Source organism: Bradyrhizobium zhengyangense (assembly GCF_022012435.1).
Lineage (GTDB): Bacteria > Pseudomonadota > Alphaproteobacteria > Rhizobiales > Xanthobacteraceae > Bradyrhizobium > Bradyrhizobium zhengyangense.
Genome location: NZ_JAKLUA010000002.1, coordinates 281,735 through 510,273, shown reverse-complemented (window position 1 = coordinate 510,273; position 228,539 = coordinate 281,735). Strand labels below are relative to the sequence as shown.

General features: G+C 63.5%; 205 protein-coding genes, 1 tRNA gene, 3 pseudogenes and 1 riboswitch (1 of these 210 cut by a window edge). Of the genes and pseudogenes, 96 read left to right on the top strand and 113 right to left on the bottom strand.

What is annotated here, in order from left to right; translation table 11 throughout:
* Positions 1-233: 233 nt before the first annotated feature.
* The 3 genes from L6637_RS42790 (at position 234) to L6637_RS10770 (ending at position 3,016) form a co-directional block, all read left to right on the top strand.
* A complete protein-coding gene (locus L6637_RS42790; protein WP_237863888.1) occupies positions 234-443 on the top strand; it encodes a potassium channel family protein in 210 nt (69 codons plus the stop codon).
* Between the two features lie 152 nt (positions 444-595).
* Complete coding sequence (locus tag L6637_RS10775) at positions 596-796, top strand: hypothetical protein (protein WP_237863656.1); 201 nt, start codon at positions 596-598, stop codon at positions 794-796.
* Positions 797-859: 63 nt separating this feature from the next.
* Positions 860-3,016 (top strand): B12-binding domain-containing radical SAM protein, encoded by a 2,157-nt coding sequence (locus L6637_RS10770; protein ID WP_237870541.1) that lies wholly within the window; start codon positions 860-862, stop codon positions 3,014-3,016.
* Between the two features lie 114 nt (positions 3,017-3,130).
* Here the strand turns inward: L6637_RS10770 and L6637_RS10765 are convergent, their stop codons facing one another.
* From L6637_RS10765 to L6637_RS10720, 10 genes are all read right to left on the bottom strand, one after another.
* Positions 3,131-3,580: a retropepsin-like aspartic protease family protein gene (locus L6637_RS10765; RefSeq protein ID WP_237870539.1), complete on the bottom strand. Its 450-nt coding sequence runs from the start codon at positions 3,578-3,580 to the stop codon at positions 3,131-3,133.
* A 67-nt stretch (positions 3,581-3,647) separates the two neighbouring features.
* Positions 3,648-4,511: a sugar phosphate isomerase/epimerase family protein gene (locus L6637_RS10760; protein ID WP_237870537.1), complete on the bottom strand. Its 864-nt coding sequence runs from the start codon at positions 4,509-4,511 to the stop codon at positions 3,648-3,650.
* Positions 4,511-5,701 carry a dihydrodipicolinate synthase family protein gene (locus tag L6637_RS10755; RefSeq protein ID WP_237870535.1) on the bottom strand — a complete coding sequence of 397 codons (1,191 nt, stop codon included), beginning with the start codon at positions 5,699-5,701 and terminating at the stop codon, positions 4,511-4,513. The genes L6637_RS10760 and L6637_RS10755 overlap by 1 nt, the downstream gene beginning before the upstream one ends.
* A gap of 10 nt (positions 5,702-5,711) precedes the next feature.
* Complete coding sequence (locus tag L6637_RS10750) at positions 5,712-6,863, bottom strand: Gfo/Idh/MocA family protein (RefSeq protein WP_237870533.1); 1,152 nt, start codon at positions 6,861-6,863, stop codon at positions 5,712-5,714.
* 11 nt (positions 6,864-6,874) lie between these two features.
* Positions 6,875-8,245: an enolase-like domain-containing protein gene (locus tag L6637_RS10745; protein ID WP_237870531.1), complete on the bottom strand. Its 1,371-nt coding sequence runs from the start codon at positions 8,243-8,245 to the stop codon at positions 6,875-6,877.
* 3 nt (positions 8,246-8,248) lie between these two features.
* Positions 8,249-9,097 (bottom strand): ABC transporter ATP-binding protein, encoded by an 849-nt coding sequence (locus L6637_RS10740; RefSeq protein WP_237870529.1) that lies wholly within the window; start codon positions 9,095-9,097, stop codon positions 8,249-8,251.
* Entirely contained in the window at positions 9,094-10,086 is a 993-nt protein-coding gene (locus L6637_RS10735; RefSeq protein WP_237863648.1) for an ABC transporter substrate-binding protein, read from the bottom strand. The genes L6637_RS10740 and L6637_RS10735 overlap by 4 nt, the downstream gene beginning before the upstream one ends.
* Before the next feature lie 52 nt (positions 10,087-10,138).
* A complete protein-coding gene (locus tag L6637_RS10730; RefSeq protein WP_237863647.1) occupies positions 10,139-10,948 on the bottom strand; it encodes an ABC transporter permease in 810 nt (269 codons plus the stop codon).
* 297 nt (positions 10,949-11,245) lie between these two features.
* Positions 11,246-11,905: a TetR/AcrR family transcriptional regulator gene (locus tag L6637_RS10725; protein ID WP_333909387.1), complete on the bottom strand. Its 660-nt coding sequence runs from the start codon at positions 11,903-11,905 to the stop codon at positions 11,246-11,248.
* Between the two features lie 328 nt (positions 11,906-12,233).
* The gene (locus L6637_RS10720; protein WP_237870527.1) at positions 12,234-13,082 is read right to left on the bottom strand and encodes a VOC family protein; all 849 of its coding nucleotides are present in this window, start codon (positions 13,080-13,082) and stop codon (positions 12,234-12,236) included.
* Positions 13,083-13,290: 208 nt separating this feature from the next.
* On the opposite strand from L6637_RS10720, the gene L6637_RS10715 reads away from it, so the two are divergent.
* Complete coding sequence (locus L6637_RS10715) at positions 13,291-14,184, top strand: sugar kinase (RefSeq protein WP_237863644.1); 894 nt, start codon at positions 13,291-13,293, stop codon at positions 14,182-14,184.
* Positions 14,185-14,202: 18 nt separating this feature from the next.
* Complete coding sequence (gene rbsK, locus L6637_RS10710; protein WP_237870525.1) at positions 14,203-15,108, top strand: ribokinase; 906 nt, start codon at positions 14,203-14,205, stop codon at positions 15,106-15,108.
* A 96-nt stretch (positions 15,109-15,204) separates the two neighbouring features.
* Here the strand turns inward: rbsK and L6637_RS10705 are convergent, their stop codons facing one another.
* On the bottom strand, positions 15,205-16,425 hold the full coding sequence (locus L6637_RS10705) for an NAD(P)/FAD-dependent oxidoreductase (protein ID WP_237870523.1): 1,221 nt from the start codon (positions 16,423-16,425) through the stop codon (positions 15,205-15,207).
* A gap of 235 nt (positions 16,426-16,660) precedes the next feature.
* On the opposite strand from L6637_RS10705, the gene L6637_RS10700 reads away from it, so the two are divergent.
* Complete coding sequence (locus tag L6637_RS10700; protein ID WP_237863641.1) at positions 16,661-17,455, top strand: enoyl-CoA hydratase/isomerase family protein; 795 nt, start codon at positions 16,661-16,663, stop codon at positions 17,453-17,455.
* Entirely contained in the window at positions 17,452-18,033 is a 582-nt protein-coding gene (locus L6637_RS10695) for a histidine phosphatase family protein (protein ID WP_237870521.1), read from the top strand. The genes L6637_RS10700 and L6637_RS10695 overlap by 4 nt, the downstream gene beginning before the upstream one ends.
* Here the strand turns inward: L6637_RS10695 and L6637_RS10690 are convergent.
* The 4 genes from L6637_RS10690 to L6637_RS10675 form a co-directional block, all read right to left on the bottom strand.
* On the bottom strand, positions 18,026-19,366 hold the full coding sequence (locus L6637_RS10690; protein ID WP_237863639.1) for a TRAP transporter large permease: 1,341 nt from the start codon (positions 19,364-19,366) through the stop codon (positions 18,026-18,028). The two genes, L6637_RS10695 and L6637_RS10690, sit on opposite strands and share 8 nt — an antisense overlap.
* On the bottom strand, positions 19,363-19,941 hold the full coding sequence (locus L6637_RS10685; RefSeq protein ID WP_237870519.1) for a TRAP transporter small permease: 579 nt from the start codon (positions 19,939-19,941) through the stop codon (positions 19,363-19,365). Before L6637_RS10685 ends, L6637_RS10690 begins: the two co-directional genes overlap by 4 nt.
* 156 nt (positions 19,942-20,097) lie before the next feature.
* Positions 20,098-21,093, bottom strand: coding sequence for a TRAP transporter substrate-binding protein (locus tag L6637_RS10680; protein ID WP_237863637.1), 996 nt, complete (start codon positions 21,091-21,093; stop codon positions 20,098-20,100).
* Positions 21,094-21,162: 69 nt separating this feature from the next.
* Positions 21,163-22,875, bottom strand: coding sequence for an IlvD/Edd family dehydratase (locus L6637_RS10675; protein WP_237863636.1), 1,713 nt, complete (start codon positions 22,873-22,875; stop codon positions 21,163-21,165).
* A 173-nt stretch (positions 22,876-23,048) separates the two neighbouring features.
* Between L6637_RS10675 and L6637_RS10670 the strand changes: the two genes are divergently transcribed.
* Together L6637_RS10670 and L6637_RS10665 are read left to right on the top strand one after the other, a co-directional pair.
* Positions 23,049-23,732 (top strand): GntR family transcriptional regulator, encoded by a 684-nt coding sequence (locus L6637_RS10670; RefSeq protein ID WP_237870517.1) that lies wholly within the window; start codon positions 23,049-23,051, stop codon positions 23,730-23,732.
* Positions 23,733-23,838: 106 nt separating this feature from the next.
* Positions 23,839-24,522 (top strand): nitroreductase, encoded by a 684-nt coding sequence (locus L6637_RS10665; protein ID WP_237870515.1) that lies wholly within the window; start codon positions 23,839-23,841, stop codon positions 24,520-24,522.
* Between the two features lie 33 nt (positions 24,523-24,555).
* Here the strand turns inward: L6637_RS10665 and L6637_RS10660 are convergent, their stop codons facing one another.
* Together L6637_RS10660 and L6637_RS10655 are read right to left on the bottom strand one after the other, a co-directional pair.
* Positions 24,556-24,969: a hypothetical protein gene (locus L6637_RS10660; protein ID WP_237870513.1), complete on the bottom strand. Its 414-nt coding sequence runs from the start codon at positions 24,967-24,969 to the stop codon at positions 24,556-24,558.
* 178 nt (positions 24,970-25,147) lie between these two features.
* Positions 25,148-25,972 carry an NAD-dependent epimerase/dehydratase family protein gene (locus L6637_RS10655; protein ID WP_237870512.1) on the bottom strand — a complete coding sequence of 275 codons (825 nt, stop codon included), beginning with the start codon at positions 25,970-25,972 and terminating at the stop codon, positions 25,148-25,150.
* An 89-nt stretch (positions 25,973-26,061) separates the two neighbouring features.
* Here L6637_RS10655 and L6637_RS10650 point away from each other — a divergent pair, with 89 nt between their 5' ends.
* Complete coding sequence (locus L6637_RS10650; RefSeq protein WP_237870510.1) at positions 26,062-27,039, top strand: SMP-30/gluconolactonase/LRE family protein; 978 nt, start codon at positions 26,062-26,064, stop codon at positions 27,037-27,039.
* 203 nt (positions 27,040-27,242) lie between these two features.
* Here L6637_RS10650 and L6637_RS10645 read toward each other — a convergent pair whose 3' ends face one another.
* Positions 27,243-28,673 (bottom strand): aldehyde dehydrogenase family protein, encoded by a 1,431-nt coding sequence (locus tag L6637_RS10645; protein ID WP_237863631.1) that lies wholly within the window; start codon positions 28,671-28,673, stop codon positions 27,243-27,245.
* 283 nt (positions 28,674-28,956) lie between these two features.
* On the bottom strand, positions 28,957-31,320 hold the full coding sequence (locus L6637_RS10640) for a transketolase (RefSeq protein ID WP_237870508.1): 2,364 nt from the start codon (positions 31,318-31,320) through the stop codon (positions 28,957-28,959).
* 131 nt (positions 31,321-31,451) lie between these two features.
* Between L6637_RS10640 and L6637_RS10635 the strand changes: the two genes are divergently transcribed.
* A complete protein-coding gene (locus L6637_RS10635; protein WP_237863629.1) occupies positions 31,452-31,913 on the top strand; it encodes an Lrp/AsnC family transcriptional regulator in 462 nt (153 codons plus the stop codon).
* Between the two features lie 4 nt (positions 31,914-31,917).
* Here L6637_RS10635 and L6637_RS10630 read toward each other — a convergent pair whose 3' ends face one another.
* The 7 genes from L6637_RS10630 to L6637_RS10600 form a co-directional block, all read right to left on the bottom strand.
* Positions 31,918-32,997 carry a zinc-binding dehydrogenase gene (locus tag L6637_RS10630; RefSeq protein WP_237863628.1) on the bottom strand — a complete coding sequence of 360 codons (1,080 nt, stop codon included), beginning with the start codon at positions 32,995-32,997 and terminating at the stop codon, positions 31,918-31,920.
* 60 nt (positions 32,998-33,057) lie between these two features.
* Positions 33,058-33,999 carry a DMT family transporter gene (locus L6637_RS10625; protein ID WP_237870712.1) on the bottom strand — a complete coding sequence of 314 codons (942 nt, stop codon included), beginning with the start codon at positions 33,997-33,999 and terminating at the stop codon, positions 33,058-33,060.
* Between the two features lie 187 nt (positions 34,000-34,186).
* Entirely contained in the window at positions 34,187-35,026 is an 840-nt protein-coding gene (locus tag L6637_RS10620; RefSeq protein ID WP_237870506.1) for an aldo/keto reductase, read from the bottom strand.
* Between the two features lie 299 nt (positions 35,027-35,325).
* Positions 35,326-38,031 (bottom strand): nitrate reductase, encoded by a 2,706-nt coding sequence (locus tag L6637_RS10615; RefSeq protein WP_237870504.1) that lies wholly within the window; start codon positions 38,029-38,031, stop codon positions 35,326-35,328.
* Between the two features lie 15 nt (positions 38,032-38,046).
* Entirely contained in the window at positions 38,047-39,264 is a 1,218-nt protein-coding gene (locus tag L6637_RS10610; protein WP_237870502.1) for an NAD(P)/FAD-dependent oxidoreductase, read from the bottom strand.
* A gap of 10 nt (positions 39,265-39,274) precedes the next feature.
* Positions 39,275-39,703, bottom strand: coding sequence for a globin family protein (locus L6637_RS10605; RefSeq protein WP_237870500.1), 429 nt, complete (start codon positions 39,701-39,703; stop codon positions 39,275-39,277).
* A gap of 122 nt (positions 39,704-39,825) precedes the next feature.
* Positions 39,826-41,208: an MFS transporter gene (locus tag L6637_RS10600; protein WP_237870498.1), complete on the bottom strand. Its 1,383-nt coding sequence runs from the start codon at positions 41,206-41,208 to the stop codon at positions 39,826-39,828.
* A 686-nt stretch (positions 41,209-41,894) separates the two neighbouring features.
* Between L6637_RS10600 and L6637_RS10595 the strand changes: the two genes are divergently transcribed.
* Positions 41,895-42,734: a formate/nitrite transporter family protein gene (locus L6637_RS10595; protein ID WP_128953064.1), complete on the top strand. Its 840-nt coding sequence runs from the start codon at positions 41,895-41,897 to the stop codon at positions 42,732-42,734.
* A gap of 85 nt (positions 42,735-42,819) precedes the next feature.
* Positions 42,820-44,553: a bifunctional protein-serine/threonine kinase/phosphatase gene (locus L6637_RS10590; protein WP_237870497.1), complete on the top strand. Its 1,734-nt coding sequence runs from the start codon at positions 42,820-42,822 to the stop codon at positions 44,551-44,553.
* Positions 44,554-44,568: 15 nt separating this feature from the next.
* Here the strand turns inward: L6637_RS10590 and L6637_RS10585 are convergent, their stop codons facing one another.
* Entirely contained in the window at positions 44,569-45,486 is a 918-nt protein-coding gene (locus tag L6637_RS10585) for an intradiol ring-cleavage dioxygenase (protein ID WP_237870495.1), read from the bottom strand.
* A gap of 162 nt (positions 45,487-45,648) precedes the next feature.
* Between L6637_RS10585 and L6637_RS10580 the strand changes: the two genes are divergently transcribed.
* Positions 45,649-46,923, top strand: a complete 1,275-nt coding sequence (locus L6637_RS10580; RefSeq protein WP_237863620.1) for a serine hydrolase domain-containing protein — start codon at positions 45,649-45,651, stop codon at positions 46,921-46,923.
* Positions 46,924-47,076: 153 nt separating this feature from the next.
* Here L6637_RS10580 and L6637_RS10575 read toward each other — a convergent pair whose 3' ends face one another.
* Positions 47,077-47,310 carry a hypothetical protein gene (locus L6637_RS10575; RefSeq protein WP_237870493.1) on the bottom strand — a complete coding sequence of 78 codons (234 nt, stop codon included), beginning with the start codon at positions 47,308-47,310 and terminating at the stop codon, positions 47,077-47,079.
* A 140-nt stretch (positions 47,311-47,450) separates the two neighbouring features.
* On the opposite strand from L6637_RS10575, the gene L6637_RS10570 reads away from it, so the two are divergent.
* Complete coding sequence (locus L6637_RS10570) at positions 47,451-47,795, top strand: DUF1236 domain-containing protein (RefSeq protein WP_237870491.1); 345 nt, start codon at positions 47,451-47,453, stop codon at positions 47,793-47,795.
* Between the two features lie 358 nt (positions 47,796-48,153).
* Positions 48,154-49,611 carry a sensor histidine kinase gene (locus L6637_RS10565; RefSeq protein ID WP_237863885.1) on the top strand — a complete coding sequence of 486 codons (1,458 nt, stop codon included), beginning with the start codon at positions 48,154-48,156 and terminating at the stop codon, positions 49,609-49,611.
* Positions 49,612-49,702: 91 nt separating this feature from the next.
* On the opposite strand, the gene L6637_RS10560 is transcribed toward L6637_RS10565, so the two are convergent.
* The 3 genes from L6637_RS10560 to L6637_RS10550 form a co-directional block, all read right to left on the bottom strand.
* Entirely contained in the window at positions 49,703-50,044 is a 342-nt protein-coding gene (locus L6637_RS10560) for a DUF748 domain-containing protein (protein ID WP_237870488.1), read from the bottom strand.
* 124 nt (positions 50,045-50,168) lie between these two features.
* Positions 50,169-50,900 (bottom strand): cytochrome c biogenesis CcdA family protein, encoded by a 732-nt coding sequence (locus tag L6637_RS10555; protein WP_237863616.1) that lies wholly within the window; start codon positions 50,898-50,900, stop codon positions 50,169-50,171.
* Between the two features lie 208 nt (positions 50,901-51,108).
* Positions 51,109-51,375 carry a hypothetical protein gene (locus L6637_RS10550; RefSeq protein ID WP_237863615.1) on the bottom strand — a complete coding sequence of 89 codons (267 nt, stop codon included), beginning with the start codon at positions 51,373-51,375 and terminating at the stop codon, positions 51,109-51,111.
* A 471-nt stretch (positions 51,376-51,846) separates the two neighbouring features.
* Here L6637_RS10550 and L6637_RS10545 point away from each other — a divergent pair, with 471 nt between their 5' ends.
* The 5 genes from L6637_RS10545 (at position 51,847) to L6637_RS10525 (ending at position 56,387) form a co-directional block, all read left to right on the top strand.
* Positions 51,847-52,896, top strand: coding sequence for a LysR family transcriptional regulator (locus tag L6637_RS10545; RefSeq protein ID WP_237870486.1), 1,050 nt, complete (start codon positions 51,847-51,849; stop codon positions 52,894-52,896).
* A gap of 29 nt (positions 52,897-52,925) precedes the next feature.
* Positions 52,926-53,297: a helix-turn-helix domain-containing protein gene (locus L6637_RS10540; protein ID WP_020608151.1), complete on the top strand. Its 372-nt coding sequence runs from the start codon at positions 52,926-52,928 to the stop codon at positions 53,295-53,297.
* 408 nt (positions 53,298-53,705) lie between these two features.
* Entirely contained in the window at positions 53,706-55,070 is a 1,365-nt protein-coding gene (locus L6637_RS10535) for a L,D-transpeptidase family protein (RefSeq protein WP_237870484.1), read from the top strand.
* 109 nt (positions 55,071-55,179) lie between these two features.
* A complete protein-coding gene (locus L6637_RS10530; protein WP_237870482.1) occupies positions 55,180-55,995 on the top strand; it encodes an enoyl-CoA hydratase in 816 nt (271 codons plus the stop codon).
* 113 nt (positions 55,996-56,108) lie between these two features.
* A complete protein-coding gene (locus L6637_RS10525) occupies positions 56,109-56,387 on the top strand; it encodes a hypothetical protein (protein ID WP_237863611.1) in 279 nt (92 codons plus the stop codon).
* Between the two features lie 45 nt (positions 56,388-56,432).
* Here L6637_RS10525 and L6637_RS10520 read toward each other — a convergent pair whose 3' ends face one another.
* From L6637_RS10520 to L6637_RS10485, 8 genes are all read right to left on the bottom strand, one after another.
* Positions 56,433-57,512 carry an isocitrate/isopropylmalate dehydrogenase family protein gene (locus L6637_RS10520; RefSeq protein WP_237870480.1) on the bottom strand — a complete coding sequence of 360 codons (1,080 nt, stop codon included), beginning with the start codon at positions 57,510-57,512 and terminating at the stop codon, positions 56,433-56,435.
* Positions 57,513-57,652: 140 nt separating this feature from the next.
* Positions 57,653-58,720 carry an alcohol dehydrogenase gene (locus tag L6637_RS10515; RefSeq protein ID WP_237870478.1) on the bottom strand — a complete coding sequence of 356 codons (1,068 nt, stop codon included), beginning with the start codon at positions 58,718-58,720 and terminating at the stop codon, positions 57,653-57,655.
* A gap of 79 nt (positions 58,721-58,799) precedes the next feature.
* Positions 58,800-59,771, bottom strand: coding sequence for an ABC transporter ATP-binding protein (locus L6637_RS10510; RefSeq protein ID WP_237870476.1), 972 nt, complete (start codon positions 59,769-59,771; stop codon positions 58,800-58,802).
* The gene (locus L6637_RS10505) at positions 59,768-60,760 is read right to left on the bottom strand and encodes an ABC transporter ATP-binding protein (RefSeq protein WP_237870474.1); all 993 of its coding nucleotides are present in this window, start codon (positions 60,758-60,760) and stop codon (positions 59,768-59,770) included. The genes L6637_RS10510 and L6637_RS10505 overlap by 4 nt, the downstream gene beginning before the upstream one ends.
* Positions 60,757-61,626, bottom strand: a complete 870-nt coding sequence (locus L6637_RS10500) for an ABC transporter permease (protein ID WP_237870472.1) — start codon at positions 61,624-61,626, stop codon at positions 60,757-60,759. Before L6637_RS10500 ends, L6637_RS10505 begins: the two co-directional genes overlap by 4 nt.
* Positions 61,613-62,563: an ABC transporter permease gene (locus L6637_RS10495; protein WP_237870470.1), complete on the bottom strand. Its 951-nt coding sequence runs from the start codon at positions 62,561-62,563 to the stop codon at positions 61,613-61,615. Before L6637_RS10495 ends, L6637_RS10500 begins: the two co-directional genes overlap by 14 nt.
* 7 nt (positions 62,564-62,570) lie before the next feature.
* Positions 62,571-64,115 (bottom strand): ABC transporter substrate-binding protein, encoded by a 1,545-nt coding sequence (locus L6637_RS10490; RefSeq protein WP_237870468.1) that lies wholly within the window; start codon positions 64,113-64,115, stop codon positions 62,571-62,573.
* Between the two features lie 127 nt (positions 64,116-64,242).
* Positions 64,243-65,439, bottom strand: coding sequence for a CaiB/BaiF CoA transferase family protein (locus tag L6637_RS10485; RefSeq protein WP_237870466.1), 1,197 nt, complete (start codon positions 65,437-65,439; stop codon positions 64,243-64,245).
* A 195-nt stretch (positions 65,440-65,634) separates the two neighbouring features.
* Here L6637_RS10485 and glgA point away from each other — a divergent pair, with 195 nt between their 5' ends.
* Complete coding sequence (glgA, locus tag L6637_RS10480) at positions 65,635-67,050, top strand: glycogen synthase GlgA (RefSeq protein ID WP_271607296.1); 1,416 nt, start codon at positions 65,635-65,637, stop codon at positions 67,048-67,050.
* 23 nt (positions 67,051-67,073) lie between these two features.
* Here glgA and L6637_RS10475 read toward each other — a convergent pair whose 3' ends face one another.
* From L6637_RS10475 to L6637_RS10420, 12 genes are all read right to left on the bottom strand, one after another.
* On the bottom strand, positions 67,074-68,024 hold the full coding sequence (locus tag L6637_RS10475; protein ID WP_237870464.1) for an oxygenase MpaB family protein: 951 nt from the start codon (positions 68,022-68,024) through the stop codon (positions 67,074-67,076).
* A gap of 73 nt (positions 68,025-68,097) precedes the next feature.
* Complete coding sequence (locus L6637_RS10470; protein WP_237870462.1) at positions 68,098-69,240, bottom strand: patatin-like phospholipase family protein; 1,143 nt, start codon at positions 69,238-69,240, stop codon at positions 68,098-68,100.
* A 130-nt stretch (positions 69,241-69,370) separates the two neighbouring features.
* Positions 69,371-69,541 carry a cbb3-type cytochrome oxidase assembly protein CcoS gene (ccoS, locus tag L6637_RS10465; RefSeq protein WP_237870460.1) on the bottom strand — a complete coding sequence of 57 codons (171 nt, stop codon included), beginning with the start codon at positions 69,539-69,541 and terminating at the stop codon, positions 69,371-69,373.
* Positions 69,541-71,730, bottom strand: coding sequence for a cation-translocating P-type ATPase (locus L6637_RS10460; protein ID WP_237870458.1), 2,190 nt, complete (start codon positions 71,728-71,730; stop codon positions 69,541-69,543). The genes ccoS and L6637_RS10460 overlap by 1 nt, the downstream gene beginning before the upstream one ends.
* Before the next feature lie 10 nt (positions 71,731-71,740).
* Positions 71,741-72,226 (bottom strand): FixH family protein, encoded by a 486-nt coding sequence (locus L6637_RS10455; protein ID WP_237870456.1) that lies wholly within the window; start codon positions 72,224-72,226, stop codon positions 71,741-71,743.
* Between the two features lie 15 nt (positions 72,227-72,241).
* Positions 72,242-73,708: a cytochrome c oxidase accessory protein CcoG gene (gene ccoG, locus L6637_RS10450; RefSeq protein ID WP_237870454.1), complete on the bottom strand. Its 1,467-nt coding sequence runs from the start codon at positions 73,706-73,708 to the stop codon at positions 72,242-72,244.
* Between the two features lie 121 nt (positions 73,709-73,829).
* Entirely contained in the window at positions 73,830-74,705 is an 876-nt protein-coding gene (gene ccoP / locus L6637_RS10445; RefSeq protein WP_237863596.1) for a cytochrome-c oxidase, cbb3-type subunit III, read from the bottom strand.
* A 6-nt stretch (positions 74,706-74,711) separates the two neighbouring features.
* Complete coding sequence (locus tag L6637_RS10440) at positions 74,712-74,876, bottom strand: CcoQ/FixQ family Cbb3-type cytochrome c oxidase assembly chaperone (RefSeq protein ID WP_027528922.1); 165 nt, start codon at positions 74,874-74,876, stop codon at positions 74,712-74,714.
* A gap of 13 nt (positions 74,877-74,889) precedes the next feature.
* Positions 74,890-75,624: a cytochrome-c oxidase, cbb3-type subunit II gene (gene ccoO, locus L6637_RS10435; RefSeq protein WP_237863595.1), complete on the bottom strand. Its 735-nt coding sequence runs from the start codon at positions 75,622-75,624 to the stop codon at positions 74,890-74,892.
* Positions 75,625-75,635: 11 nt separating this feature from the next.
* Complete coding sequence (gene ccoN / locus L6637_RS10430) at positions 75,636-77,285, bottom strand: cytochrome-c oxidase, cbb3-type subunit I (protein ID WP_237863594.1); 1,650 nt, start codon at positions 77,283-77,285, stop codon at positions 75,636-75,638.
* A 212-nt stretch (positions 77,286-77,497) separates the two neighbouring features.
* Entirely contained in the window at positions 77,498-77,923 is a 426-nt protein-coding gene (locus L6637_RS10425) for a CBS domain-containing protein (RefSeq protein ID WP_237863593.1), read from the bottom strand.
* 36 nt (positions 77,924-77,959) lie between these two features.
* A complete protein-coding gene (locus L6637_RS10420; RefSeq protein ID WP_237863592.1) occupies positions 77,960-78,790 on the bottom strand; it encodes a universal stress protein in 831 nt (276 codons plus the stop codon).
* A 198-nt stretch (positions 78,791-78,988) separates the two neighbouring features.
* Here L6637_RS10420 and fixL point away from each other — a divergent pair, with 198 nt between their 5' ends.
* The 3 genes from fixL (at position 78,989) to L6637_RS10405 (ending at position 81,630) form a co-directional block, all read left to right on the top strand.
* Complete coding sequence (gene fixL / locus L6637_RS10415) at positions 78,989-80,506, top strand: sensor protein FixL (protein ID WP_237863591.1); 1,518 nt, start codon at positions 78,989-78,991, stop codon at positions 80,504-80,506.
* Positions 80,507-80,509: 3 nt separating this feature from the next.
* Positions 80,510-81,127, top strand: coding sequence for a response regulator FixJ (fixJ, locus tag L6637_RS10410; RefSeq protein ID WP_237863590.1), 618 nt, complete (start codon positions 80,510-80,512; stop codon positions 81,125-81,127).
* 77 nt (positions 81,128-81,204) lie between these two features.
* On the top strand, positions 81,205-81,630 hold the full coding sequence (locus L6637_RS10405) for a response regulator (protein WP_237863589.1): 426 nt from the start codon (positions 81,205-81,207) through the stop codon (positions 81,628-81,630).
* A 7-nt stretch (positions 81,631-81,637) separates the two neighbouring features.
* Here the strand turns inward: L6637_RS10405 and L6637_RS10400 are convergent, their stop codons facing one another.
* Positions 81,638-81,892, bottom strand: coding sequence for a hypothetical protein (locus L6637_RS10400; protein ID WP_237870452.1), 255 nt, complete (start codon positions 81,890-81,892; stop codon positions 81,638-81,640).
* Between the two features lie 213 nt (positions 81,893-82,105).
* Here L6637_RS10400 and L6637_RS10395 point away from each other — a divergent pair, with 213 nt between their 5' ends.
* A complete protein-coding gene (locus L6637_RS10395; RefSeq protein WP_237863588.1) occupies positions 82,106-82,804 on the top strand; it encodes a helix-turn-helix domain-containing protein in 699 nt (232 codons plus the stop codon).
* A gap of 41 nt (positions 82,805-82,845) precedes the next feature.
* Here the strand turns inward: L6637_RS10395 and L6637_RS10390 are convergent, their stop codons facing one another.
* From L6637_RS10390 to L6637_RS10375, 4 genes are read right to left on the bottom strand one after another with little or no spacing between them, the layout of a single operon-like run.
* Entirely contained in the window at positions 82,846-84,156 is a 1,311-nt protein-coding gene (locus L6637_RS10390) for an MFS transporter (RefSeq protein WP_237863587.1), read from the bottom strand.
* Positions 84,157-84,179: 23 nt separating this feature from the next.
* The gene (locus L6637_RS10385; RefSeq protein ID WP_237863586.1) at positions 84,180-84,713 is read right to left on the bottom strand and encodes a PRC-barrel domain-containing protein; all 534 of its coding nucleotides are present in this window, start codon (positions 84,711-84,713) and stop codon (positions 84,180-84,182) included.
* A gap of 22 nt (positions 84,714-84,735) precedes the next feature.
* On the bottom strand, positions 84,736-86,940 hold the full coding sequence (locus L6637_RS10380) for an amylo-alpha-1,6-glucosidase (protein ID WP_237870450.1): 2,205 nt from the start codon (positions 86,938-86,940) through the stop codon (positions 84,736-84,738).
* Positions 86,941-86,999: 59 nt separating this feature from the next.
* Positions 87,000-88,763 carry an ABC transporter ATP-binding protein gene (locus L6637_RS10375; RefSeq protein ID WP_237870448.1) on the bottom strand — a complete coding sequence of 588 codons (1,764 nt, stop codon included), beginning with the start codon at positions 88,761-88,763 and terminating at the stop codon, positions 87,000-87,002.
* A gap of 271 nt (positions 88,764-89,034) precedes the next feature.
* Between L6637_RS10375 and L6637_RS10370 the strand changes: the two genes are divergently transcribed.
* Positions 89,035-90,105 carry a glycosyltransferase family 4 protein gene (locus L6637_RS10370; RefSeq protein ID WP_237870446.1) on the top strand — a complete coding sequence of 357 codons (1,071 nt, stop codon included), beginning with the start codon at positions 89,035-89,037 and terminating at the stop codon, positions 90,103-90,105.
* Between the two features lie 109 nt (positions 90,106-90,214).
* Here the strand turns inward: L6637_RS10370 and L6637_RS10365 are convergent, their stop codons facing one another.
* The 6 genes and pseudogenes from L6637_RS10365 to L6637_RS10340 all read right to left on the bottom strand — a co-directional run bounded on the left by L6637_RS10365 (position 90,215) and on the right by L6637_RS10340 (position 97,610).
* The gene (locus tag L6637_RS10365; protein ID WP_237870444.1) at positions 90,215-92,149 is read right to left on the bottom strand and encodes an alkyl/aryl-sulfatase; all 1,935 of its coding nucleotides are present in this window, start codon (positions 92,147-92,149) and stop codon (positions 90,215-90,217) included.
* Between the two features lie 66 nt (positions 92,150-92,215).
* Positions 92,216-93,373, bottom strand: coding sequence for a GGDEF domain-containing protein (locus L6637_RS10360; protein WP_237863581.1), 1,158 nt, complete (start codon positions 93,371-93,373; stop codon positions 92,216-92,218).
* 121 nt (positions 93,374-93,494) lie between these two features.
* Positions 93,495-94,778 carry a TRAP transporter large permease gene (locus L6637_RS10355; protein ID WP_237863884.1) on the bottom strand — a complete coding sequence of 428 codons (1,284 nt, stop codon included), beginning with the start codon at positions 94,776-94,778 and terminating at the stop codon, positions 93,495-93,497.
* A 243-nt stretch (positions 94,779-95,021) separates the two neighbouring features.
* Positions 95,022-95,363 (bottom strand): annotated as a pseudogene (locus L6637_RS42400) (TRAP transporter small permease); the annotation flags it as partial.
* A 260-nt stretch (positions 95,364-95,623) separates the two neighbouring features.
* Positions 95,624-96,625 (bottom strand): DctP family TRAP transporter solute-binding subunit, encoded by a 1,002-nt coding sequence (locus tag L6637_RS10345; RefSeq protein ID WP_237863580.1) that lies wholly within the window; start codon positions 96,623-96,625, stop codon positions 95,624-95,626.
* A 214-nt stretch (positions 96,626-96,839) separates the two neighbouring features.
* Positions 96,840-97,610 carry a methyltransferase domain-containing protein gene (locus L6637_RS10340; RefSeq protein ID WP_237863579.1) on the bottom strand — a complete coding sequence of 257 codons (771 nt, stop codon included), beginning with the start codon at positions 97,608-97,610 and terminating at the stop codon, positions 96,840-96,842.
* A 140-nt stretch (positions 97,611-97,750) separates the two neighbouring features.
* On the opposite strand from L6637_RS10340, the gene L6637_RS10335 reads away from it, so the two are divergent.
* Positions 97,751-98,494, top strand: coding sequence for an SDR family NAD(P)-dependent oxidoreductase (locus L6637_RS10335; RefSeq protein ID WP_237863883.1), 744 nt, complete (start codon positions 97,751-97,753; stop codon positions 98,492-98,494).
* 85 nt (positions 98,495-98,579) lie between these two features.
* Here L6637_RS10335 and L6637_RS10330 read toward each other — a convergent pair whose 3' ends face one another.
* The 3 genes from L6637_RS10330 to L6637_RS10315 form a co-directional block, all read right to left on the bottom strand.
* Positions 98,580-100,052 (bottom strand): lipase family alpha/beta hydrolase, encoded by a 1,473-nt coding sequence (locus L6637_RS10330; RefSeq protein WP_237870441.1) that lies wholly within the window; start codon positions 100,050-100,052, stop codon positions 98,580-98,582.
* Positions 100,053-100,059: 7 nt separating this feature from the next.
* Positions 100,060-102,387, bottom strand: a complete 2,328-nt coding sequence (locus L6637_RS10325) for a C25 family cysteine peptidase (RefSeq protein WP_237870439.1) — start codon at positions 102,385-102,387, stop codon at positions 100,060-100,062.
* Between the two features lie 790 nt (positions 102,388-103,177).
* Positions 103,178-106,420 (bottom strand): hypothetical protein, encoded by a 3,243-nt coding sequence (locus tag L6637_RS10315; RefSeq protein ID WP_237870710.1) that lies wholly within the window; start codon positions 106,418-106,420, stop codon positions 103,178-103,180.
* Positions 106,421-106,562: 142 nt separating this feature from the next.
* Between L6637_RS10315 and L6637_RS10310 the strand changes: the two genes are divergently transcribed.
* Positions 106,563-106,862 carry a hypothetical protein gene (locus L6637_RS10310; protein ID WP_237870437.1) on the top strand — a complete coding sequence of 100 codons (300 nt, stop codon included), beginning with the start codon at positions 106,563-106,565 and terminating at the stop codon, positions 106,860-106,862.
* 165 nt (positions 106,863-107,027) lie between these two features.
* Here the strand turns inward: L6637_RS10310 and L6637_RS10305 are convergent, their stop codons facing one another.
* A complete protein-coding gene (locus L6637_RS10305) occupies positions 107,028-108,587 on the bottom strand; it encodes a tetratricopeptide repeat protein (protein WP_237870435.1) in 1,560 nt (519 codons plus the stop codon).
* Positions 108,588-108,756: 169 nt separating this feature from the next.
* On the opposite strand from L6637_RS10305, the gene L6637_RS10300 reads away from it, so the two are divergent.
* Complete coding sequence (locus L6637_RS10300) at positions 108,757-109,053, top strand: DUF1127 domain-containing protein (protein ID WP_237870433.1); 297 nt, start codon at positions 108,757-108,759, stop codon at positions 109,051-109,053.
* 229 nt (positions 109,054-109,282) lie between these two features.
* On the opposite strand, the gene L6637_RS10295 is transcribed toward L6637_RS10300, so the two are convergent.
* Both L6637_RS10295 and L6637_RS10290 read right to left on the bottom strand, forming a co-directional pair.
* Positions 109,283-109,642 carry a hypothetical protein gene (locus L6637_RS10295; RefSeq protein ID WP_237863571.1) on the bottom strand — a complete coding sequence of 120 codons (360 nt, stop codon included), beginning with the start codon at positions 109,640-109,642 and terminating at the stop codon, positions 109,283-109,285.
* A 26-nt stretch (positions 109,643-109,668) separates the two neighbouring features.
* Positions 109,669-110,364 (bottom strand): hypothetical protein, encoded by a 696-nt coding sequence (locus L6637_RS10290; protein ID WP_237863570.1) that lies wholly within the window; start codon positions 110,362-110,364, stop codon positions 109,669-109,671.
* A 160-nt stretch (positions 110,365-110,524) separates the two neighbouring features.
* On the opposite strand from L6637_RS10290, the gene L6637_RS10285 reads away from it, so the two are divergent.
* On the top strand, positions 110,525-112,093 hold the full coding sequence (locus L6637_RS10285) for a winged helix-turn-helix domain-containing protein (RefSeq protein ID WP_237870431.1): 1,569 nt from the start codon (positions 110,525-110,527) through the stop codon (positions 112,091-112,093).
* 117 nt (positions 112,094-112,210) lie between these two features.
* Here the strand turns inward: L6637_RS10285 and L6637_RS10280 are convergent, their stop codons facing one another.
* Complete coding sequence (locus L6637_RS10280) at positions 112,211-112,396, bottom strand: hypothetical protein (RefSeq protein ID WP_237870429.1); 186 nt, start codon at positions 112,394-112,396, stop codon at positions 112,211-112,213.
* On the opposite strand from L6637_RS10280, the gene L6637_RS10275 reads away from it, so the two are divergent.
* Positions 112,386-112,562, top strand: a complete 177-nt coding sequence (locus L6637_RS10275; protein ID WP_237870427.1) for a hypothetical protein — start codon at positions 112,386-112,388, stop codon at positions 112,560-112,562. The two genes, L6637_RS10280 and L6637_RS10275, sit on opposite strands and share 11 nt — an antisense overlap.
* 163 nt (positions 112,563-112,725) lie before the next feature.
* Here the strand turns inward: L6637_RS10275 and L6637_RS10270 are convergent, their stop codons facing one another.
* Positions 112,726-113,787, bottom strand: coding sequence for an isocitrate/isopropylmalate dehydrogenase family protein (locus L6637_RS10270; RefSeq protein ID WP_237870425.1), 1,062 nt, complete (start codon positions 113,785-113,787; stop codon positions 112,726-112,728).
* Between the two features lie 134 nt (positions 113,788-113,921).
* Here L6637_RS10270 and L6637_RS10265 point away from each other — a divergent pair, with 134 nt between their 5' ends.
* Complete coding sequence (locus L6637_RS10265; protein ID WP_237870423.1) at positions 113,922-115,310, top strand: MFS transporter; 1,389 nt, start codon at positions 113,922-113,924, stop codon at positions 115,308-115,310.
* Between the two features lie 8 nt (positions 115,311-115,318).
* On the opposite strand, the gene L6637_RS10260 is transcribed toward L6637_RS10265, so the two are convergent.
* A complete protein-coding gene (locus L6637_RS10260) occupies positions 115,319-117,514 on the bottom strand; it encodes a hypothetical protein (RefSeq protein WP_237870421.1) in 2,196 nt (731 codons plus the stop codon).
* Between the two features lie 421 nt (positions 117,515-117,935).
* Between L6637_RS10260 and L6637_RS10255 the strand changes: the two genes are divergently transcribed.
* The 10 genes from L6637_RS10255 to L6637_RS10210 all read left to right on the top strand — a co-directional run bounded on the left by L6637_RS10255 (position 117,936) and on the right by L6637_RS10210 (position 127,076).
* Positions 117,936-118,385 carry a (2Fe-2S)-binding protein gene (locus L6637_RS10255; RefSeq protein WP_237870419.1) on the top strand — a complete coding sequence of 150 codons (450 nt, stop codon included), beginning with the start codon at positions 117,936-117,938 and terminating at the stop codon, positions 118,383-118,385.
* 12 nt (positions 118,386-118,397) lie between these two features.
* On the top strand, positions 118,398-120,581 hold the full coding sequence (locus L6637_RS10250; RefSeq protein ID WP_237870417.1) for a xanthine dehydrogenase family protein molybdopterin-binding subunit: 2,184 nt from the start codon (positions 118,398-118,400) through the stop codon (positions 120,579-120,581).
* A gap of 44 nt (positions 120,582-120,625) precedes the next feature.
* Positions 120,626-121,909 carry an NAD(P)/FAD-dependent oxidoreductase gene (locus L6637_RS10245; RefSeq protein ID WP_237863882.1) on the top strand — a complete coding sequence of 428 codons (1,284 nt, stop codon included), beginning with the start codon at positions 120,626-120,628 and terminating at the stop codon, positions 121,907-121,909.
* Positions 121,902-122,351 carry a sulfur oxidation c-type cytochrome SoxX gene (gene soxX / locus L6637_RS10240; RefSeq protein ID WP_237863562.1) on the top strand — a complete coding sequence of 150 codons (450 nt, stop codon included), beginning with the start codon at positions 121,902-121,904 and terminating at the stop codon, positions 122,349-122,351. Before L6637_RS10245 ends, soxX begins: the two co-directional genes overlap by 8 nt.
* A 4-nt stretch (positions 122,352-122,355) precedes the next feature.
* On the top strand, positions 122,356-122,823 hold the full coding sequence (locus L6637_RS10235; protein WP_237863561.1) for a SoxY-related AACIE arm protein: 468 nt from the start codon (positions 122,356-122,358) through the stop codon (positions 122,821-122,823).
* Positions 122,823-123,140: a thiosulfate oxidation carrier complex protein SoxZ gene (gene soxZ / locus L6637_RS10230; protein ID WP_237863560.1), complete on the top strand. Its 318-nt coding sequence runs from the start codon at positions 122,823-122,825 to the stop codon at positions 123,138-123,140. Before L6637_RS10235 ends, soxZ begins: the two co-directional genes overlap by 1 nt.
* Positions 123,137-123,916, top strand: a complete 780-nt coding sequence (gene soxA / locus L6637_RS10225) for a sulfur oxidation c-type cytochrome SoxA (protein ID WP_237863559.1) — start codon at positions 123,137-123,139, stop codon at positions 123,914-123,916. Before soxZ ends, soxA begins: the two co-directional genes overlap by 4 nt.
* Positions 123,917-124,021: 105 nt before the next feature.
* Positions 124,022-125,320 carry an ABC transporter substrate-binding protein gene (locus L6637_RS10220; protein WP_237870708.1) on the top strand — a complete coding sequence of 433 codons (1,299 nt, stop codon included), beginning with the start codon at positions 124,022-124,024 and terminating at the stop codon, positions 125,318-125,320.
* Positions 125,317-126,255: a carbohydrate ABC transporter permease gene (locus L6637_RS10215; protein ID WP_237863557.1), complete on the top strand. Its 939-nt coding sequence runs from the start codon at positions 125,317-125,319 to the stop codon at positions 126,253-126,255. The genes L6637_RS10220 and L6637_RS10215 overlap by 4 nt, the downstream gene beginning before the upstream one ends.
* Positions 126,252-127,076 carry a carbohydrate ABC transporter permease gene (locus L6637_RS10210; RefSeq protein ID WP_237863556.1) on the top strand — a complete coding sequence of 275 codons (825 nt, stop codon included), beginning with the start codon at positions 126,252-126,254 and terminating at the stop codon, positions 127,074-127,076. The genes L6637_RS10215 and L6637_RS10210 overlap by 4 nt, the downstream gene beginning before the upstream one ends.
* A 25-nt stretch (positions 127,077-127,101) precedes the next feature.
* On the opposite strand, the gene L6637_RS10205 is transcribed toward L6637_RS10210, so the two are convergent.
* On the bottom strand, positions 127,102-128,106 hold the full coding sequence (locus L6637_RS10205; RefSeq protein WP_237863555.1) for an NADP-dependent oxidoreductase: 1,005 nt from the start codon (positions 128,104-128,106) through the stop codon (positions 127,102-127,104).
* A gap of 46 nt (positions 128,107-128,152) precedes the next feature.
* Positions 128,153-129,088, bottom strand: coding sequence for an oxidoreductase (locus L6637_RS10200; protein ID WP_237863554.1), 936 nt, complete (start codon positions 129,086-129,088; stop codon positions 128,153-128,155).
* 36 nt (positions 129,089-129,124) lie between these two features.
* Here L6637_RS10200 and L6637_RS10195 point away from each other — a divergent pair, with 36 nt between their 5' ends.
* Positions 129,125-129,676 carry a TetR/AcrR family transcriptional regulator gene (locus L6637_RS10195; protein ID WP_237863553.1) on the top strand — a complete coding sequence of 184 codons (552 nt, stop codon included), beginning with the start codon at positions 129,125-129,127 and terminating at the stop codon, positions 129,674-129,676.
* A gap of 130 nt (positions 129,677-129,806) precedes the next feature.
* Here the strand turns inward: L6637_RS10195 and L6637_RS10190 are convergent, their stop codons facing one another.
* The 3 genes from L6637_RS10190 to L6637_RS10180 form a co-directional block, all read right to left on the bottom strand.
* Positions 129,807-131,474 carry a regulator gene (locus L6637_RS10190; RefSeq protein WP_237863552.1) on the bottom strand — a complete coding sequence of 556 codons (1,668 nt, stop codon included), beginning with the start codon at positions 131,472-131,474 and terminating at the stop codon, positions 129,807-129,809.
* Positions 131,475-131,493: 19 nt separating this feature from the next.
* Entirely contained in the window at positions 131,494-132,183 is a 690-nt protein-coding gene (locus L6637_RS10185) for a cysteine hydrolase family protein (protein ID WP_237863551.1), read from the bottom strand.
* A gap of 317 nt (positions 132,184-132,500) precedes the next feature.
* Positions 132,501-133,454, bottom strand: coding sequence for a hypothetical protein (locus L6637_RS10180; protein WP_237870415.1), 954 nt, complete (start codon positions 133,452-133,454; stop codon positions 132,501-132,503).
* A 162-nt stretch (positions 133,455-133,616) separates the two neighbouring features.
* Here L6637_RS10180 and L6637_RS10175 point away from each other — a divergent pair, with 162 nt between their 5' ends.
* The gene (locus L6637_RS10175; RefSeq protein ID WP_237870413.1) at positions 133,617-137,093 is read left to right on the top strand and encodes an indolepyruvate ferredoxin oxidoreductase family protein; all 3,477 of its coding nucleotides are present in this window, start codon (positions 133,617-133,619) and stop codon (positions 137,091-137,093) included.
* 144 nt (positions 137,094-137,237) lie between these two features.
* Here L6637_RS10175 and L6637_RS10170 read toward each other — a convergent pair whose 3' ends face one another.
* The 4 genes from L6637_RS10170 to L6637_RS10155 all read right to left on the bottom strand — a co-directional run bounded on the left by L6637_RS10170 (position 137,238) and on the right by L6637_RS10155 (position 142,191).
* Positions 137,238-138,965, bottom strand: a complete 1,728-nt coding sequence (locus L6637_RS10170; protein ID WP_237870411.1) for an FAD-dependent oxidoreductase — start codon at positions 138,963-138,965, stop codon at positions 137,238-137,240.
* Positions 138,966-139,023: 58 nt separating this feature from the next.
* Complete coding sequence (locus L6637_RS10165) at positions 139,024-140,043, bottom strand: S1C family serine protease (RefSeq protein WP_237870409.1); 1,020 nt, start codon at positions 140,041-140,043, stop codon at positions 139,024-139,026.
* 92 nt (positions 140,044-140,135) lie between these two features.
* Positions 140,136-140,585, bottom strand: coding sequence for a hypothetical protein (locus L6637_RS10160; RefSeq protein WP_237870407.1), 450 nt, complete (start codon positions 140,583-140,585; stop codon positions 140,136-140,138).
* Between the two features lie 7 nt (positions 140,586-140,592).
* Complete coding sequence (locus tag L6637_RS10155) at positions 140,593-142,191, bottom strand: GMC family oxidoreductase (protein WP_237863545.1); 1,599 nt, start codon at positions 142,189-142,191, stop codon at positions 140,593-140,595.
* Positions 142,192-142,391: 200 nt separating this feature from the next.
* Between L6637_RS10155 and L6637_RS10150 the strand changes: the two genes are divergently transcribed.
* Positions 142,392-143,180, top strand: coding sequence for a thermonuclease family protein (locus L6637_RS10150; RefSeq protein ID WP_237870405.1), 789 nt, complete (start codon positions 142,392-142,394; stop codon positions 143,178-143,180).
* A 216-nt stretch (positions 143,181-143,396) separates the two neighbouring features.
* On the opposite strand, the gene cyoD is transcribed toward L6637_RS10150, so the two are convergent.
* Genes cyoD through L6637_RS10130 form a run of 4 tightly spaced genes read right to left on the bottom strand, consistent with a single transcriptional unit; the run spans position 143,397 to position 147,241 of the window.
* Complete coding sequence (gene cyoD / locus L6637_RS10145) at positions 143,397-143,780, bottom strand: cytochrome o ubiquinol oxidase subunit IV (protein ID WP_237863543.1); 384 nt, start codon at positions 143,778-143,780, stop codon at positions 143,397-143,399.
* Positions 143,777-144,418: a cytochrome (ubi)quinol oxidase subunit III gene (locus tag L6637_RS10140; protein WP_237870403.1), complete on the bottom strand. Its 642-nt coding sequence runs from the start codon at positions 144,416-144,418 to the stop codon at positions 143,777-143,779. The genes cyoD and L6637_RS10140 overlap by 4 nt, the downstream gene beginning before the upstream one ends.
* Positions 144,418-146,418 (bottom strand): cytochrome o ubiquinol oxidase subunit I, encoded by a 2,001-nt coding sequence (cyoB, locus tag L6637_RS10135; RefSeq protein WP_237863541.1) that lies wholly within the window; start codon positions 146,416-146,418, stop codon positions 144,418-144,420. The genes L6637_RS10140 and cyoB overlap by 1 nt, the downstream gene beginning before the upstream one ends.
* Positions 146,408-147,241, bottom strand: coding sequence for a cytochrome ubiquinol oxidase subunit II family protein (locus L6637_RS10130; protein WP_237863540.1), 834 nt, complete (start codon positions 147,239-147,241; stop codon positions 146,408-146,410). Before L6637_RS10130 ends, cyoB begins: the two co-directional genes overlap by 11 nt.
* A gap of 233 nt (positions 147,242-147,474) precedes the next feature.
* Between L6637_RS10130 and L6637_RS10125 the strand changes: the two genes are divergently transcribed.
* The 3 genes from L6637_RS10125 to L6637_RS10115 are packed head-to-tail and all read left to right on the top strand — an operon-like array spanning position 147,475 to position 149,654.
* Positions 147,475-148,287 (top strand): SDR family NAD(P)-dependent oxidoreductase, encoded by an 813-nt coding sequence (locus L6637_RS10125; protein ID WP_237863539.1) that lies wholly within the window; start codon positions 147,475-147,477, stop codon positions 148,285-148,287.
* Between the two features lie 10 nt (positions 148,288-148,297).
* Positions 148,298-148,852 carry a carboxymuconolactone decarboxylase family protein gene (locus L6637_RS10120; protein WP_237870401.1) on the top strand — a complete coding sequence of 185 codons (555 nt, stop codon included), beginning with the start codon at positions 148,298-148,300 and terminating at the stop codon, positions 148,850-148,852.
* Position 148,853: 1 nt separating this feature from the next.
* Positions 148,854-149,654, top strand: coding sequence for an SDR family NAD(P)-dependent oxidoreductase (locus L6637_RS10115; protein ID WP_237870399.1), 801 nt, complete (start codon positions 148,854-148,856; stop codon positions 149,652-149,654).
* Between the two features lie 15 nt (positions 149,655-149,669).
* Here the strand turns inward: L6637_RS10115 and L6637_RS10110 are convergent, their stop codons facing one another.
* Positions 149,670-150,974, bottom strand: a complete 1,305-nt coding sequence (locus L6637_RS10110; protein WP_237870706.1) for a PQQ-dependent sugar dehydrogenase — start codon at positions 150,972-150,974, stop codon at positions 149,670-149,672.
* Positions 150,975-151,176: 202 nt separating this feature from the next.
* On the opposite strand from L6637_RS10110, the gene L6637_RS10105 reads away from it, so the two are divergent.
* The 6 genes and pseudogenes from L6637_RS10105 to L6637_RS42395 form a co-directional block, all read left to right on the top strand.
* On the top strand, positions 151,177-152,370 hold the full coding sequence (locus L6637_RS10105) for a urate hydroxylase PuuD (protein ID WP_237870397.1): 1,194 nt from the start codon (positions 151,177-151,179) through the stop codon (positions 152,368-152,370).
* Between the two features lie 145 nt (positions 152,371-152,515).
* Positions 152,516-153,373, top strand: a complete 858-nt coding sequence (locus L6637_RS10100) for a VOC family protein (RefSeq protein ID WP_237870395.1) — start codon at positions 152,516-152,518, stop codon at positions 153,371-153,373.
* 78 nt (positions 153,374-153,451) lie between these two features.
* Positions 153,452-153,727: a hypothetical protein gene (locus tag L6637_RS10095; RefSeq protein ID WP_237863534.1), complete on the top strand. Its 276-nt coding sequence runs from the start codon at positions 153,452-153,454 to the stop codon at positions 153,725-153,727.
* 212 nt (positions 153,728-153,939) lie between these two features.
* Entirely contained in the window at positions 153,940-154,890 is a 951-nt protein-coding gene (locus L6637_RS10090) for a lytic transglycosylase domain-containing protein (protein ID WP_237870393.1), read from the top strand.
* A 313-nt stretch (positions 154,891-155,203) separates the two neighbouring features.
* Positions 155,204-155,800, top strand: coding sequence for a hypothetical protein (locus tag L6637_RS10085; protein WP_237863532.1), 597 nt, complete (start codon positions 155,204-155,206; stop codon positions 155,798-155,800).
* Positions 155,797-155,934, top strand: a pseudogene (locus L6637_RS42395) (HGGxSTG domain-containing protein); the annotation flags it as partial. The gene L6637_RS10085 and the pseudogene L6637_RS42395, both read left to right, overlap by 4 nt.
* A gap of 38 nt (positions 155,935-155,972) precedes the next feature.
* Here L6637_RS42395 and L6637_RS10080 read toward each other — a convergent pair.
* Positions 155,973-156,362: a hypothetical protein gene (locus L6637_RS10080; protein WP_237870391.1), complete on the bottom strand. Its 390-nt coding sequence runs from the start codon at positions 156,360-156,362 to the stop codon at positions 155,973-155,975.
* Between the two features lie 79 nt (positions 156,363-156,441).
* Between L6637_RS10080 and L6637_RS10075 the strand changes: the two genes are divergently transcribed.
* Positions 156,442-158,592: a methyl-accepting chemotaxis protein gene (locus tag L6637_RS10075; RefSeq protein WP_237870389.1), complete on the top strand. Its 2,151-nt coding sequence runs from the start codon at positions 156,442-156,444 to the stop codon at positions 158,590-158,592.
* A gap of 144 nt (positions 158,593-158,736) precedes the next feature.
* Here L6637_RS10075 and L6637_RS10070 read toward each other — a convergent pair whose 3' ends face one another.
* The 7 genes from L6637_RS10070 to L6637_RS10040 form a co-directional block, all read right to left on the bottom strand.
* Positions 158,737-159,150 carry a GDSL-type esterase/lipase family protein gene (locus L6637_RS10070; RefSeq protein WP_338076845.1) on the bottom strand — a complete coding sequence of 138 codons (414 nt, stop codon included), beginning with the start codon at positions 159,148-159,150 and terminating at the stop codon, positions 158,737-158,739.
* Between the two features lie 234 nt (positions 159,151-159,384).
* Positions 159,385-159,927 (bottom strand): 2'-5' RNA ligase family protein, encoded by a 543-nt coding sequence (locus L6637_RS10065; RefSeq protein WP_237870385.1) that lies wholly within the window; start codon positions 159,925-159,927, stop codon positions 159,385-159,387.
* A gap of 312 nt (positions 159,928-160,239) precedes the next feature.
* Positions 160,240-160,707: an SRPBCC domain-containing protein gene (locus tag L6637_RS10060; protein WP_237870383.1), complete on the bottom strand. Its 468-nt coding sequence runs from the start codon at positions 160,705-160,707 to the stop codon at positions 160,240-160,242.
* Positions 160,704-161,042 carry an ArsR/SmtB family transcription factor gene (locus L6637_RS10055; RefSeq protein WP_237870381.1) on the bottom strand — a complete coding sequence of 113 codons (339 nt, stop codon included), beginning with the start codon at positions 161,040-161,042 and terminating at the stop codon, positions 160,704-160,706. Before L6637_RS10055 ends, L6637_RS10060 begins: the two co-directional genes overlap by 4 nt.
* A gap of 240 nt (positions 161,043-161,282) precedes the next feature.
* Positions 161,283-161,495 carry a hypothetical protein gene (locus tag L6637_RS10050; protein ID WP_237870379.1) on the bottom strand — a complete coding sequence of 71 codons (213 nt, stop codon included), beginning with the start codon at positions 161,493-161,495 and terminating at the stop codon, positions 161,283-161,285.
* 431 nt (positions 161,496-161,926) lie between these two features.
* Positions 161,927-162,424, bottom strand: a complete 498-nt coding sequence (locus tag L6637_RS10045; protein ID WP_237870377.1) for a GDSL-type esterase/lipase family protein — start codon at positions 162,422-162,424, stop codon at positions 161,927-161,929.
* A 102-nt stretch (positions 162,425-162,526) separates the two neighbouring features.
* Entirely contained in the window at positions 162,527-163,600 is a 1,074-nt protein-coding gene (locus tag L6637_RS10040) for a C45 family autoproteolytic acyltransferase/hydrolase (RefSeq protein ID WP_237870375.1), read from the bottom strand.
* 186 nt (positions 163,601-163,786) lie between these two features.
* Between L6637_RS10040 and L6637_RS10035 the strand changes: the two genes are divergently transcribed.
* The 8 genes from L6637_RS10035 to L6637_RS10000 all read left to right on the top strand — a co-directional run bounded on the left by L6637_RS10035 (position 163,787) and on the right by L6637_RS10000 (position 173,694).
* Positions 163,787-165,034, top strand: coding sequence for an MFS transporter (locus L6637_RS10035; RefSeq protein WP_237870373.1), 1,248 nt, complete (start codon positions 163,787-163,789; stop codon positions 165,032-165,034).
* A gap of 34 nt (positions 165,035-165,068) precedes the next feature.
* Positions 165,069-166,274, top strand: a complete 1,206-nt coding sequence (locus tag L6637_RS10030; protein WP_237870371.1) for a M20/M25/M40 family metallo-hydrolase — start codon at positions 165,069-165,071, stop codon at positions 166,272-166,274.
* Between the two features lie 184 nt (positions 166,275-166,458).
* Positions 166,459-167,544 carry a mandelate racemase/muconate lactonizing enzyme family protein gene (locus L6637_RS10025; protein WP_237863524.1) on the top strand — a complete coding sequence of 362 codons (1,086 nt, stop codon included), beginning with the start codon at positions 166,459-166,461 and terminating at the stop codon, positions 167,542-167,544.
* Positions 167,545-167,771: 227 nt separating this feature from the next.
* Positions 167,772-168,920, top strand: a complete 1,149-nt coding sequence (locus tag L6637_RS10020) for an amidohydrolase (RefSeq protein WP_237870369.1) — start codon at positions 167,772-167,774, stop codon at positions 168,918-168,920.
* Between the two features lie 69 nt (positions 168,921-168,989).
* On the top strand, positions 168,990-170,144 hold the full coding sequence (locus L6637_RS10015; protein WP_237863522.1) for a caspase family protein: 1,155 nt from the start codon (positions 168,990-168,992) through the stop codon (positions 170,142-170,144).
* A gap of 238 nt (positions 170,145-170,382) precedes the next feature.
* Positions 170,383-171,807, top strand: coding sequence for a sodium:solute symporter family protein (locus L6637_RS10010; RefSeq protein ID WP_237870367.1), 1,425 nt, complete (start codon positions 170,383-170,385; stop codon positions 171,805-171,807).
* Positions 171,804-173,009 carry a sialidase family protein gene (locus L6637_RS10005; protein WP_237870365.1) on the top strand — a complete coding sequence of 402 codons (1,206 nt, stop codon included), beginning with the start codon at positions 171,804-171,806 and terminating at the stop codon, positions 173,007-173,009. Before L6637_RS10010 ends, L6637_RS10005 begins: the two co-directional genes overlap by 4 nt.
* A 4-nt stretch (positions 173,010-173,013) precedes the next feature.
* On the top strand, positions 173,014-173,694 hold the full coding sequence (locus L6637_RS10000) for an SDR family NAD(P)-dependent oxidoreductase (protein ID WP_237863519.1): 681 nt from the start codon (positions 173,014-173,016) through the stop codon (positions 173,692-173,694).
* Positions 173,695-174,348: 654 nt separating this feature from the next.
* Here L6637_RS10000 and L6637_RS09995 read toward each other — a convergent pair.
* Positions 174,349-177,456 (bottom strand): DEAD/DEAH box helicase, encoded by a 3,108-nt coding sequence (locus L6637_RS09995; RefSeq protein WP_338076849.1) that lies wholly within the window; start codon positions 177,454-177,456, stop codon positions 174,349-174,351.
* A 413-nt stretch (positions 177,457-177,869) separates the two neighbouring features.
* Positions 177,870-179,057: a CaiB/BaiF CoA transferase family protein gene (locus tag L6637_RS09990; protein WP_237863518.1), complete on the bottom strand. Its 1,188-nt coding sequence runs from the start codon at positions 179,055-179,057 to the stop codon at positions 177,870-177,872.
* A 172-nt stretch (positions 179,058-179,229) separates the two neighbouring features.
* Between L6637_RS09990 and L6637_RS09985 the strand changes: the two genes are divergently transcribed.
* Positions 179,230-180,117 carry a VOC family protein gene (locus L6637_RS09985; RefSeq protein WP_237870363.1) on the top strand — a complete coding sequence of 296 codons (888 nt, stop codon included), beginning with the start codon at positions 179,230-179,232 and terminating at the stop codon, positions 180,115-180,117.
* Between the two features lie 219 nt (positions 180,118-180,336).
* Here L6637_RS09985 and L6637_RS09980 read toward each other — a convergent pair whose 3' ends face one another.
* Together L6637_RS09980 and atpC are read right to left on the bottom strand one after the other, a co-directional pair.
* Complete coding sequence (locus L6637_RS09980) at positions 180,337-181,767, bottom strand: OprD family outer membrane porin (protein WP_237870361.1); 1,431 nt, start codon at positions 181,765-181,767, stop codon at positions 180,337-180,339.
* A 210-nt stretch (positions 181,768-181,977) separates the two neighbouring features.
* Positions 181,978-182,097: pseudogene (atpC, locus tag L6637_RS09975) on the bottom strand (F0F1 ATP synthase subunit epsilon); the annotation flags it as partial.
* A 325-nt stretch (positions 182,098-182,422) separates the two neighbouring features.
* Here atpC and L6637_RS09970 point away from each other — a divergent pair.
* The 9 genes from L6637_RS09970 to L6637_RS09930 all read left to right on the top strand — a co-directional run bounded on the left by L6637_RS09970 (position 182,423) and on the right by L6637_RS09930 (position 193,325).
* On the top strand, positions 182,423-182,797 hold the full coding sequence (locus L6637_RS09970) for an Ig-like domain-containing protein (protein ID WP_237863515.1): 375 nt from the start codon (positions 182,423-182,425) through the stop codon (positions 182,795-182,797).
* Between the two features lie 350 nt (positions 182,798-183,147).
* Entirely contained in the window at positions 183,148-183,981 is an 834-nt protein-coding gene (locus L6637_RS09965) for a GntR family transcriptional regulator (RefSeq protein ID WP_237863514.1), read from the top strand.
* Between the two features lie 49 nt (positions 183,982-184,030).
* Positions 184,031-185,212 (top strand): extracellular solute-binding protein, encoded by a 1,182-nt coding sequence (locus L6637_RS09960; RefSeq protein WP_237863513.1) that lies wholly within the window; start codon positions 184,031-184,033, stop codon positions 185,210-185,212.
* 66 nt (positions 185,213-185,278) lie between these two features.
* Positions 185,279-186,346, top strand: coding sequence for an ABC transporter ATP-binding protein (locus L6637_RS09955; protein WP_237863512.1), 1,068 nt, complete (start codon positions 185,279-185,281; stop codon positions 186,344-186,346).
* Positions 186,343-187,269, top strand: coding sequence for an ABC transporter permease (locus L6637_RS09950; protein WP_237863511.1), 927 nt, complete (start codon positions 186,343-186,345; stop codon positions 187,267-187,269). The genes L6637_RS09955 and L6637_RS09950 overlap by 4 nt, the downstream gene beginning before the upstream one ends.
* Positions 187,270-187,275: 6 nt before the next feature.
* Complete coding sequence (locus tag L6637_RS09945) at positions 187,276-188,118, top strand: ABC transporter permease (protein ID WP_237863510.1); 843 nt, start codon at positions 187,276-187,278, stop codon at positions 188,116-188,118.
* 441 nt (positions 188,119-188,559) lie between these two features.
* On the top strand, positions 188,560-189,471 hold the full coding sequence (locus L6637_RS09940; RefSeq protein WP_237870359.1) for an HlyD family secretion protein: 912 nt from the start codon (positions 188,560-188,562) through the stop codon (positions 189,469-189,471).
* Positions 189,458-192,196, top strand: a complete 2,739-nt coding sequence (gene rbbA, locus L6637_RS09935; RefSeq protein ID WP_237863508.1) for a ribosome-associated ATPase/putative transporter RbbA — start codon at positions 189,458-189,460, stop codon at positions 192,194-192,196. Before L6637_RS09940 ends, rbbA begins: the two co-directional genes overlap by 14 nt.
* Before the next feature lies 1 nt (position 192,197).
* The gene (locus L6637_RS09930; RefSeq protein WP_237870357.1) at positions 192,198-193,325 is read left to right on the top strand and encodes an ABC transporter permease; all 1,128 of its coding nucleotides are present in this window, start codon (positions 192,198-192,200) and stop codon (positions 193,323-193,325) included.
* An 11-nt stretch (positions 193,326-193,336) separates the two neighbouring features.
* Here L6637_RS09930 and L6637_RS09925 read toward each other — a convergent pair.
* Positions 193,337-193,411: transfer RNA gene (locus L6637_RS09925), tRNA-Gln, on the bottom strand.
* A 245-nt stretch (positions 193,412-193,656) separates the two neighbouring features.
* On the opposite strand from L6637_RS09925, the gene L6637_RS09920 reads away from it, so the two are divergent.
* Complete coding sequence (locus L6637_RS09920) at positions 193,657-195,435, top strand: acyl-CoA dehydrogenase family protein (protein WP_237863506.1); 1,779 nt, start codon at positions 193,657-193,659, stop codon at positions 195,433-195,435.
* 148 nt (positions 195,436-195,583) lie between these two features.
* On the opposite strand, the gene L6637_RS09915 is transcribed toward L6637_RS09920, so the two are convergent.
* On the bottom strand, positions 195,584-196,831 hold the full coding sequence (locus L6637_RS09915) for an MFS transporter (RefSeq protein ID WP_237870355.1): 1,248 nt from the start codon (positions 196,829-196,831) through the stop codon (positions 195,584-195,586).
* The gene (locus L6637_RS09910) at positions 196,809-197,099 is read right to left on the bottom strand and encodes a hypothetical protein (RefSeq protein ID WP_237870353.1); all 291 of its coding nucleotides are present in this window, start codon (positions 197,097-197,099) and stop codon (positions 196,809-196,811) included. The genes L6637_RS09915 and L6637_RS09910 overlap by 23 nt, the downstream gene beginning before the upstream one ends.
* Positions 197,100-197,132: 33 nt before the next feature.
* Here L6637_RS09910 and L6637_RS09905 point away from each other — a divergent pair, with 33 nt between their 5' ends.
* The 9 genes from L6637_RS09905 (at position 197,133) to L6637_RS09865 (ending at position 207,279) form a co-directional block, all read left to right on the top strand.
* Positions 197,133-197,891 (top strand): enoyl-CoA hydratase-related protein, encoded by a 759-nt coding sequence (locus L6637_RS09905; protein ID WP_237870351.1) that lies wholly within the window; start codon positions 197,133-197,135, stop codon positions 197,889-197,891.
* Between the two features lie 50 nt (positions 197,892-197,941).
* Complete coding sequence (locus L6637_RS09900) at positions 197,942-199,600, top strand: bifunctional metallophosphatase/5'-nucleotidase (RefSeq protein WP_237870349.1); 1,659 nt, start codon at positions 197,942-197,944, stop codon at positions 199,598-199,600.
* A gap of 133 nt (positions 199,601-199,733) precedes the next feature.
* Complete coding sequence (locus tag L6637_RS09895) at positions 199,734-200,663, top strand: histone deacetylase family protein (RefSeq protein ID WP_237863502.1); 930 nt, start codon at positions 199,734-199,736, stop codon at positions 200,661-200,663.
* A 73-nt stretch (positions 200,664-200,736) separates the two neighbouring features.
* On the top strand, positions 200,737-200,988 hold the full coding sequence (locus L6637_RS09890; protein ID WP_027554315.1) for an exodeoxyribonuclease VII small subunit: 252 nt from the start codon (positions 200,737-200,739) through the stop codon (positions 200,986-200,988).
* A 581-nt stretch (positions 200,989-201,569) separates the two neighbouring features.
* Positions 201,570-203,498 carry a 1-deoxy-D-xylulose-5-phosphate synthase gene (gene dxs, locus L6637_RS09885; protein ID WP_237870347.1) on the top strand — a complete coding sequence of 643 codons (1,929 nt, stop codon included), beginning with the start codon at positions 201,570-201,572 and terminating at the stop codon, positions 203,496-203,498.
* A gap of 37 nt (positions 203,499-203,535) precedes the next feature.
* The gene (locus L6637_RS09880; protein ID WP_237870345.1) at positions 203,536-204,090 is read left to right on the top strand and encodes a nucleoside 2-deoxyribosyltransferase; all 555 of its coding nucleotides are present in this window, start codon (positions 203,536-203,538) and stop codon (positions 204,088-204,090) included.
* 24 nt (positions 204,091-204,114) lie between these two features.
* Entirely contained in the window at positions 204,115-204,849 is a 735-nt protein-coding gene (locus L6637_RS09875; RefSeq protein WP_237870343.1) for a TlyA family RNA methyltransferase, read from the top strand.
* Positions 204,842-206,089 carry a class I SAM-dependent RNA methyltransferase gene (locus tag L6637_RS09870; RefSeq protein WP_237870341.1) on the top strand — a complete coding sequence of 416 codons (1,248 nt, stop codon included), beginning with the start codon at positions 204,842-204,844 and terminating at the stop codon, positions 206,087-206,089. The genes L6637_RS09875 and L6637_RS09870 overlap by 8 nt, the downstream gene beginning before the upstream one ends.
* Positions 206,090-206,199: 110 nt before the next feature.
* Positions 206,200-207,279, top strand: coding sequence for an Acg family FMN-binding oxidoreductase (locus tag L6637_RS09865; protein WP_237870339.1), 1,080 nt, complete (start codon positions 206,200-206,202; stop codon positions 207,277-207,279).
* Here the strand turns inward: L6637_RS09865 and L6637_RS09860 are convergent.
* The 3 genes from L6637_RS09860 to L6637_RS09850 form a co-directional block, all read right to left on the bottom strand.
* Positions 207,276-207,866 carry a hypothetical protein gene (locus L6637_RS09860; protein WP_237870337.1) on the bottom strand — a complete coding sequence of 197 codons (591 nt, stop codon included), beginning with the start codon at positions 207,864-207,866 and terminating at the stop codon, positions 207,276-207,278. The two genes, L6637_RS09865 and L6637_RS09860, sit on opposite strands and share 4 nt — an antisense overlap.
* Before the next feature lie 172 nt (positions 207,867-208,038).
* Entirely contained in the window at positions 208,039-208,674 is a 636-nt protein-coding gene (locus L6637_RS09855) for a hypothetical protein (RefSeq protein ID WP_237863495.1), read from the bottom strand.
* Between the two features lie 171 nt (positions 208,675-208,845).
* On the bottom strand, positions 208,846-209,706 hold the full coding sequence (locus L6637_RS09850) for a DUF1194 domain-containing protein (RefSeq protein ID WP_237863494.1): 861 nt from the start codon (positions 209,704-209,706) through the stop codon (positions 208,846-208,848).
* A 203-nt stretch (positions 209,707-209,909) separates the two neighbouring features.
* Positions 209,910-209,988, top strand: a riboswitch (Fluoride riboswitch).
* Between the two features lie 114 nt (positions 209,989-210,102).
* On the opposite strand from L6637_RS09850, the gene L6637_RS09845 reads away from it, so the two are divergent.
* The 5 genes from L6637_RS09845 to clpS are packed head-to-tail and all read left to right on the top strand — an operon-like array spanning position 210,103 to position 212,846.
* A complete protein-coding gene (locus L6637_RS09845) occupies positions 210,103-211,311 on the top strand; it encodes an MFS transporter (RefSeq protein WP_237870702.1) in 1,209 nt (402 codons plus the stop codon).
* Positions 211,286-211,720, top strand: a complete 435-nt coding sequence (gene crcB, locus L6637_RS09840) for a fluoride efflux transporter CrcB (RefSeq protein ID WP_237863493.1) — start codon at positions 211,286-211,288, stop codon at positions 211,718-211,720. The genes L6637_RS09845 and crcB (L6637_RS09840) overlap by 26 nt, the downstream gene beginning before the upstream one ends.
* A 6-nt stretch (positions 211,721-211,726) precedes the next feature.
* Positions 211,727-212,152, top strand: coding sequence for a fluoride efflux transporter CrcB (gene crcB / locus L6637_RS09835; RefSeq protein WP_237863492.1), 426 nt, complete (start codon positions 211,727-211,729; stop codon positions 212,150-212,152).
* Between the two features lie 2 nt (positions 212,153-212,154).
* Positions 212,155-212,496: a DUF190 domain-containing protein gene (locus tag L6637_RS09830; protein ID WP_237863491.1), complete on the top strand. Its 342-nt coding sequence runs from the start codon at positions 212,155-212,157 to the stop codon at positions 212,494-212,496.
* Positions 212,497-212,540: 44 nt separating this feature from the next.
* On the top strand, positions 212,541-212,846 hold the full coding sequence (clpS, locus tag L6637_RS09825) for an ATP-dependent Clp protease adapter ClpS (protein ID WP_237863490.1): 306 nt from the start codon (positions 212,541-212,543) through the stop codon (positions 212,844-212,846).
* A 9-nt stretch (positions 212,847-212,855) separates the two neighbouring features.
* Here the strand turns inward: clpS and L6637_RS09820 are convergent, their stop codons facing one another.
* From L6637_RS09820 to fabI, 5 genes are all read right to left on the bottom strand, one after another.
* Positions 212,856-213,356, bottom strand: coding sequence for a GNAT family N-acetyltransferase (locus L6637_RS09820; protein ID WP_237870334.1), 501 nt, complete (start codon positions 213,354-213,356; stop codon positions 212,856-212,858).
* Positions 213,357-213,374: 18 nt separating this feature from the next.
* A complete protein-coding gene (locus L6637_RS09815) occupies positions 213,375-214,565 on the bottom strand; it encodes an adenylate/guanylate cyclase domain-containing protein (RefSeq protein ID WP_237863488.1) in 1,191 nt (396 codons plus the stop codon).
* Positions 214,566-214,648: 83 nt separating this feature from the next.
* A complete protein-coding gene (aroC, locus tag L6637_RS09810) occupies positions 214,649-215,737 on the bottom strand; it encodes a chorismate synthase (protein ID WP_237870332.1) in 1,089 nt (362 codons plus the stop codon).
* A 199-nt stretch (positions 215,738-215,936) separates the two neighbouring features.
* Positions 215,937-216,536, bottom strand: a complete 600-nt coding sequence (locus tag L6637_RS09805; protein ID WP_237863486.1) for a histidine phosphatase family protein — start codon at positions 216,534-216,536, stop codon at positions 215,937-215,939.
* Between the two features lie 12 nt (positions 216,537-216,548).
* Positions 216,549-217,361 carry an enoyl-ACP reductase FabI gene (fabI, locus tag L6637_RS09800; protein WP_237870330.1) on the bottom strand — a complete coding sequence of 271 codons (813 nt, stop codon included), beginning with the start codon at positions 217,359-217,361 and terminating at the stop codon, positions 216,549-216,551.
* Between the two features lie 171 nt (positions 217,362-217,532).
* On the opposite strand from fabI, the gene L6637_RS09795 reads away from it, so the two are divergent.
* Positions 217,533-218,021 (top strand): sigma-70 family RNA polymerase sigma factor, encoded by a 489-nt coding sequence (locus L6637_RS09795; RefSeq protein ID WP_128953175.1) that lies wholly within the window; start codon positions 217,533-217,535, stop codon positions 218,019-218,021.
* 106 nt (positions 218,022-218,127) lie between these two features.
* A complete protein-coding gene (locus tag L6637_RS09790; RefSeq protein WP_237863484.1) occupies positions 218,128-218,901 on the top strand; it encodes an anti-sigma factor family protein in 774 nt (257 codons plus the stop codon).
* 318 nt (positions 218,902-219,219) lie between these two features.
* Here L6637_RS09790 and L6637_RS09785 read toward each other — a convergent pair whose 3' ends face one another.
* Together L6637_RS09785 and L6637_RS09780 are read right to left on the bottom strand one after the other, a co-directional pair.
* Positions 219,220-220,185 carry a DnaJ C-terminal domain-containing protein gene (locus L6637_RS09785; RefSeq protein ID WP_237870328.1) on the bottom strand — a complete coding sequence of 322 codons (966 nt, stop codon included), beginning with the start codon at positions 220,183-220,185 and terminating at the stop codon, positions 219,220-219,222.
* A 110-nt stretch (positions 220,186-220,295) separates the two neighbouring features.
* Entirely contained in the window at positions 220,296-220,697 is a 402-nt protein-coding gene (locus L6637_RS09780) for an RT0821/Lpp0805 family surface protein (protein WP_333909372.1), read from the bottom strand.
* A 119-nt stretch (positions 220,698-220,816) separates the two neighbouring features.
* Here L6637_RS09780 and pdxH point away from each other — a divergent pair, with 119 nt between their 5' ends.
* Together pdxH and L6637_RS09770 are read left to right on the top strand one after the other, a co-directional pair.
* A complete protein-coding gene (gene pdxH, locus L6637_RS09775; RefSeq protein ID WP_237863481.1) occupies positions 220,817-221,458 on the top strand; it encodes a pyridoxamine 5'-phosphate oxidase in 642 nt (213 codons plus the stop codon).
* A gap of 51 nt (positions 221,459-221,509) precedes the next feature.
* Positions 221,510-222,262 carry an SDR family NAD(P)-dependent oxidoreductase gene (locus L6637_RS09770; RefSeq protein WP_237863480.1) on the top strand — a complete coding sequence of 251 codons (753 nt, stop codon included), beginning with the start codon at positions 221,510-221,512 and terminating at the stop codon, positions 222,260-222,262.
* A gap of 187 nt (positions 222,263-222,449) precedes the next feature.
* Here the strand turns inward: L6637_RS09770 and L6637_RS09765 are convergent, their stop codons facing one another.
* Positions 222,450-222,668, bottom strand: a complete 219-nt coding sequence (locus L6637_RS09765; RefSeq protein ID WP_237863479.1) for a hypothetical protein — start codon at positions 222,666-222,668, stop codon at positions 222,450-222,452.
* A 207-nt stretch (positions 222,669-222,875) separates the two neighbouring features.
* The gene (locus L6637_RS09760; protein ID WP_237863478.1) at positions 222,876-223,853 is read right to left on the bottom strand and encodes a magnesium transporter CorA family protein; all 978 of its coding nucleotides are present in this window, start codon (positions 223,851-223,853) and stop codon (positions 222,876-222,878) included.
* Positions 223,854-224,192: 339 nt separating this feature from the next.
* On the opposite strand from L6637_RS09760, the gene L6637_RS09755 reads away from it, so the two are divergent.
* Complete coding sequence (locus L6637_RS09755) at positions 224,193-224,876, top strand: L,D-transpeptidase (protein ID WP_237863477.1); 684 nt, start codon at positions 224,193-224,195, stop codon at positions 224,874-224,876.
* A gap of 42 nt (positions 224,877-224,918) precedes the next feature.
* Here the strand turns inward: L6637_RS09755 and L6637_RS09750 are convergent, their stop codons facing one another.
* Entirely contained in the window at positions 224,919-226,019 is a 1,101-nt protein-coding gene (locus tag L6637_RS09750) for an extensin family protein (RefSeq protein ID WP_237870326.1), read from the bottom strand.
* A gap of 65 nt (positions 226,020-226,084) precedes the next feature.
* On the opposite strand from L6637_RS09750, the gene L6637_RS09745 reads away from it, so the two are divergent.
* Complete coding sequence (locus L6637_RS09745) at positions 226,085-227,713, top strand: fatty-acid--CoA ligase (RefSeq protein ID WP_237870324.1); 1,629 nt, start codon at positions 226,085-226,087, stop codon at positions 227,711-227,713.
* Between the two features lie 150 nt (positions 227,714-227,863).
* A protein-coding gene (locus tag L6637_RS09740) for an ABC transporter substrate-binding protein (RefSeq protein ID WP_237863474.1) crosses the window boundary here: on the top strand, positions 227,864-228,539 show its 5' portion. The gene runs 533 nt beyond the window's last position; only the first 676 of its 1,209 coding nucleotides appear in the window; the start codon lies at positions 227,864-227,866; the stop codon falls past the right edge of the window.

Below are 228,539 nucleotides of genomic sequence, written 5' to 3'. Positions count from 1 at the left end.
CTCGTGGCTCATCGCGTGAACGACGAGGGCCTGGGCGGTGGCGTGGCAGATTTTTGCGCCGGGTCGCGTGACCTATCATCGCGTGATCGGTGCGGCGCTGCTCTATCTGACGATCGCGGTGATCCTCGCGGCGCTCTACACTTTCATCGGCTCGCTCGATCCAGCCGCCTTTGTCAGCATGAAGGTGGAGGACAAGGCTCGCGAGCGAGGTGATCCATTTCAGCTTCGCGACCATGACCACGACCGGATATGGCGACGTCGCGCCGCTGCATCCCGTCGCGCGAAGCCTGTGCCCCATGGAGGGCGACGCCGCTGGCACGTCTGGTCACGCTCGAGATCGAGCCTTGCAATCAGGACTGAACGCGATACGCGAGTCTTTCCGGCGATGCTCGCATCAAGATGCGACAAAGTTGCCAGATTTATATAATGCAACCCTTTGTTGACAGTCTATTTGAGCAGTATTACAAAATCTCTTCGCGCTTAGTCGCGAGACTGCGATTTCGATAGGCCACTGCGCTTTCGTTTCGGCTCTGACGATTACCGTCCGCCGAATGAATTGACGAAAGTTACTCTCCACAACGGCGAGGAGCATCCTATGGCAGCAGCAAAGAACACCGAACATAAGGTCGTTCTCACTCTCCCCGATATCGGGCTCTCCAAAGCCCAGATCAATTCGCTCAAGAAGAACTTCAAGAACGAGGTCGTGACACACCTCGGCGGCCCGGAGGTGCTCGCGCGCCGCCGCATCGTCGTGGTCGTCGTTGTCGTGATCGTGTTCTCCAGGCCGAAGGCCTGAGGGATTACGTTCCGCCGAGGCAACGGCATTCCGTGTCGCCGATAACATCAAGGGCGGCGAGCCATGCTGCATGAATCATCGTCGGCGCTCGGCGAAACCGAGCGCACAGACGGTTTGCCGCTGCGATCATCACCCGGCGGCGGGCTGAAAGTGTGCCTGGTCGGGCCGCCGACGGTGACCGATTTCGAGGATCCCGAGGTTGCCGAGAGCGAAGCGATCCGGCTCATCGCCGAGCACGCGCCGATCGGCGTGCTCAGCCTTGCTGCCGTGCTCGAACAATGCGGTGCGGCGCCTCAGATCGTCGATCTCAACCGGCTCTATTACAGCTATCTGCGCGCGCCCGGCGAGACCGCGTCGAAAACCGACTTCTGCTCCTATGTTGCGGCCGAGCTCGATCAGCTGGCATTCGACGTGTTGGGGTTCAGCTCGATCTGCAGCAGCTATCCGCTGACGATCCGGATCGCGGAGCAAATGAAGCGCCGGCGCCCCGGCGTTCCCATCATCTTCGGTGGGCCGCAGGCCTCGGTGGTGGACGTCCCGACGATGAAGGCCTATCCCTTCGTCGACGTCGTCGTCCGAGGTGAGGCCGAGGAGACCCTTCCTGCGCTGATCGCTGCGATTGCGAGCGGCGCGACGCCGTCAGGGATTCACGGCATCACCTATCGCGACGGCGGCCGCATCGTCCGGGCTCCGAACGCGGCCGTGATCGCCGATCTCGACGCCATCCCCCTTCCGGCCTTTCACCTCTACCCAGAACTGAGGGATTGCCACTACGTGCCGCTCGAACTCGGCCGCGGCTGCCCGTTCGCCTGCTCGTTCTGTTCGACCAACGACTTCTTCCGCCGGAAATTCCGGCTCAAGTCGCCCGAGACTGTCATCGCGCAGATGCGCCTCGTGCGCGACACCTACGGCATCACGACCTTCGACCTGATCCACGACATGTTCACGGTCGACCGCAAGCGGGTGATGGCATTTTGCGAAGCGGTGATCGCGACAGGCGAGCAGTTCTACTGGAACTGCAGCGCGCGAACCGACTGCATCGACGAGGAGATGATCGCGACCATGGCCCGCGCCGGCTGCAAGGCCATCTTCTTCGGCATCGAGACAGGCTCGGCCCGGCTCCAGACCATCGTCAAGAAGAACATCGATCTCGCCGAGGCTGCGACGCGCATCGAAGCCACGGACCGGCACCAGATCACGACCGCGGTTTCGCTGATCACGGGCTTTCCCGACGAAACGATGGACGACCTGCGCGACACCGTCCACTTTTTCGTGGATTCGCTGCGGTTCGACTTTGCCGAGCCGCAGCTTCACATCCTGGCGCCGCTGGCGGAAACGCCACTGGAATCGCACCATCGCAAAGAGCTCGTTTTCGACGACATCCTATCCGACATGTCGCATCAGGGATGGCGGCAGGATCCGGTCGACCGCGAGATGATCCAGAGCCACGTCGACATCTTTCCGAACTTCTACTCGATCCCGACACCCAAACTCGATCGCGCCTATCTGCGGGAGCTGCGCGATTTCCTCTTGAACGGCTCCGTCCGCTTCCGCTGGCTGCTGGTTGCCCTGCATCAGGATTCCGGCGACGTGACGCAGGCATTCGAGGCTTTCCGCCGATGGTATGCAGCCGATCCCGACAGGGGACCGCGGCCCGACCTTCAGGAGAGCCGCTATTATGCGTCAAAGACATTCTGCGACGACTTCATTGCCTTTGTCCGCGACGACTATGCGCCGCGACTCGCCCGCACGCCGCGCGTGCTTCACTCCATACTGGACTACGAACGGGCTTTGCTTGCCGAAACTCCGCCGCCCACGGAGGTCACGGCTGAAGACCAGGACATCTCGGACATCACTCTGGTGCCGAAGCTCACCGACGGCGTGGTGCTGACGGAATGCGCCGCCGATTATCAGCGGATCATCCGCTGCCTGCGGCGCAAGGGCGATCTGCGCCGGATCCCGCGCAGGCCCGCCACCATCGCAACGCGGCAGCACGCCGACAAGCGCCTGGACGTCGTCATGCTAAGTCCTCTCTCGGCTCAATTGCTGAAGCTATGCGACGGCGCGCGGACCGTATCTGATATTGCAGGCCGGCTCACACCAACGAACCGGACCATATCCGCGATCCCGGCCGAGAAGGTCTGCATGTTCGGGCTCGAAGTGCTGCGCCAACAGGGCCTGATCGCACTTCATCGTGATCTCGCCGCTAAAGCGGGATGAGATTTGGTTGAATCGTCATCGCGCTTTAGCTCTTTGTTTGAGCATGATCTCCGCGCAAACGCGTTCCGCTGATGTCGCGAGGGAAGACCGCTTCACACTTTTCCGGATCATGCTCTAGCGCTTCGCAGGGGCTCGCTTCCTGACGGAATGCGGTTTCAGACGCAGGAAGCCGCCTGGATAATCCAGCGTCACGACAAAGCGCTTCAGGAAATTGTAACCGATCAGCCCGGCGATGCTGACCCCGAGCTGTTGTTCGACCGCATCCAGCGGCATCACCGCCGCGCCGAGATTTCGCACGGTGTGAGACCCGAGCCGGAAGCTGGCAAGCCTTGCAAAGCCGGCTTCGATCTGGCCACCTGCGCCAATGGCAGTCGGCTGCCCACCCTCGAGCGCGATGCCGACAGTACGTGCCGTATCCGGCGTAATCACACAAGCCGACGCACCGGTATCGAGCGTGAAGTTGAACGGACCAAGCCCATTCACCTCCGCATCCACCATCAGCAGCGGACGACTGGAACTGATGCGGAAGCGAATGGCTCCGCGGGGCACGACCTTTTTCGCCATCGGGCATCCACCGGTTCAATGCCCCGCAGCCTAGCGTCTCGACCGGCGGGGGCGCAACGCCCGAGACCTAAACCACCGTCCGGTGCCGCGCGATGCAGGTGCGCAACACCTCGTCCATCGGCTTGCTCCACCAGTCGTTGGAGAAGATTTCGATCTCCGAGTAGCCGGCAAAGCCCTGCGCCTCGACGGCGGCGCGCGCCGATTTGATGTCGATGACGCCGTCGCCCATCATGCCGCGGTCGTTGAGAATATCTTTCGTCGGCACCAGCCAATCGCAGACGTGGAACGCGAGCAGACGATCCTTGCCGGCGCGCGCGATCTGGCTCATCAGCTCCGGGTCCCACCAGATGTGATAGACGTCGAGCGCGACGCCGAGCATGCCGCTGCGATCAGGGTCGAGCCGGTCGCAGATGTCGAGCGCTTGCTTCGTCGTGTTCACGCAGGCGCGATCGGCCGCATAGGCCGGATGCAGCGGCTCGATCGCCAGCGGCAGGTTGGCCTGTCTGGCGTAGTCGAGCATCTCGGCAAGGGCTTCCTCGACCTGCCCGCGCGCCGCCGCGATGTCTTTCGAGGCCTCGCTGCCCGGCCGCGAATATTGCGGCAGGCCGCCGACGACGAGCACGATGCAGGGTGCCCCCAGCGCCTTGGCTTCATCGACACAGCGGCGATTGTCGTCGCGCACCTCGCCCCGGTGCGACGCGTCCGAGGTGAACATGCCGCCGCGGCAATAGCCAGACAGTTTGAGGCCGGCATCACGCACGGCGCGCGCCGCACGATCAAGGCCGACCGAGGCGACCTGGTCGCGCCAGGGGTCGATGGCGCGGATGCCATGCCTCGCACAGGCCTCGATGATCTCGACGAGATCACCTTGCTTGCGGACGGTCGCCGTGTTCAGCGAAAGCCAGCGGTGGTCGGACGAAAAGTCGCGCATCAGTCTTCCAGTCCGTGCGAGGCCAGCACGGTCTTCATCCGCCGCGTCGCCAGTTCAGGATTGGCGAGCAGGCCGGCCTGGTCCGCGAGCCGGAACAGTTCGGCCAGATGCAGCATCGAGCGCGCGCTCTCCTGTCCGCCGACCATGGTGAAATGGTCCTGATGGCCGTTGAGATACGCCATCAAGACCACGCCGGTCTTGTAGAAGCGCGTCGGCGCCTTGAAGATGTGGCGCGACAGCGGCACCGTCGGCCCGAGCACATCGTGGAAACCGGCCTCGTCGCCAGCCGCGAGCCGCGACAGCGCGTAGGACGCCGCCGGCGCGATCGCGTCAAAAATGCCGAGCAGCGCGTGCGAAAAGCCCTGCTCGTCGCCGGCGATCAACTCCGCATAATTGAAGTCGTCGCCGGTATACATCTTGATGCGCTTGTCGAGACGCCTGCGCATGTCGATCTCGCGCTGCTTGTCGAGCAGCGAGACCTTGACGCCGTCGACTTTGGCGGCGTTGTTGTTGATGATGGCCACCGCAACGTCCATCGCCTTGTCGAGATTGCTGGTGCCCCAATACCCCGTCAGGGCGGGATCGAACATGTCGCCGAGCCAGTGGATGATCACGGGCTCGCGGACCTGCGACAGCACGCGGTTGTAGACCTTCGCGTAGTCGTCGGCGCCGCGACCAATTTTTGCCAGCGCGCGCGAGGCCATCAGGATGATGCGACCGCCGACCTTCTCAACCGCCGAGACCTGCTCCTCATAGGCGCTGATAACGTCGGCGAGACTCCTGGCATCCTCCACGGCAAGATGATCGGTGCCGGCGCCGGAAAACACCAGCGCATTGCGCCGCTTGGCGGCGGACACAGTACGCGTGATCAGCTCCAGCGAAGTCGGCCAGTCCAGCCCCATGCCGCGCTGCGCGGTGTCCATGGCCTCCGCCACGCCGAGACCGAGGTCCCAGACGTGCTCGCGGAAAGCGATGGTCTTGTCCCAGTCGACGGCCACCGACAACCAGGGATCGTTGTTCGCGAAGGGATCGGCGACTGTGTGCACGGCCGAGAAGGCGATGCGGTTGAGCGGCCCCTCGAGCTTCGCAGGGAACGTGCGCGAGGCCGCGAGCCGGTAGGTCTCGATCGTGCGATCGGCCTTCGGCAGCTTGAGCGATAGGGACGACATTGGCAGGACGGGCTTGTTCATGTGTCCCTCCTCAGACTTTGATCGGGGCGACGTCGATCCAGCGCCGCTCCTTCCAGCTCCTCAGCGCGCATTCGGCGAGTTGCACGCCCTTGGCGCCTTCGAGCAGCGTGAACTTGTAGGGGGCGTCCTCGTAGACGTGGCGGATGAACATCTCCCACTGCTCCTTAAAGCCGTTGTCGTAGCTGACGTTATCAGGGAGCTTCTGCCAGTCGCCGTAGAAATCGTGCAGCCGCTTTTCGTCGGGATTCCAGACCGGACGCGGCGTTGCCTGCCGCGCCTGGATCATGCAGTCGGTCAGACCTGCAACCGCCGAGCCGTGGGTGCCGTCGACCTGGAAGGTGACGAGATCGTCGCGGTAGACGCGCGTGACCCAGGACATGTTGATGTGGGCGATGACGCCGCCTTCGAGCTGGAACGTCGCGTAGGCGGAATCGTCCGCGGTCGCCTTGTATTGCTTGCCCTGCTCATCAAAGCGCTCGGGAATGTCGGTGTTGCCGATGCAGACCACGCTCTGGACATTGCCAAAGAGGTTGTCGAGCACGTAGCGCCAGTGGCAGACCATGTCGAGGATGATGCCGCCGCCGTCCTCGCTGCGGTAGTTCCAGGACGGCCGCTGCGCCTCCTGCCAGCCGCCTTCGAATACCCAATAGCCGAACTCGCCGCGCACCGAGAGGATGCGGCCGAAGAAGCCGCTGTCGCGCAGGAACGCGATCTTCTTCAGGCCGGGCAGGAACAGCTTGTCCTGCACCGTGCCGTGCTTGACGCCCCTGGCATTGGCGAGCTTCACAACTTCGAGCGCTTCCTCGAAATTCGTCGCGATCGGCTTCTCGCAATAGACGTGCTTGCCGGCATTGATGGCCTGGGTCAACAGGCCCGGCCGCGCCTGGGTGGTGGCCGCATCGAAGAACATGGTGTCGTTGTTGTCGGCGAGCGCCGCATCGAGATCAGTGGTCCAGCGCGTGATGTTGAAGCGCCTGGCGAGCGCCTCCACCTTCTCGGCGCTGCGGCCGACCAGGATCGGATCAGGCATCACGCGATCGCCGTTCTTGAGGCGGACGCCACCCTGGTCGCGGATTGCGACGATCGAGCGGATCAGATGCTGGTTGAGCCCCATGCGGCCGGTGACGCCGTTCATGATGAGGCCGAGGCGTTGGGTGGTCATGCCAGATACTCCTAAAGTGATTTTGGCTGTTCGAGGGTGCGAAGCGCCGACCAGTCCGGATGGACCGACGTCGCAAAGCCCACTGTGTTGAGCGATCCCGTCAGCAGATCGCCGTCGTGGATGTTGAGCCGGATGCCCTGTCCGTTATCGGCATAGAGATCGGGATGCCCGGCCGCGAAGGCCTTTACTTCAGCGGCCGGCGTCTCGCCAAAGCCGCCGACATAGTGATGGCCATTGCGTTCGGCGTGGGTGACGCCAAGGAAGGCACCGAGCGCAAGGTCCTGCTGGACGCCAAGGCCCGCCTGGCAGGTCAAATCCTCGCCGGTCACGAAGAACTTTTCTCCGCTCACGCTCCATTTCGCCGCGCGCGTCGCGTTGACGATCGACTTGTAGAGACCCTTGCAGGATTTCGAGGAGATGCCGTGATAGCCGAGCGCCCGCGCCGCGGGGAAGGCGTCGTAGGACTCATCGGCCTCGTCGATGATGAAGCTGCGCCCGGCGTGCGAGCCGAGCGGCGACTGCCTTGTGATATCGCGCGGCATCGGCTGCTCGATATAGAGCAGCCTCGATGAGATCGACCGCAGAGCGGAATCGCGATCCAGCCGGTCGATCAGGGCCTGCAGCGCGGCAAGGTCGGTATATTGCTCGTTGGCATCGAGTGTAACCTTGTACTCGCGCCCCAGCGCGTCCAGCTCCTTGCCGATGCGCACCAGCCGCGCCGCATCGGCAGCGGGATTACCCGACAGCTTCAGCTTGAAGTAATTCGCATCCGCACCGGCGACACCACCTTCGCCTTCCACGGCATCCTCAAGCCCCACGGTGTGCCTGATGGCGACGCGCGGCAGCGGTTTCCGCCCCGACTGAAACGCCGCGATGTCCGCGTCCTTCAGATCGGGCGACAGCCGTGCATCGATTCCCGCGATGTTGCTGGCCATCCCGTCGAAGAAATTCGTCTCCACGCCACGCAGGAGCGCATCGAGGATCGCCTTGTCGATTTCCGCTGGACCAAAGGCCGCTGCAAGCGCCGGTATGCTCTCTTTGGCACAGGCCGCGATCTGCGCACCAATGCACCCGGCGTGCAGATCGAACGCCGTCTGGAAACCGGTCCGCGCCAGATAAAGCCCGCGCGCAATCTGGAGCGACCGTCGCAAGCCGTCCACCGTTTGCGCCGGCGATAATTCCGGCCGCTTGTCGAACCACTTTGGAACCATCATCTCGGCGCTGGCGCCGACCGCGGTTCCCTTCCCCTCGACCTCGATCTCGACCCGCACGAACAATTGCGGCGTCGCGTTGACGGTCACCGCGCCAAAGCGGAACGGCCGTGCGAAATGCACGGGCCGTTCGAAGAAGGCAATATCTCGCAGCTTCAGGCGCGGCGCCATGGTTTAGTCCAGCGAACCTTGCGAGAAGAAATGCTTGCGGATGCGTTGCACAAGCTCGGTGAAGACGGGGTCGGCCATCACGTCGAGCGAGCGCGGACGCGGCAGCGGCACGTCGTAGATCGCGGCAATCGCGCCCGGCCGCTCGGTCATGACCAGCACGCGGTCGGCGAGGAATACGGCCTCCGGAATCGAATGGGTGATCAGCAGCACCGTCTTCCTGGTCTCGCGCTGGATCCGCATCAACTCGACATTCATGCGCTCGCGGGTCAACGCGTCGAGCGCACCGAACGGCTCGTCCATCAGCATGATCTTGGGATCGTGCACGAGGGCCCGGCAGATCGAGGCACGCTGCTGCATCCCGCCAGAGAGCTGCCAAGGCAGCTTCTTCTCGAACCCCTCCAGCCCGACCAGTTTTAGCAGTGCCTTGGCCCGAACGAGATATTCGTCCCGCGGCAGCCGCTTCATGTCGATCGGCAGCATCACGTTGGAGAGGATGTTTCGCCAGGGCAAAAGCAACGCGTTCTGGAAGACGATGCCGACATTGCCATGCGGCTTGGTCACCTTCTCGCCCTCGACCAGAACCTCGCCCGTGGTCGGCGGCAGCAGGCCGGAGATCAGCTTGAGCAGCGTGGACTTGCCGCAGCCTGATGGGCCGACCACGACGAAGAACTCACCGTCATTGATGTGGAAGTCGAGGGGCCGCAGCGACGGCACCTCGCCGTCGCGCGTCCGATAGGTTTTCGATACGCCTGACAGCTTGATGCCGGACGCATCGCCGGCAGCCCGGTCGCTCACCAGTCTCAGATGCGCGGCCGGTTGCACGGCTTCGTTCACGGCTGTCGCAGGTTTCACGTGCCACTCTTCGGCAGATAGTCGTTGGTGTAGAACGCCTTCGGGTTCTCCTTGGCCTTGGCATCGAGCCCGCCAAATTCGACCATCAGGTTGACGCTGTCAGTCATGTTCTGGTCGGTGACCTGGAACGGCCGTTTGCTCTTGGTCTCGGCGGTCCGGTACAGCGGAATGGTCAGCTCAAAGCCCTGCGTCAGCGTGTCGATCTTGCCGCCCTTGGGATTGGCATCGAGGATCGACTGCGCCGCCGCCTTCGGCTCCTTCTCGGCGGCTTCGACCGCCTTGGTCGTCGCCGACATGAAACGGCGGACGAGATCGGCGTTGGCCTTCACATAATCGGTGTTGGCGATGATGCCCGAGGAGACCATGTTGATGCCGTAATCGGCGAACTTGATCGGATAGACGTCCTTGCCGGTCGCGTCCTTGATCTTCATCGACTGGTCCATGACGTAGCCGAGCAAGAGATCAGCCTGGCCGTTGATGACAGCGTTGAGCTTGGTCTGGCCGTCGCCGGCCACCGTCTGGAAGTCGCTTTCCTTGAGGCCGGTCTTCTTCAGGAACAGCGGCCAGATCTGGGTCATGGAATCGGCCGGCGTGATCGCGACCGTCTTGCCCTTGATGTCTTCGGGCTTCCTGATGTTCTTGTCGGCAAAACCCATCGCGGACATCGGCGAGGTCTGAAGCAGCACGCCGGTCGCGATCACGGGCGCACCCTTGATCGCCGCGCGCATCATGGTGGGCACGTCGACATAGCCGAAATCGGCGGTCTTGGCGGCAACGGCCTGCGTGGTCGCGGCCGAGCCGCGGCCTTCCTGGATCTCGAGGTCGATGCCTTCGGCGGCATAGATGCCCTTGGCCTTGCCGTAGTAGAACGGCGCGTGTTCGCCATAGACGTACCAGTTCAGCATCAGCACGACCTTGTCGGCCGCCTGCGCCGGCGAAACTGCAAACGCCATCAGCGCCACAGATGCAGCTCCAATCCACCGCTTCATCGTCACTCTCCCTTGTCGTTGTGTTTCGGCCGTTGGTGGCCGTTGCTCAGATTTAAGATGCGAATATCACCTCTTCGCGCTGGCTGACGTGCCAGGGAATGATCAGCTTCTCGATGCGGTCGACGATCCAGAACAGGATGACGCCGAGCAGAGCGAGGATCACGAGCGCTGCAAACATCGTCGGCAGGTCGAACGTGCCGATCGAGCGCTGCATCACGTAGCCGATGCCGGAATTTGAGCCGACGAACTCGCCGACAACGGCGCCGACTACGGCGAGCGTCACCGAGACTTTGAGGCCGGAGAAGATCGCCGGCAGCGCATGCGGCAGGTTCACTGCGCAGAACACCTGGAAGCGGCTGCCCTGCATGGCCCGCGCAAGATCGACCATGTCGGGGTCGACAGACTTGAAGCCCTGCACCGCCGAGACCACGACGGGAAAGAAGCCGAGCAGGAACGCCGAGATCACTTTCGGAATGATGCCGAAGCCGAACCACACCACGAACAAAGGCGCGATGGCGATCTTCGGCACGGACTGGGAGAACACCAGCAGCGGATAGACATAGCTCTCCACCGTCTTCGATCCCGCGATCAGCATCGCAACGGGAATACCGAACAGCGCCGACAGCAGGAAGCCGCAGACGGTCGCATAGGTCGTCGGCCAGCATTGGCGCAGCAGTTCCGGCCAGTCCGAGCGCAGCACAGCGACGACATCGGCCGGCGCTGGGATCTGATAGGCGGGAATCTTGAAAAGACGGATCGAAAGATCCCAGGCCACGACGATGAAGATCAGGAACAAGAACGGCCGAACCCAGGCCGCATTCAGCAACTTGGACAGCGCACCCTGTGGCTTCGGCTCGGCCAATTTTCACTCCCGGCAGTCTTCTTCGTTGTGTGGAGAAATTAACCCGTTGGATAAATACTGTCCAGAGGTTTCCCTGTGACGTTTTGCGCAGGGGTTCCGGAAGGTGAGCGTGAGAGATGGCGCGTGAAGGCCGCGTGGCAGGATGGTCGCGCCCCACTCTCGGTGTCATTCCCCGCGAAAGCGGGGAATCCAGTACGCCGCGGCTTCTCCGTGTCCCATCGGCGTCTCTGGAATACTGGATCGCCCACCCCAGTGCGCAAGCGCGCACAAGGCGGGCGATGACAGCGGCGCGTTCGGCTAAACCGTCTGCGCCACCGCGCTCCGCGACTTCGGCGCTTTCCCGATCTCGAACAGCGCGACCGATTTTCCCGTCAGCGCGGCCAGCACGAGGCCGACCATATGCGCGAGGCGTTCGTCCTTGGCGTCCTTGGCCATCAGATCACGGCCGAAGATCACGCTGAGCGTTGCCGAGTTGGAGAGATAGAAGAAGCTGAGCGCAGCGATCGAGATGTAGAGCTGCACCGGATCGACCGCGACCTGGAAATCGCCGCTGTCGACGCCGCGGTGCACCACGGTGCCGATCATCTCGACAAAAGGCGAGTGCATCGACTTGACCTTGGTCGAGCGCTTCAAATGCTTTGCGCGCGCGAGGTTCTCGGTTTGGAGCAGCGAGAGGAATTCAGGGTTGCGCAGGAAGTAGCCCCAGGTGAACTCGATCAGCCGCCTGATGGCCTCGGGCGGATCGAGATGTTCGAGATCGAGCCCCCGCTCCTCGCTGCGGATCTTGTCATAGGCGCCTTCGAGCACCGCGAGATAGAGGTCGTCTTTGTTGCCGACGTGGTAGTACAGCATGCGCTTGTTGGCGCCGGCCTTGGTGGCGATGCGGTCGACCCGCGCGCCGGCGAGCCCGTGAGCCGAAAACTCCTGCTTGGCAGCCTCGAGAATGCGCAGCCGCATCCCCTCAGGATCGCGCTGCCATTTCAGAGTTCGCTTTGCCGCTGCCTTCGCCAAACCGGGTGCTCGCTGGGTGCTTACGGTATGCCATGTACCACGCCGCCGCCGTCATTGCGAGGAGCGAAGCGACAAAGCAATCACCGCGAAGCGCAGTCTGGATTGCTTCGCTGCGCTCGCAAAGACGGATGAGAGCAGCGGCTAACGAAACCAGTTTCGTAGGGTGGGCAAAGCGAAGCGTGCCCACGTCTTCGGTCCTTACTGAGAAGACGTGGGCACGGCGCAAACGCGCCTTTGCCCACCCTACGGGAGTCTTTGAGTGGATGGTGCCGCCCTACTCCAGCGGCTTCGGGGAGCGCTCCAACAGCACAGTCTGGATCCCGCAGGTGCCGCTGCGCACCGTCACGATGCGCGTGCCCGGCTTGCGGCCATTGCGCACTTCGGAGACGTCGAGGCCGCTCGCAAGCAGGCGGGCGCGGGTGGCGTCGATGTCGGCGACGCGCCAGCTCAGGCCCCAGAGCCGGTCATGCTGGGAATCGCCGCCCGCGACGGGGCGGCGCACCACCTCGACGATGAGATCGCCGCAGCGGAAGAACATCAGCTGGCCCCAGTCGTGATGGGAGCGGTCGAGCGCGAGATCGAGCCCGAGCCGGGCGCCATAGAGCGCGGCGGCGCGATCGGAATCCTCTGTCGTGATGACGACGTGATCGAGCCCGTCGATCGGCGCAACGTCTGAGGCAACCGATTTCGGGCGTTCCTCGGCGAGCTCAAGGAAGAACATCCGCACGCCGCGCGTCAGCTCGGTCGCGGCCCGTGTGCGCTTCCAGTGCAGGGCCGCGCCTGATACATCGTCGCTGCTCTCGACCTCGGCGACCGGATCCGGCTTCAGCGCCACCCGGTCCAGCCGCCGGTGCATCTTGCCCATGTCGGCTACACGAAAGCACAGGCTGGCGAGCAAGCCCTCTTGGTCGTCGAGCAGCGCGCGCATCCGGTCCGCGGTCGCGGTGAAGCCGCTCGGCGCCATCAATTCGATGGTCATGTTCTCGAGGGTGAACAGCACGCGGTCGGCGCCCTCGCCGGAATTCTGCCAGGCCGGCGCTCGGGCGAGCAGCGTCTGATAGGCCGCCTTGGCCGCACCGATATCCTTGACCAGAACAACGATGTGATCGAGGCCGGTGATCATGTTTGTCCCTTTTGATCGACCTGGAACCGTGGCCCGGACAACGGCAAATGTCCGGGCTTGGCATAAGCGTAACATGGTCGTATTCCGGCCCTATGCCGACCTCAAGCGCTTCGGGCCGGTTTTGTGAATAATTTCCGCGTCCTTCGCGCGGAACCGGTGCTAGAGTAAGTGCGCCGGCCGGGACCACCCAGCGCATCACGGACAAGCAATGCAGGCTCTCTTTATCGGACAGACCTATATCGACGTCGTCTTCATCACCGACCACATGCCGACCGGCGACGAAAAGCACGTGGCTTCGGACTACGCGGTTTCCTTCGGCGGCAACGCGGTGACGGCGGCGTTCTGCTGCGCCAAACTCGGCATCGTGCCCGATCTGATCGCCACCGCGGCCAATGACTGGCTGGGGCGCATGTTCCAGGACATGTGCGCGAAATACGCGATCTCGCTGCACGGCCGCAAGGTGAACCAGTCCTCGCTGTCCTTCATCATGCCGAAGGACGGCAAGCGCGCCATCGTGCGCTGCCGCGACGACGAGCACATCCATCCCTTCCCCATGCTCAATCTCGGCGGCTGCCGCGCGCTGCATGTCGACGGCCACCAGCCCGATGCGGCACTCCACTACGCAAAAGTCTGCCGCGAGGCCGGCATTCTGACCTCGCTCGACGGCGGCGGCCTGCGCACCAACACGCATGAGCTCTTGGAATTCATCGACGTCGCGATCGTCGCCGAGCGCCTGTGCGAGCAGATGGACCTGACGCCGGAGAAGATGCTCGATTACCTCAAGGCCCGCGGCTGCAAGATCGGTGGCGTCACCATGGGCGAAAAGGGCCTGCTCTGGTACGACGAAACCGGGACGGTGCAAGTGATGCCGGCGATGCCAATCCCGCGCGAGCGCGTGATCGACACCAACGGCGCCGGCGATGTCTTCCACGGCGCCTATGTCTATTCCTACCTCGCCCATCCCGGCAAGAGCTGGCGCGAGCATTTTGACTTCGCCCGGGCCGCCTCGACCTTCAAGATCCAGCGCCTCGGCAACGAGGCCGGCCTGCCGACCCTTGTCGACATCGCCAAGGTCAGGCACGAGTTCGAAGTTCGAGTCTAAATTTCGCAAGGGCATATCATGGGGCGCGTCTTCGTCGCCGGCAGCATCAACATGGATGTGGTGGCGACCGCCGATCGCCACCCAAAAGTCGGCGAGACCGTCGCGGGCCGCGAGGTGCTGTATTTTCCAGGCGGCAAGGGCGCGAACCAGGCGGTCGCGGCTGCCAGACTTGGCGCGAAGACGACGCTGATCGGGCGGCTTGGCAAAGATGCGTTCGGGACCGAGCTTCGGACGTTCCTCGCCGCGCAGGGCGTCGATCTCGGCTCGTTGCGCGATGCCGACACGCATAGCGGCACCGCGATCATTACGGTTGCGGCTTCCGACAACACGATCGTCGTCATTCCCGGCAGCAATGCTCTGGTCAGCGCGGAGGATGTCGCGGATACGCCGCTGGCCATGGATGACGTCGCTGTCAGCCAGTTCGAAATTCCGCTGCCGACGATTGCCGCGTTCTTCCAGCGGGCTCGCAGCGCCGGAGCGACAACGCTGCTTAATCCGGCGCCCGCGCAAAAGATGTCGCCCGAGCTGCTCGCGCTGGTCGATATCCTCGTGCTGAACGAGACCGAACTCGGCTTTCTCGCCGGCACTGAGCTCACCGATAGCGATGACGCCACAAAGATCATCGCCGTCGCGCGACAACTTCAGGCGCGCGCGGACCAGACGATCTGCGTCACACTCGGCAAACGCGGCGTCCTCGCGCTCGCTGCCAGTGAGGAGCTCGCGGTGCCCGGCCGTGTGGTGAAAGCGGTCGACACCACAGGCGCCGGCGACTGTTTTGTCGGCGCACTCGCCTCTCAGCTCGCCGATGGCGTACCTCTGCGCGCCGCCCTCGACTTCGCCAACGCCGCCGCCTCGATCAGCGTGCAGCGGATGGGCGCGGGGCCGTCGATGCCGACGGCCGCGGAGGTGGCGGCGGTGCTTTAGGCAATACTCCCGTCATTGCGAGCGCAGCGAAGCAATCCAGACTGCCTCCGCGGAAAGACTCTGGATTGCTTCCCTGCGCTCGCAATGACGGAGAGATCACGCCAGCGCGCTCTTCAGATCAAAACTTTCATCGGCAGCCTGCTCGGGCGTGATCGAGCGGTCCATCGCCTGCAAGCGGCGGCCGAACATGTGATCGCCGGCTCGGTTGATCGATTCGATGCCGAGCAGTCTGTCGCCGTGATAGCAGAACGCGGAGAACGCCTTCCTTGCGGGATCGCCGCGCAGCACCACGCGGTCATAGCCGGTGGTGAGGCCGGCGATCTGGAGCTTGTCGTCGCCCTGGTCGCTCCAGAACCAGGGATGGCCGTCGTAAGGCTTCTTGTCGCCGGTCAGCCGCGCCGCCACACAACGGGCGTGGTCGGTGGCGTTCTGCACCGATTCCAGCCGCAACGAACCGCCGAAGCGCTGACTCGCGAACAGCGCGCAATCGCCGATCGCCGAGATATCGGGATCGGCCGTCGACAGATATTCGTCGACGATGATGCCGGCGGCAACAGGGAGCCTCGCCTCGGCTGCAAGCTCGATGTTCGGCAGCACGCCGACGCCGACGACGACGAGATCGGCAGGCAGATGCCGGCCGTCACTGAGACTGACGCCGGTGACCTTGCCGTTCTCGGCCCCGATCGAGGTTGCCTGCACACCGAGGTGAATGCGGATGCCGGCTTCACGATGCCGCGCCTGGAAATACTCGGAGACCTCCGCGGTCACTGCGCGCGCCATCACGCGCGGGGCAAGCTCGAGCACGTCCACTTCCAGGCCCTTGATCCGCGCCGTGGCGGCGAACTCGAGGCCGATGAAGCCGGCACCGATCACCACGACCCGCGTCTTCGTCGGCATGATCTGGCGCAGCGCCTCGCTCTCGTCGAGGATGCGAAGGTATTTCACGTCGGGCAGATTGGCGTTGGGCAGATCGAGCAGACGGTTGCGCGCGCCTGTGGCCAGCACGAGATGGCCATAAGGAAGCGTCTCGCCCGGGGCGAGCAGCACTTTTCGTGCAGCGCGGTCGATCGAGACGGCGCGCCCCGAGATCAGCTCGATCTTCTGGTCCTGGTAGAATTTCTCGGGGCGGAACATCAGGCTGTCGGGCCCGGCCGAGCCCTTGATGTAGGCCTTGGACAGCGGCGGTCGCTGATAGGGTAGATGCGCCTCGTCATTGATCAGGCAGATGCGCTGCGCAAAACCCGCCTGCCGCAGCGACGCAGCGACCTGGTAGCCACCATGGCCGGCGCCGACAATGATCACAGGACCATCAGTCATTGGACAGCCCATTTCTTCAAGACACGAGCATCACCCATGTCGTCTCCTCTCGCTAAAGATGGCTTGGCTAGCCTAGGAGGAGCCGGCGCTCGTGTCCGTCCCTAAACGAAGGCCGCCCATTTGAGCCGATCATTCGGCGCGGCGCAAGGGCCGGGGCGCTGGCGGCCGGGGATTGTCTCCCCTCGCCTTCTGCGATTTAGTTGCAGCAACGGACCTCTAGCCGGGGATTATTCCAATGACAGCTCCTGTCTCAAAACCCGACGATCCCGCGCTGCTGCGGATCGAGGGTGCGATCGCAACGATCACGCTCAACCGTCCCGCCGCGTTCAACTCGGTCAACCTCGCGATCGCCGAGAGGCTCGAGCAGCTCGCGGCCTATATTGAAGGCGACGACGCCATCAAGGTCGTGGTGATCGAGGGCGAAGGCCGCGCCTTCTCCGCCGGCGGCGATCTCCAGACGATTGGTGCTGCGGCCGAAGCCAACAATGTGACGCCGGTCGTCGGCGAACTCCTCAAGCACTATCATGCCTTCATCGAGATCCTCAGGCGCATGCCAAAGATCTCGCTGTCCAGCGTGCACGGCTCGGCCGCCGGCGCCGGCATGGGCCTCGCCTTCGTCACCGATCTCTGCATCGCCGCTGACGACGCCAAGTTCACGCCGGCCTATGCCAAGATCGGCGTGTCACCGGATGGCGGCTCGACCGTCGGGATCGTCGGCACGGTCGGCTCGCGCCGCGCGCTGCAGATTTTTCTCGCCGAGGACAATTTTACCGCGCAGCAGGCCTATGAATGGGGCCTCGTCGTCAAGACCGTTCCGGCGACCGAGTTGAAAGCAGCGACGCGACAGCTCGCCGAGCGCCTCGCGCAAAACCCGGCGGCGGCGATATCAGGCACCAGGTCGCTGGTCTATGCGGCCGCGACTACGCCCGTAAAACAGCAGCTCGATGCCGAGGAGCACAAGATCATCATGGCGATGAACACGGAGGAGTTCCGTATCGCCGTGAAGAAGTTCACGAGCAAGAGCAAGTGAGCCCACTCAGGCCGTCGCGCTCGTTCTGCGGCCTGCGTCACGGCGCGACCGACTGGAATCGGCAGGGACTGTTTCAGGGCCGGACCGACAATCCGCTGAATGAGGACGGTCTCAAGCAGGCGCACGAGGCTGCAAGCTTGTTGCGCGGTGTCGGCATCAGCCGCATCGTCGCAAGCCCGCTGGTGCGTGCGGCCAAAACGGCCGAAATCATCGCGGATGCGATCGCGGTACCGCTCTCGATCGATGCCAGCATCATCGAGCTCGATTTCGGCAGCTTCGAGGGCCGTCCCGTGCGCGACCTGATGATCAAGCACGGCGTCAATTCGGCGACGGGGCTGGTCTCGATCCTGCCCGCCGACGGCGAGGCCTGGGACGCCATGGCCGAACGCTCACTACGCTGTGTGGCTAACTGGCTCGATCGTTATCCGAGCGATAATCTGCTGTTCGTCTGCCATGACGCGGTGATGCAGGGCATGGCGAACGCGCTCTCCGGCAGCTACTTCAAGAACAGTCACGGCATGCCGTTTCGCTATGTCTGCGACGATGCGCAATGGAGCATCGAGCAGCTGATCACTTAGGACAAATATAGCCCGTCCCCGCCGGCGACCTGAAGCAGCCGACCGACTCGGGGAGCACGTGCTGCGGCAGCCACAGCACCACGCTGGGGAAATAGATCGCAAACGCGATGGTGGCGAAGAACACGACATAGATCGGCAGCGCCGCGCGCAGCGCCTTGGCAAAGCTGACGCCGACGAATTTCGAGGCCATCAACAGCACCAGACCATAGGGCGGCGTGATCAGGCCGAAGGCGAGCGTAGCGATAAGCACAACGCCCATGTGGACACCATTGATGTCGCCGGCCTCCGTCAGTGCGTTCACCAGCGGCATGAAGATGATGATGGTGGGCACCGGCTCGATGAAGTCGCCGACCACCGTGAACAGCAGCACCATCAGCAGCATGATCAGGTGCGGATCGTTGCCGGCGATCGAGGTGATCATGTCGGCGATGTAGCTCGCGCCGCGCAAATAGGCGAGCATCCAGCCGAAGGCATTGGCGGCGCCGATGGTGATCAGGGGCAGCGAGAAGATCAGGCCGGCGAGGCAAAAATCGTACGGGATTTTCCTGAAGTGCCCGCGGTTGAGCGCGGGGATCACGACCAGGATGATCCAGACCACGGCGACGACGCCGGCTTCCGTCGGCGTGAACCAGCCGGTCAAAATGCCGCCTAACAGGATCACCGGGATCATCAGCGGCAGGGCCGCATCGCCCGCCGCGAACACCACCTGTCGCAAAGGCGCGCGCGGCTTGCGCAGGCCCGAAGGACCGAAGAAATAGCAATAGATCATCAGGCCGAACCCGATCATCAGGCCGGGCACCACGCCGGCCATGAACAGGCCGGCAATCGAGACGTTGCCGACCGCGCCATAGACCACCGCGGTGATGCTCGGCGGCACCAGCGCAGCGATGGTCGAGGCGGAGGCGATGATCGCGGCGATGAAGGCGGGCTCGTAGCCCTCGCGCCTCATCGGGCCGCCGAGCGCGCGGCTCATCACGGCGACGTCGGCCGTGGTCGAGCCGGACATCTCCGAGAAGAACATGCTGAAGACAACCACCACCTGCGACAGGCCGCCCCTGATGTGCCCGACCAAGGACACCGAAAGATTGGCTATTCGTACCACCACGTTGGCCGAGCTCATGAGCTCGCCCACCAGCAGGAAGAACGGAATGGCGAGCAACGCCTCGGAATCGACGCCGTCAAAAATCTTCTGAATGATCGCGGCGAGCGAGACATCAGACAGAAACGCGCCGACGAAGACGCCTGCCATCAGCGAGAACGGCACGGGCACGCCGAGATAGCCGAACGACAGGAAGCAGATCGACATCAACGCGAGGACGATGGGTGCGCTCACGGCTGCGCCCTCACCTGCGCTTCGGTCACAACAGGCGCAGCGTCCTCATCGGGCGGCTCTGGATGATCAAACCCATTGCGCAGGCCGTTGACGAGCTGCTCGATGGTGAACAGGCCGATCAGGATGCCGGACAGCGGAATGATGGCGTAGAGCGAGGCGATCGGCGTGCCCGACGGCAGGCGGAAGCTGCCGAAGCCGCGAAGATAGTTCTGGTAGCCGTACCAGATCAGGCAGAAGGCGACGGCGAGGACGATGAGACGGATGATGATTTCGACGATGATCCGGGGCGTGCCATGCATCGCCTCGGAGATCGCGGTGAGATAGAGGTGATCGTTGCGACGCGTCGCCACGGCCGTCCCGATGAAGATCGCATAAATGAAAAGCGTCGAGGTGACTTCCTGAAGCCATAGCCAGGGATGGCCGATGGTGCGGGTGACGATGTCGGCGGTCACCGACAGCGAGAAGCCGAAGCACAGCGCGCCACAGAGGATCATGAGCGCGAGCTCGAGCCAGTCGAGCCAGCGCCATTTCAGATGACGCTGACGTTGGAGTACGAGCTTGTCGGCGATGGGCATCCACCTCTCCGTCGTCCCGGCGAAAGCCGGGACCCATAACCCCGAAAGGGAGTTGTTGCGCGAGCTGGCGACTCCAAGTCTTCGCCAAACTCAATTCTGTGGTTATGGGTCCCGGCTTTCGCCGGGACGACGCAGATAAGCGCCCGCGCGGTTGCCCTAATTAATGGACCGGATCAGATCCTTGATCTTCTCGGCATGCGGGCCGAGCTCCTTGGCGAGCTTGTCCAGATAGGGATCGGCGATCGCTGTAAAGCTCTTCTTGTCGACGTTATCCACGATCTTGACGCCCATCTTCTTCAGCTTCTCGGCCGCGCTGCGCTCGAGGTCGAATGCCTTCGCCGGCTCCTTGGTGCTGATCTCGTTGGCCGCGGTCTGCACCCATCCCTTCTGTTCGGCCGAGAGGCTCTGCCAGAGCTTGTCGGAGACGAACACCAGCGCGTTGTTGGCCTCGTGCTCGGTGATGTTCAGCACCGGGGCGACCTCGTAATGCTTGTTGACGAGATAGACATTGATGCTGTTCTCGGCGACGTCGACCACGCCGGTCTGCAACGAGGTGTAGACGCTGCCGAACGGCATGTGCACGGTCTGGGCGCCGTAGGCCGGGAACATGGTGTCTTCGGTGGCGGTCGCTTGCACACGGACCTTCAGGCCCTTGATATCAGCCACATTGTGGATCTCCTTCTTGGAGTACATGTGGCGCACGCCCTGCGAACCCGTGCCGATGAGATGCAGGCCCTGCGTGGTCTCCTCGATCATCGTCTTGAGCGCTTCGAACACGCGGGGGTCGGCGAGCCCCTTGACGACATGCTGTTCGTCGCGGAACAGATAGTGCAGCGACATCACGCCTGCCTGCGGCGAGATGGTCGCGGTGTTGGCCGAGGAGACGATGGAGAATTCGACGTCGCCGGCTTTCACGAGCTGGAGCACCTGCGGCTCCTGCCCGAGCTGCGCGCCGGGATACTGGTCGATGATCATGGTGCCTTTGCTCAATTCCTTGAGCTTGTCGGCAAAGAGGTCGCCGGCGATCGAATAGCCGGTGTTGCGGGGCTGGTCATAGGCAAAGCGATAATGCTTCACCTCCTGTGCCCCGGCGCCCGTGACGAACAGCATGGCGGCCGCAGCCGCCAACCCACGCAAGGATCGTGCAATCATCGTCTCCCCCTGTGTTTATCGCCCGCCGCCTTCAGCGGTCTCGGCGCTCGTTCAAGTGTTGATCAGCCTTTACTCAGTCTTCTTCCCAGTCCTCTGCATGAAGTCGAAGTCGCAGCCCTCGTCGGCCTGCATGATGGTCTCGTTGAACAGCCAGGCATAGCCTCGGCGTGCCTCATCAGGCGCCGCGGCCGGCTTCAATTGGGCACGGCGGCGCTCCAGCTCGGCAGCATCAACCAAGAGCTCGATGCTGCGCTTGGCCACATCGAGGCTGATCATGTCGCCGTTCTTCACCAGCGCCAGCGGCCCGCCGACGGCGGATTCCGGCGTGATGTGGAGAACGATGGTGCCGAACGCCGTGCCGCTCATGCGCGCATCGGAAATGCGCACCATGTCCTTGGTGCCGCCGCGCGCGAGCTTCTTCGGGATCGGCAGATAGCCGGCCTCGGGCATGCCAGGCGCGCCCTTGGGGCCGGCATTGCGCAGCACCAACACGTCATCGGCCGTGACGTCCAGCTCGGGATCATCCACCCGCAGCGTCATGTCCTCGACGGATTCGAACACCACCGCGCGCCCCGTATGCTGCAGCAGCTTCGGGCTCGCAGCCGATTGCTTGATGACGGCGCCGCGCGGCGCGAGGTTGCCGTGCAGGATGGCGAGGCCGCCTTCCTTCTTGATCGGATTGTCGCGCGAGCGGATCGCGTCCTGGCCCGGGACATCCTCTGCATTGGCGACGACATCGCGCAGCGTCTGGCCCGATATCGTCTTCGCATCGAGGTCGACGAGATCGCCGAGCTGGGCCAGCAGTTTCGGCACACCGCCGGCGTGGTGGAAGTGCTCCATATAGTGCTCGCCCGACGGCTTGAGATCGACCAGCACAGGCACCTCGCGGCCGATCTGGTCGAACACTTCGAGATCGAGCCGATGCGGCGAGCGATGCGCCATCGCGGTCAGATGGATCAGGCCGTTGGTCGAGCCGCCGATCGCCTGCAGCACGACCTGCGCGTTCTTGAATGACGCCGGCGTCAAGAGCTCGCTCGGCTTCGGCCCCTTGGTCTTGGCCATCTCCGCCGCGACCCGACCGCTCGCCTCTGCAAGACGGAAACGCTCGGCATGCGGCGCCGGAATCGTCGCGCTCATCGGCAGCGACAGGCCCATGGCTTCGATCATGCAGGCCATGGTCGAAGCCGTGCCCATCACCATGCAGGTGCCGACGGACGGCGCGAGACGGCCGTTTACCGCCTCGATCTCGGCGTCATCCATTTCGCCGGCGCGATACTTGGCCCACAGACGGCGGCAATCGGTGCAGGCGCCCAGCACCTCGCCCTTGTGATGACCGACCACCATGGGCCCGACGGGAATGACGACGGTCGGCAAATCGGCGCTGATCGCGGCCATCACCTGCGCCGGCAGCGTCTTGTCGCAGCCGCCGATCACGATCACCGAATCCATCGGCTGGGCCCGGATCATCTCCTCGGTATCCATCGCCATCAGATTGCGCAGGTACATCGAGGTCGGATGCGCGAAGCTCTCGGCGATCGAGATGGTCGGGAACACGAACGGCATCGCGCCCGACAGCATCACGCCGCGCTTTGCGGCCTCGATGATCTGCGGAACGTTGCCGTGACAGGGATTGTAGTCGCTATAGGTATTGGTGATGCCGACGATCGGACGCTCCAGCGCGTCGTCGGAATAGCCCATGGCCTTGATGAACGCCTTGCGCAGGAACAGCGAGAAGCCGGCATCGCCATAGCTCGTCAGACCCTTGCGCAACCCACTCGTCATCCTGCCGCTCCTTCTCGCCGGTCATTGTGCTACAGCCTGCCCCCTGATTGTCAATAAGACAGGCGTATACTTCGCTATTTCTGGACTGGCGCACCGCCAAACAGTCAGATTATTGACAATCTGCCCCTTCCCTGCTCCCTAGGGCGGACCGGCAGACGCCGGAGGCCGAGGGCATGTCCGACATTCGCACCGCAGATGCCATGCCTGTCAGGCGCGACGATCCTGACGACGTCGTCGCGCGGCTGGAGGAGGACATCATCTTCGGCCGCCTCGCGCCGGGCGCGCGACTGACCGAGGACGCGCTGATGTCGGCTTACGGCACCTCGCGCCATTTTGTGCGGCAGGCGCTGGTGGATGCAGAGCGCCGCGGCATCGTCCGCCGCGAGAAGAATGTCGGCGCCACCGTGCGGTTCTATTCGGCCGACGAGGTCCGGCAGATCTACGAAGTCAGGGAGATGCTGACGCGGCAGGCCGCACTGATGATCCCCCTGCCCGCGCCGCAAGCCCTGATCGACGAACTCACCGCCCTGCAACGCGACTACTGCGCGAAGGCCGATATAAGCGACCTGCGCGGCATCCACGAAGCCAACGACGCCTTCCACGTCGCGCTTTTTGCCGCCTGCGGCAATCCTTATCTGGTGCGCTCGCTCCAGGACTACATGAACCTGACGCTGCCGATGCGCGCCAAGAACCTCGCCGACCGCGAGGGCCTCGCGCTATCGCGACGCCAGCACGAGTTGATGATCGAGCTGTTGAAAGGCCGCGACAGCTGGGCCCTGGCGCAGCTTTGCGTGGATCACATGCAGTTCAGCAAGGCGGATTATCTGGCGCGGATTGCGGGGGAGGCGCAAGGCTGAGGCGCACGCCAAGGGCCGGAGTACTGCCCGCTCTTCAAAAGGCTATGGACATGATCAAAATCGTGAGGGAGAACGCGGCATCAAGCCAATTTCAGGATGCCGCAAGATGGAATTTGATGATGTCATTCTCGGCCGGCGAAGCATTCGCGGTTACAAGCCCGACCCTGTCTCGCCGGAATTGATCAAGGAAATCCTGGCGCTGGCCATGCGCGCGCCTTCGTCGATGAATACCCAGCCGTGGAATTTCTACGTCATCACCGGAGCACCGCTGGATCGTATCCGTCAGGGCAACACCGAGCGCAATCTGGCGGGTGTGCCGCACTCGCGCGAGTTTCGAACCGGCCAGGCATTCGAGGGCGTGCATCGCGAACGCCAGATCGGCGTTGCCAAGCAGTTGTTCAGCGCAATGGGAATTGCACGAGATGACAAGCAGCAGCGGCAAGACTGGGTCCTGCGCGGCTTTCGCCAGTTCGACGCGCCCGTGTGTGTAATCATCACATACGATCGCGAGCTGGCCTCCAGCGACGATACGGCCTTCGACTGTGGCGCCGTGGCGACCGCGCTCGTCAACGCGGCCTGGTCGCGGGGGCTCGGCGCCGTGATCAACAGCCAGGGCATCATGCAATCCCCCGTCGTGCGCGAGCATGCCGGGATCGCGGATGATCAGGTGATCATGAAAAGCATCGCGTTGGGCTGGCCGGACCACAGTTTTCCCGCCAATGCCGTCATCTCCGAGCGCAAGTCGGTCGATGAAGCGACGACCTTCGTGGGTTTTGCGGGCGGAGCCTAGAAGCAGACTTCGTCAGTCGAGCGTGTCACCCCTTCAGTACTGTCGCAGCAGCCCGCGATCCACGCCGGCATCGCCATAGCCGGCGCAGGCCGCCTTCGGGTCCTTGATCAAATCCGCCCGGACACGCCTGAACGTTTTGCCGGCCGCCTCCGACACCTCAGGACGGAATTTGACGGGATCGTAGCTCTCGCCGTCGCGGGCCTTGATGGCCGCCGAGTAGGCGTCGATCATCGCCATCGCTGCCTTGGGGCTGCCGAGCATCCGTGCGCCCAGCTGAACGGCTCCGGCGCCATCGACCTCAAAGCCGACGCAACGTTGTTCGAGCACCACGGATGCGGTGACGAGCTGATCAAGGAATGTCGCTTCGGCGTCGCTGAGCGGTGCGGCTTGCGCCGGTCCTGACGCGGTCGTTGCGAGGATTGCGACAACTGACAACTTTAATTTCATTTGTCGTTGCTCTCGAAATGGGATCGCACCAATCGAGAGCCAGACAATGGCTGCAGTACCGTTGACCTAGATCAATGGTGGTCTTCGCGAGTCAGATGCTCGCTGACAGAATTCACTCTCTCAACGCGTCATTGCGAGCGCAGCGAAGCAGGGAGCGCATCTATGTTCGCGTCAAGCGTCAGCGCTTATTCCAATCGATGATCCGGCTTGCATCACCATCGAATTCGTTGCTGCAGAACGCGCCGCCCTGGAAGTGGTCGCCGATCGGGTCGGGCTTCAGCTTGGCCTGCTCGGCCATGGCATGAGCCACGTGATCCTCGGAGCGGCCGATGGGACGATAGCCGAATTCGTAGGCGCGATGATTGTCCCACCAGGCCCGCTCGTTCAGCGACACGCCATAGAAGATTTCGAAATGGATGTCGGGATGTTCGAGGCCGATCCGGCAGAGCTGCACGAGATCTTCCGGCATCAGCCACATCGCAATGCGACGGTGGTCGAGCGGCTTCTCGTCGCAGTTACCGATGCGGATGCAGGTGACCTTCAGCCCGTGTTTGTCGGCATAGAGCGAGCCGACCGCTTCGCCGAACACCTTGCTGACGCCGTAGCGTCCGTCGGGGCGCACGGTGACGTCGGTGTCGATTCTGCGGTGGCGCGGATAGAAGCCGACGGTGTGGTTGGACGAGGCGAACACCACGCGCTTGACGCCCTTGCGATAGGCGGCCTCGAACAGATTGTAGCCTCCGATGATGTTGGCCTGGAGAATGTCGTTCCAGGGACCTTCGACCGAATAGCCGCCGAAATGGATGATGCCGTCGACGCCTTCGCAGATCGCCTCGCATTGCGCGAGGTCCGAAAGGTCCGCCGCCTTGAACTGCTCGTTGGGTCCCAAATCCTTGGGCGGGCGAATGTCGCTGAGCAGAAGGTCCGGATAGATCGGCGGCAGCAATTTGCGCAGGCGCGTACCGATCCCGCCCGAAGCTCCCGTCATCAAAATACGCGGCATGTTGTCCCTCGCCGTTGGTGACCGATTTGCCGTCACGTGTCTCTAATGATAGCAGGATTGTCCAGAGGGAACGAAACGAGAGAACCGACATGAATGAGGCATCGTCCCACAATCAGGAGCGGTCAGGCTGGCGGCCGGCGAGCTACTATCCCGATCCAGCCATTCATGCGCTCGATCCCCGCTTCGAAAAATACTGGTTGAAACTTTCGGCCGTGGAACGGCTGGCGACTGGCCTGCGCTGGGCCGAGGGACCGGTCTGGTTCGGCGACGGACGCTATCTGCTCTGCAGCGACATTCCGAACCAGCGCATCATCAAATGGGAGGAGGAGACCGGTGCGGTCTCAAACTTCCGAAAACCCTCGAATTTCGCCAACGGCAACACCAGGGATCGCCAGGGCCGGCTGGTTACTTGTGAGCACGGCGGCCGTCGCGTCACCCGCACTGAGCATGACGGCGAGATCACCGTGCTGATGGATCAATTCAACGGCAAGCGGTTGAACTCGCCGAACGATGTCGTTGTTAAATCGGACGGCTCGATCTGGTTCACTGATCCGATCTTCGGCATCCTCGGCAATTACGAGGGCTACAAGTCCGAGCCCGAGATCGACATGAACGTCTACAGGCTCGACCCGGAGACCCGCAAAGCCACCGTCGTCGCCGAGGGTGTGCTCGGGCCGAACGGGCTCGCCTTCTCGCCGGACGAGAAAATTCTCTACCTCATCGAATCCCGCGGCGTGCCGACCCGCAAAATTCTCGCCTATGACGTCTCGCCTTCCGGTGACAAGCTTTCGAACAAGCGCGTCTTCGTCGATGCCGGCCCCGGCACGCCGGACGGTTTCCGCGTCGACATCGACGGTAATCTCTGGTGCGGCTGGGGCATGGGCGATCCCGAGCTCGACGGCGTCGTGGTGTTCGCACCCGACGGCGTCATGATCGGCCGCATCGCCCTGCCCGAGCGCTGCGCCAATCTCTGCTTCGGCGGCGTCAAGCGCAACCGCCTGTTCATGGCGGCCAGCCAGTCGATCTACGCGCTGTATGTGAATACGCAGGGAGCGTTGGGGGGATAGGCGCGGCCGCACTCTCCCGTCATTGCGAGGAGCACTTGCGACGAAGCAATCCAGACTTTGACCGCGGAGGGATTCTGGATTGCTTCGCTGCGCTCGCAATGACGGCGCTAAGTCGCTGACGCTCCTTCTCGCCGTACGACGACGGAACAAAAACGCCGGAGCGGTTGCCCGCTCCGGCGTGATCTCGTTCAATCGCGAAAAGCTTACGCGGCGTTGAAGCCAGCAACCGCCTTCACTTCGAGGAAATCCTCGAGGCCATACTTGCCCCATTCGCGGCCGTTGCCGGACTGCTTGTAGCCGCCGAACGGCGCGGTGCGGTCGTTGGGCACGCCCTGCAGATTGACGTTGCCGGCGCGGATCTGGCGGCCGACGCGCTTGGCGTCCTCGACCGAAGCGCCGGAGACATAGCCGGCGAGGCCATAGGGCGTATCGTTGGCGATCTGCACCGCCTCAGACTCGTCCTTGGCGCCGATGATAGTCAGCACCGGCCCGAAGATCTCTTCGCGCGCAATCGTCATGTCGGGCGTGACGTCCGCGAAGATGGTCGGGCGGACATAGAAGCCCTTGTTGACGCCTTCGGGCAGGCCCGGGCCGCCGGCGACGAGCGTTGCGCCCTCGTCGATGCCCTTCTTGATCAGGCCCTGGATCTTGTCCCACTGGCCGCGGTTGACCACGGGGCCGATGGTGGTGCCATCGGCGCGCGGATCGCCCGCCTTGGTCTTGTCGGCGACAGCCTTCGCGATCGCGGCGACTTCCTTCATCTTCGAGGCCGGCACGATCATGCGCGAGGGCGCGTTGCAGGATTGGCCGGAGTTGTTGAACATGTGCATCACGCCGCCGGTCACCGCCTTGGTGAGGTCGGCGCCTTCGAGGATGACGTTCGGCGACTTGCCGCCGAGCTCCTGGCTGACGCGCTTCACGGTGGGAGCAGCGCGCTTGGCCACGTCGATGCCGGCGCGGGTCGAGCCGGTGAAGGAGATCATGTCGATGTCGGGGTGCTCGCTCATGGCGGCGCCGACCTCGGGGCCGAGGCCGTTGACGAGATTGAACACGCCCTTCGGCACGCCGGCTTCATGGAGGATTTCCGCAAAGATCAAAGCCGAGGTCGGCGTGAACTCCGACGGCTTCAGGATCATGGTGCAGCCGGCGGCAAGCGCAGGCGCGACCTTGCAGGCGATCTGGTTGAGCGGCCAGTTCCAGGGCGTAATCATGCCGACCACACCGATCGGCTCGCGCAGCACCATGGCGGTCCCGACGGGCTCCTCGAAATGATAGTTCTTGAGCACGTCGAGCGTGGTCATGAGATGGCCGAGACCGGCGCCGGCCTGGAGCTTCTCGGCCATCGGCAGCGGCGCGCCCATCTCATCGGAGACGGCGGCGCCGATCTCCTTGATGCGGGTCTTGTAGACCTCGATCACCTTGGTAAGCAGCGCGACGCGCTCCTCACGGCTGGTCTGGGAGAACGTTGCAAAGGCGCGCTTGGCGGCGGCAACGGCCTTGTCGACGTCAGCCTTGGAGCCCAGCGCAACCTCGTACATCGCCTCTTCCGTCGCGGGATTGACGACCGGAGTGGACTTCTTGACGGCGGGATCGACCCAGGCGCCGTCGATGTAGAATTGCATGCGATTGACCATCGTTAACCTCTTCTTGGGGGCTTAGGGGGCGTTTCGGCAGGCATCCTTGCACGAAAGCGCCGGCAATTGAACCCGCCATATGCGGGGCCAGCGTTGCGGCGGACGGAGGTTATATGAGCCGATGGCGGGAACGAGGCAAGGTGGCAGTCAATGTCGTCCTGGCGAAAGCCAGGACCCATTACCACCGAACCGTGTTGGTTTGCTCAGGCGTCTACCGCCTGTCGCCTACAACGGCTGCCGCGGCTGTATGGGTCCTGGCTTTCGCCAGGACGACGGCAAAGGCCTACACCGCCATCTTCCGATGCAGCACCGGTGCGCCGGTGGTGAGGCTTTCGGCCGCATCGATGATGGCGTTGGCATCGATGCCATAGTGGCGATACAGATCGGCAATGGTGCCGGTCTGGCCGAACTGCTCGACGCCGAGCGCCTCGACGCGATGGCCGCGGACGCTGCCGAGCCAGCCGAGCGCGGATGGGTGGCCGTCGATCACGGTCACGATGCCGCAGTCGCGTGGCAGCGGCGCCAGTAATTGTTCGATATGGCTGAGATGCTGCACGCCGCGCCGGTCGCGCCGCAATTTCCGCGCGGCGGTCCAACCGGCATGCAGGCGATCGGCCGAGGTGATCGCGAGCAGGCCGATGTCGCGCCTGTCTTCACCGATGAAGCCGGTGGCCTCGATCGCCTCCGGCGCGACTGCGCCGGTATAGGCGATCACGAGTTCGGCATTGGGGCCCGGCTTGCGCAGCCAATAGGCGCCATCGGTGATGCCTTGCTGCAGTTCGCCCGTCATGATGCGCTGCGCCTGCTCGATGCTGCGTGTCGACAGGCGCAGATACACCGCGCCACCCTCGCCCGGATCGCGCTGCATGTGCTGGAAGCCCCAGCCCATGATGACCGCGAGCTCGTCGACGAAGGCTGGCTCGAACGAGGCGAGCCCATCCTGCGCCATGCCGATCAGGGGCGTTGCGATCGACTGGTGCGCGCCGCCCTCCGGTGCCAGCGTGATGCCTGACGGCGTCGCCGCCACCATGAAGCGCGCGTCCTGGTAGCAGGCATAGTTCAGCGCATCGAGGCCGCGCTCGATGAAGGGATCGTAGAGCGTGCCGACCGGCAACAGCCGCGCGCCGTTGATCTGGTGCGACAGGCCGAGCGCGGAAAGCATGATGAACAGGTTCATCTCGGCGATGCCGAGCTCGAGGTGCTGGCCCTTGGGCGAGGCATCCCAATTGTAGGTGGACGGAATTTTCTCGCTGCGGAATAAGTCGGCCTTCGCGGCATTGGCGAACAGGCCGCGCCGGTTCACCCACGGGCCAAGATTGGTCGAGACGGTGACGTCGGGCGAGGTCGTGACGATGCGTTTTGCCAGCTCGCTGTCGCCGCGCGCGATCTCATTCAGCACGAGACCAAAACCCTGCTGGGTCGACATTTGCGGCGACGGCTTGAAGGCGAGCTGGGTGGGCACCTCGACGACGGGCGCGGTCAGCCGGCGGCCGTCCTGGTTGAACGGCACGCGTGCGAGGAAGGCGTCGAGCTCGGCGGCGCTCTGCGTGAGGCCCTCGTACTTGTCCCATTCATGGCCGGGGCGGATGTTCAGGCTCTCGCGATATTTCTCCATCTGCGCGACCGTCATCAGACCGGCATGGTTGTCCTTGTGGCCCTGGAACGGCAGGCCGACGCCCTTGATGGTGTAGGCGATGAAGCAGACCGGGCGATCATGGTCGATGGACTCGAACGCCTCCAGCATGCTTGCCATGTCGTGGCCGCCGAGATTCGACATCAGCGCCAGCAGCTCCTCGTCGCTGCGTTTGTCGATCAGTTCAGTGATCGGGCCCTGGTCGCCGATCTCATCGTGCAGATGCTTGCGGAAGGCCGCACCGCCCTGGAAGCACAGCGCGGCGTAGAGCGCGTTCGGGCAATTGTCGATCCACTTCTTCAGCGCCTCGCCGCCCGCTTCCGCAAACGCCTCGCGCATCAGGCGGCCGTATTTGACGATGACGACGTCCCAGCCGAAATTGCGGAACATGGTCTCGAACTTTTCCCACAGACCTTCGCGCACGACGGCATCGAGCGACTGCCTGTTGTAGTCGACCACCCACCAGGTGTTGCGCAGGCCGTGCTTCCAGCCCTCGGCAAGCGCTTCGAAGATGTTGCCCTCGTCCATCTCGGCATCGCCGACCAGCGCGATCATCCGCCCTTCGCGGCGATCCTTCATCCAGCCATGCGCCTTGACGTAATCCTGCACCAGCGAGGCGAACAGCGTCTGCGCAACGCCGAGGCCGACCGAGCCGGTGGAGAAGTCGACGTCGTCGACGTCCTTGGTCCGCGACGGATAGGACTGTGCGCCCTTGAAGCCGCGGAAATTCTCCAGCTTCTCGCGGCTCTGCCGGCCGAACAGATATTGGATGGCGTGGAACACCGGGCTCGCATGCGGCTTCACCGCGACGCGGTCCTCCGGGCGCAGCACGTGAAAGTACAGCGCCGACATGATGGTTGCGAGCGAGGCGGAAGAAGCCTGATGACCGCCGACCTTGAGGCCGTCCGCGTTCGAGCGGATGTGATTGGCGTGGTGGATGGTCCAAGACGACAGCCACAGCGCCTTGCGGGCCAGTGCAGTCAGGGTTTCAAGACGCGCGGAATCGACGGGCATGGCGATGCTCCGGAAAATAAGGCGGATCATACGCCTGCCGGCGACGCCAGATTTCTCAATTTTTCGCGGCATATCCGCAGATATTGGGATATCATACCAATAACCGACCCAAAAATTCAGGTTTTATTCCAATGCCCGAGCTCGACGTCATCGACCGCAAGATCCTCTTCTATCTCCAGAATGACAGCCGCCTGACCATGCAGGAGCTCGCCGACAAGGTCGGTCTCTCGGTCTCGCCCTGCCATCGCCGGGTCAAGCTGCTGGAGGAGCGCGGCGTGATCTCGCGCTATATCGCGACCGTGGACCAGAAGGCGCTGGGGCTGCATGTCAGCGTGTTCATCTCGATCAAGCTGGCGCGGCAGAAGGAGGAGGACCTCAATCGCTTTGCCCGCGCCATCTCGAAATGGGACGAGGTGCTGGAGTGCTATCTCATGACCGGCAACCGCGACTATCTGTTGCGCGTCGTCGCCGCCGACCTCGCCTCCTACGAGACGTTCCTTAAGACCAAACTGACCCGGCTCGACGGCATCGCCTCGATCGAGTCGAGCTTTGCGCTCAGCCAGGTCAAATATTCGATCGCGCTGCCGGTGTAGGCCCTCACCGCCACGGCTGCACGATGATCTTGGTGTGCGCCTCGGGATTGGCGAGATCAGCGAACGCTTTTGCAACGCCGTCGATGCCGACTTCAGCGGTCACCATTGCCGCGGCGTCCACCTGCCCTTCCGCGATCAGGCGCAGCGATGCCGCAAACTCCTCCGGCGTGTAGCCGAGCACGTACTGGACGTTGAGCTCCTTCATGATGCCGAGCATAGGCTCGTTTCTGTCGCTCTCCATGCAGACGCCGACCACGACGATCTTGGCATCGCGCGGGGCGCCCTCGAACACCTGCTGCAGCAGGCCGGGCACGCCGACACATTCGAAGATGATCGCGGGCTTCAGCGCCGGCAGCATGGCCTGGAACGGCGGTCGCGCCGCCTTCTCGGCCTCCGACATCTGCGCGTGCTCGGCCCAGGTCGCATAAGGCTGCGACACCTTGGGGTCGACGACGATGTCGGCACCGAGCTTTGCGGCAAGCGCCCGTCGCGCCGGCGAATAGTCGGCGGCGACGATCGGGTGCAGGCCCTTGATCCTCAGCGCTGCGATCACGGCAAGCCCGACCGGGCCGCAACCGATCACCAGCGGCACCTCGCCGCCGCTTATGCTGGCTTTTTCGACCGCGTGAACGCCGACCGCGAGCGGCTCGGTCAATGCGGCGTGTTCCGGCGCAAGTCCGTTCGGCACTTCCAGCAGCAGCGGCTCGCTGAGCAGCATGTGCTCCGCATAGCCGCCGACAAGCTCGTTGGAATAGCCGATGCCCTTGATGCCCTCAGGCGTCAGCAGCGCAGGTAGCGAGCACACATGCGTGCCCGGCTTGAGCTTGCGCGTTGTGCCGGGGCCGTAGTCGACGATCTCGCAGCAGAACTCGTGGCCGAACACGACATCGCGCGACAGGTCCATCGGCGTGCGCCCGGTCTTCTTTGCCATCTCGACCATTCGCGGCGCGTGCTGGCGCGCGTGCAGGTCGGAACCGCAGATGCCGCAGGCGAGCGTCTTGACCAGCACCTGGCCGGGGCCGGGTTTCGGCTCCGCCATCTGACCGACGACAATCTCACCGTTCCTGAAAATCGCTGCGCGCATCCGGCTCCTCCTGCTTCATCGGAGCCGTTGATAGCACGTATCAGCGCAAGCGAACTTGCGTCAGGGGTTCGGAGACCGTGCTGCCTGCACCAAAACCTGGGCGCGGCGGACACGCTCGCGGTGAGCGATGTAGAGCCCGCTGGCGACGATGAAGGCCGCTCCCGTGACGGTCCAGACATCAGGCAGCTCGCCGAAGACGAAGAAGCCCAGAATGCTGACCCACAGCAATTGCGTGTAGGAGAACGGCGCCAGCACCGAGGCGTCGCCGTAGCGATAGGCGAGCACGATGATCCACTGCCCGACGGTGGAGGCCAGGCCGATCACGATCCCGAGCCCGATGCCTGTCCAGGTCGGTGTGACCCAGACGAACGGCACCATCACGGTGAGGATCGCAACGCCCGTGAGCGCGGAATAGGCCATCGTGGTGAGAACGGCCTCGCGCCCGCTCATCATGCGCGTCATGATCAGCGCCGCGGCCCAGCAGAATGCCGAGATGATCGGGAAGAACGCCGCGGCGTGGAACGCGGCCGAGCCCGGACGAATGATGATCATCACGCCAATCAGGCCGACCCCGGTCGCGATCCAGCGGCGCATGCCGACCTTCTCGCTGAGGAAGATGATCGAGAGCGCGGTGACGAACAGCGGCGAGACGAAGCCGGTGGCCGAGGCTTCCGCGATGGGAAGGAAGCGCAAGCCGGTGATGAAGAAGAGCGAAGAGCCGAGCAGCGCCGTGCCGCGCATGATCTGCAGGCCCAGCCGCTCGGTCCGCATCGCATGCAGCGGCGAGCCCGGCAGCATCACCGGCAGGAACATAAGCGCGAAGGTGACGAAGCGAATCCAGGTGATCTCGATCGACGGCAGGCTCGATGACAAATATTTCGAGGTGACGTCAGAGCAGCCGAGGAAGATCGTCGACAGCAGCACCAGCGCGATACCTTTGAAGGGATGGTCGACGCGCGCAGGCGCACGGCGAGCCTCCTGCTTCTTCTCCGGCAAGGGCATGGGAATACTGTCGAGCCTTGCGGCTGCGGCGGGCGGCGGTGTCACTGGTAGACCTGGGAAAAATGCGAATCGAGACGGCCCATAAAAAACGCCAAATGCGCCGCGTTCACAACTTCCGAAAACAGGATGCCGATATGCGCTGACGTCCACGCGTGTCAACGTCCCGTTAATATTGCGCGTTTGTGCGCTACAGCATGGGTAGGCCGCGCGGCTTCGGGCCGCGCGGAAACGCCGCATCCAGTGCCGAAATCTCCTCTTTCGTCAGCACGAGATCGCCCGCCGCCGCATTTTCGCCGGCATGTTCCGCGGACGACGCCTTCGGGATCGCGAACACCGTAGTCGCACGGGTGAGGAAGCTCAACGCGACCTGACGCGGTGTCGCACGACGCGCCTCCGCAATGCGCGCCAACATCGCGCCGCCTTCGCTGCGCGCATCCGGAAAGTCATCGTGTCCGAACGGCGAATAAGCGACGACGGCAACGCCGTGCCGCTCGCACCACGGAATCACCGCGTGCTCGATCGCGCGTTCCTTCAGATGATAGAGCACCTGATTGCAGGCGATCTTGCCTTCGCCGGCAACGCCGAGAATCTCGTCGAGATCGTCAGCGTCGAAATTGGAGACGCCCCAGGATTTGATCTTGCCTGATGTCACCAACTCCTCGAATGCGGCGACGGTGTCTTCAAGATCATACGAGCCGCGCCAGTGCAGGAGATAGCAATCGAGGCTGTCCGTCTTCAGCCGCTTCAGCGAGCGCTCACAGGCCGTGATGGTGCCGCGACGCGAGGCGTTGCTCGGCAGCACCTTGGAGACCAGGAACACCTCATCGCGACGACCCGCGATCGCGTCGGCAATGACGGGCTCGGCATCGCCATACATCTCGGCGGTGTCGATATGGGTCATGCCGAGATCGAGCCCGCGCTGAAGCGCCGCGATCGCGCGCTTGCGGTCGCCATGGTCGAGATACCAGGTGCCCTGCCCAATCACGGAGACGCTGGCGCCTGACTTGCCGAAGGGTTTTGTGTTCATATTCGCTCCGACGCCGGTCTTTGGCTGAGACAAACTGCCGTCACGCTCAAGAGTTCAATCCTCTGATGTTTCGATCAGACGCGGCGGCGTTTCCAGGTTCATCATGGTTTATGCGGATGCTGAGGGCAGCGCGCCGAACCATAAGGCACAATCGCGGGCGCGTCGATTGGGGGTGGCAAGTTTGGGCTGGGGAGACGGCACCTGCGCGCTGCTCTCTTGTCCCGGACGCGCTGCAACGCGTCAGCGTTGCTGCGCAGAGCCGGGGCACGAGACCGTCTAGAAGACCACCGCCCGGAACTTCAGCTCGCCGCACCCGCGACCTTCGCCTGCTTCGCCGGCGCCAATTCCGTCGTCGCAATCAGGCGCTTCAGTTCGGGGATGCAGGAGCCGCAATTGGTGCCGGCCTTGAGTTTTGCGCCAATCTCGGCGGCTGTCCGCGCTCCGCTCGCGATCGTGTCGCAGATGGTGCCGCGGCCGACGCCGAAGCAGGCGCAGACAACAGGGCCGGTCGAGGCGGCGCCTTCGCTGGACTTGCCGGACAGCAGCATGCGGCGCTGGTCGTCGGTGACACGATCGGCCGCGAACACGTTTTTCACCACATCCCAGTCGCCGGCATCATGCGCGGGGCCGACGAACAGGCAGGTCTCGATACGATCGCCCGAGAACGAAGCCGCGCGGAAAACGCCGCCGCCGAAATCGCGATACTCAGCCACGTCCTCGCCGGCGGCACTCTCGAGCCAGGCCGGCCAGCGCGACAGGTCCGCGTTGTCGGCAAAGAGATAGCCGAAGCCGCCGCTGACCGTGACGCGCGTCCACAGCAGGTTTGGCGGCAGATCGAGCTGCTTTCGCGACAGCGCAAAACCGCGGAAGACGAATTCATACGGCGCGATCGCAGCTGGCGTCGCCTTCGATTCCGGCTGGCCCGAGAACGGATCGGTGAAGGATTGCACCAGCGCACCGACACGCCCCTGTGAGGCGTTCATCGCGCTCCAATGGATCGGTACGAACAACGTACCGCGCTGTTGGCGTTCGCTGACGACGACCTTCAGGATGCACTGGCCGTAATCGGTGGTGATGCGGGCATAGCCGTCATGAGCGATACCGTATTTGCCGGCGTCGTCAGGATGGATCTCGACGAAGGGCTCGGGTAGATGCGCGCCCAGCCGCTGGCTGAGTCCCGTGCGCGTCATGGTGTGCCACTGGTCGCGGATGCGCCCGGTGTTGAGCCTCATGGGACGCGACGGGCCGGTCTCGCCGCGCAGCGCCGGCACCTCGGGCGCAACGAAGCGGCCCTTGCCGTCATTGGTGAAGAAGCCACCTTGCGCGAAGAAGCGCTCTCCCGGTTCTCCGCCTTCTCGCGCCGGCCACTGCACCGGCTTCAAGGCGTCGAAATCCTCGTCGGACATCGACGTCATCGCGCCGATATCGAAATCGCGGCTGCCATTGTTCTCGAAGGCCGAGAGCGCGGCATGCTCGCGGAAAATCTCGGCGGCGGATTTGTAATCGAAGCTGTCGCCGAAGCCGAGACGCTTGGCGGTCTCGCTGAGAATCCACCAATCGGGCCGCGCCTCCCCGGGCGCCGGCAGGAACGAGCGCTGGCGCGAGATGCGGCGCTCGGAATTGGTCACCGTGCCCGACTTCTCGCCCCACGCCAGCGCCGGCAACAGCACATGCGGGCCGGCTTCGACCGTATCGTTGCTGAGCACGTTCTCGGACACGACGAACAGCTCGAGCTTCTTCAGCGCCTCGCGCACGATGTCCGCGTCGGGCACCGACACCGCGGGATTGGTGCCCATCACCCACAGCGCCTTGACCTCGCCGCGGTTGATCGCCTCGAACAGCTGCACTGCCTTCAGCCCCTCATGGGTGGCGATACGCGGCGCCTTCCAGAACCGCCTGACGCGGTCGATGTCGGGCGGCGTGAAGCCCATGTGCGCGGCGAGCATATTGGCGAGGCCGCCGACCTCGCGGCCGCCCATCGCATTGGGCTGGCCGGTGAGCGAGAACGGCGACGCGCCCGGCTTGCCGATGCGGCCCGTGGCGAGATGGCAGTTCAGGATCGCGTTGACCTTGTCGGTGCCCTGCGCCGACTGGTTGACGCCCTGCGAGTACAGCGTCACGACGCGGGTCGTGTCGCGGAACATCCTGAAGAAGGTGGCGACGTCCTGCTCGGAAAGCCCCGTCGCCAGCGCGGTCGCGGTGATGCTGCCGGCGATGTTGCGCGCACGCGCCAGCACGTCGTCGAAGCCCGAGGTGTTGTTCGCGATATAATTCTGATCGAGCGCGCCATTGTCGGCGAGATGAACGAACAGGCCGGAGAACAACGCGGTGTCGGTACCGGGCTTGAGGCCGAGGAACAGGTCGACGTCGCTTGCGGTGTCGGTGCGGCGCGGATCGATCACGATCATCCGCGCGCCGCGCTCGGCGCGGTTCTTCAGCATGCGCTGGAACAGCACCGGATGACACCAGGCGGCGTTCGAGCCGACAAACACGAGGAGATCGGCCTGGTCGAGATCCTCATAGCAGCCCGGCACGGTGTCGGTGCCGAAGGCGCGGCGATGGCCGGCGACCGAGGACGACATGCACAGCCGCGAATTGGTGTCGACGTTGGCGGTGCCGACAAAGCCTTTCATCAGCTTGTTGGCGACGTAATAATCCTCGGTGAGGAGCTGGCCCGACAGATAGAACGCGACCGCGTCGGCGCCGTCGCGCGCGACGATATGCTTCATGCGATGCGCGACATGGTCGAGCGCATCGCTCCAGGCCACGCGTTCGAGCACGCCTTTGCAGCGGATCATCGGATAGAGAAGCCGGCCCTCCAGCCCGATGGTCTCGCCGAGCGCGGAGCCCTTCGAGCACAGCCGGCCGAAATTGGCGGGATGGTCAGGATCGCCCGCGATCGCAGCGCCACCCGCGCCATCCGGCGTTGCAAGCACGCCGCAGCCGACGCCGCAATAGGGACAGGTCGTCTTGGTGGTACGAAGCGAGGGATCGATCGCCGTCATATCAAGCCGCCTCCATCAAGCAGCTTTGGAAGGACGCGCAAGCGCACGGCCGAACATCATGTCAGCGCGAATCCCTGCGATCTTCTCGCGGGTGCGGATCAGCTCGAGATACCAAAGCGCGTCGGCGGTCTCGCCGATCAGCACGGCGCCGGTGAGGCATCCGTCCGAGATAACGAGCTTCTTGTAGGTGCCGCGGCGGCGGTCGGTCAGCACGAGACTCTCGCTGCCTTCACCGCCCATGAAGTCGCCTGCCGAGAACACGCTGACGCCGGACACTTTCAGATTGGTCGAGACCACGCTGCCCTGGTAGGCGGCGAGGCGTCCGCCGAGATGCCGGGCCAGCACGCGCGCCTGCTCATAGGCCGGCTCAACCAGACCGTAGCAGGTGCCGCGATGCTCGGCGCATTCGCCGAGCGCGTAGATGTCGGGAGACGCCGTCTGCATCACATCGTTGACGACGATGCCGCGGTTGACCGCGATGCCGGCGTCCTTGGCGAGCGCAACGTTGGGCCTGATGCCGGCGGCGAAGATCACGGCGTCCGCCTCGATGCGGCTGCCGTCGGCCAGCTCCACGGCTTCGACATGGTGCTCGCCGTGAATGCGCGCGGTGGAGGCGTTGAGCATGACCCGGATGCCCTTGCGCTCGACCAGCGTCTTGAGCAGATCGGCGGCTGGCCCATCGAGCTGGCGTTCCATCAGCCGGTCCATCAGATGCAGCAGGGTCACGGGCGCACCGGCCTTGGCAAGGCCATAGGCCGCCTCGAGGCCGAGCAGGCCGCCGCCGACCACGACGACGCGCTTCTTCGCTGCCGCCAGCGTCAGCAGCAGATCGACGTCGCGGGTGTCGCGAAAGGTGTGCACGCCGGCAAGATCGGCGCCTGCTACGTTGAGCCGCAGGGGCGTCGATCCCGTCGCGAGCACGAGCTTGGAATATTCCATGCTCTCTTCACCCGCGATCTTGAGCTCGCGACGGCCGGTATCGATTTCGGTGACGCGATAGCCATAGCGCACGGTGACGCCGCGATGGCGCCACCAGTCTGCCGGTCGGAGCTCGATCTCGTGCGAGCCGGTCTCGCCGGCCAGCACGGATGAGAGCAGCACCCTGTTGTAAGCGAGCCGCGGCTCTTCGCCGATCACAGCGACCGCATAGCGGCCGAGCGCGGTCTTGGCGAGCTCGTCGACCAGACGCGCGGCTGCCATACCGTTACCGACGATGACGAGCGGTTCACTCACAAGGCATCTCCTATTCGGCGGCCTGCGCCTGTGGGCCATAGGCCTCTGAAATCATGTAGCCGGACAGCACGCCGTAAGCGTCGGTCCAGGCGGTTGCGAGTTCGGGCGTCCAGGCCTCGCCGAGGCCCTTCTCCAGCGTCCACAGCAGCGTCGCACCGACCACGGGATAGTGCTCGGCCTTGGCGCCGTAAGCGACGTGACGCTTGGCGAGCGCGGAGGCCGCGGGAAGAATCGTCTCGAGATTGGACAGGCCTCCGACGACAGCGGCGAGCATGCCCATCAGCTTCTTGCGCTGCTCGGTCATGTCCTCGGGAAACATCGCGCGCACGGGGGGAGCGACCTCGAACAAGCGGTCGTAGAACAGCTGCGAGGCTGTTTCTGAAATCGGTGCGACCTTGGAAAAGCTCTGCTGCACGAGGGCGATCTGCTGTGGCGTCATGATGGTCTCCTGTCTGTTTCGGTCTGCCTTTGTCCGCGCCGTTGCGGAAAAAGTTCATGGGTCAAACGTCATCAGAGCGGCTTCTCCCCGCGTACGGGGAGAAGCGTGTTTCATGTCAAATCTCACACACGCGCTTCGGCAAGGCTTGGCGCGCCTTCAGCCTGCGAGCTGCGACGCAGGTAGAACCACCAGGTCAGTCCGAGGCAGATGGCGTAGAACGCGAGGAAGATCGCGAGCGCGAGCTGCGGACCCCCGGTCGCGGCGATCGACTTGCCGAAGCTGCTCGGGATCAGATAGCCGCCGACGGCGCCAACCGCGCCGATGAATCCGACCGCCGCACCGCTCTCGATGCTCGCCGCCTTCAGTGCCATCGCGCGCGCCGCGTCGCCCTTGCCGCGCACCTTGAACAGGTTTTCTTCGCGGAAGATCGACGGGATCATGCGGTAAGTCGAGCCGTTGCCGATGCCCGTCGTCAGGAACAGGATCAGGAACATCGACAGGAAGCCGGTGAAGTCCTTCTGCCCGACGAAATACAGCACGCCGATCGTGGCCGCCGCCATCGCGATGAAATTCCAGAAGGTGATGATCGAGCCGCCGACCTTGTCCGCGAGCCAGCCGCCGAACGGACGCGACAGCGAGCCGACCAACGGACCGAGGAACGCAATCGAGATCGTGACCGTCGGAAACTGGGTCTTGATCAGCAACGGAAACGCGGCGGAGTAGCCGATGAAGGAGCCGAACGTTCCGATGTAGATGAAGGCCATGATCCAGGTGTGCTTGCGCTTGACGATCGCGAGCTGGTTCTTCACCGACGACTTGGCCGAGGTCAGGTTGTTCATGAAGAACACCGCGCCGAACACCGCGACCGCGATCGGCAGCACCCACATCAGGCCCGCGTTCTGCAGATAGACACCGCCGACCGGCGTCGCCTGGAACAGGTTGATGACGGCGAGCGTCATCAGGATCGGTGTCAGCAACTGCACGCTGGAGACGCCGATGTTGCCGCCGGCCGCATTAAGGCCGAGCGCCCAGCCCTTCATCCTATCCGGAAAGAAGAACGAGATGTTGGTCATGCTGGAGGCGAAATTGCCGCCGCCCAGACCCGCCGTGGAAGCGATCAGCAGCATCAGCCAGAACGGCGTCTCGGGCTGGCTCACGAAGTAGGCGAGCGACAGCGTCGGAATGAATAGGATCGCTGCGCTGAAGATGGTCCAGTTGCGGCCACCGAAAGTGGTCACCGCAAACGTATAGGGGAAGCGCATCAAGGCGCCGATCAGGCCAGGGACGGCCACGAGCTGGAACAGCTCATCGGTCGAGTAGTGGAAGCCTGCCTGCGGCAGCTTGGTCGCGACGATGCTCCAGATCAGCCACACGGAGAAGCCGATATGCTCGGCCACGATCGACCAGATCAAGTTACGCCGGGCGATGGTCTTGCCCGTCGCATTCCAGAATGCCTCATCCTCCGGTCTCCACTCTGAGATCCAGGTCGGACTGTCTTCCCTCATTGGAAAATCCCTTTCGCTAGGAAGGCGCGACACCGACAAATCGCGGACGCAAAGAGGCACGCTCGGGGAAAGCCCCCGATTGGGCGGTGTCACAGATTGGTTGATTGCTTGTGACGGCGTCGATGGCGTCAAAACTCGTAATTCAAGCCTTGTGCCAACGGCGCGCACCAAGAAAATACAATTATAAACAATGGCTTAGACTAGTTGATGAATCTTTAGGCTGGCCTATAATTGCATCAAACTTCGGCTTCGCGCTCAATTCTTGAATGCTGATTCGCCCGTTGATTGTGCGTCGCACAAGAGTTGTGCAGTCGCCCGATTTTTCGCCACAGGCCCGATTTGGTGCCCGAAATGAGCGAATTCGCACTGAGCAAGCCCCGGCAAACCGGGCGTAGAACCCCGTGAAGAACCGGACCGGGCGGCCGCGCCTTTGGCACATCGATTGCTTCGTAACGTGCAGGTCAACGATGACTGCAGTGCGCCCGGGGTAGCGAGCTTCCGACGGCCACTAGGGTAGCGAAACCTGTTCGCTGAACCGCGAAGCGCGGTCATCGTGACGCTATCCCGGTGCATGCCGATATCGCCCAGGTCGCTCCCGCCCCGCGAGGTGCAGTTCATCGTGTTGGCCGTGGCGCGGTCGGGCAACGGTCGCGTCTCAAGGGGTCACACGCACAAAGGAACTGACGATGTCGTATCTCGCACCTTCGGAATTCGTCACCAAGATGGTGGACGCTGGGGAATCCAAGATCTTCATGTCCACCCGGGATACGGTCATCCGCGCCTATATGGCCGGCGCCATCCTGGCACTCGCGGCGTGGTTCGCCGTCACCATCAACGTCAACACCGGCCAGCCGATCGTCGGCGCGCTGCTGTTTCCGGTCGGCTTCTGCATGCTCTATCTCTTGGGCTTCGACCTTCTGACCGGCGTCTTCGTCCTCTCCCCGCTCGCGCTGCTCGACAAGCGGCCCGGGGTCACGCTCGGCGGCGTCCTGCGCAACTGGGGTCTCGTCTTCATCGGCAATTTCGGCGGCGCGCTGACCGTGGCCTTCATGATGGCGTTCGTCACGACCTTCGGCTTCACCCAGGACCCCGATAAGGTCGGCACGGCGATCGGCAATATCGGCGAAGGCAGAACGCTTGGCTATGCCGCGCACGGCGCGGCGGGCATGGCAACGCTGTTCATCCGCGGCATGCTCTGCAACTGGATGGTCTCGACCGGCGTCGTCGGCGCCATGATTTCCACCACTGTCCCGGGCAAGGTCATCGCGATGTGGATGCCGATCCTGGTGTTCTTCTACATGGTGTTCGAGCACTCCGTGGTGAACATGTTCCTGTTCCCGTCGGGGCTGATGCTGCATGCCAAGTTCTCGATCCTGGACTATTTCATCTGGAACGAGATCCCGACCGTGCTGGGCAACCTCGTCGGCGGCCTCGCCTTCACCGGCCTGACCCTCTACACCACGCATGTGCTGACGAAGCCGAAGCGTGAGGTGGCGGCGAAGAGCCAGCCGCGCGCAGCGGCCTGAGCGATCGCTATTCAAACGAGGGAGTGATGTCCGACAAGGGAGCTTTGCCTGCTAGGGTGAGGCTCCCTTTGCATTGGTGGCGAGGATGGGCCGGGGCTTGCAAATTTCGATTGGGCAGCACTCCGACAAGGGGCGCAAGCCGGTCAACCAGGACTTTCACGGCGCGCTGATCCCGACCGAGCCGATGCTGAGTCTCAAGGGCATCGCCGTCGTGCTGGCCGACGGCATCTCGAGCAGCGCGGTGAGCCAGGTCGCGAGCGAGTCGGCGGTCAAGAGCTTCCTGACCGACTACTACTGCACCTCGGAGTCCTGGACGGTGAAAAATTCAGCGCGGCGGGTCCTGGAGGCGACCAACTCCTGGCTGCACGCGGAAACCCGACGCAGCCAATATGCTTACGACCGCGACAAGGGCTACGTCTGCACCTTCACGGCCATGGTCATCAAATCGACCACGGCCCACATCTTTCACGTCGGCGACTGCCGGATCTATCGCGTCGCCGGCAAGGCCCTCGAGCAGCTCACGGACGATCACCGGATCATCGTCTCGTCCGAGCAGACTTATCTTGGCCGCGCGCTCGGGATCAATCCACAGATCGAAATCGACTACCAGGCGCTACAGGTCGAGCCCGGCGACATCTTCCTGCTGGCGACAGACGGCGCTTACGAATTCGTCGATCATCGCTTCGTCACGAGTACCCTTGCGGCCTCTGCCGCCGATCTCGATGCGGCCGCGCAAACCATCGTCGAGGAGGCCTATCGGCGCGGCAGCGACGACAACATCACCGTGCAGATCCTGCGCATTGATCAGGTGCCGCAGGCGGGCTCGGTCGATATGTTCGGCGGCACGGCCGAACTGCCGCTGCCGCCCCTGCTGGAGCCGCGAGCCTTGTTCGACGGCTATCGCATCGTCCGCGAAGTGCATGCCTCCAGCCGCAGCCACATCTACCTCGCCGTCGACACCGAGACCGAAGAGATGGTCGCGCTGAAGATACCGTCGATCGATCTGCGCGACGATCCCGCCTATCTCAAGCGTTTCCTGATGGAGGAGTGGATCGCGCGCCGGATCGACAGCCCCCACGTCCTCAAGCCGCGCTCGCGGTCCAGACGGCGCAACTACCTCTACGTCGCCACCGAGTTCATCGAGGGACAGACACTGAGGCAGTGGATGCTGGACAATCCGCGTCCCGACCTCGAGACCGTGCGCGGCATCGTCGACCAGGTCGCGGCGGGCTTGCGCGCCTTCCACCGCATGGAGATGCTGCATCAGGATTTGAGACCCGACAACATCCTGATCGACAAAACCGGCACGGCGAAGATCATCGACTTCGGAGCGGTCAAGGTCGCCGGCGTCGTCGAGGCGGCCCCCAGTCCGGCTGACGCCGAGATCCTCGGCACGGTCCAGTACACGGCGCCGGAATATTTTCTCGGCGAAGGCGGCTCGCCGCGGTCGGACATGTTTTCGCTGGCCAGCATCTGCTACCAGATGCTGACCGGAGAGCTGCCTTACGGCGCTCAGGTCGCGCGGATCAAGGGACGATCGGATGCTTGGAAGCTCAGGTATCGCCCGGCCAGCCACGACGACCGTGCCGTCCCCGTCTGGATCGACGGTGCGCTGCGCAAGGCGCTGCATCCCGATCCCAACAAGCGCCACGAGGACCTGTTCGAATTCACCTACGAACTCAGGAACCCTAACCCAGCTTATCTCGGCACGCGGACCACGCCCCTGATCGAGCGCAATCCGCTGCTGTTCTGGAAGGTGACGACGGTGACGCTGGCCTGCGTCGTCGTCGCGCTCCTCGCTCTGCTGCACGCGCGCTAGCAGGGCCGATGCCGCTCAGGCCGGCTCGGCCGCCTTCGTCCCCAGCGGCTTCGGTGCGATGCCACCGCCCGGCTTGAGGTGGAATTCGTAGCTCATCAGGTGCCACTTCCCGTTCGCCTTGCCGCCGTCGGGCATCTCAGGCTCGTTGCGCGGCTCGACCTTGGCGACGAGGTCGTCCTTGACGCCGAACACCACGTCGGAATCGAGATATTTGTCGCCGTCCATGAAGACGTGGGTGATCAGCGGCTCGTAGCCCTTGGCATTGACCAGGAAGTGCACATGCGCGGGCCGCATCGGATGGCGCTTAGTCTGCACGATCATCTCACCCACCGGCCCGTCGGTCGGAATCGGATAGCTGCACGGCAGGATGGTGCGGAAGAAGAAGCGGCCGTCGCTGTCGGTGATGAAGCGCGCCCGTGCGGAGGCGCCGACCTCGTCGTAATTCGCCTTCTGGGAATCGTAGAAGCCGTCATCGTCGGCGTGCCAGACGTCGACCGGGACGTTCGCGAGCGGCTTTCCCTGGAGATCGGTGACCCGGCTCTGCACGAACATCCGCTCGCCCGTGAGGTTGTTCGGCGAGATGTCGGTGCCATGGGCGGTGACCTTGTGCTCGCCGACATAGAACGGGCCAAGCACCGTCGTCTGGGTCGCGCCGTCGCGGTCGCGATGGTTGACCGCGTCGACCAGCATGGAGACGCCAAGGACGTCCGAGAGCAGGATGAACTCCTGGCGGGTGTCGGTGCATTTCTGGCCGGTGCGCGTGAGAAAATCGATGGCGTAGTCCCACTCCTCGAAGGTGAGACCGGTCTTGCTCACGTAATCGTGCAGCGACTTCACTAATTCCTGGAGCAGGAATTTCGCACGCGGATCTGGCGTGTTGTCGAAGCTTTTGACGACGGCTTCGGTGAGTTCGGTCTCGTTGAACTGGGTCATGGCGCGTTTACCCTGGATTTTCTCGTTGGCCCGGCTGGGCTCTTTGGCGGCGTTCCAGAGCGGAGCCTACACCACCGCCCGGCCCCGCGTTAAGCGCGACAAGCTTGGAATAAGGTCGTCATTTCGGCTATCAACGCCTGACAAAACTGCCCGGAGGAACTGATGCTCGCCCCTACCCCCGCCTCGCCCGAATCCGTGGGCATGTCCAAGGCCGCCCTCGCCCGCGTCGATGCCCATCTGAAGGTCAGGTACATCGATGCCGGCCGTTTCCCGGGCACGCATCTCTTGGTCTACCGCCGCGGCAAGATCGCCCACAGCTCGGTGCAGGGCTTTGCCGATGTCGAGCGCAAGACGCCGGTCAAGGACGACACCATTTACCGCATCTATTCCATGACCAAGCCGCTCACCAGCGTCGCCTTCATGATGCTGGTCGAGGAAGGCCTGGTCGCGATCGATGAGCCGGTCGCAAAGTACATTCCGGAATGGAAGAACCTCGGCGTGTTCGTCGCCGGCACCTGGCCCAACTTCCTGGCGCGGCCGCCGTCTCGGCCGATGCTGATCGTCGATCTCTTGCGCCACACGTCCGGGCTGACTTACGGCTTCCAGCAGCGCTCCAACGTCGATGCCGCCTATCGCGCCGAGAAGATCGGCGAGGTCGAGAAGTCGGGCACGCTCGAAGGCATGATCGAGAGCCTTGCAAAGATCCCCTTGGAATTCTCGCCCGGTGACTCCTGGAACTACTCTGTCGCGACCGACGTGCTCGGCTACCTCGTCGGCAAGATCTCGGGGATGCCGTTCGAGCAGTTCCTGAAGCAACGCATCCTCGATCCGCTCGGCATGACCGACACCGATTTCCACGTCCCGGCCTCGAAGGCGCATCGTTTCGCCGCCTGCTACAATGCCGATCCCGGCGGTGGATTCACCATGCACGCCGGCCAGCGCCGCGAGGGCCTGACGCTCCAGGACGACCCGACCAAGAGCTCGTTCCTGACACCGCCCTCTCTCATTTCCGGTGGCGGCGGGCTCTGCTCGACGATGGCCGACTATCTCACCTTCTGCCGTGCGCTTTTGAACGGCGGCGAGCTTGGCGGTATCAGGTTGATCGGGCCGAAAACGCTGGCGCTGATGACGACCAACCACATTCCGGGCGGACAGGCGCTGCCGGAAGTGTCGCGCTCGCTGTTCTCGGAGGCGACCTATAACGGCATCGGCTTCGGCCTCGGATTTGCGGTGACGATGCGCCCCGCGGAGACACTGATCGCGGGCAGCCCTGGCGAATACAATTGGGGCGGCGCGGCCACGACCTCGTTCTGGATCGATCCGGCCGAGGAACTGATCACGATCTTCATGACCCAGGTGCTGCCGTCGAGCGCCTATCCGATCCGGCGCGAGCTGCGCAGCATGGTCTATGCCGCAATCACCGAGAGCAATCTCTGACGTCCCTAACATTTGTTGCAATGGGCTTCGCGAGCATCGCGAAGCCCATTGCTTTTGTACTTAGTGGAAATGGCCGATCAGATAGATGCCGCCGCCAATCACCAGCACGGCCGGCACGGCCCACAAAATCAAGACTGGCATTTTGCATCCTCCTCAGTTCGACGTGCAGACCTTGACGGTCTTCATGCCGCTCTCAGCCTCGGTGCGCGATTTGTAGATCGTGCCCGACGGGCTGACGACGGTCGTGCTCGTGTCCATCGGCTTCTTGTCGACGACCGTGCACTTCTTGGTCTTGACGTCCTGAACGACGTAGAACTCGTCGGCCGCGAACGCCGGCAACGAAAACGCAGCAATCATCACTGCCGCGGTTGCGATCTTCAGTTGCATACTCTCCTCCTCCAATTGCCGGACGTTCCGCGCCCGGTCGATCTGCAAACGGGAAAAAGTAGCAATTTGTTCCTACCCGCCGGGAACGTCGCCTTTGGTGAAATGTTGTCGCGGCGCACAGCCCCGACGAGGAGGACAACATGAAAAAACTATTCCTGCTTTCCGCAGCAGCGCTGATGATCTCGACCGGCGCGTTTGCGCAATCGACCGTGGTGACGACGACCGGAACAGGCCATGCCGCGGCGATTCAGATCGAGCCGCAATACCGGACGCGGATCAAATCCTACGTCACCGAGCATCACCTGCGGCCGGTGACGACGAAGGAGAAGATCATCGTCGGCACGACGGTTCCGAGCGATGTCGAGCTCGAGGCGGTTCCGGCCGATTGGGGCCCGTCGCTGACGCAATATCGCTACGTCTACTCCGGCGAACGCGTCATGCTGGTCGATCCCGGCACGCGGACCGTCGTACAGGAAATCGACTGAGACGTAACGGACGGGCGGTCGCCTCGAAGGCGGCCGCCCTCTCGGAGTTGATCACATGACACCGCATCGAGAAGCCCGGATTGCCGGGCTCAGCCTGGCGGCCGTGTACGCCATGTGCCTGCTGCTCACCGCCATCAGCATGAGCTGAAGCAACGACGTCCGCGCGGACGTCCGCGACCGCGCTGCAAAAATCCCGTTCGGCCTGCTCGCCCATTCCGAAAATCGTGGCGCCGCGCAATTCCTGCCCGTATGGTTCTCTTCAAAATCATAGTCCGGCGCAAAGGCGCTGGAATCGGGACGCCCGCGTTTGTCAAAGCTCACCCTGCCGGTCCGGCTCGCTCTCCTGGTCACGGGAACGATGTTGCCGCTGATCGTCTTCGCGGTCGGCATCGCAGTCTACAATTACAAGCAGGACCGCAGCGACGCGACCCGCCGCGTGCTAGAGAACGTGCGCAGCATGCGCCTGGTGCTGGATTCCGAGGTGCAGCGGATGACCGGCGGGTTGCAGGTGCTGGCGCTCACGAACTCGCTGCGCAACGACGACTTTGTCAGTTTTCGCCGCATCGCGCTCGGCTTCCTCGATCAATATGGCAAGGGTGGCCTCGTGTTGATCTCCGACAGCAAGGGACGCATCCTGTTTTCGTCCACGACGGAAGACACGGCGAGCCTGCCGCCGCGCAGCAATATGGCGATCGTGGAGAAGTTGTTCGCGACCAAGGCACCGCAATATTCCGACTTGTTCAACGGCGCCTACAATCATCGTCAGGTTCTCACCGTCGAGGTTCCGGTGTTCCGCGACGGCGAGGTTATCTACGACCTCTGCTTCAGCCCGCCGCTCGGTATTTTCCAAAACCTCGTCGAGAAGCAGCGACCTGACCCGGAATGGACGGTCTCCCTGCTCGACACGACCGGCACAGTGTTCGCCCGAGTGCCCAATCCGGGCGAAACCTTCGGCAAGCGCGCGTCGCCCTCGCTCTTCACTGAGATGTTCCGTAGCAACGAGGCTGCGCTCTCGTCGGTGTCTCTCGACGGCATATCACTCGCGTCCGCCTATACGCGATCGCATCTGACCGGCTGGACGGTTGCCGCCGGCGTCCCCGAGAGCTCGCTGATCGCGCCGCTGTGGCGCAACATCGCAATTACGAGCCTGATCGGCGGCGTGTTGCTGCTGATCGGCCTCACCTTCGCCGTCAGGATGGCGACCACGATCGCGCGCGGCGAGATGCTGCACAATCTCTTGATCGAGGAGCTCAACCACCGCGTCAAGAACACCTTGGCCTTGATGCAGGCGATCGCGGTGCAGACTTTTCGCAGCGCCAGCCGCGACGAGCGGACCAAGTTCGAGGGACGTCTCGGCGCCCTCGCCGAGGCTCACAATCTTCTCAGCCAGGAGAAATGGGCGGGCTCGGAGCTGCGGGACGTGATCGCCCGCGTGCTCCAGCCGTTCCTGCTGGCGAATCCCGACCGCATCCGCATGGCCGGACCCGCGGTGCCGCTGTCGCCCCGGCTCGCCGTGGTGCTGTCGATGATCGTGCACGAGATCGCGACCAACGCCGCGAAATACGGCGCGCTCTCCAACGAGACCGGCCGGGTGACGCTGGACTGGGAGGTCATCGCCGATGCACCGAAGCCGCGGCTGCGGCTGATCTGGACCGAGATCGGCGGCCCCCCGGTGACAGAGCCGGTGCGGCGCGGCTTCGGCTCGCGCCTGATCGAGCGCAGCGCGCGCGACCAACTCGGCGGCGAGGCTACAGTCGACTTCCTGCCGCGCGGCGTGGTCTGCACGGTGACCTGCGCGCTGGACGAGACGCGGTGAGCGTTGGCGTGCCCGAAGGTCCCGGCCGCGGTATCGAGATCGACCGCGAGGCGCGGGCGCGGTTTGCGGTGAATTAGAACTGGGCCTTGTCTCAGCCTGGCCGGCAAGTCATTGCAGGTTCGAACGCTGCCTTGCGCGACCGAACCTCGAGTTCGACGGCTGTCGGGGCAGTGTTCCAGGGCGCCGCAAACCTGCCCGTCATCCGATCATTTGTCATTTTGCCGTCGAACTGAATATCGCGCCTCTTACCTTCGTCCCATTCAATCGAAGCCGAAAAAGACAATTGTCCGGACGCTCGATCATGGTTCGTGACCTTCGCCGCGACCGGTTGCTTCAGGGCGCCTTCAGACCAACTCAGCTTGATCGCCGGGAAAGGCTTGCCATCCGAGACGATGACGACATAGCCGCCAACGTCCCCGCTTTCCTTTTCCACGCAACTGTCAGTGTAGTAGACGGTCCCGTCTGCGGACGCAGGCGAACAGGTCGCGCCGACAACAATGCCTGCCGCGGTCGCACAGCAGAACACGCCGCGCTTGAACCTTCTGGTTTGCACAGCCCTACCCGATCGTCTGCAGCACCGGAAACGTCTCCAGCAGCCAGATGCTGACATTGGAGACGGCGCCGGTGAGAAAGCCGATGCCGGTGATGACCATCAGCACGCCCATGGCGCGCTCGACATTGACGAGGTGCCCCTTCATCCGTGCGAACAGTCTTGAGAACTGCTCGATCATCAGCGCCGCGATCAGGAAGGGAATGCCGAGGCCCGCTGAATAGACCGCGAGCAGCCCCGCGCCCTTCGTCACCGTCGTCTCGGCCGCCGCGATCGAGAGGATCGCGGCGAGGATCGGACCGATGCACGGCGTCCAGCCGAACGCGAAGGCGAGCCCCATGATATAGGCGCCCCAGAGCCCGACGGGCTTCGGGATCGGGAGCCGGCCTTCACGCATCAAGATGCCGATGCGCGTCAATCCGAGGAAGTGCAGGCCCATCACGATGATGACGATGCCGGCAAGGATCGACAATTCCGCCGACCAGGCGCGGATCAACCCGCCGATCAGCGAGGCGCTGGCGCCGAGCGCCACGAACACCGTGGAGAAGCCGAGCACGAACAGCACCGCCGCCATCATGATCGCGCGCTTGGAGGCCGTGTCGGGCTCGCCGCTCTCGACGTGCTCGATCGTGGCGCCGGTGAGATAGATCAGATAGGGCGGGACCAGAGGCAGGACGCAGGGCGAGAGGAAGCTGACGAGACCGGCAATCATCGCCGCGGGAATCGAAACATTTTGCATGATGCAGTCGGAGCCATTTGCGGCCGCCGAGCAGCGCGCGGGGAATGCGCGCGGGGCTGGGACCGCACCGGCTCTGGTGTAGCCGATGCCGGGGAATGCGCAACAGAGGCGCGATCAAACCAGGGCTCCTCCCGATGCCGTCTGTGATCACAGATGCGGCATCGGGACGCGCACAAATCTTGCCAAAAAGCGAGATTCGGCGGCGCGGCTACTTCACCACGCGGAGCAGCGGACGCCGGGGCTGGTCCTGCGTCTGCTTGGAGGGGGGCAGCGGCTCGCTGGCAGCGCTCCGCAGCATTTCGTCGCACAGGGCCTTGAGGTCGGCGCTGTCAATTCCTTTAAGCTTCATCCTGACGTCGAGGATGACGATCGAGAGCAACTCGGCCGACTCACGGCTGTTGCTCTCGTTGAGGACCTTGCGGCACTCCTCGAGCGTCTCGAGCACCGACTGCAATTGTTCGTCTATATGCGACACCGGCGTGCTTTCCGTTATTTCGGGCTGCGAGACGTGCTTGAAACCATGCCCTCGGCCCCCAAGGAGACCGGAGGATAGCACGAGGAATCCGAGCCCTCGAATACGATTTCAGTGTGTTTCTGCGTCGAAACTGCGGTTCCCGACGGCATCGCTCCGCGATGCAAGCGGGAACGGTCAAAGATCAAACGTTTGGTGAGACACGATCGATCCACTCCCCGGGAACGCGCGTTTTCTCTCACGCCGTCCTGAGATCCATGTGGACCCGGCAATCCCGCAGCCACTTCAAGGCTCGCAACGGAACGCACAACTACCCCTCTTCCGAGCAATAATTTGCCCGATTCCCAACGCTAGCAACACTCCAATACCATATCGGGCGCGGTAAGTATGGCGTTCAAAACTCACCGTTCCCCAACCCGTCGTGGTTGTGGTTTGCGCTAGATTCTGCCAGTTTAGCGGTCCGAAGGGACTTGTATGCACTCCTTGGCGGAAAGGGGCGTTCCTCTGGAGGAACGCCTAAAAGCAAATATCAGCGGCCTCTCCGATTGGGACGCGGCCCGCATTTTTCTGGAAGTCGTTCGATGCGGAAGTTTCCGCTCGGCGGCCGAACGCTTGTCCTTGTCGATCAACGCTGTCCGCCGCCGTATCGATGATTTCGAGCGCCAGACCGGCACGACCCTGTTCACCCGCGACGTCCACGGCACGCATCTGACCGATGAAGGCGCGATGGTGGTGTCCGCCGTCGAGCGCATGGAGGCGGCAGCCTTCGACGTGCTGCGCACCAGCGATTCCACTGCCAACGCTCTCACCGGCGAGGTCCGCGTCGCCGTGACCGAGGGACTGGGGACGTTCTGGCTCGCTCCGCGGCTGGTCGAATTCCAGCAGGCCTATCCGAAAGTCCTGGTCGATTTGCATTGCGCGATGCGGTCGGCCGACGTCTCCCGCCACGAGGCCGACGTCGCCATCCACCTGTCGCGGCCCTCGGCCCTCGACGTCAAGATGGTGCGGCTCGGCCGCATGCATCTGATGTTCTGGGCTTCGGAAAAGTACCTTGAGAAACACGGCACGCCGCGCTCGGCCCACGAATTGATCAAGCACCGCCTGGTGCTGCAATTCGCCGACCAGCTCGCCGCCAAGGAAACCTTTGAGAGCTTCTTCCCGGGCGTTCAGGAACGTGACCTCCTGGTCATGAAGACCAACGTCTCAAGCGCCAACTACTGGGCGGTCGCGAATGGCGCCGGCATCGGCGTCTTCCCGAGTTATGCCATTGCGCTTGGCGGGAAGTTGATTCCACTGGAGGTCGAATTGAACCGACCGCTGGATATCTGGTTGTCCTACCATCCCGGTAGCGGCCGGATTCCCCGCGTGCGGCACATGATTGACTGGCTGATCGAGGCTTTCAATCCGGCTCGCTTCCCGTGGTTTAAGGAAGAATTCGTGCATCCGCATGAGTTCAAGGACTCGTATATGGGCGAACCCCTGACCCAGCTCTTCGGGGGATTTTCAACCGAAGAACAAAGGTGAAAACTAAGATGAAAGCAGCGGCGAAGAGAATGAAGCAGCGCAGTGCCGGCAAGCCGGACATCGAGCTTGGCAAGCGGATCCGCTTGCGGCGCGTCGAGATGAAGATCTCGCAGGCGGAGCTCGGTGAAAAGCTCGGCGTGAGCTTCCAGCAGGTCCAGAAATACGAGAAGGGCGTCAATCGCGTCGGCGCGGCTCGGCTTCAGCAGATCGCCTCCGCCCTCGACGTGCCCGTGACCTTCTTCTATGACGGCGACAACAAGGCCCGCGAAGTCGAAAGCCTCCTGTTCCTGGACTCGGCTTTCAGCCTCCGCCTGCTGCGCGCCTACAGCAAGATCAAGGATCAGACGGTGCAGCGGCAGCTCGTCTCGCTGATGGAATCGATCGCAGCGAACGAGAGCTGAGCCGACCTGCGGTCCGGCCTTCACGGCCGATGTTCAATCCGCCACGTCACGGGGGCGTGGCCGGATTGGACTGGACTGACGGACCCAATCTGACGGGATCAGATTTGGCCTGCGCGTGATCTGTGCGGTCACGGCTTTTCGGGGCGGCCTCGCCGCCCCTTTTTTGTTGGCAATTGGCGGCCATTGATCGCGGATATCGCGAACCCGTCCCGAGCCTGCTGCGACCAAATCGAGAGCCTCCGCGCCGAACGCGCTGGGGCTCGATGTGCCGCGCTTAATGGGACCGCAACCCTGATGCCCTAGCGTGCCGCCGATTTCAGCGAATCGGTGACACGCCGCGTGGGCTGCCGGGACGCGCCGATGCGAGCGCCCGTTGCGGGCCTCGTCCTCATGGGGAATACCAGACAGATGTCGAAACGCCATGCCGTGATCATTGCCATGAATCTGTTCGCGACGGGCCTGCTCGCCAGCGCGTCCGCGTTCGCGCAGACCGAGACCACGGGCCAGGCCGGCCCCAAACCTGCCGCCCCGTCCGGTGCAGTGCCGGCAACCGCCAACCCGGCTCACGCCGCCGCGCCCAAAACCGCCGTCGCGGCCCCGGCGTCCACTGCCGAGAGCCGCTCCGCCGCGGCGCTCGCGCTGACGCATGAGCCGACCTATGACGAGGGCACCGCCCAGCGGATCAAGGACGCCGCGCTGAGCTATTCCGATCTCGCGGTGCGCGGCGGCTGGCCGACGATCCCGGCGGACGCCAAGTTCGCGCTCGGCATCCAGGGCGCCAATGACGACCTCCTGCGCAAACGACTGATCCTCTCCGGCGACCTCGCCGCCGACAAGGCGAGCGGAGCCTTCGACCAGGATCTCGCCGACGGCGTGAAACGCTTCCAGGCCCGCCACGGTCTTGCGCCGACCGGCACCATGACGCCGCGCACGCTCGCGGCGATGAACGTGTCCGTGCAGAAGCGCATCCGCCAGCTCGAGGCCTCGCTCGAGCGGCTGGAGAACACGAATTTCTCCTTCGGCCAGCGCTATGTCGTGGTCAACATCCCCGCCGCCTTCGCCGAGGCGGTCGAGAACGACGTCGTGGTGCGGCGCTACCGCGTCATCGTCGGCAAGACCGAAAAACCCTCGCCGACGCTGACGGCCCAGATCACGGGCGTTGTGCTCAATCCGACCTGGACGGTGCCGTCCTCGATCGCCAAGACCGAGATATCAGCCCATATGCGCAAGGACCCGACCTATCTGTCGCGCATGCACATGGAGGTGCTCGATGGCCACGACAATCCGATCGATCCGCATTCGGTCGACTGGTCGGGCACGCACACGCCGAACTTCACCGTGCGCCAGCAGAACGGCAGCTTCAATGCGCTCGGCGCGGTGAAGATCGACATGCCGAACTCCTATTCGGTCTACATGCACGACACCAACCAGCGCAGCCTGTTCAGCGACGACTACCGTTTCGATTCCCACGGCTGCTCCCGCGTCGACAATGTGCGCGATCTCGCCGCCTGGCTGCTCAAGGACCAGCCGAAATGGACGCGCGCGGCGATCGACGCGGAGATCGCCACCGGCCAGCACCAGGAGGTCGCCATGGCCAAGAAGGTGCCGGTGGCCTGGATCTATCTCACGGCCTGGATGACCAAGGACCAGACCATCCAGTTCCGCAACGACGTCTATAACCAGGACGAGCAGTTGCTCGAGGCGACCGCGGAAGAAGCGGCGTTCTTCAGCAATGCCGGCAACCATCCGCTGACCGCGCATATGGCGCAGTAGGCATGCAATCGCGGCACGGGCGGATGCGGAGCCCCCTGCCCTGCCGCGGTTGACCCGTCCCTCGCCAAAGTCGAACATTGCGCCTCGCCAAACGACAAGCGAGCGCGCGATGCCTGATCTGTCCCAAAATACTCCGTACGCCGACGGCAAGATCCTCATGCAGATCACCGACGGCGTCGGCGTCATCACCTTCAACAATCCAGACAAGCGCAACGCGATGTCGCTGGAGATGTGGGAGGGATTTGGCGAGGCGCTGACGGCGTTGCGCGATGACGATGCCGTGCGCGTCGTGATCCTGCGCGGCGCCGGCGGCAAGGCGTTCGTATCGGGCGCCGACATCAGCCAGTTCGAAAAGGTCAGGCACAACGCAGCCGCCTCTGAAGAATACGGCAAGCGCAGTGCCGCCCAGCGCGCGCTGCTCGCCGAATACCCCAAGCCGACGATTGCCTGCATCCAGGGCTTCTGTCTCGGCGGCGGCATGCAGGTCGCGATGCTCGCCGACATCAGGATATCAGCGCATGACAGCCAGTTTGGCATTCCCGCGGCGAAGCTCGGCATCGCCTATGGCTATGACGGCTTGAAGCATCTGGTGTCGCTGGTCGGCCCGTCCTGGGCGCGGCTCTTGATGTATACGGGCATGCGCATCGATTCCACCGAGGCGCTGCGCATTGGCCTCGTCGAACGCGTGATCCCGGACGACCAGCTCTGGGGCGAGACCATGGCCATTGCGCTGACGATCTCGCAGAACGCACCGCTCGCGATCAAGGCCGCCAAGATCACCATCGCAGAAGTGCTGAAAGACGAAAGCGCGCGCGACCTGGGCGCCATCAAGGCGATCGGCACCGCTTGCATGGACAGCGCCGATTTCCGTGAGGGCCGGCAGGCCTTCATGGAGAAGCGCAAGCCGCAGTTCCAGGGAAAGTGACGGCCTGAAGCTGAACCTTCATTCACGAAGATTAAATTCCTCGCCTCTCCGCATCGCGATAGCAACCAATTGATCCGCCGCAGGTTCTCCCGCCACCAACGAGGGAGATCGCGATGACACTCAAACTTGCTGTTCTTGGTCTGGCTGCGCTCGGCAGCGCTGCGCTGGCGTCGGGACAAGCGCTAGCGGCGATGCCGAACGGCATTCCGCAGGCCGATCAGGTCGCCGGCGGCCCGGCCGCGCATGTCGATCAGGTACGGATGGTCTGCAATGCCTGGGGCCGCTGCTGGTGGCGTCCGAACTATTACGGCGCCTACGGCTACTATGGCGGACCGCGACGTTTCTACGGTTATGGCCCCGGCTGGGGCCACCGCCATTGGCGTCGCTGGTAAGCAATGAAGGGGCCGCAAGGCCCCTTTCTCATAGGTGCGTTTCGACTACAGCGCCGCCAGCACCGCCTTCGTGATGTCAGCCGTGCCGCTGCTGCCGCCAAACTCCATCGGCTTGAGGCCGCCGGCATAGACTTGGTCCACCGCGCGCTCGATTGTTTCGCCGGCCTCCGCCGCGCTCTCGACGCCGTGCTTGTCCGCGAGCCAATCCAGCATCATCGCCGCCGACAGGATCATGCCGGTGGGATTGGCCTTGCCCTGCCCCATGATGTCAGGCGCGGTGCCGTGGCATGGCTGGAACACGGCGTATTTATCGCCGATGTCGGCCGAAGGGGCCATGCCGAGACCGCCGATCAGGCTCGCGGTGATGTCGGAGACGATGTCGCCGAACATGTTCTCCATTACCATCACGTCGAAATCCCAGGGACGCTTGACCAGCATCGCCGAGCAGGCATCGACATAGAGATGATCCGTCTTCACGTCGGGATGCCGCTCGGCGGTCTCGTCAAAGATCCGGCGGAAAAAGGCGAACGCCTTGAACACATTCGCCTTGTCGACGCAGGCCAGCGACCCCGGCTTGCCGCGCGCCTTGCGGCGCTCGGCGAGGCGGAAAGAGAACTCGAACAGCCGTTCCGAGGTCTTGCGCGTGATGACCAGCGTCTCGCGCGCGTCTTCATGTGTGACCACGCCCTTGCCCATCGAGGCGAACAGCCCTTCGGTGGATTCGCGGATCACGACGAGATCGATGCCGCGCTTGTCGGCGCCGACGATCGGGCTCGGCACGCCCGGAATGAGACGAGCCGGGCGCACGCCGGCATAGAGATCGAAGATGAAGCGCAACTCGATCTGCGGCGCGATCTCGGTGTTATCGGGGTAGCGTACCGACGGCAGGCCGCAGGCGCCGAGCAGAATTGCGTCCGCTTGTTCGCACAGCTTGATCGTGCTGTCAGGCATCGACTTGCCGGTTGCGAGATAATTGTTGGCGCCGGCCGGTGCCTCCGTGAAGCGGAAGCGCAAGTCCGATTTCGTCTCGATCTTGCGCAGCACTTCGAGCGCCGGCGCCATGACTTCAGGGCCAATGCCGTCACCGGCGAGCACGGCAATGTGGAAGGCGTTGTTTGCGGACATGGTGATTTCCCGAGTGGAAGGAGGTGTTACCTCGTCATTGCGAGGAGCTCTTGCGACGAAGCAATCCAGACTGCGTCCGCGGAGGGATTTCTGGATTGCTTCGCTACGCTCGCAATGACAGAGGAGAGAGCGAATGAAGACTACGGCGTCAGCACCGTGCGTCCCACCACCGCGCCCTGCTGCAACTGCAACAGCGCGTCGTTGGCCTTGTTGAGCGGAGCCGTGGTCACCGGGATCGGCGGGATCTTCTTGGCTCGCACGAGGTCAAGCAGCTCCTGCGTTTCGCGCAAGTTTCCGACGTAGCTGCCCTGGATCGTCACCGCCTTGATCGGAATCAGCGGCAGGGCCCAGGTCGCGCCGCCGCCGAACAGGCCGACGATGACGAGCTTGCCGCCCTTGGTGAGGCAGTCGAAGCCAAGCTGCGTCGTCGCGGCATTGCCGACGAGATCGATCACGGCGCGGATCGGACCACCTGCTTTCTTCGCCAGTTGCTCCAGCGCGTCCGGCGCCTTGGGGTCAACGGTGGCGAGCGCGCCGGCCTTTTCCGCCGCTTCGCGTTTCCTCGCGTCGATGTCGACCATGATCGCGCCCTTGCCGCCCATCGCCTTCAAGAGCGACAGCGCCATCAAGCCAAGGCCGCCGGCGCCGAACATCACGATCGGCGTATCAAAATGCTGCTCGACCTTCTTCAGTGCGCTGTAGGTCGTGACGCCCGAGCAGGCATACGGTGCCGCCGACGCGGGATCGAGCCCTCTAAGATTGAGAAGATAGCGCGGATGCGGCACCAGCATGTGATCGGAATAGCCGCCGTCGCAATAGACGCCGAGCGAGCGCGGCGTCAGGCACATGTTCTCATCGCCGGCAAGGCACGTCGCGCATTTGCCGCAACCGATCCAGGGATAGACCAGGCCGACATCGCCGAGCTTGAGATCGCCCTGGTCGGTCGGCTTCACATCGGGGCCGAACGCCAGGATTTCGCCAACGGTCTCGTGGCCCATGGTCAGCGGCAGGTTGATGCCGCGGTCTTTCAGCGACAGCGGCTTGCGGCCGTGGCCGAGGTCATAGCCGCCTTCCCATATGTGGAGGTCGCTGTGGCAGACGCCGGCGGCCTTGACCTTGATCAGCACCTGCGTGCCCGAGGGCTGCGGCGTCGCCTCGTCGAACTCCTGCAGCGGCGCCTTGAAATCGGCGACCTTGAAACTCTTCATGGCGTCCTCCCGGCATGCTTGTTGTCGCGCCACCATGCCATGGGCGGCCGGGCGAGACAAACCTAAGAGGCGTCTTAGTTCAGGCCAGTGGATGGTGGCAAGCCGCGAGCTGGCCGGGCGCGACCTCGCGTAGCTCCGGTATCTCCGCGCTGCATTGCTGATCCGCGCGCGGACAGCGGGTGCGAAAGCGGCAGCCGGATGGCGGCGCAATCGGCGACGGCGGCTCGCCGATCGCCACGCTCTCGGGGGGACGAACATCTGGATCAGGCACCGGGATCGCTTGCAGCAGCAGCGCGGTGTAGGGATGCGCGGGTCTCGCAAACAATTGTTCCGACGGGGCGACCTCGCAGAGCCGGCCCAGATACATCACCGCGACGCGATCGCTGACGGCTTTCACCACGGCAAGGTCATGCGCAATGAACAGCAAGGTCAGCCCGAACCGCGCCTTCATCTCCTCAAGCAGGTTGAGGATCTGCGCGCGGATGGAGACATCGAGCGCCGAGACCGGTTCGTCGCAGACGACGAATTCCGGATTGAGCACCAGCGCCCGCGCGATGCAGATGCGCTGGCATTGGCCGCCGGAGAATTCGTGCGGCAGGCGTCCCGCCACGAGATCAGGATCGAGCCCGACCGCAGCGAGCACCTCGATAACGCGCCGTTTGCGCTCGGCCGCATCCTTGACACCGGCGATGATCAGCGGCTCGGCGACGATGTCGCCGATGCGCCGGCGCGGATTGAGCGAGGCGATCGGATCCTGGAAGATCAGCTGCACGCGGCGGCGCATCTTGCGCAGCGCCTCTCCTTCCATCGCGGTGAGGTCCTCACCGTCGAACAGCACGCGGCCGGATTTGGCGCGGCGCAACTGCAGCACCGCGCGCCCCAACGTCGACTTGCCGCAGCCGGATTCGCCGACCAGCCCCAGCGTCTCGCGGCGGGCAACGTGAAGGCTGACCCCTGACACCGCGTGCACAACCTTGTTGCCGAGACCATATTCGACGACGAGATTGTCGACGTTCAACAGCGGCGCGTCGCGCACGGCAAGCTGCGTCATGCGCTCATCCCTTCCGCCATCTGGATCGGGTGGAAGCAGGCATAGAGATGCCCTGATATCTCGGCGCTTTTCAATTCGGGCTTGGCCGCATGACAACGCCCCGCAGCATAGCGGCAGCGCGGCGCGAAAGAGCACCCCTTGAGCGGTCGCGTCGGATCGGGCGGGCGGCCGGAAATGGCCGGCAGCGGCGTGTGCGGCGCGGTCTCCAGCTTCGGGATCGCCGCCAGAAGTGCCTCGGTGTAAGGCATGTGCATGCGCTTGAACAAGGCCTGTGTCGGCGCACGCTCCACCACCCTGCCCGCATACATCACCGCGACCTCATCGGCGCGGCCGGCGACGACGCCGAGATCGTGGGTGATGATGATCATCGCCATATGGCGTCGGCGCTGCTCGCGCGCAAGCAGATCGAGGATCTGCGCCTGGATGGTGACATCGAGCGCGGTGGTCGGCTCGTCCGCGATCAGCAGTTTCGGCTCGCAGGACAGCGCGATCGCAATGGCGATACGCTGACGCATGCCGCCGGAGCATTGGTGCGGATATTGCGCCAGCCGCTGCTCCGGCGCGGGAATGCCGACAGCCGCAAGCAGTTCGATGCTACGCTTCCGCGCGGCCGGCACATCAAGCTCAAGGTGCTCCTGGATCGTCTCCATCAACTGGGTGCCGATGGTGAGCACCGGATTGAGCGAGGTCATGGGATCCTGGAACACGACCGCCAGGTCGCGGGCGCGCAGGCGCCGCAGGCTTTCGGGCGCAAGACGAACCAGATCCCGGCCATCGAACATCACGCGTCCGGAGAGCTTGGCCTTCTTCGGCAGCAGCTGAAGGATTGCGCGCGACAGCATGGTCTTGCCGCAGCCGGATTCGCCGACGATCCCGAGCGTGCGGCCCGGCTCCAGCGACAGATCGACATGATCGACGGCACGTAAGTCTCCGCGCGGCGTCGGCAGCTCGACGGCGACGTCCTCGATGGTCAGAAGCGGCGGGCTCACAGCGCCCCCTGACGCGGGTCGGTGAGCGCCCGCATGGTGTCGCCGACGAGGTTGAAGGCCAGCACCGTCAAGAACAGTCCGACCGCCGGCAGGAAGGCGAGCCGCGGCGCAACATCGAGACTGTCGCGCCCCTCGCCGATCATGCTGCCCCAGCTCGCCATCGGCGGCGGCACGCCGAGGCCGAGGAATGACAGCGCGCCCTCGGCCACGATGGTGACGGCGACGCCGAGCAGGAAGAAGGCAAGCAGCGGCAGGACCACGTTTGGCAAGAGCTCACGCAGCAGGATGCGCGCGTGGCTGGCGCCGAGCGCCTCGGCCGCGATCACGAACTCGCGCCGCGCCAGCGACAGAGTCGCCGCGCGCGCCACACGCATGAAGGCGGGAATACCGAGCACACCGAGAACGACGGTGAGATTGGGAATGGACTGGCCGAGATACGCTGTTACCGCGAGCGCGAAGATCAGCGGTGGAAAGGCCAACAGCACATCCATGCTGCCGACCACCAGCGTCTCGAACCGGCCGCGGAAATAGCCGGCGAAGAGGCCCAGCGCGCCGCCGATGCCAAGACCGATCATTGGGGCGATCAGTCCAACTGTCAGCGACACGCGCGCGCCAAAGATCAGCCGGGCAAGCTCGTCTCGGCCAAGGCCGTCTGTGCCGAGCCAATGCTCACTGGAGAACGCGGCGCGGCGCTCCAGCATGTCCATGTCGACGGGGTTTTGCAGCGGCAGCACCGGCGCGAGAATCGCAAGCGCGATGATGACGGTAAGCCAGAGGCTCGCGATCCAGAACAGCAAGCCAAGCTTGCGCCTGCGCGTCGTTGGCGCCGCAACCTCATCTCGCATCGAAAGCTCAAGCGTGGCCATGGCGGATCCTTGGATCGAGCACGGCGTAAAGCATGTCGACGATGAAATTGACGATGACGAAGCCGCAGGCCACCAGCAGCACCACGCCTTGGAGGATGACGAGGTCGCGGGTGTAGATCGCGCCGACCAGCAGCCGGCCGATACCCGGCAACGCGAAGATCGATTCCACGATCAGCGTGCCGCCGAGCAGGCGACCGATATTGATGCCTGTGACCGTTACCAGCGTCAGCGACGACGGTTTCAGCGCGTGCACGAACAGGATGCGCGAAGGTTTCAGGCCCTTGGCCTTGGCCAGCGCGATGTAGTCTTCCTGCAAGGTCGCGATCATGTCGGAGCGCAGCACGCGCATGATGCCCGGCCATTCCGCCAGCGCCAGTGTCAGCGCCGGCAGCACGAAGAAGCGCAAATTGGCGAGCGGCTCTTCAGTGAATGGCACATAGCCGGTCGCCGGCAGCCAGTGCAGCTCCACGGCGAACAGATAGATCAGAAGGATCGCGACCAGAAAGGACGGCATCGACAGCATCGCGAAGGCGCTGCCGGTCATGAACCGGTCGAACGCGCTGCCGGCGCGCGCGGCGCAGGCAATGGCGACGGGTACGCCGATCAGGAGCCCGATGAATTCGGCCATCAGCATCAGTTCGAACGAAACCGGGATTCGCTCGGACACCGCCTGCAGCACGGTCTGCCCGGTGCGGAACGAGCGGCCAAGATCGCCCTGAAGAACGTGGCCGAGCCAGCTCAGGTAACGCCACCACAGCGGCTGGTCGAGCCCCATGTCGTGGCGTAGCGCCGCGACCTTCTCAGGCGTCGCCTGATCGCCGAGGATGACATAGGCGAGATCGCCCGGCAGCAACGAAGCGATCAGGAAGGTCAGTAGCGAGACAGCGAGCAGGACCGGCACGACATACAGGAAGCGGCGCGCAATGAAGGCGACCATGCGCGAGCTATTCTTTCCAGACGCGGGACACGTCGATCATCCCGCTGTACATCTTGGGCAGTCCTTTGATGTTGGCGCTCGATACCGCGTAATACGTGTTCTGGAAGGTCCAGAACCAGATGGCTTCCTTGTTGATCATGCGTGTGGCTGCACAGTAATCCTCAATACGCTTGTCGACCTCGGCGGTCACACGCGCGTGCTCGAGGAGCTTGTCCAGCTCCGGATTCGAATAGTTTGCCAGCGCGACCGGGCTGCCGGTGTGGAAATTGGCGAACATCTGCGGATCGGGATCGGCGAGGTCGACGATGCGCCATGGGATAACCTGGAATTGCCGCATGAAGGCGCGCGGTGGAATCGTCGCCTGATCGACCTGGTCAAGCTCCATGCTGGCGCCGATATTCTTCCAGAATTGCTGCAACACCTGTCCAACGATGCGACCGCGCGGCGTGGCCGTGACCACCGTCTTGAACTCGACCGGCTTGCCATACTCCTGGATCAGGGCCTTGGCCTTCGCAACGTCGAACGGCAATGCGCCGTCATCCTTGCACTTGACCCATGAGCCGTCGCCGTACGGGTTTGTCGCCGGCTTGGCGAGCCCGTTGGTGATCGCCTGCGACATCTTCTTGCGGTCGATCGCCATCACCAGCGCCTGCCGCACCCTGATATCGTCGAACGGCGGCGCCTTTGTATTGATGGCGTAGACCTGAGCGCCCGAGCCCGTATAGCTGTGGACGGTCAGCTTCGGATCCTTCTGAGCCTTCTGAATGTTGTCGGGATCGTATTCGTCATCCCAGATGACGTCGGCTTCGCCCGACTGCAGGCTTGCAAAGCGCGATTGCGCGTCGGGCAGCGGCTTCAGGATGATGCGATCGAGATAGACCTTGTCCTTGTCCCAATAATCGGGATTCCTCTCCAGCACCATGCGATCGCCGGCAGTCCATGACTTCAGAATGTAGGGCCCGGTGCCAACCGGGTTCCGGTTGTAGTCGTCACCTTTGGTCTTCCAGGCGGTCGGCGAATGCACTGCGGCGTTCTGGTGGGGATAGGACACCAGCGTCGGATAATTCACCGAAGGATCGTTCAGATTGTAGACGACCGTCAGTTCGTCGGGCGCCTGAACGTTGTTGACTGCAGCGATGTAGAATGCGCATCGGCACTTGTTGGCAGGATCCTTCTGCCGGTCGAAATTGGCCTTGTAAGCCTCGGCGTTGAACGGCGTGCCATCGTGGAATTTGACGCCGGGGCGCAGTTTGAACGTCCAGGTCTTGAAGTCGTCCGAATGCGTCCAGGACAGCGCAAGCTTGGGCTGCGCCTCTCCCTTGTCGTCGAGATAGGTCAGCGTGTCGAAGATGGCGGCTGCCGGGGTGAGCGCGGCCGCGTCATAGACGCCGACCTTCAGCGGATCAAAGCCAGGAACGTCGAGCTCCAGCCCCACGGTGATGCTGCCGCCCGCCTTCTGCGCCTGCGCGGGCCCGGCCAACGGAAGGAACGCAAATGCCGCAGCAAGGAAAATCGGCCCGCGTTTGCACGCCGCGGCAGCGATGTTCGTCATGGTTCCTCCCGGGATCCTCGTCCGATGTTTCGGATCGTTGAATGACAAGGGCGAGATTGGCGACAAATGCTCGCGACGGCAAGAGGAACACACGGGTTCGATGCCGCTTATATGCGGCCTGATGCGCTCAGCTGATCGCTTCTGTTTTGCCTGACGGAATTGCCCCATCATTGGCGAGACCGATCTCCTCGCGCAGTTCGCGCGTGTGCTCTCCGAGCGCCGAGATTGTCTTGCACGGCCTCGTATCCGCCCCCGTCATCCGGAATGGCAGATTGAGGACCTTGAACGAGCCGCCGCCGTCCTCCACCGATGAAAGCGCCTGCCGATGCGCGAGCTGCGGATCGTCAAGCGCTTCCTTGATCGTGCGGTAGGCCGCAGCCGGCACGCCGGCGGCACTGAGGACGACAAGACATGCGGCGGTCGTGAGCTGCTTCGACCACGCTTCGACGCCGTCCATCATGTCGGCCCAATGCTCGCGCCGCGGGGCGTAGGACGCAAAGCGCAGATCGGATATCCATTCGGGGTGGCCGATCACACCCATCAAGGCCTGAAAGGTCTTTTCGCTCGCCACCGTGATCATGACGTAGCCATTGGCGGTCTCGGTCGGGCCGAACATCGGACGCGGCGGCGGCTTCACCGCGAATTGCGAGCTTTGCAATTCGACCACCGTCAGCGTGAGCATCGACTCCAGCATGGAGACGTCGATATGCTGGCCGAGCCCGCTCACGCTGCGCTGATAGAGCGCAGACGCGACCGCACCAAAACCATAGGTCCCGGTGACGACGTCGGCATGGTAGATGCCGCAATAGTCCGGCCTGTTGCGGCCGGGCTGGTAGGCGAGATGCGCCATGTCGTAGCCGGAGGCCGCATGGATCACCGGCGCGTAGGCCGGCAGCTCGGCCGAGGGACCGGTCTGGCCGTAGCCCGAGATCGAGCAGTAGATCAGCCTGGGATTGACGGGGCGGAGGCTGTCGTAGTCGAGCCGCAGCCGGCGCATCACGCCCGGGCGAAAATTCTCGACCAGGATGTCTGCGGTCGCGACCAGACGCCGCACCGCCTCCCGTCCGTCCTCGGACTTGAGATCGAGCACCACGCTCTTCTTGCCGACATTGAGCTGGCCGAACACGGTGCTGTAGCCTTTGCGCAGCGGCGGACGCGTCCGCATCGTCTCGCCCTCGTCGGTCTCGATCTTGATGACCTCGGCGCCCATGTCGGCCAGCATCCGCGCGCAATGGGGACCGGCGATCGTGGTCGAAAAATCCAGGACCCTGAGGCCTGCAAAGGCCTTTGTCCTCGTCGCTTCGTGCTTATCTGGTAGCTGCATTCCTGCTTAGTCCTTGGCCCGTCCCTTAGGAACTATCGTTCTTCTCTCTTGTTGATGCGCCGACCCTAGATGGCGGCAGCTGAGTAGGAAAGTCTTTACCGAACGAACGCGTCTCATGGGCAGGCTGAGATTTCCAGGGGCAACTGGACCCGATCTTGCATAGCAGCAATCGGGATCGGATGAGGGCATCGGTTCTTGAGGGTCTTATTCGTTACGACAGAGATGGACGACTTTGTCCGCGTCGGCGGACTTGGTGCCGTTTCCGCTGCCCTTCCAAGAGCGCTCCGCCCCTTCGCCGATATCCGGATCATGCTGCCCGGCTATCGCGACATTATCGAGCAACTCACGCATATTCAGATCGTTGGACGCTGCCCGGCACTTGCGGAGATGCCGGCCTGTTCGCTTGGACGGGCCGCGACCAAGGACGGAATGCCGGTCTATGTGCTGTTGTGCTCGCAACTCTACGATCGCCCCGGCAACCCCTATGGCGACGAGTCCGGGCACGACTGGCCCGATAACGACATCCGTTTCGCGCGCTTTGCTTCAGCTGCCGCTGAGCTTGCCATGGGCAAGCTGGACAAGAATTGGGCAGCAGACCTGATCCATGCCAATGACTGGCAGGCCGCACTCGTACCGGCCTACCTCGCCTGGCGCGGCGCCAAGCTGCCGTCGATCCTGACCATTCACAACCTCGCCTATCAGGGTCTCTTCCCAAAGGAGTCGCTGCGGCGGATCGGCGTCCCCGAAAGCTCCTTCCACATCGACGGCGTCGAGTTCTACGACCAGCTCTCCTTCCTCAAGGCAGGCCTCGTCTACGCCTCGCACCTCACCACCGTCAGCGGCACCTATGCGCGCGAGATCACCACGGAGGAATTCGGCTGCGGCCTCGAAGGCCTGCTGCGCGTCCGCTCGGATGCGTCCGAGCTCACCGGCATCCTCAACGGCATCGACGAGAGCTGGGACCCGCGCTCCTGCGCCCAGCTCGCCCAACAATTCGGTGCCGGCGACTGGGTCGGCAAGAAGGCCAATGCGGATTATGTGCGCAAGCAGTTTGGCCTCGCGGTCTCGCGCGGACCGATGTTCGGCATCGTCGCGCGCCTCGTGCACCAGAAGGGTATCGACCTCGTGCTGTCGGCCGCCGACGAGATCATCGACGCCGGCGGACAGATCGTGGTCACCGGCTCCGGTGAGCCGGCGCTCGAGCAGGCGCTGATCAACGCGCATCGCCGCCGCCCCGACGCCATCGGCGTTGCCATCGGCTTCAACGACGCCCAGGCCCGCCGCATCTTCGCCGGCAGCGATTTCACCCTGATGCCGTCGCGGTTCGAGCCGTGCGGCCTCAGCCAGATGTACGCCCAGCGCTTCGGCTCGTTGCCGATCGGCCACCAGACCGGTGGCCTTGCCGAGACCATCACCGACGGCGAGACCGGTTTCCTGTTCTCGCGGCCCTCGCATGAGTCCTTCCTCGGCGGCGTCCGCCGCGCCTTCGAGGCGTTCATGGCCCAGGACCAGCTCGACACCATGCGCCGCAGCGCCATGGGCCGGTCGTTTTCGTGGAGCATCTCGGCGGGAAGCTACAGCAAGCTGTATCGGAAGCTGGCGACGGCGTGAGGTGTACGCCACTCAACGCCCCGTCACCCCTTCCCGCGCACATCCATCTGCGGCCGGCCGATCCAGGCGCGATTGAGACAGCGCGTCATCCAATCCGGCTGGATCTCTCCCCGCAAGCGCGCCTGTGCTTCCTGATAAGGGCCGACGTAGCGAAGCCGGTCAGGTAGCTTAGGATAAGTGCCCTTGATCCAACCCAGGGCGTTGTCGGCCGCCCTCTTGTCGCGCGTGTCGAACTCAAACCCAAAGCCCGTGCGCAGGCGCTCCGGCAACAGGCTCGCCGTGAGTGCGCGATACCATCGCGGCGGCCGCAGCCACGGACGCGCGCCGCCAAAGATCTGCCCGGCGATCTCGCGTGCGGCTGGACTGACGGTCAGCGTGTCCGACTGCGCCATCGCTGCCGTGTAGCCTGCGAAGCCGGACCAATCCGCCGGCAGATCGTCGCCCGTCAATCCGAACAACGCACCGAAAGTCCGACTCTCGGTCCAGTAGCGCTCGCGCTCCTCCGTCGAGAGCGGCGGCAGAACCAGATCGTGCGCCATCAGCGCAGTCTCGACCAGCGTCGCATGAACCCAGCGCAGAGAGGGGATGTCGTTGGCGCAGTATCGCGAGCCTGCCGCGAACGGACCGACGGTCTCCGGCATCTCGCCAACGATCATGCTATGGCGCCGGTGCAGCTGACGCGACGATTGCATGGCCCGGTCGAGCGAGCCGAACACCATGGCAAAGACGATATCGAAGGTGCGATGGAAGCGCCCGATCGGATCGGCAAAGGTCTTGGAGTGCTCGGCGATGGCGGCGGCGACCCAGGGATGGGCGAGCTGAAGCAGAAGCGCGCGGCCGGCGCCGAGAAAGATCACGGCCTCGCGGTCGATCCGCCAGGTGACCGTGTCAGGACCGAACACGCCGGGCACCGGGCCCGCCGCACGCGCGCGGACCTGATCGAGAGCCAGTTCGAGATCGTTCGCGGACACCACTTGCAGAGCCTTTCTGGCGATGGATCGGAGCCGACGATCCACAAGGCCTGTGGCAATTCGATGAAGCGAACCGCTACTCCGCCGCCAGCGGCATCTCGTCGATATGCTCGTGCAGCACGACGCCCGATAACGGATCAAACTCGCCGATCCACGGCGCACGCGCCAGCACCGACCTTGTATGCGCATAGCCGGCATCCCAGCGCTGCTTGATGCCGGATAGGCTGAAGTCGATGTCCTTGGTATGGGTCTCGCGCTCGAGCTGCGGCGCCAGCAGCCGCACGACATGCATGCGCGTCGAGCAGCCATAGCCGATCAACTCCCTCACCGCGGGATCATCGCGCTCGCCCTCGGGCAATCGCTCCGCAAGCTGGTTGATGACGTGGCGCAGGCGATGGGCCTGTTGCTGCCGCTCGATCTGGCTCGTGATCCGGCTGGAATATTGCACGTCCTTGTGCCGGGTCAGGACCTCTCTCATCGTCGTCGGCTCGGCGCCGACGGGATTCCACAGATGCACGGAGAAGATCAGCGAATTCCGGCGCGGATTGTCGTCGAACACGGCTTCCGTCGGCGAGTTCGAAAGAATGCCGCCGTCCCAATAAAGTTCGCCGTCGATGCGTACCGCCGGGAAGGCCGGCGGCAGCGCGCCAGAGGCCATCACGTGCTTCACGGTCAGCTCGCAGTCGCGCGTGTCGAAATAGCGCATCTGGCTGGTGCCGACATGCGCAGCACCAACCGTGAGGCGCGGCGCGCCGCGATTGGCGCGGCCGAAATCGACGAGCTCGGCCAGCGTGCTCTCCAGCGGCGCGGTCGAATAATAGCCGGCGCGATCGGCACCCAGCGGGAAGCACTCGCCGGCATGCGCCAGCGGATTGGGCTGGAAGAATCCGGCAATGCCGTGGGCAAGTGTCGACCAATATGCAAGCGTGTCATCGAAGCCGGGAATGCCTGTTGGCAGAGGCCAGACCGGCTTCTGCTTCATCCGCTTCCAGAATTCCGTCAGGCGCGCGAGCCGGTCTTGCGGCGCATTGCCGGCGATCAGGCTGGCATTGATGGCGCCGATCGAGGTGCCGATCACCCAGTCCGGCTCGATGCCCGCCTCGTGCAGGGCCTGGTAGACGCCCGCCTGATAGGCCCCGAGCGCGCCGCCGCCTTGCAGCACCAGCACGACCTGTCCCGGCAGGTCGCTCGGCCTGCACACCCCGGCATTTCCTTGCATGCCCGTCGCACTCCTGCTCCGAAAGAGCCTTACGCAGAATCCTCCTTCATTGTTACGCCCGACGACCATCGGCCGTCCAGCAACCATCGTCCGGGAGGGAGTGCAGAAAGCTTACGGAACCGAGGATGCGTTAACGCTTTGCTGGCGCCTCTTGCGGCGGCGGGTCGTCGTCCGCAATCGCCCGCCAGGCGGCACCGTCAAGATCGTCGTACTGCCCGCTGCGGAGCGACCAGAAAAAGGCGGCAAGGCCCGCACCTCCAAGCATCAGCGCCAGCGGCACCAGGATCACCAGGATCTCCATCACACGATCTCCCGTGAGGCGCTGCGGGCCCGCAGCGAGTTCAGCATGACCAGGATCGAGGATCCGCTCATGGCGGCTGCGGCAATCAAGGGCGTCACCACGCCGCTGATCGCGACCGGCACGGCCAGCACATTATAGGCGATTGCAAGCCAGAGGTTTTGCCGCATCAGGTGCAGGGCCTTGCGCGCGGAATCGATGGCCGCGACAACCGGGGCCAGCGGCCGGCCGAGGAAGACGAGATCGGCGGTGGCCTGGCTCAGATGTGCCGCCGAGATCGGTGACATCGAAACATGGGCTGCCGCCAGCGAGGGTGCATCGTTCATGCCGTCGCCGACCATCAGGACCTTGGTGCCGCGTCGCTTCAGCTCCTCGATCCGTGCGATCTTGTCCGCGGGCGTGACGCCGGCGCGCCATTCGGCGATGCCGAGCGCGTGGGCTGCCGCAATCACCGCGGGCTCCCGGTCGCCGGAGAGGATCTCGACGCCGATGTTGCGATCCTTCAGCGCAGCGATCACGGCCTGCGCATCCGGCCGTAGGCCCTGCCGCACCGAGAGGATGAATTTTTCGTCGCCCTTGCTGAAGGCCACGACGGAGGCTTCGGGATCCAGCGTGGCGTGAGCGACCAGAGCCTCGGCGCCGCAGAATGACGGCCGGCCAAGCCGCACCTCGACACCCTCCACCACGGCACGGACGCCCTGCCCGGCTTCCTCGACCGCGCCCACGATCGGAGACTTTGCACCCGCAGCCTGCGCGACCGCGGCAGCGACCGGATGATGGCTCGACAGCGCAAGCCGGCCGGCAAGCTCGAAAATATCGGCGGGAATATCGGCTGCGTTTGTGACCTCGAGATCGGGCAGCGTCAGCGTGCCGGTCTTGTCGAAGATGACGTGATCCGCCTCGGCAAGACGCTCGACGGCATCGCCGGAATTGAGCAGCACACCGGCCTTGAACATCGCGCCCGAGGCCACCGTCTGCACGGTCGGAATCGCAAGCCCGAGTGCACAGGGACAGGTGATGATCAGCACCGCAACGCCAGTGATGATCGCATCGTGCCAGCTCGCACCTGCGATGACCCAGCCTAGAACCGTGATGAGCGCCGTCGCATGCACCACCGGCGCATAGAGGCGCGAGGCGCGATCGGCGAGCCGCATGTAGCGCGAGCGCGCGGCAAGCGCGTTGTCGAGCAGCCGCGTGATCTCGGCGAGCAGCGTAGCTTCCGACGCGGCCGAAACCCGCACCCGCAGCGTGCCTGAGATGTTCATGGAGCCGGCATAGACCGGGGTGCCATGGTCGGCCGTGACATAGAGCGTCTCGCCGGTGATCAGGCTCTGGTCGATTTCGGAGCGTCCCTCGATCACGGTGCCATCGACGGCGCAGCGCTCGCCCGGCCGCAGCAGCACGATGTCGCCGGGGTTGATCGCGGCAACCGGCACCTGGGTTATCTCATCGGGCCCGACGAACTTCGCCGCTGTCTCCGCCTTCAGCGCCGCCAGGTTGCCGGCGACCGCGCGGGTCCGCCGCCGCATGTTCTGGTCGAGGAAGCGGCCGACCAGCAGGAAGGTCAGCAGCATGATCGCCGCGTCGAAATAGGCATGCTCGGCGTGGTTGATCGTCTCGACCACGGACATGCCGAGCGCAAGGCACACGCCGATCGAGATCGGCACGTCCATGTTGGTGGTCTTGTTCGACAGCGCCCGCCAGGCGGAGCGGAAGAAGGGCTGGCCGGCATAGGCCGCGGCCGGCAGCGCGATCAGCGCCGACAGCCAGTGGAAGAAGTCGCGCTGCTCGGGCAGCATGTCCGAAACGTTGCCCGACCACACGGGGATCGACAACATCATCACGTTCATGGTGGCAAAAGCGGCAACGCCGAGACAGCGCAGCAGGAAACGCGATTCCGCGACTTCAGTCGCTTCCGCGCTCTCGGTCTCGTAGGGATAGGCCTTGTAGCCGAGTTCCTCGAGCCGGTCGATGAAGCGGGCGGGATCGAGCGTGCCCTCTTTCCATTCCAGCGCGACGCGCCGGTCGGTAAGGTTCACCCGCGCCAGCGTGACATCGGGAATCGCGGACAGGCCACGCTCGATCTTGGCCATGCAGCCGGCGCAGTGAACGCCTTCGACCGCGAGGTCGATGTGCTGAACGCCTGCGCCTGCGGCGCGGACGTAGTGGGAGAAATCGCGTGTCACCTGCATGGCGCGACCTTCAGTTCAGGATCACGCGGTTGCGCGACAGGAATACGCGCTCACCCCCGGCATCGCCCTCGATGACGAGATCCCATTGGCCCGGCGCGACGGAAGCGGCATTGCCGCGATAGATGCCGATGCCGGCCTCCGCGAGTTCGACCGCGAGATCGGCGCGCTTGTCGGTCGGCCGTTCCAGGCGCCCGCCGAATTTCAATCCCGTGACCGGCTGGCCCGCTGCGTCGCGCGCCTCGACCTGAAGCACGGCATTGCCGTCGGCGCGACGCTCGATGTGGGCGTTGACCTGCCATTTGCGCGCGGCCTGGTCCTGTGCCGCCGCGATCTCGCGATCATAGGCGAGGCCCGCGGCATAGGGGCTGTCGACATCAGTGCCGGGCAGCGTCGCAATCGCGAGCTTCATCATGGTGACGTTGACACCGATCACGACGCCAAAGAAGGCGACGAGCATCAGGAAGACCTTTGTTCCGGTCAGCGGCTTGGTTGCCATGTCAGTCTCCTGGTCCTACGGCGCGACGAAATTGTCTGTGGTGGATGCAGCCTCGCCGAGTCCGATATCCGTGACGCGGAAGCGAACCGGGATCGACTTCTCCTGATTGCCCTCGGCCGGCGCGGTGACGAGCAGGCGCAGCTCGCTGGTAGAGTCGCGGGGGATCACGATCATCGGGCGGTCCGGCGTCACGGAATCAACACCGACGACATGGATCGTCGAATTGACCGGGCCATCGATATCGATCGCAATCACGCGATCATGTCCGCTCTTGTTCAAAAGCCGCGCAGTGTAGGCATTGCGAATCGACCCGTCGCTGAGCCTGACCGCAACCGGGTTGCGGTCGTGCAGCACGTTGATGTCGAGAAGGGTGCGGGTCGCCAGCACATAGATCATGAAGCCGCCGACCGCCGCGATGATCGCGCTGTAGACCATGGTGCGCGGACGGACGATCCGATAGATCGGCGCTTTGCCTTCCTGGCGGCGGTGGATGTTGATGTCGTTGTCGTAGGCAATCAGGCGGGTTGGCCGGCCGATCTTGGTCATGACGTTGTCGCAGGCGTCGATGCAGAGCCCGCACTGGATGCATTCGAGCTGCGGCCCGTTGCGGATGTCGATGCCGGTCGGGCAAACCGCGACGCATTGGTAGCAGTCGACGCAATCCCCGACTTGCTCACCGAGCGCGCGCAGCTCGGCGGCCTTCTTCACGGATGTACGCTTCTCGCCGCGGTCGTAGCGATAGGTGACGTTGAGCGCCCATTCGTCGGTGAGTGCGGCCTGGATCCGCGGCCACGGGCACATATAGGTGCAGACCTGCTCGCGCATGTAACCGGCGAGCACGTAGGTCGTTGCGGTCAGGATGCCGATCCAGATATAGGCGATCATCGGTCCCTGGAAGGTGACGAGCTCCTTTACCAGCGTCGGCGCGTCGTTGAAATAGAGCACCCAGGCGCCGCCGGTCCACCAGGCGATCAGCAGCCAGATCGAATGCTTGAGCAGGATCTCGGAGATGCGCTCGAGCTTCATCGGATCTTTCGACGCATCCTTCTTCATCCGCTCGCGCCGGTCGCCCTCGATCAGGCGCTCGACGGCGTAGAACAGATCAGTCCAGACCGTCTGCGGGCAGAGATAGCCGCACCAGATGCGGCCGCCGACCGAGTTCATCAGGAACAGCGCCACGGCGGCAACGATCAGGAGGCCGGTGAAGTAATAGACCTCCTGCGGCCACAGCTCGATGAAGAAGAAGTAGAAGCGGCTGTTGGGAAGATCGATCAGCACCGCCTGGCTGGGGGCACCAAGGCCGCGGTTCCAGCGCACGAAAGGCAGGAAGTAGTAGACGCCGAGGCAAAACGCCATCAGGCCCCATTTGATCCGGCGGAAGGTGCCGGAGACGCTCTGGGGATAGACCTTCTTGCGGGCTGCGTAGAGCGGCCCGTAGTCATCATCCGATGTGAGGTCTTTCGGGTTCACGGTCTTGTTCATCGCTCAAGTCGCCTCGGGAGGTGCGATTAAACCTAGACCCGACGTCGCTGGGTCCGTTGATCCAGCGCAAACGGGGGCGATTTTATTCGCCCCCGCCTGCCGCCGATCGTCAGTTTTCAGGCTATTTTCCACCACCCAGCGAGTGGACGTAAACCGCCATCGCCTTGATGGTGGCGGGATCGAGCCGCCCTTCCCAGGCCGGCATGACGCCGGCACGGCCATTCGTGATTGTCTCGATCAGAATTGCCTCGTCCGAGCCGTAGAGCCAGATCTTGTCGGTCAGGTTCGGCGCGCCGAGTTCCTGGTTGCCCTTGCCGCCGTCGCCGTGGCAGGCGACGCAATTGTCGGCAAAAATCTTCTCGCCTTTGGCAGCGTCGTAGCCCTTTCGGGTCGGAAGACCCGACAGCGATCGGACATAATTGGCCACCGTGACGATCTCGTCCGGCTTCAGCACGCCGTCCTTGCCGAAGGCGAGCATCTGGCCCTCGTGGGTCTTGGCATGACCCGAGCGTGCGCCGAACTGGATGGTCTGCATGATCTGGTCGAGCGTGCCGCCCCACAGCCAGTCGTCGTCGTTCAGGTTCGGAAAGCCCTTGGCGCCGGCCGCGCCAGAGCCGTGACACGGCGCGCAATTGTCGCCGAACACGGTCTTGCCCTTGGCACGGGCGAGCGCCAGCAAGGCCGGATCCTTCTCGATGTCGGCCAGCGAGGCCGCACCCAGCGCCACCATCTTGTCGCCCCTGATCTTCTCAAGGTTGGCGAGCTCGACCGCGACGTCGGCGCGCGACGAGTAGCCGATCACACCGCGCGTGTTGCTGGAGATCAGCGGCCAGGCCGGATAGACGATCCAGTATCCGATCGCCCAGATGATGGTGAGATAGAATGTAATCACCCACCAGCGCGGCAGCGGCGTGTTGAGCTCCTTGATGCCATCCCACTCATGCCCGGTCGTGGACCTGCCGGTGACGGAATCGAATTCACTTTGATGATCGGTCATGATCTCTTACTCCTCCCGCAACGGCAGACTGGCTGCTTCGTCGAAGGCGGCCTTGTTGCGGGGCCAGAATGCGTAGGCGATGATCGCGAGAAAGATCGCGACGAAGACCGGCGTCCAGATCGTGGTCACGAGACCGGATGCGAGATTGTCGAGTGTCAGGATGGCTTTCATCGGTGATGCCTTCTCAGCGAAGATTGGCTTTCTCGTTGTAGAGCTTGAAGTCGACCAGAGTGCCGAGCATCTGCAAGTAGGCGATCAGCGCGTCCATCTCGGTCGGCGTTCCGGTCTTGCCGTCGAAATTACGCACGACGGCCTTGGCGTAGCGCTTGGTGAAGGCATCCGCGCCGGCATTGTCGGGATCGGCCTGGGCCTTCATGTCGGCGGCCGCGTTGGCGATCTGGTCGTCGGTATAGGGAACGCCGACGGTCCGCAGCGTGCGCATGTGATCGGCGATGGTCTCCGGATCGACTTCCGTTGAGCTGAGGAACGGATAACCCGGCATTACCGACTGCGGCACGATCGCACGCGGATTGGTCAGATGGGTGACGTGCCAGTCGTCGGAATATTTGGCGCCGACGCGGGCAAGGTCAGGACCGGTGCGCTTCGAGCCCCACTGGAACGGGTGGTCGAACATGCTTTCGGCGGCGAGCGAGAAGTGGCCGTAGCGCTCGACCTCGTCGCGCAGCGGCCGGATCATCTGCGAGTGGCAGAGATAGCAGCCTTCGCGGACGTAGATGTTGCGCCCCGCCAGCTCGAGCGGCGTGTAGGGCCTGACGCCGTCGACCACCTCGATCGTGCTCTTGAGGTAGAACAGCGGGGTGATCTCGACGAGACCACCGATCGCGATCACCAGCAGAATGCCGACGACCAGGATGATCGAGTTCTTTTCGAAGACTTGGTGGCGTGTCCAGAACGACATGGTGTTGCTCCTCATTCCGCCGGCTGAAGAGCGACGGGCATCTGGACTTCCTGCTCGCCGACGCGAACCGTCATCCACAGATTGTAGGCCATGATCAGCGCGCCGATCAGGAACAGCGCACCGCCGGCGGCACGGATGATGTAGAAGGGATGCATCGCCTCGACGGTCTCGATGAAGGAATATTCGAGGAAGCCGAGCGAGGTATAGGCGCGCCACATCAGGCCCTGGAGGATGCCGGACACCCACATCGCCGAGATGTAGAGCACGATTCCGAGCGTTGCGATCCAGAAGTGCCAGTTCACGAGCTTCAGGCTGTAGAGGCCCTTGCGATTCCACGCCCACGGCACCAGGCAGTACAGTGCGCCGAAGGAGACGAAGCCGACCCAGCCGAGCGCGCCGGAATGCACGTGGCCGATGGTCCAGTCGGTGTAGTGGCTGAGCGAGTTGACCACCTTGATCGACATCATCGGTCCCTCGAAGGTCGACATGCCGTAGAAGGCGACGGAGACGACGAGCATGCGCAGCACGGGGTCAGTCCGCAGCTTGTCCCACGCACCCGACAGCGTCATCAGGCCGTTGATCATGCCGCCCCAGGAGGGCATCCACAGCATGATCGAGAAGGTCATGCCGAGCGTCTGCGTCCAGTCCGGCAGCGCGGTGTAGTGCAGATGGTGCGGGCCAGCCCAGATGTAGAGGAAGATCAGCGCCCAGAAATGGATGATCGAGAGCCGGTAGGAATAGATCGGCCGCTCCGCGCGCTTCGGAATGAAATAATACATGATGGCGAGAAAGCCGGCGGTGAGGAAGAAGCCGACCGCGTTGTGGCCGTACCACCATTGGAACATCGCATCCTGGATGCCGCCCCAGGCGATGTAGGATTTCGAGCCCAGGAACGACACCGGCAGCGCGGGATTGTTGCCGAGATGCAGAACCGCGATCGTCACGATGAAGGCGAGATAGAACCAGTTCGCGACGAAGATGTGAGGTTCCTTGCGCTTCAGGATCGTGCCGAGGAAGACGAGCAGATAGGTGACCCAGACGATGGTCAGCCAGAGGTCGGCATACCATTCCGGCTCGGCATATTCCTTCGACTGCGTGACACCGAGCAGATAGCCCGTGCCGGCGATCAGGATGAAGTAGTTGTAGCCGAGCACGACGAACCAGGGCGCGATATCGCCGGCAAGCCTGGCACGGCACGACTTCTGGACCACGTAGAACGACGTCGCGATCAGGACGTTGCCGCCGAAGGCGAAGATCACGGCCGAGGTATGCAGCGGCCGTAGCCGGCCGAATTGAATCCAGGGCAAGTCGAAGTTCAGAGCGGGCCAGGCCAATTGCGAGGCGATGATCAGTCCGACCAGAAAGCCCGCGATGCCCCAGAACACCGCCATGAAAGAGGAGAACTTGATGGGGCCCATGTTGTAGTTGGGGCGGCCATTGATCTCCGCAGGCGGCAGCGCCGCGGGGCGATCGTAGTAGCGGTTGAAGATGAAGAACACCGCGGCCAGGCTCGCCGCCGCGCTGAGCCCGGCGTGGAAGGCGAAGGGCGCGTCGAGCGCCTTGGCCGAGGCGATCACGCAGAGGAACGCGGTGACTGCGAACACGACAGCCAAGCCGCTTTCACCGATGGTCATTGATTTGGAGATGGAGGGCTGGGGCATCGCGGATTCTCTCTGAAAGAACACGCCGCCAGAAACCACATTCACCCTCGCGAGGAATTGATTGAAATCAAGATAGATGGATTTCTGTTCATGTCGGGCTGATGTCGATCGGCGAGCGATATCAACCGCTTCGACATCGCGCCAAGCCCATGGCGCGGCGATGGCTCCGGAAAATCACGGAGCCAGAAATCGCCGGATTTCAGGATTGATCCTCAGTCGCTCGCGGTCGCCTTTAGCGCCGCGATGACGTCCTCGCGCGCGATGATTCCGACCAGCTTCTGGGCGCCGTCGAGCACGATGATGCTGCGGATGCGGTGTTCGACCATGATTTGGAGAACACGCGTCAACCGCGTGTCGGGGCTGACATAGATGAACTCCGGCGTCATGACGTCGCCGACCTTCCGGCTCATCAGGTCATTATAGCGCGGCAGCATCTGGCTCGGCGTGAAGGCAAAGCACTTCAGGATATCGAACTTGGTGACGATGCCGACGACCTGTCCGTCGTCCTCCACAGGGTAGGAATTGAAATCGTCCTGCTCGAACATCTCGCCGAGCGCGAGCAAATTTTGGTCACGCTGCACCGTTCTGACGTTGCGCGTCATGTAGCCGCCGGCAGTCTGCTCAAGGAATTTGTACACGGCACGTCCTCATCGATTTGTCTGTACGCCTCGCCTTCAATGCGACAGCAGCACACAGCGCGCGGATTGCGTGACCAGATATTCCGTAACGCCGCCGAGAATCAGCTCGCTGAAGCGGGAATGGCCGTAGGCACCTGCGACGATCAGGCCGGCTCCGACATCGCCGGCGATGCTCTCCAATTGCACGTCGGCCGTTTCCTTCCCCGCCTCCACGACACGCGCCGTCGCCGTGACGCCATGGCGCGCGAGCCAGGCGGCGACGTCGCTGACACGTGTCGCGACGACCGAACGGTCGTCGTCTGCCTCCGGAATCTCGACGATGGTGATCTCCTTCGCCTTGCGCAGCATGGGCAGCGCGTCAGCCACTGCCCGCCGCGCCTCGGGCGTGTCCTTCCAGGCCACAAGCACGCTGCGCAGATCGAGCCAGTCGATCCTGTCGGGCACCACCAGCAGCGGCCGGCCGGCTTGCATCACCAGATCCTTGGGGCTTGCGAGTGCAAAGGAATCGGAGAAGGCCGGGCTCTGTCCCCCGCTGACGACGATGTCGGCACAGCGCGCCTGCGCTGAGACGAATCGTGCGGGGAAGTCCATGGCGCTGCGCCATTCCACCCGTCCGCCGCGAGCCTTGGTTGCGGCGCGGAATTGCGTCTCCAGATCGGCCAAGCGCCTCTTGATGGAGGCTTCCTCCTGATCGATCATCCGCTGAGCAGCGGTGCCATCCGTGAAATAAAGTGGCGGAGCGAAGCGCGCCGCCGCGACCCCGACGATAGCCGCCTCGAATCGCTCGGCAAGCTCGCCGGCGACCTGAAGGCGGGCATCGTTGGGCTGGCCGAGCGCCAGGCTGACCATCACCGTCGCGTAAGTCATCGGAAGCCTCCAGTGCAATCTGTTTGATGAAATGTACGCCTGCCTGCATTCCGCGAGATGAGATAGATCAAGAGCCCCCGGGGGCGGCTCGCGCCCTCGACCGACCAGCGACGGAACTTGCCTCCGGGCCGGGCTTGGGCGACATTGCGGTAGCGGTATCGGCGTCAGGGCCCCCGCATCAGGAATCAGGAGCATCGCTTGTCGCCGACCCGTGTAACGCATCCGCAAGATGACGGCCGGGGCGAACATTTCCGCGTCCGGATCGAGGGATTCGGCGTCGGCACCTGGGATCTCGACCTCAAGACGATGGAATGGGAATGGTCCGACACCTCGAGGGCCCTGCTTGGGGTCTCACCAGACCAGCCGGAGAGCTACGAGCTGTTCCTGTCGCGTCTGGAGCCGAGGGATCGTGACCGGGTCGAGAGTGCGATCCGGCGGGTCTCCGAGCACGGCGGCGGCTTTGATGTGTCCTTCAGGGTCTCTGGAGCGATAGGCGGGGAAAAATGGATCAGGGCCCGCGCCGGCCTGATTCGCGATGAGGCCGGCGCTGCCCGTCATCTCAGCGGCATCTTCCTCGATATCAACGAGGAGAAGCACGTCGAGGAGGCGCTCCGCACGCGTGAGACCCACCTCCGCTCCATCCTTCATACCATTCCCGACGCCATGATCGTCATCGACGGTCGCGGCATCATGCAGTTGTTCTCGACGGCGGCCGAGCGCCTGTTCGGCTGGTCCGAGCAGGAGGCGATCGGCCAGAACGTCAGCATCCTGATGCCGGAACCCGATCGCTCCCGCCATGACGGCTATATCGCCCGCTATCGCTCGACCCACGATCCGCACATCATCGGCATCGGCCGCATCGTCACCGGCAAGCGTCGCGACGGCACCACTTTTCCGATGCACCTGTCGATCGGCGAGATGCAGTCGGGGGGCGAGCCCTATTTCACCGGCTTCGTGCGCGACCTCACCGAGCATCAGCTGACCCAGGCGCGGCTGCAGGAGTTGCAGTCCGAGCTCGTCCATGTGTCGCGACTGAGCGCGATGGGCGAGATGGCGTCCGCGCTGGCTCACGAGTTGAACCAGCCGCTTGCCGCGATCAGCAACTACATGAAAGGATCGCGGCGACTGCTCGCCGGCAGCGCCGATCCGAATCTGGCCAAGATCGAAAGCGCGCTGGATCGCGCCGCGGAGCAGGCCGTACGTGCAGGCCAGATCATTCGGCGCCTTCGCGATTTCGTCGCGCGCGGTGAGTCCGAAAAGCGGGTTGAAAGCCTCTCCAAGCTGATCGAGGAGGCCGGCGCGCTCGGGCTCGCCGGTGCGCGCGAACAGAACGTCCAGCTCCGGTTCAGTCTGGATCAGAGCGCCGATCTCGTCCTCGCCGATCGGGTCCAGATCCAGCAGGTCCTGGTCAATCTGTTCCGCAACGCGCTGGAGGCAATGGCGCAATCGCCGCGGCGGGAGCTCGTCGTCACCAACACCCGCGTCGGTGACGACATGATCGAGATCGAGGTTTCCGACACCGGCTCCGGCTTCCAGGACGACGTCATTCCGAATCTGTTTCAGACCTTCTTCACCACCAAGGAAACCGGCATGGGGGTGGGACTGTCGATCAGCCGCTCGATCATCGAGGCTCATGGCGGGCGCATGTGGGCCGAGAGCAACGCATCGGGCGGGGCGACATTCCGCTTCACTCTGCCTGCAGCCGATGAGAGCTGAACCATGACGACCAATGGAATTGTCTACGTAATCGACGACGACGAAGCGATGCGTGATTCGCTGAATTTTCTGCTCGATTCATCGGGTTACAGCGTCACCTTGTTCGACGACGCGCAACGCTTCCTCGATGCCCTCCCCGGCCTCGCGTTCGGTTGCGTCCTCTCCGACGTGCGCATGCCCGGCATCGACGGGATCGAGCTTCTGAAGCTGATGAAGGCGCAGCACTCTCCGTTTCCGATCTTGATCATGACCGGCCACGGCGACGTGCCGCTCGCGGTCGAGGCGATGAAGCTCGGCGCCGTCGACTTCCTTGAAAAGCCGTTCGAGGACGACCGCCTTGTCACGATGATCGAGTCGGCTATCCGGCAGGGCGAGCCGGCCGCAAGGACCGAAGCCATATCCCAGGACATCGCCGCCCGCGTCGCATCCCTCAGCCCGCGCGAGCGCCAGGTCATGGAAGGACTGGTCGCAGGCCTGTCCAACAAGCTGATCGCCCGCGAGTACGACATCAGCCCGCGCACCATCGAGGTGTACCGGGCCAATGTCATGACCAAGATGCAGGCAAACAGCCTCTCGGAGCTGGTCCGGCTGGCGATGCGCGCCGGCATGCTGAAGGATTGAGGCAAGTCCGGTCGAGAGGTCAGGTCAGGTTGAGGTAAGTCAAAATTCGCCACCTCCCCCTGTGGTAGTCGATCCGAATGGTCGAGATCGGCTCACATCATCAGCGACTGCCAATGGCACCACCACCCGCACGGCCCACCGTCTACGTGGTCGACGACGATGACGCGGTGCTCGGGTCTCTGCGTTTTCTGCTGGAAACCGACGGTTTTGCCGTGCGGACGTTCAGGAACGCCACGGCGCTGCTCAACACGACAAGTCCGTCCGGCGCGGACTGCTACGTGATCGACTACAAGATGCCCGACATCAATGGCATCGAGCTTGCCGGTCGCTTGCTCCAGTCCGACCGCGACACGCCGGTGATCCTGATCACCGGCTATCCCGACAAGAACATCTCGGCTCGGGCGAAGGCGGCAGGCGTGAAAGACGTGATTTTGAAGCCGCTTCTCGACGAGAATCTGGTCAAGCGCATCCGTCGCGCCATCCAGAACAGACGCGGAAATTAGGCAGGCCTCAGAACGCGCTCCTGTACTGCGAAATCTCGCTGCGCGGACCGTAAATCCACATCGGCTCACCGCACTCGCTCGGGCCGTGATCCGTCATGCAGGCCGCGCTCCAGGGAGGAGCCGCGATCTGGCGACCCTCGATCGGACTTGAATGCGAATGGCCGGCGATGGCGTTGGATCGAGGCCGGGCTGTCGTTGCCGTAGCCAGCGAGGGCAGCAGCAACAAGGCGGCCAGAACGGGTACAGCAGATTTGGCTAACATCGGGCGTCTCCATAGGCGTGAACGCTTCCGATGACCCGATTTGCGCTGAAGCCCCGTTATTTCCAGGACACCGAATAGTGAGGACAGCGGTATCCCGCCCCGGCAGGTGACCTACGGGGTTCTACGTAGGTAACCCCCCTTAAGATATCTCGCGAAATTTTCGAAGCACCCGATACCGCGTATCAAATCGCCATCACAACGGAGATGGCGCAAATGCTGACGCAGACCCTCAACACCCCGGCGATCAACACCCAAATCGGTGGACGGATTGCTCCACCCCATCCCGTCTCCGACCAGTTCGGCGCGGTCACCGGCCATGTTGGCCTGGTCGCCACGGAGTTCTCCTACCGCAAGGACGAAGAGATCTACGGCGAGGACGAGCCGGCGGAATATGTCTATCAGGTCGTCTCCGGCGCGGTCCGCACCTACAAGCTCCTGTCCGACGGTCGCCGTCAGATCGGCACCTTCCATCTTCCCGGCGACGTGTTCGGCCTCGAATCCGGCGCCAGCCACCGCCTCGCTGCCGAGGCCATCATCGACACCACCGTCCGCCTCGTGAAGCGCGTCAGCCTCGAAAAGGCTGCCGGTACCGACGTGCAGGTTGCCCGCAAGCTCTGGGCCATGACAGCCGGCGAGCTGCGCCACGCCGAGGACCACATGCTGCTCCTGGGCCGCAAGACCGCGATGGAGCGCGTTGCGACCTTCCTGCTCGAAATGGACCGCCGCCTCGCCGTTGCCGGCATGATGGCACTGCCGATGTGCCGCCGCGACATCGGCGACTATCTCGGCCTCACGCTGGAGACCGTGTCGCGCGCGCTGTCGCAGCTCCATGCCCAAGGCATTCTCGGTTTCTCCGGCGCCCGCCAGATCGTGCTGCGCAACCGCCAGCGCCTGCGCAATCTCGACGCCTGATCGTTTCGTCCTCCCCACCCCCCTTGGCCGGCTGATCTCGTTCAGCCGGCCATTTCTTTTGTCGCAATGCCGGCGCGCCGGGTCTCCGGCATCACGAAGAGGATCAGCAAGAGCCCGGTCGCTGCGATGCCCGCGAGCCCGAAGAAGGCGGTGGCATTGCCGAACCTGTCGCTGACATAGCCGCCGAGCGCCGTGCTCAGCGATGCGCCGATGCCGGTCGCTGTGCCGACGATGCCCTGCGCCAGATTGAAGTGCCCGCTGCCGAAGGCGACGTCGGCCACGACAAGCGGAATCATCACCGCGAACACCGCGGCCGTAAAGCCGTCGAACACCTGCACCGCTACCAGCAGATACGGATCGCGCACGGTTGCAAACAACACGCCGCGGATCGCCAGCGCACCGAACCCGATCAGCAGCAGCGGACGCCGTCCCCACGCCTGCGCCTTGCGTCCGACCGTCGGCGACAACAGCGCCACGATCGCCTGGGGGACAACAATGCAGAAAGCCACCAGCACCGTCGCCCACTGGCTCGACCGCGCCGTCACTGCGCTTGCCATCAGCGGCATCATCGAGGCGTTGGCGAGCTGCAACAGCAGCACGCTCAGCGCAAAGACGATCAGCGGCCGTTGCCGGATCAGATGCCAGATATTGGTATCGCCCGGAACAGGCGCTTCGCGCGGCATCTCGCCGTGACAGCGTGCGATATCCACTTCCTCCTCGCGGATGCGCGACAGCGCGATCAAGGTCGGGATCGCCAGCAGGAAGGTGACCAGGAACACCGAACGGCTCGAGAGAAGATAGCCGGCCGTGCCCATCACTGCGGCGGCGACGCCGTTGCCGAGCGAGGCAAATCGCGCGTTGCGGCCAAGCCTCTCGCCGATCTTGAGCGGGCCGACCAGGCCAAGGCTGATCGCCGCGATCGCCGGCCCCAGCACGCAACTCGCCGCCGCATGCAGCGTTGCCGCCGCCACCACCACGGGGAAGATCGGCATCGCCGCATAGGCGAGCGCACAACAGCCGATGGTCGCGATCGCGAGCCCCGCGACCAGTCGTTCCGATTTCGCAGCATCGATGATGGCGCCGCCCGGCATCTGGCCGATCAGCGCGACGATGCCGCCGATCGACAGCACGAAGCCGATCTCGACTTGCGTCCATTTCTGCGTCGTCAGATAGACCGCGATGAAGGGGCCGAAGCCGGTCTGCACGTCGGCGAGGAAGAAGATGAACCAATCGAGACCGCGCAGGCTCCGCTGCGACGGCGCCGGAATGGCCGCAAGGACGGGTACGGCGACGTTGTCCTGTTCAACGCGTCCCTCGCGATTTGCATGATCAGGCTTCCTCGACAAGAGCACAGGCGGTCAGCCCTCCCCCCTCCTCACTGGATGGCTTGCAGCGGTTGAAGACTGCCGGACGCACCTAACACGACCATCGGCATGTCTTCCTTGTATTCCGGCGCGGCTGCGACCTGCGCCTTGGTCAGTTCCAGCGTGATGCTGTCCTTCTTGTTGGTGATCTTGCCGAAGCGCAGCGCATTCCAGTCCACCACGATCTTGCGGCTGCCGACGCCGAGGAAGCCGCCGAAATCGATGACGGCGGCGCGCACATGGCCGCTGAGATCGACGATGACGTCGACGATATGGCCCATGTCCTCGTCCGCCGCGCTGCGCACGTCACGGCCGAGCACGCCATGGGCGTCGCTGGCGCCGATGATGGTCACCGACGGCGGCGGCGCGGCATCCTTCGGGGTGACGGGCACCACTGAGGCCGGCGGCGCAGCCGTCGGCGGTGCGTTTGCCTCAGTCGGGGCTGCATTGGCGGACGCGGGCAGCTCCTCCGCGGCACGCGATACGGCAACCGTCAATCCCGCGGCGACGGCGAAGCTTAGGGACAACCATCCGGCGGTACGCATGACACCCTCCTCGCTGGCGCCGCTAGTGCGTCAGCACGATCGACACCTGGATCTGGCCCCGCGTGCGCAGCACCTCCAGCGCCACGTCGTGGCCGTGACGGCTGACGCGCAGATCCACGCTGGATTCGCCCAAGCGCAGATCGCGCAGGATGACCTCGTTCAGAAAGGCCGGCAGATGCGGATTGCGCAACCGGATCTCGCAGCGCGCGACGTCGAACTCGATGCCGAGCGCCGCCTCCAGCAGCGTGAACGGCGTTGCGCTGGCCCAGGCCTGCGGCGCGCAGGCGACCGGATAGAGCGTCGGGCCGCGCCGCTTCTCGCGACGAAAGCCGCAGAACAACTCCGGCAATCGCCTCAGATCCATATAGGTCGCGGCCTCGAACAGGCCCTTGAAGACGTGCGCGACCGAATGCTTGAGCCCGTAATGGGCAAGCCCAAGCGCGATCAGTGCGTTGTCGTGCGGCCAGATTGATCCGTCGTGATAGGACATCGGATTGTAGCGGACTTCGCCGCGGGCAACGGTGCGGATGCCCCAGCCCGAGAAGAAGTGCGGGCGCATCAGATCGGCGGCCACGAGCCGGGCGCGATCCTCACGGATCATGCCACTGAACAGCACCTGCCCGGCATTCGAGGTGCGGACCTCGCAGCGCCGCTTTTGACCGTCGAGCGCGACGGCATAGGTCCCAAGCTCCTCGCACCAGAATGCCTGTTCGAAGCGCTCGGCGAGCGCCTTGGCTTCCGCCTCGAGCTTCCTCGCGAGATCGGGTTTGCCGAGCCTTAGCGCGCATCGCGCGGCGAGCTGCTTGGCCATAAAGACGTAGCCTTGGACCTCGGCGAGCGCGATATTGCCTTCCGCGAGCTTGCCGTCGGCGTGGAAGATCGCATCGTAAGAATCCTTCCAGCCCTGGTTGGCCAGCCCTTTTTCGGTGGCGCGCTGGTACTCGACGAAGCCGTCCTGATCAGGATCTCCGGGACCGTCGATCCAGGCGAGGCCCGCCTCGATCGCAGGCCACAGCTCGACCAGTGTCTTCTCATCGCCGGTCCGCTCGAAATAGCGCCCCGCGAGCAGCACGAACAGTGCAGTTGAGTCCACGCTGCCGTAATATTGCGAGAATGGCACCTCGCGCAGCGCCGCCATCTCGCCGCCGCGCATCTCGTGCAGGACCTTTCCCGGTGCGGCATCGGCGAGCGGATCAACCGCCTTGGCCTGGAAATGCGCAAGCCGCCGCAGCACGCCTTTTGCCACCCGAGGATCGACCCACAGCATCTGCAGCGCCGTAATCAGACCGTCACGGCCGAACGTCGTCGAATACCAGGGGATGCCGGCATAGGGATAGCGCCCCTGCGGCGTCTCCGTCATCAGCATGTTGAGGTCGGCCATGGCCTGGCACAGCACCTCGTTGAAGATGTTGTTGGAGGTTTCGATGCTGGCCGCGCCGATCGTCGACTGCCGCATCTCGCGGCGATGCGCCAGCAGACCCCGGAAGAAGCGCGCCGGCTTCTCCGCGAGCGGCCGGTTGCAGGACACGGCCACGAACAATGATTTGGCTTCGTGTGGATCGAGCTCCAGCTGCCAGGTCGCGGCATTCACCGAGAGCCGCGTCGGGCGCGGATCGAAATGCAGGCCGGTGGTGCGCTCGGCCTCGTCGAGGCCGCGATATTCGAACAGCACGTCGGTCGGCCCGAGCAGCCTGCTGGTGCCTGTGCCGCGGCGCGGCCGCCGCTCGCCCCGCACCTCGAACAGATCGGCAAAATCATTGTCGAACAGCAGCGTCAGCTCGAAGCTGGCCCGCTGTTCGCCGTGGTTCTGAAGTCCGATGCGCTGATACGCGGTGCCGCGCCACAGGAAGATCGTGCGGACGATGTGCAGCAGGTCCTTTTGCAGGACGATGCGACCCTGGCGATAGATATCGGGGTTGGTAAGGTCGACCGTCAGACCCGAATTGTCGTCGCGCAGGTTCGAGCCGAGCAGCAGCGGCTGGAGATCGTCGAGCACCAGCTCCAGCCGCGCCAGATAACGCGTGTCGTGGTTGAACAGGCCGTCGGGCCCGCCGGCGGAGGCACCGATGTCGCCATGGCTGTCCAGCACGATGAAGGTGTCGTCGTGCTTGAGCGAACGGCGGGGCCGCGCGGCGGGCCCCGTCATGGGAATGTAGAACGCCTGCTCGGCGACGGTCTCCATCGTCTGCGATACCGAGATGATCTTGGTTGCGGCTTCGGCTGCCATGAGCTGCTCCCCTGCTGCCAGTGTTTCGAACGCGACCGAGGCAAACGCAACTGTTGGATTTACGCGGCGAACTTCGCGAGCCGGCTCATTTCCTGCGTCACCAGCTCACGGTACGGACCATGCCCCTGCATCAGCCGGTCGGGCGCACCGTCCTCGATGATCTTACCGTTTCTGAGCACGACCACACGGTCGAAATTGCGCAGCGTCGCGAGACGATGCGCGATCGCGATCACGGTGCGACCGCGCATCAGGCGCGACAGCGCCTCGCGGATCGCCTCCTCGGATTCGCTGTCGAGCGCGGCAGTGGCCTCATCCAGCAGCAGGATCGGCGCGTCCTTCACGAAGGCGCGCGCGATCGCGATGCGCTGGCGCTGGCCGCCGGACATTTTGACGCCGCGGTCGCCGACCATGGTGTCGAGACCGTCAGGCAGGCTGTCGATGAAATCGCAGCGCGCAGCGATCGCAGCGCGCAACACCTCATCGTCGGTCGCGTTCGGCCGGCCGTAGCGGATGTTCTCGCGGATCGAGCGATGAAACAGCGAGATGTCCTGCGGCACCACCGAGATCGCCTCGCGCAGACTCTGCTGCGTGACCATGGAGATGTCCTGGCCATCGATCATCACACTGCCCTCGTCGACATCGTAGAAGCGTTGGAGCAGCGTGAACAGGGTGGATTTGCCGCCGCCGGACTGCCCGACCAGGCCGACGCGCTGACCGGGCTGGAGCCGCAGGCTGAAGCGCTCGAAGATCTTCTCGCCGCCCGGATAGCCGAAGGTGACGTTGTTGAACGCGATCGCGGCGCCGCTCTTGACCAGCGGCTCGGCCTCGGGATGATCGCGCAGCTCGTGCGGCACCAGCAAAGTCGCGATCGCCTCGGTCAGGCGGGCGACATGCTGGGTAACATCGACCAGGGCAACCGCGAGGTCGCGCGTCGCGCTCAGGATCGAGATACCGAGGGTGCAGACCAGAACGACGTCGCCGGTGGTCGCCTCGCCCTGCTGCCAGAGCGTGACGGCCCAGGCCATCAGAGCAATCGTCAGGATCACGGTCACGGCGGCATGCAACAGCCGCAGCTTCTCCAGATAGCGCAGGCTGCGTCCGCGCGCATTGACTTCCCGGTTCACCGTGGCGTCAAACCGCTCGTGCTCGTGGCCGATGCCGCAGAAGGCGCGGACTAGCGGCATATTGCTGATCACGTCGATCATCTCGCCGTCGACGGCGGCCGCCTTGTCGGCAAAGTCGTCATGCAACGGCTTGCCTGCCGCGGCCAGACGGAACATCGCCGCCACCATGCCGCCGGCGATCACGACCAGGCCTGCCGCCATATAGGGGCTTACGGTTCCAATCAACCCGATTGCGGCAATTGTGGCAATGCACGGCGGCAGCACATTCCAGACGAACATGTTCTCGACGGTGAACACCGCGTTGGATGTCGCCGTGATGCGGCTCGTCAGCATGCCCGGCATCCGGTCCAGGAAATAACTCGGCGCATGTCCGGTCAGATGACGAAATATGTCACGACGTAAATCGCCCGTGACACGAACGAAGGTGAAGCTCGCCGTCCAGCTCGCGATCCGCCACAGAAAATTGTCGGCAGCAATCAGCGACATGAGCAGGATGAATGCCAGCCATACGCTGCCACCATGCGAGGTTCCCGCCGACAAGGCGTCGACGAGAGATTTGACGCCGTACTGCGTGCCCACGGAGCAGGCAACCGCCGCCACGACCGCGAACAGGATCACCAGATGCGACGCCAATCGCCGCCGTAGATAGCGCAAGACAAAGGCAAATGGCCTGCGCGCGTATCCAGAAAGATGATCCATGTGACCCCGTCGTGATGATTTCAGTTGTTCTGACTGGTCGAGTGAACAACGACCAGTTCGCCTCGGTTCCCGGGCAACGTCATCACGACATGCGGATGCGGACGATCTGCGAAGAGGAGATGGCAGCATCGAGACAGGCGCGCGATGTGTCGAATAAGTAACGTTTGTTGAGAGGAACTTCGCAACTGCGGGAACGTTCCCTTCTCGGCATGCCGGTGCCGATACACGGCGGGGGTTCCAACGTTCACATGATCGTAGAGGAGAAGGTGAGATGCGCATCGCGCAGGTAGCTCCGTTGACGGAGGCTGTTCCACCCAAGCTGTATGGCGGCACCGAGCGGGTGGTGCATTGGTTGACGGAAGAGTTGGTGGCCCTTGGACACGACGTCACGCTGTTCGCCAGCGGCGACTCGCAGACGTCGGCGAAGCTCGACGCATTATGGCCGCGGGCGCTTCGCCTTGATGGTTCCGTGCGCGATCCCAACGCGCTGCACATGGTGCTCTTGGAGCGCGTGCGGCAGAAATGTGACGACGAGGAGTTCGACTTCCTCCACTTCCATCTCGACTATTACCCCTGGTCGCTGTTCTACCGGCAGCCGACGCCGTTCCTGACCACGCTGCATGGCCGGCTCGACCTGCCGGAGCATCAGCCTGTGTTCAACACCTTCTCCAAGATGCCTGTGATCTCGATCTCCAACGCGCAGCGACGGCCGGTGCCGCAGGCGAACTGGGTCTCGACGATTCATCACGGCCTGCCGGAAAACCTGCTGACGCCGAAGCCGGCCAAGCAGGAATATCTCGCGGTGCTCGGCCGCATCGCGCCGGAGAAGGGCGTCGATCGCGCCATCAAGATCGCGATGCATTGCGGCATTCCGCTGAAGATCGCGGCCAAGGTCGACCGCGCCGACCAGGACTATTATGACGAGCTGATCAAGCCGATGATCGCAGGCAATCCGCTGGTCGATTTCATCGGCGAGATCGGCGATCACGAGAAGTCGGACTTCCTCAGCGGCGCACTGGGCCTGTTGCTGCCGATCGACTGGCCGGAGCCGTTCGGCCTCGTGATGATCGAAGCCATGGCCTGCGGTACGCCGGTGGTTGCCTTCAATCGCGGCTCGGTGCCGGAGATTATCGATGAGGGCCTCACCGGCTTCGTCGTCGAGGACATCATCAGCGCCGCCGGCGTGGTGAAGCGCCTCGCGCAACTCGACCGCGCCGCGATCCGCAAGCAGTTCGAAAAGCGCTTCACCGCGCGACGAATGGCGCTCGACTATCTTGCCGCCTATCGCGGGCTGATCGAGGCCCAAGCGCCGCGGATCAAGCTGGTGAGCAGCGCGGAGTAGCAGCTACACAAACAGTGTCGTCCCGGACAAGCGCGACCAAAGCGCGCGCCTGGGGTTATGCGTCCCGGCCTTCGCCGGGACGACACCAAGTCTGCTACAACCGCAATGCCTACCCCACCACCGCCCGCTTCGGCTCCACAATCTCAAACATCCGCGGGAATTCGTCCATCAATCCCATCAGCTCGGCGAGCTTCATCGGGTTGCCCGAAAGCTTGACCTTCCCGCCCGCCACCGCTTCCGGAAAGCTCGTCAGCTTCGCGATCACCTCGTCCAGCGTGGCACGCGCCAGCGTGAAGCTGGCGTCGGCATTGTCGGCCTGAACGCCTTCGGCATAGGTGAGCGCGCAGTTCTCGAGATTGAGCACGAACCTTTCGCCGGTGTCCGAAAAGCTCCAGTTCAGCACGATGCGCTTGCCTTCCGCCTTGGGACCGTTGAGGCGGATGCCGAGCACGTCCCAGAGCTGCTCCGTGCGCAGCGCCGCCAGCGTCTCGCGCGGCATCGGCGGACGCGGCGGGGTCTTCGGCATGCCTTGCCGAAGCTCCTGTGCGCCAAACAGATAGGCGTTGCGCCAGGTCGAGCTCTCCGCGGCGTAGCCGAGCTGCTCGAGCGTGTCGGCCAGCAACGCGCGCGCCGCCGCATTGTCGGGCTCGGCGAAGACGAGATGACCGAGCGCCTGCGCGACGAAGCGGAATTCCCCCTTGTCGAAATCCGCGCGCGCCCGCGTCAGGATCGCATCGGCGCCGCCCATATACTCGACATATTTCTTGCCTGACTCCACCGGCGGCAGCGGATCGAGATTGACCGGATTGGCGTCGTACCAGCCGAGGTATTTCTGGTAGATCGCCTTCACATTGTGCCTGATGTGGCCGTAGTAACCGCGACCGTGCCAGGCGCCCTCCAGGCTCTTCGGCAGCTGGATCGTCTCGGCGATCTCGGCCGCAGTGAGGCCGTGATTCATCAGGCGGATGGTCTGGTCATGCGCAAATTTGTAGAGGTCGCGCTGCTCGCGGATCATGCTGTCGATGCGCTCAGCTCCCCACACAGGCCAGTGATGCTGGCCGCACATCGCCTCGGCCCTGCCACCCCACAGCTGCAGCGCCTCGCCCAGATACTTTGACCAGGCCAGCGCGTCGCGCACGTCGGCGCCGCGGAACGGCAGCAGATTGTGGAAATTATGCGTGCAGTTCTCAGCCAAATTCAGCAGCTTGTAGCGCGGCAGGAAGAAGTGCATCTCCGCCGGTGCTTCGCTGTTCGGCGCCATCTGGAATTCGAACTCGACGCCGTCGATGACACGCTTGTCGCCGGTCGCCATGATCAGATCGGTCGGACGCAGCAGCGCGACCGCACCCGCTGCCATGCTCTTGCCGAGGCCGCAATCGACCTGCCCTCGCGCCCCCTTGGCGAGGAACGGCCCGAACTGATATTGCGCCCGGCGCAGCATCGCTGGCCCAGCGATGATGTTCTCGGAGACCGCGTGCTCCATGAACAGGTTCGGCGCGATGATCGGTACACGACCGGTGGCGAGCGCGTCCTCCTCCAGCACGCCGCGCGCGCCGCCCCAGTGATCGGTGTGGGTGTGGGTGAAGATGACGGCCGCAACCGGCTTCAAGCCGCGGTGTTTGAAATAGAGATCGAGCGCAGCCCGCGCGCCTTCGATGGAGGTCAGGGTGTCGACCACGATGACGCCGCTGTCGCCCTCGATCAGCGTCATGTTGGCGATGTCGAGGCCGCGCACCTGGTAGACGCCTGGCACCACCTCGAACAACCCGTGCTGCATATTCAGCCGCGACTGCCGCCACAGGCTGGGATTGACCGTCGGCGGGGCCTTCTCGCTGGACAGAAAGCCATAGGGCTCGAGGCTCCAGACCGTCCGCCCTTGAGGATTTGTAATCTTCGCGTGCTCGATGGTGCCGACGAAGCCGCGCGCCGCATCGTCGAAATCCCGCGTGTCGGAAAACGGCAACGCGTTCAGCATCGCCTGTTGCTGCGCAATGACTGAAGGCGTCGCGTCCTTCGGCGTGTCGGCTACTTCGGTGCTGTTCATGGCATTCCTCCCCCGTCTTGTCTGGGAGGCATCTAACCGTATCTCGATTGCGGTTCCAACCGCTGCTTATGCCGCCAGCCCTTCGGAAACGCTTTGGCCCGCTGCGGTCGCATCCGCCATCCTCAATTCGCGGGCCAGCACATAGCCGCCGCGATGTTGCTTGGCACGGTAGAGCGCCTTGTCGGAGCGCGACAGCAGCGCCTCCGCGGTTCGTCCGTCGCCCGGCGCGACGGCAACGCCCACGCTCGCGCCGAGCTCGACCGTCTGTCCGTCGATATCATAAGGCAAGCTGATCGACCGCACGATACGCTGGGCCGTCGCTTCCGCATCGGTCGCCGCGCGCTGGACCAGGACGAATTCGTCGCCGCCCATCCGCACCACGAGGTCGTCGGTCGCGGCGATCGCTCTGAGCCGCCCGGCCACCTGCTTCAGCAACGCGTCGCCGACGGGATGGCCGAAGCGGTCGTTCGCTTCCTTGAAGCGGTCGAGATCGAGCGTATGAACGGCGATCGTCCCCGCCGCGAGCATGGCAGGCAAGTCCGTCGCGAGCACCGAACGATTGGCCAGGCCAGTCATCGGATCGATGCGCGACAGCTGCTCGAACTGCCGCTTCAGCGTGATCTGGTTGATCGAGGCGTTGAAGCTCAGCCGCACCATCTCGAAGCTCGCGGCGACATACATCAGGATCAGGAGCCCGAGCCCGACATGGCGCAGATCGGGCTGCATGAAAATCACGATCGCAGCGGGCGCGGCGATCGCGACGAGATCGAGCAGCGCCGCGACGGGGCGCAGCGCCAGCCGCGCCACCACGCCGGCGCCAAAGCCGAAGCCGATGCCGACCGCCATCACGCAGCAGAGCGCATCACCCAGCACGATGCTGCGCGCTGCAAACAGGCCGAGGATGAGGGCTGTCACGACGGTGCCGGCCACATAGCGCCGCTCCCAGCGCCCGCCCTCGGCCCGGCCGAGCTGCGGCGAACGCGCAAGCCGGCGGCGGAATGCAAAGATCTCGACCAGACGAACAATGGCCACCAGCACGCCCGCGACCGTCAGTCCGGCCGTCACCATGTCGCCGGTCTCGTAGGTCGTGATCGCGCCAACCATCGCCAGGCAGGCGGCCGCAAGAATGTTGGGCACCGTCGTGCCGTGAAGGCCCGTGATGACTTCCATATAGACGGCGTCGGAAATCGACGCCCGTCCGGATTCCATTCTTTTGAACAACATGCCAGCACCCATCCGCTGGCACGTTCTTACCGCAGACCCGTAAAAATGGATTCCATGCGCAACAATGGCATTTGAACGCGCGGGTTTACCCCGCGTTAGCCATATCCCACCTACACGCAGGCTAATGCATTCCCAGCACCCGCGGCAGCCACAGCGTCAGGTCGGGCCAATAGGTCACGATGACGAGGAAGCCGAGCATGGTGAGCAGCCACGGCATCACCGCGCCCGCGAGGTCCGTGATGCGCATGCGCGCTATCATCGAGGCGACATAGAGGTTCAGGCCGACAGGCGGATGGCAGAGGCCGACCTCCATGTTGACGTCCATGACGATGCCGAAATGGACGAGGTCGATGCCGAGCTTCTTGGCCGCGGGCGCCAGGATCGGCGCCATGATCAGGATGATCGAGTTCGGCTCCATGAAGTTGCCGGCGAGCAGCAGCAGCACGTTGACGACGAGCAGGAAGCCGACCCAGCCGAGATTCTGCGCCGCGATCCAGTCGGCCAGCGTCGCCGGCAAATTTTCGTTGGAGAGCACGAAGGAGAACAGCACCGCGTTGGTGACGATGTAGAGCAGCATCGCGCTGGTATTGGCGGCGCGCAGCAGCACGCGCGGCACGTCCTTCAGGCCGATCGCCTTGTAGACGAACACCGCAATGATGAAGGAATAGACCGCGGCCATCGCGGCGGCTTCGGTGGCGGTGAACAGGCCGCTATAGATGCCGCCGATGATGATGACGACCAGCATCAATCCCCAGACGCTCTCGCGGAAGGCGTGGACCGTCTCACCCCAGGTCGCCTTCTTCATTCGCGGATAGTCGCGGTTGCGCGCCAGCCACCAGGTGACGATGCAGAGCATCGTCGTCAGCAGGATGCCGGGCAGCAGGCCCGCGACGAACAGCGCGCCGATCGAGGTATTGGTCGAGACTGCGTAGACGATCTTCGGGATCGACGGCAGCATCAGGATGCCGAGCGACCCCGCAACCGTGATGATGCCGGCGCCGAAGCGCATGGGATAACCGTGGCGGACCATCTCCGGCAGCACGATGGCGCCGATCGCCGCCACCGTGGCCACGCTCGAGCCGCAGACCAGCGCGAACATCGCGCAGGCGACGATGCCGGCAAGGCCCAGGCCGCCGTGCCAATGTCCGATCAGCGACGTCGCGAAGTTGATCATCCGGCGCGCCACGCCGCCGTGGGTAAGGAAATTGCCGGCGAGGATGAAGAACGGGATCGCCATGATCTCGAAGCCCTCGATGCCGGTGAAGAGCTTCATCGAGACGGCTTCGATCGGCACTGCGGTCAACGTGAACAGGAACGTCATCACGGTGAGGCCGAGCGCGATCGAGACCGGAATGCCTGTGAGCATCAGCGCGATCAGCAGCGCGAATACGGTTGCGGCGCGCATCCAGTGCGGCAGCACGATGAAGCCGGTCTTTTCGCCAAGGCACAGCGCGAAGATCAGGATCGGGGCCATGATCAGGATGACGCCAAGCGGCGAGACTTTTCGCGCGGCGGCCCTGGTGGCGGCGCCGGCAGGCTGCGGATGCAGCGCCGGCGAGACGTCGGCCTCCACGCCCTCGACATGGGTCTCGTCATGATGCGGCAGCTGCCCGGTCCAGAAATAGAACCACGAGACCTGCAGGAAGCGGAAGCACATCAGGCCGGAGCCGAGCGGGATCGCCAGATAGACGAACCACATCGGCGCTTCCAGGTCGTTGGATTGCTGGCCGGTCTTGAACATCTCGGAGACAAAGGAGGCGCCGAAGGCGGCGATCATGCCGGTGAATAGCGCGCCGCACAGCAGCGAGAACAGGATGACGTGCTTGCGCGAATGCTCAGGCAGCCGGTTGACGAGCAGGTCGACGCCGACATGGATGCCGGTGCGCACGCCATAGGCGGCGCCGAACTTCGCCATCCAGATGAACATGTAGATGCAGAGTTCCTGCGCCCAGGACAGATCCAGTTCGGACAGGAACGTGAACACGACCATCGACAGCGACGCCAGCCAGGTCAGCCCGTGCGCGGTGGCCCATCGCGAGAACACGATCGATTCGCCCGCACCGTAACGGTGCACGACGGCGATGAAGATCAGTCCGGTTGCGGCCGCAATGAGCGTCGCGATCAACCATTCTTCGAGATGATTGAGCAGCTGGTTGAGCACGCGCAGCAAATCAAAGCCCCCCTATCGATACGAAACGGTCGGGAGTGCCTGCACTCCCGACCGTTGGTATATTCTTGCCGGAAACCGCGTCAGTTCATCTTGACGTCGAGTTCCTTGGCGATGACATCGAGCACTTCCTGCCCGACCCGGCCCTTGGCCCAAGTATAAGTCGGCCGCATCGCTTCCTGCCATGCCTTGCGGTCGGCATCGGTGAGGTAATGCAGCGTGGTCTTGCCCGACTTCTTGATCTCGGCCAGCGCGTCCTCGTTCTCCTGGTGCGCGATCTGGTTGGTGTAGTCGGTCGCGTCCGCCATCGCCTTCTCGAGCTGGCTGCGGATGTCAGGCGGCAGGCCGGACCAGAATTTCGAATTGACGATGACGGCATATTGCAGATGCGCGTGATAGGACACGGTGATGTCCTTCTGCACCTCATAGAACTTCTGCGTCAGGTAGTTCGAGGCGGTGTTCTCGCAGCCGTCGACCACGCCGGTCTGGAGCGCCTGGTACACTTCGGAGAACGCCATGATCTGCGGGATCGAACCCATCAGGCGGAAATACTGGTCGGCGATCTTCGATCCGGAGATGCGGAACTTCAGGCCCTTGAAATCCTCCGGCTTCGCCAGCGGACGATTCGACGACACCATGTGGAAGCCGTTGTCCCAATAAGCGAGACCGGTGATGCCTTTGGCCTCGAGCTTCTGGAACAGCCACTTGCCGACGGTGCCCTTCATCGCGGCGGAATAGGTCGCGTCGTCCTTGAACAGCCAGGGCAGGTCCAGCGCCTCGAATTCCTTGATGCCGAGCGGCGCAAATTTCGCGGTCGAGGGCGCGAGCATCTGCACCGAGCCGAGCTGGAGCGCCTCGATCTCCTCCTTGTCCTTGTAGAGCGAGGAGTTCGGATAGACTTCGATCTTGACCTTGCCGTCGGTGTACTTCTCGGCCAGTTCCTTGAACTTTAGCGCGCCCTTACCCTTCGGGGTATCGTTGGCGACGACGTGGCTGAACTTGATGATGATCGGACTCTGAGCCTCGGCGACCACAGGGGCCAAAGCGAGCGCGGCCGCGGCGGCCGCAAAGAGCAGTTTGCGCATGAAGGACCTCCCAACAACCCTAGAAAACCGTGTTCTTTTTTGTTTTGCAGGTCAGTAGTGGCAGCAATCCGCAAGCCGAACAACTAGACCTAAGCCCAATTTGCCGCAGCGAAGCTTTGCCGCAGCGAGGCTATATTGGCGGCGGTCGCACGCGCAACCCGGCGCCCGCTCCACCGATGGGAGCGAGCGCTTATGTCGCATCGCCGAAATGGCGTTAACCCTTGCGCTGGGCGACGATGAACAGGCGCCGGAACGGGAAGAGCGTCTGCCCCGCCGCATTCTTCGGATAGGCTTTCGCGACCCGCATCCCATAGGCGTCCTCGAACGCGGCCTTCTCGTCGCCCTGCAATACGTCGAGATACCGTGTCAGCCAGGTCCCCTTGGTCCATTCCTTCACGGGATTTTCGCCTTCGAGGACCTGAAGATATTCGGTCTCCCAGATGTCGATGTTCTGCGCGAGCGGAGCGAGAAGATCGTGATAGAAGGCCGGCCCCTCGACCGGCGGCGGCGTCACGAGGTGCTCGACCTTGGACCGCCAGGGCCCGTTCAGGGCGGTCTCGCCGATCAGGACATGCGACGGCGCCAGGAAGTTGCGTGGCATCTGCACTGCAAGCATGCCGCCGGGCGCGACCTTCTCCATGACAGAGGGGAAGAGTGCCGCATGATTGGGCAGCCAGTGCAGTGCGGCATTGGAATAGACCACGTCATATTGCTTCGCGGGACGCCAATGGCCGAGGTCTTCATGGGACCATTCCACGTCCGGCGCGGCCTTGCGCCCTGCAGCCACCATCTCGGCCGAGCCCTCGACACCTGTGACGGCGGCGGACGGCCAGCGTTCCTTGATGAGCTTGGTGACATTGCCGGCACCGGCGCCGAGGTCAGCGACCGTGCGCGGGCCGACATCGGGAATGCGCATCAACAGGTCGACCGCCGGCCGGAGCCGGTGGCCGGAGAATTTCAGATATTGCTGCGGATCCCAGACCATGGCCTGCGCCTTTTCTTTTTGGTGTTTCCTTCGCGAGGCCTCTTGGTTACCACTGCTCGTCCCGCTCAGGCAATTCGGTAGGGGCCAGCGGGACGGGCAGGAAAGCAAAAAGCAAGAACCAATCAAGAGAGCGTGTGACCATGGACCTCGGGCTGAAATCGAAAACCGCTATCGTCACCGGAGCCAGCATCGGCATCGGCCGCGCCATCGCCAAGGGCCTCGCTGCCGAAGGCGTACGCGTCGTCGGCGTGGCGCGCCGCACCGACCTGCTCGCCGAGTTGGTGCAGGAGGTCGGCGGCGGGCTGATCACGCCGTTCGAGCAGGACGTCATGGCCAAGGACGCAGCGGAAAAGATTTCAGCCTTCGCCGTGAGCGAGCTCGGCCATGTCGACATCCTCATCAACAACGCCGGCGGCAGCCGCCCCCTGCCCGTCGACGCGCCCGACAGCAAATGGGACGAGGCGTTCGCGCTCAACTTCACCAGCTATCGCCGCATCGCCCATGCGCTGCTGCCGCAGATGATCGAGCGCAAATGGGGCCGCATCGTCAACATCACCGGCAAGTCCGAGCCGGAAGGCCTCAACGCCGCCTTCGCCGCCAAGGCCGCCGTACACGCCTGGGCCAAGGGCCTGTCGCGCGAGATCGGCGAGCACGGCATCACCATCAACTGCATCCCGCCCGGCCGCATCATGAGCGAACAGATCCGCCGCAACTATCCGCCCGACTATCGCGAGCGTTTTGCCGAGGAGGAGATTCCGGTCGGCTATTGGGGCGAGCCGGAAGACCTCGCCGCACTCGCGGTGTTCCTGGCCTCGCCCGTGGCGCGCTACATCACCGGCACGGTGATCCCGGTGGACGGAGGATTGAGGCGGTATCAGTTCTAGGGCGCAAGCTGGTCAATTCTGATCCGCTCTCACATTGCGCGCCGCCATGGGGTGGGCACAGGTGCGCTTTTGCGCGCCGTGCGTTTCATAGCAGATGCAAGCGGCCAAAGCCCGGCAGGCCGTCGGCCGCAAGCATGGCTTCCAGTTCCCGCATCCGTTCCGGAGTCGGATTTTGGAGATGCCACAAGCCGGGGTCATCACCACCTGGTGCCGCGGTTGCGGTACCGTCCAGGTGCGGAGCCCTGCTGACCGTCGGCTCCGCGAGATGTCCGCTGAGCGCTCCGGCGACGCTCCTGGGCAACTGCATCGGCTGGTTCTGCAGACACCGGAAGACGTCCGTGTACACGGCTTCGATGTTGGTCAACCCGCCGTGCACGCCGTAAACGTAGCGAGTGTCGCCAACATTCTCCAGTCGCGCCGATGCAAGCGGAACGCGGCCATCGCCTTCGCGGTGAGGATCGTTGACGACCCGGGCGAAAATCTTGCTCGTCTTTTCCCACAGGCCGAAGAATCCGGGTTCGTAGGAGAGACGAAACAGCGTTTGAAAACCCACGCCGGCAATCACGATCATCTGATCGCGCTTTTCCTGATCCAGATTGCGATGCGTCTCGTAAAGGCGCCGATGGAGGTCGGCCGTAGCGTCAAGGATTCGTTGCAGGTTCGCAGTGGCTGCCACGTCGAGGTCCAGTTTCCACGCGTGGGCGTCGTAAAAATCGAAATTGGTACACGGGTGAACATAGAGATCGCCTGGATCTTCCGACGGCCACGGGCTGGGGTCGTTCTCGCGTGTGCCGGGATAAATGCCGCGAGGCGCCGGTAGCAAGCCGATCACGCCCCACAAGGACCGCAACGTGGGGCGGCTGAGATATTCGCCGAGCACAGCCATCAGCTCGAAGCCCCACAGATGGTTCTTCAAGTAGCCGGCGATCGCGGTTGCACCGTAGTGAGGCGTTCCAATGAATACGATCTTGCCGAGCCTCGGCCAAAGCTCGGCCGCATGCTGCATCAAGGCGGTGCGCACCATCAGCCCGCCCAAGCTGTGAGCGACGAGATGAACTTTCTTGCCGCCATTCTGCCCATGCAGCTTCAGCACAAGATCTCGCAGTGCGGCGCTGCTGTGGAGCAGGGACTTGCGCCAGTCGTAAGGAAAGATCTCGTGGTTGAGGCCGCTCTGCTTGAGCGCCGTCGAGAGAAACGGCGTGTAGCTCGGGTCGGCCGTCACAGGCGCGATCGTGTTGTCAGGATCAGCTTCCCCTGTCCCGTCTGAGGACAAGCCGAGGCTGTCGATGAAATTCCGCGTGCGAACGTCGAGCCACCAAATCCCTCCCTTGGCGCTGTTCATGAGCAACGAGCCCATGATGCCAGGAACGAAGATGACGTTCTTGGGGTCTGCGGGAGCTAGATGGAAGCCGTCAAACCACTCCTTCGCGAGTGCGCGCAGCTCCAGATAGGCAGGCTCGCCAAGAAGGCGACCGAGCGCAGGTCCGTTGCTATCGTCCAATGCCATGGTCAGGCGATCGTCGGTATTCGCCTGCAGGAACGCCTTGATCGTTTCCATGGTGTCCTCATCCGCGAAGTGCGAGAACCTCGTCCTCACGCGCCAGAAACAGATCGTATTGGTTCACATAGCTGTAGAAGAGCCCACCGATGTTGCGGTAGTGAGTCCATAGGAAAAGGCGCGCCTGCGTCACAGCTTCCCCGGCCGCCATCGGATCGGGATCGGCCAGACGATAGAAAAATCGAAAAAAGATCTCCGCGAAGCGGCTGCCGAACACGATCGGAACCTTGGTTTCGGTGCCGATATAGGCGCGACAGCCCCGCTCGAAGAACGCTTCTTCCAGATCGTTGGCCATATAGGGGTCGGCGGCCGCCGTTGTGCAGGCGTTCGCGAACACCAGCGGTCTGTCAACCAGCACAGACGTTCCGAAATCCGTTTGCGCGACGACGTTGGCAGGATCGTTGGTGCTGCCGAAGCGCAGCGTCGGATTATTGCCGGCGCCGGTACTGCATTGGCAGAAGAGATAAAGGACAGAGGTCGGCGACGGCTGCGGGTCGTTCAGCAGCGTGAGCAATTCCGCCTTGGCGTTCTGCACCTTGTGAGGAACGAAAACCTGGTTCTGCCAGGCGCTCCACTGCGCACGCTGCCATTGTGCCTCCTGTCCGGTCACGTCGGTGGGAGCGTCGCCCCAATAGAGGAAGTGAGCTCGATGCGTTGCATCAAGTGCGCCGAGAGATCGCGATGCCGGGGCCGCAACGTGGGACGTGTAAGCTATCCGGCACCTCAGGCCGAGAAAGCCCATCGGATCGATCGGCTGCCCCTCAGGTGGCACGTCAGCCGTGTACATCAGACCGAACGGCACGTGCGGAATAAACCCTGCACCGGCCTTTGGGGTCCATGAAACATTCAAGCGCGCTCCTGGGACGAGCGCGGCGATCCATTGGTTGAGATTGGAATTGCGCGGGAAGAATGCGTGAAACAACAGCCGGCCGTGCTGCGCGACCTTGCGCAGCTCCGGGCTGGCGGCCATTTTGTCCCACTCCTGTTGGTGCGACGGATCGGCGTAATTGCCGAGTGAGCTCCAACTATATTCGGGTCCCCCCTGGTGCTGGCTCCAGCGCGTCAGGCGACCAGCAAGATCCGCCGGATCGATATTGTTGAAGTGGTGTTCCCACGCAGCCCGCATCTCCTCCGCTGCGTCCCGAACGTTCTGAATTTTCCCACTGACTTGAGCCGGCACGCCGAGCCATGGCTCCAGCGAATCCACCTGCTCGGTGCCGGCCAAGCCTTGCACATAGGCCTGCGGCCCCAACACCGCGACGCCCAGGATCCCGTTAGGCGTCGTCCATTCATGCGTGGTGCCCAGGCCAACGTGGACTGTTGCCGTCGGCATGATCTCGTCGGCGATGTGGACCGGCTCGACAGGCGCAACGTCAGGACTGTCGGCGGCGGCCAGTTCGATCCTGAATTGCCGATAGGTTTCGTTGAACCTCGGAAACCCTCCCTCTCTCCGCGCTGTGATGCAGACATCGATCGCTGGAGAGGCTTGCAACGGCTTGATCCGAAGCTGCGGCGTTGCACTGTCACCTTCTTTGGGAATGAGGACCTTGAAGCGTCCGCTCCAGGTCGATACACCGCCGACGGTTTCAACCTTCGCTTCAGTATCGGGCGTGCCGGCGGCGAGTTCGGCGCCGCGAGCAACGATCAACCAATCGGTTGGCAATCCCGCTGGCGGAACATCGTTCGGATTGACCGCGGCCGCTTCTCCAGATGTCAGGCTGCCGCTGACCGGTTGCCCGACCCTGAAATTGAGAAGATAGGTCTCACCAATCTTCAGGGCCTGCTTCAGGCCCACCTTCCCCCCTCCTATCCAAATGTTGATCTGGCGCTCGCTCGCGGGCACGAGCGAAGCGGGAGGATTTGCTCTGACCTTCGGCGCCAGGAGTGGCTCCACCGCCTCAACGGCTGTCTGAAGCTCGCGCTGGTCCGAAACAATGACCTCACGCTCTCCAATCTTGATGCTGATTTGTCCGCCCTGCCTCATTCGCTCCAGCATTCCGGCGAATTCGCTCTTGATGATGGTCAGAGCGACAGCAGGCTCGGCAATGAGCAGCTTGTTGTCGGTAACGATCACTGTGTCGAAGCCAAGATCGGAAAAGAATTTTCCCTTCACGTTGCTTTGTCGGCGATCCGTCTCTACGGCGACGCGCCCGTATTTCTTCGTCGAGTCGGCAAATTCAGCAAAGAGCCTCTGCGACTCCCGATGCCTTTCAGCATCCCGTTTCTCGCGTTCGAGAAAATCCCAGGAATCGACCCGCTCCGCTACTCCCGGCGTATGGATGGTGTAACTGGAAAAATACTTTATCACCACCGCGGGAGCGAAGTCGGCGCTCATAGGGAGCCTCTTTGGCTACAGACTAATGTCCGGACTCTATCGGCCGATCATACAATACTCTCTCCGAAACGAAATCGGCAATCTGCGGTAGAATATGATGGTCATAGCCGCGCGACCGCGGAAGCGCCAGCACCCTTGCGGAGGCTTCGGTTCTAGGGCCGCGACTGCTGAAGCGGGTCAGCCCGCGAAAGCTTGCCACGCGGACAACCCGCCACGCCGCAGCGAGGCGCCTGAGCGCCAATGGGGCTGAAATCGCGCGAGTCGATGCTTGAGATCACCCGAGGTTCGCCGCTGTGTGCGACGAACCTCGCGCTGTCTCAATAGCAAGGCGGATAAGGATAATATCCGCAGGCCCTCCGGTAGCCGTACGCACCGTAAGCCCCGGCAGCTCCGACCGCCGCTGCGCCGTAATAGGCGCGCCGATGCACCCTGCGGTTCACGCCCGCGACGCTCATCGGCGTCAGCGGTCGCCCTACTCTCGCTTCTGCACGGTCGATCGAGACCGATGGCAGTGTTGAGGACGAGGTGTGTACCGACAAAGGTGCGGCGGTTGACAGAGCCACCGCCACGACCAGCCCAAGACGCCTGACGTTGAAGATCATGTTGTTTCCTCCCGTTCGAACGCTGACCCGCCCAACGTGATGTGCCCCCACGGCCGAACCTTTGATCAGGGTCAACACCAGGCACAAATGTGAGACAGAGGTACTGACGTGCCTCCGATCGGGTCACAGCCTCTTGGCGCGAACAAGGCCGTCACTTGCCTTCGCAAGAGGCGCAAGGAGGCTCAGCTTTACACGATCACAAAGTTCGACGCGTGCAATTGGCTGATCGCGGTGTCGGCGAAATCGATCGACCCGGCGTTGGGCACACTGCCCAGCGCAAGCACCGTCCCGCCATGGCCATCGCTCCTGAGCGCGCTCATGATGTCGGCGACGGAGCGATAATTGCCGGCGCCGTTTGCAAGATCGATGACGCCGAGCGCATCATGACCAAATCCGGCAATCGTATCGATCTGGTTGCCGGAGTTGACAGAGACGGTCAGACCCGAGCTGTGATCGGTGATGTCGACATGGGCCGGGCCATTGATGATCGCCTGGTTTCCGAATCCGACAAAGTTGAACTGATCTGATCCGCCATTGGCTGTGATGACGTCCTGGCCAATCTGGTTCGTCACATTTGCCGTGGAGCCGTTGAGCACGACGTGATTGGCGACCCCGCCGAGGGTGATCGTATCGTGGCCCGCGCCGGCGACGATGCTGTCCACTCCGTTGCCGGCTATGATCGTGTTCGTCCCGGAACCGACGCTGATCTGGTTGGCCATCCCGTCGAGGTCAACGGTGTTGTCGCCATCGCCGAGAGTGATGTTATTGGCGCCGCCTCCGCTCGTGACGACGTCGTTGCCGTTTCCAAGCACGACTTTGTTGCCAAATCCGGAGAGCGTCACCTGGTCGTCGCCATTGCCTGATGTCGTCGTGCTCGCGCCGTCACCCGGATGAACGATATCCTTGCCGTTGCCCAGCGTGATGATGTTTCCGTATCCGCTGGCGTCGATGCTGTCGTTGCCATTGCCGAGCGCAATCGTGGTCGCGCCTGTCGCCCCCTTCACCGTGACATTGCCGTCGCCGCCGGTGACACGGTTGTCGAAGCCCGCGAGATAGACGGAGCTGTCGCCACTTGGCACATCGACAGCGGCGTACAGTCCGGCGTAGATCGCGTCGTCCCCGCCGTTGCCGTGGATGATATTGAACATTCCATAGGCATGGATGATGTCGTTGCCCGTCGTGCCCTCGATGATCGCATAACCGGATGCCGGACCGTTGATCGTCGTAGGACCGGTCGGATGCGTGTCCGCCGTTAGCAAAATGCCGTCGGCGCCGTCTTTCGTGATGCCGAAATGCGTGACTGACGTATCCGCCAGGATGAAAGTCTCGCTCGCCGTGCCGTTACTGACCGTAAGTGTCGAGCCGGACACAGTCGCCGTTGCACCGTTTGTATAGGACAGCCCGGAAAGGTCGATCTGGTCACCGAGCGCAATGCCTTTGATCGCGCTTGCGAAGGTCGATGGGCCCGAGACCAGCTTCTGCTCGATCCTGAGCGTGCCCTGGCCGGAGAAAGTGATCACGTCGTCAGCGATTGCACCCGCCTTGAGGTCAAGCGTCCCTCCAGCGATCGTGGTTGCGCCGACAATGCCGCCTGCTTCCACGAGCTCTGTGGCGCCATGATGGATTGTCGAAGCGTTCGCGGTGCCCTGATCGAGCACGTCAAGCGTGCCGCTGTTCAGGGTGGTGGAGGTGACGATGCCGCCGTCCGAGACGGAAACGCTACCGGAATTGAGGATTGTTCCAGTCGCCTCGCTGGCGTCGACCGCTGGTGCGCTTGGATCGGGCGGTAAACTTGGGTCGTTGGTCACGGGATCCGGTATCGATCCCGAGACCGTCATCGCACCGCCATCGATGGTGGCGTTCTTGGCGATCCCCGCCCCGGTCAGGTGCAATTGTCCGCCGCTGCCAACATCAGCCGAATCGAATTCGCTTCTGATGACGGTGGCATAATAACCACCGGGCGAATAATAAACGGTCTCTCCCGACGCATTGACGATACCGCCTGACGCCACGATGGTATCGCTGGCAATCCCCCCATTGGTGAGATTCTGGACGCCGCCGGCATTGACTGTGGTCGACGAGACGATGCCGGTGTCGACATCCTGTTCGCCGCCAGTGTTGATGGTGGTGTGATCGGCCCGTCCTGGTCCCGGCTCATCATGGATATAAAGGCCGGCGACATGCTGAATGCCGCCCATGCTGATCGTCGTATAGCTGGCGGTGGCGAGAAGCTCGACATCCTGTTCGCCGCCATTGATGACGGTGTTGGTCGCTGAGCCTCCCTCGCCGAAGTTGCCGACGATTTGCTTGCCGCCCGCCGATATCGTCGTGTTCGTGGCTGCGCCGATCACCTTATACGTGACGCCGCTCGCTACGGTGAAGCCGTCTACCGCATAGTCATAGTCAACGACAAACGTTGCGCCACTCTGGAAGGTGGCATTGGAAAACGTCGCACCGGCTTCAAGGATGAGCGTTCCGCCTGTGGTGACAATGCTGTTCTTGAGAATGCCGCCGTCCAAAACGGTCAACGTCACGCCATTCGCAACCGCAAATCCGTTCTCAATCGTGCCGCCGCCGATCTCGAAGGTGCTGCCGGCATTGAAGACCGTCCCCGAAAAACTGGCATTTCCGAGTACGATGAAAGCGCCACCTAGATTGACGACCGTGTTGGTCGCCGTCGCGCCGGCGGATAGTTGCATCGTTCCCAGATCGATTGTCGTGTCGGTCGCTGTGCCACCTGCATCCACATTCAGCGTAGCGAAGTTTTGCAGGGTCGTGCCGGATGCCAACGCGCCGTTCGATACCGCCAAGGTTCCACCATTTTCGATAGTGGTGCCGATCGCCATGCTGGCGTCGACGGCCGGCTGGCCGGGGACGCCAGCAAACGGATCCGGTATCGATCCCGAGACCGTCATGACGCCGCCATGGACGATGGCATCCACTGCGGTTCCGCCCCCCGTGACGTCGAATTCGCCCTGGTAGTTGATGGTTGCACCGGTCGCTACGCTTCGGATCACCGGTTCCGGATACACGGGTGCCGTTTCGACAGTCTCTCCCGAGACTTTGAGAACGCCGCCGGATTCGACAATGGTGCCGCTGGCGCTACCACCATTGGTCACGTTCTGGATGCCGCCTGAATTGACCCTCGTCGCCGTTGCGATACCGGTGTCGACGTCCTGCTCGCCGCCATCGATGGCGGTGTGATCGGCCTTGCCGGGGGTTGGGCCCTCATGGACATATTCGCCAGTGACGCGCTGGACGCCCTGGTAGATGGTCGTATAGCTGGCGAGGCCATTGGAGACGACGTCCTGCTCTCCGCCAAAGATGTTCGTGTTGGTTGCCGTGGATGTCGTGGAGGATCCGCCGACTGTCTGCGAACCACCAGTCAGGATCCATGTGCGATCGACGGAAATGCCGCCACTGACATCCATCGTATCGCCATCGTGGAGCGTGACTCCACTGGCGGGAGGAACAACCGTCATATGAATGCTCCGCGTTTGGTTCCCAAGACATCAAACGAGCAAAGCAAAAATCATTGGAAGGTTATTCAACCTGAGACTGCTGGAGATGAGAATGGCTGTCAAGCAACCATTGTCTCGAGTCTTGAACGAATGCTCGCGCGATGCAGCTCACGAAAATCGCGACGCTTATGCGGGTTCATCTTGCTGGATGAATTTTTATCAACAGCATGACGGAACTTCCGGCGACCGCACGCTTTCGAAATTGCGCGAGACATCCGCATCGACGAGGATCAATTCCCGCTTCGTGGGGGAGACCAGGGCGTGTCCCCATAAATCTGACACGTCCGCTCTGCATCCAACAGTGGCCGAACGGCCGACATCGATCTTCATCGGCTATGCGCACACAAGCTGACATCGCCAAAGTTAGGTTCGGGGCGACGGCTGCGCTACAGGTTGCTGCGACGATGGCGTAGAAGATTGCTGCTGCGGAGCGGTGACCGCCTGCTGATCGCCGCCACCATGCGGAACGCATGTCGACATTGCTCAACAGCGGTCTGGCTTCGACATCACGGACGATCTATTCGGGCAATCCCGCTTTTCGAAGCCCCTCAATAAACAGCTTTGGGCTCTTGGGAGACCGGGCGATATGCGCCGATATTGTAAAGGAAGGATCGATCTCAAGCACACGCGCCGCCGCAGCACGCGCCTCAACGTCGCGTCCTAGATGGGCGAAGGCGGACGCAAGGCCGCGGCAAGCTGGCAAAAATGAGGGATTATGACGAAGGGCTCTCTTCAGTGCGACGATTGCCTCGTCAAAGCGCCGAAGTGCTATAAGGGCATGCGCAATGCCAAGAAACGTCATGTGTAGCAGCGGATCTACCGGGCTCATGCGAATTGCGCGTTCAAAGCTAAGTATCGCCTCCTCCGGCAGACCCGCCATCGTATAGACCCAGCCTCTGTTGTTCCAAGTACGCCATGAATTTGGGTTGAGTGCGACCGCCCTGTCAGCCAATTCAATCTCGGCTTCACTATCGCCGACCATGCCCGCCAGGATCACCGCAACCCGCGACAAGATATCTGGATCATCATCACCGATCCTTAATGCCAAACGAGCGAGCCGGACTGCTTCCTTGCGGTCAAACTGAGGATCGTTGGTATAGCCCAAGGCGACGTTGCTCGCATGGCAGTCGCCTGCCAGCGCCGCTGCAGACCCGAATCTCGGATCCAGATCCAAAGCGCAATGAGCCAGCCTGATCGCCTCGGCCAAACTTTCCCGGGTCGTCAGGTAATACTGCTGCATGGATCGCAGGAACAAGTCATACGCGGTGAGGTTCTCCGGTCGCCTCCGCGTCGCCACTTCAATTTCTGTTTGAATCATCTTCGGTTGAATAGCCGAGACAACCGCGACCGCTACTTCGTCCTGGAGGGCAAACACATCGGCAAGGTCACGCTCAAACCTTTCCGCCCATAGATGCGCACCTGTAACCGCATCGATCAACTGCCCTGCGATGCGAACCTTCCCCGACGCCTTCCGCACAGACCCCTCGAGGACATAGCGCACGCCGAGCCTGCGTCCGATTTCCTTGATATCGACGGCTTTTCCCTTGAACGTAAAGGTCGAGTGACGTGCGATGACAAACAGAGACTTAAACCGCGACAGCGCTGTGATGATCTCCTCTACCATGCCCTCCGCAAAATATTCCTGCTCCGGCTCGCCGCTCATGTTCTCAAACGGCAGCACGGCGATGGAAGGTCTGTCGGGGAGTGCAAGATCGACTTTCTGAACTTCCACCTGATCGTCGGCAACTATTGCCTCTGCCGGTTCCTTCGCTTCCCGAACAGCTCCAACGAAACGAAAGCCCTTGCGCTGTAGTGTCTTGATGAAGCGCTGTTCGTCGCCAGAATCACCAATTGCAACCCGGGCGGCGTTTAAGCGGGTTGTCAGCGCCGCATCGGATACGCTACGGCCATTCCAAATGGTTTTGATGAGGTCATCCTTGCTGACAACTCGCTCCCTATTGCGGATCAAGTAATCAATGAGGTCAAACACCTGTGGTGCGACGGAGACGACGTCCGCCCCGCGATGCAGTTCGCGTCGGTCGGTATCGAATACGTACTCTGCAAAGAGATAGCGCACGATGCGAATCCCGTTGGATGAGCCTTGCCAGGACGGGGGGGCGTCCTGGCCCACCGTAAATCGCGAGAATAAGCCGTCGGTACGGAAAATGTAAGCTGCCAGTTAAGCGTCCCCGCTAATCCCGCGCCACTCTCCGGTCGGTGCAAAACACCGTCCAGGAGACACCGAAATGACCACGATGCATGGCCCGGCATGGCTGGAATGGACATTTGTATCGACCCGGCATGTCACCAGCTTCATCTGGAAATGTTGGGATGCCCTTCAGGAGCGCCGCCGACGCCAGAAATTGAGCGCTACCTTGTCCGACTTGAGCGACGGAGAACTGATGGATATCGGCACCACGCGCGGCGAGATCGACTACGTCGCCTCGCACCGAGGTCTTGACCCTCGAGGCATCCGGTCCGGTGAATGGCTGCGATATCTGCCAACTGTGGACGGTCAGTTAGGACCGACTGACTTTCGGTAGAGGTCACGAGCGCTGGATGGCCGCGCCTGAATTCCCACTGATCCTCCTAAGACACCAGGCATTGGGACTTGTCGCGGTAAGGTCCAGACGGGCCACTTCCGGATGTAGGCACCGCAACAACAAGGAGACGAAGCCTCTTGCTCTAACCAAACTGAGCAACCGATCCCAAGGGTGGACCAGACCATCGATCTTGGATCATACGCGTGGTTCATAGACGATCGTCGACGTATCACGTCATGCTACCCGGAATGAAACAACGGACACGCGGATGTCCGTCGATGTAGTGCTTCCAGACCATGGTCCGTCCGGCAAGATTGGGCTGCTTGATGACAGCGCCGTCTGGCACCAGGACCCATTCGTCGTCGATGCGAACGCGATATTGTCCGTGATCGGACTTCCAATTCGGTTCGGAGACCACGTAGGCGTCGGAGTCCTCACAGCACTTCCCGAATTCGCTTTGCAGACTCTCGAACCAGGGCTTCAGCGGGGAATTCGCATAGCGCCCGTCGTCGCGCGCAAACGTCGCGGTGGACACCAGCACCAGGCAGATTTGAGCTGCCAAGCGCTTCACCGCTCTGATCGCCAGCATTTCGTCACCTCGGCCATCTCGTAAAATCAGTTTCGATTCAGCGCAGCTGGCGCAATGGGCAAGGAGCGCAGGAACACGAAGCGGGAGGTCACGGGTATTTCCGCCTCGGCGCGACCATCCTGGCCGATGAGAATGAGACCTGCTCCCCCATTTGCCACGGTCAGGATGACCTCTTCACCAGTCCATGTCCGGATCGGATTCATCCCGATGACGAGAAACTCACCTACGGGCTGGTCCAGATATTGAAGTCTGAGCTGCGGAGCGATTTCGGGCGGTGCAAGCCCGAAGCCCAATTGCTGCGCGAGTTCGTAGATTTGCCGCAACGGCACCGTCTCACCCCTGAAACCCAGATCGGCCGCGGTCACTGTCAGAAGTGTTACCGCCGTTCTGACACCGCTGAGCGTAAACGCAGGTCGGGCAAGAGCCTCCGCAGCCGAGTTACCGACGCCGCAACCAATCGCACTCAGCGCGGTGAGGAGAGCAAACGTATCCGGGAACGTCCCGATGCTGATCGTTTTCCATTCGGCAACATCCGAAACGGACGTTACCGGACCCATGCGTGTCGGGACAACGGGCGCCGCCTTGAGCACTAGCTGCCTCTGCAACACATCGCGCGCCGAGCATTGGGCGTGAGCGCGGCTCGCGGAGGCGAGAACGCATACGACCCAGATCAAAAGCCTGGCTGCAGTAGCAGCCCACGTCAGTGCAGCCATCCGCCTCATGACATCCTCCCTCGTGACGTGATATCCGCAAGCAGTTCATATTTTTCAGCCGTGCACGAGGATGCGCCAAGGTCATGGGAAGCGCTTTACAGGCGCCTTCCATTCTTCTTACCGTCTGCTTACATATCGGCTCCACGGGGAGCGATCGGACCGCAGGAGGATGCATTTGCTTTACTCCTTTTCGATTTTCACGCTGGATACGGAACGGAGGGAGCTGCGGCGAGGAGCCGAGACCCTCTCTGTCGCGCCGCAGGTATTCGACCTTCTGAACTATCTGATCCGGAACAGGGACCGCGTCGTCAGTAAGGACGAGCTCATCGCGGGCGTTTGGAATGGTCGCACCGTCTCCGATGCCGCGCTGACGACGCGCATCAATGGTGCCCGGTGTGCAATCGGCGACACTGGTGAGAAACAGGACCTGATCAAGACGCTTCCGCGCAAAGGTTTCCGCTTCGTGGGTGAAGTGCAGGAAGCCGGGAGCTCCGCAAATGAGGCGGTGGGCTCGGTCGAGCGAACCAGCGACATGCCGCCGCGCCTATCCATCGTCGTGCTGCCCTTCGCGAACCTGAGCGGCGACCGTGAGCAGGACTATTTCGTGGATGGTGTAACCGAGAGTTTGACCACAGACTTGTCGCGCATCGCCGGTTCATTTGTAATCGCACAAAACAGCGCCGTATCATACAAGGGTAGAGCAGTCGATGTACGGCAAGTCGGCCGCGAATTAAACGTTCGCTACGTGCTCGAAGGTTCAGTGCAACGCAGCGGCAAACGGCTCCGGATGAACGTGCAGTTGATTGATGCTATCAGCGGCCAGCATCTTTGGGGCGAGCGCTTCGAGAAGTCTGTCATCGACCTGTTCGACATGCAGGACGAAATCGTATCGAGGCTCGCCAATACATTAGGTGCCCAACTCATCGAGGCTGAGGCGCGACGAGCCGAGCGTACGCCGCACCCTGATGCGATGGATTTGTACTTCCAAGGCCGGGCCTGGTTGATGAAGGGGTTTCGCCCTGAATGCGTAACGCAAGCCCGGAGCTTCTTCGAACGCTCTCTCGCGCACGACCCCGGCAACGTCGAAGCAATGATTGGCCTGGCAAATGTTGATACGGCAGTTGCAACCAGCTTTACGACGGATGATGGGCCTGCGCGGTTTGCAGCGGCCGAGGCGATGGTGAATCAGGCATTGTCGATCAGGCCGAACCGTACTTCCGCCCACTTGGCCCGGGGTTGGGTCCAGATCTTTACGAACCGGGCTGCCCAAGGCATCCGTGAATTCGAGCATGTCTTGGCGCTGGATTCGAACAGGCCCAGCGCTCATGCGGCCCTCGGTTTTGCCAAATTGTATATGGGGCTCGCTGCCGAGACCGAAGGCCATGTACTCGAGGCTCTACGTCTGTCCCCTCGCGACATTGAAGCCTTCCAGTGGACCTGTTATGTGGGCGTGGCCAAGCTACAGCTGGGTTCGGACGTCGAAGCCGTCAGTTGGCTACGACGAAGCACTGAGGCGAACCGCAACTTTCCTCTCGCTCATTTGGCGCTCGCCGCTGCGTTAGGCCTGACCGGCGCCCTCGATGAGGCGCGAACTGCTGCAAGAACAGGACTTGCGCTCAACTCTGGTTTCACCATCCGTCGCTTCGTCACTGCTCAACAAAGCGACAATCCAACTTTCCTTGCTGGGGTCGAGCGCGTGTGTGAAGGCTTCCGCCTCGCTGGCGTGCCGGAAGAGTGATGGACGTTTCCGGCGGGAAAGCATCATCCTCTCCTCCCGTCCGTATGCGCATTCTATCTGGAATCGAGGCGGAACGGCAGCGGCGGCTAAGTGGCTGCTACTCCGCAGGACCAGCCGTTACTGCCCGCTCGCCCTTTGCTCGAACGCGCTCAGCACGGCGAGCGTCATCGCGGTGATGCCGGTCTGGATGGTCGGCTTCGGCACCGGCGCGAACAGCGGGGAATGGTTGCCGGGAAGCGGCGTTCCGCTCTTGTTGGCGGCTGCCCACGCATCCGGGTCATAGACGCCGATATTGAACATCATCAACGGCACGCCAGATGCGCCGAACTCGGAGAAGTCCTCGCTCGCGGTGTTCGCCGGCGACAGGATCAGCTTCTCGCCGAACGCGGCCTTTGAACCTGATATAAAGGTCGTCGGCGCTGTGACCTTCCTGCGCTTTCCTCTCGCCCAGCCGGATCGACCGCCATGATGACATCGTGCCGGTGTTTTGCCCGACGTGTCAACGTCGACGCGATTCAGGGGGTCGTCGCGTCCGCGTCTGAAAAAGCCCTTGTCGTTCAAAGGCCGTTCTACTGTGCATGGGGTTGTTTTCGGCTTCTGATCTTGGCCGTCTGACAAAAAGCAGCTGCGGCTCACTCCGCCTGCAGGATTTCGGCAATCGCAGCGGCCGCTGCGATCGTGCCGAGCCTGCCGCCGACGTCGCGCGTCGCCCTGCCCGCCCCGAGCGCCTTCGCCACCGCCGCCTCGATCGCGCGCGCCGCTTCCTCGTAGCGCACCGCATTGTTCCTCTCGCCGTGCCAGGCCAGCAGCAGCGCAGTCGACAGGATCAGCGAGACCGGATTGGCGACGTCCTGGCCTGCGATGTCGGGCGCCGAGCCGTGCGCGGCCTGCGCCATGGCATAGCGGTCGCCGACATTGAGCGAGCCGCCGAGGCCGAGGCTGCCGGAGAGCTCGGCGGTGAGATCGGAGAGGATGTCCCCGAACATGTTGGTGGCGACGATGACGTCGAAGCGGTCGGGGCTCCGCACCATATGCGCCATCATGGCGTCGACGAGGACGTCGTCGACAGCAAGGCCCGGGTACGCGTTCGCCGCCGCGCGGCAGATGTCGAGGAACATGCCGTCGCCGATCTTGAGCACATTGGCCTTGTGCACGATGGTGAGATGCTTGCGTCGTTTCATCGCCAGGCGACAGGCAGCGTGGGCGATGCGCTCGCAGCACAGGCGCGTGATCCGGCGCAGCGAGATCACGACGTCTGATGTGACCAGCATCTCGCCATTGCCTTGCTCCATGTTGCGGTCGGCGTAAAAGCCTTCCGTGTTCTCGCGCACGACGACGAGATCGAAATCGCCGAGCCTGCCGGGCCGCCCGGCATAGGTGCGCGCGGGCCTGATGTTGGCGTAGAGGTCCAGGTTCTTGCGAAAGTGCCTGGACGGATTGATCTCGCCATGCGCCTCGTCCTTGAAGTCGAAGGTCGCGGTGGGCCCCAGGATCAGGCCGTCCGCGGCGCGGACGCTGTCGAGCAGCTCGGGGCGCACCGTGGTGCCTGATAGCTTCAGGCTCGCATGCCCTACCGCATGCTCTTCCAGCCGCAGGTTGAGCTGGAAGCGCTCGGACGCCGCGCGCAGCACGCCTGATGTCGCGGCCGTGATCTCCGGTCCGATGCCGTCTCCCGGCAGAACGACGATGTGCATGGTGATCCCCTTCCGAGAGCGGCGCCTGATCTTCGCGCATACAATGCATGCAAGCATAAGCCTGTGGAAGCAGCCTCAGGCGTAGTACATGCCCTAAACCATTTGAGCCACGCTGTCGGAGAACGCGCAAGGCAATGACATCAACGTTACCTGCCGCTGCGCGCGAGCCCGATCATCCCAAAGCCGATGGCCTGCCGGCCGAGCAGCGGCGCTGGGCGATTGCCGCGATCTTCACCGCGCTGGCGATGGCCTCGCTCGACACCGCGATCGCCAACATCGCGCTGCCGGCCATCGCCGCCGATCTGCATGTCAGCCCGGAGCAATCGGTCTGGGTGGTCAATGTCTACCAGATCGCGCTGGTGGCAACGCTGCTGCCGCTCGGGGCGCTCGGCGAGATCGTCGGGCACCAGCGCATCTATCTCGGGGGGCTGATCCTGTTCACCATCGCCTCGCTGCTTTGCGCGGTGGCGTGGTCGCTGGAGAGCCTGCTGGTCGCGCGCACGCTTCAGGGCCTCGGCGCGAGCGGCATCATGAGCGTCAACACCGCGCTGGTGCGCTTCGTCTATCCCGGACGGATGCAGGGCCGCGGCTTCGGCCATAACGCGCTGGTGGTAGCCACCGCTTTCACTTTCGGCCCGTCGATCGCGTCAGCGATCCTCGCGGTCGGACCGTGGCCGTGGCTGTTCGCCGTCAACATCCCCTTCGGCCTCATCGCAACAGGCATCGGCTTTGCGATGCTGCCGAAGACGCCGCGCGCTGATCACGATTTTGATTTTGTTGGCGCGGCCCTCGCCTCAGCCTGCCTCGGCCTGTTCATCATCGGCATCGGCAGCGCCGCGCACAATCTGTCGCCTGTCGTCGTCGGCATCGAGTTGATCGCTGCCCTGGTGCTCGGCTTCATCCTGACGCGACGTCACGCCGATCATCCCGCGCCGATGTTGCCGATCGATTTATTCGCGCGGCCGATGTTCGCGCTGTCGGCGGCAACTGCGGTCTGCTCCTTCGCCGTGCAAGGCCTCGCCTTCGTCTCATTGCCATTTTACTTCGAGGATGTGCTCGGCCGCTCGCAGGTCGAGACCGGCTTCTTCATGACGCCGTGGCCGCTGGTGGTCGGCATCATGGCGCCGATCGCCGGGCGCCTCTCCGACCGGCATCCGGTTGGCCTTTTGGGCGGGATCGGCCTCCTTCTGCTCGGCCTCGGCATGGCGCTGCTGGCGCTGCTTCCGGCGAGCCCGAGCATCCCTGACATCATCTGGCGGATCATGATCTGCGGCATGGGCTTCGGCTTCTTCCAGGCGCCGAACATGAAGGCGATCATGGGAAGCGCCCCGCCACACCGCGGCGGCAGCGCCTCGGGCATCGTGGCCACGGCGCGCCTGACCGGTCAGACGACCGGCGCCGCGCTTGCCGCGGCGTGCTTTGCCATGGCCGGTCACAACGGCGCCACCGTTGCGCTAGCACTCGGCGCAGGCTTTGCCGGGCTCGGCAGCGTGATGAGTTTTTTGCGGCTGGCAGTGAAATAGGCTGTGCTTCAGGGCGCCTTCTGCGCGATCGGCTGGCTGACGATGGTTGCCGTATCGAGCGGCTCGCATGTGATCGTGCGCCGCAGCTTGGGTGGACCTGCCCAACCCGCAGAGTCGCTCACAGACACGAACGTGTCCCCTTGTGGGGCGAGAATGATCGGCTCCGACTTCAGGCAGGCGTCAGGAAATGCGATGGCGTGGCCCGCGCTCTTCGAGAGATGCCCAATCAGCATCTGTGCCCCCTGCATTCGCGCAGCCGGCGAGGCCCGCATCGAACGATCAGAATCGAAGGCGCGGTAGCACGGCCAGTCGGTGTGACCAGGCGCGAACTCATAGGTGATCCTGCAAGCCGCCCCGGCCGATTTCACGAATGGCGCATCCGAAGGCGCCGCGACGTCGCGTTCGAAGACCAGCGTCTGTAATGTCAGTGCTTCCGTCGTCGCATCCGGCGAGACGGGCTTGTCCGGGTCGATTGCGATTTCACCGCGCGAGAACACCAGCTTCGTCTTGGGCTGAACATCCCGGGTCTCCAGCACCATCATAGGCCGTGCAGCCCAGGAGCGATCCAGATCAAGGTCCTTGCCCCCCATCGTCAGCCGGACGGTACCGACGGCGGGATTATCCTTGGCGAAATCGATCGTCCGGACGCGCACGGTCTCCTTCGATGCCTCCAGGCTCAGGAAACGCAGATCATCGATCTTGCGCGTGATCGGCATCATCGGATCGAACCGATCGTCGATATTGAACCGGACGATCTTCTTCAGCTTGGCCAACGCAGGTCCCTTGGGCGTAGCCGGGGGCGCGACGTCGATCACGAGCAGCGCACCACCCGGTGAATAGGTATCGCCAAGCACACGCTGCCAGATCGCCGTCAACGGCGAGTTCGTCCGCTGGTCGACATCTCGCGCGAAGACGATCTGCTGTCCGGGACGAATGACCGGAAAGTCCTGGAACGCGCCGAGCGCTGCGCCTTTGCTGACGTCATCCCCGGAGAAGTTGATGCATTTGGACTGGTCGTCATGACCGGATGGATCGATTGGCCTCGATGCCGAACGCGAGCAGAAGCTGAGATCATTGTCGACCGTCTTCTGCGGGCTGATGGCGGTCGCGTAGATCGGTTCGCTCGCGCCCGGAATTTCCATCGGGAGCGGAGACGTCGCGAACATGTCGACCTCCACCATGGTCAACGACGAACCGGCATCTTTCGAGCAGAGATCCCGCCGAGGCAGCGTATTGGTGAGAAGCCGCGCGGCATCCGCGCCAACGATGCAGGACATCGTGTCCTGCGGATTGTTGCGGCTCATCCAGATCAGATGGTTCTTGCCCGCACTGTCGACCAGCAAATGCGGCGCGGCATGATGACGACGCGGCGGCAGCCAGATCGGCACGGTCTCCGAGAGCATCGGCTCGCGCTTGAGCAATGCCTCAGGCAGCTTCGTCACGCCGACCGAGCGCAGTTCGGCGTCGACCTCGTTCGGGTCCTGCGTATATTCGAACACCGGAATTTGTCCGCAAGTCATGCAGGTTACGGCGATGTCGGATCGAACGTTCTCGAACGACAGGATGACTTGGTCCGGATCGTTGCGATATTTGACGGGATCCACGGCCTTGAACGGATGATCCACGACGCGGCTCGCCTGGAAACCATCCGAGCGGAACGGATCGGATTCGAACTCGAAATAGGTCGATCGATCCCAGCCGCGAAAGGCGTTGTACCCACCCATACTGACGCCTGCGAGGACCATCTTCGAATCGGTCTGGCAGCGCGTAGCGCTGCCGGTCCCGCTGCCGTTGCGAATATAGGTGCACAGACGGAACGCCGCATTTTGCAGGATGCGGTCGCAATCGTTCTGGTTATAGCCATAGGTAGCGAGGCCGTGGCGGTAGCAGAGGTCATGGAACACGCAGGCCTGCCGGAAGCGCTGCAGGACGAGATGACGCTTGCCCTTGGAATCCCTGCTTCCATCGAAGAAGACGTTGGTCAGAGCAGGAAGGCTGCAATTCAACCCCTCCCCGCTGCCACCAATCGTGCTGACGACATCCGGTCCCGCTTCAAAGGAGGTGACGGTGGCGGGCATCTCACCATCGGTAATGTCGTCGACATTCTTGTAGATGGAGTCGGCGACTAACGAGGGCAGATAATTGAAGACAAGAACAATCGCGACGATCGCCGCGACCATCCAGCCGATCACCTTCCTTGACATGCCGCACCCCCCCGCAAAAGCTATTCTCGTAGCAATGCCGATCTTGATCGCCGACAGGCCTGGAAGTCCGCTGGAATCGCCGCAATCGATGGCGCCCCCGTGTTGTCCCGGAAACGATCACCCCCAGGTTGTCGCGCTGTCAAGCGAGCCCGCACGGTCAGCCCTGAATTTTGAGGACGTCAGGGCCGATTTTGCGCTACGGCCGCGCCGGCAGCAACGACTGGAACCGGCAGTTGCTCACCCAGCGCGGGCCTTCGCGTGGCCATCTCAAAGCGCGCAACACCGCCCGATCCACTATCTTCCCGCAATCGCGAGAATCTTCGATACCGGCCCCTCAGACTCTTGATTTGAAAGGTTCGAGTTTGCCGGACACATTGCGCCCCCGAGTCCATCGGTGGATGGGCCAATCAGGGGACTTGCGATGGCAAACCTAACAATCAACGGAAAAACCTTCACGCTCGATGTCGAGGCGGATACGCCGCTGCTCTGGGCGATCCGCGAGAATGCCGGCCTGACCGGGACCAAATATGGCTGCGGGATCGCACAATGCGGTGCCTGCACCGTGCACTTGGACGGTGTCGCCACCCGTTCCTGCGGGATTTCGGTCGCCGAGGCCGAGGGCAAGAAGATCACCACCATCGAAGGGCTCGGCTCCGGTGCGACGCTGCATAAGGTGCAGGAGGCCTGGATCGCCCAGGACGTTCCGCAATGCGGCTATTGCCAGAGCGGCATGATCATGGCGGTGACGGCGCTCCTGAACGAGAAGCCGAAGCCGACCGACGCCGACATCGACGAGGCCATCACCAATATCTGCCGCTGCGGCACCTTCCAGCAGGTGCGCGAGGCGATCCACACGATCGCAAGCGCGTAAGGGAGCTGGCACATGAACAAGCATGTTTCTCCCAAATTGAACCGCCGCGCCTTCGTAATCGGCACCGCCGCTGTCGGCGCTGGTCTTGCCATCGGCTTCGACCTGCCGTTTGGAGGTCCCACCGTGGTTCGCGCGGCTGACGGCTCGCCCGAGGTCAATGCCTGGGTCGTGATCCGGCCTGACGATACAGTGGTGATCCGCGTCGCCCGCTCGGAGATGGGCCAGGGCTCACTGACGGGCCTCGCCCAGCTCGTCGCCGAGGAACTCGAATGCGACTGGACCAAGGTCACCACCGAATTCCCCTCGCCTGGCCAGAACGTCGCGCGCAAGCGAGTCTGGGGAGATTACTCGACCGGCGGCAGCCGCGGCATCCGCGGCTCGCACGACTATGTCCGCAAGGGCGGCGCCGCCGCACGCATGATGCTGATCCAGGCCGCGGCCAATGACTGGAAGGTGCCGGCCTCTGAATGCACAGCCGTCAATAGCGTCATCACCCACACGCCATCGGGCAAGACCACGACCTACGGCAAGGTCGCCGAAGCCGCGGCCAAGCTGACGCCCCCGACTGACGTCAAGCTGAAGGATCCCAAGGATTGGCGGTTGATCGGCAAGGGCGTGAAGCGGCTCGACACCCCGGACAAGGTCACCGGCACCACCGTCTATGGCATCGACGTCAAGCTGCCCGGCATGCTCAACGCTGCGATCAAGGATTGCCCTGTTACCGGCGGCAAGCTGAAAAGCTATGACGAAGCCAAGATCGCCGGCATGAAAGGTGTGAAGAAGGTGATGAAGGTCGGCGACACCGCAGTTGCGGTCGTGGCCGACACGTTCTGGCACGCCAAGACCGCGCTCGATGCGCTGCCGATCGTCTGGGACGAAGGCGAGAACGCCAAAGTCTCCAGCGCCTCGATCGCAAAATGGCTGGCCGAAGGCCTCGATGGCGGTCCGGCCTATGTCGGCAACTCCAACGGCGATACGAAGGCCGCCCTTGTCGGTGCCGCCAAGACGATCGAAGCCGTCTACAACTATCCCTACCAGAACCACGCCACGATGGAGCCGATGAACGCCACCGCGCTCTACACGGCCGACAAATGCGAGGTCTGGTGTGGCACGCAGAATGGCGAGGCGGCGTTCGCCGCCGCACTGGAAGCATCAGAACTTCCGGCCGAGAAATGCGACGTCAACAAGCTGCTGCTCGGCGGCGGCTTCGGCCGGCGCGGCCAGACCGACTATGTCCGGCAGGCCGTGCTGATCGCCAAGCAGATGCCGGGCACGCCGATCAAGCTGATATGGACGCGCGAAGAGGACATGACGCACGGCCGGTACCATCCGGTCACGCAATGCAAACTGACCGCGGGCTTCGATGCCGACAACAATCTGACGGCATTCCATATGCGGATCTCCGGCCAGTCGATCCTCGCGAGCTTGAGGCCGGACGCACTCGTCAAGGGCATGGACCCGGCGACATTCGCCGGCCTCAACGCCAAGGGCGATGCACCGTTTGGATACTCGGTGCCCAATCTCCTGATCGAGCATTCGATGCGCAACCCGCACATCATCCCAGGCTTCTGGCGCGGAGTGAACGTGAATCAGAACGCCATCTATGTCGAATGCTTCATGGATGAGCTGGCGCACGCAGCAGGGCAAGACCCCCTCGAGTTCCGGCGCAAGCTGATGAAGGATCATCCGAAGCATCTCGCTGTGCTGGAGGCCGTGGCCGAGAAGATTGGCTGGAGCACTGCGCCGCCGCAGGGCGTTTATCGCGGACTTGCGCACTTCGCCTCCTACGGCAGCTATGTCGCGGCGGCCGCGGAGATCTCCGTCATTGACGGCACCAAGATCAAGGTGCATCGCATCGTTGCGGCGACCGACCCCGGCTATGCCGTCAACCCGGCCCAGATCGAACGGCAGATTGCCGGGTCGTTCGTCTACGGCCTGAGCGGACTGTTCTATGGCGGCATCACGGTCAAGGATGGCGCCGTCGAACAGACAAACTTCGATACCTACGATTCGATGCGGATCGCGGCGATGCCGAAGGTGGAATCGATCGTGATGCCGAGTGGCGGTTTCTGGGGCGGTGTCGGCGAGCCGACGATCGGCGTTGCTGGACCAGCGGTGCTCAACGCCTACTTCGCAGCCACCGGCAAACGAATCCGTTCCGTGCCGCTGCGCGATCAGAACATCACCTTCGCATGAGAAACACCGCGGCGGCCATCATGGCCGCCGCGGTACTTGCCTGGATGACCTCAATGACCACGCGACCGGTGACACGTCGGAGCGCCGTGCTCGGCATCACCGCCGCGGCGGCTACATTGGCACGGCCATCGGTCCTGCTTGCGCAATCGACAGGTCGCATCGTCGTGGTCGGCGGCGGCTTCGGGGGAGCCGCCTGCGCCCGCGCGCTCAAGCGGGCGCAGGTAGACCTGCAGGTGATCCTGATCGATCCCAATGCGGTCTTCACCGCCTGTCCTCTCAGCAACGAGGTGATCGCGGGCTTGCACGATATCGAGGCGCAGCAGTTTGGCCATGAAAAGGTCGCCGCCGAAGGCGTCACCGTGATCGGCCAGACCGTAACCACCATCGCGCCGGAGCAGCGCAGCGTCATGACCGCCGACGGCGTCGCGCTGCCCTATGACCGCCTCGTGCTCTCGCCCGGCATCGACTTCCATTTCGAGGCGCTGCCCGGCTACGACGAGGCCGCGTCGGAAACAATGCCGCATGCGTGGAAGGCCGGCGCGCAGACGTTGCTGCTGCGCAGGCAGTTGGAAGCGATGGACGATGGTGGCACTGTCGCCATCGCCGTCCCCGCCAATCCCTCGCGCTGTCCGCCCGCGCCTTACGAGCGCGCCAGCCTGATCGCGCATTATTTGAAGACGAAAAAGCCGCGCTCGAAAGTGCTGATCCTCGATGCCAAGGACACTTTCTCGCAGCAGCGGCTGTTCGAGCAGGCTTGGAAAGAACTGTACGGCGACATGATTGAACGAATCGGCCTGTCACAAGGCGGTCGCGTCACCTCGATCGATCCCGCCACCAAGACCATCGTCACCGAATTCGGCAATTACAGCCCTGACGTCGCCAATGTCATCCCGCCGCAGCGCGCTGGGCGCATTGCCGAGATCGCGGGTGCAACTGATGCCACCGGTTGGTGCCCGATCGACCCCGTCACCTTCGAGTCAAAGCTTGTCAAGAATATTCACGTCATCGGCGACGCTTGCCTTGGCGGCGGCATTCCCAAATCGGCATCGGCCGCAAATGCGCAAGGCAAGGCTTGCGCTGCCGCCATCGTCAATCTGCTCGCCGGCCGCACGCCGGAGACACCGCGGCTCACCGGCGTCTGCTACAACATTGTCGCACCCGGTTATGGCTTCTCGCTCGCGGGCAACTACCAACCCAGGGGCGACATCTTTGTCGAGGTCGAGGGCGGCGCTACGAGCCCGGTCGATGCGCCGCGTGAGCTGCGCACCCGCGAAGCGGCCGAGGCGGAGCGCTGGTTTCAAACCATCACGGCGGACACCTTTGGCTAGGTCGACGATCACCATCGCAGTGCTGTTTGCTAGTGTGGTGCACGTCGCCAACGCACGTGCGGACGGATTAGCCCGCTACGAGATCACCGGCGACGGCATCGCGACATCGCTCACGGGCGCGCCCGGCGATGCCGTGCGCGGGCGCACGCTGGCGCTGGCGCGAACGACGACCTGCATCCTCTGCCATTCCGGCCCCTTCCCGGAAGCGCGGTTCCAGGGCGACTTGGCGCCCGATCTCACCGGCGCGGGGAACCGCTGGACGGCAAGCCAGTTGCGGCTTCGGCTGGTTGACGCCTCACGCTTCAATCCGGACACCATCATGCCGTCCTATTATCGCAACGAGGGGCTGGTTCGGGTCGGACGCAATTTCGCGGAGAAACCGATATTGTCGGCCACAGAGATCGAGGACATCGTGGCCTTTCTCGCAACACTTCGGGACTAAGCTGATGCGGATGACGCGACGACAATTCTTGAGCTTGGCCGGAGGCGTCACAGTCGCCGGGACGATCCCGGTCGTCACGCTGCGGCCGCTCAAAGCGACGCCCGCGATGCTCAACACTGCGATCCGGAACCTCGTCGGCGAGGTCCCCATTCGCACCGGCAAGGTCAAGCTCGACATTCCGCCGCTGGTCGAGAACGGCAACACGGTGCCGATGACGGTCAGCGTCGCGAGCGCGATGACCGCGGACGACTACGTGAAGAGCATCCACGTCTTCAACGAGAAGAACCCTCAGCCCAACATCGGAAATTTCTACCTGAACCCGTCCTCCGGACGCGCGCAGGTCTCGACGCGGATCCGGCTTGCCGACACCCAGAAAGTGGTCGCAATCGCCCGCCTCTCCGACGATAGTTTCTGGCAGGTCGCCGCGGATATTGTCGTGACGCTCGCCGCCTGCACCGAGGAGGTGAATTGATGGCCGCGCTCATCAACGTCCCCTCAAAAGCCAAACGCGGCGACATCATCGAGATCCGCACGCTGACCTCACACATCATGGAAACCGGTTTTCGCCGCACCATGGATGGCGCGCTGGTGCCGCGCGACATCATCACGAGCTTCACCTGCCGCTACAACGGCACCGAGATTTTTCGCGCGGATCTGTTTCCGGCGATCGCCGCCAACCCTTACTTGTCCTTCTTCACGATCGCCAAGGAGAGCGGCAAGCTCGAGTTCGAATGGATCGGCGACAACGGCTACTCGTCCAGGGCATCGGCATCGATCACGGTCGAATGATTTTCTGGCGCGCGATAGCGGTGGCGGCGCTTGCCGCCACGACCTCTGCCCTTCTGGCCGGTGAGATCCCGCCCGATGCGCGCCGCTCCGGCTATTCCTTCATGAGTCCTGATACGCGCGCCATGCAGGATGACGACACCTCCAATCCGGGCATGCTGTTCGTGCTGGATGGCGAGGCCTTATGGGGTAGGAAGGTCGGCAGCGCCGACAAGGCGTGCGCCGACTGTCACGGCGATGCGCGAAGCAGTATGAAGGGCGTCGCGGCGCGCTATCCGGCGTTCGACCGGACGCTGGGGCGCCCCGTCACCCTCGACCAGCGCATCAACCTTTGCCGTGCCAATCATCAGCAGGCGAGCTCACTGCCTTACGAGGGCCACGACATCCTGGCGCTGTCCGCCTTCGTTGCTCATCAGTCGCGCGGCGTTGCGATCACCACAGGCGATGATCCACAACTTATTGCTTTCGTCGAACAGGGGCGCAGCCTCTTCATGCAGCGCGAGGGACAACTCAACCTGGCCTGCACCAATTGCCATGACGACAACTTTGACAAGCACCTTGCAGGCTCGCCGATCACGCAAGGGCAGCCGACCGGCTATCCGCTCTATCGGCTGGAATGGCAGACGCTGGGATCCCTGGAGCGGCGCTTGCGCAGCTGCATGACCGGCGTCCGCGCCCAAGCCTATGAGTATGGCGCGCCCGAATTGGTCGCGCTCGAACTCTACCTGATGTCGCGGGCCCGCGGAATGCCGATGGAAACGCCGGCGGTGCGACCGTAACGCATAAATTAGGGCTAGGCAGGCGTGGAACGGTCGCTAGTATCCCCCCAAAGAATTGAATCAGAGGGAGGGACTAAAGTGGCTGACCATAAAATCTCGCGCCGTATGCTGCTGACGGGCACCGCTGCGGCGGGCGCACTCAGCCTCACCGGGCTTCCGGCGCGCGCCGAGGTGAATTGGAAGAAATATGCAGGTACCAAGCTGGAGGTGATCCTCGCCAAGGGGCCGCGCGGCGACAACCTGCAAAAATACGTCAAGGAATTCACCGACCTCACCGGCATCCAGGTCGAATCCGAGCAAATCCCCGAGCAGCAGCAGCGGCAGAAATGCGTCATCGAGCTCACCTCGGGCCGGCCGAGTTTCGACGTTGTCCATCTCAGCTATCATGTGCAGAAGCGGCAGTTCGAGAAAGCCGGCTGGCTCGCCGACCTCACGCCCTACATGAAGGACCCGACGCTGACCGCGCCCGACCTCGTCGAGAGCGATTTCTCGGCCGCAGGTCTGCAGTACTGCAAGAACGACAAGGGTCAGATGCTGTCCCTGCCGTGGTCGGTCGACTATTTCATCCTCTACTACAACAAGGAGCTGTTCCAGAAGAAGGGCGTCGCAGTGCCCAAAACGCTGGACGAGATGGTTGCCGCCGCCGAAAAGCTCACTGATGCGAAGGACGGCACCTATGGCTTCGTCGGGCGGGGCCTGCGCAACGCCAATATGACGTTGTGGACGAACTTCTTCCTCGATTATGGCGGCGAATTCCTCGACGCCAAGGGCAACATTCTGACTGACGGTCCCGAAGCCGTCGCAGCGACCAAGCTCTACCAGACTCTGCTGACGAAAGTGGCTCCGCCCGGCGTCGCCGGCTTCAACTGGATGGAGTCGATGGCCTCGTTCACGCAAGGCAAATCGGCGATGTGGATCGACGGCGTCGGCTGGGCGCCGCCGCTGGAGGATCCGGCTGCCTCGCGCGTCGTCGGCAAGGTCGGCTACACCGTCGTGCCGGCCGGTCCGAAGGGGCAATATTCGGCGACCTATGGCGACGGTATCGGTGTCGCCGCCGCGAGCAAGAACAAGGAAGCCGCCTATCTGCTCTGCCAGTGGATCGTCTCGAAGCAGCAGGGTGCGCGGCTCTTGCAGGCCGGTGGCGGCGTGCCGTTCCGCAACTCGATCCTGAACGATGCTGAGGTCCAGAAGGGCGTGAAGATGCCCAAGGAGTGGCTGCAGTCGGTGATTGATTCCGCCAAGATCAGCAAGCTCGGCCTGCCGGTGATCATCCCGGTCGCCGAATTCCGCGATCTCGTCGGCGCCGCTATCACCTCGACCCTGGCCGGCTCCGATCCCGCGGCAGAGCTGAAGAAAGCCCACGATCAGTTCCGGCCGATCCTGGAGCGTAGCGAAAAGGCGTGAGTGCGTTGACACAATCGACTCCGCGCGCGGCACAGTCTGATGCCGCGCCGGAGAAGGAGCTGCGGCCGCCGTCCTATTGGCCGTTCGTGGTGCCGGCGCTGGTCGTCGTGCTCGCGATCATCATCTTCCCGTGGGTGTTCACCATCTGGATGAGCCTGAACGAGTGGAAGGTCGGCTCGCCGACCACCTTCGTCGGATTCTCCAACTATTTGCGCCTGACCGGCGATCCGCGCTTCATCGAGGCGATCGGACACACGCTGGTCTACACCGTGCTGTCCGTGGTGCTGCCGCTCGTGTTCGGCACATTTGCGGCCGTGGTTTTTCACCAGAAATTCGCCGGCCGCGGCTTCCTGCGCGGCATCTTCATCATGCCGATGATGGCAACGCCGGTGGCAATCGCGCTGGTCTGGACCATGATGTTCCACCCGCAACTCGGCGTGCTCAACTATTTGCTGTCACTGGTCGGCATCCCTGCGCAGCTCTGGGTGTTTCATCCGGCAACGGTGATTCCCTCGCTGGTGCTGGTCGAGACCTGGCAATGGACACCGCTGGTGATGTTGATCGTGCTCGGCGGGCTCGCTGCGATCCCGACCGAACCCTACGAGAGCGCGCAGATCGACGGCGCCAGCCTGTGGCAGGTGTTCCGGTTCATCACCCTGCCGCTGATCATGCCGTTCCTGTTCATCGCCGGCATGATCCGCATGATCGACGCGGTGAAGAGCTTTGACGTCATCTTCGCGATCACGCAGGGCGGACCGGGATCAGCGTCGGAGACCATCAACCTCTACCTCTACAGCGTCGCCTTCGTTTATTACGACCTCGGCTACGGCTCGGCGATCGCAGTCGTGTTCTTCCTGCTGATTGTCCTGCTTGCGGCGGTGATGCTCTACGCCCGCCAGCGCATGCTGTGGACCGAAATCGCGAGCGACGCATGACCCCGAAGCAAATCATCGGCAAGATCGGCCTGTGGTTCGCGGTGCTCGTCATCGTGTCGCCGGCGATCCTGTTCTTCCTCTGGATGCTGTCGCTCTCGCTCAAATTCGAGGTCGACAACGCCGCCTACCCGCCGGTGTTCATCCCAGAGCATTTCGCCTGGAAGAACTACGCCGACGTGCTCGCCTCCAACCGCTTCGTCACCTATTTCTTCAACAGCCTGATCGTGACAGGCAGTGCGACGGTACTGGCGCTGATGGTCGGCGTCCCCGCCGGCTACGGCATCGCGCGGATGGCCGCGCACAAATCGGCGATCGTGATCCTGATCGCCCGCATCACGCCCGGCCTGTCCTATCTGATCCCGTTGTTCCTGCTGTTCCAGTGGCTCGGCCTGCTCGGCACGCTGGTGCCGCAGATCATCATCCATCTCGTGGTGACGGTGCCGATCGTGATCTGGATCATGATCGGCTATTTCGAGACCACGCCGCTGGAGCTGGAAGAAGCCGCCCTCATCGACGGTGCAGGCCGCTGGCAGGTATTCCGCCACGTCGCGCTGCCGATCGCCAAGCCCGGCATCGCGGTCGCCTTCATTCTCGCGGTGATCTTCTCCTGGAATAATTTTGTGTTCGGCATCGTGCTGGCGGGGCGCGAGACCCGCACCCTGCCCGTCGCCGTCTACAACATGATCTCGTTCGACCAGTTGAGTTGGGGCCCGCTCGCCGCAGCTGCGTTGGTCGTGACGCTGCCGGTGCTGCTGCTTACGGTATTCGCGCAGCGGCAGATCGTGGCAGGGCTGACGGCGGGGGCCGTGAAGGGCGGATGATCGCTGCTCATCCCTGTCGACGCCTTTAGCTGATCCGGACGACGACCTTTCCCTTGGCTCGGCCCGTCTCGAGATACGCCAGCGCCTCCTTTGCCTGCGCGAACGGAAAGACCTTGTCGATCACCGGCCGGATGTGCCCGGCCTCGATAAGCTTACCGAGCTCTGCGAGTAGACTGCCGTCCGGGTGTACGAACAGGAAGGAATACGCAGCGCGGCTTGCCTTGGCACGCCGCAGGATCTTGCGGCTCAGCAACCCGAACAGCAGCACCATGAAGAAATTCATGCCGCGGGCGCGAGCGAACGCAGCGTCGGGTGGCCCAATGAGTGAGACGATTGCGCTCCCGGGTTTCAATATCCGAAGCGACTTCTCGAGTGCGTCGCCCCTGACTGTGCCCAGCACAGCATCGTAGCCGCGCAGCACATCCTCGAATTGCTGCTTCTTGTAGTCGACCACCTCGTGGGCTCCGAGGCTCCGGACCAGATCCACATTTCCGGTACTCGTCGTCGTCCCGACCTTCGCGCCGAGATATTTCGCCAGCTGGATCGCAAACGTACCAATGCCGCCCGCGCCTGCCGGAATGAATACCTTTTGGCCGGGTTGGAGCCGTGCGCGGACCTTGAGCGCCTGCCACGACGTCAGTCCAACCATCGGTATCGAGGCCGCCTGCACGAAGTCCAGATTTGCCGGTTTGAGCGCGGCCGCGTCCTCGGGCACCGTCGCAAACTCAGCGAGAGCACCCGAGCCGCTCAGGTCGAAGATGCTGGCGAAGACGGCATCACCCGGCTTGAAGCGGGTGACGCGACTTCCGACCTCCACCACGACACCGGCCAAATCGCTGCCCAGCGTGGCCGGAAGCTGAAAGCGAAGGATCGGCTTGAAGGTTCCTTTCGGAATCATGTTGTCGATAGGGTTCAAACCAGCCGCATGGACCTGGACGAGAATCTCGTTCGGCTTCGGCGACGGCCGAGGCGTATCAACGAACGTAACCTGGTCCGGTCTACCATAACGCTTGAAGACGAGTGCTCTCATGGTTGCTGATGTCCGGTTTTCGGGTGCTTGCGCCGGCCGCATGCCGTCAGAAGGCTCGGGCGGTGCGGGCAGGCTGCAATGCAGTTGCCGCATCGAGCCGCAGGTCCTTTCGAATCCCGGCGTCGACCAGTCCAGCCGGCGCAAATCTGCGAAGCAACCGCAGGCGGTTGGCGAGCTTGCCGGCCGCGTACCGGACTTTCGGATGCGCCGCGCTGGCCGCTTTCAGAACGGTGTCGGCCACCACGCTTGGGTCCTCAGCCGTCGTCATAACCTCGTTCACCCGTTTGGTGACGTGCGCACGCGCCTCGCGATACTCGTCGAGCTTGGCATCCGGCTCCATGAAGTTCGCGTCGAACGGCGTCTTGGTGTACGCGGGCTCGATGACCGAGACCCGGATGCCTCTCGTGCGCAGCTCATGGTCGAGCGATTCCGAATAGCCTTCCACGGCGTGTTTGGTGGCGGCATAGAGCGCGCCGTAGGGCATCGGCAGAAAGCCGAGAACGGAGCCGATATTGATGATGCGACCATTCCCCTGCCGCCGCATGTGGGGCAGGACGGCCTGTGTCATCCGGATCAGTCCAAAGAAGTTCGTCTCGAAAATCGATCGGGCCTGATCGATCGAGCTCTCTTCCGCGCCGGCAGGGGCAACACCGAAGCCGGCGTTGTTCACGAGCAGATCGATCCGGCCATCGCACCGTATGACATTACTTACGGCGGCTTTGGCGGATTCATCGCTGGTCACGTCGAGGACCAGCATCTCGAACGATCGCCTGCCGGCCTGCGCGCCTCGTCTGCTGGTGCCGTAGACCTTGTAGCCGGCTTTCGCGAGCCGCTCCGCCGTGGCTTCGCCGATGCCTGATGAGGCGCCGGTAACAAGCGCGATTCCAGTGTTGGTCGTATTCACGAGCTTCTCCTGTGAGGGTGCCAGCTTCGAACCACTTTGATTACGATCGTAATTATTGATATACATGACGATCGCCATTATAATTGTCAAGACCCGGGACCAAGGATCTGCGACATGCGCGTTTCAAAGGAACAGGCGGCGAAAAATCGCGAGCGTATTCTCGAGGCCGCCTCCCGCCTCATGCGGGAGCGCGGCATCTCCGGCATGGGTGTGGACGCGCTGGCCGATGCTGCGGGGATGACCCACGGCAGCATGTACAGTCAATTCGGCTCCAAGGAACGACTCGTCGAAGAAGCGGTGGCCCACGCCATCGTCGCCAAAGGGCGAGAAGTGCCCGACGAATTTGCGCTCGGCGACTACGTTTCCGAATACCTCTCAGCGGGGCATCGCGACGAACCGGGAAGCGGTTGCCCCTTCGCGGCCCTGTCTTGTGAGATGGCTCGACAAAGCGGTGGCGTGAGAGACCGTTTCACAGCCGGAGTACGTGGCATGATCGGGCTGCTGAGCGGTCGAATGACCTCGACGCTGAAGCCGCGGCAGCGCGAGGAGAAGGCCCTCGCGACGGCCGCCTCCCTGGTCGGGGCACTCGTGCTGGCCCGGGCCGTGAATGATCCCAAGCTGTCGGACGATATTCTTCGCGCGACCAGGAACCAGATAGGCGTTTGATCGCGCGGCGCAGTGCGGGGCTAGACCTGCCACCATGATGGGTGGCGGCAGTCGAGCAACTGGCTGGATTAAGACAAAGATGCGGCCTGGCGACGCGACGTCGTCCGGCCGCAGACTTTATTCGCCCAGCCTACTCCGCCGGTGCCGCATGCATCTCCGGATGCGCGGCGTAGTGCTCGCTGGCGCCGAGCTTGCTGGCCGCGAACAGGCCGGCAGCCATCACGGCGTAGGAGAGGGCCACGGCAGGCGTGACACCGAAGCCGCCGCCGATGCCAACGGCTTCGCCATGCATGAAGCCGAAATAGGTCAGCACTGCACCGACAAGTGCGAAGGCCGACGCCTTTTCGAAATCACGCTCGATGATGAAGACGCCGATCGCGCCGAGGATGAGGCCGCCAAGGATGGAGCCACCGCCCATCACCTCCAGCCCGTGATAAAACACACCCTGCTGCGGCAGAGCGGCGACCGCCGCGGTCTTCACTGCGTCAGCTTTGTCGGCCGCCATGCCGCCGACGGTCGCTGCCGCCGTCATGGTCGAGGCCAGCATCGTGTCGATCTGGAGTTTGGCCCAAGCGGCGAGATGCGGGGTCAGCGCCAGCACGATCGCGGGCGCATGCTTGACCGGCGTGGTCTGGAACGCCTGCGCGCCGATCAGCATGCCGATATAGAGCAAGATCGGCGAGATCGCGACCACGGGCACCAACGCCAGCAGCACCGAGATGATGCCGAACCAGGCCAGCACAACCACCATGATGCCGGTCGCCGCCGAGTAGCCGATGCGACCGCCCATCGCCTTCCAGCCGGGATGGCCGATGTAGACGGCGTTGATGAAAGGATTGCCCATCAGGCAGCCGATCAGGCTGACGACGCCGTCGGCGGTCAGCACGCGCGTGGTCGGATATTCGTCGCCGGCAGCCTCCGCGCTCTCGACATTGTCCATGGCCTCTACGAGGTCATAGATGCCGAACGGAACGGCGGTGACCAGGATGACGCCGAGATATTCGAAGCCTGAGAAGACGTAGCCCACGGCGGGAAGCGGCACCGAGAAGCCGAAATTGGAGAAGGCGGCGCTGACGCCTTTGAGGCTCAATCCGCCGAGGCCAAGCCCGAACAGATTCGAGCCCCAGGCGATGATCATGCCCGCCGCGATGGCGACGAGACCCGCGGGAATCCCCTTCGGATACTTCACGCCGCCGAACCAGCTCACCAGGATGATGGCAAAGCAGACGAGGCCGATCTGAGGCGTCATGTACATCTCGAGCGCAGGCCGCATCGAGATGAAGGTGATGGAGACACCCGCGAGCGTGCCAAGCAGCGCCGCGCGCGGTGTGATCTTGCGGATGAACGGCGCGATGAAGCCGCCGATCATCAGGATGAAGCTCTGGAAGAACACCCAGACGAGGCCCGCGGACCAGCCCTTGAGCGGATCGCCCGTCTTCAGCGTGATCGGCAGCATGATCACGAAAGTGACGATGAACATGTGCGGCACGCTGACGCCAGACGGCAGCGCGCAGACATCGCTGCGCCCGGTCTTTTGCGCGAGACGATAGGCGAGAAAGGCGTAGTAGAAGGTCGACAGGCACATCATCAGCCCGAGCGCGGGCAGGATGCGGCCGAACACGAGACTGTCAGGCATCTTCAACACGAAGCGAAGCAGGCCCGTGAGCACCAGCATGTTGACGAGGATGTTGGTGCCGAAGCCGAAAAACGCGTTCCAGTCGCCCGATGTCCATAGCGCCGGTTTGAACTCGGACGTATTGCTTGCAGACTTGCCGGCCGTCCCCGTCAATGTGCTCATGAGAATACCCCTGTGTGGTCTAAACCTTCATTGCCTCCAAGACCGCGGCTGAGGTTGCGACCCAGCCGAAGATGCCGCCCTGGGCCTTGATCATCTTCAGGCCCATCTCGTGAAACTCGGGGAAGTAGGATGCGCAGCCGTCCGAGATGACGACGCAGCGATAGCCGCGGTCGTTGGCCTCGCGCACGGTGGTGTTGACACACACCTCAGTGGTGACGCCGCATACGAGTAAATTCTCGATGCCGTATTTCTCCAGCACATCGGTGAGCTCGGTGGCGTAGAACGCGCCCTTGCCGGGCTTGTCGATCACGACCTCGCTGTCGAGCGGATAAAGCTCGGGAATGATGTCGTGACCAGCCTCACCGCGAATGAGGATGCGGCCCATCGGGCCGGGATCACCGATACGCAAGGACGGCGCGCCGCGCTCGACTTTCGCCGGCGGCGCATCGGACAGATCAGGCAGATGCCCTTCGCGGGTATGGATCACCAGCATGCCGGTGTCGCGTGCGGCCTTCAGCACCGCGCCGATCGGCTTCACCGCATGCGCGAGTTGGCTGACGTCGTTGCCAAGCGTCTCGCCGAAACCGCCGGGCTCCATGAAGTCGCGCTGCATGTCGATGATCACAAGCGCGGTCGACGACCAGTCGAGCTTGATCGGCTCGGGCTCGGCGCTGATGACGCCCAATGTCGGCTTGGTTGAGTTCAACATGACGCAGGCCCCCGCGAGAACTCTCTTTGCGGGGAGTTCTGCAAGCGCCGTGCCATTGTGTACAATTGCAGTGACGTACGAGGCGCAACGAAAATCGATGCGTACTCAGAAGGTTACGCCCGAGATCGAGGACTGCTTATTCCCTGTGCGACGGCTTTGCGAGGTGCATTTGCCTAGAGGATGAGCGTTGGTCGCGCACTCTCCGCCCGTCATTCCGGGGCGACGCGAAGCGTCGAGCCCGGAATCCATAACCACGATCGGGAGTATGGATTTCGGGCTCGCAACTTTGTCGCGCCCCGGAATGACGGACAGAGAGACTACCGCCCCGCTCCATACAGCCGCCGATACTCCTCCTCATAGGGCGCATAAGAGTCCTTCAGCGTCGCCATGTTGAGCAGCATGGTCGCAACCACCGCGCCAGCCTTGTCGAACACTCGCGTCTTGGCCCAGGCGCTCTCGGTGCGTCGGCTGCCGGACAGTGCGACCACCTCACGCTCGACCTCATACTCTTCGTCAACAAAGAGCGGCCCCTTCATCAGCCGGATCTCCTGGTCGGCGAACAGGCCGACGGCCGGTCCCTTCGCCGGCAGCGGATCGTCCTTGGAGCGGTACTGGAACAGCACGCTCAGCATCTCCATCGGGATGATCGCCTTCCGCCACGGATTGTCGCCGCTGGAATAGTAAGGCGAGTGTTCGGTGATGACGCCGAGCTTCTGCCTGAGGGAGAACGGATAGAGGTCGCCCATGTTCTGGTCGAACGCCATCCGCACCGGCTGCCGCCTGCTCGTCTGCGCCACCTTCACGTCGCGCAGGATGACAGGATCGGTGAGCGGCTTGAGCTCGGTCAGGCGCGTCTCGAGCGCCGTCGCGGCTTGCGCATCGCCGACCGAGGCCGTGCCGCGCAAGACCTCGGTGCCATCGCGCTTCACCATCTGGATCTGGCACTGGCTCGTTCCGGGCAACGGCTTCGACAGAATCGCCTGCACGTCCTCACCTTCGAAGCAGGCATTGCGATAATGGGCGGACAGACAGCCGCTCTCGAACCACGCCCGCCCCCATAACCGCGCGCCGAGCGGCGCGAATTGGCTGAAATGCGTCGGGCCTTCGATGGTGCCGCCCTTGAAGCCGAGCTTCTGCGCGGTGGCATCGTCGTGGATGGAGGCATGCGCATCGTAAACCTGCGCGTGCAGCATCTGGCGGGGCTGACGCCATGGCCCGATCAGGGCCTCGGCGGTTTCGGTGATCTCGGTATTGAACGCGTTCGCCGTCATGGGCTCCTCCACAGGCAGCCATGACTAGCAGGCCCGCCACGGATGCGGCCAGCGATATTGACTTCGGTGCTCCATGCTTTTGACTGCCGCATCCGCTTCGCAAGTCGCCGATCTTTCCGCGGCGCAAAATTCCCACCTCATGCCACCACGAGGACTCCTAGAATGGCCCTGTTGCAGGTCGAGCTGGACGATAAATACCGGCTCGAATCGAAGCGGATCTTCCTGTCCGGCACTCAGGCCCTGGTCCGCTTGCCCATGTTGCAGCGCGAACGTGACCGGCTCCAGGGACTCAACACCGCCGGCTTCATCTCGGGCTATCGCGGTTCCCCGCTCGGCATGTACGATCACGCGCTCTGGCGCGCGAAGTCGCACCTTCAGCAGCACGACATCGCCTTCGTCCCCGGCCTGAACGAGGATCTGGCAGCGACCGCGGTCTGGGGCAGCCAGCAGGTCGGCCTGTTTCCCGGCGCCAAGGTCGATGGCGTGTTCGGCATCTGGTACGGCAAGGGTCCGGGCGTCGACCGCTCGGTCGATGCGCTCAAGCATGCCAATGCCGCCGGCACCTCGCTCAATGGCGGCGTGCTCGCACTCGCCGGCGACGACCATGGTTGCCAGTCCTCGACGCTGGCGCATCAGAGCGAGCAGGTGTTCGCGGCGGCAATGATTCCCGTGATCAATCCCGCCACGCTCCAGGACTATCTCGATCTCGGCCTCTACGGTTTTGCGCTGTCGCGTTTCTCCGGATGCTGGGTCGGCTTCAAGGCGATCAGCGAGACGGTCGAGAGCTCCGCCTCGATCGATAGCGATCCCGCACGCATCAGGATCGTACTTCCCGATGATTTCGAGATGCCGCCCGGCGGCCTCAACATCCGCTGGCCCGATCCTCCGCTGGAGGCCGAGCGGCGCCTGTTCGGGCCGAAGATGGCCGCGGTGCAGGCCTTCGCCCGCGCCAACCGGCTCGACCGCATCGTGCTCGATTCCAAGCCCGCAAGGCTCGGCATCGTCGCGACCGGCAAGGCCTATCTCGATCTGCGCCAGGCGCTGGCCGACCTCGGCATCACCGACAAGGACGCGCAGGATCTGGGCTTGCGCATCTACAAGGTCGCGCTGACCTGGCCGCTGGAGGAAAGCGGCGCGAGGCGCTTTGCCGAGGGCCTGCAGGACGTGCTGGTGGTCGAAGAGAAGCGCGGCTTCATCGAAGACCAGTTGATGCGCATCCTCTACAACATTGATGGGTCGAGGCGCCCGACCGTCACCGGCAAGCGCGACGAGAGCGGTGCACCGTTGCTGCCGAGCGAGGGCGAGTTGACGCCGACCATCGTCGCGGGCGCGCTGGTGGCACGCTTGCGCAAGCTCGGCCATCACAGCCCGGTGCTGGAGCAGCGCCTTGCCCGGCTCGAGGCCTTCGACAATCCTGTGACGACCACAACGCAGATCAAACTCGCGCGCACGCCGTTCTTCTGCTCGGGCTGCCCGCACAATACCTCGACGCGCGTGCCCGAAGGCAGCCGTGCCATGGCTGGTATCGGCTGCCACGGCATGGCCCTGAGCATGCCCACTCGCCGTACCGACCTGATCTCTCATATGGGCGCCGAGGGCGTGAACTGGATCGGCCAGTCACCCTTCACCACCGAAAAGCACATCTTCCAGAATCTTGGCGACGGCACCTATACGCACTCCGGCTTGCTGGCGCTCCGCGCAGCATCGGCGGCCGGCATCAACATCACCTACAAGATCCTCTACAACGACGCCGTCGCGATGACTGGCGGCCAGCCGGCCGAAGGTGCCTTCAATGTCGCGCAGATCGCGCACCAGGTCTGGGCCGAGAGCGTCAAGCGGCTTGCGATCGTCTCGGACGATCCGAGCAAATACCCTGAGGGCAATTACTTCCCGCAGGGCGCGACGATTCATCACCGCCGCGAGCTCGATGCCGTGCAGCGCGAGCTGCGCGATATCAAGGGGCTCACGGTCGTCATCTACGACCAAACCTGCGCCGCGGAGAAGCGCCGCCGTCGCAAGCGCGGGCTCTATCCCGATCCCGCCAAGCGCGCCTTCATCAACGAGCTGGTCTGCGAAGGCTGCGGCGATTGCTCGCAGGCGTCCAACTGCGTCTCGGTGCAGCCGCTGGAGACCGAGTTCGGCCGCAAGCGCCAGATCGACCAGTCCAACTGCAACAAGGACTTTTCCTGCGTCGAGGGCTTCTGCCCGAGCTTTGTCACCGTGCATGGTGGTTCGCTGAAGCGGATGAAGACCTCGGCGGTGGACTCCGGCCAATTGTTCGCCGACCTGCCGCTGCCGTCCGCGCGTGAGCTTGATGGACCCTACAACATCCTCGTCACCGGCATTGGCGGCACCGGCGTCATCACCATCGGCGCGCTGCTCGGCATGGCCGCCCATGTCGACGGCCGCGGCTGCTCGGCGCTCGATTTCACCGGCCTTTCGCAGAAGAACGGCGCGGTGATGAGCCATGTCCGCATCGCACCGAAGCCGGAAGACATCTCGGCGGTCCGCATTACCACCGGCGGCGCCGACGTCATCCTCGGTTGCGACATGATCGTCTCGGCCGGCCCGGCGGCGCTGAGCCGCGCCGAGCGTGGCGTGACCAAGGCCTATATCAACGCCGACCTGCAGCCGACCGCGAGCTTCGTGCAGAACCCCGATATCGATTTCGAGATGGGCACGATGCAGACCGTGCTGCGCGATGCGGTCGGCGACAAGAATCTCGACATCATCGACGCGACAGGCATTGCCGGCGCGCTGATGGGCGACAGCATCGCAACCAATCCCTTCATGCTGGGCTTCGCCTTCCAGAAGGGGTCTATCCCCCTGTCGCTGGAGGCCCTGCTGCGCGCCATCGAGATCAACGGCGCCGCGATCGAGATGAACAAGCTCGCCTTCACCTGGGGCCGCCTCGCCGCTCACGACATGTCGCGCGTGCGCAGCGTGCTTCAATTCAAGAATCGGGCGTCCGCGCCGACCAAATCGCTTGACGATATCATCGCAACCCGTGCCGAATTCCTGACGAGCTATCAGGACAAGGCGTACGCGGACCGCTACCTCGCAGCTGTGGCCAAAGTGCGCAAGGCGGAAGCTGCCGCCTCGCCCGCCTCCACGGAGCTGACCGAGGCCGTGGCAAAGAACCTGTTCAAGCTGATGTCCTACAAGGACGAGTACGAGGTCGCGCGGCTCTATACCGATGGCAGCTTTGCCAGGAAGGTGTCGGAAAAGTTCGACGGCAACTTCACACTGAAGTACCACCTCGCACCGCCGATCTTCGCCAAGCGCGACAAGTCGACGGGACGGCTTCAGAAGCAGGAATTCGGCGGCTGGATGATCCACGCCTTTCGCGTGCTGGCGAAGCTGAAATTCCTGCGCGGCGGCGCTTTTGATCTGTTCGGCCGCACTGAAGAGCGCCGGACCGAGCGGAAGCTGGTCGCAGATTATCTCGGCATGATCGATCAGCGGATGCCCGGACTGAAAGCGGAGCAGATCCCGCTTCTGACAAGACTAGCGCGTGTACCGGAAACCATCCGCGGCTTCGGCCACGTCAAGGAGGCCAACATCAAGCTGGCGGCAGCGGAGAAGGCGCGGCTAGAGGCGGAGCTGGAGAACAGCCGATTTGCCGCGGCGGCGGAGTAGAGGCCGCATTGTCGCCAAGCACACAGCTGTCATCGCCCGGCTTGACCGGGCGATCCAGTACGCCGAGACAGCTGTAATTGAACTGAGGGGCCGCGGCGGACCGGTTGCCCCGCGTTCGCGGCGCATGACTGCGGTGGGAGATAGCTAGGCTGACGTCGTGGCGACGCGCGGCGCCACCGACCCCGCCCCCTCCGCCAGATGCCGCCCCGCGATATACCCGAACGTCAGCGCCGGCCCGAGCGTGATGCCCGGACCGGGATAATTCCCGTTCATGATCGAGCCCATGTCGTTGCCACAGGCATAAAGCCCCGCAACCGGCATGCCGTCCTCGCGCAGCACGCGCGCCTGCGCATCGACGTTCATGCCGATCGCGGTGCCGAGATCGGCCGGATAGATGCGCATGGCGAAGAAGGGCGCACAATGAATAGGCGCAACGCAGGGGTTTGGCTTATGAGCGGCGTCGCCGAGGTGGCGCTGGTAGATGGTGCTGCCACGACCGAATTCGGGATCGCGGCCTTCCTTTGCGCCATCGTTGTAAGCCGCGATCGTCGCGGTAAGCAGGGCCGGCTTGATGCCGATCTTGGCCGCAAGCTCTAAGATGTCGGGAGCCTCGCTCAATTCACCGCTCGCCACATAGCAGCGCACACTGCGCGTGAACGGCTTGATGCGACCGAGACCGTAGCTCCACAGGAACGGCCGGTCGCAGACCAGATAGAACGGCCGGTCCGGTTCGCCATTGGCATCGCGCAGCATCGCGAGCACGAACTCATGGTAAGAGAGCGCCTCGTTGACGAAGCGCCGGCCCGCGCCATTCACGGCGATGACGCCGGGCTTCGCGCGGTCAGTCACAGTGTGCGGGAACACGCCGCGGCTGCCGTCGGTGCGGCGGAACAGCGAGGCCGGTACCCAATAAGCCGGGCTCGTCGCGTCCGTATTCAGCGCCGCATTGGCCGTCGCCGCAAGCCGAAGCCCATCGCCCGTGCCCGCTATGTTGGTGGCCGAGACAAATCCAGCCGAGGGCGGGAAAAAGCGTTTGCGCAAGACCGCATCATGCGAAAAGCCGCCGGTTGCGAGCACGACGCCGCGCCTCGCGGCGATCAAGCGGTCGCGCGACCCATGGCGAATCACAACGCCACCGACGCGATCGCCTTGCATCAACAAATCCTCGACATCGGCACTGAAGAGAATCTCGACCTGCCGCGCCAGCAGCGAGGCATAGAGCCGAGCAGCGAGCGCATTGCCGAGATGCAGCGTCGTTCCGCGCGGGCTGCGCAGTCGTTGCAGCGCATATCCGGAGACCAACCGTGCCGCGCGCAAAGTCGAGCGCAGCGATTTTCCGACACGGCGCAGATGCGGGATGTCGAGCCGGTTGACCATCATCCCGCCGAACAGCGTGAATTCCGGCAGCGGCGCGCGCAGCCGCGCGAAAGCTTGGCCCAGCCGCGTGCCGTCGAACGCGACCGGCTCCAGCACGCGCCCGCCTGATGTCGCGCCCAGCCGCTCCGGATAATAGTCCGGATAGGCCTTCACTGACTGAAAGCGAACTTCCGTGTTGCTTTCGAGATAGGCGATCGCTTCCGGCCCACGCGCAAGAAATGCCGCGCGCAGGCCCGCGTTGGCAGGTTCGGGCACGGTGCTCGACAGATACCGGACCGCATCCGTGATGCTGTCGGAGAGCCCCGCCTCTTTCATCTTGGCATTGGCGGGGATCCAGACCATGCCTCCGGACCACGCGGTCGTGCCGCCAACGAAAGCGGTCTTCTCGATCACCAGCACGCGCAGACCTTCGGCGGCAGCGACGGCCGCAGCTGTCATACCGCCGGCGCCAGCGCCGATGACAATGACGTCGTAGGTCTCATGCGCCGGCATCATGCGGCAGGAGTCCGGAGGGGAGGCATGACACCGTCATACCCCGCCTGCCGTCCCGCAGCTAGCGGGCCGGTTTCCGCTCGATGGGATCGATATCGATCGCCCGCAGCCGGCCGAGCCGCAACACGTCCATGGCGAGCCGCCGGCCGATCCGGTCGCGGTCGAGCACGCGGATCAGATCATCCACGCCGTTGATCTCGACACCGTCCAGCTTGATGACGACGTCGCCGGGCAACAGGCCCGCCTTCGCCGCCGGGCCGTCCTGCTCGATCTGCATCAAGAGCGCGCCCATCTTGTTCTCGACGCCGGCCAGCACCGCATGCCGCCGCGGGACCGGCGCGGTCTGCCCGGCAACACCGATAAAGGCGCGGCGGACATAGCCGTGGCGGATGATCTCCGACAGTACGAATTGCGCCGTGTTGCTCGCAACCGCAAAGCAGATGCCCTGCGCACCGTTGATGATAGCCGTATTGATGCCGATCACCTCGGCATTTGACGACACCAGCGGCCCGCCCGAATTGCCGGGATTGAGCGCGGCATCGGTCTGGATCACGTCCTCAATGGTCCGGCCGCTGACCGAGCGGATCGAGCGCCCGAGCGCAGAAACCACGCCGGCGGTGACGGTCGATTCGAAACCGAGCGGGTTGCCGATCGCGATCACGAGCTGGCCGCGCCGGAGCGTTTTGGAATTGCCAAGCGCGGCATAGGGCAAGTCGCGCACGCCGTTGGCGCGCAGGAGCGCGAGATCCGTATCGGGATCGACGCCCAGCACGCGCGCATCGCCAACATGACCTTCGACGTCCCGCAGCCGGATCTCCTTGGCCGAGCCGACCACGTGGCTGTTGGTGAGGACGAGGCCGTCAGGCGAGATCACAATGCCGGAGCCGAGCCCGCCGCGCTCGCGGCCGTTCGGCGTCTTTGGTCCGGTCTCGACGCGCACGACGGCGGGACCGACGCGGTCGGTCACATCGATCACAGCGTTGGAATAGGCGTCCAGCAGGGCCCGGTCATCGACCGGAGCAGATTCTGTCGTTCGCGATGACGGTGCGTCATCGACGATATCTGAAGTGAAATCCAGCATGGCAAGAGTCCTTGAGGCTCACACAGATGGTGGCCTGTTCCATCGGGCGCAAGGTGCAAGCCCGGGGGTGCAAGGCCGGACTGCCCAGATGGCTAGGGCGCGCGCCGCAGCGTGCCGCCCCTGGCTTTGACCGGATCGAGCAGCGACCAGTCGCCATCCGGGAGCACGTAGCCCTTGGGAAACGGCGCACGCAACTCCAGCCCGAGCGAGCGCAGCACGCGGTCGTCGCGGTAGTAGCATTGCAGCACCACGCGCACGAGCGTTGCCGCGGCCGCGCCGCCTTTCTTGCGAAATTCCTGCGCCGCGGCATTGCGCTTCGAGGCATCGAGCTCGGCAAGCGGCCCGCCGGCCAGGCGCGCCAGATGGTCCAGCGCCGCCGTCACCATCTTGGTGTCGCGGCCGAGCGTCGCCAGCATATCGGCCTGGATCGCGGCATCGTCGGCGCCGGGCACCTTGTACTCGTCGCTGGCGGGCACGATCATCGCGGCGATGGTGCGCAGGTCGTCGCGTTGAGCGCGCGTCAGTTGAAGACTTTCGGACATGTCGGCCTCAGTCGAACAGGTTGGCGAGACGCTGCTTCATCTGGTCGGCGATGTAGAGCGCGAGGGCCTGGATGGTGGAGGTCGGGTTTACGCCGCCCGAGGTGACGAAGATGCTGCCATCGACAATGAAGAGGTTCTTCACGTCGTGCGTGCGGCCCCATTCGTTGACGACGGAGCGCTGGGGGTCTGTGCCCATCCGCGCGGTACCGAGCAGATGCCAGCCGCCCCAGGGGATCGGGGAGTTGACGCAGATGTCGGTGGCGCCCGCCATCTCCAGAACCTCGCGGCCGCGGGCGAGCGCATGGTCCATCATCTTCCGGCTGTTCTCGGAGATCGTGTAGTCGATCTTCGGGGCGGGAATGCCGTGGCTGTCCTTCAGCACGGGATCGAGCGTGACCTGGTTATGCTCCTCCGGCAGGTCCTCGCAGATCGCGGAGAAGCCGAGCCGATGGCCGTTGAGCTTGCGGAAGACGCGGTGGTGATCTTCTCCCCAGGGCAGAATGCCCTTCTGCTCGCTGACCACAGCCTCGAATACCGGCCCGGCGCCACGCACGAACTGGACGCCATAGCCGCGCACGAAACCGCGCGACAGGTCCGTGTCGTACCACTCCTTGCTCCACAGACAGGTCGGCGGCGCGCGATTGGAGTCGGTCGGCTCCTTCACATAGCCGTAGATCTGCGCATAGGGGTGGAACATCAAATTCTTGCCGACGAGGCCGGACGAATTGGCAAGGCCGTTCGGGAAGCGGTCGGATTTCGAGTTGAGCAGCAGCCGCGGCGTGCCGACGCCATTGCAGGCGATGATCACGACATGCGCGGGCTGGAACTGCTCGATGCCGTCCTTGTCGTAATAGACCACGCCGGTGGCCATCCCGTTCTCGTCGGTGGTGATCTCGCGCACCCGGCAATGCGTGCGCAGCTCGACGCCGGCCCGAACCGCATGCGGCCAATAGGTGATGTCGGTCGAGGATTTTGCGCCTTGTGCGCAGGCGGGCGTGCAATGGCCGAGATTGATGCAGCGCGCCCGCCCCTCATAGTCCATGGTTGCGACCGTCGTATCCGACGGCCACCAGTGCCAGCCGAGCTTGTTCATGGCCTTGGCGACGATGGCGCCAGACAGGCCCATCGGCTGCTGAGGCATCGGCGGATGCGTCAGCGGCGACAGCGGATCGCCTGACAGGCCAGACGTGCCCATCATGCGGTCGTTCTCTTCGAAGAACGGTGTCAGCGCGTCGTAGTCGATCGGCCAGTCGTCAGCGACACCGTCGAGCGTCTTCACCTTGAAATCGGAAGGATGCAGCCGCGGCCAGTGCGCGGTGTACATCACCGTCGAGCCCCCGACCGCGTTATAATTCACGACCTTGATCGGGGAATTGTCGTCGTTAACAGGATAGTCCTCGGGCCGGCCGCGGATATTGGGGCTCGACGACCACTCGCCGAAGAACCTGGCCTCCCAGTCCCGGCCCGTGCTCGGATATTCCGCCGGGTTCATCCAGCCGCCCTGCTCCAGGCAGAGAATGTGCATCTTGGTCTCGGCCAACGACCACGCCACTGCCGCGCCTGAAGCGCCAGCGCCGATGATCAGGACGTCCACGGGGTCTTTCATCGAAAAGTCTTCCTCCCGCCCTCGCCACTTCCCGGGCGATTCGGCCATCACGGCTCACAAGGCCATCAAACGATAGGGGCAGACCGGCCGGCGAGTAAAGGCTGGCTGGCGAATGTCGCACTTCGCACAGCGCAGACCATTGGTCTCGCGTCTGCCGGATGCTAGGAACGAGGAGCAAGAGCAATCGATAGCGAGAAATTATGTCCTTCGAATATTCATTGGCCGCTGCCCGCGCCTTCGCGCTTGTTTTATTTCTCGCTCTTTCCGGATTTTTGGGGACCTCCAGTCCTGCCACCGCGCTGACTGCGGCCGCGACGGTCCGGGATGCCAATTCGATCCAGCTTGGCGACATCACCTACCGGCTCGATGGCGTCGACGCGCCCGAGTTGGACCAGGTCTGCATCGACGACCACGCCGATCCCTGGACCTGCGGCATCGAGGCCCGCGACCAGCTCGCCAAGCTGATCGGCGGCAAGCCGGTGCGCTGTGACGACGTCGGTCCCGAGAAGAATTTTGGCAAGCGCCACCGCGCGATCTGCACGGTCGAGGGCGAGAAGGTATCATTGAACGAGCAACTCGTCAGGCTGGGCTTCGCCATCGCGCGCGAGCCCCTCAAGGCCAATGTCAAGCCGGCGGCCGCCGAGGCGAGGACGGCGTCATCAGGCATCTGGAAGGGCTGCTTTGTTGCACCGCAAGAATTCCGTACCGGCAAGAAGGACGGCTCCCTGCTCGGCGCCGCCTGCCGTCCCGACCGCGACAAGGAGATTCGGGCGGTGCTGTTTCCGGAGGAGCTGACGGCGCCGCCGAGCTGCACCATCAAAGGTAAGCTCGCGGTGCGCGCCCGCGTCACCGGCAATATCGGCATTTATCACTTGAGGGGCTGCCCGAGCTATGCCGCGACGACCAAGCCGGACCGCTGGTTCTGCTCGGAGGACGACGCCCAGGCCTCCGGCTTCCGCAAGGCGTACAACTGCCGCCGGCCAAAGTGAACATTTTGGTTCACGCACCCGTGAGTGGTAGTCCTAGACCGTATTGATCCGGAATTGAACTGAATCGGGAGTTGCTGCACCTATATGTGTACGCAAGCGCTTTGCGCGGGCGTTTTCCTTGGCAGACGATCCTCATCGGATTGTCCTTGCTCGGGCGTTTCCTCCCTAGACTTGGGCCGCTTGTCACAACAAGCGGCTCTTCTTTTTTGCGCAGCGCTAGCTGTGCATCCGGATGAACTGATCCATCGGCGGCATGTTCTGGTTGAGATGCGCCATGATCCAGACGGTGCCACCGACCACCAGGAAAACGACCAGCAGCCCGAAGGCCAGCGCCAGCACGTTGTTGGTGTTGTCGGGTCCCGTGGTGATGTGCAGGAAGAAGACGAGGTGCACGCCCATCTGCGCGATCGCGAGCACGATCAGCGCGACTGGGATCGAAGGCTGCCAGACCAGATCCGTGCCGGCGATGAAGAACGAGGTCGCGGTGAGCAGCAGCGCGAGACCCAGGCCGACGACGTAGCCGACGATGCGCTCACCGACGCTGTGCTGCTCTTCTTCGCCCGGCGCGAGGTCATGTTCGATGTGCGTCTGATCGCTCATACGCCACTCCCAAGCAAATAGACCACGGAAAAGACTCCAACCCAAATGATGTCGAGCGCGTGCCAGAACAGCGCAAAGCACATCATCCGGCGCAGCACATCGGCGCGAAAGCCCTTGGCAAAGACCTGTGCCATCATGGTGAGCAGCCAAAGCACGCCTGCCGAGACATGCAGGCCGTGGCAGCCGACCAGTGAGAAGAACGCGCTCAGGAAGGCGCTGCGCGACGGGCCATAGCCGCGGGAGACGAGATCGGCGAACTCCCTGAACTCGATGGCGAGGAAGATCAGCCCCAGCACGCAAGTTACGGCCATGCCGAGATAGAACCAGAACCGGTTGCGCACGTCGGCGGCGATGCTGGCCATACCGCACGTGAAACTCGACAGCAGCAGGCAGACGGTTTCGATCGCGACGTTGCGCTGCTCGAAAATCTCCGAGCCCTTCGGACCGTCGGCGGTCTGGCTGACCAGCACGGCGTAGGCCGCAAAAAAGCAGGAGAACATCACGATGTCGGAGAGCAGGAACACCCAGAAGCCATAGGCGGTCACGATCCGCTTCGGCGCGGGCCCGCGATGCTCGATGACAACACCGATGTGATGAGGATCGGCATGCGCGCGGCCGACGGTCGCGGTCATCGACATCAGATTGCCCCCGCCATGCTGACAAGGTTGCGCCGTTCCTCGAGATTGGCGCGGTCGATCGCGGCGACCTCCGCGGCCGGGATGACGTATTCGTCATGGTCGCGCCAGGCGAACACGACGAAGGTCGCGAAGGCGCCAATGCCGCCCAAAATCACCATCCACCAGATGTGCCAGATCAACGCAAAGCCCATGATCGCGGCGAAAAACGCGCAGACGAAGCCGGTCGGCGAGTTCCTGGGCATCTCGATGTCGTGATATTCGGGCACTTCGTGTTCGAGCGATTGCTGCTGGGCCGCGATCTTCATGTCCCAATAGGCGTCCTCGCCGCGGACATCAGGATGGAAGGCGAAGTTGAACACCGGCGGCGGCGAGGAGGTCGCCCATTCCAGCGACCGGCCGTCCCAGGGGTCGCCGGTGCGGTCGCGCAAGGCCTCGCGATTACGGATGCTGACGACGAGCTGCATGATCTGGCAGATCACGCCGATCGACAGCACGGCCATGCCGATTGCTGCCACGATCATCCACGGCCGCCACGCCGCGACGTCATAATGCTGCAAGCGCCGCGTCATGCCGAGCATGCCGGCAACATAGAGCGGCACGAAGGTGATGTAGAAGCCGAGGAAGGTAAACCAGAACGCCCGCTTGCCCCAGCGCTCGTCAAGCCGAAAGCCGAAGGCCTTCGGAAACCAGTATTCGAAGCCGGCAAAGGCGCCGAACAGCACGCCGCCGATGATCACGTTGTGGAAGTGGGCGACCAGGAACATGCTGTTGTGGAGCATGAAATCCGCCGGCGGCACCGCGACCAGAACGCCGGTCAATCCGCCGATGATGAAGGTGACCATGAAGCCGACCGCCCACAGCATCGGCGTCGCAAAACGGATGCGACCGCCATACATCGTGAACAGCCAGTTGTAGATCTTCACGCCCGTCGGCACCGCGATGATCATGCTCGCGATGCCGAAGATGGCGTTGACGTCGGGGCCTGCGCCCATCGTAAAGAAGTGATGCAGCCAGACCATGAAGGAGATGACGCAGATCGCCATGGTGGCCAGCACCATGGAGCGATAGCCGAATAGCGCCTTGCCGGAGAAGGTCGAGACCACCTCGGAGAAGATGCCGAAGGCCGGCAGCACGAGGATGTAGACCTCCGGATGCCCCCAGGCCCAGATCAGGTTCATGAACATCATGACGTTGCCGCCGGCCTCGTTGGTGAAGAAATGGAAGCCGAGGTAACGGTCGAGCAGCAGCATCGCCAGCGTCGCGGTGAGGATCGGGAACGCCGCGACGATGAGGAGGTTCGAAGCGAGCGTGGTCCAGCAGAACATCGGCATGCGCAGATAGTTCATGCCCTTGGTCCGCAGCTTCAGCACTGTCGTGACAAGGTTGATGCCTGCCACCAGCGTGCCGACGCCTGATATCTGGAGCGACCAGGCGTAATAATCGACACCTACTCCAGGCGAGTAAGACAGCTCCGAGAGCGGTGGAAAGGCAAGCCAGCCGGTGCGGGCGAACTCACCGATCACGAGCGAGAGATTGACCAGCAAGGCACCTGTCGCGGTGAGCCAGAAGCCGACCGAATTGAGCGTCGGAAACGCGACGTCGCGCACGCCGAGCTGAAGTGGCACCACCAAATTCATCAGTCCGATCACGAACGGCATCGCCACGAAGAAGATCATGATGGTGCCATGCGCAGAAAAGATCTGGTTGTAGTGCTCCGGCGGCAGATAGCCTTGCGATTGATAGGCGATCGCCTGCTGGACCCGCATCATGATGGCATCGCTGCCGCCGCGCAGCAGCATCACCGAGGCCAGCAGGATGTACATCACGCCAATGCGCTTGTGATCGACGCTGGTGATCCATTCGTGCCAGAGATAGGACAGATGCCCTTTCACGACGACCCAGATCAGCACGGCGAGGATCGCAACCAGCACCACGCCACCCGCTATCAGCGGAATCGGCTGATCGAACGGAATGGCCGACCAGTCGAGCTTACCGAGCATCAACGCCTCCACTGTGGGGACGGCCGGCATCGGAGAGGAGCTCCGGCCCCGGTCCCGGCGGAATGTGCTGGGTTGCTATCAGGTCGAACAGGCGGGGATCGTCCAGCCGATAGGTCGGCCTACCCTTCTCGATGCCCTGCTGCATCAGCTTCTTGTAGCTGTCCTCGTTCAGCACGGCATCGCTTTTCGCCGTGCCCGCCACCCAATCAGGGAAGGCGAGCGGCGAGATCACGTTGACGTCGAACATCATGTCCGGAAAGCCATCGCCGGAAAAATGTGCCGAGAGGCCTTGCAGCTTGCCCTCATTGTCAGCACGCAGGTTCAACCTCGTCACCATGCCGTTCATGGTGTAGATCATGCTGCCGAGCTGCGGGATGAAGAACACGTTCATCACGCTCGACGATGTCAGCTGGAAATTGAGCTCAGCGCCTGCGGGTACTGTCAACGTGTTGACGGTGGCGATCCGCTGGTCCGGATAGATGAAAAGCCACTTCCAGTCGAGCGACACTGCCTGAATGCGCACCGGGCTGCCGGTGCCTGGCACGGGCGCTCTCGGATCGAGCTGGTGCGAGCCGATCCAGGCGACGCCGCCGAGCAGGATGACCGTTAGCGCGGGGATCGCCCACACCACCATCTCGACGCGGCCGGAATAGACGAAGTCAGGCTGAAAGCGTGCTTTCGTGTTGGAGGCGCGAAACCAGAACGCAAAAGCGAGGATCGCGAAAATGGTTGGCACCACGATCGCGAGCATGATGAAGACGGAATCGACCAGGATGGTGCTGTTGGCGGCAGCCACCGGCCCTTGTGGATCGAGCAGATTCATCGGCAAGCCACTGGCGATTGGGAGACCCCGGCAACGAGGGTAACGCGAAAAGCGCTCCAGCCACAAACGCAGTTGCGTGAAGACGGTTCCGAGCAGTTGCTGCTCAACCGCAGCTCATCTCGTCCGGCGGCATGCAATTCCGTGCGATGTCAATGACATCGACGCGGGACGGCGGGCCTTCTCACCCAGGCGGCGCGTTGCTAGTTTGCACGAAAATATCGGGATGAAACGACATGCAGGGCCCTGAGGACGATGCCGGCCTCGCCGGCAAGGTGGCGCTGATCAGCGGCGGCGGCGCCGCTGGTGACGGCATCGGCAACGGTCGCGCCGCAGCAATTCTGCTGGCCCGCGCCGGCGTAAAGGTGCTGGTCGCCGATCTCGACCTCAAGCTCGCCGAGCGCACCGTCGAGATGATCAAAGCCGAGGGCGGCACGGCCGCGCCCCACGGCGGTGACGTCACCAGCGAAGGTGATTGCAAACAGCTCGTCGACGCCGCACTCGACCGCTGGGGTCGGCTCGATTTCCTTGACAACAATGTCGGCATCGGCAGCCGCGGCAGCGTGGTCGACGAGGCACCCGAGCAATATCGCCGCGTCATGCAGGTCAATGTCGAGACCATGTTCCTACTGTCGAAGCATGCGATTCCCGCCATGATCAAAACCGCCAAGGGCGGCGCGATCGTCAATATCTCCTCGATCTCCGCGCTACGGCCGCGCGGGCTCACGACCTACACGACCTCCAAGGCGGCCATCATTGGCCTCACGCGCGCGATGGCGGTCGATCACGGCCGCGACAACATCCGTGTCAACTGCATCTGCCCCGGGCCGATGTACACGCCGATGGTCTATGCCCGCGGCATGAGCGAGCAGGCGCGCGCCAACCGCGCCAGGGCCTCCCTGCTCAAGACCGAAGGCACCGGCTGGGACGTCGGCCATGCCGTCAAATTTCTGCTCAGCAATTTCGCGCGCTACATCACCGGCCAGGTGCTGGTGGTCGACGGCGGCGTCACGCTGCAGGCGCCCGAACGCGAGTCACAAGAACACTAGAGGAAACACAATGGCCCGCCTGCCCTATCTCGAGGCCGACCAGGTCGCGCCCGAATATCGCGATATGCTCAAGCGCAACACCAACCTGCACAAGCTGCTGGTCAACTCACCGGAGATGGCGCGCGCTTTCAACGGCATCGGCGGCTACATCCGCTTCAAGAGCAAGCTCGACCCGCGCCTGCGGGAGCTGGCGATCCTCCAGGTCGGCTGGATGGAGAAGTCGGAATACGAGTTCACGCACCACGTGAAGATCGGCAAGGAGTTCGGCGTTACAGACGAAGACATCGCCGGCCTGATGGCGGAGACCGAGGGCAAGCCGTCGAAGCTCGAGCCGCTCGCCAAGTCGATCCTGAAAGGCGCCCGCGAAATGGTGCGGGAGCTCGCGATGTCGGACGCAACTTTCGCTGAACTCAAGCAGCATCTCTCCGACGAGCACATGGTCGACCTTGTGCTCACCATCGCCTTTTATTGTGGTGTGGTACGCGTGCTCGCTACCATGAAGATCGACAACGAGCCTTATTACAAAGAGGTACTCCAGCAGTACCCGATCCCGGGAGTGAATTGACATGCGCATGAAAGACAAGGTTGCGATCGTGGTCGGTGCCGGCCAGAGCCCCGGCGAAGGCATGGGCAACGGCCGCGCCACCGCGCTGACCTTCGCGCGCGAGGGCGCGAAGGTGTTGTGCGTCGATCACCATCTGGAATCGGCGCAGGAGACCGTCGATCTGATCGTTGCGAAGCAAGGCACCGCAGCAGCCTTCAAGGCCGACGTGACAAAGTCTGCCGACATCAAGGCGATGGTCGCCGACGCCAAATCGCGCTGGGGCCGGATCGACGTCCTGCACAACAATGTCGGCGTGAGCCTCGCCGGCGGCGATGCCGAGCTGCTGCAAATCACCGAGGAAGCATTCGACCGCGTGGTCGCGATCAATCTGAAGAGCTGTATCCTCGCCGCCAAAGAAGTGATCCCGATCATGCGCGCGCAGAAGGGCGGGGTCATCATCAACATCTCGTCGATGGCGGCGATCACCACCTACCCTTACGTCGCCTACAAGGCGACGAAAGCGGCGATGATCGCCTTCACCGAACAGCTCGCCTACCAGAACGCCGAATACGGCATCCGCGCCAACGTCATCCTGCCCGGCCTGATGAACACGCCGATGGCTGTCGATACCCGCGCCCGCGAATGGCACAAGAGCCGAGCCGAAGTCGAAGCCGAGCGCGACAACAAGGTGCCGCTGCGCAAGAAGATGGGTACGGGCTGGGACGTCGCCAATGCCGCCCTGTTTCTCGCGTCGGATGAGGCGAATTTCATCACCGGCGTGACGCTGCCGGTGGATGGCGGAGCGAGTGTGCGGCGGGGATAGGTCGCAGCGCGATTGCTAGTGGCTCACCCGCCAGATCGTTCCGCCGGTATCTTCCGAGATCAGCAGCGACCCATCCTTCGCGACCGCAATTCCAACCGGTCGTCCCCACACCTGACTGTCATTCACGACGAAGCCCGTGACAAAATCCTCGTACTCGCCGGTCGGCTTGCCGTCCTTCATCCGGATGCGGATCACCTTGTAGCCGGTGCGCTTCGACCGGTTCCACGAGCCATGCTCGGCGGCGAAGGCGTCGCCCTGATATTCGGACGGAAACAGCGCGCCCTGGTAGAAGGTCATGCCGAGCGAGGCCGAATGCGGCTGCACCAGCACATCGGGTACCGTCACCTTGTCCTTGAGGTCCGGCCGCGCGCCGGCATGACGCGGGTCTTCATTGTTGCCGATGTAGAACCACGGCCAGCCGTAGAAGCCACCCTCCTTTACGCTGGTGACATAGTCGGGCACGAGATCGTCGCCGAGGCCATCGCGCTCGTTGGTCGAGCACCACGGCATGCCGGTCTGCGGCTGGATCGCGAGGCCGACACAGTTGCGGATGCCGGTGGCATAGAGCTTGCGGTCCGTACCCTCTGGCGTGAATGAGAGCACCGCGGCACGCTCGGCCTCATAGCCCCAGGATGCGCCGAGCGCCTGCGAGCGCGCCCAGGCCTCGAGCCCACCGGGCGGGCTGCCCATGCCCTCGGCGACGTTGCTGACTGAACCGACCGACACCAGCATGCGCTTGCCGTCTGGCGTGAACACGATGTCGCGGGTCGAATGGCCCGATCCGTGTGCGAGATCCGCCACCACAACATCGGCCTTGCCCGAGGCCTTCAGGTCGCCGGCGTGATAGGGAAAGCGGACGACATTGCCGGTATTGGCGACGTAAACCCATTGCGGATTGTCGCCGTTCGGAAAGAAAGCGATCCCAAACGGGCGGCTCAGCCCGCTGGCAAAGACCTCGTTGGTCGCAACCTTGCCGCCCTCCCCGAGACGCAATACGCGAATGCGCCCCGGCCCGGTCTCGGCAACGAAGATATCGCCATTCGGCGCGACGCGAAGCACGCGGGCGTCGGAGAGGCCGTCGGCGAACAGCTCGATCTTGAATCCGTCAGGCACATCGGGTGTTGCGCTGCCACGCGACGTCACTCGCGTCGGATTTGAGACCGATGGCGTGGCGCCGGGCTTGGCCAGATCCTGTGGGCGGATCAGCCTGATGGTACCGGGCTTGTCGGCCTGCCAGCTGCCATAGGCATCCTTGCCCCGCAGCACTGGCTCTCCTTGCGCGCCTGCACAGACGACCAACAGCCATGCGGCCACCATCATGTGCGAAACATGAATCTTCACGCCAGCTTCCTCCCGGACTTATCTGCCAAATCCCACGTCAGCTCATGCCCGCACGATGTGCAGATGGTGTGACCCATCGTACTGGAAAACGTCTCGGATCGGTGCAACAGATTGTAAGGGCACGGCCGCAGGTTGCGGTCATCAAGGCTGCGGCATCGGTGTCGCGATCGATGGGATGATCATGTGGGGATCGATCATATCGGAATGGGCGAGTCTGCTGCTGCGCTGGCTGCACGTGGTGGCCGCGATCGCCTGGATCGGCAGTTCCTTCTATTTCATCGCCCTCGACCTCAGCCTCAAGCCCAGGAGCGACCTGCCTGATGGCGTGCAGGGCGAGGCCTGGCAGGTCCATGGCGGCGGCTTCTACCGGATCATGAAATATCTGGTGGCCCCGAGCCAAATGCCGGACGAGCTGACCTGGTTCAAATGGGAGGCCTACACCACCTGGCTGTCCGGCTTCGCGCTGATGGTGGTGGTGTATTATCTCGACGCCGATTTGTTCCTGGTCGACAAGTCGATCCTCGACCTCACGCCGTTCCAGGCCGGGCTGTTCAGCTTCGGCAGCCTCGCACTGGCGTGGCTGCTTTACGAGGCCGCCTGCCGCACTGGCCTCGCGCAGCGCGAGCTGCCTTTTGCCATCGGCGGCTATCTGTTCCTGGTCGCGCTGACCTACGCCTTCACCCATGTGCTGAGCGGCCGCGGCGCCTTCAACCAGATCGGCGCACTGATCGGCACCATCATGGTCGCCAACGTCTTCGCGGTGATCATTCCGAACCAGAAGAAAATCGTCGCGGCGCTTATCGCGGGTCAGGCGCCCGACCCGAAGCTCGGCAAGACCAGCAAGGAACGTTCGGTCCACAACAACTATCTGACCCTGCCCGTCGTCGTGCTGATGATCAGCAATCACTATCCCCTGCTCTACGCCACGCGCTTCAACTGGATCATCGTCGCGATCGTGCTGGCGCTGGGACCGGTGATCCGCCACTTCTTCAACGAAGGCCATGCCGGACGCAAATCGCCGTGGTGGGTGTGGGGCGTGGCGGCAGCGGGCGCGATCGCGATCCTGTTCCTCTCTGCAGCCGGACCACGCGAGGTCAAGACGGGCGCGCTCTCGGCGCAGCCGACCCTCGCCAATGTCGAGGAGATCGTGATGTCCCGCTGCAGCATGTGCCACGCGGCCGAGCCTGTCTGGGCCGGCATCGTGACCGCGCCGAAGGCCATCTTGCTCGATGCGCCCGAGCACATCCATCGCAACATTCGCCTGATCGGCCGCGTCGCGGCCTGGTCCAACGCGATGCCGCCGGGCAATATCACCGAAATGACCAGCGAGGAACGCGCCGTCCTCGCCGCCTATATCAGCGAGCAGGATCGCTGATCACAGCGCGGCGATGCCGCGTTTCGCGGAATGAAATTCCTGATCTCCCCTCGATTTGAAAATGACTCGAGCGCCTATCCGGCGTAGACAGGACTGGCGGCGCAGGCCGTCCAACGTCAGTTCGCAATTGCCGGGGAAATCGCAAGTGGCCCTCAAGAACGTCATCGGGATCGACCACGCTGTGGTCATGGTGAAAGACCTCGACAAGGCTGCCGAGAACTATCGCCAGCTCGGCTTCACGCTTTCGCCGCGCGGCACCCACAGCGCGCATATGGGCACCGGCAACTACACCATCATGTTCGACCCTGATTATATGGAGCTGCTCGGCGTGCTGGTCGCAACCGAGCACAACGCGCCGGCGCGCGCCTTTGTCGAGCGACAGGGTGAAGGCATCGAACGCATCGCCTTCACCGCGATCGATTCCGCCGCCGGTGCCGAGGAAATCCGCGCACGCGGCTTCACGCCGATCGGCCCGACCGATTTCGAGCGACCGGTCACGCTGCCTGATGGCACGGTCTCGGCCGCCAAATTCCGCACCTTCATGTGGCCGACCGAGGAAGCGCCCGGCGGGGTGCGCATCTTCGCCTGTCAGCACAAGACCCGCGAGACGGTGTGGATTCCCGAGCTGATGAAACATGCGAACGCGGCCAAGCGGATTAGCCAAGTGCTGATCGCAGCGCCCGAGCCCGCAGCGGAAGCCGCGCATCTGGCGCGGCTGATCGATCGCGAGCCGAAGGCAGAGGCCGACGGCGCGGTGACGGTGACCTCAGGCGGCGACCGCGCCGACTTCGTCTATCTGACACTGGAGCAGCTTGGCCAACGCTATCCCGGCGTGCCGCTCGCTGGCCTCTCGGGCCGCGGCGGTGCGGCGCTGGTGCTCGTCAGCGGCGATCTCGCGGCGACCGAGAAGGCCCTCGGCCCCGCAGGCGTCCGTAGCGGTGCGGCGATCGTCGTGCCCCCGGCGAAGGCCAACGGCACCCTGCTTGCCTTCATCGCCGGCTGATTTGAACCAATTCTTTAACGCGCGTTTACCTGACGGCTTTAGGGTTCCCCCTGAAGTCCAAGCCGCCCGGGGACACGCATGTTCAAAGAGGGATCGCCGATCGCTTACGACGCGCCGGCCGAGCTGAAGAAGTGGCCGTCACTGAGGGGCGAGCGGCAGAAGGACCGTGGTCCGCCCTACCTCGTCTACAACGGCACGCTCGCCGACTGCGTCCGCGAGCTCATGGGCAAGCCCGTCAAGGGCATCTCGCTCTACGACATCATGACCAAGCCGCAAGCGGCCTTCGACCAGACCGTGCTGTCGCCCGGCGATGCCGCCGAGATCGCGATGCGCAAGGATTTTCCCAAGCCTTAGGCGGCGCCGACCTGCCGCAAGATTGTTTGCAGCTGTGAGCCCCTCGCGGTTTCCGTAGAACCGCGGGAGCGGCGCCCCGCGTTCCTGCGACGGGAACACCGTACTAACACCGGTGGTCTTTCGGAATCGCAGCTTCGCCGCAATTACGGTTAAGAAGTCCTTGTCACCGGCACCCGCTGGTCGTTCCCCACAGTTCGAGGACTCTTACCGAGATGCGATTTCTCGTCGCGGCTTGCGCTGCGTTCCTGATGTGCGACGTCGGCCCAGAGCCGACATGGCAAACCTCACATGTCGACCAGGCCACGCCGAAGTCCGACCGCGCGCCTTCGTTGGTGCCGATCGTCGAGCTGTTCCTCGCAAGTGTGCAGGCCATTGAACTTGCCAATGCGCGTGCCTCCTATGAGGAGACGATCGAGCCGGAGCCCGCCATCGAAGCTGCCGTAGAGACTTCGCCTTCACCGACCGAACAATTCTGCCGCGCGCTCAAGGAAGCGGCCGAGGAGAGCGGCATTCCTGTGCCGTTCTTCGCCCGCCTGCTCTGGCAGGAGAGCCGTTTCAAATCCGACGAGGTCAGCCAGGCCGGCGCGCAAGGCGTTGCGCAATTCATGCCGGAGACCGCCGCTGAAATGGGGCTCGACGATCCCTTCGATCCCATGAAGGCGCTGCCCGCATCGGCAAGATTCCTGCGCAAGCTCCGCGACGATTTCGGCAATCTCGGCCTCGCCGCAGCCGCCTACAACGCCGGCCCCGGCCGCATCCAGAAATGGCTCGCCAAGGAGAGCGACTTGCCGCGCGAGACGCGCGACTATGTCCGCATCATCACCGGCACCAAAGCCGAAGACTGGATCGAGCGTTCGGATGCGCTGGCGATCCGGATCGACCTGCCGCGCGAGGCGCCTTGCGAGGGCGTCGGCAGCCTGTCCAAGATCAAGGACGTCGCCTGGGTGCCCGCGAATCTCACGCCGTCGACCGCCACCATCATTCGCAAGGCCGAGCAGCTGGCGGCGCGGCTCGCAGCAAACCGCGCCCGCAAGCACCTCGTGGCGCTGCTCCGCAAGGGCGGCGCAGCCCATGGCAAGGCGCGCAGCATGATCGCGGCCCGCGCCAAGGGGGCAAAGGCCCACACCATCCGTGTGGCGGCGCGCGAGCGGTCTTCGGGCTGAACGCCCCGCCGCGACCGAAACACGAAAACAACCCCATGCACAGTAGCTTGACGCCCCCGTCAGAACGGGGGCTTGCGCGCGGTCGGATGCTGAATTTCAGAAAATCACTTTGACTCGTCGGGCAAAACAGGAGCATGATGGCATCATCGCGAGATCAGCCCGTGTCCAGCCCTGCCCGATGATGGGCGCGCTCGACCCGGCAGCGCGACAACGCCTCGTCACCACCTGAAAATCCCAACCGCCGCGTCAGCAGACGCGCGATCGGCTTCGCTTGCCGCGAGGCCGCGCCCTGCTGCGGCAAAGGACACATCGCATGACCACGTCCCTGACATCTCCCGAAACGACGGCCATCACGGCCAGCGATCGCGCCGCGACCATTGCAAGCCCGAAAGTCAAGCTCCGCCGCCGGAGCATCGTGATCGAACATCCTGATGCGAGCGCCGGCGAAGCGCTGCTGGCCGAGGCGCTCGGCGCCGCCGACCGCGACGCGCTGCATGGCCTGTTGAGCCAGCTGGTGAAGGCGAGCGTCGTCGCGTGCAAGCCCGACCAGGGCAATCTCGCCTTCATGGTCTCGACGCTGAAGAGCATCGCGCCGAAGGACTCGCTCGAATCCATGCTGGCGGCGCAGATGGTGAGCATTCAGGTCGCGACGATGCGCTGCGCCTGTCGCCTCGCCTGCACCGATGACGTGCAGCAGCAGGAAAGCCTGACACGCGCCCTGACCCGGCTAGCCCGCACTTACGCGGCCCAGGTGGAGGCCTTGAACCGGCACCGCAGCAACGGCGCGTGCGCGATCACGGTGCAGAATTTGTCCGTGCAGGACGGCGGCAAGGCCGTCGTCGGCAACTTCACGCAACATGCGAACTTGATCGCTGCACAGCCTGGCCTGGTGGACGCCGTTCCCGCATGAGCCACGTCCGCAACACAGGGGCGATGCGAACGAGTCGACGTTGCGGGGCGCAAACCCGCAACGGTGCAACGTGTCGCGCGCCGGCGCTGCGCGGCAGGATACGCTGCCGCATGCACGGCGGTGCATGGGGATCCGGGGCGCCGATTGGGAACGGCAATGCCGTCAAGCACGGCTATTTCAGCAGCGAGGCGATCGAAGAGCGGAAGTTCGTTCGCACCCTATTGGCTGAAGCGGAGAACTTGCTCGGCCAATTGCCCGCACAGCCGAACGCAAATTGCAACCCGCGCAAGAACCGAACCCAACTCACTCCGGGAACTGACCAGGCAAGCTCTACTTCGGCCATAGGGTATTGCTCCGCGAAGCTCGTCGTTGATCGCGTCTGCAAAAGATCGGAATAGAGCAGATCATCGTGCTGTTCCACGGGCGTTGCTCCAACAACCAACGATGGAGCCGCGCGTCGATGCATCGCAAATGAGCAAGCAGTATAATTCGCGAGCACTCCTGCGACAGCGGCAAGGTAGTACCAGCCTTCCCCTGCTGATTTAATGATCGTTTTGCTCAATATTTACGCGACATTCAGTCATTTGGAAAAGAATCGTGCTCATGAGACTTCACCCTCGCAACGTTGCAGAGGTACCATCATGCGCAAGAACCTTCCGGTCACAGCAACTGAATTTCCCATTACGGACGAGACGCTGATCGTCTCAAGGACCGACCTCAAAGGGAAGCTCACCTACTTCAATGACCAGTTCGTGGCGGCCGCCGGGTTTGCGCCCGACGAGTTGATGGGCCAGCCGCATAACATTGTTCGGCATCCGGATATGCCGGAGGCGGCTTTCGAAAATCTTTGGCAGACGCTCAAGGATGGTAAGCCGTGGTCGGGTGCGGTCAAGAACAGGCGCAAGAATGGTGACTTCTACTGGGTGTTGGCGAACGCCTCCCCAATCCGCGAAAACGGCGAAGTCACAGGCTTTACCTCAGTTCGGACGAAGCTTGCTCCGGAGGACCGCGCCGAGGCCGAAAAAGTCTACGCGCTCATGCGCGCCAACAAGGGGCAAGACTATCAGATAGGCGCGGGCATCATTCGCCGTCGGTCAGTCCTGGACAAGCTATCCTTTTTCACGGGCACGTTGAGGGCGCGCCTAACGACCTTGGTCGCGATCCTCAGCATCTTCATGCTTGTTGCCGGAATTTCGGGACTTCTGTCCACCAATGCCAGCAACAGGCGAATGCAATCGATCTATGAAGACCGGACAATCCCGCTGGCTCAATTGTTCGATATCAACGACCGAATGCTGCAAAACACGGCGATCCAGCTCGCCGCGGCTGCCGATGGACGCGCCGGCAGGCCAGTCGGAGACGTCGCTGCTGCAGTCAACGAAAACATCGACAAGATCTCGAGAGTTTGGGGCGAGTACTTGGCCACTTATCTCACGCCCGAAGAGAAGATGGCGGCCGAGCGATTCACCGTGAAGCGCCAGGCCTACGCGGAGAATGCGGTCAAACCTTCGCTTGCCCTGCTTGGAGAACGCAAATTCGACGAAGCCTCCTCTCTCCTCGCCGGCAAAGCGCGTCAACTTTTCGACGAAGCGAAGCGTGAGCTGGATGTGCTTGTTGCCATCCAGGTGAACGAGGCCAAAGCCGAATACGAGGCGGCACAGCATCAGTTCTACATGACGATTGCGATCGTCGGCTTGATGATCCTCGCCGGCCTTGCCTTCGGTGGATTCATCGGTGTGCAGACGATCCGCTCCGTGCTGCGTCCGTTGAAAGTGCTCAACGAGGCAATGCTCAACGTCACGTTTGGCAAGCTGGACAACGCCATCCCCGTCGAGAAAGACGACGAGCTTGGCGAAGCTCTTCGCAATATGCGCAGTGTGCAGGCGATCGTCCGATTTAATGCCGAGGAAGTGAAAGCGGTCCAGCGCGCCGCTGAGGCAAAGCGCAAGCTCGACATGGACAAGCTGGCAAACGAGTTCGAGGGCACAGTCGGCAGCATCATCCAGACCGTATCTTCCGCTTCAGCCGAGCTCGAATCCTCTGCAACCACCTTGTCATCATCGGCCACGAGATCGCAGGAGCTGGCCACGCGAGTAGCCGCGGCATCGGAGGAGGCCTCGACAAACGTTCAGTCGGTCGCCTCAGCTACGGAAGAGCTTACGTCGTCCGTCAATGAGATCAGCCGACAGGTTCAGGAGTCCGCCCGGATCGCCAATGGCGCCGTGGAGCAGGCAAGATCGACCAACGAGCGGGTCACTGAACTTTCCAAGGCGGCAGCCCGGATCGGCGACGTCGTCGAGCTAATCAATACCATTGCCGGGCAAACCAATTTGCTCGCTCTCAATGCGACGATTGAGGCGGCCCGCGCCGGCGATGCTGGTCGGGGGTTCGCCGTGGTAGCTTCCGAGGTGAAAGCCCTTGCCGAGCAAACCGCGAAGGCAACAGGAGAAATCGGGCAACAGATTTCCGGAATTCAGGCCGCGACGGAGGATTCGGTCGTCGCGATCAAGGACATCAGCACGACAATCGAGCGCCTGTCTGAAATCTCCTCCACCATTGCGGCCGCGGTTGAAGAGCAAGGCGCTGCCACGCAGGAAATCTCGCGCAATATCCAAGAAGCTTCGCGCGGAACGTCCGACGTGAGCACGAACATCGTTGATGTCGAGAGCGGCGCCAGCCAGACGGGCGCCGCATCGGGAAGCGTGTTATCCGCGGCACAATCGCTCTCGCAGGAGAGTCGCCGTCTTCAGCAGGAGGTCGACCAGTTCTTGAGGACGGTACGGGTTGCGTAAGACCGCAAGCGATTGCCTTCTTTCGACTACCTCTGCCGACCAGGCGCTGAGCGCCGCCAATGAAGGCGACCCCGCAAAGCTGAGGCCGCTCAACTGGCGGCGCGCGGTCACAACCAGCATCGACACCTTCGAGCGGGCGTAACGTCATTTACCCAGCGTCGCTGCGACCTGACCGACCAGTTGCTCGGCCAGCATGTGATAGCCCTCTGGCGTGAGATGCTGCCCGTCGGGTTGATGCGGCAGTCCATGCAGCATCCCGTTCGGGAGCATGACCACCTTGATGCCCATCGCGCCCAGCCGGCTTTGGATTTCGGGCGTGTTGTCGGCCGCCAGCTTTCTCCGGTCGTTTCCGCCGGGTTGGAGGATCACGACGCTCGTTCCCTTCGGAACGACTCGATCGATGCGAGCCAGCATGCCTCCCGTGGTGTCACCGTTGATGCCGGCATTGATGACACGGACGTTCAGCCCCCTCGCACGGAGAAGCGCTTCAAGCTGTGCGAGATAGGCCTGGCTGCGCGACACGCCTTTGCCGAAAGTGTTGCTGGCGCCAAGGGCCACGTCGATTGCTGCTTGGGACATCGCTGTAATTCCGTTCGCAGGCACTACAGCCTAAATGGCAAATCTATCCGAAATGCCAATCGGCCCGGATAAATTTGTCAAATCCTCCGACGCCCGCTTCGGGTCAATTGGGTCGGTTTGACGCGCGGTTGCAAACTTCCGGTATGGGCCCATAAGTCGGCATGACGCGGCACCGCGTCAACAGAAGCGAAGGGCCAGCAGCCGCCCTCGCAGCTAGGGCAGGCCCGCCGGCAGCTTATGTTCTGCAACGACCCGCACGGGCGGGAAAACGACGCAGTCCGCAACGTCAAACAACACCGAGATGCTTCGGTTGAACGAGCCCGCGAAGGCGATCGCGTCATGGCGCCTTCCATCAATGATGCGAGTGCCAAGCGTACAATGAGGTATCCATTGTCCCGGCCGATAGTGGAGCCGACAATAGGCCGGGTCGATAGCTGCACTAACCGAAGCGTGCCACCTCCTGAGGGCCACATCGTCTGCAGGCTCCATCCAAAGAACAAGGGGCGGCCCGACAAACCACCGAATGCGCCTAAACTCGATGCGAAGTTGCACTTCGCTCGTCGCCGCACTCAGCATCGCTTGTCGTGCGGTATCCTCTTCAATTGCAAGCGAGTCATAGATCGCGAGCGTAAAATGTGGCCGGTAGCCGAGCGTGCGCATCGAGGGTTCGTCCTCGAATGCCGCAACCTGATCCCATAGCTGTTCGACCTCACTTGAGGAGTCTCCATCGGCCCGTACGTTGATCGCTATTGCCATCGATCGCTCTGACTTTAGGAGTTCTCCAACTTTAGCTGCGCGTGTGAGGTCTGCAACGGGGTCACTTGCTGCTGTCCCGCACCATTGCCGCGATTGGCCAGCTAATGGCCAACAAGAGACAATATGGCCGCCGCGAATTTCGTTTGGAATCGAACGGTGTCTATACGGCGAAGGTCTGCGCTCGTGGCCGTCGGCAACTCGTGGAGGAGCAGCTCCGTGAGTCACGCCCCCGGCACAGCGCGACCTTGCGCACTGGCGGGCCGGTCATGACCGCGGCCCGACGCAAAATCGTGGATCCTGATCATGGCAACGTCACTGCAACATCGTCTCGAGGCGGATGTAGCTCGCTTCCATGCCATGCTCCATGCCGCTTGAGAGCATCGCCGCGCGCGTCTTTGCATCGGGCAGCGTCATGCGCATGGTCATCAGAGTGCCACGCCCATCGGGCTCGAACGTCGTGACGACGTGATTGTCCGGACACGGATCTGGCATATGCATGCGCTCGACGTGCACGATGCGACTGAACGGCGTCAGCTCCACAAACTCGCCAGTCAGGTAGAAGCCGTGGCCTTCGCCGTTGGTCCACTCGTAGCGGATCTTGCCGCCTGGGCGGGCATCGGCGATGCACACCGGCATGGTCCAGCCGTCGGGGCCGAGCATCCACTTCTGGATCAACGCCGGCTCGGTATGAGCGCGATAAACGGCTTCGGGTGGCGCGGCAAAGCGCCTGACGGCAACGACATGTGTCTCGCCTTCGGTTTTCAGGATCAGTTTGCTCATCGGCGTGCCTTTCGCGGCTTGGGCTTCATGGTAGCGAGAACGTCGTCCAGTCGGTCGTAGTTCTTGGCCAGCGCATCGCGCAAAAGCCCGAGCCACTGGTCGATCTCGGTAATCGCCGCAGGCGCCAGACGGCAGGGACGCTTGGTGCCTTCGACGCGGCGAACGATCAGGCCCGCGCCTTCGAGCACTTTGAGGTGCCGGCTGATGGCGGGCTGCGTCATGTCGAAGGGCTCGGCGAGTTCCAAAACGGTCGCCTCGCCCCGGGCGAGCCGGGCGAGCAGGGCCCGCCGTGTGGGATCGGCGAGCGCGGAAAAGGCGGCATCCAGGTTTCGCATGAATTCCGTTCTCGTTATATAACAGAACGCTTATATAAATGGATGAGCATGGTCAAGTGCGTTGTTCGGAGGCTTACGGTTTCGTAGGCGCGCGTCGCGACGGGTTCACCAAACTTGCCGACATCGCGTGAGCACGCGCCGTCGTCAGCTCAGCGCTATGAGCGGAAGTTGGCCGGATGGGTCGGCAGGCGACATTCGAGAATGAAGGTGTTCGACGGCTGAGGGGCGACTCAACTGTCTCTATTTAAGTTTCGACAGGACATCCTCGTAAAACAGGTCGCTGATGCTTCTGAGGACGTATCGGAGCATCCGTCCAATGAACCAGAGCGTGGCAGCAATGCCCAAGATAAAAAGAAGAATGATCGTCCCCTTCCATTGAAGGGCCAAACCTATCCAAAGCGGCGCAGTTCCGCTGAAAAACGCGAAAAGGACGTGTTCAAGCCAACCTGACATCGCCACCTCCTGCCTGGGCCGAATAAGGGTTAGCCGAACCTTCGTCCTCTGCACTCGGGCGAAGATCACTATCCATAGAACTGCAACGCCGACCGCGCAGACGGAAATAAGGTCCCCAATGTTTATCTGGAAACTCATTGCACACACTGAAACCTAAGAACACGTGCCCAGGTCGCATAACTGAACTATATCAACCTTTGTACTTGCGGAATGCTCAACTTTGAATGATTGGTGGGAGGAGGTCCAAGCGGGGCAACAACGGGCATCGCAACGCCGTCTTACCTCGGTTCGCTCTTAGTCCTATAGCCGACATCGCGGGAGCCTGCGCCGTCGTCAGCTCAGCGCTATCGGCGGAAGTTAGCCAGAGCGAAAATGTCGAACGGCAAGCTCGTTCCGACTTGGGCCTTTTGACCTCAACAGACGGCTTGACGCTATTTGCCGAGTGCCGCGGCGACCTCGCCGACCAGCTGCTCTGCCAGCATGTGATAGCCCTCCGGCGTGAGATGCTGCCCATCGGGCTGATGCGGCAGCCCGTGCAGCATCCCGTTCGGCAGCATGACAATTTTGATCCCCATCGCGCTTAACCGGCTTTGGATGGCGGGGGTGTTGTCGGCGGCGAGCTTTCTCCGGTCGTTTCCACCTGGTTGAAGGATCACCACGCTCGTTCCCTTCGGAACGACGCGATCCAGCCGGGCCAGCATGCTTGCCGTGGTGTCACCGTTGACGCCGGCATTGATGACATGGACGCCAAGACCCCTCGCACGGAGAAGCGCTTCGAGCTGTGCCGGATAGGCCTGGCTGCGCGAGACACCCTTGCCGAAGGTGTTGCTGGCGCCAAGGGCCACGACGGTTGCGGCGTGAGCGGTGCCAAGCGCGGCGAACATGGCGAATGCATCAAGAAGAACGATCCGGCTAAGCTTTGCGATCACTTTTGCGTCCCCTGATCGGCATGAGATTCCCACCCCATGCTTATCACCGATTACTCCATCGTGGCATGCCGAACCACGGGCGGCCTTAAGCACCTGGCTCGGCTATCGCCTCGCTCTGGTCCGCCACAATCGGCGCAGACCAAGATTGAGCTGCCCCTTGATCTCAGACGTCGGCAAATCTTCGCCGGCGACCCATGACTTGAAATCAACGTCCAGCATGTCCTCTTCGAGCGCGGCTGCATCGCCCCCGATACCGATCAGGAGCCGTCGCTTTCCCGGCTCGGCAACGATGGTGTGCAGCGTTTGGGCGCGACCGTAATTATGGAAGGCCGGCGAGGCCGAAAAGTTCAGCGCCTGGAACGTCTGCTCGGCCGTCAGATTTCGCGCGGCCCAACCTTCCAGCGGCGGGAGCCGGTCGATCGAATGCGCGACCCGGCGATTGAGGCGCCGCAATTGCGGCGACTGGAAATGATTGGTGCAGGCAAGCCAGTCGCCACCGCGCACCGCGACCGCGCCGGCCCCTGCTTCAACCACCGCAGCCACGCCGCCGGAATCGAGCAGCGAATAATTGTACTGCATGGCATGAGGCGTGCGGCGCAGAAGGTCGACGGCCTCCGCCGTCGTCGCACAGCTATCCAGGACGCGCCTGACCAGTAACACGCTGTTGAGACCGGGCGCACGCGGTCGCGCCTTGACCAGATGCAGGCCGATGGCGAGACCGTGTTCATTCATGCCGTCCAGTCGTCCGGTCAGCTGATGGCTGCCGCCGATGCTGGCATAGCTGCCGCTGATCTGGACGAGCGCGAAGCGTCCCTCATACCCTCGCGGCCAGAAATCATAGTTGCGGCCATAAACACCACCAGACATCACGGCCGAGCAGCCGCCTGTCGGCATCCTCATGCCTTCGTTGCCGAAATAGGTGACGGCATGCTCCATCGAGATGTTGAGCCCCTCGGCGATCCCGCCGATCTCCTCCCACAGAGCAGGCGCATACGCCCTGAATGCACGCTCCTCGGTGCGGATGTTCAACCACCAGGGCAGCTTCAACCGCTTGCGGAGAAATGCCTTGCCCTTGCGGGTCGCGGCAAACGCATCCGCTTGGGCGCGGCCGACCTCGTAAGCAGTGCCGCGACATTGCACAAGGCTGACGCGAAGCGTCTTGGGCTTGTCCGCCATGTGATGCTCTGGTGGGACGGAATCGGGACGGCTGGGCTACAACCTCTATAGCCTAGAGCCGAGCGGTCGTAACGCGACTCACACGCGAAAGTCTGGCGGGCCATGCGATAAGCCGCCCCCTCCCGGCATTGGCACGCCTCCCCCAATCGTGTAACCCGGCCAAAACGTTGCCGGGACGGAACGCTGATGAGTGCGGTTGCCAATGATGAGGCGGGACATGGCACACGCGCGCTGATCTTTGCGCTGGTGGCGCTGGCCTGTGGGCACATGCTCTCTACGCTGCTGCGCACCATCCCGGCGCTCAGCCTCGACCTGATGGCGGTGGATTTCCACGTACAGCCGCAGGCGCTGGCGAGCCTCACCTCGGTCTATCATTTTGCGTTCGCCGCTTCGCAAATCCCTGTGGGCGCCGCAATGGACCGCTTTGGCGTGCGGCCGGTGTCGCTGAGCCTGCTTGCGGGCACCGTGGTCGGCGCGACCGCGTCGGGCTTTGCGACCGGGCCTGAGAGTTTTGCCTTCGGGCAATTGCTGCTGGGCATCGCGACGTCAGGCATGCTGATGTGCCCGATGACGCTGGCGGCGAAGCAATTGTCGGCGGCGCGCTTCGGGCTGTGGTCGGGCGCGATCCTGTCGATCGGCAATATCGGCATGCTGCTGTCGTCGAGCCCGCTCGCCTTCGTGGTCGACACTTACGGCTGGCGCGCCGGGTTCTGGATCGCCGCGGCCGGCGGCATCGCGGTGGCGCTCGCCGTGTTTGCGCTGGTGCCGAACCAGCCAGCCGAGCACAAGGACGATTCCTCGCCGCTGTCGCAGATGATCGAGGTGCTCAGGCTCGGCCTGTCGCGGCCCTTGCGCGGGCTGATCGCGTTGGCGCTGGTGTCGCTCGCGACCTCGCTGGTGCTGCGCGGCTTGTGGGGCGGGCCGTGGCTGATGCAGGTCAAGGGCCTGTCGCGGGTCGAGGCCGGCAACCAGCTCGGCGCCTACACGCTGGCGATGATCGCAGGTCCCCTGCTGATGGGCATGGTCGACCGCAAGGTCGGCCACCGCCGCGAACTGGTGGCTGGCACGCACACGATCGCAGCTCTGCTGGTGGTGCTGATGGCGCTCGGCGCGCCGCATTATGCGGTTGCATGGCTGTTCGGCGTTGAGGTCATGCCACCGCAATACGACCTCGTGCTGTTCGTGCTGATTGGCCTTGCGACCTCGGCTCAGCCGCTGCTGTTCGGCATGTGCCGGCAACTGGTGGACGCGCAGACCGCCGGAAAGGCGCTAGCCGCCGTGAACCTCGCCTTCTTCCTTGGCACCGCGCTGATGCAGTCGATGTCAGGCGCTGTCGCATCGGTCGCGGGATTGCCGGCGGTGCTGCTGTTCATGGCGGCGATGCTGCTCGTCGGCGTGACGATCTTTTTGACTTACACCTCACAGCATTCGTAAGGTAGGCGCTTCGCATCTGTAGGGAATTCAGTTCATGCCTGTCGACGCCAAAGCCGCCACCGACCGTCTCATGCGCTTCCTCTCCATCGAGGGCGTCACCGGACAGGAGGCGGCGATCGGGCGTGAGCTCACCGCCGCGCTGAAGGAAAGCGGCGTGCCGGCGAAGGCGATCCGGCTGGACGATGCCAACACCCGCATTCCCGTGCCGACCGAAACCGGCAATCTCATCGTCGACCTGCCCGGCCGCGGCGCGCTGCACAACCAGCCGCGCATCATGTTCATGACCCACATGGACACGGTGCCGCTCTGCGCCGGCGCGAAGCCAAAGAAATCCGGCCGCAAGATCGTCAACGAGGCCAAGACCGCGCTCGGCGGCGACAACCGCTGCGGCTGCGGCGTGCTGGTGACCTTGGCCGCCGAGCTCGAGAAGCAGCAGCTCGACCATCCGCCGATCACGCTGTTGTTCTGCGTGCGCGAGGAGAGCGGGCTCTACGGCGCGCGCCACGTCAAGCTGGATGAGCTGGGGTCACCGGTGATGGCCTTCAACTATGACGGCGGCTCGGCCTCCAACGTCGTGATCGGCGCTGTTGGCGCCGACCGCTGGACCGTCGAGATTTTTGGCCGCGCCTCGCATGCCGGCGTCGCGCCGGAGCGCGGCATCTCCTCGACCATGATCATGGCGCTGGCGCTTGCCGACGTGAAGGCCGGCGGCTGGTTCGGCAAGGTGGTGAAGGGCAAGGGCGCGAGCGCGCGGCAGGGCACCAGCAATGTCGGCCCCGTCACCGGCGGCGAGGGCCGCCCCGCGGGCGATGCCACCAACGTCGTCACCGACTACGTGCATGTGCGCGGCGAGTGCCGCAGCCATGACGGAAAATTCTTCAAGGAGATCACCAAGGCCTACAAGGCCGCGTTCGAGAAGGCGGCCAAGAAGGTGACAAACGCGCAGGGCAAGTCCGGCAAGGTCAAGTTCAAGGCCGAGACCGACTATTATCCGTTCCGCATGAAGGAGAACCTGCCGGTGGTGAAGCGCGCCATCGAGGCCGTGTCCGCCGTTGGCGGCACCCCGAACGTGCGCGCCGCCAATGGCGGCCTGGACGCCAACTGGATGGTCCGCCACGGCATTCCGACCGTGACCTTCGGCGCCGGGCAGAATGAGGCGCATACGATCGACGAGTGGATCAATCTCGACGAATACGATCGCGCGTGCGCGCTGGCGGTGCAGCTGGCGACGACGCGGTGAAGGAGGTTCGTAGGGTGGGTTAGCCCCGCGGATCGCGCGAAGCGCAAACCGGGGCGCGTAACCCACCACTGTTCGTAGCCGCAGGAGACAGCAGAGGTGGGTTACGCCAGCGGACTGCGCTTCGCGCAGCCGCTAGCTAACCCACCCTACGAAGAAGAAGAAAAAGAAGATACAGGGAGGCCACATGCCGCGCATCGCTGATATCGAGACCGGACTCTACCGGATCCCCCTGCCCGTCACGCTGTCCGATTCCACGCATGGCGATATGTCGGCGTTCGAGCTGATCACCTGCCGCGTGCGCGATGCCGATGGCGCCGAAGGCATCGGCTACACCTACACGGTCGGACGCAATGGCGGCGCCATCGCCGATATCCTGAAGCGCGAGATTCCGCCGTTGGTCGAGGGCCGCGAGGCCGACGACACCGAGGCGCTCTGGCATCACGTCTGGTGGGGATTGCACTATGGCGGGCGGGGCGGGCCGACGGTGCTGGCGCTGTCCGCGCTCGACATCGCGCTGTGGGACCTGAAGGCGCGGCGCGCGAACTTGCCGCTGTATCGGCTGCTCGGCGGCTTCGATGCGCGCGTGCCCTGCTATGCCGGCGGCATCGATCTCGATCTTTCCGTGGAAGCGCTGCTCAAGCAGACCGACGGCAATCTCGCCAAGGGGTTTCGCGCCATCAAGATGAAGGTCGGCCGGCCCGATCTCAAATCCGACGTCGCGCGCGTCGCGGCCATGCGCAAACATCTCGGCGACGGCTTTCCGCTGATGGCCGACGCCAACATGAAGTGGACGGTGGAGGAAGCGATCCGCGCTGCGCGCGCGTTTGTGCCGCATGATTTGACCTGGTTGGAAGAGCCCATCATCCCCGACGACGTCGCCGGACACGCACGCATCATGCAGGCCGGCGGCGTGCCGATCGCGGCGGGCGAGAATCTGCGCTCGCTGTGGGAGTTCAAGAACTACATCACCGCGGGCGCGGTGTCCTATCCCGAACCCGACGTCACCAATTGCGGCGGCGTTTCCGCGTTCATGAAGATCGCGCGGCTGGCGGAGGCGTTCAACCTGCCCGTCACCAGCCACGGCGCGCATGACATCACCGTGCATCTGCTGGCGGCCTGCCCGAACCGTTCCTATCTCGAGGCGCACGGTTTCGGGCTGGACAAATATATCGAGCATCCGCTGGTGCTCGAGGACGGCAAGGCGCTGGCCCCGGCACGCCCCGGCCACGGCATCGGCTTTGACTGGAAGGGACTGGCGAAGCTGGTGTGATACCCATTGCTCGTCATTCCGGGGCGCGACGAAGTCGCGAGCCCGGAATCTATCGGGCCACAGAGATAGCTGCGCGATGGATTCCGGGTTCGCGCCGAGAGGCGCGCCCCGGAATGACGGGCGATATGGCGCGCATTGCTGCACGCTAGGCATTCCAAGGGGCTTGATGCGGCGTGCGGATAATCGTCTAGAGTGGTGACAGCTGACACCATCAGAGAGAGCCGCATTTGACCCCCGAGCTGCACCAGAAACTGACTGCGTGGCGCCAGCATCTGCATGCCCATCCCGAGCTATCCCTGCAGGAAAAGGCGACCGCCGCCTTCGTGCAGGAGCGACTCACCGAGCTCGGCATTCCCTTCGTGTCAGGCATCGGCGGCCACGGCATCGTCGCGACGCTGACGCGCGGGTCAGCCGAGGGGCGCGTCGGCCTGCGTGCCGACATGGATGCGCTGCCGATCACCGAGGATACGGGCCTCAGCTACGCCTCGAAACATCCGGGCGTGATGCATGCCTGCGGCCATGACGGGCACACCGCCTCGCTGCTCGGTGCGGCCGCGCTGCTCGCCGCCGACAGCAGCTGGAGCGGCACGGTCGACTTCATCTTCCAGCCGGCCGAGGAAGGTTTTGGCGGCTCGCGCGCGATGGTCGGGGCCGGGCTGTTCGAGCGCTTCCCGATGGAGCGCGTGTTCGGCTTCCACAACTGGCCGGGTCTCGAGGCCGGAACCATCGCGGTCCATGACGGTGCGGTGATGGCCTCGGGCGGACGCGTCACCATCACCATCGAGGGCCACGCCGGCCACGCCGGGATGCCGCATCTGACCCGCGATCCCGTGATGGCCGCCGGCCATCTGATCGTGGCGATGCAGGGAATCGTGTCGCGCAGCGTCGATCCGCTCGACACCGCCGTGCTCTCGCTGTCGACGATCGAGGGCGGCACCGCGCCCAACCAGATCGCGGGGAAAGTCACGATCCGCGGCACGCTGCGGCATCACCGCAATGGCGTGAAGGACATCATCCTGGCGCGGATCGCCGAGATCTGCGCCGGCATCGCCACGAGCTTCGACGTCAAGGTGACGCCTGATATCGTCATGGGCGTCGGCGTGACGATCAACACGCCGGAGGAAGCGGGCCTTGCGCGCATGGCCGCGGACAAGGTGCGGGCCAAGGTCAGGCGCGATCTCGCGCCGAGCATGGCGGGCGAGGATTTCGCGTTCTATCTCAAGCACCGGCCCGGTGCATTCGTCTGGATCGGCAACGGGCCCTTGCGCGACGGCGCCGAGCTGCACGGCCCGCGCTATGATTTCAACGACGCGATCCTGCCGGTGGCATCGGGCTGGATGGCTGAGGTCGCCAAGACGGCGCTGTCGGCGAACTAAGCGAGGGCCTGTGGCTCCGCCGGAGCGGTTGCGCTAGGATCGAGACACGTTCGAGCCAGCGAGTTCAGGATGAACCGGCGCGAATTCGTTTCGGGATTGACGGCGGCGTCGGTGTTTGCGGGCGCGGCGCGTGCGGCCGCAACTGCCGAAGGCCGGCGGGTCGCTCTCGTCATCGGCAATGGCGCCTACAGGAACGTACCGGCGCTGCTCAATCCGCCGAACGACGCGAGCGACATTGCCGCGGCGCTGAAGCGACTTGGCTTCACCGTCACCCTGGCAACGAATGCGAGCTTCGACGAGATGCGGCGCGGCCTGATCGCGCTGGGGCGCGAGGCCGCCGGAGCCGACATGGCGGCTGTGTATTTCGCCGGCCATGGCATGGAGATCAATGGCGAGAACTGGCTGATCCCCGTTGACGCGGAGCTGAAGCGGGATACGGACGCGGCGAATGAAGCCATCAATTTGCAGAGCGTGATGTTGCAGGTGTCGAACACCACGAGCCTCGGCCTCGTCATCCTCGACGCCTGCCGCAACAATCCGTTTGCGGCAAAGATGAACAGGTCGATCGCCACGCGCGCAGCTCCCGCGAGCGGGCTCGGCCGCATCGAGCCTGTTGGTAACGTTCTCGTCGCTTATGCCGCGCGCGACGGCACCACGGCGCTGGACGGCGACGCGCGCAACAGCCCGTTTGCGGCGGCACTCCTGCGCAATATCGAGGTATCAGGCGTCGAGGTCACCTTCATGTTCCGCAATGTCCGCGACGACGTGATGGAGGCAACGCGCAACGAGCAACAGCCGTTCGTCTACGGCTCGCTGTCGCGCAAGGCAATCTACCTCGCCGGCCGGCCAGCTGATGGCAGCGAGCAGGCGGCCCCGCCCGGCCCGCTACCAGCTGCCGTGTCCCCTGCTCCGCAAACGCCGACGCCGCCAGCGATCGATCCCGCGCTGGTCGGCACCTGGGAGATCATGGTGCCGAGCGGCCGCGGCCAATCACGCTGGATCTGGCAGATCATGGGCGATGGCACTTACCGCTTCCACGCCGAGCCGCAGCGCTCGGCGCGTCCACACGAAGGCACGATCACCGCCGCGAACGGCCGCTGGACCCTGCACGCGACCAGGGGCCTGTCGAACTACAGCGATGGCGGCGCCTACGAGATCCACGACACGCTGGCTGTCATCACTGGCAAGCTCGGCACCGGCGCCTGGAAGCGTGGCGCCGAGTAGCTCGCACATTCGCACGATGATGGCGCCCCGCTGGCCGCAGTTACGGCGGCGTCATAGCGCCAACCCTGCTCCTGGAACCCGGATTTTCCCGACTGCTCGGCCCCCCGCGCCTTGACGCGCCGCGCACGGGCAGGTTTAATGAATTTCAACAACATTTGTTCGCATTCCGAACATCTTTATTGGCTGGGCAAAGCGGGATCACAACACCGCGTCCGCAACACCAGAGGAAACGTCACCGATGCAAGCCATCCTCAACGGCGACAGCACGCTCGTCATCGCGATGATCGTCGCCTATATCGCCTTCACCTCCTGGCTCACGTTCAAGCTGCGCAGCCGCACCAGCGATCAGTTCATGACCGCTTCGCGCGCGATGCCGGCCGTGGTCGTCGGCGTGCTGATGATGAGCGAATTCGTCGGCGCCAAATCGACCGTCGGCACCGCGCAGGAAGCGTTCCAGTCGGGCATGGCCGCAGGCTGGGCCGTGCTCGGCGCCTCGATCGGCTTCCTGCTGTTTGGCCTCTTGATGGTGAGGAAGCTCTACAATTCCGGCGAATACACCATCTCGGCGGCGATCGCGCAGAAATACGGCAAGTCGACCATGCTCACGGTGTCGGTGATCATGATCTACGCGCTGCTGCTGGTGAATGTCGGCAATTACGTCAGCGGCGCCGCTGCGATCGCGACCGCGTTGCATGTCAGCCTGCCGGTTGCGATGTGCATCATCGCCGTGGTCTCGACCTTCTACTATGTCTTCGGCGGACTGAAGGGCGTCGCCTGGGTGACGATCCTGCACAGCGCCTTCAAGGTGGTCGGCGTCATCATCATCTTTGCGGTCGCGATGTCGCTGACCGGCGGCATCGCGCCGATGCAGGCCAAGCTGCCGGCCTATTATTTCAGCTGGGACGGCAAGATCGGCTTTGCCACCATCTTCGCCTGGACCTTCGGCACCGTGGGCGCGATCTTCTCGACGCAGTTCATCGTGCAGGCGATCTCCTCGACGCCAAGCGCCGATGAGGCCCGCAGGGCGACCTACTACGCGGCGGCGTTCTGCCTTCCGCTCGGCTTCCTGCTCGCGCTGATCGGCGTTGCCGCGAAGTATCTCTACCCCGATATGAACAGCCTCTACGCGCTGCCGGTATTTTTGGAGAAGATGCCGCCGCTGGCCTCCGCCTTCGTGACGACCTCGCTGGTCGCCTCGATCTTCGTCAGCGTCTGCACCGTGGCGCTCGCGATCGCTTCGCTCGTGGTGCGCGATTTCTACGTGCCCTATTGGAAGCCGACGCCGGAGCGCGAACTGAAGATGACGCGCGTGTTCTCGATCGTGATCGCGATCGTGCCCTTGGTCTTCGTGTTCTTCATTCCGGAGATCCTGAAACTCTCGTTCTTCACCCGCGCGCTGCGGCTGTCGATCACGATGGTGGCGATGCTGGGCTTCTATCTGCCGCTGTTCGCCAGCAACCGCGGCGCCACCGCCGGCCTGATCGGCGCTGCGGTCTCGACCACGGTCTGGTACCTGCTCGGCAATCCCTTCGGCATCGACAACATGTACATCGCCGCGGTGACGCCGCTGCTGGTGATGGCGATCGAGCGCCTGGTGATGGGCGCCGCGCCCGCCGCCCCGGCCGCGCAACCAAATGCCTTGATGGAAAGGACCTCGACATGACCATCGTTACCGAGGTCGTGACCACCGAACCCGAGATCGCGGCCGACGGCGCCGTTCGCCAGGCGGCCGGCGATCCCGATAGGTTCGACGCCTTCATTCCCTCGCCTTGCGTGCAGAACCACGCAGCCAATCTGATGCCGCTCGCCAATGGCGATCTCGCCTGCGTCTGGTTCGGCGGCACGCAGGAGGGCATGTCGGACATCTCGGTCTATTTCTCGCGGCTGCCCCGCGGCGCGACGCAATGGTCGCCCGCGGAAAAACTGTCGGATGATTCCGGCCGCTCCGAGCAGAACCCGGTGCTGTTCCCTGCCCCCAACGGCACGCTGTGGCTGATGTGGACGGCGCAGCTTGCGGGCAACCAGGACACCGCCATCATCCGCCGGCGCCTGTCGCACGATCATGGCAAGAGCTGGGGCCCGATCGAGACGCTGTTTCCGGAGCATCGCGGCCGCGGCACCTTCATCCGCCAGCCGATCGTCGTGCTCGACAATGGCGACTGGCTGCTGCCGGTGTTCTATTGCCACAGCACGCCGGGCAAGAAATGGAACGGCGACGAGGACACCAGCGCGGTGAAGATCTCGTCCGATGCCGGCAAGACCTGGTACGATGTCGGTGTCCCTGGCAGCCGCGGCTGCGTGCATATGAGCATCGTGCGCCTCGACGACGGCTCGCTGCTGGCGATGTATCGCAGCCGCTGGGCCGACAACATCTATCAGAGCCGGTCGACCGATCACGGCCGCAGCTGGTCGGCGCCTGAAGCGACCGCGCTGCCCAACAACAACTCCTCGATCCAGCTGACGCGGCTCGGCAACGGTCACCTCGCGCTGGTGTTCAACGATTCCAGCGCCAAGGACGCAACCGGCCGCCGCCTCTCGCTTTATGACGAGATCGACGACGATCTGCCGCCCGTGCTCGCCGGCGACGCCGGCAAGACTGAGGGCCGCACCGCATTCTGGGGCGCACCGCGGGCACCGATGACGCTGGCGATCTCGGCTGACGGCGGCAAGAGCTGGCGCAAGCGCAATGTCGAGATCGGCGACGGCTATTGCATGACCAACAATTCGCGCGACCAGACCAATCGCGAGCTGTCTTATCCCAGCGTCAAGCAGACCGCCGACGGCGCGATCCACATGGCCTTCACGTTCCATCGCCGCGCGATCAAATATGTCCGCGTGACCGAGCCATGGGTGACGCGGGGCTGAAGCGATGGACAAGCGGCCGCACGCGCTCGTCACGGGCGCCAGCTCGGGGATTGGCGCAGCGATCGTCGAGCGCCTGCTGCGCGACGACTGGCGCGTCACCGGGATCAGCCGCCGGCCTGTCACGTTCGATCATCCGGCGTTCGAGCATTTGTCGCTCGATCTTGCAGAGGTCGATTCCATTGCCGCTGCCGTCGCCGATCTCGCGCCGACGGCGCTGGTTCATGCCGCTGGCCTGCTGAAGGTCGCCCCGCTCGGATCGCTCGACCATGACGACGGCGCTGCGATGTGGCGGCTACATGTCGATGTCGCCGAACGCCTCGCCGATGCGCTGGCGCCGCGCCTGCCGAAGGGCGGGCGCATCGTCTTCATCGGCAGCCGCACCGCATCGGGCGCAGCCGGCCGCGGTCAATATGCCGCAACGAAGGCGGCGCTGGTGGCGCTGGCGCGATCCTGGGCGATCGAGCTCGCGCCACGCGGCATCACGGTGAATGTCGTCGCGCCCGCCGCGACCGAGACGCCGATGTTGAAGGACCCGACGCGCGCCACCATCGCGCCAAAGCTGCCGCCGATCGGCCGCTTCATTCAGCCGGAGGAAGTCGCGGCCGCCGTGGCATTCCTGCTCTCGGACGAAGCTGCCGCCATCACCGGGCAGCAGTTCGTGATCTGCGGCGGCAGCTCGCTCTAGGCCAGGGCGTTTATTTAAGGGGCAGGCCGACTGACGTCTGGTGAACTTCCAACAGCCAAGACCGGACATTCTCTCAGGTCGCAGATGGGCCACTTTCGGACTTTCTGAGCGGAGACCCACCCATCTCAAACAGCTTGGACTAGTTCGTCTAGGAATGGCTTGGCTCACGAGCCGGTCTTGCCGCAAAGAAGTAGATCAGCCCATACATAGGTACAAATAACGATGCGACCGCATGGATAACAGCCTTGTTCTCGACGCCTCGAACGACCCCAAAGATCGGGCTCGCGAGCTTTGCGGCCAGCAGGAACAGTATGAGCCAGTGCCAAATTGAAAGCGAATCTATCATCGCCTGTCTCTCTCGCTCTGACTGGTCAAACTCGAACCAGGTATAATCACTTGAAGCGATGCGATTGATTGGCAATCGCCACCCATGGCTGTCTGAGCATCGGTTGAATTTCACACGAATGGCGAGTCCGTCACGCCAGTTTGTCGCGTCCCGAATTTCCTTGGTTCAATCTGAAATCGATTGGAGCAAAAAGGCGGCGAGACGCCCGTGGGTCTGAAGTGGTCAAAACCGGTAAAGCTCAAACGGAGGAGACGTTTTCCGCCCGGTCATCGGCAGCCGATATTGTGTTTAAAACTACACGCCCTCGCTCACGTCTCGTCGAGAACCTCGAACAATTCCTCGACCATGTCGAACGGGGCATCGCGGGTCTGGCTGTGGTAGATGACGCGGTCGCCATCGCGTTGCAGCGACTTCCCCTTGGACTTTCGCAGCCGTCCCGGCAGGAACGTCGCGGCCACCGCGCTTTGCCCGACGTCGAGGCGGATGATGCCCCTGCGCTTGCAATCCAGCCTCAGCCGCGCCGCCGCGAAGAAATCGCGCGCGGCCTGCGGCAATGGCCCGAAGCGGCGCGAGGTTTCCTCTTCGAGATCGTCGAGATCGTCCTCGCTGGCGCAGCGTGCGGCGCGGGCATAGAGCTCCAGCCGCACGGGGTTGGATTGCACGTAGCTCGGCGGCAGCATGTCCGCGATCGGCAGATTGAGGTCGGGTACCCACACCACGGACATGCCGTCGTCGACCTTCTCCGAGGCCATCTTGAGCAGATGGCTGTAGAGCACCGGGCCGAACACCTGGACGTGGCCGGATTGCTGCTCCGAGAACAGGTCGCCCGCGCCGCGTAGATCGAGGTCGCGCTCGCTGATGGCGAAGCCCGCGCCCGGCCGGCTGAACTCTTCCAGCACGGCCAGCCGCTTCTCTGATTGCCCCGAGGTCGACTCGGTCAGGAGATAGGCGAAGGCGCGGATGCCGCCACGCCCGACGCGCCCGCGCAGCTGGTGCAATTGGGCGAGACCGAAATTTTCCGGCCAGCACACCACGATGGTGTTGGCGCGCGGGATGTCGAGACCGCTCTCGACGATGTTGGTGGCCAGCAGCACGTCGGCCCTACCCTCGACGAAGGTCATCATGCGCTCGTCGATCTCGTCGGCCGGCAATTTGCCGTGCAGGCAGACGATCTTCAGATCGGGCGCCACCGCCTGCACCCGCGCCAGCATCGGCTCGAGATCCTGGATGCGCGGGCAGATCAGAAAGCTCTGGCCGTGCCGCCGTTGCTCGCGCAGCAGGGCCGAGGCGATGGCAGCATCCGACAACGGCGCGATCTTGGTTGCGACCGGCAAACGATGCACTGGCGGCGAGGCGATGAGGCTGAGATCCCTGAAACCGGCAAGACCCGCGGCGAGCGTGCGCGGGATCGGCGTGGCGCTCATCCAGAGCGTATGTGCATTCTTGGCGAGCCCGGAGAGTTTTGCCTTCTCGGCGGCGCCAAAATGCTGCTCCTCGTCGATGATGACGAGGCCGAGATCGTCAAACCTCACGTCCTTCGACGTGAGCGCCTGCGTGCCGACCACGATCTTGATCCGGCCGCTGCGCAGGCCTTCCCTGGTCTCGCGCACCTCGGCGCCCGAGGTGGCGCGCGACAGGCTGCCGACCTCGATTTCGAGGGGCGCAAAGCGCTTGCGGAAGGTCGCGACATGCTGACGGGCCAGCACGGTCGTCGGCACCGCGATCGCGACCTGCTTGCCCGAGAGCACCACGGCCGCCGCCGCGCGCAGCGCCACCTCGGTCTTGCCGAAGCCGACGTCGCCGCAGATCACGCGGTCCATGGGATGGCCGGATGCGAGGTCGTCCAGAACGTCGTGGATCGCCTTGGCCTGATCGATGGTGGTGAAATAAGGAAAGCGCGCGACGAATTTTTCGTAAGGCGCCCCCGGCGGGACCAGTTTTTCTGCCTTGCGCCGCTTGCGCTGGCTGATGTGCTTGGCAAGCACCTTGCCGGCGGCCTGGATCTCCTGCTCGGCCGCGCTGCGGCGCGCCCACCATGTGCTGCCATCGGCCTTGTCGAGCGCGAGCTTGCCGCGCTCGGTCGAATACGGCCACATCAGCGCCAGATCGGGCGGCGGCACGAGGACTGCATTATCGCCGGCGAAGGACAGGCGGACCATCTCGCGCATGGCCCCGCCACCGGTGTTGACGGTCTGAAGACCGTCGAGCACGCCGATGCCGCGCTGCAGATGCACGACCACCGTGCCCTGCTCCGGCACGTCGGCATGATCGAATGCCGCGCTCCAGCTTCGCGCCATCGGTTGCGGATGGTGCGCGCGGCTGCCGAGCACGTCGGTCGCGGTCAGGACGACAGCAGGCTTTTTGCCTGGAATGACGAAACCGCCATCGAGATCGGCGAGCAGCGCGACGTCGCGATGGCGCGCCTCGTCAACCTCCGCCCAATCCGTGACGCGCTCCGTCTTGACGCCGCTCATCCGCTCCATCGCGCGCAAATCTTCCTCCTGCGCGGCGACGAGGATGAAGCGCGAGCCGGCGCGCCTGGTCTCCTCGACGAAGGCGCGAAGAGACTTCCTGGCGGACGACAGCTTTGAGAATTCCGGCGTTGGCTGGAATGGAGAGATGCGCGCCAGCACTTTCATGCCGCGGGTCGCCTGCTTCCAGTCGCTGCGCGCCAGATATTCGCGCTCCCTGTCCGCGCGGCCGGCGGCCTCCTCGATCGTGCTCAACCAGGCATCGGCATGATCAGACACGCCGGCGTCCGCAATCCACCTGGCCTTGCCGCAATAGTCGAACAGCGTCGCACGCCTCGCGCGCGCCCCCGATAGGGCTGTTCGTTCCGACATGGGATCGACGAGAAGCTCCTTTGTCTCGAAGATGATGTCGTGCTGTTGCGGGTCGAACGCCACGATCCGCTTGATGGCGCGCCCGGAATGCTCCACCCGGAACGGCCCCAGCGCTCCGGCCGGAAAGATCTCGAAGGTCTGGCCGTGAAACAGCGCGCCGCCCGGGTAATCCGGCTCGTCGTCGAGATCATAGCCCAGTTCTTCGAGGCGCGCGCGAAGCTCGCTCTCGGAAAACGTGCCGCCGACCTTCAAATCCGTGTTCAGGCGCAACAGGTTCGCCGCGGGCGGCAGGCGCTCCATCACGGCTTCGGCTGTGGAGATGAGGAAGATCGGCTGTTTGGCTTTCGCCAGGCGCCGCAGCACCGAGGCACGACGGCCAGCGATCTCGCGCGATGGTTCCAACTGGTCGAACGGCAGAGTGTTCAGCCGCGGAAACACCAGGACCTCGCAGGACGGGTCCAGCGCATGAATGATACTGCCGAGTCGCTCCGCCCTGTTCTCGCTCTCCGCGAGGAACACGAGACCGCTGCGGCCGGTCTCTTTCCATTGTGCCAGCAGATGCAGCGCCATCATGCCCAGCGGCGACGACGAGGAGATCGTGGCGCGCGGCGCGCCCTTGCCCGGCTTCGGCGAAGCCTTGGCTGGCGTGCGCCTGCTTGTCGGGCTCTTTGCGAGCGCGCGCTTCTTGGGCGAACTCTTGACTGCCGCTTTCTTGATTGCCGCGTTCTTGGCTGGCCGCAATGGCTTGGAATGACGCACGTGAATCCGTTTCTCGTCGTAAGCAATCGTCAATGCCAGGCGCCACCGAGCTCATGTTGATTCGGTTGCGAATGGTCATGCATATGGGATGGGGCGCACGAACATGCGCCTCTCCACCAACCTCGTGCGACGCAGAGGTCGCCGGCAAACGCACAATGCGCGAGGATGAGCCGCCAGTCGTCTAGCAGACGCGCCGGCCGATTTCCACTCTTGTGATCACGTCGCGGCTAAATGATGCCGCTCTGCCGCAGCGCTGCAATCGCGGCCTTGTCATAGCCGAGTTCCGCGAGCACGGAATCAGTGTGTTCGCCAAGCGTCGGCGGACGCGATGCGATTTCGCCGGGCGTTTCCGAGAGCCTGACGGCAGCGCGCGCAACCGGCGCCTGCTTCGGCAAGCCGGGATAGTCGACGTCCTGCAAGAAGCCGGCGGCGCGAATGTGCGGATGATCCAGCGCCTGCTGCGGGCTTAAGACCGGCCCGGTCGGTATCATCGCCTTGCCGAGCGTGTCGACAGCCTCCTGCGTGGTGCGCATCGCGCACCAGCGCGCCATGCGCTCGCTGATGACAGGGCCGTTGTTGCCGCGGCTGATATCGTCGGCAAAGCGCGGATCGTTCAGCCAAAACTCCTCCTCGCCCATCAGCTTCGCCCAGCGCTTGAACAGCGGATGACCCGTGACCTGGCACAGCACCCAGCCATCTTTGGTGCGATAGATATCCGCAGGCGCGGCAGTCTGGCCGAGATTGCCTGTCGGAACGCGGCTGACGTTGATGACCGCCTGCTCGATCAGCGTCGCATTGGTGAAGGACAGAGCGGTCGCCAGCAGCGCGCCCTCGACGATCTGCCCGCGTCCGGATTTGCCGCGCTCGATCAGCGCGGCAAGCGTCCCGAAGGCGCAATGCAGCGCGGTGCCGAAATCCACCCAGTTCACCGCGGCCCGATACGGCGGATCGCCGGCACCGGTCATGTAGACCGAGCCCGACATGACCTGGCCGACGCCATCAAAGCCGACGCGGTCAGACCAGGGGCCCGGCCCGCCGAACGCTGTGGCTGTCGTCAGGATGATGTCCGGCTTGATCGCCTTGAGCCGCTCATAGTCGAGCTTCATCGCGCGCAGGGTCTGCGGTGGCAGATTGGCGACGACGACGTCCGCGGTCGCGATCAGCTTGCGCATCACCTCCTGCCCTTCGTCCGTCATCGGATCGAGCGTGATGCACTTCTTGTTGCGGTTGATCTGAAGAAACAGCGCGCCCTCGCCGCCTTCGCCGACCGGCGCCACGAAGCGGTCCTCGCTGCCGTCGCGCTTCTCCACGCGAATGACTTCGGCCCCGAACTCGGCCAGCAATGTCGCGCAATATGGCCCCGCGATATAGCGCCCGAAATCGAGGACGCGCACGCCGTCCAGAACTCCCCCCATCGGCCTCATTCCTTATGTCTTTCCCGGCAGATTACAGGGAATGGGTGCCGCGGCAAGGTGGCAGCCCACAACCGGCCTCGCTCTCAAGATGTGATCGGACAACCCGTTTCGGCTGGCGGAAATTCTGCTCTAGTATGGAGCCAGCAGTCCCTCCAGCCGGAAGCGCACACCCATGCCGCAACAATTCGATCGATCCGCAGAAGATCTCGGCAACGCCATCCATTTCGAGCACGTCAACATCACGGTTCCGGATCAGCGCCTCGCCACGCTGTTCTACGTCACGGGCCTCGGGCTGACCCGCGATCCCTATCTGATGGTCTCAGACACCAACATGTGGATCAACGCCGGTCGGAGCCAGTTTCACCTGCCGCAGGGCAAGCCACAGGTGCTGCGCGGCCATACCGGGCTCGTCATCGAAGGACGCGAGGCGCTGCTGGCGCGACTGGCCTCGGTCAAGAGCAAGCTCGAAGGCACGGCCTTCGCCTACGCCGAGCACAATGATTATGTCGAGGCGACCTGCCCCTGGGGCAACCGCATTCGCGTCCATGAACCCGACGCCGCGCGCTTCGGGCGCATCACGATCGGCATCCCCTATGTCGAGTTCGATGTGCCGGTGGGATCGGCGCAGGCGATCTGCGCCTTCTATCCAGAGGTCATGGGCATGCCCGCGGCCTTGCGCAACGGTGACGGCAAGGTCGCCGCGGTGCAGACCGGCCGCGACCAGCACCTCTTGTTCCGCGAGACCGACCGGCCGCAGCCCGGCTATGACGGCCACCATGTGCAGATGTACATCACCGATTTCTCGGGCCCCTATCGCAAGCTGCTGGCGCGCGATTTGATCTCGCGCGAGGACAATCAGTTCCAGTACCGCTTCTGCGACATCGTCGATCTCGACAGCGGCAAGCCTCTCTTCACGGTCGAGCACGAGGTGCGCAGCGCGACGCACCCGATGTTCATGCGGCCGCTGGTCAATCGCAACCCCGCCGTCAACAACCGCAACTACGCCTACGGCCACGACCAGGCGGCTTGGGCGATGGGACCGGATCAATACGAGGGTTAGGGAGCACTTGGCTGGGGCGGGAGGGTACCACGCCAAGACCATATGCCTGAATACCCTGAAAAATTCAGGCGACGCGATCACCGGGGCCATCTGACCAGCCTTCGCGCGCCGGCCTGTCGGTTGCCATCGGACCGTCCCCCGGGAGCCTCGACAGACAGAGAAGCGCCGTCGAACTCGTGACACATCGGTGCAATGCGAGCCCGTGTATTCGCGCTACGCTTAATTGTGTTCAGGAGAAAGTGGCTCCCCTATTGCTTCGACACCGACGGTTCCGGCCTGAAGAGCACAGTGTAATCGGCAATCAAGCGGAATTCTTGCTGTGTGGGGCGCAAGTTGCCTTGTTGCCAAGCATTTGAGTACTGCGTCTTCAGCCGCAGGCCTTTCAAGGGGCCTTCGGTCGGCCGGTACTGCAACGTCCAGTTCTCGACGGTCGGGGATCGCCACGTTGGTCAGCGGATTCAGGGCTCCCCACCCCTGGCTATACCAGGCACCGGTGCTCAATCCGGGGAGCCCAAAGGCCGCGAAATCATAGGCCGCGCTGCCGCCGATTGCCTTCTCGCCGGCGTTGTCAAAGGACACCTGCTGCATGTCCGTGTAGTTCGGTTTGGTGCCAAAAGGCGAATAGATCTTGGACTGGTTTCCTGTCGCCGATCCCGCAACGAAGAGCGTCCAGCCGGCATACGCCATCTGTGCCTTTGCAGAAGCCTGATAGGTCTCGAATGAATTGCCCGTCAGCAGGTTGTCGCCGACGCTCGTCTGGGCGATGACATTGCCGCCCAAGATGAAGTTTGGCATTCCCTTTGGCTGCCTGAAGTCATACTCCGCCTGGCCGAAACCGGAATTGATGAAATTCTGGACGTTGTAATCCATCGCCGTCAGCACGAGGCCAGGGATCGGGCGCAGCCTCATCATTCCAAATGGCGTGCCCTCTGTACCGGTTCCGGCAAGCGCATTCGACATCGAAATGAAATCGTTCGAATCGCGCGGCTTGATATTCCAGATGTAACCAAGGGCGTAGTCGTAGAGGCGATCCTTGTCCGGTAACGATACAAGCGTCGCGGCCTCGAACGTATTGGGCACCATCCGATTGTCTTGAGGATTGATCAATGGCGTGTCGACCAATTGCCGGCCGCCACGGATTTCCTGGTCGCCAAGTTGAATCCGTCCGTAGATCTGCCCCAAGGTATTGATGTTGTTCTGGCCCGGCGCCAACAACTTCGTACCGTCTTGGTCCGGAGGACCAAATATCTTCTCCGATCCATAGAATGCGGCGTGAACGCCGAACAGGTCGCCGATCAGACCAGATCGGATCGCAAGCCATCCACCTGCGGCATAAGCCTGCGACTTGGTTCCGTCGAAATTGTCGCGGTTCATGTAGTAGGTTCGTGCGACGTACTGCACCAGTGAATCTCGAAAAAACGCCGGCAGTTCCTGTGCATTCCGGCCCCAGTAGATTTCCTTCATGAACGGTTGCGCGGGGAACTTGTCCAGCGTCCACGAGGACAGACGCTCGCGATCGGCAATTTCATCTCGCGACGCGGGCAGCAGAAGTTCTTGGGCTGTTGCCAGCGGCGCGGCGCAGAAGCAAATTGCAACGAGGCCGGCTGAAGCAACGAAGCGGCTGCACCTGATTCGAAACATGCTGTGCATACTTCCTTCTCCTGTCCCCGGGAGCGGATTGATCGCATGCTGGTTAAGGATCACGACAGCATTTCTCTCAGTCCAACCTTTGACTTAGATCAACCTCAGCTCCCCCTGAGTACCGTCAGCGGTATCGAAGCACTGCTTGCCAGATTGAGTTACTCGTCCCGAAGGTGCTTACGCGAACCTCGCCGAGACTGCAGTGCTAGAGCGCCACGTCGGCGCGTGTCCGGCAAGGACACCGAGATCGCCTTCAATTCCCGGCAGATCGACCTGATGAGCCTCGCCGAGAAACACGATCCCTGCCGGACTGACCAAAGACACTTCAAACGCAGACATGCCAGTCCCCCTCAAGAGCTCCCGCGCAATTTGCCGCAGCTTACTCCTCGTTCGCCCCGTCTCGGCGAAGACGCTTGTGTTCACCGCTATGGCTCCCCTCGTGTCGCAAGCATCTGGACTTCCATCCATCCTCGCGTTCTCACGCGGCCCGCAACCATCTTCGGGAACGGCAAAGCGACAGACAGAATACGCGCAGGTTCTGCGGCGCCTTACACTTGAGCCTCACGCCAAATCACGTTCGCACCTTTGACTTATCGCAAGAGACAGAACGTCCCAGTGTCACAGATTGGCGACATTGATACTCACCATCTGGAGGAGGACGACAATGCACAAGTTTACGGTCTGTACGTTTGCCGCAATCTTCGCACACATTGGACTTGCGTCTTCGCCGGCGTTCGCAGCCTCGGAGTGCCCGGCCACCGGGACGTTGTCCGACTGGGGAGTCAACTCGACCGGTTATTTCGCCGTCGCTTCAGGTGGAAGCTGCCAGTTTCCCGTCAGAATCGCCGGCGAAATGCTGAGTTCGAAGATCGCGACAAAGCCTGCGCACGGCACCCTGACGAAGCTTAACGTAACGACCTATGTGTACACGGCGAAGGCCGGCTACAAAGGTCCGGATAGCTTCGCGGTCGCCGCGACGGGCAAGGGTCCAACAGGTCATGGCACGTCTATCATTACTATGAATGCAACTGTGCAATAGTCGCTTGGGACACCGATCTCGAAATCATGCGGCACGTCAGGAATCAGGCCCGCGGTCGTTCGGCTGTTCGCTATCGAAGCGATGAGCCGGACCGCGCGAGTCACGGCAGAAACAGCAAAACTGATTCATGCGGACAAGTTCTCGCATAACCCGCTCGGGCCGCGGCGTCCGCTCCCAAGAGCAGTAGCGTTAGCAAAACAATCTTCGGCCGTAAGCTGGCCTGCCGGCCTCTTTGAGCAATTTGACGGCCGTTTCGATGCTCGGCGCTCTCTTGACCCAGATTTCCAACGAGTTGACGCTACGGGGCGGACTAATATACTAGTGTTCCAATTCTAAGATGGGAGGAAAGCTTGGACCGACGCACGGCGCGCGATCGCGGTCGCCAAGGCGGCCGTCCAATCAGCTCCGCACCCGCCGAGGCCGACGCAATTCTGTTGAGGCGCAATACCATCGCAGAGCAGATCCATGCCCTCCTGCGCCGCGACATCATCTGCGGTCGCCTGCCGCCACGCGCCGGCCTAACCGATCAGGAATTGGTCCAACGTTTTCGCGTATCGCGAACGCCAATCCGGGAGGCCATGATCAAGCTCGCTGATGAAGGCCTGGTCGAGATATTTCCGCAATATGGCTCGTTCGTCGCACCGATCAAACTCGCCGAGGTCTTGGACAGCCAATTCGTTCGCGAGACGCTGGAATGCGCCGCGGTCGAAAAGGCGGTCGCGCAGATGGATTCCAGGCAGGCCGATGACCTGAAGGCTCTTCTGGATCGCCAGCGCGCATTGCAGCGAAGCGGCGACGAGGAGGGCTTTATCCGCGCCGACGAGGCCATGCATGCCCGGATTTTTTCGATCGCCGGCCATCCGACAGCCTGGCAGTTTGTGGCCGGTGCCAAGGCACAGATGGATCGCGTGCGCTATCTCGCTATGACGATCCTGCACAAACAACCATCTGTCATCGCCCAGCACGCCCTCATCATCGACGGGCTCTGCGCCCGGGATCGCGAGGGCGCTGTCGCGGCCATGCGCACCCACACGCGGGGAATTCTGAAGACCATCGAGATTCTCAAGGGTGGGAAGTACGACTATTTCGCCGAAGAGGACGGAAATCTGCAGCCGCGGCGCGAAGCACTCGATCAAGAAGCCCGGAAGCGGCCGCGGAAAGTACAAGCCGACAACTTACCATAAGCATCGCGCAAGACGTTGCGCGCCAATTCAAAAGGGAGAGAGAACGGCCATGACATTTGCACCTACTCGCCGCAACGTCGTCGCGGGCCTCGCCGGCTCGTTCGCCTTCAACGGTCGCGCTTTCGCGGCGTCTCCGCCGCTGCCGTCCTCCCCCGTTTCCTTGAACATCGTCGACGTTGCCGGCAACCTGGCTTTGACGCAAAAGGCGATCGAGGCCTACCGCGCCAAGAAGCCCAGTCTCGTCTCCAAGATCACCTTTACCAAGGCGCCGGCGCCGGAGCTGCCCGGCAAAATCAAGGCGCAACAGGACGCTGGCCGGGTCGACATTGACGGCGTGCTGACCGGCATCGATGCCCTCTCAGCGGGAGTCGACCAGAACCTCTGGATTCCGACCGTGAAGGACTACGCGGACAAGCTGCCGAAGCTCGACGATATCTATCTGCCGGGCGCGCGCGCCATGCAGGGGCTCGCGGCCAATCAGGGCGTTTGCATTGTGTTCTGTCCGGCAGGCCCCGTGATGGAATACATGCCCGAGAAGGTGAAGCAGGTGCCGGGCACGGCCGAGGAGTTGCTGGCCTGGGCCAAGGCCAACCCCAACCGATTCATGTACGCACGTCCCGCCAACTCGGGTCCGGGCCGCGTATTCATGATGGGGCTTCCCTACATCCTCGGGGACAAAGACCCGAAGGATCCAAAGGACGGCTGGGACAAGACATGGTCGTTCCTCAAGGAGCTTGGGCAAAACGTCGAATATTATCCCGCGGGTACGGGCGCGGTGATGAAGGAGCTCGGCGAAGGTTCGCGCGACATGATCCCCTCACAGATGGGCTGGGACATCAACCCGCGTGCGCTCGGCGTTGTGCCGAAAGAAGCAAAGGTCTTCTTCCTGAAAGGCTTCCACTGGATTCTCGACGCCCACTATCTGTGTATCCCCAAGGGCGTCAGCCCTGACAAGCTCGCGGTGCTGCTCGATCTCCTCAACTATCTGCTCGGCAAGGACGCGCAGGCCACCACCTACGACACCGGCTACTTTTATCCGGGACCGGCAGTGAAGGATGTCACGCTGGCGATGGCGCCACAGGACAGCCAAGACGTCATCAAGGAATTCGGTCGCGCGGAATATGAGGCCGCGATCACTGGCAACCCACAGGAGCTGCCGCTGACACCCGATAAGCTCGTCTACGCCTTCGGTCGCTGGGATGAGCAGATCGGCGCCCAAAAGAAGAAATGACGCGGGGTGGCCTGCCTTTATGGCCCTCAGATGAGAGCAGCCTGGTTCTCCTGGAGTTCTTGATACATGTCGATTGCAGGACGTGACTTCCGCGAGCTCCGGCTGGAGGACCTGAATCGCAGCTTTGGCATGCTGAACGCCCTCAAGGGCGTCAGCCTGAGCGTCAAACGGGGCGAGTTCATTGCACTCCTCGGCCCGTCCGGATGCGGCAAGTCGACCGCACTCAACTGCCTCGCAGGCCTGCTCACGCTGAGCGGCGGCAGCATCTGGCTCGACCAGACCCGGATCGACCGGCTCAAGCCGGAAGAGCGCGGCTTCGGCATGGTGTTCCAGAACTATGCGCTGTTTCCGCATATGACAGTCCGCCGCAACATCGGCTTCGGGCTCACAATGCAACGCAGGCCAAAGGAGGAGATCGCGCGCAAGGTCGAGGAAGCCCTTGCCATCGTCCGCCTCGGCCAGCAGGGCGACAAGCTGCCGGGTCAGCTTTCGGGCGGTCAGCAACAACGCGTGGCGATCGCACGTGCCATCGTGATCGAACCGCCGCTGGTCTTGATGGATGAGCCGCTGTCCAACCTGGATGCAAAGCTTCGACTGGAAATGCGCTCGGAGATCCGCCGCATCCATGACCTGATCGGCTCGGCCACCATCTATGTCACCCACGACCAGGAGGAGGCGCTTTCGCTGGCCGACCGGATCGTCGTGATGCGCGACGGCACGGTGCGCCAGGTCGGCACGCCGGCGGAGCTCTACGGCCGGCCGGCGCATGCCGATGTTGCGGAGTTCATGGGTTATCGCAACGTGCTGCCCGCGCGCGTGCTCGACGGCGGCGGCAGCGGTTGCATTCAGGTGTCTGTCGGCGGCGCTGCGCTCAAAGGGATGGCCATCGAACAACGCCCCGCCGATCAGGCGATCGTTGCCGTTCGGCCCGACGATCTCAGGCCCGCCAGCGACGGACCAGTAGCCGCGATTGTGGAGAGCGCGCAGTACCACGGACGCGAGTTCTACTGCTCCGGACGTGCAAGCGACGGTACCGAGCTCTATTTCTGCTCACCGCAACCAGTACGGAAGGGCGAGCGGGTGCTCCTGGCCGCCGATCCGACCCGCGTGCTGATTTATGCGGGCACATCATGACCCATACTTCCGATCGGCTGGCGCGCGCCACGCAAGAGAGTACTCATGAACGCACTCCCTGGCGCGTCCGGCTTGCGCTCCATGACATCGACGGCATCACCCTTCTGGTGGTGCCTGCGGTGCTTTTTGTGCTCGGTCTCTTCGTCTATCCGTTCCTCTATGGTTTGGTGTTGTCATTCAAGCCGCGTGCCGGGGACTTCCTTGCCAACTACAGAAAATTCTTCTCCGACCCGTTCCTCTATGACACTATTTACGCGACATTGCGGCTCGCGCTGCCGGCGACCATCATCAACGTACTGGTTTCGATTCCGGTCGCGCTTCGCGTGCGCAAGCTGCACCGCCGCCGGCTGTTGACGACAATCCTCGTCATCCCGATCACGCTCGGCACGGTGCTGATCGCCGAGGGCCTGCTCAATTATCTCGGTCCGCAGGGCTGGCTGAATCGCACGCTGATGCTGTTGGGCGTGATCAGCGCGCCGCTGCGGCTCGTGCACAACTACACCGGCGTGATGATCTCCCTGATTCTGTCCGGCTTCCCCTTCACCTTTCTGCTGACCCTCTCTTATATCACCGGGATCGATGCCTCGCTCGAGCAGGCCGCCGCAACGCTCGGGGCCACGGCCCGAGCGCGCTTCCGCCATATTGTGCTGCCGCTGCTGGTGCAGGGGCTCGCTGTCAACTTCTGCCTCTCCTTCGTTCAAACGTTTTCAGTGTTTCCGTCGGCGGTGCTGCTGGGGGCGCCGGCCGGCGATACAAGAGTGATCTCGATCGCTGCCTATCAGGCTGCCTACGAGCAGTACGACGCGTCCATGGCCGCGACGATCGCAATGATCATGGGCTTCGTGCAACTCACCGTCGTCGTGCTGGCACTCGCGGGGCGAAACCTGTTCTACCGTGGCGCGGCGGGTGGCGGAAAGGGCTAAAGGGCAATGGGCCAGGACAAGACCATCTCCGAGCGACTGTGGGCCGTGGCGATCTGGGCAGCCGTTATCTTCTTCATCATCAACTTCATGGCGATGATTGCGACGGTCGTGATCAACTCCTTCGGCACGCGATGGCTCGGAACGTGGTTGCCGGCCGGCTACACGACTCGCTGGTACCGCTCGGCGTGGGACGAATTTCAGCTCGGTGATGTGTTGATCACCACGTTCCAGGTAGTTGGCGCTGTGGTGCTGTTATCAGGGCTGTTCGGCGTGCCCGCAGCCTATGCGCTGGCCCGCCGCAACTTCCCCGGCAAGCAGCTCGTCATGCTGTTGTTTCTGCTCCCCCTGATGATCCCGCCGATCACGTTCGGCATTCCGCTCGCGACCGTGCTCTATCGGCTCGGCGTCGGCGGAACATTTTGGGGCGTCATCATTGCCAACCTCGTGCCGACAGTGCCTTTCGTCATCCTGGTGATGATCCCCTTTATCGAGCAAATCGACCCGCGTATCGAGTCCGCGGCCCGCGTGTTCGGCGCCGGGACAGGGCAGCTGTTTGTTTACGTCCTGGTTCCGCTGCTCGCACCGGGCATTCTGGCAGCGCTGCTACTGGTACTGGTACGCACGATTGCGATGTTCGAGTTGACTTTTTTTACCGCCGGGCCCGATAGCCAGACGCTGGTTGTCGCGCTTTACTACGCCGTCTATGCAGCCGGCGTGAGGGCGGGCCAGTCGATCGACGCGATGGCGGTCATCTACATGATCACCACGCTGATCTGGCTGCTGATCGCGCTACGTTTCGTCGATCCCACCCAGATGGTCGCCCGCGCTAAGCAGGAAGCAGCGAGGTAAGATGACAAAAAAATTCCGCCGCGCTGTTGCGAGTGCGCCGCGGGCTTCGCGCTAAGTGGGTCCGGGCCTCCGAATGGCGGAATCAAAATCAGTTTGATAATTCAACGATTTCAAGGGGGCGTTTGGAATAAGGCCGAAAAGTCCCCTCTTCTGAGCCAAGATCCGCTCATCGTGGATCAACCGTTGACAGCGAAAATCCAACCACGAGCGGGTCTGGGGCGGTGGGTAAATCTTGGGCAAGTCATTGCCAAGTCGACCACGAGGCCAGCCAAGCAGCGCCCTCATTGAGCTAACTCAAGCTGGTCCGACGATCTCAGGCTATTCAAGGCATTCGATCGGACCGTTGAGATATGGCGCCTAACAATGCGTGGCCCCGCAGTATTTGCTATCGCCGCCCTGCTTACGCTTGCTGCAGGCGGATATATCTACTGGACGCAAGTGATGGCGGTGCAGACCCCTGTCGGGCTTGCGACCGCCAACGGCCGCATCGAAGTGACGCGCGTCGACATCGCCTCCAAATTGCCCGGGCGGGTGGCGCAAGTCCGCGTCAAGGAAGGTGATGCCGTTGAGAAGGGCGAGCTGATCGCCGCGCTCGATACCACGGAGCTGCGCGCACAGCTTGCCGGCGCCAAGGCCGCGGTTCAGCGCGCCGCAGCCTCCATCACCCATGCCGAGGCCGACATCAATATCCGCAAGGCGGAGTACGACTTGGCCGAGATCGAGACGCAGCGCGCGACGCGTCTTGAGCAGACGTCCGCCGGAACCAGGGCCGATCTCGAACGGCGCCGCGCACAAAGCCTCGTCGCCGCCGCACAAATCGAGGGTGCGCGCGCGGCGATGGTCGAAGCCAATGCGGCCAGGGAGGCCGCCGATGCCCAGGTCGCGCAGATCGAGGCGACGCTCAGCGATTCCGAACTGCACACGCCGGTGTCGGGCCGTGTCGAGTACAAGCTTGTGCAGGCCGGCGAAGTGGTCGCGGCAGGCGGTCGTGTGGTCACTATCCTCGATCTCTCCGACGTCTACATGACCGTCTTCCTGCCGACCGGCGAGAGCGGCCGGATCGCACTCGGCTCGCAGGCGCGCATCGTGCTCGACTCGGTTCCGAACGCCGTGTTCCCTGCCACTGTCTCCTTCGTCGCTGCCGAGGCGCAGTTCACGCCGAAGACGGTCGAGACGCAGAACGAGCGGCAGAAGCTGATGTACCGCGTCAAGCTCGCCATCGACCCGAAGCTGCTCGACACCTACCGGGACTATGTCAAAGCCGGCCTCAGCGGCAACGCCTATGTCCAGGTGACTCCGAACGCGACTTGGCCCGCCTGGCTTGCCATCCGGCTGCCCAATGTCGCCGGCTGAGCCTTTCGCCGTTGAAGTCAGCGAGGTCGCCTACCGCTACGGCAAGGTAACGGCGCTGGCCGACATCGGCCTGTCCGTCCGCGCCGGCAGCGCCACGGCGCTGGTCGGGCCTGACGGCGTCGGCAAATCGACCCTGCTGGCGCTGATCGCCGGCGTCCGCCGCTTGCAGGCCGGCAGCATCCGGACACTGGGCGGCGACATCGCCTCGCGCGCCCACCGCGACGACATCATGGCGCGCATCGCCTACATGCCGCAGGGCCTCGGGCGCAATCTCTATCCGAGCCTATCGGTCGCCGAGAACATCGATTATTTCGGCCGCCTGTTCGGCCAGTCGGCGACCGAGCGCGCGGCTCGCATCAAGCAATTGTTGAGAGCGACCGGCCTTGCTCCGTTTCCCGACCGGCCGGCCGGCAATCTCTCGGGCGGCATGAAGCAGAAGCTGTCGCTGTGCTGCACGCTGATCCACGATCCCGACCTGCTCATCCTCGACGAACCGACCACCGGCGTCGACCCCCTGTCGCGGCGACAGTTCTGGCGGCTGATCGACGACATTCGCGCCCAGCGTCCGCAGCTCACAGTGCTGGTCTCGACCGCCTATATGGAGGAAGCCGAGCGCTTCGATCACGTCGTCGCCATCGACGCCGGCCGCGTGCTCGCGCAGGGCGCTCCGTCCGAGCTCCTCAAGCAGACCGGAACCCAGCACTTCGAACAGGCCTATATCGCGCTACACGGCGGCAGCGTCGCACCTGAGATGGTGCCCATCGCGCCTTTGCCACCGAGCGCTGACGACACGCCGGCCATCGTGGCCGAGGGGCTGACGCGCCGGTTCGGCGACTTCGTCGCCGTCGATCATGTCAGCTTCAGCATCCGGCGTGGCGAGATCTTCGGGTTCCTCGGCTCGAACGGCTGCGGCAAGACCACGACGATGAAGATGCTCACCGGCCTGTTGGACATCAGCGACGGACGCGCCGAACTGCTCGGACGTCCCGTCGAGGCGGGCGACCTCGCCACGCGCCTGCGCGTCGGCTACATGTCCCAGGGCTTCTCGCTCTACGAGGAGCTGACAGTCCGCCAAAATCTCGAGCTGCATGCGCGCCTCTATCGTATTGCGGAAGCGGAGGTGAAGCAGGTTGCCGATCGGGCCCTGGAACATTTCGGCCTGGTCGAGGCGGCAAGCAGCAAGCCGCCGAGCCTGCCGCTCGGCATGCGGCAGCGGCTGCAGCTTGCTGCGGCATGCCTGCATCGCCCCGAGGTGATGATCCTCGACGAGCCGACCTCCGGGGTCGATCCCGCCGCGCGCGACATGTTCTGGCGCCTGCTTGGCGAGTTGTCCCGCCGCGACGGCGTGACCATCTTCGTGTCGACGCATTTCATGAACGAGGCCGAGCGCTGCGATCGCGTTTCCCTCATGCACGCCGGCAAGGTGCTTGCTGTCGGCACGCCAAAAGAGCTGCGGCAGGCCAGGAACACGGCCAGCCTGGAGGACGCGTTCATCGCCTATCTCGAAGAGGCCGATCCCGACGGGACGGTCGACGAAGGGGCGCACGCCGTCTGGACGACGTCGGCGGCAGCCCGTCCGCTGCCGAATGACAGCCTGCGGGCATCGCTGCGCCGCATGTGGGCATTCAGCTACCGCGAGATGCGCGAACTGCTACGCGACTGGGTACGACTGGGCTTTGCGCTGCTCGGTCCGCTGCTGCTGCTTCTGACCTTTGGATACGGCATCACCTTCGACGTGGAGAACCTGTCTTTCGCCGTGCTCGATCGCGACCACAGCGCCGACAGCCGGCAACTGGTCGAGAGCTTCGCCGCCTCGCGCTATTTCAGACAGATGACGCCCCTGCACAGCGAGACGGAGGTCGATCGTCGTCTGCGCGCCGGCGACCTGCGCCTGGTGATCGACATCCCGCCCGGCTACGGCCGCGATCTCGTCGCCGGCCGCCAGCCCGAGGTCGCCTTCTTCCTCGACGGTGCGACGCCCTTCCACGCCGAGACGACGCGCAACTACGTGGACGGCATCGTGCTCTCCTATGTCGAGGACCTCGCGCGCCGCACCCGCGGCGCTGTGCCGAAGCTCGTGGCGGCCTCGCTCGAGCCGCGTTTTCGCTATAACCAGGATTTCCGCAGCGTGTTTGCGCTCACGCCGGGACTGGTCATGATCTTCATGGTGCTCTTCCCGTCAATGCTCGCCGCCCTCGGCGTGGTGCGCGAGCGCGAGCTCGGATCGATCACCAATCTCTACGCCTCGCCGGCGACGGTCGCGGAGTTCCTGCTCGGCAAGCAGCTGCCCTACATTCTCTTCAGCTGCGCGAGTTTCGTCAGCCTCTTGGTGCTGGCGAGCCTTGCCTTCGGCGTAATCGTCAAGGGCTCGGTTGCCGCGCTCGCGCTGGGCGGCCTGCTCTATATCTTCGCCTCTACTGCCTTCGGCATTCTCGTGTCCGTCTTCGTGCGCAGCCAGGTGGCTGCGATCATCGTCACCGCCATCGTCAGCACCGTCCCGGCGATCAATTTCTCCGGCTACCTCTACCCGGCCGCCGCCCTGCAGGGCAGCGGTCGATTCATCGGCATGAGCTTTCCCTCGCTCTGGTTTCAGAACATTTCACTGGGCACCATCACCAAGGCGCGCAGCTTCGTCGAACTCTATCCGAACCATCTCATCCTGCTCGCCTTCGGTCTTGCCTATCTCGTGGCCGCGAGCCTCTTGTTGCGCAAACAGGACGGCTGAAATGACCCGCTGGCTCTCCAACGTGTTCCGCCTCGGCGTCAAGGAGCTTGCGAGTCTCGCAAGTGACGTGGTGCTGGCCTTCTTCGTGGTCTATTCCTTCTCGTTCAGCGTCTATAGCGAATCGACGGGGATCACGACCGAGGTCAACAACGCACCGATCGCCATCGTCGATTCCGATCGTTCGGTGCTGTCCACCCGCATCGCCGACGCGCTACTGCAGCCCTATTTCCGCCGTCCGGTCCCGGTCGACCGTTCTGCCGTCGACCGCCTCATGGATGAAGGCCAGTATGCCTTCGTGCTCGACATCCCGCCACGGTTCCAGGCCGATGTGCTGAACGGGCGCGATCCGGCGGTGCAACTCAACATCGACGCCACGGCCATGACACAGGCGGCAGTCGGCGCCGGCTACGTGTCCTCGATCCTGCAGCAGGAAACGACGAACTACCTGCATTCCCGCGGCATCGCGCGCGAACTCCCGCTGCGCAGCGTCGAACGCGCCTTCTTCAATCCGAACCTGGAAGGCTTCTGGCACATGGCGATCAATGCGCTGGTGGAGAACCTGACGATGCTGACCATCCTGCTGGTCGGCGCGGCGGTCATTCGCGAGCGCGAGCGTGGCACCATCGAGCACCTCCTGGTCATGCCTGTCCGCGCGCACGAGATCGCCGTCGGAAAGATCTGGGCCAACGCGCTGGTGGTGGCATTCTTCGGCACGCTCTCGCTGCTTGTCGTGATCAAGGGCATATTGCACGTGCCGATCGCGGGCTCGATCCCGCTATTCGTCTCCGGCATGGTGATCTATCTCTTCGCCATCGCCTCGCTCGGCATCCTTCTCGCGACCATCGCCAACACCATGCCGCAGTTCGCGCTGCTCGCGATCCCGGTGTTCCTCATCCTCAACATGCTGTCGGGCGGGGCCTCTCCGCTCGAAGCCATGCCGCAGCCGCTCCAGGTCGCGATTCAGATTTCGCCGGCCGTGCATTTCGTGCAGTTCACGCAGTCGGTGTTGTGTCGGGGCGCCAGCATCGACCAGGTCTGGCCGCATCTCGCCGCGATTGTCGGGCTTGGCGCAATCTTCCTGGCGGCCGCACTTGCCCGATTCCGCCGGATGCTGGCGCGGGCGCAGTAGATCCTGGGAGCTGGCTGGGGCGGGAGGGATCGAACCTCCGAATGGCGGAATCAAAATCCGCTGCCTTACCGCTTGGCTACGCCCCATCAGGCAACCACGGGAACGACGGACGGGCTGGCACCCGCAGATTCCCTTTGGTCGCAGCCGGTCTATAGGGTGCGGCGCGGCATTTCAACCGCCTGGAGGGGCAAAATACCACCGTCCGGGGCGCGGTCGCGCCACACCTTAATATAGGCGGGGGCAAAGGCCCGATGCGGTCCCGTATCGCACCCATTGAGGCCTCAGCCATTTCATGGGAATACGACGGCAAACCTGTCCTCGGGAGTGAGCCATGACCTACCGCGCGCCGATCTCTGACATGCTGCTGTCGCTCAACCATGGCGCCGGCCTCAAGGCCGCCGTGGACGCCGGCCATTACGGCGATTTCGACGCTGACATTGCTGCTGCCGTGCTGGAAGAGGCCGGCAAGTTCGCGACCGATGTGCTGGCACCGCTGAACAAAGTCGGCGACGAGCACGGCATCAAGCTCGATGCCGGCAAGGTGACGACTGCGCCGGGCTGGCCGGACGCCTACAAGCGCTGGACCGAAGGCGGCTGGAACGCGGTTTCGGGCCCGGAAGGTTTTGGCGGCCAGGGCCTGCCGATGGCGATCAACGCCGCCTGCACCGAGATCTGGAGCGCCGCCAACGTCGCGTTCGGCCTCTGTCCGCTGCTGACGGCCTCCGCGATCGAGGCGCTGGACGCGCATGGCAGCGACGAGCTGAAAAAGATCTATCTCGAAAAGCTCGTCACCGGCGAATGGACCGGCACGATGCAGCTGACCGAGTCGCAGGCCGGCTCCGATGTCGGCGCACTGCGCACCCGCGCCGAAAAGCAGGCGGACGGCACCTATCGCATCAAGGGGACGAAGATCTTCATCACCTATGGCGAGCACGACATGACCGACAACATCGTGCATTTCGTGCTGGCGCGCCTGCCCGATGCGCCCGCGGGCACCAAGGGGATCTCGCTGTTCCTGGTGCCGAAATTCATGGTCAATGCCGACGGCTCGCTTGGCGCGCGCAATGATATCTTTGCCTCGGGCGTCGAGCACAAGCTCGGCATGCACGCCTCCCCTACTTGCACCATGACCATGGGCGACCATGGCGGCGCGATCGGATTCCTGATCGGCGAAGAGAACCAGGGCATGCGCTGCATGTTCACGATGATGAACCAGGCCCGTCTCGGCGTCGGCCTCGAAGGCGTCGGCGTCGCCGATCGCGCCTATCAGCTGGCGCTGTCTTATGCGCAGGAGCGCAAGCAGGGCCGCGCCATCGGCAAGAAGGGCGACGGCTCGGATGCGATCTTCGTGCATCCCGACGTCAAGCGCATGCTGATGCGGATGCGGGCCCAGACTGCGGCCGCGCGCACCATCTGCTATGCGACCGCGGTCGCACTCGACGTCTCCATGCGCGCCAGGGATCCGAAGGTGCGCACTGAAGCCGCCGCACGCGCCGCGCTGCTGACGCCGATGGCGAAGGGCTATTCCACCGATATCGGCAACGAGGTCGCCTATCTCGGCGTGCAGATCCATGGCGGCATGGGCTTCATCGAGGAGACCGGCGCCGCCCAGCATTATCGCGATGCGCGCATCACCGCGATCTACGAAGGCACCAACGGCATCCAGGCGATCGACCTCGTCACGCGCAAGCTCGCCGCCAATGGCGGTGCATCGGTGTGGGCGCTGCTCGATGAGCTCTCAGCCATTGTGAAGCAGGTCGAGGCGTCCAACGATCCCGCCTTCGGCACCACGGGCGTGAAACTGCGCGAGGCGCTGGAGGCCTTGAGGCGCACCAGCAAGTGGCTGCTCGAGCGCGTCACGTCTGCGCCGAACGAGGCGCTGGCCGGCGCGACGCCGTATCTGCAGCAATTCGGTGCCACGCTCGGCGGCTGCATGCTGGCCTCCGAGGCGCTTGCCGCGAAGAGTGAAGGTGTTGCGGATGCGCAGCGCTACGTCTCGCTCGCGCGCTTCTTCGCCGAGAACATCACCGTGCAGGCAGGCGCGCTCGAGCGCACCGTGACGGAGAGCGCGGAGTCGGTCGCGGCGGCGGATGCGGTGCTGTTGGGGTAGACCCGTCATCCCCGCGCAGTGGCGAAGCCATTGTCGCTGGTACGAGCCATGCGACGCAAAGCGCCGCGTGGGGAGCCTCGAAGGATGACCGGCCGAGATGTTGCAGCCGGGCCGTCGCCCTTCGAGGGACGCTGAAGAAGCGGCCACCTCAGGGTGACGGTGATAGATTGCGCGTCTGCTCCGCCCTCTTCCCCGGCCGCCACAGCACGATGCCGGCGGCGACGACATCGAGCACCACGCACATCGCAAAGGCCATGGTGTAATCGCCGCTCACGCTGCGCACGAGGCCGACGAGGCCGGGACCGAATGCGCTGACAATGCCGCTGATCGACGTTCCCAGCCCCATCGCGGCAGCGAAGGCCGCACTGCCGATCTCGCGCTGGATGATCAGGGGCGGAAACGTGATCATGTTGCCGATCGAGAAGCCGTAGACCGCGCAGCACAACAGCAGCACGATCGGGCTCTGGCTTTGCAGCAGCACCAGCAGCGCCGCAGCCTGGCTGATCATCGACGCCGAGCAGGCAAGCCGCGGATCGAGCCGGTCGACGAACAGGCCGAGCGTGAGCCGGCCGACGACCGCCATCGCGGCCATGATGGTGACCGCGAGGCCCGCACTGGCGCGGCCGATCAATGGTTGGAGAAACGTCACCTGGTGGATGATGAATCCCATCTGCGCCAGCAGCGCGATCGCGATCGGCAGCACCATGGTCCAGAATGATGCATTGGCGAGCAGCGTCCGGCGCGAATGACGCGCGGCCTTGCCCCCGCCGGAAGCACCTGCCGCATGCAGCGACGCGCCGACCGGCCAACCGGTGAAGACGACAACCACCGGCAATACCAGCACCACCATCACGACGGTCGCCGCCAGCATGGCCGAACGGAAGCCGATGCTGGTGCTCAGCGCCAGCAGGACGGGAACGAGGATGATGCCGCCGCAAGTGGCGCCGTTGAAGGCGAGGCTGAGCGCGAGCCCGCGCCGTCGCTCGAACCAGGAGTTCAGCACGGTGGCGATCACCACCGAGCCCATTCCGGTCCAGCCGACCGACATCAGCGCATAGGCGAGATAAAGCTGCCACGGCAACTGCATCAGCCCGAGCAGTGCGGTCGATGCGCCAAGCGCGGCCAGCCCGCACAGGATCAGCGCGCGCAACCCGATGCGGACGAGCAGATCGTCGGTAAAGATCACGAGGACGGCGCTCAGCAGGAACGAGAAGGTGCTGGCCGAGGACACCAGCGTGCCGGACCAGCCATGAGCGCGCTGGAGCTCGGCGAGATACACGCCCTGGCCATACAGGCCAAAGCCGAACATGAAGAAGGCCATCAGGAAGCAGGCCAGCACCACGCGCCAGCCGCGGTAACGCAGCGAGGACTCGTCAACCTCCGTTGCGGCGATCATCGTCAAATATCGGCCTGATGGAACGAAACAGCTGATCGTGACGTACAACCACCGGTTTTTCAAATGAAACGTTGTAGCCAATTGTTGCAATGCGCAAATCGTCGCAGGAGGCGCGATGCAGCCTTCGCTGCTGGTTTGTTCCCCGACACATGCCGCTATCTGGCGGGGTGTCATGCAACCACTCGACGGCATCACTGCCGAAATGATCGCGCGGCAGGATTGGCACGCCTGCGGGATCATGTAGGCTCAGCTGTGCAAGACTCGCCAACGGCAGGCGCCGCGGCGATCGCAGGGAGTGCTCATGCCGAACGGCAACATCATCGTCACCGACGAGCGCGGCACACGCGTCATCACCCTGCGCCGTCCCGGCAAGAAGAACGCGATCACGCAGCACATGTATCGCGAGATGAGCCGCGCGATCGACACCGCGCAGAACAACCCCGACATTCGCTGCATGATCATCACCGGCGGCTCCGGCGTGTTCACCGCCGGCGACGACATCGATGACTTCATGCACGCCGATGCGGCGCGTCCGGAGACGTTGTCGGACGGTGTCAAATTCCTCTATTCGCTGGCGCTCAACGTCAAGCCGATCATCGCCGCCGTGGACGGCGCCTCGATCGGCATGGGCACCGTGATGCTGTTTCACTGCGACTATGTGCTCGCTTCCAACGCCGCGACCTTTTCGGCGCCCTACATCAATCTCGGGCTCGTGCCGGTCGGTGCCGCGAGCCTCCTGATGCCGAGCACCATGGGTTACCAGCGCGCCTTCGCCATGCTGGCGATGGGCCGCAGCTTCACCGCCGCCGAGGCCCATGCCGCCGGCTTCGTCAATACCGTGGTCTCGCCGGGACATACCGAGGTGGAGGCCCGCAAGGTCGCGCGCGAGATCTGCCGGCTGCCGGCCGAGGCCGTCGCAACCTCGCGCAAATTGCTGCGCACCCCGCCGGAAGAGCTCACCCGCCGCATCGATCAGGAGGGCCATCTGTTCGGCGAGCGGCTGAAATCGGATGAAGCTGTCGCCGCGTTCAATGCGTTTGCGAACAGGAAGAAGCGGTAGATAACGAGAACCTTCGTGAAATCTTCGCGCGGAGCGACTAATCTTGTTCCATGCGATACCAATCGATCCTTGCCACGCTTGCGCTCGCGCTCTGCGCCTTGCCTGCCGCGGCGCAGACCGCAGCGCCCGTCGAGCTGCGGATTCTCGCGATCAACGATTTCCACGGCAACCTCCGTCCGCCGCCGGGCGGCATTCGCATCAATGACCCTGAAGACAAAACCAAGAAGGTGATGGTCGCCGCCGGCGGCGCCGAATACATGGCGACGCTGGTCAAGCAGCTGAGCGAGGGGCACAAGAACACCATCTTCGTCGCCGCCGGCGATCTGATCGGGGCGAGCCCGTTCCTGTCGGCGATGTTTCATGACGAGCCCTCGGTCGAGTCGCTCTCGATGATGGGGCTCGCGATCACCTCGGTCGGCAACCATGAATTCGACGAAGGCAAGACCGAGCTGCTCAGGATGCAGAATGGCGGCTGCCATCCCGAGGACGGCTGCCAGGGGCCGCATGCTTTCCTAGGTGCCAAATTCCACTATCTCGCGGCGTCCACCGTGGAGACCGCCACCGGCAAGAGCGTGCTGCCGCCCTACGAGATCCGCGACTTCGAGGGCATCTCGGTCGCCTTCATCGGACTGACCCTGAAGGAGACCGCCGGCATCGTCTCGCCCAAGGGCATTGCCGGACTGGAATTTCGCGATGAGGCCGAGACGGTGAATGCGCTGGTGCCGCAACTGAAGGCGAAAGGCGTCGAGGCGATCGTGGTGCTGATCCACCAGGGCGGTGAGCCCGCAGGCGATTACAACGAATGCCCTGCCATCACAGGGCCGATCGTCGACATCGTCAAAAAGTTCGACCGCGCGGTCGACGTCGTCGTCAGCGGCCACACGCATCGCGCTTACGTCTGCGAGATCGACGGGCGGCTCGTCACCAGCGGCGACAAATACGGCACGCTGGTCACCGCGATCGACCTCAAGCTCGATCCTGCGACCCGCGACATCGTCAGCGCCAAGGCCGAGAACGTCATCGTCGCCAATGCCTCGCTCGCCAGGGATCCCGAGCAGACCGCGCTGATCGACGCTTATGACAAGCTCTCGGCGCCGATTGCCAACCGGCCGGCCGGATCGGTGACGCAGACGCTGTCGCGCGTTCCGAACGAGGCCGGCGAAAGCGCCCTCGGCGACATCATTGCGGATGCACAGCTCGCCGCGACGAAGGATGCCAAGGACGGCAGCGCGGTCATTGCGCTGACCAATCCCGGCGGCATCCGCACGGATCTCATCCCGAAGGAGAATGGCGCGGTGTCCTACGGCGAGCTGTTCGCAAGCCAGCCGTTCCGCAACCGCCTCGTCACCATGACGCTCACGGGCAGTCAGCTCAAGGACATGCTGGAGCAGCAATGGCTCGATCCGAAGCGGCCGCGAATCCTCCAGGTCTCGATCGGATTCAACTACAGCTGGGACGCGTCAAAGCCATACGGTGAGCGCATCGTGGCCGACAAGATGACGCTCAACGGCAGGCCGATCGAGCCGGCCACCGGCTACCGCGTGACCCTCAACGACTATCTGGCGGTCGGAGGCGACGGTTTTACCGTCGCCAAGCAAGGCACTTCGCCGCAATATGGCGGGTACGATTCCGACGCACTGTTTGCCTTCTTTAAGGCGCATGGTCCGATCGGCCCGTTGCCGCCTACCCGCATCGTGCGCGTCAATTGATCTGGATCAAACGGGCCTGAACGGGCGGCCCTTTGCCATTCCGGAGGGAACGCCTAGATTGGGTTTTGCATTGCGTTTTGGCGCCGGATGCGCCAAGCGACGTCGAGAGTACGTTCCCAGCGAGGCCGACCTGATGAGCACGCTTCTCCTTTCCCACAAGGCTTGCCTCGACCACGTCACGCCGCCGGGGCATCCCGAGCGCCCGGACCGCCTGCGTGCAGTGGAGGAAGCGCTGTCGGTCGAGCGCTTCCAGTTCCTGGCGCGCGATTTGGCGCCGGAGGGCGATCTCGATCTCGTCACGCTTTGCCATAACGAGCATTACGTCACCGAACTGCGCCACGTCGCGCCGACAAGCGGCCAAGTCTATCTCGACGGCGACACCTCGATGTCCCCTGGCACGTGGGAAGCGGTGATGCGCGGCGTCGGCGGCGCAGTGGCCGCGACCGAGGCTGTGATGAACGGCGAGCACCGCAACGCCTTCGTCGCGGTGCGCCCGCCCGGTCATCACGCCGAGATCGGCAAGCCGATGGGCTTCTGCTTCTTCGACAATGTCGCGATCGCCGCGCGCCACGCGCAGCGCAAATACGGCATCAAGCGCGCGGCCATCGTCGATTTCGACGTGCATCACGGCAACGGCACCCAGGACATCTTCTGGTCGGATCCGACCGTGATGTACTGCTCGACCCATCAGATGCCGCTGTTTCCGGGCACCGGCGCCAAGAGCGAGCGCGGCGATCATGACACCATCGTCAACGCGCCGCTGGCGTCTGAAGACGGCGGGCCCGAATTCCGCTCCGCGTTCGAAAACCTGATCCTGCCGCGGCTGGAGAAATTCAGCCCCGAGCTGCTCATCATTTCCGCCGGCTTCGACGCGCATTACCGCGATCCGCTGGCCTCGCTGAATTTACGCGGGGAGGATTATGCCTGGGTCACGCGCAAACTGATGGACCTTGCGGACAAGTCCGCAGGCGGCCGCGTTGTTTCTGTGCTCGAAGGCGGCTACGACCTGCAAGGACTGAAAGAATCTGTTACGGCGCATGTCGGCGCCCTGATGGGCGCTTGAGAGACCCGCCACATTAAGCCCGCAAAACTCTGCTGTTTTGCAGCAGAAGCGAATCGGGCAATCGGAAACGGATATGGCCGAAAATACCCAAATCGACGTCTCCCGGCTCACCTTCGAGCGCGCGATCGAGGAACTCGAGACGATCGTGAAGCGGCTCGAGGACGGCAAGGTGCCGCTCGAGGAATCCGTCACGATCTACGAGCGCGGCGAAGCCCTGAAGCGGCGCTGCGAGGAGCTGTTGCGCCAGGCCGAGGCGCGCGTCGACAAGATCACCACCGATGCCAGTGGCCAGGCCGCCGGCACGGCCCCACTGGACGTGCAGTAAGGGCGCGCGCAGCCCCCCGCCTCGCGCATCGGCCGCCTGCAATTTTTCAAGATCGCACGCCCCCGTTTTGGCTGGGCGTAAGGACGCCGGGCGCCAGGCGGAAGAGTTCCCGCGCCGGTGTTGTCATCCCGCGAAATTCCACCGAAAAGGCTGTTCTTGTGCCCAGAATCCTGCCAAGGAACCGGGCAGGATTGGAACCTTCCTACCGGCGCCGCGATTAACCAAATTGGCCCGCCGGTTGCACCTGCATACCCGTAATCGGCCCTGTGGGTTGGCTTTGGCCCAAGCTTTGGTGTAAAGCTGCGCGGAGTGTGGCTTTTTGTTAGCCTTGACGTGGGGACCGATTTTCGATGTCAAGTGCTTCAAATCGCTGATGAATTGGCTGGGACGGACGAAGCCGATCTACGTGACAGGGATCACAGAGACTGAACCGGAGCGCACTTAAGCTCACCTAAGCTTGAAGACGGGGCTTTGCCCCATGCAGGTGGCTCCGACGGTTTAAGGACTCGCGCTGCGCCGATATTGTGCAAACCCATCGCGCACCGGAATGACCTTCCGGCGCTGACAAATTGGAAATCGCCGTGAACGCATACAGTAAAACGCCGCTTCTCGACACCATCCGGACGCCGGAAGACCTGCGCAAGCTCAAGGTCGAGCAGGTCCGCCAGGTCGCCGACGAGCTGCGGCAGGAAACGATCGATGCCGTCTCGGTGACCGGCGGTCACTTCGGCGCGGGCCTCGGCGTGGTCGAGCTCACCACCGCGATCCATTACGTCTTCGACACGCCGCGCGACCGGCTGATCTGGGACGTCGGCCATCAGGCCTATCCGCACAAGATTCTCACCGGACGCCGCGACCGCATCCGCACGCTGCGCACCGGCGGCGGCCTCTCCGGCTTCACCAAGCGCAGCGAGAGCGATTACGATCCGTTCGGCGCCGCACATTCCTCGACCTCGATCTCCGCCGGTCTCGGCATGGCCGTCGCGCGCGACCTCTCCGGCGGCAAGAACAACGTTATCGCCGTGATCGGTGACGGTGCGATGTCGGCGGGCATGGCCTATGAGGCCATGAACAATGCCGGCGCGATGAACTCGCGCCTGATCGTGATCCTCAACGACAACGACATGTCGATCGCGCCGCCGGTCGGCGCCATGAGCGCCTATCTGTCGCGCCTCTACTCCGGCAAGACCTATCGCACGCTGCGCGATGCGGCCAAGCAGATCAACAAGCGCCTGCCCAAGATCCTCGCCAACCGCGCCAACCGCGTCGAGGAATATTCCCGCGGCTTCATGATGGACGGCGGCACGCTGTTCGAGGAGCTCGGCTTCTATTACGTCGGCCCGATCGACGGCCATAATCTCGACCATCTCCTGCCCGTGCTGAAGAACGTGCGCGACATGGAGACCGGCCCGATCCTGGTCCACGTCGTGACGCAGAAGGGCAAGGGCTACGGCCCGGCTGAAGCCTCCGCCGACAAATACCACGCCGTCGTCAAATTCGACGTCGCCACCGGCACGCAAGCCAAGGCCAAGCCGAATGCGCCGGCCTACCAGAACGTGTTCGGCCAGAGCCTCGTCAAGGAAGCGCAGAAGGACGACAAGATCGTCGCCATCACCGCGGCGATGCCGTCAGGCACCGGCGTCGACATCTTCAACAAGGCGTTCCCGGACCGCACCTTCGACGTCGGTATCGCCGAGCAGCACGCGGTGACCTTCGCCGCCGGTCTTGCGACCGAGGGCTACAAGCCGTTCTGCGCGATCTACTCGACCTTCCTGCAGCGCGGCTACGACCAGATCGTCCATGACGTCGCGATCCAGAACCTGCCCGTGCGCTTCGCCATCGACCGCGCCGGCCTCGTCGGCGCCGACGGCGCGACCCATGCCGGCTCGTTCGACAACGCCTATCTCGGCTGTCTGCCCAACATGGTGATCATGGCTGCGGCTGATGAAGCCGAGCTCGTGCACATGGTGGCGACCCAGGTCGCGATCAACGACCGTCCGAGCTCGCTGCGCTATCCGCGCGGCGAAGGCCGCGGCATCGAGATGCCCGAAGTTGGGATCCCGCTCGAGATCGGCAAGGGCCGCATGATCCGCCAGGGCAACAAGATCGCCCTGCTCTCCTTCGGCACGCGTCTGGCCGAATGCGAGAAGGCGGCCGACGAGCTCGCCGCCCATGGTCTCTCCACCTCGATCGCGGATGCGCGCTTCCTGAAGCCGCTCGACACCGAGCTGGTGCTGAAGCTTGCCCGCGACCACGACGTGCTGATCACGGTCGAGGAAGGTTCGGTCGGCGGCTTCGGCTCGCATGTCGCGCAATACCTGACAGACCAGGGCGTGCTCGACACTGGCATGGTCAAATTCCGCACGATGGTCCTGCCCGACGTGTTCCAGGATCACGACACGCCGGCCGCGATGTATGCCCGTGCCGGTCTCGACGCCAAGGGCATCGTCGCCAAGGTCTTCGAAGCCCTCGGCAAGGATGTGAAGACCGAGACGGTCAAGCTCGCCTGAGGCGAGCTTCGACCTTCCGCGAACCAGCGCGACGTTCATGAAAATCTATCTGGCAGGTCCCGACGTGTTCCTGCCGGATGCGGTCGAGATTGGTCGCCGCAAGGCGGAGATCTGCACCGCGCACGGGCTCACCGGTCTCTACCCTCTCGACAACTCCATCGACCTCACCGTTTCAGACGCCTCGCGGCAGATCTTTTGCGGCAATGAGGCGATGATGGACCACGCCGACGCCATCATTGCGAACCTGACGCCGTTCCGCGGTGCCGGCGCGGATCCTGGCACCGTCTACGAGCTCGGCTACATGGCCGGCCGCCGCAAATTTTGCCTGGCCTACTCCAACGATCCCGCCACCTATGCCGACCGCCTCGGCCGCTTCATGGACGTCACCACCGAGGGCGGACGGCTGGTCGATGCGCAGGGGCTGACGGTCGAGGATTTTGGCCTCGTCGACAACCTCATGATGATCCACGCGCTGGAGCTGCATGGCTGCCCGCTGGTGACGCCGGCAGCTCAGCCTGTCGACGTCTGGCACGATCTTGCCGCGTTCGAGACTTGCGTCCGGATGGCGGCCGCGCGATTGATCGCTACATAGCGCTTCAGTCACCCCGGAGAGATCATGTCCCCTGCCCGCAAGCGCGCGGATGTTCTGCTGGTCGAGCGCGGCCTGTTCGAGAGCCGGGCGCGGGCGCGCGCGGCCATCGAGGCCGGGCTCGTCACGGCCAACGACAAGCAGGTCGCCAAGCCGTCGGAGACGATCGCCGAGGACGCGGTGATCCAGGCCGAGCCTGCGCATCCCTATGTCTCGCGCGGCGGCGTCAAGCTCGCCGGTGCGCTGGAGCGATACCCGATCGAGATCGAGGATCACGTATGCCTCGATGTCGGCGCCTCGACCGGCGGCTTCACCGAGGTGCTGCTGGCGAACGGCGCGAGCCTGGTGTTCGCCATTGATGTCGGCACCAGCCAGCTGCATCCCTCGCTGCGCGGTCATCCCAAAATCGTCTCGATGGAGGAGACCGACATTCGCGCCTATGAGGGCAAGCGGCTTCCGGCGCGGCCGGATGTCGTCGTCATCGACGTCAGCTTCATCTCGCTGAAGACCGTGCTGCCGGTCGCGCTGTTGCTCGCGGCAGCGCCGATGAGCCTGCTGGCGCTGATCAAGCCGCAATTCGAGGCTGACAGAAAGCACAACAAGAAGGGCATCATCCGCGACGCCGCGGTGCATCAGGAGATCTGCGACGACATTGAGGCCTTTGCCAAGTCACTCGGCTGCACCGGCATCGAGGTGTTTCCATCCTCGATCGCAGGCGGCGACGGCAATATCGAATTCTTCCTGGGCGCGCGCCGTGGTTGAACGCGTCACGATCGATCATGTCGGCCATCGCGGCGACGGCGTTTCGCTCGACGCCGGCGATGCGATCTATGTGCCCTATACGCTTGGCGGCGAGACCGTCGAGGTCGACCACGTCGCCGGCCACCATCCCGATCGTCGCAAGCTGCTGGCGGTCGATATCGCCAGCCCCGAGCGCATCGAGCCGTTTTGTCCGCATTTCGGCGTCTGCGGTGGCTGCGCGATCCAGCACTGGGCGACTGAGCCGTATCATGCCTGGAAACGCAACATCGTGGTCGAAACGCTGGCGCAGGCCGGCATCGACTGCGATGTGGCGCCGCTGGTCGATGCGCATGGCGCCGGGCGAAGGCGCGTCACGCTGCACGGCCGGTTCGGCACGCATGACGTGCTCAAGGTCGGTTTCTCCGCGACGAGCTCGCATGACGTGATCCCGATCGACCGCTGCCCGATCCTCGATCCCGCGCTGGAAGGCGCGCTCGATGCCGCCTGGGCGCTCGCCGAGCCGCTGACGTCAAAGATGCCGGTGACGAAGCCGCTCGATATCCAGGTAACGGCTACCGCCAACGGCCTCGATGTCGACGTGCGCGGCTCCGGCCCGCTGCCGACGCCGCTGGTCACGGCGCTGTCGCGCGTTGCCGAGCAGCATCGTCTTGCGCGGCTGACGCGGCATGGCGAATTGGTGCTGCAACGCCTGCCGCCAACGGTGAAAATGGGCCGCGCCGAGGTGACGCTGCCGCCAGGCTCGTTCCTGCAAGCGACCGTCGCGGGCGAAGAGACGCTTGCCGCTCTCGTTGCCGAGCGCGTCGGCAAGGCGAAAGAGGTTCTCGACCTCTTCTGTGGCGTCGGCCCGTTTGCGCTCAGGCTCGCCGAGAAGGCCCGCGTCACCGCCTATGACAGCGACGCCGGCGCTATCGCCGCACTGGCGAAAGCAGCGCGCACGCCGGGACTGAAGCCGATCAGGTGCGAGCCGCGCGACCTGTTCCGCCGTCCGCTGGTGCCACCGGAGCTGCGCGATTTCGATGCCGTGGTATTCGATCCGCCACGCCAGGGCGCACAGGCACAGGCGCTGAAACTCGCCGCGAGCAAGGTGCCCGTGGTGGCCGCTGTCTCGTGCAACGTCGCAACGTTTGCCCGCGACGCGCGACTTCTGATCGACGGCGGCTACAAGATCGAGAATGTCATTCCGGTCGATCAGTTTCGCCACACGCCCCATGTCGAGATCGTCGCGCGGTTTACCCGCTAGGGCCGAAGTCCCGATCGCGTCAACGCGCTCCAAGCTTGATTCTGCTCAATCGCCCCGTGCTTCGTGGGCGCTAGAAGCTTGCTGGGCAATGGTACGCGGAGCGGACGCTTGTGGTTGACCGACGACAGTTCATCGCGGCCACGCTCGGGCTTTCTGCGGCCGCCGTCAGCGGCCTCCCTGCTGGCGCGGCCGGCATGACCTACGACGAGGCCATCAGGTCGTCACGCGCCCCCTTGCGAGCTGCGCCGCGGGACCGCGAGCTCGTGCGTTGTGCGACGCTTGCGGCCAACAGTCACAACACGCAGCCCTGGATTTTTTCCGCCCACGGCAATGAGATCGCGATTGCGCCCGACTTCAAGCGCCGCTGTCCGGCCGTCGATCCCGACGATCATCACCTCTTCGTCAGTCTTGGATGCGCCGCCGAAAATCTCTGCCTCGCCGCATCCGCGCTCGGCTGGCGCGCCAACTCCGTTTTCGACGGCGAGCGGATCGTGATCGCGCTCGAGGAAGCCTCGCCGGCAGCAGCGGCGCTGGCCGATGCGATTCCAGTCAGGCAATGCACGCGCGCGGCTTTCGACGGCAGGCCGGCCGCGCCCGAAATCCTGCATCAGCTCGAGAACGCCTGCCGCGAACCTGGTGTCGCCGCGATGCTGATGACCGACCGTCCCGCAATCAAGAAGGTGACCGACTATGTGCTCGAAGGCAATTCGGCACAGATGCGCGATCGGGCCTTCATGCGCGAGCTCGTGAGCTGGATGCGTTTCAACGAGGCCGATGCGCTCGCGACAATGGACGGGCTGTTCTCGCGTGTCTCGGGAAATCCATCCCTGCCCGCATGGGTCGCCCGGCCGCTGCTGAGGCTCTTCTTCACCGAAGACGGAGAAAACAAGAAGTACCGCGACCAACTCGACAGCTCTGCCGGTGTTGTCGTGCTCGCAGCCGACCGCAGCGACAAGGCGCACTGGATCGCGGTCGGCCGCGCCTGCCAGCGTTTCGGTTTGCAGGCGACCGCGCTGGGTCTCAAATATTCATTCGTGAACCAACCGGTCGAGGTAGCGGCCCTGAAACCCCAATTCGCGACCTCGCTCGGTCTCGCCGAACGGCGCCCCGATATCGTGATGCGTTTCGGAGCAGGTCCGGACTTGCCAAAATCGCTGCGGCGTCCCCCGGAACAAGTGATGCAATTCTAGCGTCGCAGCTGGCCCAGCGCCGGCGACTCGCCGGGCAGCATGTCCGACCTGATATCGCTGTCCATGCGGCTCGAGTCGCGCTGGGTGAACCCGGCCCCGAACGACAGGCTGAGGTTGGAGGTCGGCTTGAATTCGACGCCGGCAAATCCGCCGTAGCCGGGCCCGGCGGCAGAGGTCAGCGGCGCAACCGAGCTGCCGATGCCGTTGCCGTATTTCAGTGTGTCGAAGCCGGCAAAGAAGGTCACGGGCGAGCCGCCCGCGGTCTTCATGTTGTAGCCGAACTGCGTGCTGTCGTAGGAGAGCGCGCTGAAATTGGCTGAAGATCCAGCCTGCGTGAAACTGTTCAGACCGAGACTGCCGCGCTGGCTTCCGACGAAAAAGCCGGGACGCAAATCGTAGCCATTGTTGACGGCACCAGTGTTGAAGCTTGGAAAGTTGCCGTAGCTCTCGGCGCTACCGCCATAACCGAAACCCCCACCGGGAATCCAATACTGCAGAGGCGCGACCTGGGCATGAGCAGGCGCGCCGCCAAGGCAAAACATCGCGAAGAGAGTTGCAAGAGCGCAGGAACGAACAAGGCTGGACATTCGGCTAACCGTCAGGATGGTGCGCAAATTATACGGGATGCACGCGGCAAATACCAGCTGAGCCGGGACGGGCGTGAGGCGGTTCCAGAGACGCCCATCCTGAACGTGACCTGATTGCCGTCGGCATCGGCCATGTCGACGGCGCGCATGCCAAAATCGAAGTCGCAAGCGGCTACGCGGTCTTGTCCACCGAAGACGACGAATCCGCCGGCGGATATTTCGTCACCGGCACCATGAAGGATTTGGTGCCGACCTGGTAGATGATCTTGCCGTTCTGCCCGTCGTCCGTCGCGATCTGCGCCTGGCCGAACATGATGACGTTCTTGTAGACGATGCCGGTGCCCTGGCGGGTGATGCCGTCGGTGGTGACGCTGACCTGCGCTTCGTTGCCGTCGACGGATAGCACGCGAAAGCTCGCGCTCTTGCCGTTGTCGCTGGAATAGCCGCCCCAGCTTCCCATCAGCCGGCTGTCGGAGGCCGGCGGCGCTTGCTTCTGAAGGTTGGCGGTCTGCTTGCCAGCGCCCCCAAAGGAGAACAGGAGCACCATGTTCTTGCCGTCCTTGGTGCCGACCGTAACTCCGCCAAAGGTGATGAGCGTGCCTTGGACCTGGGCAAAGCCGCGCTCGGTGTGCCCGTTGTGAGTATACTCGACCTGCGCCCGGTTACCCCTGATGTTCACGACTTTGAAATCGACGGGCTGGTTGTTCCCCACCCAATTGCCCTTCCAGTCGCCGACCAGAGCGCTCTGGTGATACAGCCGCTCGTTAGCGGGCGAGATCTGGCTGGTGCTTTGCGTGACGATGGCCATGGGCTTGGGCTTGCTCGACGAATGAATCGGACGAACCCGCCGGCCTTCGAACACTGGCCAGGGAGAGTCGGAAACATTCAGAAACGCTTGGATTAGGGCCATGCCGTCGTTAACAAGCGGTTAATTTCAACCGCTGGTGTGATGGGCAAATGGTCTCATCGCAGATGCGTTTCAGCGGCCCCAGCGATCCGACCAGATCTTCTCGCCGATCATGCAGCTCACGCGCGGCTCCTTGTCCTTGTCCGCAACGCGCACCACCGGACGCTCGGGCGTGCGGCCGGCCACCTCCATCAGAAGCTTGGTGCGGATCGCTTCCTTGAACTTCTCGCGATCCTTGATCGCAATCACAAAGGAGCCGGGCCCGCCGATCACGCAATCCTCGTAGTAGTAGTCGAGATTGTCGATATCCATGGTCGAATAGGACGGCTCCTTCACCATGATCGGCAGGCCGTTGATGACGATCCCCTTCTCGAGCGCGAGATCGCGCGCCACCGTGACGGGGCCTCCATTGTTGTTGGGGCCATCGCCCGAAATGTCGATGACGCGGCGAAGCCCGTGATAAGGATCCTCGTCGAACAACGGCATCGCAAATCCGATCGCACCCGAGATCGAGGTGCGTGAGGCGCGCCGGATCGGCGTCTTCAAGATCTCGGCCGAGACTGCATCCGCCGTCTCCGGTCCGTCGATGAGGCGCCAGGGAATGATGATCTTCTGGTCGCTGGATGCGGCCCATTCGAAATAGGTCACCGCGATCCTGCCGTTGGGGCCGGCCTTCAGCGCCTGCAAGAACTCCTTGGACTGGATCGCCTGGGCATAGCCCTCGCGCTGGATCGCGAGCTCATCCATGTCCATGGAGTAGGAGACGTCGACCGCGAGGATCAACTCGATATCGACAGACTGCGCATCGCCATCGGCCGCCTGCCGCTGCTTTGGCGATTCGAACTTCGGCCCTGGTGCCGCGATGCCCGCGACGTCCCCCCCGGCAAGCACGCCGGCCACCAGCACAGCCCCGATCGAGAACAGCAAGCGCATCGCAGTCTCCCGTCGTATGACGCGATGGTGACATGCAAACGCCTTACCGCAAAGCGCGAAGATCGCTTGTGCTTCACATTCAGGTTAGGATTTTCACACGCCAGCGCGAAACCGCCGCCATGTCGCCACGCTTGCGCCGCCACGCGATCGCGCCGCGTGACCGGGCGCCCACTTGTTCCCCCTGATTTCCATGCTAGGCTGAGCGAACAGATGGGGATGGAGTCCCCCGACAACCGCCCGGCGGTCGCGTAACTGTAATGGGCTGATGACTCCTGCCCAAGGTGAGGCAATCGGCCTCTGCCTTTGGCGGGAGCATGGACAAACCCGCCGCTGGCGGGTTTTTTGTTGCCTGAAACTTTGTTGCCTGAAACGAAGGCCAAGGAGACCGTCCACGACATGGCGACGACCACACCGAACGCTGCGCACGCCAAGCTGCCCAGGGGGATCTGGGTGCTCGGCTTCGTCTCGATGCTGATGGACATCTCCTCCGAGATGATTCATGCGCTGCTGCCGGTCTATCTCGTCACCATGCTCGGCGCCTCGACCCTCACCGTCGGGTTCATCGAGGGCATCGCGGAGGCCACCGCTGCGATCACGAAGATCTTCTCCGGCGCCCTGTCCGACTGGCTCGGCCGCCGCAAGCTGCTCGCGGCCCTGGGCTACGGGCTGGCCGCGCTGACAAAACCGTTGTTCCCGCTTGCCCCCAGCGTGGGCTGGCTGGTGGCAGCGCGCTTCATCGATCGCGTCGGCAAGGGAATTCGCGGCGCACCGCGCGATGCATTGATCGCCGATATCTCGCCGATGGGCCTGCGCGGCGCGAGCTTCGGCTTGCGGCAGTCGCTCGATACGATCGGCGCCTTCGTCGGGCCACTCGCCGCAATCGGCCTGATGTGGTGGACATCAGATCATTTTGTCATCGTGTTCTGGGTGGCGGTGCTGCCGGCATTCCTGTCGTTCGGACTGATCACGTTCGCAGTGAACGAGCCGGAGCCGGATGCGAGCCGCGAGCCCACGAAGAACCCGCTCAACGCGGCCGCGATGCGGCAGCTCGGGCCGGTCTATTGGCGCGTCGTTGCGATCGGCGTCGTGTTCACGTTGGCACGTTTCAGCGAGGCCTTCCTGATCCTGCGGGCGCAGAACATCGGGCTCAATGCCATGTGGGTGCCGGCGGTGCTGGTGCTGATGAACATCACCTACGCTCTCTCCGCCTATCCGGCCGGCGTGCTGTCGGACCGGATCAACCGGACCGCCCTGCTCGCGCTTGGCCTCCTCCTCCTCGCTGGCGCGGACGTTACGCTGGCGCTGCTGCCCGATCTCGCCGGCCTGGCGCTCGGCGTCGTGCTGTGGGGCCTGCATATGGGATTGACGCAAGGCTTGCTCTCGGCGCTCGTCGCCGATACTGCACCTTCGGCGCTACGCGGCACCGCCTTCGGCTATTTCAACCTGTTCACCGGCCTTGCGATGCTGGCCGCGAGCGTGATCGCCGGCGCGCTTTGGGATGCCTATGGTCCGGTCGGCACGTTCCTTGCCGGGCTCGGCTTCGCATTGGCCGCGCTGGTGGGACTGTTGACCATCGGCAATGGCCTGGCCATGGAGAACAAGTGATGACGGGGGGCTGTTCATCGTGCTGAGCGGAGCGATCGCTATCGTGGTCGGCAGCGTGCTGGGCGGCTGCGCGCGCTATTTTGTCTCCGGCGCCATCGCGCGGCGGCTGGGCGAGACCTTTCCCTGGGGCACCATGACCATCAATGTCACCGGCGCCTTCCTGATCGGCATTCTTGGCGCGTTGGCGACCCATCCCGGCTCGATGTTCGCGACGCCCAATCCGTGGCTGTTCGCGGTAACAGGCTTCCTCGGCTGCTACACCACGGTGTCCTCGTTCAGCCTGCAAACGCTGACCTTGGCGCGCAACGGCGAGCCGGTGCACGCGCTCGGCAACGTCGTGTTCTCAGTCGGACTGTGCCTTGCGGCGGTGAGCTGCGGCTTCCTCCTTGCAGACAGTCTTGGAGGATAAAGGCAGATGAAGGCTTCCTCCGCCGACCGCTGGCGTACCGCAATCCTCTATGCCTGGGTCTCTGCCGGCAGCATCGTCGGCGGGCTGACCCGTTATCTGGTCGGGCTCGCCCTCGATACCGGCCCGGGCTTTCCCTTCGCGACGTTGTTCATCAACGCCATGGGCTCGCTGATCATCGGCTTCTATGCGACGCTGACCGGCCCCGACGGCCGCATGCTGGCGCGGCCCGAGCACCGGCAGTTCGTGATGACCGGATTCTGTGGCGGCTATACAACTTTCTCGACCTTCAGCCTCGAGACCTTCCGCCTGTTCCACGGCGGCATGAAATATACCGCCATCGCCTATGTCGCGGCGTCGCTCGTCTGCTGGCTGGTGTCGGTATGGGCAGGGCATATGATGGCGAGCCGCTACAACCGCTTGACGAGGAGCTGACCATGCAAATCCCCAATCAGGCTGTTTCGCTGCGGATCTTCATTGGCGAGAGCGACCATTACGACGGCAAGCCGCTCTATGAAGCGATCGTGATGACGGCGCGCGAGCGCCATCTCGCCGGCGCCACCGTGCTGCGCGGCCCGATGGGCTTCGGCAAGTCGAGCCGGCTGCACACGTCGAAAATCCTGCGGTTGTCGGAAGACCTGCCGCTGTTGATCGAGATCGTCGACAGCGAAGACAACATCAACGCATTCCTGCCCATCCTGGATGGCATGATGTCGAGCGGCCTGATCACCTTGGAGAAGGTGCAGGTCCTGCAATATGGTGCGAAGACCGCGAGCTGATCGCTCCGGCCGGGAACCCGAGCCCGCCGTGTCCAGGAGGCGGAATGAACGACACTGTTACGACGCCGAAAACCAGGACGAAGACCAAGGTCGAGCGGCCGAAGCTGCACAAGGTCATCCTGATCAACGACGACTTTACGCCGCGTGAATTCGTCACCATGGTGCTCAAGGCGGAATTCCGGATGACCGAGGATCAGGCTTACAAGGTCATGATCACCGCGCACAAGCTCGGCGCCTGCGTCGTCGCCGTGTTCACCAAGGACGTCGCCGAAACCAAGGCCACCCGCGCCACCGACGCCGGCCGCGCCAAGGGTTATCCGCTGCTGTTCACGACGGAGCCGGAGGAATAGGCCAGCGCTTTAAGGCGAGCCCTTGAGACGCGCCATGACGATCTCGTCGTGATAGATGCCGTCGAGGAAGATCGCCATCTGCTTGGTGCCCTCCTCGACAAAGCCAACCTTGCGATAAAGCGAGGCCGCGGCGGTGTTGGTCGCGAACACGCCGAGCTCGATGCGACGGAAGCCGAACACATCTGCAGCTTGAATCGCTCGCCGCAACAGCCGCTCGCCAAAACCTTTGCCCCTGAAATCCGGAACAAGCCCCATGAAGAGATCACCGACATGCGCCGAAACGGCGCGGCTGGCCGGCGGCACGTTGCACCATCCGACCACGGCGCCGTCGGCGATGGCGACGATCTGCGGATAACCGCGCTCGACATTGCGCGCAACGAAAGCGCGAACCTGCTCGACCGGCGGCGCTTCCGTCAGCGCAATGTATTTGCGTTCGTGGGCCACGGTATCGACGGCAGCGCGAAAGGCGTCGGTATCAGCGATTTCGATCTGGCGGAATTCCACGGTCATAAGCGAGCCTCGCGCACGCTACGCCATCACCACCGGCGTTTCCTCGGTGAGCCCGTACACGCGCTGCGCCTTGGAGAACCCGGCGATCGGAAACTCGCCGAGATTGCGCCAGTCATGCTGGCAGACTTTGGCAAAGCCCTCGGACACCACGACGGTCCGCCCGAGGCGGCCGGCGATCTTCTCCAGCCGCGCTGCGAGATTGATGGCAGGGCCGATGCAGGTGAAGTCGAGCCGGTTGCCGCCACCGATATTGCCGTAGAGGATGTTGCCGACATGCAGGGCGACGCCGAAACGAAAGCGTTCGACGACATCGCCGACCGGATGCCCCAACGCCTCGACGCTGGCGCGGGCTTCGCGCGCCGCTTCCAGCGTACGCGCGCAGACATGGTTGGCATCGCCGACATATTCGTCGATCGGAAACACCGCGAGCAGGCCGTCGCCCATGAATTTCAGAACTTCGCCGCCATGGCCGCGGATCGCCGTGACCTGGCAGTCGAAATAGCGGTTCAGGATATCGACGACCGTCTCGGCCGGCAGCCGGTCGGATAGCGCGGTGAAGCCGCGCAAGTCCGACAGCCAAATCGCGGCCTGCATGGTGTCGTTGTGGCCTCGGCGAATCTGGCCGCCGAGGATGCGCTCGCCGGCGCGATTTCCCACATAGGTGTCGAGCAACGTCACAGCGGTACGACGCAGGGTGACGATCTCGCTGACGCGCGCGAGCGGCGCGACGATGGAGCGGATCGTCGCGATGTCGTCTTCGCTGAAACCGCCGGGATGCCGCGTGGTCCAGCTGATGGCATGGATCGAACCATCGAGAAATCGCATCGGCGTCGCGATGTAGTCGGTGACGCCCTCGGCACGCATGTCGTCCAGGAACGGAAAGCGTTTGCTGTCGGGGTCATCCATGCGTCCCCTCACCTCCAGCCCTTCTTCGAACACGATCCGAAGCGGGCTCCGCGCAAATTCGGGCGTGGCGAGAATCTCGAAATCGACAGTGCCGATCTCGACTTCCTCGCCCTGCCGCCAGATGAAATTGCGGCCGTAGATCTCGGGATGCAGGGTGCGGATGAAGACGCCGAACCGCCACAATGGCAGGCCGGCCGCAACCAGTTGCTCGCAGGCGTCCGAGATCATCTCGGCCGACCCGCGCGACGACCGGGCACCGTCGATCAGCCAATTGATGATGCGCTGGAGGTCGGAGCTTTCCATGCCCACACTAGCCGACGAAGTTGTGGAATCGTCAAGCTGCGCGGTGGACTGATACCGCGGCCCAAAAGCTTCAAGCTGGGATTCTACCGCCCTACCTGCCCGCGGTCGCGCAGGAAGTGGTCGGCCAGCACGCAGGCCATCATGGCCTCGCCAACCGGGACGGCGCGGATGCCGACGCAGGGGTCGTGGCGGCCCTTGGTCATGATCTCGGTGTCGGCGCCCTGGCGATCGACGGTGAGGCGTGGCTGCAGGATCGACGAGGTCGGCTTCACCGCGAAGCGCACCACGATCGGCTGTCCCGTGGAGATGCCGCCCAGAATCCCGCCCGCGTGGTTGGACAAAAAGCGCGTGCCGTCATTGCCGGTGCGCATCTCGTCGGCGTTCTCTTCGCCGGTCAATTCGGCGGCGCCAAAGCCGGCGCCGATCTCGACACCCTTCACCGCATTGATGGTCATCATCGCGCCGGCAAGATCGGAATCGAGCTTGGCGTAGATCGGCGCGCCAAGGCCTGCCGGGACGCCCTCGGCGACGATCTCAAGCACGGCACCGATCGAGGAGCCGCTCTTGCGGATGCCGTCGAGATAGGTTTCGAAGAACGCGGCCTTGTCCTTGTCCGGACAGAAGAACGGGTTGTTCGCGATCTCGTCCCAGTCCCACTTCTCGCGGTCGATCTTGTGCGGGCCCATCTGCACCAGTGCGCCACGCACCTTCACGTCGGGCAGCACCTTTCGCGCGATCGCACCGGCGGCGACGCGCATCGCGGTCTCGCGCGCGGAAGAGCGGCCGCCGCCACGATAGTCGCGCAGGCCATACTTCGCCTCGTAGGTGAAGTCGGCATGGCCGGGGCGAAACTTGTCCTTGATCTCGGAATAGTCCTTCGAGCGCTGGTCGGTGTTCTCGATCAGGAGCCCGATCGGCGTACCCGTCGTCACCTGCACGCCGGTCTCGGGATGTGCCATCACGCCCGATAGGATCTTCACCTGGTCCGGCTCCTGGCGCTGGGTGGTGAAGCGCGACTGCCCCGGCTTGCGGCGATCGAGGTCCTGCTGGATGTCGGCCTCGGTGAGCGGGATCATCGGCGGGCAGCCATCGACCACGCAGCCGATCGCCACTCCGTGACTCTCGCCAAAGGTGGTGACGCGGAACATGTGGCCGAAGGTGTTGAAGGACATACCGAGCTGCCGCCTAGCGTTGACGTTCTGCATAAACTTTGTTTGTCAACGTCGTAGCGCCGAGGAGGATCAGGTTCAACCCTAGTTCCGTCATTCCGGGGCGATGCAAAGCATAGAACGCGGAATCTCGAAATTCTCAGGTGCGCAAGGGCGCACCGGAGTTCGCCCTTCGGGCGCCCCGGAATGACGGCGGGTTGGCTTAACTACACTTCTCCAGCCGGCCGTCGCGAAACACGTAGACGGCGCCCTGCTCGATATAGAGATCGGCGGCGCTGGCCGGCGTCTCCAGGCCGAGCGAGACCATCAGGGCGCGGCAGGTGCCGCCATGAGCGACCGCGACGGTGTCGCCCTTGAGCTCGTCGTACCAGGCACGGACGCGGACCTGCACGTCGGCATAGGTTTCGGCGCCAGCGGGCCCGACCGTCCATTTGTCGGCGAGACGCCTGGCATAGATCTCGGGATCTCTCGCCTCGCTCTCGGCCAGCGTCAGCCCTTCCCAGACGCCGTAGCCGATCTCGCGCAGACGATCGTCGAGTGCATAGTCCGTCACGGGCAATTCGAGCTTGCCGCGCGCGAGTTCCATGGTCTGGCGGGCACGGCCGAGCGGGCTCGACACATAGGGCAGCGTCGCCTTGTTGTGGCCGTCGCGCCTGAAGAGATCGGCCAGAATAAGGCCTGCCTGCACGGCCTGGTCGCGGCCGCGCGTATTTAGCGGAATGTCCTTGGTGCCCTGAAGCCTGCCGAGCGCATTCCACTCGGTCTCGCCGTGGCGAAGATAATAGATCGTGGGCGCGGGCATTGCTGGCGGTGGTCAGTCCTTCGACGTGTCCGACGCTTCAGGCCGCATCATGCCCAGCACGTTATAGCCGGAATCGACATGATGGACTTCGCCGGTGACGCCGCGCGACATGTCCGAGAGGAAATACACCGCGCTGTCGCCGACCTCCTCGATCGTGACGTTGCGCCGCAGCGGCGCGTTGACCTCGTTGTATTTCAGCAGCAGGCGTGAATCGGCGATGCCGGCGAATGCCAGCGTCTTGATCGGACCGGCCGAGATCGCGTTGACGCGGATCGCCTTCACGCCGAGATCGGCGGCCAGATAGCGTACGCTCGCCTCCAGCGCTGCTTTCGCAACGCCCATGACGTTGTAATTCGGCATCCACTTCTCGGAGCCGTAATAGCTCAGCGTGATGATCGAGCCGCCGTCCGTCATCAGCTTCTCGGCGCGCTGCGCAATCGCGGTCAGCGAGTAGCAGGAGATCAACATCGACTTGGAGAAATTGTCCGCGGTGGTGTCGACGTAGCGGCCCTCGAGCTCGTCCTTGTCCGCAAACGCGATCGCGTGCACGACGAAATCGATCTTGCCCCACTTCTCCTTCAGCACATCGAACACCGCGTCGATGGTCGCAGCATCCGTGACATCGCAATGGCCGAGCATGAGCGCGCCGAGCTCGGCAGCCAGCGGCTCGACGCGCTTCTTCAGCGCATCGCCCTGATAGGTGAGCGCGATCTCGGCGCCAGCCGCCTGGCATGCCTTGGCGATACCCCAGGCGATCGAGCGGTTGTTGGCAACGCCGAGGATGACCCCGCGCTTACCCTGCATCAGACCTGATTTCTGCGCCATTTGCTCACGTCCTGTAGCTCTCGTTCAGGTCTGGAGGTACACCAGCCCTCCCCTGCGGTACAGTCCTAATACGCGGCGTTAACGCTGTTTCCAGCGCCGGAATAGCCGTTCCGTTCGGGTGTTATGATTGTTATAGGCGCTCGCGCCGAATGGCAGGACATCAAAGACGGCATGAGTGCGTTTCGCCAGAGTGTAGAAGCCATGATCCCCGCGTTGCGCCGCTACGCCCGCGCGCTGACGCGCGATGCGGATGCGGCCGACGATCTGGTGCAGGACACGCTGGTGCGTGCATTGCGCTCGGAGCGGTTGTTTCTGGGAGGTGACGTCAGGAGCTGGCTCTACACGATCCTGACCAACCTCAACAAGAACCGGCGACGCTCGCTGGCAAGGCGGCCGCAATTCATGCAGCTGACGGAGAACAACCCGGATGCCAGCGGGACGGAGGCCGAGGGACGCGACATCGAGCGAGCCCTCTCGACGCTGGTCGAGGAGCAACGCTCGGTGCTGCTGCTGGTGATGCTGGAGGGTATGAGCTACCGAGAGGTCGCGGACATCCAGGGCGTGCCGATCGGCACCGTCATGTCCCGCCTGGCGCGTGCGAGAGCCCACGTCAAAGCGTCGCTGGAGGGTGAGCGCCCGGCGCTCAGGCGGGTGAAATGATGGCAGGATTAATGCATCGCGCATGCCGAGTCCCCTGCACGGAGAGAGAAGCAGCGCAGTTGAACCGCGTCAGATATTTTGGGCCGCAGAGCCAGAGACGACCGATATGAACGACCACAATATTCCAGTGACCGAAGACGAATTGCACGCCTTTGTCGATGGCGAGTTGCCGCCCGAGCGCCGCGCCGACGTCGAGGCCTGGCTTGCCGCCCATCCCGACGATGCCGAGCGGGTGCAGTCCTGGCGGACCATGGCCGAGATGCTGCACGCCCGTTACGACGGCGTCGCGCAGGAGCCGGTGCCGGCCCGGCTGGAGCTCGAGCGGCTGGAACGCCGTCCGCGGCAATGGCTCTATGGCGCCATCGCCGCCACGCTGGTTGCCTTCGTCGCCGGCGGCACCGCCGGCTGGGTGGCACATGGCGCCGCAAATGCGCCCTCGACATTCCAGAGCTTTACCGAGGACGCACTCGACGCCCACCGCCTCTATGTCGTCGAGGTCCGCCATCCGGTCGAAGTGCCCGGCAATGAGCGCGACCACCTCCAGGCCTGGCTGACCCGGCGCTGCGGCTGGACCGTGTTCGCGCCCAATCTGGAGGCGAGCGGGCTAAAACTCGTCGGCGGACGGTTGCTGCCGGGGCCGAACGGCCCGGCGTCCTTCCTGATGTATGAGGGCGCCTCGGGCGAGCGCTACACGATCTACACCGCCAAGACCGAGACCGGCGCAACGCAGATGCGCTACGCCAGGACGGACAAGGATGGGGCGCTGTTCTGGGCCGAGCGCGGCGTCGGCTACGTCGTCAGCGGCGGCGGCACCGACCGCGATCGCCTGACCAAGGTGGCGCAGGCCGTGTACGACCAGGCCGAGAAAAACGGCACCTAGACAACCGCGCAAACGCCGTGCCCAGATTCCGTCATTGAAAATTTGGAATCAAGACATGGGCGCGTCTCATTATCGCACCGGATGTTCACGCGAAAATGAGCAGCGTTCGATCCGCCGATCGACGCGGGCGGCCTCGATTGGGGTTTTTGGTACCGCGCTGGTCCCCCTCTCGAGGCCGCACCTTTTTATCGACTGCCCCGCCGGACAGCCGACACGTCGAGTAAGCGAAGCGCTACCACGCTTCACGCGTATGATGAGCATCATCCGTTCGGAGATGCGCTAGGCCTTTAGGAGAACCCCTTCAGTTCCGATCTCGCCCTAACCAAGCCCGCTACGTGGATTGTAGGGGTGTTGGTCCCGCCACTTTTCCATCAATGCTTCAAGCTCGGCGTCGTTCCCGTCCGGTAGCATAATCCTGATGGTGACGAAGAGATCCCCGGTCCCGCCAGATTTTGGCAGGCCTTTGCCTTTGAGGCGGAAGGTCCGGCCGCTGGAGGTGTTCTTCGGGACTGACAGTTCCACGGCATTGCCGAGCGTGGGCACGCGGACCTTGCCGCCGAGCACAGCCTCGTAGAGCGTGACCGGGAGGTCGACCCTCAGGTCGGAGCCATCGATCTTGAAGAACGGATGGGCTGCGATGCTGATGGTGATCAGGAGGTCGCCGGGTGGATGGCCTTGCGCGGTCTCGCCCTGTCCCCGCAGACGGATCTGCTGGCCCTCGATGACGCCGGCCGGAATCTTGACGTTGAGCTCCTTGCCGTTCGGCAACCGGACGCGCTTCTCGCCGCCTTTGACCGATTCTTCCAGCGAGACGGACATGGCAACATTGACGTCGAGATCGAGCCCGATCCCGCCGGTGTCGAATTCGAACTGCGCACCGCCGCCGGCCCCGGGCCGCGCACCGCGCATCCCGCCGCCGAACATGCTGTTGAGGATGTCCTCGAACGCGCCGGCTCCCTGACCGGGGCCAGCGCCGCCACGGAACGAGTACTCGAAGCCGCCGGGGCCTGCTCCCGCCCGCCCGCGCGGCCCACCGCCGCCCGGAAAGCCCTGGAAGCGCGGCCTGCCCTCGGCGTCGATCTCGCCACGATCGAACTGCTTGCGCTTGTCCTCGTCGCCGATGATCTCATTGGCCGAATTGATCTCGGAGAAGCGCTCCGCGGCCTTGGGGTCATCCTTGTTGCTGTCAGGATGATGCTTCTTGGCCAGCTTGCGATAGGCGCTCTTGATCGCGGCAGCGGTCGCGCTCCGCGGCACCCCCAAGACCTCATAGGGGTCGCGCATCCGTCACGTCTCCTCTTAGGAAATCGAAATGTTCAAAGGGCTCCCCGCCCCACCTGAGCCTCATGTGGGGGGCGAGTGGCATTTTTGCAACTAGTCGATGGGGCTGATTCCTAGCTCCGCCACGGCTTTAGCGTATGAATCTCCCAACGGCCACGGCTGCTTTGGCAACCGGCGCCCTGCAGCCAGGTTTCGGTGGTGCCGTTGACGTAGCTCGCCAGGAAATCGCGGCATTTGCGGCCATCCTCGGCGGCATAGGATTGCGCGATCGGCGTCACCGACCCGCGCGCGCCTGTTTCCGGATTCTCCCAGTGCTGGCTGGCGTCCTTGTCGCCGATGCTGAGCACGTCGGAGGCGGCGTTGCGGGCAAAGGCAAGGTCGGTCTCGGTCGGTGCGGCGTCCTTCGCCGGTCGCGCGATCGAACCGGTGAGGTCGCTGTCGTCAGCCTTGGCGTAGGCGTTGGTGTCGGTGCGAGACATGCTGCAGCCGCCGGCGCCGAGCCCGATTAGAATCATTGTCACGACGAAGCTGGATGGCCGGATCGCCGATAGGCCAACGCGTCCCCATGCCCTATATAGGGCAGTACCAGACGATAGCGCGCTTTGGGCCGCGGGACGCAATTCGGACTCCAGACATGACCGACACGACCTCGATGAAACACCAGACACCCTTAACATCCGGTGATTTCACCACCGCCGATGAGCCGTTTGCGCTATTCGAGGCCTGGTTGAACGAGGCGATCAAGAGCGAGCCGAACGATCCGAACGCGATGGCGCTCGCGACCGTCGATCCTGATGGCCTGCCCGACGTGCGCATGGTGCTGATGAAGGGCTTCGATACCCAAGGTTTCGTCTTCTACAGCCACATCGCCAGCCAGAAAGGCCGCGAACTCGCCGCAAATCCTAAGGCGGCTTTACTTTTTCACTGGAAGTCGCTGCGCCGTCAGGTCCGCATCCGCGGCAACGTGACGCCGGTAACGGATGCCGAGGCGGACGCCTATTTCGCCACACGACCGAAGCAGGCGCAGATCGGCGCCTGGGCCAGCAAGCAGTCGCAAGAGCTGGAGAGCCGCTTCGCTTTCGAGCAGGCCATTGCCAAGGTCGCGGCCAAGCACGTCATCGGCGACGTGCCGCGGCCGCCCGGCTGGAGCGGCTGGCGCATTGCGCCCTCGCGTATCGAGTTCTGGCACGACCGCCCGTTCCGCTTGCACGACCGCATCGAATTTCGTCGTGACGCGGCCGGCCAGCCGTGGTCCAAGACGCGGATGTATCCCTAGAGCCTTGTCTCGATCTTTGCCTCGATCTTTGGGCCGACCTGAAAGATGTCCATGCCGCATTCGTCCAATGCGCCGCGCCGCACGCTGCTCCTGACCGGAGCGAGCCGCGGTATCGGCCACGCCACCGTGATCCGCTTCTCGTCGGCGGGCTGGCGCGTAATCACCTGTTCGCGGCATCCCTTCCCGGAGGATTGCCCGTGGGACGCCGGCCCTGAGGATCACATCCAGGTCGACCTCGGCAATCCTCAGGACACCACGCGCGCGATCTCCGATATCCGCAACCGCCTCGAAGGCGGCATGCTGCACGCACTCGTCAACAACGCCGCGATCTCGCCGAAGGGCCCGGGCGGCTCAAGGCTCGGGTCTGTCGACACCGACCTCGACACCTGGACGCACGTCTTCCACGTCAATTTCTTCGCGCCGATCATGATCGCGCGTGGCCTGATCGAGGAATTGAAGGCGGCCAAGGGCTCGGTCGTGAACGTCACCTCGATCGCCGGCTCGCGCGTGCATCCCTTCGCGGGCGCAGCCTACGCCACCTCGAAGGCGGCACTTGCCTCCCTGACGCGCGAGATGGCCTCCGACTTCGGCCGCGTCGGCGTGCGCGTGAACGCGATCGCGCCGGGCGAGATCGACACCTCGATCCTGTCGCCGGGCACCGAGAAGATCGTCGAGCAGCAGATCCCGATGCACCGGCTCGGCACGCCGGACGAAGTTGCCAAGATCGTCTACGTGCTGTGCACGGACACCAGCTCTTACGTCAACGGCGCCGAGATCCACATCAACGGCGGCCAGCACGTCTAGGTGACGCATCGAAGGTGACGCTTTGGCCGGTTTGCCAGTACGGCGTCGCAACGGCATCGTCGCCGAGACGATCGTCTCGACGGCTGAGATCGTAAAGCGCTAGGGAATTTGCCGCGAAAGGCGGGAAGCTAGGCGATCCAGACAACGCCGCCGCAAGACTGGATCGCCCGCCCTTCCTTCCGCTTCCTCAATCCAGGCGAATTCGACGCGACCGTTCGCGCAACCGCGGTGCGGCTGCGTTGAATGCCGTCGAGCAGTCGTCATCGTTCTCGCCATCGAGCAGCGGAGCACCACAGTGCCGGCACATGCGTGCCGACAACGACGGCGCCTTGCCGCTCGCCACCACCTGACGATAGCTCGTCAGATCGATGACGTTGGGGGGCGTCGTTATGTGTTTTTCAACCATGGTTGTTCCTCGCGGCTAACCCGCTGCTTATCGCAGACAAGTTTCGCGCAAACGTTCAGCCCACCGCTCAAATTTTACCGGAGGAATTGGGGCACGGCACACACATCACGGCGTGGCCGCAATGACGCTCTATTCTGCGACACCATCAGGCTTGTCTCGGCGACCGGCGTAAGGTCTCGGTCACTATTTTCGGAAGCGCGTGCCGGATCACAGCCATTTCTTGAGCTTGAAGATCCAGTACGGAACGATCGCGGCGATCACCATCAGCACCAGCGCGAATGGATAGCCGTGCGCCCATTCGAGTTCCGGCATCGATTTGAAGTTCATGCCGTAGATCGAAGCGATCAGCGTCGGCGGCATCAGGACAACGGCCATGACCGAAAACAGCTTGATGATGTTGTTCTGCTCGAGGTTGACGACGCCGAGCATCGCGTCGAGCACGAAGGTGATCTTGCTGGAGAGATAGGAAGCATGGTCGGTCAGTGAGGCGACGTCGCGCTGCATGGTCTTGAGCTGCTCGCGCATGTCCTTGGACCATTTCACGCCCTCCACCACCGCCGACAGGAAGGTCACGACGCGGCCGATCGACACCAGGCTCTCACGGACCTTGGAGGTGAGATCGCCCTTGCGGCCGATCGAGATCAGGATCTGCGAATATTGCTTGGCGTGACCGTGGCGCTCGCTCTCCGGCTCGAAGATGTCGTGGCTGACCTGGTCGATCTCCATACCGCAGCGTTCCAGAATGTCGGCGCAACGGTCGATCACGGCGTCCAGCAGTTCCATCAGCACCATCTCGCCTGTGATCGCGGGGGCGCAGGTGCGGGCCAGCTTGGCCTCGACCAGAGCGAACGGCTTGGGCTGGTCGTAGCGCACCGTCACCAGACGATGGTCGCCGAGGATGAAGGTCACCGCCGTGGTCCGGGGCATGTCGGTATCGGAGTGGCACATCAGCGTCGCGGTCATATAGCGCGCGCTGTTCTCGATATAGAGGCGGCTGGAGATCTCGATCTCCTGCATGTCCTCTCGGGTCGGGATCGCGATCCCCAGCAGCCGTTCCACCGCCTTGTCCTCGGCCGCGGTCGGGTTGACCAGGTCGACCCACACGGCGTGGTCGGGCACCGCCTCGAGATCGTTGACGACGGCCTTCTTCAGGGAGGAGTCGGTGGGAACGAACACAGAAAACATGAACAACTCCAAGACGGGGCCTGCGACAGAATGACTGCCCTTAGCGCGATTCTGACAAGTTCATGATGACAACCACATTAACGGAGCGTTTGCATTTGTGGCGGCCGCATGGCCCAACTGTGGCACGGAATCGACAGCTGTGCTTTTCGCGCCAAAGAACCAGCCCAGACGCGGAAAACTTGCGGCAAAAAAGCCACAGGTTGGGTCTCGCAGCGCGGGATAAGCCCCTAAAAGCTGGAATTGTGGCGGATTTCAACGATAATGAAATCAACGGAGTCGAAGGCCTTGGGTGCTACGTTTCAAGGACCTGCGCGGTATTGTTTTGATTGGAACCAAACCATGTCGTCGCTAAAAGTTATCGTTGGAGTTTTGGCTGCCGGCTTCATGCTGTCGGGCTGCATGCAGGCCACGCATTTCGAAGCCACCAACACCCAGAATTTCAAGCCCAAGGACAAGGAACTCCTTGCCAAGATCCGGTACGAAAATACGCCGGTGGCAGAGCCGTTCCGTCGCGCCATTGTCGATTACCACCGCAAGGAATCGCCGGGCTCGATCGTGGTCGATTCCGACAACCACTACCTTTATTATGTGATGGATGGCGGCAAGGCGATCCGCTACGGCATCACCGTCGGCGAAGAGGCCATGGCCTGGTCCGGCATCGCCAAGGTCGGCAGCATGACCGAATGGCCGGCGTGGCATCCGACCCCCGGCGAGATCTCGCGTCTGGGCGTTCCGACCTATGTCGCCCCCGGCCCGGACAATCCGATGGGCTCGCGCGCGATGTATCTCTACTCGGGCGGCAAGGACACGCTGTTCCGCATCCACGGCACCAACCAGCCTGAATATATCGGCGCTTCGATCTCGTCGGGTTGCATCCGCCTGACCAACGAGGACGCCATCGACCTCTACAGCCGCGTCAAGATCGGCACCATCGTCGTGGTGCTCGAGCCGAAGCATGGCGACTCGCCCTACAATTCGCGCCTCGCGCTGCAGGGCGGCGGCGGTTTTCCGAGCAGCAACTAGCGATTTCAGCGTTATCTGAAGGCTTTCGAAAAGCGCCGGTTTTCACCGGCGCTTTTTTGTTGCTGGCTTGCTCTTGCCGGAGGCGGGTGCCGGCTTGTCCGCCGGCGCGGTGAGTTTCTCCTGATCGTCGGCCGCCTCCTTGCCGACCTCCGATTTGGCCGCAACCTCGCGCGGCGGCGCCTCCTCGGGGCGCTCCGCCGGCAGCAGGGGCGCAATCTGCGGCAAGGGATCCCAGACGTTCCACTGGCAGATCCGGTAGTCGTTGCGGCGCTGCGCGAGATCGAGGTGGATGTGGTCCTCGTGGTACCAGTCCGAGCCCGGGCCGAGCACGGTGGCGAACCGCGCGCAAACCGAATGCAGCACGCGCTCGCGCACGTCGCGGGATAGGGTGCGATCGGTCAGGCCGATCGATTGCCCGTTGGCGAGCTTGAGCGCGCGCACGTCGAGCGCGTTGGCCTTGCCGTGCTCGGACAGCATCGCACCGACGACGCGGTTGCGGCCGCGGCACTCGAAGCTGTCGAAATTGTCCAGATCGGTGATGGTCGAGCCGAGGCTGGTGGCCAGCGGCACCATGTCGGTACGCACCCAATCCGCAATCGCCGATGCCATGGTGCAGCGGAGGGTCGCCGCCGGCTTGACCGCGACCTTGCGCTTGTCCGGCAGCACGATGGCCTCCAGCCGCACCAGGTCTTCGCCGCCACAGGCGCCGGGGCCGTGGATGTCGGGAATGGACGGCGCGACCGCGATCTCCTCGGTCAGCGCAAGCCGGCAGGCCGAGAGCTGCTTTTCGGGCGGCGTCGTAGCCTCGGCCGGCTTATTGCCGCCGGGCTTGTCCGGGGGAGGCTTCTCCGGGGAAGACTTGTCGTCAGCCTCCGGCGCAGCCTCGTCGGTTGCCTTGCCTATTCTTTTGGGGGCCTCCTCAGGCCGCGGCTTTGGTAGCGGTATCTTGGTGGAGTGAACGCTCCGGTGTGGCCGCCGCGCACCAAAACCAAAGATATCGAGCGGTGCAGCATAGTTTCGCGCGTCCACGGGCTCAGGCAGCACGAGCGATAGCCCAAGCGCAGCGGTAACCATTGCTGCGCCGGCGGACATATTGCCGCGATAAGACCATTTGCGGCGAAAGTCCGGCAGGCTAAAACTCATGACAATTCTTTGGCCCTGCGCTGAGAGCGACAATGCGCCCAGCGATTTCTCGGAGGAACGTCTGAATGCTTGGTTTGATGCAAGATTGGCCCCTGCTCTGCCACCGGATCATCGAACACGCCGCCAAGATTCACGGCACGCAGGAGGTCGTCACGCGATCGGTCGAGGGACCGATCCACCGCACCACCTACGCCGAAATCCACAAGCGCGCGCTCAAGGTCTCGCAGATGCTGGAGCGCGACGGCATCAAGCTCGGCGATCGCGTCGCCACGATCGCCTGGAACACCTGGCGTCACCTCGAAGTCTGGTACGGCATCATGGGCATCGGCGCCATCTGCCATACCGTCAATCCCCGCCTTTTCCCCGAGCAGATCGCCTGGATCATCAACCATGCGCAGGACCGCATCGTGATGGTCGACCTCACCTTCGTGCCGGTCGTCGAGAAGCTCGCCGACAAGCTGCCGAGCGTCGAACGGTACGTCATCCTCACCGACAAGGCGCATATGCCCGAGACCACGCTGAAGAACGTCGTGGCCTACGAGGACTGGATCGCCGAGGCCGACGGCAAATTCAAATGGAAGGACTTTGACGAGAACACGGCAGCCGCGATGTGCTACACATCAGGCACGACCGGCGACCCGAAGGGCGTGCTGTATTCGCATCGCTCCAACGTGCTGCACGCGCTGATGGCCAATAATGTCGACGCGCTTGGCACCAGCGCCTCGGAGACAATGCTGCCGGTGGTTCCATTGTTCCACGCCAACAGCTGGGGCATCGCCTTCTCCGCGCCCTCGCAGGGCACCAAGCTCGTTATGCCCGGCGCCAAGCTCGACGGCGCCTCGGTCTACGAGCTGCTCTCGACCGAGAAGGTGACGCACACCGCCGGCGTGCCGACAGTGTGGCTGATGCTGCTCCAGCACATGACCGCCAATCATCTGAAACTGCCGCACCTGAAGATGGTGATCTGCGGCGGCTCGGCGATGCCGCGCTCCATGATCAAGGCGTTCCTCGACATGGGCGCGAACGTCCGCCACGCCTGGGGCATGACCGAGATGAGCCCGATCGGCACCGTCGCTGCGCTGAAGCCGCCGCACCAAAACGCGACCGGCGAGGCGCGGCTCGATGTGCTGCAGATGCAGGGCTATGCACCCTTCGCGGTCGAGATGAAGATCACCGATGATGCCGGCAAGGAGCTGCCCTGGGACGGCAAGACCTTTGGCCGGCTCAAGGTCTCCGGCCCCGCGGTGGCCAAGGCCTATTTCCGGCTGGACAACAACATCCTCGATGAGGAGGGCTTCTTCGACACCGGCGACGTCGCGACCATCGATGAGGGCGGCTATATGCGGATCACCGACCGCTCCAAGGACGTGATCAAGTCCGGCGGCGAGTGGATTTCCTCGATCGACCTCGAAAACCTCGCGGTCGGCCACCCCGCGGTGGCGGAAGCAGCCGTGATCGGCGTCTTCCACCCGAAATGGGACGAGCGCCCGCTCTTGATCGTCCAGCTCAAGCAGGGCCAACAGGCCACGCGCGAGGACATCTTGAAATTCATGGACGGCAAGATCGCCAAATGGTGGATGCCCGACGACGTCGCCTTCGTCGACGGCATCCCGCATACCGCGACCGGCAAGATCCTGAAGACCGCGCTGCGCGATCAGTTCAAGGACTATCGCTTCCCGCACGCGGCAGCGTAACGCCCAATCGACAACATCAGCCGAAATCGGCCCCTGCCCACCCGCAGGGGCCTTTTTCGTTGGCGTGTCACGACCAAAGACGAATTGGAGCCGAGCCGACGGCTCCCTAACGTCGCGCCGCACTTCAAGCCAATAAGAGGAACGCTCAAGATGAAATTGTTTGCGCTGCGAATGCTGCCTTGGCTGCTGGCCACGTCGATGGCGGCCACCGCCGCCGCGAAGGCGGCCGATAACAAGGTCGTGATCGGTGATATCGACGATATGTCCGGCCTGTATGCCGACGTGATCGGCCCTGGCGGCGTCGAAGCCGCCAAGATGGCGATCGAGGATTTCGGCGGCAGCGTCCTCGGCAACAAGATCGAGTTCATGGTGTCGGACCACCAGAATAAGCCCGATGTCGGCGCGCAGAAATTCCGCGAATGGGCCGATCGCGACGGCGTCACGATGATCCTCGGCGGCTCCAACACCGGCGTCAGCCTGGCGATGAACAATGTCGCCAAGGAGAAGAAAATCCCGTTCATTGCGATCGGCGCCGCCGGCGCCTCGCTGACCGGCAAGGACTGCACACCCTACACCGTCCACTATGTCTACGACACCACGGCGCTGGGCAACGGTACCGCCAAGACCATGGTGAAGCAGGGCGGCAAGACCTGGTTCTTCCTGACGGCCGACTATGCCTTCGGTACGCAGCTGCAGGAATCCGCCTCGAAGGTGGTCGAGGCCAATGGCGGCAAGGTGGTCGGCGCGGTGCGCGTGCCGCTATCAACCTCCGACTTCTCCAGCTATCTGCTTCAGGCCCAAAACTCGGGCGCGCAAGTGCTGGGCC

What these genes read in the sequence shown, in the direction of transcription:
- L6637_RS10310 (WP_237870437.1), top strand. Translation starts at nt 106,563, where the DNA reads ATGGCTGTCAAGCAACCATTGTCTCGAGTCTTGAACGAATGCTCGCGC.
- L6637_RS10360 (WP_237863581.1), bottom strand. Translation starts at nt 93,373, where the DNA reads ATGTTGTTCAAAAGAATGGAATCCGGACGGGCGTCGATTTCCGACGCC.
- L6637_RS10085 (WP_237863532.1), top strand. Translation starts at nt 155,204, where the DNA reads ATGACCACGTCCCTGACATCTCCCGAAACGACGGCCATCACGGCCAGC.
- L6637_RS09755 (WP_237863477.1), top strand. Translation starts at nt 224,193, where the DNA reads ATGTCGTCGCTAAAAGTTATCGTTGGAGTTTTGGCTGCCGGCTTCATG.
- L6637_RS09750 (WP_237870326.1), bottom strand. Translation starts at nt 226,019, where the DNA reads ATGAGTTTTAGCCTGCCGGACTTTCGCCGCAAATGGTCTTATCGCGGC.
- clpS (WP_237863490.1), top strand. Translation starts at nt 212,541, where the DNA reads ATGAACGACACTGTTACGACGCCGAAAACCAGGACGAAGACCAAGGTC.
- L6637_RS10600 (WP_237870498.1), bottom strand. Translation starts at nt 41,208, where the DNA reads ATGAGGGAAGACAGTCCGACCTGGATCTCAGAGTGGAGACCGGAGGAT.
- L6637_RS10420 (WP_237863592.1), bottom strand. Translation starts at nt 78,790, where the DNA reads ATGACTTACGCGACGGTGATGGTCAGCCTGGCGCTCGGCCAGCCCAAC.
- L6637_RS09790 (WP_237863484.1), top strand. Translation starts at nt 218,128, where the DNA reads ATGAACGACCACAATATTCCAGTGACCGAAGACGAATTGCACGCCTTT.
- fabI (WP_237870330.1), bottom strand. Translation starts at nt 217,361, where the DNA reads ATGGCGCAGAAATCAGGTCTGATGCAGGGTAAGCGCGGGGTCATCCTC.
- L6637_RS09945 (WP_237863510.1), top strand. Translation starts at nt 187,276, where the DNA reads ATGGGCCAGGACAAGACCATCTCCGAGCGACTGTGGGCCGTGGCGATC.
- L6637_RS10065 (WP_237870385.1), bottom strand. Translation starts at nt 159,927, where the DNA reads ATGGCAATAGCGATCAACGTACGGGCCGATGGAGACTCCTCAAGTGAG.
- L6637_RS10525 (WP_237863611.1), top strand. Translation starts at nt 56,109, where the DNA reads ATGACACTCAAACTTGCTGTTCTTGGTCTGGCTGCGCTCGGCAGCGCT.
- ccoO (WP_237863595.1), bottom strand. Translation starts at nt 75,624, where the DNA reads ATGTCGTTCTGGACACGCCACCAAGTCTTCGAAAAGAACTCGATCATC.
- L6637_RS10685 (WP_237870519.1), bottom strand. Translation starts at nt 19,941, where the DNA reads ATGCCCATCGCCGACAAGCTCGTACTCCAACGTCAGCGTCATCTGAAA.
- L6637_RS10605 (WP_237870500.1), bottom strand. Translation starts at nt 39,703, where the DNA reads ATGACGCCACAGCAGATCGCCCTCGTGCAGCAGAGCTTTTCCAAGGTC.
- L6637_RS10645 (WP_237863631.1), bottom strand. Translation starts at nt 28,673, where the DNA reads ATGGTCAATCGCATGCAATTCTACATCGACGGCGCCTGGGTCGATCCC.
- L6637_RS10660 (WP_237870513.1), bottom strand. Translation starts at nt 24,969, where the DNA reads ATGAAATTAAAGTTGTCAGTTGTCGCAATCCTCGCAACGACCGCGTCA.
- L6637_RS10115 (WP_237870399.1), top strand. Translation starts at nt 148,854, where the DNA reads ATGCGCATGAAAGACAAGGTTGCGATCGTGGTCGGTGCCGGCCAGAGC.
- L6637_RS10315 (WP_237870710.1), bottom strand. Translation starts at nt 106,420, where the DNA reads ATGGATGTCAGTGGCGGCATTTCCGTCGATCGCACATGGATCCTGACT.
- L6637_RS10540 (WP_020608151.1), top strand. Translation starts at nt 52,926, where the DNA reads ATGAAGCAGCGCAGTGCCGGCAAGCCGGACATCGAGCTTGGCAAGCGG.
- L6637_RS09955 (WP_237863512.1), top strand. Translation starts at nt 185,279, where the DNA reads ATGTCGATTGCAGGACGTGACTTCCGCGAGCTCCGGCTGGAGGACCTG.
- L6637_RS10395 (WP_237863588.1), top strand. Translation starts at nt 82,106, where the DNA reads ATGCTGACGCAGACCCTCAACACCCCGGCGATCAACACCCAAATCGGT.
- L6637_RS10545 (WP_237870486.1), top strand. Translation starts at nt 51,847, where the DNA reads ATGCACTCCTTGGCGGAAAGGGGCGTTCCTCTGGAGGAACGCCTAAAA.
- L6637_RS10300 (WP_237870433.1), top strand. Translation starts at nt 108,757, where the DNA reads ATGACCACGATGCATGGCCCGGCATGGCTGGAATGGACATTTGTATCG.
- L6637_RS10000 (WP_237863519.1), top strand. Translation starts at nt 173,014, where the DNA reads ATGGACAAGCGGCCGCACGCGCTCGTCACGGGCGCCAGCTCGGGGATT.
- L6637_RS09905 (WP_237870351.1), top strand. Translation starts at nt 197,133, where the DNA reads ATGCCGAACGGCAACATCATCGTCACCGACGAGCGCGGCACACGCGTC.
- L6637_RS10750 (WP_237870533.1), bottom strand. Translation starts at nt 6,863, where the DNA reads ATGACCACCCAACGCCTCGGCCTCATCATGAACGGCGTCACCGGCCGC.
- aroC (WP_237870332.1), bottom strand. Translation starts at nt 215,737, where the DNA reads ATGTCCTTCAACACCTTCGGCCACATGTTCCGCGTCACCACCTTTGGC.
- L6637_RS10220 (WP_237870708.1), top strand. Translation starts at nt 124,022, where the DNA reads ATGCTGCTGACGGGCACCGCTGCGGCGGGCGCACTCAGCCTCACCGGG.
- cyoB (WP_237863541.1), bottom strand. Translation starts at nt 146,418, where the DNA reads ATGCTCGGTAAGCTCGACTGGTCGGCCATTCCGTTCGATCAGCCGATT.
- L6637_RS10720 (WP_237870527.1), bottom strand. Translation starts at nt 13,082, where the DNA reads ATGATCACCGGCCTCGATCACATCGTTGTTCTGGTCAAGGATATCGGT.
- L6637_RS10205 (WP_237863555.1), bottom strand. Translation starts at nt 128,106, where the DNA reads ATGAGAGCACTCGTCTTCAAGCGTTATGGTAGACCGGACCAGGTTACG.
- L6637_RS09830 (WP_237863491.1), top strand. Translation starts at nt 212,155, where the DNA reads ATGCAAATCCCCAATCAGGCTGTTTCGCTGCGGATCTTCATTGGCGAG.
- L6637_RS09780 (WP_333909372.1), bottom strand. Translation starts at nt 220,697, where the DNA reads ATGATTCTAATCGGGCTCGGCGCCGGCGGCTGCAGCATGTCTCGCACC.
- L6637_RS10265 (WP_237870423.1), top strand. Translation starts at nt 113,922, where the DNA reads ATGACATCAACGTTACCTGCCGCTGCGCGCGAGCCCGATCATCCCAAA.
- L6637_RS10570 (WP_237870491.1), top strand. Translation starts at nt 47,451, where the DNA reads ATGAAAAAACTATTCCTGCTTTCCGCAGCAGCGCTGATGATCTCGACC.
- L6637_RS10010 (WP_237870367.1), top strand. Translation starts at nt 170,383, where the DNA reads ATGCAAGCCATCCTCAACGGCGACAGCACGCTCGTCATCGCGATGATC.
- ccoG (WP_237870454.1), bottom strand. Translation starts at nt 73,708, where the DNA reads ATGAACAAGACCGTGAACCCGAAAGACCTCACATCGGATGATGACTAC.
- L6637_RS10565 (WP_237863885.1), top strand. Translation starts at nt 48,154, where the DNA reads ATGTTGCCGCTGATCGTCTTCGCGGTCGGCATCGCAGTCTACAATTAC.
- L6637_RS10025 (WP_237863524.1), top strand. Translation starts at nt 166,459, where the DNA reads ATGCCGCGCATCGCTGATATCGAGACCGGACTCTACCGGATCCCCCTG.
- L6637_RS10630 (WP_237863628.1), bottom strand. Translation starts at nt 32,997, where the DNA reads ATGCGCGCAGCGATTTTCAGGAACGGTGAGATTGTCGTCGGTCAGATG.
- L6637_RS10455 (WP_237870456.1), bottom strand. Translation starts at nt 72,226, where the DNA reads ATGGCAACCAAGCCGCTGACCGGAACAAAGGTCTTCCTGATGCTCGTC.
- L6637_RS10075 (WP_237870389.1), top strand. Translation starts at nt 156,442, where the DNA reads ATGCGCAAGAACCTTCCGGTCACAGCAACTGAATTTCCCATTACGGAC.
- L6637_RS10165 (WP_237870409.1), bottom strand. Translation starts at nt 140,043, where the DNA reads ATGCTGGATTTCACTTCAGATATCGTCGATGACGCACCGTCATCGCGA.
- L6637_RS09770 (WP_237863480.1), top strand. Translation starts at nt 221,510, where the DNA reads ATGCCGCATTCGTCCAATGCGCCGCGCCGCACGCTGCTCCTGACCGGA.
- L6637_RS10775 (WP_237863656.1), top strand. Translation starts at nt 596, where the DNA reads ATGGCAGCAGCAAAGAACACCGAACATAAGGTCGTTCTCACTCTCCCC.
- L6637_RS10440 (WP_027528922.1), bottom strand. Translation starts at nt 74,876, where the DNA reads ATGAAAGCCATCCTGACACTCGACAATCTCGCATCCGGTCTCGTGACC.
- L6637_RS10290 (WP_237863570.1), bottom strand. Translation starts at nt 110,364, where the DNA reads ATGAGGCGGATGGCTGCACTGACGTGGGCTGCTACTGCAGCCAGGCTT.
- L6637_RS10355 (WP_237863884.1), bottom strand. Translation starts at nt 94,778, where the DNA reads ATGCGCGCCGCAACCGTATTCGCGCTGCTGATCGCGCTGATGCTCACA.
- L6637_RS09920 (WP_237863506.1), top strand. Translation starts at nt 193,657, where the DNA reads ATGACCTACCGCGCGCCGATCTCTGACATGCTGCTGTCGCTCAACCAT.
- L6637_RS09970 (WP_237863515.1), top strand. Translation starts at nt 182,423, where the DNA reads ATGCACAAGTTTACGGTCTGTACGTTTGCCGCAATCTTCGCACACATT.
- L6637_RS10185 (WP_237863551.1), bottom strand. Translation starts at nt 132,183, where the DNA reads ATGTTGAACTCAACCAAGCCGACATTGGGCGTCATCAGCGCCGAGCCC.
- L6637_RS09760 (WP_237863478.1), bottom strand. Translation starts at nt 223,853, where the DNA reads ATGTTTTCTGTGTTCGTTCCCACCGACTCCTCCCTGAAGAAGGCCGTC.
- L6637_RS09930 (WP_237870357.1), top strand. Translation starts at nt 192,198, where the DNA reads ATGACCCGCTGGCTCTCCAACGTGTTCCGCCTCGGCGTCAAGGAGCTT.
- L6637_RS10530 (WP_237870482.1), top strand. Translation starts at nt 55,180, where the DNA reads ATGCCTGATCTGTCCCAAAATACTCCGTACGCCGACGGCAAGATCCTC.
- L6637_RS09960 (WP_237863513.1), top strand. Translation starts at nt 184,031, where the DNA reads ATGACATTTGCACCTACTCGCCGCAACGTCGTCGCGGGCCTCGCCGGC.
- L6637_RS10490 (WP_237870468.1), bottom strand. Translation starts at nt 64,115, where the DNA reads ATGACGAACATCGCTGCCGCGGCGTGCAAACGCGGGCCGATTTTCCTT.
- rbsK (WP_237870525.1), top strand. Translation starts at nt 14,203, where the DNA reads ATGGGGCGCGTCTTCGTCGCCGGCAGCATCAACATGGATGTGGTGGCG.
- crcB (WP_237863493.1), top strand. Translation starts at nt 211,286, where the DNA reads ATGGCCTGGCCATGGAGAACAAGTGATGACGGGGGGCTGTTCATCGTG.
- ccoN (WP_237863594.1), bottom strand. Translation starts at nt 77,285, where the DNA reads ATGCCCCAGCCCTCCATCTCCAAATCAATGACCATCGGTGAAAGCGGC.
- L6637_RS10675 (WP_237863636.1), bottom strand. Translation starts at nt 22,875, where the DNA reads ATGACGAGTGGGTTGCGCAAGGGTCTGACGAGCTATGGCGATGCCGGC.
- L6637_RS10125 (WP_237863539.1), top strand. Translation starts at nt 147,475, where the DNA reads ATGCAGGGCCCTGAGGACGATGCCGGCCTCGCCGGCAAGGTGGCGCTG.
- L6637_RS10060 (WP_237870383.1), bottom strand. Translation starts at nt 160,707, where the DNA reads ATGAGCAAACTGATCCTGAAAACCGAAGGCGAGACACATGTCGTTGCC.
- L6637_RS10670 (WP_237870517.1), top strand. Translation starts at nt 23,049, where the DNA reads ATGTCCGACATTCGCACCGCAGATGCCATGCCTGTCAGGCGCGACGAT.
- L6637_RS10470 (WP_237870462.1), bottom strand. Translation starts at nt 69,240, where the DNA reads ATGCAAGGAAATGCCGGGGTGTGCAGGCCGAGCGACCTGCCGGGACAG.
- L6637_RS10635 (WP_237863629.1), top strand. Translation starts at nt 31,452, where the DNA reads ATGCCCGAGCTCGACGTCATCGACCGCAAGATCCTCTTCTATCTCCAG.
- L6637_RS10665 (WP_237870515.1), top strand. Translation starts at nt 23,839, where the DNA reads ATGGAATTTGATGATGTCATTCTCGGCCGGCGAAGCATTCGCGGTTAC.
- L6637_RS10510 (WP_237870476.1), bottom strand. Translation starts at nt 59,771, where the DNA reads ATGACGCAGCTTGCCGTGCGCGACGCGCCGCTGTTGAACGTCGACAAT.
- L6637_RS10575 (WP_237870493.1), bottom strand. Translation starts at nt 47,310, where the DNA reads ATGCAACTGAAGATCGCAACCGCGGCAGTGATGATTGCTGCGTTTTCG.
- L6637_RS09860 (WP_237870337.1), bottom strand. Translation starts at nt 207,866, where the DNA reads ATGTCCAGCCTTGTTCGTTCCTGCGCTCTTGCAACTCTCTTCGCGATG.
- L6637_RS10170 (WP_237870411.1), bottom strand. Translation starts at nt 138,965, where the DNA reads ATGATGCCGGCGCATGAGACCTACGACGTCATTGTCATCGGCGCTGGC.
- L6637_RS10210 (WP_237863556.1), top strand. Translation starts at nt 126,252, where the DNA reads ATGACCCCGAAGCAAATCATCGGCAAGATCGGCCTGTGGTTCGCGGTG.
- L6637_RS09745 (WP_237870324.1), top strand. Translation starts at nt 226,085, where the DNA reads ATGCTTGGTTTGATGCAAGATTGGCCCCTGCTCTGCCACCGGATCATC.
- L6637_RS10380 (WP_237870450.1), bottom strand. Translation starts at nt 86,940, where the DNA reads ATGGCAGCCGAAGCCGCAACCAAGATCATCTCGGTATCGCAGACGATG.
- L6637_RS10140 (WP_237870403.1), bottom strand. Translation starts at nt 144,418, where the DNA reads ATGTCGATGACCGCGACCGTCGGCCGCGCGCATGCCGATCCTCATCAC.
- L6637_RS10400 (WP_237870452.1), bottom strand. Translation starts at nt 81,892, where the DNA reads ATGTTAGCCAAATCTGCTGTACCCGTTCTGGCCGCCTTGTTGCTGCTG.
- L6637_RS10255 (WP_237870419.1), top strand. Translation starts at nt 117,936, where the DNA reads ATGGCAAACCTAACAATCAACGGAAAAACCTTCACGCTCGATGTCGAG.
- L6637_RS10295 (WP_237863571.1), bottom strand. Translation starts at nt 109,642, where the DNA reads ATGCTGGCGATCAGAGCGGTGAAGCGCTTGGCAGCTCAAATCTGCCTG.
- L6637_RS10200 (WP_237863554.1), bottom strand. Translation starts at nt 129,088, where the DNA reads ATGGCGATCGTCATGTATATCAATAATTACGATCGTAATCAAAGTGGT.
- rbbA (WP_237863508.1), top strand. Translation starts at nt 189,458, where the DNA reads ATGTCGCCGGCTGAGCCTTTCGCCGTTGAAGTCAGCGAGGTCGCCTAC.
- L6637_RS09990 (WP_237863518.1), bottom strand. Translation starts at nt 179,057, where the DNA reads ATGGGGGGAGTTCTGGACGGCGTGCGCGTCCTCGATTTCGGGCGCTAT.
- L6637_RS10035 (WP_237870373.1), top strand. Translation starts at nt 163,787, where the DNA reads ATGAGTGCGGTTGCCAATGATGAGGCGGGACATGGCACACGCGCGCTG.
- L6637_RS10250 (WP_237870417.1), top strand. Translation starts at nt 118,398, where the DNA reads ATGAACAAGCATGTTTCTCCCAAATTGAACCGCCGCGCCTTCGTAATC.
- L6637_RS10245 (WP_237863882.1), top strand. Translation starts at nt 120,626, where the DNA reads ATGACCTCAATGACCACGCGACCGGTGACACGTCGGAGCGCCGTGCTC.
- L6637_RS10155 (WP_237863545.1), bottom strand. Translation starts at nt 142,191, where the DNA reads ATGAAAGACCCCGTGGACGTCCTGATCATCGGCGCTGGCGCTTCAGGC.
- L6637_RS10030 (WP_237870371.1), top strand. Translation starts at nt 165,069, where the DNA reads ATGCCTGTCGACGCCAAAGCCGCCACCGACCGTCTCATGCGCTTCCTC.
- L6637_RS10500 (WP_237870472.1), bottom strand. Translation starts at nt 61,626, where the DNA reads ATGGCCACGCTTGAGCTTTCGATGCGAGATGAGGTTGCGGCGCCAACG.
- ccoS (WP_237870460.1), bottom strand. Translation starts at nt 69,541, where the DNA reads ATGGAGATCCTGGTGATCCTGGTGCCGCTGGCGCTGATGCTTGGAGGT.
- soxA (WP_237863559.1), top strand. Translation starts at nt 123,137, where the DNA reads ATGATTTTCTGGCGCGCGATAGCGGTGGCGGCGCTTGCCGCCACGACC.
- cyoD (WP_237863543.1), bottom strand. Translation starts at nt 143,780, where the DNA reads ATGAGCGATCAGACGCACATCGAACATGACCTCGCGCCGGGCGAAGAA.
- L6637_RS10090 (WP_237870393.1), top strand. Translation starts at nt 153,940, where the DNA reads ATGCGATTTCTCGTCGCGGCTTGCGCTGCGTTCCTGATGTGCGACGTC.
- L6637_RS10150 (WP_237870405.1), top strand. Translation starts at nt 142,392, where the DNA reads ATGTCCTTCGAATATTCATTGGCCGCTGCCCGCGCCTTCGCGCTTGTT.
- L6637_RS10625 (WP_237870712.1), bottom strand. Translation starts at nt 33,999, where the DNA reads ATGCCCTTGCCGGAGAAGAAGCAGGAGGCTCGCCGTGCGCCTGCGCGC.
- L6637_RS09895 (WP_237863502.1), top strand. Translation starts at nt 199,734, where the DNA reads ATGAGCACGCTTCTCCTTTCCCACAAGGCTTGCCTCGACCACGTCACG.
- L6637_RS10370 (WP_237870446.1), top strand. Translation starts at nt 89,035, where the DNA reads ATGCGCATCGCGCAGGTAGCTCCGTTGACGGAGGCTGTTCCACCCAAG.
- L6637_RS09875 (WP_237870343.1), top strand. Translation starts at nt 204,115, where the DNA reads ATGTCCCCTGCCCGCAAGCGCGCGGATGTTCTGCTGGTCGAGCGCGGC.
- L6637_RS09995 (WP_338076849.1), bottom strand. Translation starts at nt 177,456, where the DNA reads ATGATGGCGCTGCATCTGCTGGCACAATGGAAAGAGACCGGCCGCAGC.
- L6637_RS09795 (WP_128953175.1), top strand. Translation starts at nt 217,533, where the DNA reads ATGAGTGCGTTTCGCCAGAGTGTAGAAGCCATGATCCCCGCGTTGCGC.
- L6637_RS10055 (WP_237870381.1), bottom strand. Translation starts at nt 161,042, where the DNA reads ATGCGAAACCTGGATGCCGCCTTTTCCGCGCTCGCCGATCCCACACGG.
- fixJ (WP_237863590.1), top strand. Translation starts at nt 80,510, where the DNA reads ATGACGACCAATGGAATTGTCTACGTAATCGACGACGACGAAGCGATG.
- L6637_RS10280 (WP_237870429.1), bottom strand. Translation starts at nt 112,396, where the DNA reads ATGATGTTCAATATCGGCGTCTATGACCCGGATGCGTGGGCAGCCGCC.
- L6637_RS10620 (WP_237870506.1), bottom strand. Translation starts at nt 35,026, where the DNA reads ATGAACACAAAACCCTTCGGCAAGTCAGGCGCCAGCGTCTCCGTGATT.
- L6637_RS10515 (WP_237870478.1), bottom strand. Translation starts at nt 58,720, where the DNA reads ATGAAGAGTTTCAAGGTCGCCGATTTCAAGGCGCCGCTGCAGGAGTTC.
- L6637_RS10335 (WP_237863883.1), top strand. Translation starts at nt 97,751, where the DNA reads ATGGACCTCGGGCTGAAATCGAAAACCGCTATCGTCACCGGAGCCAGC.
- L6637_RS10485 (WP_237870466.1), bottom strand. Translation starts at nt 65,439, where the DNA reads ATGCAGCTACCAGATAAGCACGAAGCGACGAGGACAAAGGCCTTTGCA.
- L6637_RS10580 (WP_237863620.1), top strand. Translation starts at nt 45,649, where the DNA reads ATGCTCGCCCCTACCCCCGCCTCGCCCGAATCCGTGGGCATGTCCAAG.
- L6637_RS10345 (WP_237863580.1), bottom strand. Translation starts at nt 96,625, where the DNA reads ATGCGCAAACTGCTCTTTGCGGCCGCCGCGGCCGCGCTCGCTTTGGCC.
- L6637_RS10640 (WP_237870508.1), bottom strand. Translation starts at nt 31,320, where the DNA reads ATGCCCGTCGATTCCGCGCGTCTTGAAACCCTGACTGCACTGGCCCGC.
- L6637_RS10700 (WP_237863641.1), top strand. Translation starts at nt 16,661, where the DNA reads ATGACAGCTCCTGTCTCAAAACCCGACGATCCCGCGCTGCTGCGGATC.
- L6637_RS10175 (WP_237870413.1), top strand. Translation starts at nt 133,617, where the DNA reads ATGGCCCTGTTGCAGGTCGAGCTGGACGATAAATACCGGCTCGAATCG.
- L6637_RS10110 (WP_237870706.1), bottom strand. Translation starts at nt 150,974, where the DNA reads ATGATGGTGGCCGCATGGCTGTTGGTCGTCTGTGCAGGCGCGCAAGGA.
- L6637_RS10555 (WP_237863616.1), bottom strand. Translation starts at nt 50,900, where the DNA reads ATGCAAAATGTTTCGATTCCCGCGGCGATGATTGCCGGTCTCGTCAGC.
- L6637_RS09915 (WP_237870355.1), bottom strand. Translation starts at nt 196,831, where the DNA reads ATGATCGCCGCAACGGAGGTTGACGAGTCCTCGCTGCGTTACCGCGGC.
- L6637_RS09980 (WP_237870361.1), bottom strand. Translation starts at nt 181,767, where the DNA reads ATGCACAGCATGTTTCGAATCAGGTGCAGCCGCTTCGTTGCTTCAGCC.
- L6637_RS10655 (WP_237870512.1), bottom strand. Translation starts at nt 25,972, where the DNA reads ATGCCGCGTATTTTGATGACGGGAGCTTCGGGCGGGATCGGTACGCGC.
- L6637_RS10375 (WP_237870448.1), bottom strand. Translation starts at nt 88,763, where the DNA reads ATGGATCATCTTTCTGGATACGCGCGCAGGCCATTTGCCTTTGTCTTG.
- L6637_RS10130 (WP_237863540.1), bottom strand. Translation starts at nt 147,241, where the DNA reads ATGAATCTGCTCGATCCACAAGGGCCGGTGGCTGCCGCCAACAGCACC.
- L6637_RS09805 (WP_237863486.1), bottom strand. Translation starts at nt 216,536, where the DNA reads ATGCCCGCGCCCACGATCTATTATCTTCGCCACGGCGAGACCGAGTGG.
- L6637_RS10765 (WP_237870539.1), bottom strand. Translation starts at nt 3,580, where the DNA reads ATGGCGAAAAAGGTCGTGCCCCGCGGAGCCATTCGCTTCCGCATCAGT.
- L6637_RS09815 (WP_237863488.1), bottom strand. Translation starts at nt 214,565, where the DNA reads ATGGAAAGCTCCGACCTCCAGCGCATCATCAATTGGCTGATCGACGGT.
- L6637_RS10615 (WP_237870504.1), bottom strand. Translation starts at nt 38,031, where the DNA reads ATGACGGCGATCGATCCCTCGCTTCGTACCACCAAGACGACCTGTCCC.
- L6637_RS10235 (WP_237863561.1), top strand. Translation starts at nt 122,356, where the DNA reads ATGCGGATGACGCGACGACAATTCTTGAGCTTGGCCGGAGGCGTCACA.
- L6637_RS10715 (WP_237863644.1), top strand. Translation starts at nt 13,291, where the DNA reads ATGCAGGCTCTCTTTATCGGACAGACCTATATCGACGTCGTCTTCATC.
- L6637_RS10650 (WP_237870510.1), top strand. Translation starts at nt 26,062, where the DNA reads ATGAATGAGGCATCGTCCCACAATCAGGAGCGGTCAGGCTGGCGGCCG.
- L6637_RS10745 (WP_237870531.1), bottom strand. Translation starts at nt 8,245, where the DNA reads ATGGCGCCGCGCCTGAAGCTGCGAGATATTGCCTTCTTCGAACGGCCC.
- L6637_RS09900 (WP_237870349.1), top strand. Translation starts at nt 197,942, where the DNA reads ATGCGATACCAATCGATCCTTGCCACGCTTGCGCTCGCGCTCTGCGCC.
- L6637_RS10595 (WP_128953064.1), top strand. Translation starts at nt 41,895, where the DNA reads ATGTCGTATCTCGCACCTTCGGAATTCGTCACCAAGATGGTGGACGCT.
- L6637_RS10340 (WP_237863579.1), bottom strand. Translation starts at nt 97,610, where the DNA reads ATGGTCTGGGATCCGCAGCAATATCTGAAATTCTCCGGCCACCGGCTC.
- L6637_RS10535 (WP_237870484.1), top strand. Translation starts at nt 53,706, where the DNA reads ATGTCGAAACGCCATGCCGTGATCATTGCCATGAATCTGTTCGCGACG.
- L6637_RS09785 (WP_237870328.1), bottom strand. Translation starts at nt 220,185, where the DNA reads ATGCGCGACCCCTATGAGGTCTTGGGGGTGCCGCGGAGCGCGACCGCT.
- L6637_RS10460 (WP_237870458.1), bottom strand. Translation starts at nt 71,730, where the DNA reads ATGCAGGTGACACGCGATTTCTCCCACTACGTCCGCGCCGCAGGCGCA.
- L6637_RS10385 (WP_237863586.1), bottom strand. Translation starts at nt 84,713, where the DNA reads ATGCGTACCGCCGGATGGTTGTCCCTAAGCTTCGCCGTCGCCGCGGGA.
- L6637_RS10705 (WP_237870523.1), bottom strand. Translation starts at nt 16,425, where the DNA reads ATGACTGATGGTCCTGTGATCATTGTCGGCGCCGGCCATGGTGGCTAC.
- L6637_RS09850 (WP_237863494.1), bottom strand. Translation starts at nt 209,706, where the DNA reads ATGCGCTTGCTGTTCTCGATCGGGGCTGTGCTGGTGGCCGGCGTGCTT.
- L6637_RS10365 (WP_237870444.1), bottom strand. Translation starts at nt 92,149, where the DNA reads ATGAACAGCACCGAAGTAGCCGACACGCCGAAGGACGCGACGCCTTCA.
- L6637_RS10725 (WP_333909387.1), bottom strand. Translation starts at nt 11,905, where the DNA reads ATGCGGCTGCGCATTCTCGAGGCTGCCAAGCAGGAGTTTTCGGCTCAC.
- soxZ (WP_237863560.1), top strand. Translation starts at nt 122,823, where the DNA reads ATGGCCGCGCTCATCAACGTCCCCTCAAAAGCCAAACGCGGCGACATC.
- L6637_RS09950 (WP_237863511.1), top strand. Translation starts at nt 186,343, where the DNA reads ATGACCCATACTTCCGATCGGCTGGCGCGCGCCACGCAAGAGAGTACT.
- L6637_RS10495 (WP_237870470.1), bottom strand. Translation starts at nt 62,563, where the DNA reads ATGGTCGCCTTCATTGCGCGCCGCTTCCTGTATGTCGTGCCGGTCCTG.
- L6637_RS10270 (WP_237870425.1), bottom strand. Translation starts at nt 113,787, where the DNA reads ATGCACATCGTCGTTCTGCCGGGAGACGGCATCGGACCGGAGATCACG.
- L6637_RS10190 (WP_237863552.1), bottom strand. Translation starts at nt 131,474, where the DNA reads ATGAGCACATTGACGGGGACGGCCGGCAAGTCTGCAAGCAATACGTCC.
- L6637_RS10285 (WP_237870431.1), top strand. Translation starts at nt 110,525, where the DNA reads ATGCATTTGCTTTACTCCTTTTCGATTTTCACGCTGGATACGGAACGG.
- L6637_RS09880 (WP_237870345.1), top strand. Translation starts at nt 203,536, where the DNA reads ATGAAAATCTATCTGGCAGGTCCCGACGTGTTCCTGCCGGATGCGGTC.
- L6637_RS10160 (WP_237870407.1), bottom strand. Translation starts at nt 140,585, where the DNA reads ATGTCCGAAAGTCTTCAACTGACGCGCGCTCAACGCGACGACCTGCGC.
- L6637_RS10735 (WP_237863648.1), bottom strand. Translation starts at nt 10,086, where the DNA reads ATGAAGCGGTGGATTGGAGCTGCATCTGTGGCGCTGATGGCGTTTGCA.
- L6637_RS09985 (WP_237870363.1), top strand. Translation starts at nt 179,230, where the DNA reads ATGCCGCAACAATTCGATCGATCCGCAGAAGATCTCGGCAACGCCATC.
- L6637_RS10405 (WP_237863589.1), top strand. Translation starts at nt 81,205, where the DNA reads ATGGTCGAGATCGGCTCACATCATCAGCGACTGCCAATGGCACCACCA.
- L6637_RS10770 (WP_237870541.1), top strand. Translation starts at nt 860, where the DNA reads ATGCTGCATGAATCATCGTCGGCGCTCGGCGAAACCGAGCGCACAGAC.
- L6637_RS10585 (WP_237870495.1), bottom strand. Translation starts at nt 45,486, where the DNA reads ATGACCCAGTTCAACGAGACCGAACTCACCGAAGCCGTCGTCAAAAGC.
- L6637_RS10590 (WP_237870497.1), top strand. Translation starts at nt 42,820, where the DNA reads ATGGGCCGGGGCTTGCAAATTTCGATTGGGCAGCACTCCGACAAGGGG.
- L6637_RS10330 (WP_237870441.1), bottom strand. Translation starts at nt 100,052, where the DNA reads ATGGAAACGATCAAGGCGTTCCTGCAGGCGAATACCGACGATCGCCTG.
- L6637_RS09855 (WP_237863495.1), bottom strand. Translation starts at nt 208,674, where the DNA reads ATGGCCATCGTCACGCAAAGCACCAGCCAGATCTCGCCCGCTAACGAG.
- L6637_RS10015 (WP_237863522.1), top strand. Translation starts at nt 168,990, where the DNA reads ATGAACCGGCGCGAATTCGTTTCGGGATTGACGGCGGCGTCGGTGTTT.
- ccoP (WP_237863596.1), bottom strand. Translation starts at nt 74,705, where the DNA reads ATGACCGATCATCAAAGTGAATTCGATTCCGTCACCGGCAGGTCCACG.
- L6637_RS10195 (WP_237863553.1), top strand. Translation starts at nt 129,125, where the DNA reads ATGCGCGTTTCAAAGGAACAGGCGGCGAAAAATCGCGAGCGTATTCTC.
- L6637_RS42790 (WP_237863888.1), top strand. Translation starts at nt 234, where the DNA reads ATGACCACGACCGGATATGGCGACGTCGCGCCGCTGCATCCCGTCGCG.
- L6637_RS10760 (WP_237870537.1), bottom strand. Translation starts at nt 4,511, where the DNA reads ATGCGCGACTTTTCGTCCGACCACCGCTGGCTTTCGCTGAACACGGCG.
- L6637_RS10325 (WP_237870439.1), bottom strand. Translation starts at nt 102,387, where the DNA reads ATGAGCGCCGACTTCGCTCCCGCGGTGGTGATAAAGTATTTTTCCAGT.
- pdxH (WP_237863481.1), top strand. Translation starts at nt 220,817, where the DNA reads ATGACCGACACGACCTCGATGAAACACCAGACACCCTTAACATCCGGT.
- L6637_RS09845 (WP_237870702.1), top strand. Translation starts at nt 210,103, where the DNA reads ATGGCGACGACCACACCGAACGCTGCGCACGCCAAGCTGCCCAGGGGG.
- L6637_RS10755 (WP_237870535.1), bottom strand. Translation starts at nt 5,701, where the DNA reads ATGAACAAGCCCGTCCTGCCAATGTCGTCCCTATCGCTCAAGCTGCCG.
- L6637_RS10105 (WP_237870397.1), top strand. Translation starts at nt 151,177, where the DNA reads ATGTGGGGATCGATCATATCGGAATGGGCGAGTCTGCTGCTGCGCTGG.
- L6637_RS10120 (WP_237870401.1), top strand. Translation starts at nt 148,298, where the DNA reads ATGGCCCGCCTGCCCTATCTCGAGGCCGACCAGGTCGCGCCCGAATAT.
- L6637_RS10180 (WP_237870415.1), bottom strand. Translation starts at nt 133,454, where the DNA reads ATGACGGCGAACGCGTTCAATACCGAGATCACCGAAACCGCCGAGGCC.
- L6637_RS10095 (WP_237863534.1), top strand. Translation starts at nt 153,452, where the DNA reads ATGTTCAAAGAGGGATCGCCGATCGCTTACGACGCGCCGGCCGAGCTG.
- crcB (WP_237863492.1), top strand. Translation starts at nt 211,727, where the DNA reads ATGAAGGCTTCCTCCGCCGACCGCTGGCGTACCGCAATCCTCTATGCC.
- L6637_RS09820 (WP_237870334.1), bottom strand. Translation starts at nt 213,356, where the DNA reads ATGACCGTGGAATTCCGCCAGATCGAAATCGCTGATACCGACGCCTTT.
- L6637_RS10520 (WP_237870480.1), bottom strand. Translation starts at nt 57,512, where the DNA reads ATGTCCGCAAACAACGCCTTCCACATTGCCGTGCTCGCCGGTGACGGC.
- L6637_RS10005 (WP_237870365.1), top strand. Translation starts at nt 171,804, where the DNA reads ATGACCATCGTTACCGAGGTCGTGACCACCGAACCCGAGATCGCGGCC.
- L6637_RS09940 (WP_237870359.1), top strand. Translation starts at nt 188,560, where the DNA reads ATGGCGGTGCAGACCCCTGTCGGGCTTGCGACCGCCAACGGCCGCATC.
- L6637_RS09765 (WP_237863479.1), bottom strand. Translation starts at nt 222,668, where the DNA reads ATGGTTGAAAAACACATAACGACGCCCCCCAACGTCATCGATCTGACG.
- L6637_RS10050 (WP_237870379.1), bottom strand. Translation starts at nt 161,495, where the DNA reads ATGTCAGGTTGGCTTGAACACGTCCTTTTCGCGTTTTTCAGCGGAACT.
- L6637_RS10260 (WP_237870421.1), bottom strand. Translation starts at nt 117,514, where the DNA reads ATGTCAAGGAAGGTGATCGGCTGGATGGTCGCGGCGATCGTCGCGATT.
- L6637_RS10680 (WP_237863637.1), bottom strand. Translation starts at nt 21,093, where the DNA reads ATGATTGCACGATCCTTGCGTGGGTTGGCGGCTGCGGCCGCCATGCTG.
- L6637_RS09890 (WP_027554315.1), top strand. Translation starts at nt 200,737, where the DNA reads ATGGCCGAAAATACCCAAATCGACGTCTCCCGGCTCACCTTCGAGCGC.
- L6637_RS10040 (WP_237870375.1), bottom strand. Translation starts at nt 163,600, where the DNA reads ATGGCGGACAAGCCCAAGACGCTTCGCGTCAGCCTTGTGCAATGTCGC.